Consider the following 230,686-nt stretch of genomic DNA (forward strand, 5'->3'; position numbering starts at 1 on the left):
CGCCGATGGTACTGCATGGGAGACTGTGTGGGAGAGTAGGTCGCCGCCGATTCTTTATACAAAAGCCCCGATCAGATCATTTCTGGTCGGGGTTTTTTGTTGTGTAAATTGCGATTGAGCAATGGTCTGAAGGTAGAAGCCAGAGGTAAAATGTAAAGCGTTCTTAAACACTTCTCACTTCTCCCCTCCCCCTATCTGTTCACGGCCAAAATGTTTTTCTACAATTATAGCGAAGAGGCTCCGCCCTTTCCCATCACGAACACGGAAGTTTCCTGAAAAGTTCACCCCTTCGGTCGGGTCGAGATGGCGCCGCTCGCTGCGTCGCTTATCTATCGCCGATGGTACTGCATGGGAAACTGTGTGGGAGGCAGGGTCGCCGCCAATTCTTAATACATAAACCAAAAAATCATAATGTACCTTTCTATATCACACACGATGTGACAGCAAACCGTTGATGGCCACTCGCTTTGCGCTCAAACTTTTCCTGCACGTCAACACTCATTGTCGCCACTGGACGAGCAAGCAATCGCCTCAAACCGATTTCTTCACCGCTCACTTCACAATAGCCATATTCCCGATCTGCAATTCGTTCAAGCGCATAATCGATATCCCGTATCAATTTCTGCTGTCGATGTCTCGTCTGCAAGTCACGGCTCATATCTGTGTGATTTGAGCTTTGGTCTACCGGATCCGGCTTACGAATATTGGTCTCTTTTAAATTTTTTGAAAAACCTGCAATTGAAGCCACCAGTTCAGCTCGCCGTGTGACAAGCTGAACTCTGAAAAATTCGAGTTGACGCTCATTCATGTACTCTTCATCTTCAGTTGGCCGGTACTCTTTGATCCTCTGTGCTGCCATTACTCCCTCCTTCGCATTTATATATCCGCTTTTGAAAATAATGTTCGATGATCAGTCAACCTGGAGCACTACTGTTTTATTCCTGTCCTATCCTTGTATCTGGTCTCTTTTAGCTTTCTGTTAATTACAGGTAAGAAAATACCCTTTTTTTGCTCCTTTTTTGAATGTGGCGTCTGGCGAGGCTCCGTTTAAATTTCTTCCTGCGTAAAATTGTTATGTTACCCGATGGCACTATGGAGCTATCCATGCTAATCTGGGGCCCAATATAGCACTAACCATGTTGCAAATTTCTTACCACAGGCCCAAATGAGTCGAATATCTCAATATATAGCACTTGCTGGAACTATAACTCCCAAACGTGGTGTTCTCCTTCTACTCATTAGCCTGATGCTCATTGAAAATGGTCTTGCATTATGCACTCCATGGATTGCCGGACAACTGACCAACACCATCTTAACAGACAGCTCTGATTCGATTTTTTCATATCAACAAATATTAGGTATCTGGTTTTTAATAATTATCGTCCAAACCATTTTTGGCTATTTTCACCGCGTTTTGTCCTCTACCACCAGTGAAAGAATGCTTACCAGAATGCGAAACAGGATTTATACGCATCTGCAAAGTTTGCCGTTATCATTTCACAATGAACGCAAGCACGGTGAGACGCTCGCACTGATTACCAATGAGAGCGCGATCATCAGCTTTTTCGTTACTGGCACCTTAATAAGTATTTTGCCACAATTGCTAACCGCTGCTGGTGCAGTTCTCTGCGTCGCACTGATTAGCCCTCTTATCGCTTCACTCATCACATTTCTGGTTCCAATTTTTTTTATCGCCATAAAACTGCTGGGGCGGCAAATCAGACCTATTTCCAAAAAACTCATGGATCAATATGCAGCTACCTTCTCTCTTGCTGAAGAGAACCTCGGAGCGCTTGCACTCATAAAAGCATCTAACAGAGAGCGTCATGAAAACCAGAGATTTACGGCCAGCAATGAACGACTTTTCAACCTCAACGCTCAATACATTCGAGAACAAGGCCGGTTAGCACCTGTTATTAAATTCCTGGCCACCTCAATAGTCCTTCTCATTCTATTTCTGGCAGGTGAGCATATTGCTTCTGGTGCTATCAGCACTGGAGAGATAGTCACTGTGGTGATGTATGGTATGCTGCTTACCCAGCCCATCAGCAGGCTTGCCGACATTTATGGCCAGATCCAGCGTACCAGAAGTGCAGCCGACAAATTATTGGATGTTCTGCACCTCGCCCCCGAGGATCTCGATGGCGGCCCACCGCTTCAGACAGTTGACGGTACAATTTCTTTTGATCGAGTATGCTTTTCCTACCCTGGGCGAACGACTATCATCGATGATTTTTCTCTTTCCATTTCCAAAGGGGAACTGATTGCTATTGTTGGTGAAAACGGCTCCGGAAAATCCACGATTGCTCACCTTCTCATGCGCCTCTATTCCCCGCACAAAGGGACCATCACCGTAGATGGTACAGACATTTCCAGTGTTTCCCTGAATAGCCTGCGCAGGCAGATTGGTTATGTCCAGCAAAACGTGATGCTTTTCAACACCACGGTTAAAGACAACATCCGTTTCGCCAGGCCTGATGCCAGTGATGAGGAAATTCTCAGGGCAGCACACGCATCTCACTCCAGTAAGTTTATTTCCGAACTTCCTGGCGGTTTTGATACCATCATAGGTGATCACGGTGTTAAACTTTCGGGTGGCCAGAAACAAAGGCTTTCGCTTGCACGCGCATTGCTTATGAATTCACCAATACTCATTCTGGATGAAGCAACAGCAATGTTCGACCCGGAAGGTGAGATAGCTTTTTTGCAGGAAAACCGCCCTGCATTTCAGCAAAAAACCGTAATTATCATTACGCACAGACCAGCCAGTCTGCAGTTAGCCGATAGAATCATCCATATTGACAAGGGACGTCTGGTTCATATCGAAGAACCGGCACTTGCAAAAAACTCATGTCACTCGTATAACTTGCAGGATTCTTATTTACCGTCTCAATCCGCTCAACCGAATTTCTCGTAAGTTTTTTGCAGAAACTATGAAAAGGATGCGATTTTCAGCCAAATCTGCAATTCGCTTCTACTTCAGTATTTTGGTAGTAACCAGATACTCCCGCTGACGGGTATCCTCCCTGCCCCTGCATGAGCTGATAAGAAATCCGGGAAAAACGCTGAATATCTATCAGAGGAAATCAATGGGTAACACAACACCACTATCAATAATCATACTCGCTGCCGGCAAAGGCACCCGGATGAAGTCCTTAAAAGCCAAGGTATTGCACCCTGTCTTCGGGGCACCGATGGTCCACCATGTATTGGATGCAGCCAACGGCTTACAGGCTGCATGCACCATTGTCATTGTCGGTCATCAAAAGGAAGAAGTTATTGCAGCTTTGCCACAGTATGATATCACCCCGGTAACCCAAGAAGAGCAACTGGGAACAGGTCATGCCGTTCTGATTGCCGAGGATTCAGTACCCGTTGATGTGGAAACCGTCATGGTTCTTTGCGGCGACACTCCGCTGATACAACCGGATACCCTCATTGAGATGTATAATAAGCATACTGAATCGGGTGCTGTCCTTACGGTGATGACGACCATGCTGGACAATCCCAAAAACTATGGCAGGATTTTGAGTGATGCCAATCAGAGAGTTCTTGGCATAGTCGAAGAAAAAGACGCCTCCAGTGAACAGAAAAAAATCTCTGAGATCAACGCCGGGATCTATTGCGTAGAACGTAAATTTCTCTTTCAGGCCTTAAAACAAGTTGGCACCGATAACAGCCAGGGTGAAGTGTATTTGACCGATATCGTAGCCATTGCTGTGCATCAGGATCTTCTGGTAGAGAAATACATTGCTCCAAGAAGTGGTGACGTTCTTGGCGTCAATTCCCGGGTGGAACTTGCCCAGGCCGACCGTGAGCTACAAAAACGAAGAAACGAGGCTGTCATGATGGAGGGTGTTACCCTTCAATTGCCCGAAACTATAACAATATCAAACGACTCAACAGTTGGTGGTGATAGCCTGATCGAAAAAGGTGTCACAATCACCAATTCATGCACCGTCGGCGAGCAGTGCCTTATCCGTCAGGGTGTTATCTTAAGAAATTGCCAGGTTGGGAACAATGTTATGGTAGGAGCCTATTCAGTTCTTGAAGACGTCACGATTGCAGACGATACAGCAGTGGCGCCCTACTCTACCTCCATTACTGCAGATTAGGGCTGACTCATAGGCCCCGGTACAGATATCTGAAAAGTGGCAAGGCGATCCTGTAAACATCATTGGTTTGACGCTGCTTCATACCGGCAGACCCATGGCTCTGCTTGACATGAAAATACCGCTGTGCCAAGCTGTTATCTAAAGCGGACCATACCAATCCTACGCCAGAGACATGCCGAATGTTCACCGGTGGAGAATCGATACCTTGCATACCTTACTGAACAGCCGGAACGCTAAAGTTCAGGTCTGAATAGGTTGTATTTCAATTTCACCAAATGCAGATATTGGTGGTATAGTAGAGTAATTTACTTCAATAACTGATCGTAATATTGTAGACAATACACTTCTTAAATTCTCAGCCTTATTTCCATTCAATAGATTACGGAGCCTACCATGAGCGACCTGAAAAAAATGTACTCCACCATACTTGGTGATCAGTTCCCGATGGAGATGACCATCAGCTTTGGTGACCAAAAGCTTGCCTACAAAAAACGGACCTGGAAAATCACAGGTGAAGACGGCACCATAGAAGAGCGCGGTATCCGCTACGGTGAAAACCCTGATCAGGAGGCCGCCCTCTATGAGCTGGTGAACGGTAACCTCGCCCTCGGCGACTGCAAATACATTGAGGCCGGCAATGGCCTGGTCTCATCCATCGCTGTTGAAGATATGCTTCAGGTCGGCAAGCACCCTGGCAAAATCAACCTTACTGATATTGATAACGGTTTAAATATTCTCAAATACCTGGTGGATAAACCTGCTGCGGTAATACTCAAGCATAATAATCCATGCGGAGCTGCCTATGGTGCAACAATGGCAGATGCTTTCAACCGCGCAAACCGTGCAGACAGAATTGCCGCCTTCGGCGGAGCTGTGGTTATGAGCCGTGCTTGTGATCTTGCTACAGCCGAACTCCTTGCCGGTAACTACCTTGAGGTTGTCTGTGCCCCTGAGTTTGAAGAGGGAACTCTTGAAATTCTCTCACGCCGCAAGAATCTGCGAATTATCAAGATGGACCGAATTGATCGTCTCAGCGATTTCGAGAAGCACCGTTTTGTAGACTTCAAGAGTCTCATTGATGGTGGCATCATCGCCCAGCAGTCAGCCGTTAATTCAATCCGCTCCTTAAGCGATCTACAGCCTGCCGTTTCCACCTGGAAAGGCCAGGAGTATAAATGTGAACGGCAACCTACCCCGCAGGAAATCGATGATATGATTTTCGGCTGGGCCATTGAGCACGGTGTTACCTCCAACTCTGTTCTTTATGTTAAAGATGGTTGCACCGTCGGCATCGGCACCGGTGAGCAAGATCGGGTTGGTGTGGCTGAAATTGCGGTTCATAAAGCATATATCAAGTATGCGGATATCATCTGTTTCGACACCCACAACATTTCCTATGCTGACCTTGTGCTGGCTATCAGTAAAGGTGAGAAGAAAATCGAAGAAAAAGAAGAGATCGACGCCAAAGTCCAGGCCGATCGAGCCGGTTTGCCTGGTTGCACAATGATCTCGGATGCATTTTTCCCATTCAGGGATGGTGCTGACGTGGGAATCAAGCAAGGCATTACCGCAATTCTCCAGGCAGGTGGTTCCATGCGTGATTTTGAAACCATTGAGGCCTGCAACGAAGCCGATCCCAAAGTGGCGATGATGTATACCGGCCAGCGCTCTTTTAAGCACTGATCCGCTCAAAATAATTTACCTGTATCGGCAACGAAAAAAGCAGCCCCTTTTAAAAGGAGCTGCTTTTTTGGTGTGCTTCAGACTGTTGCCACTGAGCTATCGTATTTAATCGATACGAACGGTTACCAGTCCACGATCGTGAAGGTCAGCCAGAAAGTCCAGAACATCTTGCCGGCACTCCTCCTGCTCCACCTCATACTCCGATAGAATTTTATCGATAATGTTTTTTACAAGCACCGGTTGCTCCAGAACATTCCAGATAATCGTACCTATGGAATCGAGAGAGCTGTAGCCTCCTGTCTGAGTGTCCAGAATAACGGTTTCACCATCAAGCTCTGTAGAAAGTTTTCCTTCCGAACGCTGAATGCGGACAACATGCAGATTTTCATTGTCACTTGAAAACACTTTAGTCATAATAACGTACCAGTTTTTCAAATATTTCTTAAAAAATCTTAGCTATTAATGCTGCAGGTAATCAGACCACAGCAACAACCTGGTCGCCTATCCAGCAAATTACAGTCTACTATGAAATCCAACAAACGAGGTTTATCTCGCGTCTTTGCAGCATTTTTTTACTCCATGGCAGGAATTCGCTCCGGTCTGAATCATGAAGAGGCTTTCCGTCAGGAAGTTCTTCTGTTTCTGCTGCTGCTGCCTGCTCTTTATCTGATTCCGGTGTCAATCGAATTCAAGGCACTTCTCTTCTCAGCAAATTGTCTGGTATTAGTAGTCGAGCTTCTGAATTCCGCCATTGAATCCGTCGTAGATCTGGTCTCCCCGGATTACAACATCTATGCCAAGAGGGCCAAGGATATGGGAAGCGCCGCAGTACTTCTCTCCATCGCCCTTTCGGGAATTCTCTGGTTGGTTGCACTCTATACTGTCTATTTCTAAACCGGCAAATCCCTGACCACAGGCTGCTACAGTGAAACCCACCCTCCTGTTCTGGCTGAACGCAAACAGGCATCACAAACTTTTACTGTATAGAGACCATCCTCACCAGAGACTGGATTCGGGATTTTGCCCAATAAAAAATCCCTCCAGTCTGTGAGCAGATGTAAAATAGTGGGCGAAGGTTTGAACTGTTCCTCCTCTGTCTTTTGGGCTCCAACGATCCTGCTGATTCGGTGAAAAATCTGTTCACCATGGAGCTGGCCTTCCTGACAGATAAATTCCCAACGTCCGCTCCTGGCATTTCCAACTTTCGAGACATCCACGGTACCGATCGTTCCATCTTCGAATTCAGCCAGCATCGTTACCAGGTCTTCCAACCGTTTGCCGTGGAAAGACCTTGCTGCTGCAATCACCCGTGTAATCTTCTGACCGGTAATAACTCTCAGGGAATCAAAAATATGGACTGCGGTGTGTATAACTACGCCCGCACCAGCCTCATCCGGATCATCATGCCAGGCGAGGGAAGATGGTTCTATGCGCTGGTTTACCGCAAAAGAATGCAGTTTACCCATAGTTGGTAACTGGTACTGAAGCGCTTGTATGACGGGGTTATAGCGAAGTGTCTGACCAACTGTAAGCTGGGATTTTTGTGCCTCCAGCACCGCCACAATCTCCCCGGCCTCGCCACCGTTTCTCCCCAGCGGTTTCTCCATCAGCAGCGGTTTACCAAGCTCAGCACAATATCTGGCAATATCCAGGTTAATTTTGGGAGGAACTACAGCAATAATAGCCTGAACTTCCTCGTTGGACACAAGTTCACGCCAGTCGTCATGGAACGTTGCGCCCCACTCTTTCGCCTGTTCTTTTCCGTTTATGGAACGGCGGCTGGTTGCCGCAAGAACGAGCCCCTCCACATCGTTCACCACGTGGTTCGCATAACGAGAACCGTGCGTACCTGTGCCGATAATGCCTACTCGAATCGTGTTGTCTGCCATGAATCACTCCTTTTTTGCGCTATGAAGAAGCATTGTTTTTGTGATCCAGCAAGAAAACAAACTGACCGTAATTCCGTATCCCACACTCTTTACCAGAGTTTTAATTCTATGAGATAGAGCTAGCGTATGAGGTATCGGACCACCCTGGTATATCAAGCTGTTCGCTGATCGTTACCGGTTAGCCCGAATTTTTCATGTTCTTTTGATTGCGCTAAAGAATAGGCAATTGTTTTAGGACAGTGCCATAATTCAATTGCTCTCGTTATTCAACAAGATGTTATCGCAGGTTCGTCTATGTGACGACAGTTTCTAGACAACTCAGTTAGTTAGCCAACAACCATGTTTTACTGCCAAACACCCCACAATCTGACGCAGTCTGTTCTAATGATTAATCAGGCTAACACCGTTCGAAAGAAAATAACATAACCAACAGCACCCACTGTAATCAGCAGCAAGGTAAGCAGCGAGATAACTATGAGGAGCGACTTGATCGGAAAAGATCGGCTCTTCTTTTTTTGAGATACTCTTTTTCTGCCGGCAGTAGATTGAGACCGGGCAGCTCTGGTTTTGCTTTTTGTCGCTTTCCTGACTGTTGTCTTTTGATTAGTTGCCATTACAGGATACTATCGAAGTCTATCGGAAGAATAGGAAAATATTTTCTTATTAGGTATCAATCGTCTGATTAGAAGTCTACTTGTTACGACTCAAAACATAGTAGGCAAGACCGATGAGAACATCTTTTTCGGCTGAAGCTGTTTCGTCCCCAAAGATTTCCAACGCCTTTACCGCCTTGGCCACAGCCTCTTCGGCCCGGTGCCTGGTTTCAGTAAAACCATCATACTTCACAATCAGCCTGTGAACCTTGTCGAACCCGGCTTCGCGATATTCTGGAGAGGCAATAATTTTCTCCAACTCCTCCTTATCTGCCTGGTCGGCTCTTGATAAGGCAATGATAAGCGGCAAGGTCATTTTTCCTTCTGCCAGGTCGTTGCCCACTGCTTTACCTGTATTGACCTGATCGCCATTATAATCGAGTAAATCGTCAACCATCTGAAAAGCGCATCCAAGACCGACTCCATAATCACGCAAAGCCATACGCTGCTCCGGACTTGCTCCGCCATAGATTGCTCCAACCTCACAGGACGCAGCAATCAGCACACCAGTTTTGCCCATGATTGCATCATAATAGTCAAACTCACTGAGGTTCAACTGGGAGGCATTACGCAGCTGCATGAATTCGCCATCAACCATTCCGGCAGTGGCTCCGCAAAATACACGAAGCCCTTCGTCACCGACCAGTTTACCTACGATTTCCATGGAACGGGCATGGAGAAAATCACCAGCCAGGATGGCAGAAATAATACCGAATTTTTTATAAACAGAGGGATGCCCCCTTCTGGTATCGGCGTTATCAATGACATCATCGTGAAAAAGGGTTGCTGCGTGCAGATACTCGAAAGCGGTAGCTAACGAATAGACGTCACGGCTGTTGCAACCACAAATCCTTGCAGCAAGCACAACAAGCAGTGGTCGCACTCGTTTGCCGCCCTGGAGCAGGCCATAGCGGAGTACCTCTGTAAGTAACGGATCCACGGTGCCCTGCAGTCGATCTATGTCATCCCCAATGACCGTATCTATGGTCTGTGATTCAGCCACAATAGCAGCCATCAGTTGTTGTTTTTCCATCGCTATTTCTACCCGTTTCTACAAAATCTGTTTATTTATCTTCAGAGGATGACGATGCAAAAAAGTCGGCAATTGGCGAGAGCTTCCGAACAATGGGTGATGACGGCAAACTCTGTCTGAATCGTCGACCGTAGCCCTTGGTAAAGAGCCGCACATCCATAATCGCGATGACTCCCCTATCTGTTGCAGCCCTCATCAATCTGCCCACTCCCTGTCGCAGGGTCAAGACAGCACGTGGCACCTGAAAATCAAAAAATGCGTTACCGCCCTGCTCATTGATAGATTCAATTCGTGCCTGAATCACCGGATCTGACGGCACTTCGAAAGGAAGTTTATCTATGATAACGCAGCTTAAAGAATCGCCCTGGACGTCTACACCTTCCCAGAAACTTGCTACAGCTACCAGTACAGAGTTATTCGTTTCCCTGAAACTTTTCAAGAGCGCATTTCTCGCCCCTCTCCCCTGCACCAGTACAGGATATTCCAATTCCTGCTCCAGATGTGCTGCCAGGTGCTCCATGCCACGAAAACTTGTACAGAGCACCAGCCCCCTGCCTTTACTCAGTTTCAGGATTTCAGTCACCTGTTCCGCAACACGCTGTTGAAAGTTCTGATCGGAAGGTTCTGGGAAACTTAACGGCGGGATGTAGAGCTTTGTCCTGTTCTGGTAATCGAAAGGAGATGGAAATCTCAGAAACTCCACAGAATCATCAAGCCCAAGCCGCTTCCGCATATAACTGAAATTGCCGCCGGAAGAAAGTGTTGCGGAAGTCAATACACACCATTCCACCGTACGATACAGGGTGCGCTGCAAGAGGTTATCCACATTGATTGGTGTGGCTGAGATTGCCACTGACCGCTCACGACGCTCATACCAGTAAACGAAACTACTTCCTTCCATACCTGTTTGTTGTTCAGAAAGTGAATCCGGCAACGCTATCGACAACAGATTCGAACGCAACTCAAGAGCTCTGTTCTCAAGCGTAGCCCAACCATCTCCTGCACTTTGCATCAAGCCCGCTTCTTCAGCCATACGCTGGATACCCCGGGCGAGCAACTCAACTTCAGTACGCCAGGCAGATTGGGAAAACTGGCTGATGAATTCCTTGAGATGAAATTTTCCTACTGATGCCGGGAACAGTGATGCAAACTCATCAGTCCGGGTTTTGAGCCCTCGTGCCATGGCGAGTATGCGCTCTGTACCCTGCGGATCAAGATCTTGCTCAGCCTGCCTTTCCATATCGGCCAACAGATCAATGAGCTGATACTGGCTGAATGATTTACCGAAAAAGGAAGTTGCCACATTCTCGATGTGATGGGCTTCGTCAAAAATGACTCCCTCATATCTTGGTAGTACTTCACCGTAGCCTGCCTGCCGTATGGCCAGATCAGAAAAGAACAGATGATGGTTAACAATCAGTACCGAGGCTGAGCCAGCCTGTTTTCTGAGCTGATTGACGAAACAGAGTGCTCCTTCAGGGCAGTCACCTCCGAGGCACTGATTGGAATGGGCGGAGATTTTGGGCCACAAAGGAGATCGCTCGGAGAGCCACTCCAACTCTGCACGGTCACCGGTTTCAGTTGTGATGAGCCAATCATCAATGCTATCGATTTCTTTTTCTTCAAACAGTGATTGCTGGCCAGTTGAGCGATGCTGGTACCAACGATACAGACATAAATAGTTTTGCCTGCCTTTGATACAGAGAGCGGGTACTTTTTTGCCGAGAACCTTTTCAATTAAAGGGATCTCTTTGTTCATGATCTGATCCTGCAGGTTCAACGTTGCAGTCGAGATCACGACCCTTTGCCCACTCTCAATGGCAGGTACCAGATATGCAAGGGTTTTCCCTATACCGGTCTCAGCCTCAACTACCAGAATCCGACCGTGCTCCTGCTCGTACTCTTTCGAATCGTGGATAAGCGCAGCAACGGCTTCGGACATTGCCCGTTGCCCATCCCTGGGTTCAAAATCATCAAGGTATTGAGCCAGAAGCCCTGTTGGGGAAAAGAAATCAGACATACCTGGGCTGCCTATTGTAGCTGTTTAGCCTGTTGGCCATTTTTCAATATTGAGGAAGTGATCAATACATTTCAAAAAACAATCGGTCGAGTATACAATAGAAAAACAAACAGGAGTAGGCGAAATTCTCATTTCCCCAAAGCTGTGAAGAGAGATGCGGGTTCATCTCTGACGAAAATTCGCCTCGCGATCGTATTGAGTGTTCTTCAACAAACCGTGCAGCAGAGACCTTGATAGCAGACGGATAAGGGTAGCCTCCACCATGGTCAAACTCCTCAGCAGGCAAGTTTCACAGCTCAACCACTCAGCAGTAGACCTGCTGGACGAGGATGAATTTGTCGTCATTGTCGAAGATTCCCCTGAGATCGTCGTTCTGCTGAGTCGCTACATGAATACCCTCGGATTAAGGGTTCTTACTGCCGGTAATGCCACGGAACTCTACACCCTCCTTGAAACCAGCAAAGTCGCGCTCATCCTGCTTGATATCGGCCTCCCTGACAAGGATGGCATAGAGATACTTAAAGATCTGGTACCACGATACCCTGATCTCGGCATTATCATGGTCACAGGATCAACCGACCTTGCCACTGCGCTCGATTGCCTCCGCGACGGTGCTGATGACTACCTCACTAAACCCGTGCGCCTTGATCTTTTTAACCATGTTGTAACGTCCACCCTGCAAAAAAGACGACTGGCCATTGAAAACAGAACCTTTCAGCGTAAACTTGAAGCCACCAATTATCGCACCCAGTTTCTTCACCGCCTGAACCTGAAAATGAACACGGTCTATCTCAACAATGTTGAATTAACCGGTATACTCCAGGCCATATTGGTTGGCATCACTTCTGAAGAAGGTCTGCGGTTCAACCGCGCCTTTCTGGCACTATTGGATGAAGATGACAAACGCCTTATAGGCCGTCTGGCTCTCGGACCAGCCTGCCGTGAGGAAGCGGTCAAGGTCTGGGATGCTATCAGGGAAAACGATTTAAATCTTCAGGATATTATCAACCGTATACAATCGACAGACACCGAGGGCGATGAGGCTGTCAGCAAAATAGCCCGACAATTGCAGATTCCCATAACAGAAGAAAACAATGTACTCATTGCATCATGCCTGCAGAAAAAATCCATAGTTGTCAACAATGGCAGGGCGGAGCACTACGATGTTCCGGAGGAAATGCTGAAAATCCTCAATCACGATACCTTTGCGGTGGTTCCGCTATTGTCCCCATCCCGTTCTTTAGGGGTTATCCTGGTTGACAACTTCGTCACCAGAAAGCCCATCACCGATGAGGATCTACACTCCCTTGAGGTTTTCGCAAGCCAGGCCAGTCTTGCAATTGAACACAGTCATCTGTACGAAGATATGATAAGCAAAATAGACGAACTGGAAGAGGTAACCCAGGAACTTGAACTGAATAAGGATTTGCTCGTCGCCTCAGAGAGATATTCGGCTGTCGGTCATATGTCGGCACAACTTGTTCATATCATAAGAAATCCAGTAACTTCCATCGGGGGTACGGCACGAATGCTGGCCAGGAAGATAGACGACGGCTATATCCTCAACTTTCTGAACCTGATACGAAAAGAAGCTGCGAAAATAGAAGCAACCCTGGAAGAACTCTTTAGTTTCGTCGAAGAGACAGAACTCAATATTGCCCCCCACTCACTGTATCCCCTGCTACGCCGTTCGGTGATGATTTTCTATACCACCATGAAAAAGAGCAGCATCCGTTATAACCTCGATCTACCCGGCCAAAGTCCCTTGGTTATGGTGGATGGTGGCCGGCTTCGACAGGTCTTTCTCCAATTAGTCAAAAACGGTATAGAAGCGATGCCGGACGGTGGTGAACTGACAGTCGAATGCAGAGCAACAGAGGCAGAGATAGTGGTACGAATAATAGATACCGGAAGAGGTACAGGTGGAGCAACATTAAGTCAACTTACAGATCCTTTTTTTACCACCAAAACCTATGGGACAGGAATGGGCCTTACCCTGGTACAAAAGATTATCGACCTGCATCATGGGAAGTTTTCTCTGGAACACAAGGAAGGAAACGGAGTAATCGCCACGGTCACCCTGCCCAAAGAAGTCAAATCAGATACGTCAACTTCTGAGCAGTGAACAAATGACACCGGCAATTAATAGCATGAGGGCAATGGTCATTGTCTGTTGCTGAGCATGAATGAAAGCATTGATATGCAACTGCGAGTTGGCCATAAATGTATTGAGGCTGGCTCCATGGGAATGCTTCTCAAAGAAATAGGAGAAAGCACCGGTAGCAACTCCCGCTCCGGTTAACATGCCGAAATTTCTCGCTGTAGCGAGAATTCCCGATGTTATTCCGGCAAAACGATCTTCTACCCTGGTCAAAACTGAAGCGGAATTTGGTGACAAAAAGACGGACTGCCCCGCGCCAAGAACCACCAGTATCAGAAACAAGGTACTGGATGAAGTGTCGGCACTCACCCTGCTCAACAAAAAAACCGAACTGCAACTCAGCAATAAACCCGTTGTGGAGATTACTCTGGCACTGCCGAGACGATCATAAAGCCATCCGGAAAATGGTGATACAATTACCAGACTCACCGGCACAGCCATCATTATCAGACCAATTTCGGAGGGTTCGAAAACTCTCACCAGCTTGAGGAAAAAAGGTATCAAGATAATAACCATAAAAAGTGCTGCAAAGGATAATGAGGCTGCAGCGGCACCGGTCCAGTAATATCTTTTTCTCAGTAGCGACAGTGGGAGAATCGGGCTTGAGGCGTGTGTCTCAATTACCAGGAAGGTTACCAGAAAAATTAGCAGAAAAATGAGCAGAAACCAGCTGTTTATAAAATCATTGTCCGTCAGGAGCAGTACATAACAGCCTACCAGCAACACCCAGGTCAGAGCGCCTTTCCAGTCTGCTGTTTCATGGTTTTTAGTTCCCAGTAATGAGTTTTTCCCCTTCATATCAAGCAGTTTTTTACAACCGAGCAGGAAAATCATCGCAGCCAAGGGGACGGAAATTACAAAAATCGCCCTCCAGGAAACATATTGCAGCAACATGCCGCTGATTATCGGTCCGCTCATGAGGCCGCAGGATGTGGCGATACCGACCAGACCAAGGGTGCCACCCAGACTTGCCGCAGGGCTGGTAAGCTTTAAAATAGCCGGCCCGGCAGCCATTATCATGGCAGCACCAAGAGCCTGGAGCAAGCGGCAACCAATGAGAACATGGAATTCAGGTGAAATACTGCAGCCAAGTGCACCGAGAACGAATATGGTTATCCCGGCCAGGTAAATTCGAATAGGCCCGAATCTATCAGCGACCCGTCCCCAGACAACCAGGGAAGAGGTGATCACCATCAAATAGACCAACACCACCAACTGCACCTGACTCATGGCAACATTAAAATGCAGCATGATCTCAGGGAGGGCAACATTGATCATGGAACTGTCCATGGTGGAGAGCAGCACTCCACCCGCCACCATTACGAGTGCATGCCAGCGGCTGTTAGTTAGTGTTCGTTCCATATCTAACTGTTGCCTATTACATTGAATTTCACAACCCTTTTCGCGAAACGCAAAAAGGCGGGCTTCCCGAAGGAAACCCGCCTTAAAAGACTCACTTCTAATTTAGATAAGGATCAAATTAGAAAGAAATCTCGAGGGACAGACCGAAACCGAACAGATCGTCATCGGTGGTGTCATCGGTGTCGCCGTAAGCGATGATACCGTTCAGCTTAGCACCGTCGGTAACTGCGTAAGAAGCGGTCGCACCAACTTCCCAAAGAGTTGCATCTTCGGCATCAACGTCATATACGTCTACATCGATTACGGAAGCAATTGCACCCAGGGTCAGCTTCTCAGAAGCTTTGAAGGTTGGGTTAACAACGAGGAACAGGTTCTCACCTTCAGCACTGAGGTTGTCGCCCTGAGCAATCTGGCTGTAGTCGTTGAAGATAGCGAAAGGACCGAAGTCAGCTGCATCATACTGGAAACCGTCGAAGGTAGCACCAGCCATTACGTATACGGAAGCAGGTCCTGCAGGAATGGTAGCACCAACGTAGAAACCGAAACCATCATCGATTCCGGTGTACTCCTCGGTCTGGTATCCAACCTCACCCTCTACAGCGATATCGCCGAAAGCGCCGGTAACTTTAACGGTAGCAAGAGCAGCTCCGTCTCTGTCGTCATTAATATCATCCCAAATGTAGAGGCCACCTACGTTCATACCCCAACCACCAGAGAAATCCTGGTTGAGGAGGAAACCTACCTGAGAAGCATCATCACCACTATCTACAAGTGCAGTGCCCTGGAGCTCGACAGCATTACCATCTTCGTCAGTGGCGGGTACTGTGAAGTCAACAGTCTCGTACTCAGCTACAACATCGTAGAATACTACCAGACCGGTGGTGTCGTTCTTGTACTTAACCTGAACACCCTCAGCGCGCTCGTCGAACAGGGTGAACGGAGTGATCTCACGAACCATACGACCACCTTCTACGGTTACCGGACCGAAAGGAACACCGATGTAAGCGTAGTCTGCCAGGAACTGGCCGGACTTGACGCTATCGTCGCTATTGAAAGTACCATCGGAGTACTTGATACGGGACTTCATGTAGGCGCCGCCCTTGGTGGTGGCCTCTACCTTGAGACGTACACGAGAGTTCATGAGGGTCTCGTCAACTTTGTTTGGGTAGTTGTCCTGATAGTAGTAACGAACACGAGCGTCTCCGCTAAACTTGAACTCGGCCATGGCGGTGGTGGCCATGGTACCTACCAGCATCAGGCCGGCAGCAGCTACAATTACTTTTTTCATCTCTTTTCTCCTTAAGGATTATACGCTCCGCGTGGGAGCACGTTGTATAATTTGCCGGAGCTCCAATCCCCGACAAAGTGTTTTTCAATGCTTTTAAAACTTAAGGTGATATTTAGCCGTGAGAGCCGTTAGTGTCAAGGTTTTTTTACCATGGGTAAAATTTTTTATACTAATGGCAACATTATAATGAAATGTTTACCATTTTATTCGCATCAACGATGCACTGCCAAAATATTCCGTTCAAATTTTTACTCCTGCTCTACCAGATCCAGTACATAACGCAACAGCTTGCTTTTACTGCGCATGGAGAGGCCAAGCAGATGTTTATCCGGAATCTGGCTGATATACAAAGCACTCACACTATCACCCGACAGAGACCTGGATGAGCTATGTACAGAATCTAAAAAATTATAATCGGCTATATACCCTTCAATCTTATTGGTCTGCCAGACTTCAACCATCTCGGTTTCATTCCAGCTTAAGCCAACTACCTTGCCGCCATCGTATTCTCTGAAATTGACCATGGCCATTGGCGTGGTTCTTTCGTTATTTGCAACAATGATCTCCTGCTTGCCATCACCGTTTAAATCGGCAGTCAGCAGTCTGGTTGGAATATAGTGCATTTGCCGCTCGGCTTTGGCGCTATCCTCTTTGCCAGCCATATCCCGCATTGAGGTGGTTGCACTTTGCGCTGGTCCAAAGAAATTGCGGCTGCCGCCATAATTTCTTTCGCTCACATACATCAGGCTATTGCTGCTGTCATAGACCAGCAGCTTTTCCCTGCTGTCGATGGCCACAATCTCTGATGAGCCGTTACCATCAAGATCTGCCCAAATGAAATCAAACAGTCGAATGTTACGAGGTAAGGCCAAATCCCCCCGCTCTTCCACAGCAGTAAGACCTTCGTTTAACTCCAATGACACGATTTTTTCACCGACATAGCCTCTACGCGGGTCAGAATTCCCTCTCTGACCAGCAAGAATTGCCCCCACACCAGGCTGAACCATAGGTCGAATATACCAGTCAATATCCGTGAGCAGCGGATTAAGCCCTGTGGCAGCGTCCCAGCTGAAAATGGCTGAGGCCACAGATTTTCCTTTGTTGCCACTCACATAGATCTCGACATTGCCGTTGCCATCGAGGTCGGCCACATTTACAGCATGTATCTTATAGTTCTTAGGAAATGCATATTCCCCGAGTTTCACAAAACGGGTATCGTCGAACCGAAAAATTTCCACAGCAGTTCTTGAAGCAGCTACAACCTCCAGATTACCGTCGCCATTCAGGTCCGCACTGGCCATGGAGACCAGCATAGAGGGCAGATCAGAGCTTTTCCGCACACCAAGGGATCGAACAGCTATCCCATCTTCAGCAGTGATAGAGCCGCCATAAACACCCTTTTTAAATACTTTTTCAGGATGCTCGGTACTAAACGCCTCAATGCCGGTAGAACCTGAAGAAACATTCGCAGCAACAACCGGAGATCTGTCGGATACCCCAAGTGCACGTACCGCGATATCCTCTACCAAATGCTCCACTGATTCCAGTATATGATCTTCGCTCACTGCAAGTGAAGTAAAAGTTCCTCCGCCAGAGGCCGCGATATCTTTACCGGCTACGTTGATTTGGATTTTCAGGCCAGTCTGCAGTGAATAGAGTGCACCGGAAACAAGATAGTCGGTATTGAGGTTATGCAAAACCTGCAGATACTCACCATCTTCCATATCATCCTTGTTCAACAGGATAATCTCATCAGCAGTCAACACTTTATCAACAACCTCAATGCCCTCTTTTACTGCAAGCCGGGTAGAAAGCATGGTTCTGATACTGTCGGTCAAGTAGCTAAAGTCGCCACTTGAGTCTCCGTTAAGGGACAGTACAATAATTCGCACATCTTTTGCCTGGGCGGCTTGAATGTTACAAGTAATTCCGATGGTTATCAGGAATACAGTGAAAAGTGCCGCTAAAAATTTGTTCTTATCGATCATATGAACACCTGTACAGATCACTAATATTATTTAATGGTGGGCTAAAAAAATCTTTTTAAGGCTGTACCTATATCTCACTTTCCGACCTTCAGCAAGAGAACTCTTCCCCCCCAAAGATCCCCGCTTTACGCCAAATTTCCAGGAGGTTCAGCCAAATTTCTGAATTATCTCTTTAATACCTTTATCTTCAGCCAATTTTAGTCTTGACATTTTGTCTTTTCAGATCCATTATGTAACTTCAGTATAATTTTTTGTACCTGAGCTTGACATTCGGAATGCATGTTACGTATACTTAAGTCAAACTCCAAGCAAACAGACGTAAGTAGTAAACAGGACCATGATAAATCATAGAAAATTCACATACAGCCTGGTACTTGGCACACTGCTCAGCTTGAGTGCGGCAACGCAACTCATTTTCTGCGATAGCGCCAATGCCGCTGATCTGGAAACGCACAGCGTATACAAGGTTACCACATATGACCTTGGTGCATTGCTCGGTGAGGCAGAGCAATCCGGACTGAGAATTCGCAACTATGAACCATTGCTTATTACCGGCACCAAATCGGATATTTTATCCGGGGATCCGCTAAAAACCACATCTCTTGCCGCACAGCCCGACCAGGAACCCATTAAAGGATTTGCAATCGCGGCAGAGTACAGTGCAACTGCAAATTTCACCGTACAGGGTGCACTCGGTTTTGCCCAGAACCGATGGCAGACAGATCAAGTAAGCAATGAAGGGAGCTGGGAAGCGAATCTTGGCCTTGTATACAAATTTCTGGATAACCTGAGTTACGAGATACATTTCGGCTACATGGAGACGGGCGATCTTTTTAAAGAGCGCAGCACCTATAGTGATATAGAAAATATTATCATGGTCAGCAACAAACTCACCATGAGCTTTTAACAGCTAACAACCTGACTTACCTATCAAATATAAAGCCCATTATCCGCATTCGGATAATAGGCTTTTTTCGTCTATTGCCTCTTCATCACCTCACGCTGTTTTTAGGGGAATAATTCTGCGGCCAACCCTGTCTCATTTCGACAAACAGGCGCTTGACAATTATCTTACCGTGAGATAAACGTTTAAAATCATCTCCCCCCGAACGTCAGGCAACATATTAAATTCCTTTACTATTGGTGATGCAGTTGGGTGATTCTTCGACCTTTAATATATTGATGTATTCCCACGACACATATGGGCTGGGCCATATCCGTCGTACCATGGCCATAGCAAGCCATCTGCGTAGTGAGAATACCAATGTCCTGATCCTTACCGGCTCTCCTATCGCTGGGCGCTTTCCATTTCCCGAGCAAGTTGACTTCGTTCGTATCCCCGGAATGATCAAAAAGACCAACGATGACTATCAATCCCTTTCCATTCGCATTGAGCAGGAACAGGCACTGAGCATTCGTACCAATATAATTCTGGCCACTGCAAAAACTTTTCGCCCGGATCTGTTCATTGTCGATAAGGAGCCCCATGGGCTGAAAAAAGAAGTGTTGCCGACCCTGGAATGGCTGAAAACGGACAGTCCTAAAACCACATCTATTCTGGGCCTGAGAGATATTCTCGATGATGACACCACCATCCGCCAGGACTGGCAGGCAAAAGGTGTCTATCAATCGCTGGAAAATCTCTATGACCAGATATGGGTGTATGGAGACCAGGATATTTATGACCCTATCAGTCATTATCAGATACCTGAAAGTGTTAAGCACAAGGTAACCTTTACCGGTTATATCCCGCGCAAAACCCTGCCGACCAATACCTGGAGCAAAGTGAGAAAACGTTACCGGATTCTCGACACTGATCTTTTTGTACTGGTAACCACAGGTGGCGGTGGTGATGGCAAAGAGGTGGTTGAACATTTTCTGGCCATGCACGATTACTATCCGACTTCACTGCCTTTCAAATCGATTATCATCACCGGCCCATTCATGCCTAAAGAGCAGCGCTACAAAATCCAGGCCCGTGCCAAGCAGCACGGCATAAAAACACTTCCCTTTCATCCTCGAATTGAAGAACTGATAAATGCATCTGACCTCGTTATCTCGATGGGTGGCTATAATACCATTTGTGAAATTCTTACTCAGAAAACCCCAGCCCTGATCGTCCCCAGAGAAACTCCCAGGAAAGAACAGCTGATTCGGGCAACCTGCCTTGAGACCAAAGGACTTCTCGACTACATCCCATGGAGCGAAGTCACGCCCCAATTGCTGAGGGAGAAAATCTTCTCTATGATCCAAAACCGCACCAGTTATGTCTCGGCAATGAACAGTTTCCAACTTTCAGGTCTTGCCACCATGCAGTCTCAACTTGAGTCGCTTCAACAGACGACTCTTAGGCAGACCACATTTTCGCCGGACCTGACACACGACCATTCAAACGATTCCTGATTCCTACTTAAATGAATTACACAACTTCCAAGATTGCATATATATTGAAAGGGTACCCCAGAATTTCTGAGACTTTTATTTCCAATGAGATTCTGCAGCTGGAACAGCACGGTTTTTCCCTGAGAATTTTCTCCATGCGGCATCCACGGGAAAACTTTAGTCACGATTCTGTAAAGAAAATCAAAGCTCGAGTCGACTATCTGCCGACAGAACTTTTGCTTGATTTCCCCAGACTCATCACTCCAAATATTTTTCTTGCGGCTCAATGCCCTTCCGCATATCGCGCTGCTCTCAAACTCGCCAGACGCAGGTTCAACAGGACCAGAAAACTCGCTACGTTAAAGCATATGCTGCAAGCAGGGTATATGACATGGCACTTTCTACGCACTGACTCCACCATACATCATCTGCACGGCCACTTTGCCCATTCTCCCACCTCGGTTACGATGTTTGCGGCAATTCTTGCCAATAAACCATTTAGTTTCACCGCCCATGCCAAGGATATCTACACCTCAAACCCCAACCAACTGGCCGAGAAAATTGAAGCGGCTGATTTCGTAGTAACCTGCACCCAGGCTAACGAAAAATATCTTCAGTCAATCTCGGGTGGATGCAACACGCCAATACACTGCATTTACCATGGTATTGATCTGGCTCTCTTTAACAATATCAAGCAACCGCATCCGGTCCGGGAACCATACAAGTTTTTTACCATCGCAAGGCTTACCGAGAAAAAAGGGCTGCCAACCCTCTACCAGGCACTGGCAATGCTCAAGCAACAGGGAGTGGCTTTCAATCATGTTCTCATTGGTGACGGTGACGACAGAGAAAAAATTCTCGATCTTATCTGTACGCTTAATTTGACCGATTCGTGTTCCTGGCTTGGCACCCGCACTCACGATGACGTCCTCACCCAGTTCAGCCAGACAGACCTTTTTATACTGCCCTGTGAGATCGCAGAAAACGGAGATCGCGATGGTATTCCCAATGTACTGGTTGAGAGTCTTGCCATGGGGGTACCTGCCATTTCGACCAATGTTTCTGCAATCCCGGAAATCATCATAGACGGGCAGACCGGTCGAACAGTCGAGCCTCGTAATCCCGATCAGCTCGCCAGGGCAATACTTGAGATCATGGAAGACGAATCTCTCAGAAATACCTTTATCAGCAACGGTAAAGAATGGGTGAACGAACGCTTCGACAATACGCGTTGGCTGCTGAAACTCGCAGAGATCTTCGAAAATCAACCGCACCTGAGAATGATCAACTGAAGGCAGTCATGGATTTATCATCTCGTAGCACTTTCAAATACGGCCTGTTCAGACATGGGGAAACAACCTGGAATAAAGAAAAGCGAGTCCAGGGCCACGGCGACTCACCTCTTACCGACAAGGGAATCGCTACCCTCAGGCAGTGGGCTGTGCAGCTTCAGGGCCAGAACTGGCAGCATATCCTCTGCAGCGACCTTGGCAGAGTGCAGCAGTCGGTCGGGATACTGAATGAAATACTCAAGCTGCCAGTCACCACTGACCAGAATCTCCGGGAACAGAACTGGGGAAAATGGGAAGGGATGAGGGTTAAGGATGTGTACCAGCAGTTCCCTGAGGAACTTGGGCTTCAAGTCAAAAGGGGCTGGGATTTCCAGGCACCTGGAGGCGAGAGCCGTCGGGCGGTCCGTGATCGACTTTTTCAAGCCCTGCTCAATCACCGGCTCAGCAACCCGGCAGACAACACCCTGGTAGTCTGTCATCTGGGTGTCATAAAGTGTGCTATCTATGCTATTGCAAATCGAAAATTTATGGAGGATGAGCCACCTCTCCTGCAAAAGGGCACTATGCATACTATCGTCTACGACCAAAATTATACCCTCGGCCAACTCAACATTCCCCTGGAGCAAGACGAGTCATGAGCTCATTGAGAGTTGCCTATTACTGTCAGCATGTACTTGGAATCGGTCATGTACACCGCAGTATTGCAATTTGCCAGGCTCTGGCGCTTCGTCATGAGGTCACCCTGATTCTTGGCGGACCTGCGGTCTCGGAAATTCCTGATACGCTCTCAGTTTTTCAGCTTCCCGGCCTGAAAATGGATGCCGAGTTTAAGAATCTGCAACCAGTCGACAACGACCTCGAACTCAGCGATGTCAAAAAACTGCGACTCGCAAATTTAAGACAATTTTTCACCGACTGGGCCCCAGAGATCTTCATCGTCGAGCTGTATCCGTTTGGCAGAAAAGCCTTTCGCTTTGAACTCGATCCATTGCTCAGGGACATCAGAAATGACCTCTACAATCCTGATTGCAAATGTTATATCAGCTTACGGGATATCCTTGTCGAACGCCCTGATGACAAGGAAAAATTTGAAGCACGGGCGCTTGATGCCACAAACAGTTTGTTTGATGGGCTGCTCATTCACTCCGATCCTGAAGTCATTACGCTTGATGAAACGTTTTCAAGGTATAATGATATTACGATCCCTATCGCCTATACCGGGTTTGTGACCAAAAGTTATCAGCCGGGTTTTCGTCCCAAACTTCGCCATGAATTGGGCTTGGGAGGTAGAGATAAACTGATTGTCGTCAGCATTGGCGGGGGCAATGTAGGGTCACAGCTCCTGAAGCTCAGTCTTGCCGCGTTTAAACAACTGCCAGATGATGAGTATTTTTATCATCTGGTCGCGTTCGCCGGCCCGTATCTGGATGAACATATTTTCCAGACTCTCAGTGCAGAGCTTCCTGAGCGGGCGACACTGCTCCGCTTCAGCAACAGGTTTCAGGACTGGCTACAGGCGGCCGATCTTTCCATCTCCATGGCCGGGTACAACACCTGCATGGATATTGTACAGTGCGGCGTTCCAGCCATCGTTTTACCTTTTGCGCAAAACCAGGAACAAAGATTTCGTGCAGAGCGGCTCAGCACAAAGGGTGCTATAAAGGTTTTAACCAACGATGAACTGGTAGCTGAGAATTTGCAGGACCTCATGCGGCTGATGACACTACTGCCCAGAACACGTTCAACAATAGACCTGGATGGTGCCAACAATACTCTGGCCATTATTGAAACCTTCCATCAAAAAGTTGGGCGAATCTGATGAATTACACTATCCCGATTCTTTACCAGAAAGAAATCCCCAACCTCCCAAACAGATTAGGAACGATCTTTGACCAGGCAATTGACAACTGGCAAAGATCTGCTGCCCATGATGCCAAAATACGGGTCTTCTTCCGGGCAGATGATATCGGCGTTCCCTCGAAGAAGTTCACAAAACTCATTCAGCTTTTCCAAAAACATCACATGCCACTCTGCCTTGCTGTAGTGCCGGCCTGGCTCACTGCCCGGCGAACCCGGGAACTTCTCAGCCTAACCGGCTCAGACGATTCACAATGGTGCTGGCATCAACATGGCAGATTACATAAAAATTTTGAACCATCGGGTAAAAAACAGGAATTCGGTCCTGCCCGCTCGCGGGAAGAGGTAGGCCATCATCTCGAACTGGGCCAGAGCCGTTTACAGGAGCTGCTGCAGGATAAGTTTTCTCCCTATTTTACCCCGCCCTGGAATCGTTGCAGCCTGGACACCGCCCAGATTCTGAAATCCCTCAATTTTAATGCGATATCGCGGTTTACAGGAGCACAACCTGATTTCACAGACACTATTGCCGGTATTGATGTCAATGTCGACCTCCATACCGGAAAAGAGAACTCATCCGAGCGTGCTGCCGACAAGTTGTTCGACCAGCTCCACACTGCTCTTGGCAGCGGCTACTGTGGTATAATGATCCATCATCAGCTGATGAACGATCATGCCTTTCATCTGCTTGATCTGCTGCTCACTGAAGTTGCGCAAAAAAACACGTGCGAGCCATGCCTCTTTCAAGACTTTTCATAAGAGACATCACACATAGGAATACTCACACAAACCGCTCTGGTTCAGCGACACCAACTGCCGCTGAGTGAATACCTGTATTCACCTGCTATAGGTATTCACTGTTTCAAAAAAACCAGCCAGATCGAAATACAGATAATTTAAACTAAACCGTACAGATAAAGGTTTATTGACAACCGGGCCTGCCACCTTAGTTTATCTCTAATGTGCAGGGATGTTGAATAACCACACTGCGATGAGCGAACAAACCATCGTTACCTGATACCGGCATGAGGCTCTCACCATGGCAGAGAACATTCACCGCATTGTCAGTTTACCACTGGGGAAGTCTATACAGATTGCCTTTCAGTCAATAAAGGTTCGCTTTTTTCGTTCTCTCATCACCACAACCAGCCTGGTTCTGGCCGTTGCCTTTCTCTGCTTCATTTTTACCGGTAATGATCTCGCTGAAAGTCTGCTGCAATCGGGCGAGCCAAACAACATTCAACAGCTGCAAAATGCCGGGTACGACATTAAACCAGGTCAATCTGACCTTGGCACTTCAGCAAAACAGCGCTGGATAGTTTTCCTCTCCCTGCTGGTCTGTGTTGTCGGAATTGTCAACGCCCAGCTGATGTCGGTTACCGAACGATTCAGAGAAATCGGCACATTGAAATGCCTGGGTGCTCTCGACAGCATTATAGTTCGACTTTTTGTCCTTGAAGCAATCATGCAGGGAGTTACCGGTTCACTGGCAGGAGTTGTCCTTGGCGTTATTGCATCTGTAACCAATGGGTTGTTTCGTTTTGGCTTAACTATTTTTGCCAACTTTCCCGTTTCGGATCTGCTCGTCAGTATGGGGATCACCCTGGCAACCGGTACCGGGCTCAGCCTGCTTGGCGTGCTTTACCCCGCCCTGCTCGCAGCAAAAATGCAACCTGTCGACGCCATGAGGGTGGAACAATGATCTTGCCAATGATAGCCGATACGAAACCGGCCGACTGTGGCCAGGGTGAACATTATGAAAACTTAATAATCGCAAAAGATTGATTGAAAACCTACTCGAGCGAGGAAGGTTGATAGATTTACAGGTGTTCATGAGAAATTCGGGCTAACCCATAAATAGAAAAGGCTCAGCAGCATGACTAAAAAGCATATCGTCCGCGTTACCGGAGTTACCAAGGACTTCGATTTGGGCAAACATGTCATACAAGTTCTCAAGGGCATAGATCTGGAAATCGAGACGGGAAAGTATATCTCTATAATGGGCCCTTCCGGCTCAGGCAAATCAACTCTTTTCAACATGATAGGTGGGCTGGATAAGCCCAGTGGCGGCAAGGTTTTCATAGACGAGGTAGATATCGCTCAGCTGGACGCGTATGAACTTGCCTGGCTCAGGTGTCGTAAAATCGGCTATATCTTTCAAACCTTCAACCTGATCCCGGTTATGACTGCACTCGAAAATGTTACTATCCCCATGACCTTTGCCGGAGCATCACATGATGATTCCCTGGAGCGAGGGATGGAGTTATTGGAACTGGTAGGTCTGGAGAACAGACACAGCCACCGGCCTTCTGAGCTTTCCGGAGGCCAGCAGCAACGTGTCGCGGTTGCCCGGGCACTTGCAAATAACCCCTCAATAATTCTTGCCGACGAACCCACAGGCAATCTTGATCTGAAAACAGGCGAAGACATTATCAAGTTGCTCAAGGAACTCAGCACCGCCTATGGGGTTACCGTTATTTCTGCTACCCATGATTATAAGATGCTCAATGTTTCCGATCAGGTGGTCTGGATTCGTGACGGCAGGATAGACAAAATTCAGGAACGATCTGAACTGGAAATTAAAACTGGAGGGTTGGAAAGTTCCAACTCTTAAAAGAAACTACCCGAACTGATCTTGTTGAGGATTCGTATGCAGCGATTCTCCCATTTTTATATAGCCACGCTGCTGCAGTTGATATGTGGCGCTCTGCTGCTCTTTGCACCGGAAGTTCAGAGCTCTGCCCAATCAGCTGGGCCTGAATTTATACGAGAAACACTCAACAAAGTCAGCACATTTTCCAGTAGAGCCATAGGCAGCGAAGGTGTCGAATCTGCTGCCCGCCTGATAGAAGATCATTTCATCTCTCTGGGTCTCAAACCCGAAAGTCATAATTTTGAGATTACCTCACGTCAATCCCGGGGGGCCACCATCAATTTCAAGGGAGTGACGCACCCTCTCCACCCCTTTCCTAATAACGCCATCACCCCGGGCGCCACCGGTGAAAAAGACGGTACCCTTGAGGGACCACTCTTCTACGTAGGAAAAGGATCACTCGAAGAGTTGAACGGCAAGGATATTGCCGGCGCTATCGTCCTGATGGAGTTCAATTCATCACGTAACTGGCAGACTCTCGCCAGCCTTGGCGCCCGCGCTCTCATTTTTATCGATAGGGAGGCCACCCGCGCCAGCTTCTACTTTTGGGAAAAACAGGAACTCTCTCCTTTGCAATTTCCCTGTTTCTGGCTTGATGAAGGGATGACTGAGACCATTTTCGGTGATAGCCTGCTCGGCCAGGCCGATGGCGGTAAAATTGCCGATTCCGTTACCCTCACTGCTGACATAGCCTGGAAAAATGGAATCACCAGAAACATCTATGCAGTTATCAACGGCAGCGATGAGGACTTGCAGGATGAGCTTCTCATAATCGAAGCCTTTTATGATACGCCCGAGTTTGTTACAGGCCGCGCGCCCGGGGCCGATGCCGCACTCTCGCTTGCCACCCTGCTCTATCTTGCCGAGGAGCTGGTTGAAAATCCGCCGGCCAGATCCGTGCTGCTGGTTGCTACCAGCGGCCATGCCCAATCCCTTGCCGGTATGCGGGAGATGATCTGGTCCCTTGATACGCGCTCCAGAGAACTGCGCAACACCCGGCGGGAACTGGAAAAAGATATCAAGACGCTTGAGGAACAAAGCGCTCTCCTCCGAAGCCTTGAATTCCCGCTTGGCGAGGATAAAGAACGAGATAAGGTGCTGGCCCAGATCATCAATAAACACCTCAAGTATCAGATTGACACTATCTCTCGCGATCTTATGCAATTGCGTTTAGCCGGAGATCGTGAGAAATACCGATCAGAGATAGCCACGCAGGCCACCACACGTTTTGCACTCAGGCAATTGAGCTGGGCCGAAACATTTCATGATCTTGATACAGGTGGTGAAGAAACTCTTCAATCCATTATTCCGGATGCACTCTCCGATAACCAGGAACTCCTCTCTCAGCTGAACATTCAATACCAGAACCTCATCAGCGCCACTCGATTCAGGCAAACGGTCAGGGGATTTGATATTGCCGCAGTTGTCAGCCTGCATCTCTCGAGTCATGGTAGCGGAGTTGGCGGGTTTCATCGCGGCTGGCTCTATAAGCTTAAACCAACCATCAATCGCACGGGAATCTATTCAACCATCGCCGATGTACTCAAGGAAGCCGGCGAAGCGTCCCCCGCCAGCTACAACTATTATGACACCTTGCGCCCGGGACGGCTGAGACCCTGGGACTCCTGGTTTCTTGACAACCCGCAGCTTGGAGGTGAAGTAAGTTCCCTCGCCGGATTTATAGGCATCAGTCTGGTGACCGTCGGTGACGGCCGATTATCATGGGGCACGCCATGGGATACAGTGGACAAAGTCGACCTGATCAACAGTTCCAACCAGGCAGCACTGGTGGCCGATCTCGTTTACGGCCTGGCCAGGGCTCCAACCCTAAACTCCGGCAGGTTGCCAAGAGATGGGCTGGCGGATGCCACCGCCAGGACAAACCTGCTGCTGCAGGGCGAGTTATTTGCAGATTTTCCCGCGGCCGGAACGACCATCCTCGCCTATCAGGGGCTCAATCGTTTCTACGCCACCGTTGATGGTCGCGGGCAATTTCAGATTCGTGGTCTCGCCGACAAAAAGAACGTCTTCGACAAGCTGATCATCGAAGGTTACAAATTCGATCCCAAGAGTGGCAACGTTATCTGGGCTATCGATAAAAACATGACAGGCAAGAACAATTATCGTCTGAAAATGCTCAGAAAATCGATGCGTACCGACCTGGTCATGTTCAATAGTCGGGAAACAACATTCTTCGACTTGCTTGAGCCTCGCAATTTTCAGTACATGACGAAATTGCAACTCTACGACGGTCGTCGTGACGCGCCCCCACAGCATTTCTGGTATAGTCGAATCGATACCAGAAAATCAAACATCGCCTCAATTTATCTCGAGCCTGGCGCCCTGCTCAAGATGACGCTTTCAGATACCATCCTTACCACCAAAATGATTCTCACCAATGGCACTGAGGATCGGCCTCTGGGGTTAGGATACCCTGTCAATGACTACAGCAAACTTCCCAACACCACGCTCCATGCCGCCCACGATGCCTGGTCACTCTTGCAGCCAAGAATAAGAAACCTTGAATCCCACGGCATATTTGATGAAAAAATCAATGGACTGGAGCAAAGGGGCATCGAGGCCCTCAAAACCAGCCAAAATGGTTTTGCCGCACTCAACTACTCCATCGGCAGAGAAAAAGCCTCTGAATCTCTGGCCATTGCTTCCCGTGTATATTCCCAGATTGAAAAAAGCCAGAAAGACGTATTATTCGGAGTACTGTTCTACATCGCTCTCTTTATTCCCTTCGCTTTTTGCATGGAGCGTTTTCTTTTTAACTTCAATAATATCTATAAACGAATACTCGGGTTCAGTGGTATTCTCATCGTCCTGATTGCCATTATTTATCAGGTACACCCCGCCTTTCAGCTCACCTACAGCCCGCTTGTGGTAATACTCGCCTTTTTTATAATAGGCCTGTCACTTATGGTCACCCTTATCATCTTCTTTCGGTTCGAAAAAGAGATGGCACTGCTGCAGCAGCGGTCCACCCATAAACGACCGGATGAGATCAGTCGCTGGAAAGCATTTGTGGCGGCATTCTTCCTCGGCGTCTCCAATCTCAGGAGGAGAAGACTCAGGACTATTCTTACCTGCACCACCCTGATTATTCTCACCTTCACCATAATGAGCTTTACCACCATCAAATCCAATCGTGAAGAAAACAGGCTCCAGCTCCAGCCACAGGCACCGTACCAGGGATTGCTGCTCAAAAAGCTGAACTGGGCAAGTCTGCCGCCACAGGCCACTGACATCCTGGTCAACTCGATGAAATCGATCGAGCAACCTGCCACCCGCGTATGGCTTGAGGCGGGTAACCCATCACAAACCATCCATGCCCCCCTGGTCCGTGATGGACGAGGCGCATCCATACAGGGATTAATAGGCCTTACCGCCCAGGAACCTTCGGTGACCGGCCTGGATTACATCCTTACCAGTGGCAGATGGTTCACCGATGATGACAACTCTGTAATTTTACTTGAAGATGATACCGCCAGGCGGCTCGGGATCGATCCGTCTGTCATGAGAGACAACCTGACATACAAGGTTAAACTCTGGGGGGCAGACTTTACCGTTGTCGGCACCTTTTCGGCAGAAAAACTTGAAAAGGCCATAGACCTCAATGGTGAGCCCCTGACTCCGGTCACGTTCCCCCAGGAAGCCGGGGCAACAACCACAGAAACAGAGCAGGAAGCACTTGAATCCGGTGAAGACATCAGGCTCTTTCAAAGCCGATATACCCATATTCCAGCGAGCCAGGTCGCCATTATCCCTGCGAATTCCCTCCTGGCTGCAGGCGGCAGCTTAAAGAGTATCGCAGTTAAGCCAGAGTCCGGCGAGGCGATAGACAAACTGGCAAAAGAGCTGTCTGACCGTTTCAGCCTGGCGATTTTCACCGGTGAGAACGACGGAGTCTTTCTCTACAACGTCAGTGATACCATCAATTACAGTGGTGTTCCCAATATCATTGTACCGCTTCTCATCTCCGTGCTGATCGTACTGAACACCATGATCAGCTCTGTTTACGAACGAAAAAACGAAATAGCAATCTATACTTCCGTCGGCCTTGCACCCTCGCACGTAGCGTTTCTGTTTGTGGCTGAGGCTATTGCCCTGGCAGTAATCTCCGTCGTACTCGGCTATGTGATAGCTCAAGTCTCTGCATTCCTCTTATCACACACCACACTCTGGCAGGGCATAACGGTCAATTATTCATCGCTGGCCGGTGTTGCTGCCATGGCCCTGGTAATTCTGGTGGTTCTGGTCTCAGTTATCTACCCTGCCAAAGTTGCCTCGCGCATAGCGATACCCGACGTAGAACGCACCTTTACCTTGCCCCAACCTGTCAATAACACCATCTCCGTAACATTACCATTTCTCATGAAATATCATGAGCATGAGAGTATTGGCGGCTTCATTCACGAATATTTCACAGGGCATCAGGATATCTCACACGGCATTTTCTCAACCGGCCCTGTAGATGTCATTTTCAGCTGTTCAACCCTGGACGAACTGCGCCAGATGGTAGACAATTCATCAGAACCGAGTGAACTTCTATGCCTGCACCTGCGCGCCAACGTCTGGCTTGCACCTTTTGATTTTGGCATAATGCAACTTGTTGATGTTCAATTCTGTCCAGCCCAGGAGGGACGTGAGTATCTGTCCATCAAAGTAACTCTCAAACGTAAATCCGGAGAAGCCCAAATCTGGCGCAGGATTAACACTGTATTCCTTAATGATCTGCGCAAACAGTTGTTGGTCTGGCGATCCCTTACCCCTGAAGAGCATGCTGATCTTGCCGCAGCATTCCAACTCGTTTCAGCGGGGAAAGAGTCAGGAACCGAGGGAGCACACATCACCATGGAGACCGCCTGAATGAGCGAAAATTCCACAGCCAGAGATGCTCTCCCTATCAGGTTTCGGGCGCCATTGCTCGGGCTTGTCATGGCTATCGGCATTTGCGCCATTACCCCGTTCAATAACATTTACCTCCAGGCTACTCCATTAGGCGGCGGGCACTTCCCCCTCGCACCCTTTTTTGTTTTCCTGTTGCTGTCTCTTCTCGTCTACCTGCTCGGCAAGATCCACTCATCACTGCAAATTCTCACCGGTGTGGAGTTGCTCATCGTCTGGATGCAGATGGTTATCGGCTCCGGCATAGCCTACACAGGCCTGGCACGGACATTTTTAATCAACCTGACCGCACCGTATCATTACGCCACCCTGGGCAACCGCTGGCAACAGACACTTCATCCGCTGCTTCCACCAGCGCTCAGCCCCACAGATCCTGACTCCATAGAGCTCCTATACACGGGTATTCCGGGTGGCCGTGGTATGGGATGGTTTGAACTTGCCGGGCAGATTCCCTGGGTAGACTGGTTGAAACCCTTGTTACTCTGGAGTGTGTTTATCTTTCTCAGTTACGGAGTCATGATTTGCCTGGTGAATCTCATTTCACGACAATGGATCCACAATGAGCGTATGAATTTTCCATTGCTCAAGGTACCGCAAACCATCAGCGGCGCCCTGGACAACAATGAATTTGGTGCGCTCTTTGTCAATAAGTTCCTGATCGCCGGCATCAGCCTGCCTGTGTTCCTGCATCTCATCAATGGCCTCAGTGTTTACTATCCGACAATCCCTCCGATACCAACCTTGCTGCTGGCTGCACCCTATATAGCAGAAAGCGGTCTGCTGGTTGGATTCAGTAAACTCAAACTCTATTTTTATCCTGCCTTCATAGGCTTCGCCTTTCTCACCTCCCGCCAGATCTCTTTCTCTTTCTGGTTCTTCTTTCTGATCGGCGGGCTGTTCTTTGGAGTGCTGAACCTGCTCGGCTACTCCATCCCTCAATCCGAACTCGGCATTACCTTTGGCCCAACCCTGACACGCCCGGAAGAAATGCAGATGATCGGTGCCTATGGAGTGTTTTTTCTGTTTCTGGTCTGGCTTGCCCGTCATCACCTGTTGACGGTAACCAAACAATCATTCCTGCTGATGCCACCATCAGCCGTTCGCTCCGAGTGGTTTGATGTCCGCTTATCGTTTTGGGGACTTTTTCTGGGAGGAGCCGGCATAATAGCCTGGTACGTCTGGTTGGGGATGAACGTCGTCACCGCGGGTCTGCTGGTTGGCGCATTCTTCATGATCAGCCTGGTCGCAGCCCGCATTATCTGCCAGGGTGGTCTGGCCTATTTTACCCTGACCGCCGCTCCCATGGATGGCCTCATTGCCCTGTTCGGTACCAAGCTCTTTGCCGGCACCGGAGGTCTACTGGCTGGCATGAGCCAGAAAGCTCTTTTTGTCGACTTACGCGAATCCCTCATGCCCTCCCTGGTTCATGGCAGGAGTATTCATCAGAATCGTCAACCGGCATTCATACTCTTCGGTTCACTTGTATTGACCATACTACTCAGCACCGTTGCCTCAGTAGTTGCCATGATGCTGCTCTGCTATCGATTCGGCATCAGGGAGCTCCAGCTCGAATGGGCAAATCGGACGACACTGGCGGTTTTTGAAAACATTAACAGACTCATCTCCGCACCCGTGGAGTCCGGAACCTGGGTCTTTATCTTCGCCTTGATCGGTGCGCTCATCATGCTGGTGCTGGTTGTCTGCTACCACCGGCTCTACTGGTGGCCAATTCACCCCATCGGCTACCTTACCGCATATAGCTCAGCGATGCGTATCCTCTGGGTCAGCTTCTTTATTGGCTGGGCGTGCAATGCCCTCTGCATGCGCTATGGCGGGATACACCTGTTTCGAAAGCTGCAGTTCTTCTTCATTGGCCTGATTATCGGAGACTTCCTGATGGGCGGGGGCTGGGCTATTGTCGGCCTGTATACCGGTACCAGCTACAAGGTGCTGCCCGATTAGCTTTAAATAATACAATTACGCGACCATGTATGATGACAAGGAATTAAAAGAATATCGGGATCTGCTTCCACCGCCAACCCACTTTGAGGAGGGTTTTGACTGGAAGACCATCATCGGCGCCATCTTCATCGGCTTCCTGATGATGCCCGGTTCCATGTACCTGCAGCTTGTCATCGGCCAGGGTATTGGTCCTGCCGCCCGCTGGGTTACCATCATACTCTTTGCCGAAATCGCTAAGCGTGCCCACTCCGACCTTAAACAACAGGAAATTTTCCTGCTTTATTATATGGCAGGTGCCGCACTTGCCTCCCCTTTTTCCGGTTTGCTATGGAACCAGTACCTGGTTCAATCTGATGCAGCACGCATGCTCGGAGTCACCGAGTTCATTCCCACCTGGGTGGCACCGGGCGCTGACTCTGCCTCCATGGTTGAGCGGACCTTTTTCCATCGTGACTGGCTGATCCCTATATTGCTGTTGGTCGGCTCCCAGATCATTCAGCGCATCGATCACTTTGGTCTCGGTTACGCGTTGTACAGGATAACTTCCGATGTGGAACGGCTGCCTTTTCCAATGGCACCTGTTGCCGCTCTCGGCACAATGGCGCTGGCCGAGTCGACAGAAGAGCGTGAAAAAAGCTGGAAATGGCGGGTATTTTCCATCGGCGGAATGATTGGACTTATTTTCGGGAGCATCTATGTGGTGCTGCCCATCATCACCGGACTCATTTTCACAGAACAGATCCGACTGATTCCCATCCCCTGGATAGAACTGACCAGTTACACCGAAGGCTTCCTTCCCGCAGTGGCAACGGGGCTGCAGCTCGACCTCGGCCTCATGTTCGTAGGCATGGTTCTCCCCTTCTGGGCAGTAATTGGCGGGCTTATCGGTTTGATAATTACCATCATTCTCAACCCGCTCCTATATTCATGGGGCATTCTTGAACGATGGCATCCGGGCATGGCCACGGTAGACACCGTATTTGCCAATAATTTTGATTTTTATATGAGCTTCGGCATCGGTCTGGGCCTTGCGATTGGCTGCATCGGTGTCTGGTCGGTTGTCCGCTCGTTCAGAGCCGGCAAAGACCAGCGCGGTTCACTGCACGATCTTTTCAACCCGCCTCCGGGCAGGGGGGATTTCAACTTCTGGATATCCATCGCTATCTATCTATTTTCCACCCTGGCCTACGTTGGGCTCTGTGTCTGGCTGGTACCGTCCTTCCCTTGGATTTTCTTCCTTGCCTATGGCTTTATCTACACCCCGATAATCAGTTACATAACCGCACGCATGGAAGGAATAGCCGGCCAGTTTGTCAGCCTGCCACTGGTACGAGAGGCGAGTTTCATTGCCGGGGCACGTTTTTTCGGCTATCAGGGCATCGAGATCTGGTACGCCCCTATCCCTATCCACAATTACGGTGAAGCAACCGTACAGTTCAGGCAGATAGAACTGACCGGTACCTCGATCCGTGGAATCATCAAAGCGGAGCTGCTGGTTTTCCCTGTGGTGATGATCGCCAGCCTGATGTTTTCCCAGTTTATCTGGCGACTGGCTCCCATCCCATCTGCCAGCTATCCTTTCGCCCAGGAACTCTGGCATCTCCAGGCCCTGAATACTTTACTGATGCAGACCTCCACCCTGGAAGGCAACTCCATGTTCTACCAGGCGCTGGACGGCTCAACCATCTTTACCGGACTTGGCTTTGGTCTGCTGATGTATATGATACTCAGTTTTCTGGGACTTCCTATACTGCTCATTTACGGTGTCGTACGTGGCCTTGGACAATCAACTCCTCACGGTATGGTCCTTGAAGTTGCCGGTGCTCTGCTGGGAAGATATTTTTTCCTGAAAAAATTCGGGCCGATGTGGCGTCAGTATGCACCGGTACTCCTTGCAGGGTTTTCATGTGGCATGGGGCTATCCGGCATGTTCGCCATGGGTTTCGCCCTTATCATGAAATCCCTCAACTATATGGCGTACTAGCTGTTCTCCACCGTTGTCCAGGGCCTGCAGCAACCAGGTGAACCGACTGAACAGGTTGTGCCCCCTCATTCATTGTTCGATTTACAGCCACAATACATTGTCTTGACATGATGGTCCTATATGAGCATATTTGATATAGAGCTTTGGAAATACAGCAGATTCAAGCCCATTTGATTATATCTCATCCTAATCTCGCACCAACTTCATCAATGGGCAGCACATTTCTTACCGCTCTTATCCACATATAGCCTTAACAAGCCTGCAGGAGTGATTATGTCAAAACTCTATATACTGACCCTTTTATCAACGCTGACGATCTTCACCCTTTCTTACTCTGGTGCATCGCTTGCAACATCTGAGGTACCACTCGGGGTTGGCGGCTTTGCCCTCGGCAATAATATTGACAACTACCCGGACCTGATGGAGACCAATTACCTCCAGGAGACAGTCGTTACCGACTGGAGAGGGTTTCGTAAGGGTGTCCTCAGCTACGGGACCTGCAAATACAACAGGCAGATTCTCAAAATACAAATGAAGTATGCCGATTCGAGCCAGGACTTTTATGAAACTCTTCTGCAAAAGTTCAAGGCCAAATTTGGGCCCCCTGACGAATGGAAAGGTGATTCGTTCGGCATTCTCAGGAACTGGAAATGGTATTTTACAGACAGTCAGGACAGATCTGTCAGCCTGGTTCTGCAACACAACCTTCGTAACCCCAACGAGACCACTGGTAACATGGTTAAGATTTCCTTTCCCCAACTACTCGAGGAAGAGCGACTTTGCTTCAACAGGAAATGCGAGGAAATGAGAAACGACCACGACCGGGCGCGTATTGAAGAGATAAAAAAGCCAGACTGGAAATTTATGATCCCAGACTAAAAAAATTAACCATCGTTTTTTTATAACATCATGCTGACATTCGATACCACCGAGCCAATCCGGCGAATTGGCTGGAACAATATCCAGCTTGAACTTCCCAGTGGCTGGGAAACCATCGTATCAGGTGACAGGAACCTGCTCATTGAACAAAACTTCAAGCCGCTTATTGACTTACGCTGGGAAAAAGATAATAGCGGACGCGACCTTTCCGATGTGTTTCTCTCTATCCAGAACGTTCTTGGTAAACGCTCTGGATGCCCAGTGGATAAAGTAGATGTGCCGGATGAGCTTGCCCGGCTTGCCTCCCAGACAGGCTGTATAGCATTCAGTTGGGCAGCAACAGCTGGACCTCAGTGCCAGGATAGTGAACAAAAAATCAATGGTGTACTCTGGCGTTGCCCGGATTGTGATACTATCGTGATTGGCCAGTTATACAATCACCCGACTATCGGCCTGAACGCACTCGTCTCTGCTCTCGCCTCAATCCGTTGCCACCAGGATGATGCCGGCGCGAGCGACTCAAGTTATTGGTCAATTCAGGACATCAAATTAACCCTGCCTGCCTCCTGCAGGATGTCAGCTCACTCCTTTCAGGCTGGCCTGACCCGGCTAACTTTTCAGGAAAACAACATGCAGCTTCATTTCTGCCGCCTTGCCCCAGCCAGGCAGAGATTGCAACAAGGTCCCATTTCTCAATTACTCACCAATCTTCTGGGTGAAGATTCTGAGTACCAGACACTCAACGAATCATCTCATCTTTATGAATGTATAAGCTCTCCACCGCTCACCCAGCAAATGTTGAAAAGATTGAAGCGGCAACACCCATTTCGCTGGGGCCGAATCTGGCATGACGAAGGCTCTAACCGCCTCCTCTCTGTAATTGCAGAAAGCAGCCACCCAATAGACCTCGAAAAAGTTCACAAACTTTGCGATAAATATGCGATTATTGACTCCAAAAAAGAGCACAAAGCCACAGAGTCCCCCTAAACTGAGCAGATCCGAGGCGCTGGCCTGTGTTCCGGTAATTATGCCCCAGGCCCAGTGGGTTAAACAGGAAAACGGTGATATTCTGGTCGAATACCCCTTTGTTGCCAAGCCACTGTTACAAGCAATTTTCAACCGTTTCAACGGAGCAAATCAACAGAAATTAACCAGAAAACTACAATTGGATGGTCTTGGCAGCCAGGTATGGGCAGCCATCGATGGTGAGAAATCGGTTGCGGAACTTATCAGGGACTTCGCAGAATCCTCTACAATGTCTATGCAGGAAGCGGAATTATCGGTAACGACCTTTCTACGGGAACTGGGAAAACGAGGCCTCATTCTACTGCGTTAACAACCGCGCTTTTGGACAACAATACTCAACCCCGGTCAGCAGAAGTCCAATCATGAAAGGTTAATGCCTAATTGACGCGCCAACATTTGCAAATCAACCCAGGTGGCACGTTTCATCTCGGGATTCTGCAGTAAATATGTAGGATGATAGGTTGCTATCAGGGGAATGCGTTTACCCTCGCCCAGCTGGTAGCTGTGCAATCTGCCACGTAACCGGGAAAGAGACTCAGAACGGTTGAGCAGTGCTTTGGTCGCTATAACCCCCATGGAGAAAATCACTTCCGGTTCTACCGCCATAAGCTGGCGCTGCAGATAACCAAAGCAGGCACGGGCATGCTCCGCCTTCGGTTGCTCAGACCTGGCAATGCCGCATTTAATCACATTGGTTATAAATACGTCCTCGGGCTTGATTGTGATGGCGCCCATCATTTTAGCAAGCATCCTGTCCTGCTCTATGCCAAACAGCGTATTACTGACCAGATTATCCGGATTCTCCACAGCCAGCCAGTCACCTACTATTGCAATACGCACCTTTGGCTTGCCGCTGCCGGGAACCGCCACAATCCTCTTTTGGGCCAAGCCGCACCGCTTACAGTTTTTGACCTCAACTGCAATTTCTTCAAGCAATGCTCCCTTCTGCTCTGCTGTCCTGCTGTCAACTCGAAGTGACGGCGCAGGCGACGAAGTTCCTGTCTCTGTTGCGCCTGGACGAGCCTGCTTGCTAACCACAGGCTGAAGTCGCGCCTTTTCTACCAAAGCTGGAGCTACAACCCTGGTATTCAGGAATTTCTGGATATCATCGCCGCCGGGATAATTATCAATACCAAGCAGGCTATGGTATTTAAGCGTCGCCTGAATATCCCGAACAATGGAAAAGTGATCTGACATAAATTTTTTTTATTTTACGAAGATTGATAGGTGCATTGACTACCACAAATTGACTGTTACTTTACCACACTGTGTTTACCGGCGCCACTCACTACAAGGTACTACAGATGACTGCTACTACATAGTAGCAATTCCATGCTTTTTTTACAAAAGTACTACAAAAAGAGAAGCATTTTTTATGAGCATATGCTAACGTGATGTGACACGCTGTGGTTGTAATTGTTATGACCTGCTCCTCAAGTTTGCAGTTTTGGTTCCTCCGGGCAGAAACCCCATCACAAGCAATACAAGGACAATGACATGGACAAACAGGAATTCAGGAAGTCTCGCAAAAAACTCGCCAAGACCCAAAAGCAACTCTCCGAATTGTTGGGAATGTCACTAAAAACGATACACAGCTATGAACAGGGCTGGCGGACCATTCCGACCCATATCGAACGCCAGCTTTACTTCCTGCTTATCCATCAACGAGGCCGCAACAACCACCTTACACCGTGCTGGGATAAAAAACAGTGTGATGTGAAGGAGCAGTGTCCGGCATATGAATATCAGTCAGGTCATCTTTGCTGGTTCCTCTGCGGCACCCTCTGCGAATGCACCCAGGACGCTACCAATAAAAGTAAGCTGAGTGTTTGTAGAGAGTGTGAGATCTTCACCTCACTGCTTGATTAATTTCCCATCGTTGTCTGTTTCAGGGCATTGTTCAGTGCCCTGAAACAGAAACCCAATCTTCATCTCCATTGCTTCCGCCAACAATTCCTTCCGGTGTCCTTGCTCTCTTTTCAAGCAATACCTATACTTAAGCCAAAGATTTCGTGATTACTTGCACAATTTTCGCACCCTATTGAAACCTATCACACTTACGTTTCAATTTGTGGTGCTTTTCAGGGCGACAATATGCACTCTGTAACTGTAAATCTTATTTTAGCCATTCGAGGATACGACAACTGCCCCCATACGCTCAGTGATCAGGTATGTGCGGCAGATTATATCGCTATTCCCTTGATATCTCGATTATTGAATCAGAAAGCACATGAACGTCGGGTTAACTGACTTTAACAGGAAATATGGTTACTATTTCCGGAATTTCGTACAGACAGGAGAAGCAAATGCCGATGTATGAGTTTGAATGTCTCGACTGCAACAACGTATTTGAGGTAATCGTGCGCAACGCCGATGCAGCCAAAGACGTGACATGCAAAAGCTGTAACAGCGCCAATATCAGAAAGAACCTTTCCGCTGGAAGTTTTCACTCAAAGAGCAAGGGTACCGCTCTGCCCGGCGCCGGATGCACCGCAAGGGGAGGATTTACCTGAGGTTAATGTTCTGTACTGTGCTCCCGTGGGGAGTCTCACCTCTTTTTTGCCTGGGCGGGTTTTGAGAAATCATATACCCGCTCATTTGGTTTCAGCATGTCGTAATCGCGTCGTGCCACCTCTTCCAGGTATACCCTGTCATTTTCAAGCCGCCCGATCTCCGCTTCCATTCTCTTGTTCTCCCTGGCAATGGCCTCGGTTTCAGACTCCAGATTCTTTACTTCGGCTCTTTTCTTAAGCAGCGCCATAACGCCTGATTGAGGGGCAAACACTATCCACAACAAGGCAAAAAGAGTCATTACCACAGCCATTTTCTTCAATTGACTGTTCTGTAAATAGGGCGGAGACTTCCTGTTAACTGGGTTTCGTTTCATATATTCGTTTACTATGGAATCTCGGTGGATTATCTGTGTATCAAAGATTCTGTGTATATCACCAGAGTCAATGTTTGAACAGTGACGAACCGAGCTCCCTAAAGACTCATCCTGACTGAGGTATTGGATTTAGGTAGTGAAGACTGTTATATTCAGCGTTTATTAATGAAACTTCATCACAATCACAAACAGAATGCCCTGATACGTTCTATAATGCAAGACTCTCATATTAAAAAGAAAACCACCTATCTTGTCAGCAGTTGCCTTATTGGCCTCTGCACCCGCTACGACGGCGTGATCAGCCCTGACCAGAAATGTATTGAATTTCTCGAGGGGACAAACTGGATACCAGTCTGCCCTGAACAACTTGGCGGACTTGCGACTCCTCGCCCCAAAGCGATGTTATGCGAAGGAAATGGACATGATGTTCTTCAGGGAAATGCCCGGGTGACTACTGAAGAGGGTGAAAACGTCTCAGAAAATTTTATCCGGGGCGCAGAACAGGTACTCGATCTGGCCAGACGTCTTGCAGTTGACGGAATCGTATTGAAATCACGCTCTCCGTCGTGCGCGGTGCATGACAACACAGGAGTTACAGCGGCGTTACTGCAACTCCACAATTTTCAGTTAATTGAATTCGGCTAACCGCAGTCGGCTACTGAATCCGCATAACCCTCAAAATTATAATGCCGGCCTCATACAGGAAATAGAGCGGTCCCCCCATCAGACCCATATTAATAACATCTGGGGTCGGGGTAATAAGTGCGGCAATAATTGCAATTCCCAACACGGCAAACCGCCTGTTTCTCTCAAAAAATTTCCTGGTACAGATACCAACCCTGCCCATGAAAACCATGAAAATGGGCAATTCAAACGCCAGCCCGAAGGCAAGAACGAAAACTGTAACGAATGTAACGAAACGACTTATTGAAATGACCGGTTGCAATTCTGCCGAACCGAACCCGAGCAGGAATTTTATGCCAAGAGGTAATGTTACGAAATAACAGAAAATTGTGCCTATATAAAATAGTATGCAGGTAAAAAAGACAAAGAAAAAGATCTGCCCTTTGCCCATTTTAAACGGCTTCCCCATGGCACTCCAGAGAACTGTCAGAAACCAGGGCATGAGCAGAAAAACAGCCCCAAAAAGTGACAATTTCACATGGGAGAGAAAAGGACCTGCCACTGAAAAGAAATATAATTTCTCGGAAAGATGCTCCTGAACCGCTTTCAACAGTTCGGGGGAGAGGAAAAAGATCACAAGTGTCAAAAGAAACAGTGATATTCCGAGGCGATGAACTGATTTTTGTAATGCTAAAATGAATATAGCGAGCTTATTTTGATCGACCATCTGCTGAAATACTACTCTGTGGATATTACAATTTAATGAGAACGTAACTGAATGAAAGCCTCAGTTCCTCCCGGAATTACAACCTCTCAAAATATCAGAAGCAGGAGTGAAATGCAATTTGATTGAGGTTGCTTTCAGATACCAGCCATGATAAACATGGATGTACTTACCATAGGTTATGTATATCCTGTACACATATTGTAAAATTTCAACTTCAGCTCCACGAAAACATCATGCTTGAACTACGATTTATTCGAGAAAACATAGAGCTTGTAAAGGAAAAAACCGCCCTTCGCGGTGCGGACACGACTCCGCTTGATACCTTTATGGAAATTGACCAGCGCAGACTGCAGATTCTGGGCGAGGTTGAAAGCTTAAAAAATAAGAGAAACGTCGCTTCCAAAGAGATAGCACGCCTGAAGCAGGGCTCGGACGAAGAAAAGTCCCAGGCTGAGCCAATGATCATCGAGATGCGGGACATCGGTCAGAAGATCAAGGAACTCGATACTGAGTTGACGGAAATTCAGGAAAAACTGCAAACCATCGTCATGGCGATTCCCAACCTCTGTCATGACTCTGTTCCCGTCGGCAACGATGAAAGCGATAACATTGAAGTTCGCACCTGGGGAGCCAAAAGGGAGTATTCCTTTGAGCCCAAACCACACTGGGAAGTCGGGGAGAATCTCAACGTTCTCGACTTTGAGCGCGCGGCCAAACTCTCAGGATCCCGCTTTGCGCTGCTGAGCGGTTTTGCCTCCAGACTCTCCAGAGCTCTGGTGAATTTCATGCTCGATCTGCATACCCAGAAGCATGGTTACACTGAGTTTATGCCCCCGTTTCTGGTCAACACTCCGACCATGACCGCCACTGGTCAATTGCCGAAGTTTGAGGAAGATCTCTTCAAGATCGCTGACTGGGATCTCTACCTGATACCAACCGCGGAAGTACCCATAACCAACATCCACCGCGATGAGACCATCGACGAAAAGGACCTTCCGCTCAACTATACCGCCTACACACCGTGTTTTCGTTCTGAGGCTGGCTCCCACGGTCGCGATACCCGCGGCCTGATACGTCAGCATCAGTTTGAGAAGGTTGAGCTTGTTAAAATAACCACCCCTGAGACTTCAATGGATGCTCTGGAAGATCTGACCAGGGAAGCTGAAACAGTGCTACAGATGCTCGGTCTTCATTACCGTGTGGTCACCCTGTGTTCCGGCGATCTCGGCTTCTCGGCCACCAAGACCTATGACATTGAAGTATGGTTGCCTGGGCAGCAGGCATATCGCGAGATATCCTCCTGCTCCAACACCCTCGACTTCCAGGCCCGACGCGGTTCTATCCGGTATCGTCCCGAGGGGCAGAAGAAGTCCAAACTCGTTCACACCTTAAACGGTTCCGGCCTGGCAGTGGGTAGAACACTACTGGCGATTCTAGAGACATACCAGCAGGAAGACGGCTCTGTCGCCATCCCTGAAGTGCTGAAACCATACTTCGAAAAACGATTTTAGAGCTGACCGGGCACGGTCGACCTCTTTGAATTTCGCATTCCCTGGCTGGCAGTCCATGCCTGCCAGGGAAACTCTCCCCCACTGTGATAATCTGTCTCTCTAATTAGGATTTATTGTTTTCTTGCCATATAATTTATACCAGCAGTAACGGAATTCAGACATTAACACCTGTCTCCTGGAGGGATCATGCAATTATCGTTTTCGAGGTGTGCTCTGCCTGCACATCAGCTCATCGTTGCAACTTTCGTTATCTTCGCCATTATCCTCTTCCAGCCGCTCTTGTCAGATGCCTGGTATAGTATCGCCCAGGAAACTCCGCAAAATGCACCTTCATCGGAAGCAGATATTCATACCTTACTATCCGGACTCAGCGATGAACAGGTTCGCCGTCTGCTCATTGATGAACTAAAAAAAGACAGTACTGCCCTGGAAAGCTCTGCCGACACAACCGGACCTGACATATTCCTGGGCAAAATTCTGTATAGCTTAAGTTCCCAATCCGACACATCTGAGCAACACGTACGTCAACTTTTCAGCCATATTCCCCAGGTAATCCCTGACCTGAAAAAAGCCTTTATCAAACTTTGTCCATACGGCACCCACACTGGTGCCCTCAAAAACTTTCTGTGGGTACTTTTTTTCATAGGTATCGGCCTGCTTACAGAACTCGTCTTCAATCGCATAGTTTTATGGAAACTCTTCAACAAAAGGGCTGAATTTCAAGAGAACCAGAGTGCCTCTGAAAAAATTGTTTCCGCGATTATCAACGAAGTTCCGACGCTGCTCTCACTATTTATCTTCTCCGTTGCCGCGTATTTTTCCTATCTTGCCTTTATCTGGACTGATTCTCCTCTTGTCCAGCTCTTATTTCTGGCAGTTCTACTGTCAATCATCATGATCCGTTTGGTTGCCATTGTTTCGAGACTCATATTCTCCCCTTCATCTGAACATCTGCGTATTGTACCTTTAGATTGTAAAATAGCAGGTTCGATGCACCGGCTTTTCAGCGGGGCTGCAGCCTATCTTACCCTGGGGGTGATGCTTGCTGTCACGCTCAAGCGACTGGGAGCGCATAGCACCACCATTGCATTGATCATGCTGGTCCTTGCCTCAATATTGTTGATCGCCGCTGCGGTTGCGGTCCTGATCTTTAAGAACAGGGTTAGAGAGCAGATCATTGCAGGCTCAACGGCGAGTGGTGATTCAATCAGCTGGGGACGCCAGCAGTTTGCCTCAATGTGGCACCTGCTGGCTCTGGCATATTTATTTGTCCTCTGGTTGCTGCTTTTCAACGATTTGATAGATCCCACTCACCGCAGTAAGGGCGCGTTCATTCTCAGTTTTTTTGTTGTCCCAATCTGGATGTTGAGTGACAAGCTCCTGCAGTGGATCGTCCTCTACGCGGTCGATACACTAAAAATCCACCAGGAACATTACGACCAGGAAGAGGATGTGGATGACGAGGAACTGGAAAAACGTGAAAAGGGCAAAAAATCCTACCTGAGAGCACTGGCGATTTCCAGGGTCGGTCTTGTTGGTACGCTGGCAATCTGGGTCGCCACCCTCTGGAATATTAAAATACCCATTTTTTCCAACCTCTCCTCAGTGGTATTCGATGCACTGATCGTGATGACTCTGGCCCTGATGTTCTGGAAATTTATCAGCAACTGGATTGAACGAAAAATCCAGGAGTCGATCCCGGAGGAGGACGAAAAAAACGAGGAAGAGCAGGATGAGTGGGGCTCAGCTTCTGCCCGCGGCCGCTCATATACCCTGTTGCCGATGATTCGCAGGTTTCTCGGTACAGTACTTATGGTGATGGTGACCATGACAATCCTTTCATCCACAGGTGTGGACATTGGCCCGTTACTGGCTGGTGCCGGTGTTGTCGGTCTGGCCGTCGGCTTTGGTGCACAAAAACTCGTTGCCGATATGTTCTCAGGCTTTTTCTATCTATTGGACGACGCCTTTCGGGTTGGAGAATATGTGGAAGCTGGTGGTATTTCAGGTACTGTTGAAAATATCAGCCTGCGCAACGTGATGTTGAGACACCATCGCGGCATGTTGCAGATTGTCCCCCACAGTGAACTCGGGGCAATAACCAACTACATGCGCGGCGGGATTGTCGTTAAATTTAACCTTGATTTCCCCTATGATGCCGATATCGACCAGATCCGAAAAGTTATAAAGAAAGTGGGTCAGGCTATGCTCCAGGAAGAGGAGTTTGCCGAAGATTTCATTCGTCCTGTGAAATCCCAGGGCGTGCGTGAAATCAGCAACTCCGTAATGACTATCAGAGTGAAATTCACCGCTAAACCCGGTGCTCACTTTATCATCCGCCGGGAAGCGTATAAACGGATTACCGAAGCGTTACGCGCAAAAGGTATCCATTACGCCCATAAAAAAGTCATTGTGGATATTCCGCAATCAAGCGGTGAAGAGGATGATAGCGAACAACTCGCCAAAGCTGCCGGTGCCGCCACCAGACAAATCATGGATGAGGAAAGCAAGGTGGCAGGCGCCCCCAAGACAGAATCACCTGCTTTCGATCGATAATTCAGCTCAAGCACCTTCAGGCCAGATTGCAATGGCTTGTCACTGCAACCACTTTATCATCTGCTTCCCCCCATCTTCTACCTGAACAGGTGAGGAGGCGGAGGCGTGGCAGATGGGCAATTGATCACTTCCAGGAAAAAAACATATGCCTTTGTCAGGGGAAACTTCTTGATCTTTAAGCTGTTACTCCTAACTCATCCCCCTTCACGCCTCACTTCAAGAAGCTGTGTTTTAGTGGTAATCGGACAGTACTAAACAGATTATTTGTCAAACTTGATACGGATCTCTATCTCGTTAATTTTATCCACGAGTTTCAGTGAAGTGACAAAGCCGTGAACTGTGGCGGCCAGCGCCTCCTGGACAAACCCCTTTATCGGCACTTTGTTGCCATTTACCAGAAGCGCGGTTTTATCCAGTACCCTTCCCTGCCCCGACAGCAACCGTTTCTCTATAAACTGCGCAATCTCGAGGCTTTCATTCAATCGAAAAATATAGTCGCCGCCAATATCCGCAATATCAGTAGCCACGGCAATTACCCCATGAACTTCATTACGCAACATCTGCTCCGGATTCCTGGCCACCTCTATCTTAGGAATTTTTCTGGCCGCCTTGAAGCCCTCGCCAATAACAATATCAGCATCCGGAAAATAACGATGTGCCAGGGTGCGTAATGACAGGTCCCGATTGACAGTCTGCAGCACCATCTGGTCGGGTCCGACAAACATTACACTGTCTGCTCCGGCTTCTTTATAGATCGAGGTATCCGTGCCTTCACAATCAAACTGAACCCCAGGCTCACAACTCGACTTTATTACCGCGACCCTGTAACCCATTTCCCGGAGATGACGTACGACCTTACTAACCAGCACACTTTTATCGCTATCGTGCCACCCTATGAATGTTACTATCGCCGACATATCCTGATCCCTGAAACTAACGTTTTTATCTTAAATTTTAGTAAATTGTGGTACTCGAGCAGTACAAGAAGCACGACGCATATTACACAACTTTTTCGCTTTCTGATACGTATACTCAATAAATGACTCCTGCCAACAGCAACGGAGTATCCTTTTAAACTATAACCGATGCGGATATCATAATAAGACAATAACAGAACGTTCAGAAAAGTTTTGCGGTGAGCCTGCCCATGCATTAAGCTGCAATACATCGTGAAAGCACGCCTCAATTTTATTAACCATCTATGTTTTCGCTCTTAATCACGATAGCCAGATATTGCACTTTGAGGACATAGACCCTTTTCACCTATCCCGCTGTCGTTCTGGAGGGGGCTCAATGATACGATACGTTGCTTTTGTTCTACTATTTACCCTTACCATCCTGCCTGTTTGTTCGGGAGTTGCCGCTGAATCCGTTAGTGGCGAGCAACTGCCGCCGGTTACGCTTGCCATACCTGAAGATGCGGATTACAGAAGCTACCTTGGCCTAAACGGTCAACCCGGTGAATCTTTTGATCTGAAAAATATTGAGGCGGATGTACTGCTTATACAGTTTTTCAGCATGTACTGTCCGTTCTGTCAAGAAGAAGCTCCCCTGATAAATGAGCTGTTTCAAACAATCCTGGATTTCTCATCTGATGATTTCAGTGTTAAGATGATAGGTATCGGAACCAACAATACCAATTTCGAGGTAGGTCATTATCGCAGCACATACGATATTCAGTTCCCGGTATTCCCAGACCTGGATATGCAGAGCTATAATGCGCTTGGGGGGAAAGGAACACCAAGTTTCATCGCCTGCAGAAAGACAGATGACTCAGAGTGTACAATCATCCTGAGGCAGTCAGGCGGATTCAACACTGTCGAAGAGTTTTTCAACCAGCTACTGCGTAAAAGTGGCTACAGATGATCCGGAGGAGCCATGGTTCTACCGAGCCCCGCGAAACTCCTGCAGGTAATTATAAATATTATCTCGCTGGTGCTGTTTTCCAGCTTGATCCAGGCAAAGCCTTTCACTGATTATGGTTATGATCCCGGGGTACTGAAACCTGTCGACAGTACCTTGAAAGTCTCACCTGGGGAACCCGCTCCGGATTTCACCCTCACCGCCATTGATGGCAAACAAGTCCGCCTCAGCCAATTCAAGAACCAGAGAAACGTTGTCCTCTCATTTGTGCCGTCGGCGTGGACCCCGATCTGCTCGGGACAATGGCCCGGCTACAACATTTCACGGATTTTCTTCGAGCAGTATGACGCTATCCTGCTCGGTATCACCGTCGACAATATCCCCACGCTCTACAGCTGGACCCGACAGATGGGTGAACTCTGGTTCGATGTACTGTCTGATTTCTGGCCCCATGGTGAAGTTGCCGGTAAATATGGCCTGCTGCGTTCAGACGGCACAGCAGAACGGGCCCTGGTATTTATTGACAAAAGCGGCATCATCAGCGCCATCCATGTCTCTGACATCAATGTTCGCCCACCTCTGGAAATGATCGTCACTGAGCTTTCAAAATTCAATACCAGATAAGCGGCGCTCTCTATTCTGCTTTTTTCAAGACAAAAAAAAGAGCGTGCCTTCTCGATGAAGAAGGATCACACTCTTTTCTCATATTCCCTGCCTGTCTTGGGACTTGCTCAGCCCAACAAGACTACGCAGCCCAAAATATTAATACTTGTACAGACTGTGCAGAATATCGACCTCGTCCTTTGGCTTGTAACCGGTCTTCATGGACTCGAGAGAGCCAGCGATTGCGAAGACAGACATATAGCAATGGGTAAGGTAAAAAGCCACGATGCCTACACCGAGTACGTTATGTACCATAGCGAAAATACGCACCATATCTACACTGGCACCCATACCCCAGATAATATAACCGGTGTATGCCATAATACCGCCGCCTAAAGTGGCGAACCAGAAATACATTTTCTGGCCTGCATTGAACTTCGCAGCAGGAACCGGCTTTTTCGCTTTGCTCAGGTAGCCGCCGAGAATAAACATCCATTTGATGTCATGCAGTTGCGGCAGCATTTCCTTGAACCACATGATAAACATCAACAGACCCGGAAGCGCAAAAACGATCGCGGAAATGAGGTGAATATAACGAGCAGTCCGGATAACGACTCCACCACCAAAGAATGATCCGAAAATGATCATCAAGCCGGTAATGACCAGCAGTGAAAAGGAAATCGCTGCAACAAAGTGAACGATACGGGCAAACAGACTGAAAAAATAGATCTGCTCACCATGGTGATCAAAGTGCTTTGCACCAATGATCAGGTAATGCAACAAAAATACCGCAGGTACAGCTGTGATGACTACAAGAAAAATCTTGCTGAACCACTCACCCTGCAGCATCGTGAAAAGTTGACCATATTCCTGCCAGTTACCGCCGGTTATATTGGCGATCAACTGTGCGAAATAATCGGCTGAAGAACCGCCTGCTAGCCCTGCGGCCTGCAGATCCTGAGCTACAGCTGTTCCCAAGCTGCCTGCCACAAGTATTATTCCAAGCAGAAACACAGATGCGCACAACTTCTGCATAGTATGCTCCTGTTTAAGCAAAATTATAAACTGACCATCCCCGAGAAAATGGAGATGGTCAGTCGTTAACGACCAGCGATCCGCAAACAGGATTACTTGCCCTTGTATGCTTTATTCCAGCCCCAGGCGTTCACGCCTGAACCACGCTGAAATACACGCTCTCTGTAAACGTCGGCTACAACATCCGCGTCACCTGCGAGCAATGCCTTGGTAGCACACATGCCTGCACACAGAGGTACTTTGCCCTCAGCGATACGGTTCTGGCCATAGAGATGTTTCTCCTCAGCAGAGAAGGTCTCTTCAGGGCCACCGGCACAGAAAGTACACTTGTCCATGGCACCACGCGCGCCGAACACCTGTCCCTTAGGGAACTGCGGGGCGCCGAACGGGCAGGCCATGAAGCAGTAACCACAACCGATACAGGTCTTCTTGTCCACCAGAACAATTCCATCCTCACGCTGGTAAATTGCATTTACCGGGCAAACTGCCTTGCATGGTGAATCTGCACAGTGCATGCAGGAAACTGAAATGGACTTCTCGCCAGGCTTACCCTGATCAAGGGTAATCACCCGACGACGGTTTACACCGACAGGAATATGATTTCCTTCCTTACAGGCGACAACGCAGCCACTACAATCGATACAACGCTCTGTATCACATAAGAATTTTACTCTAGCCATGTCATTTCCTCCTCATCAGGCCTTAGTGACTTTACACAGTCCATCTTTAGTGGCCTGAATCTGTGTGACAATGTCGTATCCGTAGTTAGTTACCACGTTACCAGGCTCACCAACAACAAACGGTGCGTGCCCTTCTGGATACTTATCAACCAGAGATTCGCCCATCAGCACACCGGCAAAATGGTACGGCAGGAAGATGGTTTTATCATCAACCCTCTCGGTGAGGAACGCTTTGACCTTGATCTTGCCGCCTTCCGGAGACTCGATCCAGACCATTTCACCATCCCGGAAACCGAGGTTATTGGCCAGACGCGGATTGATCTCTGCGTACATATCAGGCTGAAGCTCAGCAAGATACTGGTTGCTTCTGGTCTCAGCGCCTGCACCCATATGCTCGACCATACGACCGGTTGTAATAACGTACGGGAATTCCTTAACAAGCTCAGGATTCTGTTCGCTCTTGAAACGGGTATCGATACGGTAATGAGCTTTCTTGTCCTCGTATGTCGGGAATTTCTCAATCAGATCCGGACGTGGAGTATGCAGCGGCTCACGATGAATCGGCACCTGATCAGGGAAGTTCCATACCACACAACGGGCACGGGCGTTACCGAACGGTGCCATACCTTTAGCGATAGCAACTTTCAGGGTTTTCTGGGAAAGATCTGTCTTCCAGTTGGTTCCGGGAACAACGTCCTTGAACTCTGGGTAACCACCCTTAACCTCTGAACCTGGATTGTATACGCCTTCTGCAGCCAGCTGGTTCTCGGTACGACCCGATGCATCGTAGGTCTTCTCGACACCAAAGCGGTTTCTGAATGGCAGACCACCTTTGGCGACAGGTTTGGAGACATCATAGAGAATCGGGGTACCTGGATGCTCGTCGGTCCAACATGGCCAAGGCATACCGTAGTACTCACCATCACACGGTCCACCATTTGCCTGCAGGGTATCAATGTCGAAGGTATGCCAGTTGGCCATATGCTTCTTGATACGCTCAGGGGTCTGGCCGTTGTAACCAATGGTCAGACAACCACCACCAAGCTCACGGGTGATATCTTCAGGAGACTGCTTGATATTCGCGTAAAACTCATTGGCAAAACCGAGCTTGTTAACGAAGAGCTCCATGATCTGGTAATCATCTTTTGAGTCATATACCGGATCAACAACCTTGTAGCGCCACTGGATCTGACGGGAAGTTGAGGTGACACTACCGGAGGTCTCGTACTGCGAGGCAGACGGCAACAGATAGATATTGTCAGAATCACAGGCAGCGGCTGCCATGGTTGGGAATGGATCAACAATCACCAGCAGATCGAGTTTATTGTATGCATCAACGACCTTGTGATACTGGGAGTTGGAATTTGCACCACAACCCCACTGGATCATTGCCTTGATAGGTGTGTACTGATGGATCTGATCCACATCTTCCACGCCTTCAACACCAGAGTACCAGCGAGACAGGGTAAAGCCCGGCTTGTGCATCCACTCTTTATCCTTAAAGCGGGATACCATCCAGTCAAACTCAACACCCCATACACGGCACCAGTGTTTCCAGGCACCCTCGGAGAGGCCGTAGTAGCCAGGCAGAGAGTGGGAAAGGATACACATATCTGTGGAACCCTGAACATTGTCATGGCCACGGAAGATGTTGGTACCACCACCGGATTTACCCATGTTGCCGAGTACGAGCTGCAGCAGACAGAAGGTACGGGTGATGGAAGAACCGATGGAGTGCTGAGTACCACCCATACACCAGGTAAGTGATGTCGGACGATTCTCGGCGAGGGTTCGTGCTACGTGATGAATCTGATCAACAGGGATACCTGTTACATCCGAAACAATCTCTGGAGTATAGTTCTTGACGACTTCGAGCATTTCCTCGTAACCGGCAACGCGGGTACGGATAAACTCTTTGTCTTCCCAGCCATTGGCCACGATCACGTTAATGAGACCGAGCATGAAGGCTGCATCGGTACCAGGACGGATCTGGCAAAAGTCTGATGCCTTTGCGGCAAGTTTCGATCTGCGCGGGTCAACCACGATGATCGGCGCATTGTTCTTCTCTTTCGCATGCAGAATGTGCTGCATGGATACCGGATGCGCCTCCGGTGGATTTGAGCCGATGAATATGAAACTCTTCGCGTGTCTCATATCGTTCAGGCTGTTGGTCATTGCTCCGTAACCCCATGTATTGGCGACACCTGCCACCGTTGCGGAGTGTCAGATTCGGGCCTGGTGGTCGACGTTATTCGTCCCCCAGAAGGCTGCGAATTTACGGTGCTGGTATGCCATCTCGGTAGAGACCTTGGCACTACCGTTGAAGTGCAGTGCATCGGGACCATCATTCTCACGAATTTTGAGCAGCTTATCGCCGATCTCATTCATCGCCTGATCCCAACTGATGGTGGTCCACTTGCCGCCCACTTTTTTCATTGGGCTCTTGAGACGTTTCGGGCTGGTAACCATATCAATGGCACCGGCACCCTTACAACAGTGTGCACCACGGGAGACAGGATGATCAGCAGCGATATCCTGGCGTACCCAAACACCGTTTTGTACCTCAGCTTCAATACCACAACCAACAGAACAGTAGGTACAAATAGTCTGTACCTTCTTGGAACCTTCGTACTGGGCGGTCTTGCCTGCAGCATGCGCCTTACGGGTCATCTTGCTGGTCATTGACACGCCGGTCAGAGCCGCAGTTGCAGCAGAGATCTTCAGAAAAGATCGCCTCGCAACTTTCGGGTTCAAAGTCACCCTGCGACCAGTGCTGACCACACTGTCGCCTGAGGACTTCCTCAGTTTCATTCTGGCCATTTTTTGTTCTCCTTAAATGTCCTAACTTCGTTTCAAGCAGTTCACTTTCGTCTGCCGAACTGCTAAAACTCCCTGGCTATTATGAGCGCAACGTTTTGTAATACTTGTCGAAGTCTGCACTTTTGGTGTACAGCACTTCTTTGGAATCAACCCGGGCTTCAACCTGTTTGGCTTTGGCTGGCTTGATCGCGGCCGCTGCTCCCACAACCACAGCGCCGCCCGCCAGGATGTGTTTGAGGAATGAACGCCGCTTGTCCTGTTCCTGTTTCATAATTTTCCCTCCTTTGAGTTCGGGATGTTAAAGGTACCTTGCCTCCGCCAATTACCGGCAGAAGCGTGTTTTATGCCTGCGAAACATCTACCAGGCTTTTCTCAAGATCGAGGTAGCCGCATAACAGGCGGCAACACGATCTATAGAACTGAGCTGCTTCAACACCGTTGACCGCTTCACTAAACTCTTTGCTGAAAGGCACAAGGTAATTGGTCAGCAGCCGTCCCTGCAGCTGGCGGATAGAATCGCTGTCACTGTTTTTTTCTTCCTCGATGAGTCGGGCGAAGATGTCGAGCAACATCGGCAGAGAATCTTCACTGTCTACCACACCTTCTTCACGTTGGAGCTTGGCCTCGGCCAAAAGCTCTCTGAGCTCCACCAGGCTTTCACCGAAACTCCGGCCATCGAGATAATAGGATGCGAGAGTGTTTACCTGGGACTTTGAAAAAGGGTTGGTAAATAACTCATAATATTCATTCTGAATGTCTGTGAGACTCATCCCGTTGACGCGCTCGTTGAGTTCGCGTACAGCGTTGTCAAACAGTGGGCTCACCTGCTCCCTGGCAAGAGCTGAGAACGTTCCACGCCAACGGCTCATGCATTCAGAGTCAGGTTCAGACTGATAAAAAGATTTCAGGAGATCCACAAAGAGCAGCCTCACCCGAAAGATTTCCCTGTTATTGGTTTCCATACTTATTCACCTTCGAAGAGATTGATAACTCTACAATCTTCACAGTATTCAAAATGGCTGGTATCGACCGACTCTTTGCTGGCAAGTATGCCCATCACCTTTTCAAATGTTTTCTTGCTGCCAAACACCTTGCCACAACGCTTACACTTCATAGGCTCGGCCTCGGCGATGGTCTGGGGTTCAAACCAGGTATCGTCCAGGGTAGCGCCCGGAGTGAGGCTCAGCACCTTTTCCGGACAGACCCGCACACAACCACCACAGCCTACACAGAGCGCTCCTTTAGAACGCAGAACCAACTGATCTTCATTGGTGGAAAGTGCCTGGATACGGCACATATTCAGACAGGCAAAACACTGGGTGCATCCTTCAGCGTTGCATGACACTGTCGCAAAAGGAAGCTGCGGATGCCCCTTGATACGAGCCTGACGACCGCTCTTTTCGGTAAGGTATTGAAGGATAACCGCCAGGTTTTCACGACGGTTGCCGGTAAGAGGTGCAGTAAAGTTCTCTGCAAGGGGATACTGAGCTGCCGCAAACTGTTTGCCGGTAAAATCGGAAACATTAGAGATCACGACAGGTTCAGATACCTCGCAGTAGGTATTGATAAGCGAGGTTGCGAGAGTAGCCTGCCGCTTGAGGTCTTCAAAATGGGCCTGGTCTTCGTCTACCAACAGCACGATCCTGCCCGCCCCGAGAACATAGAGGGCAAGGAGGTGGAACAGCGAAAGCGCCCTCACCTCATCATGACAAATATAGAGACTGTTCCCCTCAATCGCGGAACCACGCTGCCACCAGAGTTTATGTAAAGCTTTCTCACTGCCAAGCACAACTGTGCAACCAGCCTCAAGCCCTACTGTCTGCAGGTAATTAATAAACGACTCATCGGTGAACCGCTGATACTGCATGGCTCCGGTCGGGCACGTTGCTATACAACCACCACACTCTTCGCACTTCAGGCTATCAACCTTAATGCCGTTACCGGTAGCTTGTATCGCACCGTGGGGACAACTCCCGATACACATGCCACAGCCATAACCGAGCTTACCACTGTATTGACAGATAGACGTGTCGCAGGTGACAACCTCATCTACCTGGCAGGAGTACTGGGTAGCCCAGAACTTCTCCAATTCCTGCTCTGTATAAATCCCGGCATAATTTTCAGGCAGGTCCACCTCAGTGCCATCTATAATCAGGATTGCCGGGATTCGCATCACACGACGCTCAGCGCCGTAAACGTCGAGGGCATCATGCGGGCAAGCCTTTTCGCACTCTTTGCAAAAAGTGCACAGGGAGTAATCTATGAAAAGTTGCTCATCAAGACAGGACTCGGGGCATGCCTGACCACAGGCACCGCAGTAGGTACAGCGACCGCTGTTCACCGGCACCCGCACCGAGTATTCAATGCTAAAACCATCTGCATCACGTGAAAGCGCTATTTCTGTAGCGGTGGGAATCTCAGGATCAAAGCCTTTCAGTAGAATCGGCTCTACTTCCAGGACTCCACCATAGGTATCCGCAAACTTTTTGATGGCTGCCACATCTGAACCAATCACACATAAACGTGGATCATGGTCGACGCTAAAGCTCCTGTAATTGACTGCTCTCAGCTTATCAAGCTCTGCCTGACCTATGCGGGAAAGCAGTTCTTCATCATGTCTCGCAAGATCAGCATTTATCTGTAATGTCGGCGACAGGGGGAAGCCCATGTTGGGAGTCACTGCAGGAAAGCCGCTGGCCAGAAGAATTGATTCCAGGCTATCAACTTCAAATGGTTGTCCAGGGCGGAGGTTGACTTCGGAACGCAGAAGTTCTGGTTGTGATCCACTCCGTTGGGTGAACAAATACATGGAAAAATTATCACTCATACGCTTTTCAAGACCCTTTTATGGTCGCTGACGCAGGCTTCCCCCTGCTGCCAACTTCTCTCGTAAAACCAAACAGTCAGGCAAAAACCACACCCAACCTGCTGGATTTTAATGAACAAACCGGTGTGGAAAGCACCGTTTGCACACCTGAATACTCAGTTTTGCGAGTGAGTATAAGGGAGTTAGCTCATTCTTGGTATCAGCCACTCCCCTTTTCTTGCGTAGGGATAATATTGAAAGGGCTGTAGGTTATTTGCCTACAAGTTTGGTATCCGACTGGATAGTGTGAGATTTTTCGGTCCAGAGAACGGCCCGACGGGTGAGTTCTGCAGCATTCTTTATGAAGAGTTTCTGTTTAATTCTATCGCGGTAAGTACCTATGGTTTTCACACCGAGGTTCATGCGTTCAGCAATCTCCCTGGTCGACAGACCGGTGCCGATCAAGCGAAAAACCTCCAGTTCCCTGTCGGTAAGAACTTCTTCGGTAGGCGCCCCTTGCGTTGCCGGGTTGACATGAAGCTTATCCAGCAGGATGGCCATCATGTTGGCACTGACATGGATGCGGCCGCTGGAAATATTCCGTAGTGCGGAGATGACTGACTCGGAGGCCTCTTTTTTCATGATATAGCCTTTAGCCCCGGCACGAATTGCCCTCTCTGCCCAGACAGACTCATCATGCATGGAGAGCACGAGTACAGGAATAGGCCGGTCACTGGCAGTAATTTCCTTCACCAGGTCCAGACCGTTTTCTTTCGCCAGGGTTATGTCAATAATTGCCATATCCGGTTCATGCTCGCACAAAGCTTTCCGAGCCTCACCAATATCTTCCGCCACTGCACAGACAGAAAAATCTTTTTCCTGGTTCAGCAGCTCTGCCATTCCCATTCTGAATATCGGGTGATCGTCGACTATCAGTATTTTGGACATTAACTGTGTACCTCTCCGGAAATTGATATAATTGTTCCACCCTGCAAATCAGACTTGATGTTCAATTCAGCACCAATAGCCTTGGCCCGGTACTGCATGGTATGACAGCCAAGCCCTTTTCTTGTGCTCGAAACATCGAAACCGCTACCGTCATCTACGATACGCACTGTGAAGTTATCCGACCATGTTCGCATGAAAATTCCTATATTATCAGGTCGTCCATGACGAGCTGCGTTAAAAACCGCTTCCCGGATAATATAATAAACATGGGTCGCCACCGCATTATCAACCCACTCACGACCACCTTCAAACGAATAGGTACACTGCACCCGGAAGAGATTTTCCACTTCATTTACCAACTCTTCAACCGCTGCCTCCAGTCCATGCTCAATAACATGGGCAGGATAGAGCCCCTGAGCCAGCCTTCGTGTCTTTTCAATCGCATCCCTGATCAAGCCGCGAATTGAACCCATCTGCTCTGCCTTTTCAGGGTCATCCTGCTCCAGCTTCTGCTGCAGTACCTTGCTGAGCAGTTCGATGCCGGTGAGATGGGAACCGAGATCGTCATGCAGATCACGGCCGATGTTCGATCGTTCTTCCTCGCTGACCGCAATAATCTGCCGCTCAAGCCTCGCCATTTCTTCCTCTGAGCAGGTCTTCAAAACATGGAGCCACATTCCTTCAAGCAGCATTTTCACCTGGCGAACGTCGCTGTTGTCATACTTTGTACTGTTATTGCAGACACCGGCAATCATGACAATCTTGCCATCACTATGGACTGGGATGTCCATGTGCCGATTGATCTCCCGCAGGTATGGAAAAATATCATCTTCTTTATTACACGTTGCATAATCGTTGCAGATAACTTCTCCACCATACATCACTGCCGCTCCGGCAAGACCGGCCTTGAAGGTCGATCTTGATATGCTCATGTCCTGCTCACGAAGTTTGATATCCCGCTCTTCAGCCACAGCCAGGGAGCAGAGGGTAATATGGGTATGGGTTGAGTTTACCATCGCCAGGTAGCCCTCTTCACTACGGGTTATCTGCACTATTCTTCTCAAGACAAAGTCATATTTCTCCTGCAGGGAATGATTCTCCATCATCCCCAGCCGGAGGAGTGTATCAAGTCGCAACTCATCCCGGCGAAGCAGCAATTCTTTCTGAATCCGATCGTCGACCATACGGTTGGCGAGTATTCGCAAATCCTCAAACTCTGCAAATGCAAGGTCGGTATTTCTGATTTTTTTCTTGGAAACAGCAGCCTGGCGAAGGAAGTTCGTAAAAAGGTCTATGCCATATTTAATCTTCAGCGAATACACATAGGAGGTGAGCAGCAGCATGGAGACCGCCACAATAAAGAGTATAATAAAAGCGGAGACATTCTTGAAGGCAATATCACGGTACGACTTGGTCTCAAACGCAATGGCATCCTCCATCTCTTCCATGGACATGGTTGCCCCGAACACCCAGCCCCAGTCCTGGTATGGATTGACATAAATCAGATTCAGATGGGCATCACCTTCCTGTGACTCCTCGCTGAAACGAACATACTCACCAGCTGCATTTTTTGCTGCGTGTAACAGCATCGCGCCGTAATGAACCCCTTTGGCATCGATAAAATCTTCAACAGAGCGACCTATCAGTCGTTCATCCTGACTGCATATAATGGTGCCATCCTGACGGAAACCAAATACCTCGCCATTTTCGGCAAAATCCATACTGCGTACGCGGGAGAGAATGTCCTGCTGCAGGCTTTTCTCAGCCGCCATGGTATAAACACCGGCTCCAATAAACCAGTCAAACGGCTCGAAATACTTGATAAAAGCCACTTTTGAGAAATACGTCTCTGAAAACTCGGGCTTTACCAGTTTATAACTGTATACACCGGCACCTTTGTCCCTGACCATGGCAGAAATATCACCAACCACATCCCTGCCTACAGTTTGCTGGATCTCTCTACCGCTTTTGCCCTCAAACCATGGGTCGTCGGCAAAAAGGTCAATCCTGGATTCATTGACACTGCCGGCAAAATAATAGCCATTGCCATTATTCCAGCGAATTGGACGCAACACCTCGGCAACCATGGAGCGAAGCTCTTCAACGCTCTTTTCATCTTTGTATAAACTGTAAACATGTGAGGCAATGGTATAGGCAGCCTGAACTTTGTCACGCATCTCGTCTTCCATGCGCAGATCGGTCTGCTTTCGTTTGTACTCGATAAAATCTATGACCTTGGCATGCTCTTCCTTAACCCTGCGCTCATAACGATCTTTATAGTTTTTACGGATACTTTCAATGGACTCCTGATATGCCTGGTACTCGTTCACCATCCAGAAAATCCCGATAAACAGCGTCATACCAAAAACAACCAGAACTGAAGCGTAAAGGGGTGCAGCAGAAATGGATATGCGTTTGGCTCCGGGACCAGGCGTCAGCAAACCACTCAACATTTCCTTGAACTGTTCGAGATGATCGCGCTTATTACTTATCCGGGTCATGTATTACCTCTATTTCCGGGTAAATACTGGTGAGGTAAATCTCATCCGAGCCCTGGTGGTCGTCGGGACCGAACTGCAGGACAACACCTCCCAGATCAAAGCGCCCTACACTGTGCATGGTTTCAATAAATTTTTCGCGGGTCAACGGCTGTGGGACTTCCCTGGCAATCATGGCAAAGAGTTTACCTGCGATATACCCTTCCAGGGAGGTAAAGCTTAACGGTACATCATGCTGGTATTTGCCCATTGCCCGCTCATACTCACGGACCAGGGGCAGTTTGTTATCGGTTGGAAGTGGCACTACCTGAGAAACGATCACGTTTTTGCCGTATCCGCCCAGGGTCTCTTTGAGACTTTCCGTGCCAACAAAACTAATTGAGCCATAAATAAGCTCACCACTATATTTATTTTTGCTGAGCTTGATGAATTCAGCACAGGCTGAGTATGTACCGACCAGCACCACCGCTTCCGGCCTGGCTGCGTGAATCTCCTCAAGGCCGCCGATCACAGCTACGGTGTTACGTTCGTAACTGGCGGTAGAAACCAGTTCCACCCCCCGTCTCTCAAGGGCAAGCTCAAGACCTTTCAAACCGGCATAGCCATAACTGTCATTCTGGTAAAAGCATGCTATCCTCTTGATACCTTTCACATTTACCAGGTAAGATGCGACCCGCTCTATCTCCTGATAATAACTGCCACGAACATTGATCACATATCTGCGGAAGGGAGATCTCAGCAAATCCGCACCACTGAATGGTGCGAAAAATGGTATCTCATACTTTTCAACTAGAGGAATAACAGCTTTGGAGGTCGGAGTGCCCACTTCACCGATCAACATCAGCACGTGATCGGTATTGATAAGCGCCAGGGTATTTCGTATTGCCCGGTCCGGCTCATAGCCATCATCCCTGCTCAATAACCGAATCTCCCGGCCATGGACACCACCTTCCTCATTCACCTTGGAAAAGGCGGCAAGCAACCCACCCCGAAGTTCAAGACCCAGATCCTTGGATGGGCCGGTCAAGGCACAAGACTGCCCAAGCACTATCGGGTATGGTTTCATCTTCCCCTCTGCCCTGACCTCGGTCAGCACACCACTGACCATCACAAAGGACAGCACAACCAGCAAACATGCAAAATATTGATTTTTTTTCATACTACAATCCACACCATACCCGGTCTTCAGCTTCCTGCCGTTCGTCCCCAAAGACGATGAATAAACGTAAAAGAAACACTATCGGCCATACCTGGAAATCTTCAGTGATCCTCTCAACACTCCAGCAAAAAAAGTAGTTAAGATTTCAATGAAAAGCAAGACCATTGATGCTCACCACTCGCAACATAGTCCAATCTGTAATAGCCGGTGCACCAGATAACCGGTTTAACCCTAATATCACATCGGCAGATACCATTGTGGCAATTGACGAATCATAACTACCCGACGATGAGTGCTTTATGACAGATGCAGTTGTGTAATTACACATTGTTCATAAGAAATATGGGTTAACGGTTGAAATAATGCCACACTATCTATATTTTGTAGCTTCTTTGCGTACCATTGCTATAACGAATACACCAGGGACACACTATGTCAGACATGCGACCAACCCCTTCCGCTCATACCATGAGTCATTCCACCACCATTGTTACCCCTGACAGCAGGGTAGAACAATACGAGCAGGTGGCTATCGAAACTCCATATTCCATTGCCCTCAATGACGAAACCATCGGTTCATCAATGGTCCTGCCCATAGGTCTTGAGGAATTCGGCGTGGGCTTTCTTTTTGGCCAGGGCTATATCTCATCGCCTGAAGAGGTGAAAGAGGTAATAGTTTGCCCCGAAGGAAGGATAGCAGTCTATGCTGACGTTGAACGCACTGAACCCAAAGAGGTCATCATCACCTCCGGTTGCGGCGGTACCGGAAAGATTTCGAGAGAGATGCTGGAAGGCGCCTTCGATCCTCTACAGGAAACCACAATTACCTTTCCTGAAGTCCGGCAGTTCATCAGACAGTCACTGCACTACTCTACGCTGGGTAATGATACCCACTGCGTGCATGGTTGCGGCCTCTGGCAGGACAATTGCCTGAAAGTCTACTATGAAGATGTAGGACGACACAACGCTGTGGATAAAGTGATGGGAGCCATTCTACTCGGCAAGGCCACACCCCGCGCCGCAATCTACACCACCGGCCGCCTCACTTCAGACATGGTGTTGAAATGTGCCCGCATGGGTATTCCCATTATCATGTCACGCACCTCGCCATCTTCGCTGGGACTTGCTATTGCCCGTAGATCAGGGGCGACCCTTGCCGCCTACGCCCGGCCGGACAGGCTCAATGTATTCAATGCTCCCGAGAGAATTATCAGCGAGGCAGAGTAAGAGACTCCGCCCCGCTTTTTCCCTGTGCAGACAAAAACTGCTGCCGGCTATTTTTTCTCCATACCAAGCTCAATCAACTTTTCTAGGAGAGCCGGGAAGTCCAGTCCATGAGCAGCAGCGGCCTGGGGAAACAGGCTGGTTTCTGTCATCCCCGGAATTGTATTGGTTTCAAGCAGGTAGAGATTTTCTTCAGAATCCATCAGCATGTCGGTACGGGAATAGCCTTTAAGCCTTAGCACCTTATGGGCTCTGATCGCATAATCCTGTGCCTTACGGGAAATCTCCGCGCTCACCGGTGCCGGACAGATCTCCTCTGAAGCGCCCGGAACATATTTGGCGTTATAATCAAAAAACTCAAAATCCTTACCGGGCACTATCTCTATCAACGGCAGCCCTTCGGGATCATCATTACCGAGAACTCCCACCGTCAATTCACGCCCTTCGATATATTGCTCAACCATGACCGATCGACCATGTGTCAGCGCGGTCTCAATTCCGGCTATCAACTCATTTTCTGTTCTGGCAATGGTCAAACCAAGACTTGAGCCCTCGCGCACCGGTTTAACAACCAGGGGCAGCCCAAGATTTGCCACAAGTTCTCTGCCGTTTGGCACTTTCCGGGGAGTAACTACCTTCCACCGGGCAACAGGAAGTCCCTCCTTGAGATACAGATCTTTAGCCAGGTCCTTGTCCATGGCAATGGCACTGCCAAGTACCCCCGCACCCTGGTACGGTATATTCAGGAGCTCGAGATAACCCTGCACGGTGCCGTCTTCGCCATTTTTGCCATGCAGAAGAATAAAAGCACAATCTATGTTATCTTTTTCCTCATACAATCGGCCGAGATCAGTCGCCGGATCGAAACGTAACACTTCGAAATTTCTTGCCAGTAAAGCCTTCTCAACCCCTGCCGCTCCTTTCAGCGACACTTCACGTTCACCAGAGGTCCCGCCAGCCAGCAAGGCAATTCGTAATTTTTGTTCTTGCATTGGAATCTCTCCTTATGGTATTCGATCACGTTTCACAAATTACAATTGAGTTGTACCGTTGCACTTGAGACTGTACTGCACTATCTCTTTGTGACAGAGTAATTACAGAATCAGTTGAAGATGCGTATCGACACCTGGCCAGCCTCTTCAACACAGCGCATAGATGCGGTAATGCTGTACAAAGAAGTCAGCCAACAGCCGAAATAGGACAAAGACGAGTCACTTCAAGCCACTGAGCAATCACCGTGGCTTCTCGTACTCATCGTCATTCATGGAAACGGAAATAATTCAAAAACTGCAAGCCATAGTCGGTTCAGAGCATTGTACAACCCGACTGGAAGATCTGCACTGTTATTCTTATGATGGCCGGGCCAACCCTTCTCTTCCTGAAGCGGTTGTATTCCCGGACTCCACAGAGCAGGTGAGCCAGATTATGAAGCTTGCAGGCAAATACCAGTTTCCCGTGGTCCCGCGCGGCGCCGGCACAGGCATGACCGGCGGGGCTATCCCGGTTGCAGGCGGGCTGGTCATGGCCATGACCCGCATGAACAGAATTATTGAGATCGATAGTGATAACCAGGTGGCAGTCGTTGAACCAGGTGTTATTACCATCGACCTGCAAAAAGCTGCAAAAAAGGTCGGGCTTTTTTACCCTCCCGATCCTGCCAGCCTGAAATATTGCACCATTGGCGGTAACGCCGGAGAATGTGCAGGTGGACCTGCTGCGGTAAAGTATGGTGTGACCAAAGATTACATAATGGGCCTTGAGGTGGTTTTACCTTCCGGAGAGGTCATCCACACCGGTACCCGTACCGAAAAAGGAGTCACCGGTTACGATCTCACCAGACTGTTTGTCGGCTGCGAAGGCACCCTGGGGATTATGACCCGGCTCTATTGCCGACTGATACCTGCCCCGGAGGCAAAGGAAACATTTCTGATCAGTTCAGATTCACTTTCGGCTATAACCGGGCTTGTTGCAAAGATTCTCAATAACAACATCCTGCCCTGCAAACTTGAATACATGGATCGCACTGCCATCAAGGTGGTCTCAGGTATCATGGCAGAACCTCCAGGTGAAGATGTTGAGGCGTTGCTGATTGTCGAACTCGACGGAACCGGAGAATCTGTGACCGAGCAAAAGCAAAGGCTCCTGGCAATGCTGCAGGTTTTAGACGAGTTCACGGTTCACCACGCCGCAACCAGTGAGGAGGTCAGTCAGCTCTGGCAGGCACGGCGCTCAATTTCACCTGCGACATTGAATCTGAAGCCCCACAAAATCAGCGAGGATGTTGCCGTACCACGCAGTCGAATCCCTGAACTGGTAGCCCATTGCGAGGCCCTCTCAGCCGAACTCGGGTTGACCATCCTCAGCTATGGCCACGCAGGTGACGGTAATATTCACGTAAATATCATGCTCGATAAAACCAACCCACAGGAACTTAAAGCTGGGGAAGAGGCGAAAAAGCGACTCTTTGAATTCACCATCTCCATTGATGGAACACTCTCGGGTGAGCATGGTATTGGTATAACTAAGGCGCCCTATCTTGACCTCGAACTCAACGAGGCCACGATAGCAGTAATGAAACAGCTCAAAACGCTGTTTGATCCACTGAACATATTAAACCCTGGAAAAATTTTTCCACAGTCTCCGTCGAGGGGGTGAATTTCAATCACTTAGATCAACCAGAAAAAAAGAATAGCGGTAAAGTCAGTACATTCCTTGGCAATTGCAGCAGTTAAGGCTGTAAATTGCAGGCTACATCTTGCAGGATTTGTGCGCTTTTCCTACAAAGAGATTGACAGAAAGGCAACTTCCTTTTATATAAAAAAGGTTATGTTGTGTATTTGCCCCTTTTAGGCATTTATTGCGTTTAATTAATGCAACAGCCTGAAAACATATGAATATTTTCCATAAACGGAGCCAAAAATGATAGAAGTTGAAGTTCGAGGAGATCTCGAATATGCAATTCGCCAGCTGAAGAAAAAACTGCAGATTGACGGTATCAAAAGAGAACTCAAGCGTCGCGAATACTACGAGAAGCCAAGCGTAAAGAAACGCCGCAAGCAGGCTGAGGCCCGCAGAAAGCTCCGCAAGTTCAACCGTCTCAGAAGAGCGCATTAGTCTTTTGTTTGAAAAGCCTTGCAATACGGCTTTTTGAATAGGGGCAGCACGTGTGACACGGCCTCCCGGAAATAACAAGCCGCCTCTTCTGCCGGAACAGTTCCTTGGCGCATATGAACTGTTCCTCCAATATCTCATATCAGAAAGGCGGCTTGCCGAAAACAGCGTTGAGGCATACTCTGCCGACATCAACGGTTTTCTCACCTATCTCGCCCGCAAACGCAAAAAAACGTTTGAAGAGGTAAATCTCAAGGTCATCCACAATTTTCTCCAGAACTGCCTTGAGAACAATATTTCCCATCGCAGCAACGCCAGACGTGTATCGGCATTACGCACCTTTTTCAATTTCCTTGTCCAGCGAAATCTGACAGCTGATAATCCGTTTGTTGCTGTCGATCTGCCGAAGAGCGGTAAAAAACTCCCCATCGCACTTTCAGTTACTGAGGTCAGCAAACTGCTCAAGCCACCTGGACTGGTTACCCCCATAAGCCGTCGAGACACGGCAATGATCTTTCTCCTCTATTCTACCGGGCTACGGGTTTCCGAACTGGTCAACCTGCCACAATCCGCCGTCAACCTGACCTCCTGTTTCATCCGGGTACTTGGTAAAGGCAACAAAGAGCGCCTCATTCCTTTTGGGCGGCAGGCTAAAGAGAAAATTGAAGAATATATCGACCTCGGTCGGCCAAGGATTCTCAACGGCAAACGATCCAACTACCTTTTTGTCACCAACCGGGGCAGTTGCATGACCCGACTCAGGTTCTGGCAAATCATCCGCAAAGTCGCCCTGGCAGCAGGAATTGACAAAGATATTTCACCGCACATGCTCAGGCATTCCTTCGCCACGCACCTGTTATCGCACGGTGCCGACCTGCGTGCGGTTCAGATGATGCTCGGTCATGCCGACATCTCGACCACTCAGGTTTATACCCATGTCGACCAGGACAGATTGAAAACTATTCATAAAAAGTTTCACCCGAGGGGATGAAATTGTGTACATATTGGCAATAGTAGGTAAAGCTACCCTGAGTAAATACCACAAATTGCCCAAAGCATAACTCCCCGACCGGAACATAGCATCTCGGGATTAAACACAACTGAGCGACCTGATTAATGCGAGTAATCACTACGCACCTTAACGCAGATTTCGACGGCATGGCCTCCATGGTGGCGGCCCACAAACTCTACCCTGATGCCGTTCTAGCCTTTTCCGGTTCCCAGGAGAAAAACCTGCGCGATTTCATTTCGCAGACCCTGCTTTATACTTATGATTTTAGGAAAACAAGCGATATCGATCTGGATCAGGTTGAGATGCTGATTATCGTCGACACCCGCTCATCCTCCCGCATTGGTAATTTCTCCAAATGTCTGGAAGACAGTAAAATTCCGGTGCATATTTACGACCACCATCCGGAAAGCCCCAGTGATATCGAGGCTGAGGTTGAGATTATCAAAAATGTTGGTGCCACCTCGACCATCTTCACCCAGCTGATAAAAGAACGGGACTTAGATATCACTCCGGATGAGGCGACCATCCTCTGTCTCGGAATTTATGAAGACACCGGTTCGCTTACCCACCTGACGACCTCACCCGAAGATCTCGAGGCGGCCGCCTGGCTGGTACGAAAAGGGGCAAAGCTCGATATCGTTTCACAATTTATCACGTACGAGTTAACCACCCAGCAGGTAGAGTTGCTGCATGACCTGATGAAGTCAGCAACGCAGTACACTATCCAGTCCATCCCCATCGTGGTGGTGACCCATTCGCTACAGAACTATGTTGACGATTTTGCCCTGATAGTCCGACGCTTCATGACCATGGAGAATCTGGATACACTTTTTGCTCTGGTCTCCATGGCAGGCAGGATTTATCTCATTGCCAGGAGCCGAATCCAGGATATCAACGTCGGCGCCATCGCCCGCGATATGGGGGGGGGCGGTCACTCCACCGCGGCATCTGCCACGGTCAAGGATATGACCCTGATTGAGGCCCATGAAAAGCTGATCCAGACCCTGCACCGTCACGTGCGGCCACAGCCCATAGCGAAAGAACTGATGTCAATGCCGGCTATCACGATACCGGCCGACATCTCCCTGACCAACGCAGCTTTTTTGCTCAACCGCTATTCAATCAACTCAGTTCCGGTTGAAGCCCCTGCAACGACTCGCATACAGGAATGCCCATTTCTGAATATCGTCGGCATTATCTCCCGCCAGGTTATTGAAAAGGCGCTGCACCATAATCTCGGTGAACTGCTGGTCAGCGACTATATGTCCACCGATATAGATTTTCTTTCGCTCAATGCAACCCTGGCCGATATTCAGGAATTGATCATAGAAAACCGCCAGCGCATCATCCCAATCATCCAGGATGGCAAACTGGAAGGAGTCATTACCCGTACCGATCTGCTCAACCATCTGGTTAATGACCCGGCCCATCTGCCTAAGAATCTACTGCATGAGACAGAGTACCCATCACTTGAGCGCAAACGGAACCTGAACAAGCTAATGATCGACTGTCTCAACCGGGACATGATCCAACTGCTTCATGTTATTGGCGAAGTAGCCGATCAGATTCGCTTCAATGCTTTTGCCGTGGGTGGTTTTGTCCGTGACCTGCTTTTAAAAAAGCGAAATCTCGATCTTGATATCGTAGTCGAAGGTGACGGTCTCATCTTCGCGCGACATCTCTCCGAACGGCTGGATGGCAGGTACAGAACCCATGAACGTTTTGGCACCGCCGTGGTAATGATGCCCAACGGCTTTAAGATCGACATCGCCACAGCCAGGCTTGAGTATTACGAATATCCAGCTGCCCTGCCCACCATTGAACTCTCTTCGATCAAGCTTGATCTCTATCGTCGGGACTTCACCATCAACGCCATGGCTGTCCAACTCAACCCAGGTCAGTTCGGTACCTTAATCGACTTCTTTAACTGCCAGAATGATCTCAAGCACCAGGAGATCAAGGTGCTGCATAATTTGAGTTTTGTCGAAGACCCAAGTCGAATTTTCAGGGCGATCCGCTTTGAAAAGAGGATGAATTTCCGCATCGCCCCCCACACCGCCCGGCTTATTAGAAATGCGGTGAAAATGAAACTTTTCGGCAAGGCAACCGATACCCGCCTGTTTTCAGAAATCCGCCAGATCCTCGCTGAAGAAAACCCCATTCCTGCCATTCAGCGTTTAGCCGAATTTAACCTTTTTCAATTCCTCTGGCCCGACCTGAGACCGCACCTGAAAATCGATAGGCGGTTTATGCATATCCTGATTCAGGCACAGAAGGCTATCAACTGGTACAAGCTGCTCTACCTCAAAGAAGAATGTCCATGCTGGATGGTCTACCTGCTCGCTATTATGGGCAGATCCCGGCTTGACGTGCTCGAGGCGTTCTGCCAGAGGTTTCTGGTTCCGCCGAAGGCCAAAGAGACACTGCTGCGCCAGAAAGATCACGCTGACAAAACCGCCAACCTGCTGGCTCGCAGGAGGACACTGACCAACAGTGAGATTTACTGGCTGCTTGAGGATTTTAACATTGAAGGCTTACTCTACCTGATGGCTATCGCCCGCAAGAGTTCCGTCAAAAAGGCAATATCCAAATACGTTACGGACCTGCGGCATGCCACGACCCTGATAAGCGGTCGCGACCTGAAAGCCATGGGCTATCAACCCGGCCCCGCCTTCAGGCAAATGCTCAATGGACTGCTGGAAAGCCGCCTAGACGGCGAAGTTGTCAGCAAGGAAGATGAGATCGCCTACATTCAAAAGAATTTCCCGCTACCGACTACCTTATCCAGCAACGAGGTCCACGGTTCGGGTGAAGGAATCTAAGCATCCCATCACCTATTGAATAAATGACTTCCCCACTTTAACCTTTTCCCAATATTAGACGATGTTTTCATTTGATCAGATTATCTTTAAGTTTGTTATATTAGCGCCACCCATCCTTTTGGCACTCACCCTGCACGAGGTAGCTCATGGCCTTACCGCCTACCGCCTCGGTGACCCCACCGCCCGCAATGCAGGCAGATTAACCCTGAACCCGCTCAAACACCTTGACCCGCTTGGTACACTCATATTTTTTATAGCCAATTTCGGCTGGGCCAAACCCGTCCCTGTCAATCCCCTCTATTTTCGCAACGTCAAGCAGGGGATGCTCCTGGTCGCCCTCGCAGGGCCTGCCACCAACCTGGTATTGGCCGTGGCCAGCGCCATCATACTCAAAGTGCTGTTAGCCGCAGGAGTTGCCGGCAACCCGTCGATCATAGGTGCTATCTATCCTCTCATGCAGATGCTCGCAGCCAGTGTCTGGATTAATCTGGTACTTTGCGTATTGAACCTGCTGCCAATCCCCCCTCTTGACGGCAGCAAAATTCTTGCAGGCATATTGCCGAACGAATTAGCCAGTTCGTATATGAAGGTTGAACGTTACGGCTTTATCATCCTGCTGGTTCTATTAGTCAGCGGTTTACTCAGCAAAGTAATTTTACCCATTGTCAGCTTTGCCAACGGCTTTTTACTCTCATAACCGACTTCTAACGGTTTACATGCAAAACGGGAGATTCACCTCTATGGTGAATCTCCCGTTTCCTTTTTCAACACAACAAACAGTCCTTTCTACAACAGGGATGTTCCTTCTGAATAGAGATAACGCTTGATCTTGTGAGTAGCTGTTTTTATAAACGGCTCACGACGCTCGAAAACCCTGGCAATTCGAGAAGCCGATGAGAGTTGGGTGTTTAACTGGTTTCGCATCTCTTCAAGCCGGGTCTCTATAAATTCACGGCGCTCCCCCCGCCCTTTGCCCTTGGTCTCCTCGTCTATCAACTCATAATCCGGGTAGACCCAGGCCTCAAGCTGACCGCCGCTCTCAAGAACCAGGCTCTCGACAACCAAGGGAAAACAGTTGATCTTGTGCTCGATGGCTTCAGGATAGACGTTTTCGCCATTTGCCATGACGATCACATTTTTAGAACGGCCCCGAACATGGAGATTGCCCTCCTCATCGACAAAACCGAGATCACCGGTGGCCAACCAGCCATCGCTTGAAAGAACCTCGTCAGTGGCCTCCTGATCGCCATAATAGCCTTTCATCACATTTGGGCCTGTGGCGAGAATTTCACCAACACCGGTTGCAGGATCAGGATCGACGATTTTCACCTCAACGCCAAACAGAGGTTTACCTGTAGATCCGGGAGCAATGGTGGCATCCCCAAAAGGACCACCAGCCAACAGTGGCGCCGCCTCGGTGAGGCCATATCCGATCAGGAACGGAAATTCCGCGTCGTGCAGAAAATCCTCAACCTCCGGATTCAATGCCGCGCCACCAATTCCCATAAACTGGAGATTGCCGCCAAAAAACTCCAACAGTTTCTGGCCTATTTTTTTATAAACCAGTTTACGGCCAAAATTGGTTTTGCAGGCGATATTGAGCAGTTTGGAATTTTCAATCTGCGGCAATACCCGTTTCTTGTAAATCTTCTCCAGGACAAGCGGCACCGCAAAAATAAAGTTCGGTTTTTCCACCTTGCAAAGCTTTTGCAAAATTGCGGGAGTCGGTGTTTTACCCGCATAGGCCACACGGGCTCCACTCAGGAGAGGCAGTATAAACCCGAGGGTAAACTCATAAGTGTGAGACATGGGCAGAATGGAAAGGAAAACACTTCCCACAGGAATTTCCTTCAGCCTTGAACTCGAATAAGCGTTGGAAGTGAGGTTCTTATGAGAGAGCATCACCGCCTTTGAATAACCGGAAGTACCTGAAGTATAGAGGATAGAGGCGATATCGTTCTCTTCGACTACCGGAAAATCCGGTGCCTCATCCAACGCCTTCAGATCATCTGTCGCCTGCTCAAGTAAATCACCAAAACCGATGACATTGATTACTGTCTGTTTGGCAGTCTGCTCATCAAGGGTAATAACCGGCCCGACAAGTTCTTTTCGTAATTCGTATATTTTGTCAATCTGACGAGTAGTGGTAAAAAGGATTTTGACCTCCATTTCATTGAGGATGTGATGAACATCACTCTCAGGAAGGTCAGGGAGTATGGGAACAGCTATCGCACCAAGACGAACTATAGCAAAATAGGCTGTACCCCAGTTATGAGAATTTTCGGCCAGGATGGCCAGTCGATCACCTTTCTTGACACCCTCTTTCTGCAGACGACAGGCAAGAGCCATTACATTCTGATGAAACTCGTTATACGTAAGAGCCCTCTCAAGCGCCATCCCTATGGCTGGATTGTCTCCGAACTTGGCGCGGCTTGAATCGAGGATGTAATTGAGTGTCATCCGAACATCAGCTTCAACCACCATATATTCACCTCTGCGTAGTAGGTTTTGCAGCTTCAGACAACAGCGTAGAAACATCTACATACTATTGCATTCTGTGGTAATTATCGGCAAGGATATTACACAAAGTATGAGTGGTGGTCAATGGTGAAGAGAGAGCCTGTTTGCCGCAACCCCTGTATCTACTAGGAGAAGTCGCTTGACAAGGCTCTTGCGCTTTACTACAACAGTAGCACAATATTGACATGACTTCGCGCCCGAGATATCCCCTGCAGCACTTACTTATATGACCCATATTTTCGTTTCCACCATCCTGAATCACACTCTTCGCTCATCACTCTCCGTGGTGATGTGTCTCACAATTTTTGCATTCTTTTCCCTGAACACTCCTCTGGTCGCCAGCGCTGCAGATGTGCCCGTTCTGGGAAGTCAGGGTAATATAGCCAAAGTTAAACGTTACCCGGATGAGCTGAGTGAACTTCCGGTCTCCGCAAACACCCTGAACCGTATCTCAGCCCGCAGTGCAATTGTCATTGATGCACAAAATGACAGGGTCCTCTTCGCCAAAGACCCCGATAACCCACGGCAACCTGCAAGCACCATCAAGGTACTCACCGGCACGATCGCCCTCAAATCCATGACCGGCGATGAGTCGATCCCGGTAAGCCGGGAGGCAGCCTCCCGGCCCAGCTCCAAGATGTATCTTGACCCCAATAAGGAGTATCGCGCAGATGAATTGATTACCGCGGTACTGCTCGCCTCATCCAACGACGCCAGCGTTGCCCTGGCCGAGATGCTGGCCGGAAGCGAAGAGGAATTTGCCAGGATCATGACCCTGCAGGCTGAACATTGGGGCGCCACCAACACCGATATAAAAACAGCCACCGGCCTGACCGCCAAGGGCCAAACCAGCACAGCCAGGGATCTGGCCCTGATTTTCCGGGAAGCCATGCAATATCCAGAGTTCGTTGCCAGAATTAAAATGCGGTCGATGAAAACCGACGAAGGTAATACCCTCTACAATCACAATAAGGCTTTATGGCAGATTGATGGTACCGAAGGCGGCAAAACCGGCTACACCAACGCCGCGCGCCAGACCTACGTCGGACAGTTTACCAGGGACGGCAATACTATAATCGTTGCTGTTATGGGTAGTGAGACCATGTGGAACGATGTTAAATTCCTGGTGCAATACGGCTTTGGCCAGTATCGCTATATTTCACCCCATGAAGCTGAGCTTCATTCAGGCGACGAGACACTCCCCCAGGCTGACCACTGATATTGCTCGCGTAACTAACGTTTCTTCGCCTGGACCAACGGTTGAATGTTTTCAACTGTAAGCGTCACCGCACCATAATCCTCTTCCACCAGCCCGGTCAGGATATAGGCCCGTCCGCTCTGCAGCAGATGGGCTGCGCGCTTATAAACTTTTGGGAAAAAAGTAGTCTCCTGAATCCCCGTCTCATCTTCGAAGGTTAAGAATTCCATAGCTTCGCCGGTTTTGGTCGAGACAATCTTCCCGGTGAGCAACCAGCCCACACAGCGGATGCGCCGCCCCACATGAGCCGCGACCTCCTCCATTTTCACTACGCCCTGCGGTGCCCTGCCCATAAAGGTAATGGGGTGATGTCGACAGAGAAATCCAAGTAGTTCATATTCACGTCGCATCTGACTCCCCAGGTCCGGCGGTTGCAAAGCCGGTGGCGGCGGCAATTGCACCGGAAAAAGAGAGCTGGTCCTGCTGAGAACCCTGCTTCTCTGGAAAGCCGCCCACTGCCAGAGCAATGCCGTCCTGTTGAGTTGCGGATCGAGGCTATCCATCGCCCCGGCATGAATCAACGCTCTCCCCTCATCTTCTGCAGGTACCACCCGGTTCCAGAAATCAAGAGGACTGCTAAAATCCCCTTTGTTTCTCTCAACAAGGAGTCTGGTCACCAATTTTTCAGATAGTCCATGGATCGCCTGCAGCCCCACCCGTATCTTCGTGCTGTTTCCCTGCCAGCGATACCTGCTGTGATTCACATCGGGATGCAAAATCTCCAAACCAAGTCGCTTAGCTTCGGAGACATAGGCCATAGTTGAGTAATAACCACCCTGGTTTGAGATCACTGCAGCCATGAACTCCGCCGGATGGTGATGTTTCAGGTACGCTGCCTGATATGAGACACGGGCATAAGAAGCTGAATGCGGCTTGCAAAACGAGTAGCCGGAAAAGCTCATGATCATCTCCCAGACCTGGTCGATATCCTTTTCCGCAATATCCCGCTCACGGCAGCCGCTGTAAAACCGCTCCCGATAATCGTGCAACCGAAGCTCCTTATCCTTTTTGGACATGACCTTTCGCAACCCGTCCGCCCGCGCATGACTGAAGCCCGCCAAGGCCACAGCGACCCTCGAAACATCCTCCTGATAGACCATCAGCCCGAACGTCTCATCCAGCACATCTCCCACCAGCGGATGCAAGGGTTGCCAGGCGCCACCATGCAGTCTGCGTACATATTCCCGAACAAAATCATTGGCCGCCGGCCTGATAATCGATGACTGGATAACCAACTGCTCAAAGTCACCAGTCGCGGCTTTCTGCTGCAACAGGCGCATGGCCGGGCTTTCGATATAAAAGCAGCCCATGGTGGTGCCACGAGCCACACCGCTTCTGGTACGCACATCATCTTCAGGATTCCAGGTCATCTCATCAAGTTCGATACCACCTTCAGAGACCGACTGAACCGCATCACGAATCACACCGAGACTACGATTGCCCAGGATGTCGATCTTCACCAGACCAGCCTCTTCGGTGGAGTCCTTTTCCCACTGGATGATCGGCACACCTTTGGCTGCATACTGTACCGGTACATATTCGTTTATCGGCTTCGGAGTAATCACCACCCCGCCGGGATGCACCGAGAGATAGCGCGGCAAACCGACCAACTGCCCGGCAAGACAAAAAATCTCGGGCCAGGGATCGCTGAAATCCTGATCTTTTAGAGAGGGTAACGTACGGATACGCTCAATGATTGTATCTTCATTGCCCCCGTGCAGCCAGTGCAGTCGTTTGGTGAGTCGGGAGATCTCATAGCCCGGCATGCCGAAAGCCTTAGCCGTTTCTCGAATGGCCATGCGAGGCTGAAAAAAGATATGGTTGCAGACCATAGCGGAGTAACCGCTAAAATCACTCAACACCTCGTTAAGCACCTCATCCCGCTCATCCCAGGAAAAATCCACATCGATATCGGGTGGATCACTTCTGCCCGGGTTGAGAAAACGCTCAAAATAGAGATTGTACTTCAACGGACAAACATTGGTGATCTCAAGGCAGTAGGCCACCAGCGAAGCAGCACCAGAGCCACGACCACAGATCCGGCGTTTTTTTCTGGTACCGTCCGGTCCTTTCCGATGGACAATATCGCGCACAACCAGGAAATAGGAAGAAAACCCCATCTCCTCTATCACCTTCAGCTCATGTTCCAGTCTTTCCACCACTGGTTCACCAAGGTCATCACCGTAACGAAGCCGGGCTCCCAGATAGGTTCGTGCCCGTAGCACAGTGGCAGCATCGCCAAGCTCCGGCTCACGCCAGGGCGGCATGACAATACCGAATTCCGGACCGGTAAAGCGACAGCGGTCTGCCAGGGCCTCTGTCGCCGTCAATACCTCCGGCCAGATACCAAAGCGCTGCCGATACTTTTCAACAGGTTCAAGGGCAAAGACATTTTCCAGGGACTCAAGTTGCTCCAATCGGCTCATACTGGTATTGGCGGCGATGGCCCGCAACAGCTGATAGAGCTGCCGCTCACCTTCATGCGCCAGACTGCTTTCCGCAGTTATTACCGCCGGGACACCTGCATCATTTGCCCACTGCCGCAGCATGCGAGCCTGCTCTGTCGGCCTGGGGCCCAGATCAGCTGCCACTTCGACATTACGGTTCCGCAACTCATCCAGCAGACCGATATCACGCCCCAATATCAGCAAACCTGCACCAGCCCCGGGCAGTGCATCTTCAAAACAAAAATTTTTATTGCAATGACGACTGGTTATCAGCTTGCAGAGATTACTGTAGCCGGTATTGTTCTCCACCAGACAAACCACCAGCCTCTCACTGTCGGGTTCTGAAAGCTCTACCCCCACAATCGGCCTGAGCCCCTGCTGCTTTGCGCTTTTCAAAAAATTCCATAATCCGTAGAGATTATCGCGATCGGTAATGGCAAGGCCGCTATAGCCAAACCGCACTGCGAGTTCACAGAGAGTCTCAGGCATAGCGGTCGCTAGGGAAAGTGAATATGACGAGCGAACCCGCAGGCAAAACATAGCTACCTCTTGAATATGGCGTTAGGAGGGTGGAGATTAATTAATTAGAAGTTAGAAGTCAGAAGCTAGAAGCTGGTGGCTGGGAGATTGAAGATAGAAAGAGAAAGACACATTCCGCGCCCTTCCCCTCTCACCTCTCACCTCTAATCAACAGATTCAGACAGCGAGACGCTCCACAGCCGGATTGGTCTGCCGGGCACCACCGATGTTGATGAGACTGTGGCCAAACCGCGCCCGAATGGTATCCATAGCGCTGAGTACTTTTTCCTGACTCCGTTCTTTAACCGTGGTCTCCGGAAAAAGTGACAGTTGCGGAGACTGACGATGCAGCCGGTCACAGACAAGGCGCACACTGCGCAAGCGAGTACGACGTATCCATGCCCTCTTGAGCGCCAGCATAGCCAGTTGCCTTAACCCGAAATCACTGGAACTCCCCTGCTTCAGCGTTGCCTGTCGCACCACATGGCTTCCGTCTGAATAATGAATCCAGACCCCTATCCTCCTGGCGACCTGCCGACGATGGCGCAAGGTTACAGCGGCCCGACTCACCAGACTGCCGACAATGCTCTCCACTTCCTGCTGATCGTTGGTATCAGTGGCGAAAAGATGTTCATGATCAATGGGGGCAGACTGCTGAGGGCCTCCCATAACCAGGCTGTTGTCCTGGCCATGGCTGGCCTGGTGAAGAAACTCACAGCGGCTGCCGAAAGGTACCATCAGCTGCGAGCGACTCAACTCCGCCAACTGGCCGATAGTGGAAATATGAAATTCCTGAAGACGACTCAACTCCTTTCCCTGTAAACCGGGCAGCAGGGACAGGGAAAGCGGCGCCAGAAACTCCTGCTCTTCACCGGTCGCCACGATGTATTCCCCCACCGGCTTCACCAATCGTGAAGATACCTTGGCCACCAACTTGTTCGAAGCGAGTGTCCAGATGGGATTAATCCCCAGACCATCACGTACCTCACGGCGAACCCGCCAGCCAACATCGGGTGGCGGCCCGAACAACCGGTGCGTGCCGGTAAGATCAACAAAGAGATGGCCATCCTCCAGACCGTGCTCAATCAACGGCGAGTAACTCTGCACCCGTTTCAAAAAGGTGCCCATGGCCTTGCGATAGAGATCGGTGCGAGGCTGCACAACCTTCGAACCACGACAGAGACGGCTTGCCAGATTGAGTGCCATGCCTTTTCTGACCCCGCACTGGTACGCCTCTTCACTCATGTCATACACCACAGCCCGGGCTGCCCCTAAAGGCGCCACAATCAGCGGTTTACTCCTGAGCGTGATGTCTGCCACCCGCTCAACCGCTACAGCAAAATCCGCCACATTGAAATGCAGAATCGATCGTTCCATAATGTCATTAGTCTGGACCTCTCATCAGTCCAGACGGTACCCGGTTCGAAGTTCCCGGCAGTACAGAGGCAGGCTCAGACTCCGGTAGTGGATTATCCTTTGACCGCTGAATAATTGAAGACAACGGGACGCAGCGGCTGGTTCCTGCGCTACGCCAAACTGCTGTGCCCCACTATCTTCTTCAACCGCTGGGCATTCCTGGGAGCCTGGCCGCGAACATGATTATTAAAATAAATCACCCCGCTTTTAGCCTGACGCACCAGTTTACCCAACCACTCTTCACTCCAGCCCCTTAACTCATCCTCGCTATAGTCGTAATCGAATTTTTTCTGCATATTACCTGAACGCCAGCCTGAAATATTGCGACCGTGAAAACGTACATAAAAAAGCTCGGGGTTAGTCACCACATCAAGCGTTGGGAAAAGACCTGCAATCTCAGGCTCATCTACGGTTACCAGACTCACTTTACGCCGCTCAAGCTCCTGGAACACACTATCCACGGCCCAGCTGGCGTGACGAAACTCCACCGCCAACGGCAAACCGTGTAACCCGTCCAGAAGTTCCGCCAGATACCGCCTGTTGCTTAAAGTACGGTCGAAATCAGGTGGTAACTGAACCAGCACGGCCTGCAGCTGCTGCCCCAGAGGCGCTATACCTTCCCGGTAGAGCTTCAGTTGCTCCCGCCAGTCATCTGCCAGCTCGTGGGTCATGGTCCTGGTCAGTTTGGCGGAAAAACGAAAATGCGACGGGGCCTTGCTTACCATACGGGCCACAGCCTCTGCCCGGGCCATCTGGTACCAGGTGTAATTCAACTCGACTGTTGAAAAGGTATAACCATAAAAACTTAACATTTCCGAAGTCCTGGTCCCTGCCGGATAAAAGGTGCTGTCGACCCATTCGGTGTATGAATAGCCGCAGGTGCCGAACAGCACCCTGCAGTCACCAGCCAGGGTAAGCGCCCCCGGAATAGCGTGTATATCTTGTCTGTCTGCCATCGGGTGCACTATCTTCCGTCAAAAACTCCGTTGTCGCCTCGCACCACACCAACCACTTTCCCCTGCACCAGCAACTCACTGAACGGGTAACGCATCACCTGATAGTTTTCGTTTTCCGGTCGTAACTCGATATGATCACTGTGCAGGTAAAAGCGCTTGACCGTCGCCTCTTCGCCCTGTACCAGAACAGCTACGATCTCACCGTTTTCCGCATATTGCCGCGGCTCGCAAATTACCAGATCAGCGTTGAATATCCCGGCGTCACGCATGGAATCTCCCTTAATCCGTAAACAAAACAGATTGTCACCAGGAAAAAGCTGACTATCAACCACCACAGTGCCTTCCCATTCCTGTTGGGCATACATGGGCAGACCGGCGGTAACCTGACCGATGATGGGCAACTCCCGCCCCCGGATAAACGCATCCCCTTGCTCCTGTTGCGACTCGCCCTCCGGCAGCAACCTGATCGTACGGCTGTAATGCCCCTCACGCTCCAGTACACCTTTTTTCTCCAACTGACCAATCAACTGGGCCACTGCGTTATGGCTCACCCCAAAATCCGCTGCTGCTTCCCGCAGGCTCGGAGCCCGCCCTTCCTCGTTGATGCGATCGGCAAGATAGTCGTAAAACCGTTTCTGTCTGCTGGTAAGTTCCACACGGCCTCCTCAGAATGCATGATATTTGTACATGTACATTTACCCTTATTGTACAATCACATCCAACATTGTCAATATACATTATATTGTAACACCTGCTGCAGCCAACGTAAAAAAACCTGATCAGGCATCATCTGTTTTCACGGTGTACCAGCCGCACAGTCACAGTGAGGCTGCACCTGGCAGCCGTTTTCCAACAAATAATTGCTGTGTTTCAACCTGATATTGTGTACTCTGATAAGAACAGCTGCCCCAACTTTTCCACGATCAAACTTCCTGTTGGCACCATTCCCCAGCAAAGCACACGCAGGTATCCTATGTTCAGAATTACCGATATTCATACCATTGCCATCCAGATTGAAAAAAACGGAGAAATCTCTTATCAACAGGCTGCAGCACACGCCACCAACCCGAAGATAAAAGCCGCTTTTGAAGGAATGGCCGAGGAAGAGCGTCGGCATCGCCATTGGTTCGAAGGATTTCAGGCCACTCACTCCTCGCCTCCCGAACATCAGGAGCTGGAAGCGATGGGCAGGTCACTGCTGCAGAGCATGATCACTAACCAACCCTTTGGGCTGGATCAGAACAAACTCAACCAAGCCAAGACGATTGCTGAAATCATAACGCAGTCTAAAGCGTTTGAAGAAGATACCATCCTCTTCTATCAGTTTCTCAGGAGCATTATTGAAGAAGAGGACGTCGCCAGTCAGCTCGATACCATCATCGAGGAAGAGAAACTCCACGCTGAACGCTTGAAGGAACTGGTTGAAGCCTGCGCCTAGGAGGCTGTCCGAAAATGCCCTTTTGCCCAAACTCTTCGGAATTTCAAAATAACAATGCCCGCAATATCATTCATATGGCTGTGCTTATTGTTTTTAAATTTCTCGATTTTGAACAAAATGCCTATTATCAGACAAGCTCCTAGGAGTGTCCCACAGCCTCCTGAAAAAACTGATTCGTAAAGATCCCATAGTAGAGTAGTCTGTAGCCATTTCGCAAAATGTGGACGGTTCGGTCAGAGAAAGTAGCTGTGAACCACCTCCGCATCGACCATCAGAGGGGATACTGTTATGACTGTTCTTGCAGGCAGGGATCTTGAGAGCTGGTGCAGGGACTTCCCGGTATTGCGCGAGCTGATTGCCTACCGGGAATGCTGCTGGTTCAACCCGCAACGTACAAATGCCCAAACCGGCCTGACTGCTACCGGGCTCACTGCGGCTGAGCAACAGCTTGCAGCCGAACGCCTTGATCGTTTCAAACCATTCATTGCCAGGGTATTTCCTGAAACAGCCGCCGACCAGGGCCTCATCGAATCACCGCTCGTGGCAATTCCTTCCATGCGTCAGGCGCTGGGACAGCGTTCAGCTATTACGCTGCCTGCCAAGCTGCTGCTCAAATGCGATAACCTGCTGCCCATCTCCGGTTCTGTAAAGGCCAGAGGCGGGATTTACGAAGTCTTGAAGCACGCTGAAACACTGGCTATCAAAAATGGCCTCCTGACTACCACCGACAACTACGCAATACTCGCTGAAGAGCATTTTCGTACCTTTTTCAACGAGTACAAAATAGCTGTGGGTTCAACCGGCAACCTGGGACTCTCAATCGGCATAATGGGCGCGAAGTTCGGTTTTCAGGTCACGGTGCATATGTCCGCCGATGCCCGGAGATGGAAAAAGGATCTGCTCAAAAGCCATGGTGTCGAGGTTGTCGAGTACAGTTCAGATTACGGTGCAGCGGTCACAGCAGGCCGTAGCCAGGCTGAAAGCGACCCGAACTGCCACTTCATCGATGACGAGAATTCCACCGACCTGTTCTTTGGCTACAGTGTTGCCGGGCAGCGGCTCGCCGCACAACTTTCCGCGATGAATATCGAAATCAACGGGCAGCAGCCACTTGTTGTCTACCTTCCCTGCGGTGTCGGGGGAGGGCCCGGCGGCATTACCTTCGGGCTGAAACAGGTCTTTGGCGATAACGTGCACTGTTTTTTCGCCGAACCCACTCACTCGCCCTGCATGCTGGCCGGGCTCTGCACCGGTCTTCACGATACAATTTCCGTACGCGATCTGGGACTTGACAATATCACCGCCGCCGATGGGCTCGCAGTTGCGAGACCATCCGGATTTATCGGTCGCATACTCGCTCCCTTAATTTCTGGTGTCTTCACTGTTGATGACCACGAACTCTACCGCTTGCTGGCACTACTGGCTGACCTGGAACATATCTTTATGGAGCCTTCGGCCCTGGCCGGCCTTCCCGGCATTGTCAAAATTACGCAAAATCGTGACAAACTTGCACCATCCCTTCAAGAACATTTTGATTCCGCTGTACATGTCGCCTGGGGAACAGGAGGGAGCATGGTTCCGGCGGAGGAAATGGCCGGATACTATCGCAAGGGAAAAGAGTTGTTGGAAATGCGTGAGGAGTGAAACGGTGGACGGTGGACGGTGGACGGTGGACGGAATTTAGAATAAATGCCTGTGTTGTCAAAAGCTAAAGCCCGGTTTCAAACCGGGCTTTAGCATGAGAAATCGAGGCATCGAAGGAAAAACAACCGGAACTACATAGCTGATATTGCGCTTATTTCCTTTATCTCGACATCGATGAGTTGGTTGCAAAGGGCTTAGTCCGACAAGCTCCTAACGTAAAGACGAGATATAGTCACCAACGGCTTCCACGCCCTTGTCTTCCAGTACCCGGATAGCGCTGGAGCCGAGCACGGCGATATCAACCTTGCCACGCAGAAAATCAATATCGTCCTTGTCCTTGACGCCAAAACCGAGTGCCAGAGGCAGGTTTGTTGCCTGGCGACAGCGATCGAGATATCCATCCAGCTCGCTGGAGAAAGCGGTATTCTGACCGGTGACTCCCTTTCTGGCAACGCAGTAGATGAAACCGGATGCGTTCCCGGCCAGATAGCTCATCCGCTCATCCGTCGTTTTAGGGGTAAAAAGCTGGATCGGTGAGAGATTACGTTCTCTTAACGCGGTTACATATTCCGGCGCCTCTTCGGGTGGTGCATCCGGTACTATCATTCCTTTAATGCCGTGCGCTGCCGCATCTTCGGCAAATCGGTCTACCCCATACTTGAACAGGATGTTGTAATAGCTCATGTAAAGGAACGGAATATCCAGACTGGCGGTGATTTCCTGCGCCACCTGCTGGCACTGAGCGAGCCTGGCACCCGCTTTCAATGCCTCCTGATTGGCTTTCAAAATAACCGGACCGTCGGCGATGGGCTCGGAGAAGGGAATCTGCAGCTCCATCAGGTCAACCCCTGCCGCCACCATGGTTCGCGCCAGCTCAAGCGAAGTCTCAAAATCGGGATAGCCCAGAACGATATGGGTCATCAGCAGGATTTTCTTATTTTCCCGCTGCTTGCGAATATAGGACTCAAGCATTTTTGTACTCCTCCGCTTTGTTGCAGATGAACTTCTCCCACTGGGGATCGCCGATGGCATCCGCCACAGTGAAGATATCCTTATCACCACGACCAGACTGATTGATGATGATGCACTCGTCCCGGGAAAGCTCAGAGGCCTCCTTGAATGCCTGCACAAAGGCATGGGCGGACTCGAGCGCCGGGATAAGCCCTTCCTTTCTCATACAGAGCTTGAGCGCTTCAACCACCTCTGTATCGGTGGCTGCGGCAAAACGCACCCTGCCGGTCTCACTCAAGTGAGCCAGAATCGGTGACACACCGACATAATCAAGCCCCGCAGAGACGGAATGGGTCTCGCGCATCTGGCCGTCATCATCCTGCAGAAAGTAGGTCTTATAGCCCTGGGCCACACCCACCGTGGCCTGATCGGAAGCAAGGCGCGCGGCATGCAGGCCGGACTCAAGCCCTTTACCACCCGCTTCAACACCAACCAGCTCCACCGGGTCGTCCATGAACCCACCGAACAGCCCCATGGCGTTGGAACCGCCACCAACACAGGCGAAAACTCTGGCCGGCAGCTTTCCGGCATATTTCAGGATCTGCTCGCGGGCTTCCTGGCCGATGATGGACTGGAAGTAGGAGACCATCTCAGGGAACGGGTGAGGACCGGAAGCGGTGCCCAACACATAGTGAGTGGAATCCATATTGGCCGCCCAATCACGAAAAGCTGCATTCATTGCATCTTTCAAAGTTCGGGAACCGTCTTTTACCGCCACCACCTTGGCACCGAGCTGCTCCATCCAGAACACGTTGGGACGCTGGCGCAGTACATCGACCTCACCCATATAAATGGTGCACTCAAAACCGTATTTTGCCGCCATGGTAGCTGTGGCCACACCGTGCTGGCCGGCACCGGTCTCGGCGATAACCCGCCGCTTGCCCATCTTTTTCACCAAAAGCCCTTGCGCGATCACGTTGTTCGCCTTGTGAGCACCGGTATGATTCAGGTCTTCCCGCTTGATATAGATTTGCGCTCCTGCAAAATGCCTGGTCAGATTCTCAGCATAGGTCAGGGGTGTAGGCCGGCAGGAGTATGTGGACATGGTGTGCACATATTCTTCCCAGAAGCCTGGGTCGCTCTTGATACGGGCAAACTCTTGTTCCAGTTCTTTAAATGTGGGTATGAGTATCTCAGGAAGAAACGCTCCTCCATACTCCCCGTAATATCCGGTCTTAGCCATGCGACAAGCCTCCCAGGGATTGGCTGAAAATAAATTCATCCGTTCGACAGAAAAGATCCGAATAGATCGCGTTTTGTTGAAGGGATGAGTCGAGAAATCTGTTAACCGCCAACAGGGGTGTGGACTTGCGAACGTCCAATAGCTCTGTGAGGCGGGTATCGGGATAGGTTATGTTGAACTGCTGGGTTCCCCCGGTCAGAACGAAGTGGAAAGAATCTTCCACCAACTGTGAAAGTGAAATTCCTTCGAGGTTCATGTTTTCCAAACCTGCGAAGATTCTGGCATCGAGATAGATATCCTCAACCAGCACCGGAGTCTCTTCAACCAGGGTGCGCCTGCTGAGATAGATGGCCTCAGTACCACTAAGTGGATTGCTGATACCGCTGATAACCTTGGCACGACGCGGCGGCTCAACAAGAATCACCTTCGGTGCACGCTTACTGGCTTTGAACGATGCCATGGTACCCGCCAGGGAAAACAGGTCGACCCGCTCAGGAGTTTCAGCCACAAAGGTGCCGGAGCCACGCCTTCTGACAAGCAGTCTTTTACGCACCAGGCTGTCGATAGCCTGTCGAACTGTGGGTCTGCCTATCCTATAGAGATCGGCCAGAACATTTTCGGAAGGAATTTTTTCTCCGGGCTGAAACCTGCCGCCACGAATCTCTTGCTGAAGTAATTCTGCAAGTTGATGGTACAGGGGCACTGGCGATGCTTTGTCGATTTTCGTTTCCATACGCCACTGTTTACCAGCCACCTGTCAAGTTGTCAAGACAACTTGACAGGTGGCTGGTTTCAGATCCCCATACTGCTCTCTGCCGAAAAAAGCTACAGGCTCTGACTCTTTCCCGAAGAGGTCGCTACAACTACCTTTTCCGTTTTTTGAAATCCTCTTTTCTGAGATCATATCTGCGCATCTTACTGTAGAGACTTCGGGTTGTTATCCCCGCATGGTCCGCAGTTTTCCGGATACTCCCACCATGCTCAGCCAGGACCCTGCACAGATATTCTTTCTCTGTATGCTCAACCATCAAAGAAACAACGTGCTGCAAAGTTTTAGCCTGCCAGTTACCGGCTAAATTTCCATTCACCGGCTCGTCCACATTCTTGTCTGTGGCATAAAGAAAAGCACTTGGCAGGTTTTCCATTGTTATCTCACCACTCCGACTTAGGAGCATTGAACGTTCGATAACGTTCATCAACTCCCTGATATTGCCAGGCCACTCATAACTACAGAGCGCAGCCATTGCAGGTTCGGCAATCTGGCGAATATCCCTCCCTATCTTACACTTGAAATCCATGACAAAGCGTCTGGCCAGATGGGGAATATCTTCCCGACGCATCCTCAAGGGGGGAATGTTGAGCTTGATCACGCTCAAACGATAATAGAGATCTTTTCGAAAATTACCGCTGTTCACCTCCTGCTCCAGATCCTTGTTGGTTGCGGCAATCACCCGCACATCAACCCATGATGATTTTTCTGCGCCTATGGGCTGTATTTCATATTCCTGCAGAACACGGAGCAGCTTTGCCTGAAGGTGCAGCGGCATCTCTCCAATTTCATCTAGAAATATAGTCCCGCCATGCGCCTGTTCGAATGCCCCGCGCCGCGAACGGGTTGCCCCGGTAAAGGCCCCCTGCTTATGACCAAAAAGCTCACTCTCTAAAAGTTGCTCAGGCAAAGCTGCTGTATTCACGGCAACAAATGGCCCTGAAGCGCGGGGACTTTCACCATGAATTACTTTAGCCAGATGCTCCTTACCAACTCCGGTTTCTCCCATGATCATCAAAACCGAATCACTGGGAGCCACCAGTTGTACCTCGTTCATGAAGAGCTGCATCACTTCACTATTCGTGGTAAAGTCGGAAATCTTCGGCACACTCCTGCCCCGCCGATCCAACCGGTCGCGCATCATAGCCAGCCGACGGCTCTCAATGGTGCCTTCCAGTGCCTTGATCATACGTTCCCTGGAAATACCTGAATAGAGAGAGGAATGAGCTCCTGCGGCTATATAGCCAGCCTGCAATTCGGCAGAATGCTCAGTCTGCAGAACCATGATCGTCGGATTCTCAGGCAAACCGGCAAGCAAGCCTATACCGCCAGCCACAGGGGCAGGAATCATGCTGTCACTGATGACGATAACATCCGCACAACTCCGAACGACCTGTCGCCAGCTGTCGGCCTCCCCGGTCAACCCCTCGACCTCAATTTCAGCCAGCCCGATCTGCTCTTCAAGCCCTCTCTGCAACTCCCGGTCTCCCAGTGCCAATACCACCCTGATCAGCATATTTCACCAGTAATTAAGAAATTGTTTTCCGATAATCCCCCCGTTACGATTTCAGCAACCGCACAATCGGAAAATACTTTCTTTTTTATTCCGGCGCAAGCTTGTTGCTCAACATCGCCCCACCGCCTCGCGGCGACTTTGCCCAGGTCATTAACGATAACAATCAGACCAGTTAGGCAGATTACCATTCAGCATTCTGGGCTGTATTGTTAGAACAAACTGAAGTGAATTCATGAAACACCCCAGCAAAAAGGAAATTCATTTCTTTTTTTTCAAGAAGGACTTTACCAGCCCCTCTCTCGATAACAATTTTTTTTGTTTGTTTTCAAGCACTTATGGATACACTTCAGATACGGCATAAATTTTGCCTATGGTCTTGGACATCATTACAACAACAGGGAGGAGTATCTGTGACCAAATCATGCCTTACCGCTTCAAAACAATCAGAAGCCGGACTCGCCGACATTGTTGCCTGCGACTCTGAAATTTGTCTTATCGACGGAATAGATGGACGACTGCTTTACCGCGGTTATGATGCCCTTGAGCTTGCAGGAAACAGCACCTTCGAAGAAACCGCCTATCTACTCTGGTATGGTTGTCTTCCCCGGCCCACTGAATTCAAGGCATTTCTCTCAGGCTTCATCGGCTCCATGGCTCTGCCTGTAGAGACCGTGATGATTCTCAGGATGTTTCCGAAAGTCGCCACTCCTATGGAGGTAATTCGCACCGCCGTATCCTCTTTAGGTCACTGGGACCCCGATAGCGGAAACACCGGGCTCGATGCCTGCCTACGCAAAGCACAACGCCTCACTTTCCGCATCCCTCTGCTCATTGCCGCTCACCAGCGTCTTCGCCAGGGGCTGGAACCCATAAAGCCCGAACCTGGTCGCGGCATCGCTTACAACTTTCTCTATACTTTGCAGGGAAAAGCGCCAGACCCGATTATTGAGCGTGCATTCGATGTGGCTCTTATCCTTCACGCAGACCATGAGCTGAATGCATCAACTTTCGCGGCACGTGTGACTGCCGCTACCATGTCAGATATCTATTCTTCGGTCACCTCAGCCATTGGAGCCCTGAAAGGGCCTCTACACGGCGGAGCGAATATGGAAGTGATGCAGCTTATCGAAGAAATCGGCACACCGGATAAAGCTGAGCGAATCATTCTCGGAAAGCTGGCAAACAAAATGAAAATTCCGGGATTCGGTCATCGTGTCTACCGCTGCGAAGACCCACGGGTACACATGCTCAGGGATTATGCCGACCAGGTTACCAGTTACACCGGCAACACAGTCCAATTCGAAATCACCAGGGAAATAGAACGAGTCGTGCGACGTGAAACAATGGTTTTCCCCAACGTCGACCTGTATACAGCCTCACTCTACAACGCCATGGGACTACCGCAGGAACTATTTACCCCCATTTTTGCCATCAGCCGGACTGTGGGCTGGACCTCCCATATCCTCGAACAGTGGGCCAACAACAGGCTCATCAGACCACGTGCCGAATATACCGGTCACAACAACCTCAATTACATCCTGATGGAGGAGCGCTCATAACCCTCCTGACGACACTGCGGCTCCCAGATAACGGATGCCGCAGTACTCCGTTGCGAGTAACATATCGAGCATTTTATGAACTCAGTACTCGTCATTATCGACAGCATCGAACAGTGGGAGCCATACTACAAAACTCAAAGCATCACCACCGCACTGGATTATCTGCAGAGCGAGAATCCCGATCAACATTCTCACCTGATTATTAATCTCTGCAATAACCTCTCGTACCATTCCGAAGGCTATTATTGCTCACTACTGGCGCAAGCTCGTAAACACAAGGTCATTCCCAGCATCGACACTTTAAACATGCTGGAAGCCGATATTCCGGCAAAGCTGGAAAGTTCCCTCGTCCGTCATTGCAAATGCAACGGTGAGCTGCCAACCAACCCGATAAACGGCCTGCTGCAGCTCGACATTTATTTCGGCACCTGCGAAGACCCGCGATTTGAAAAGCTTGCACGCACTATCTTCGACCGCTATCCCGCACCGCTTTTAAGAGCGGAGTTCAGTGCAAACCAGCACTCACATCTCTGTAGCCTCCGCACTCTGAACCTCGAAGAACTGACAGATCATCAGCAGGACCTTTTCGCCAACGCTCTGGATGCATTCAACAAAAAAGTCTGGAGGGAACCTCGCAGCAAAAAACCAGCTCGCTATGACCTTGCTATATTCCATGACCCGGAAGAACAATTCCCGCCCAGCAACCGTGCCGCACTCAATTTGTTTATCAATGAAGCAAAAAAGATGAACATCAACGCGGAACTCATCACCGAAAGGGAATCTTCACGCCTCATGGAGTTTGATGCACTCTTCATCCGTCAGACGACTGCGGTAAACCACGTCACATACCGCCTCGCCCAGTCTGCCCAGCATGCTGACATGGTGGTTATAGACGATCCGTCGTCCATCATTCGCTGCACCAACAAGGTATTCCTCAAAGAATTGCTTGATCGTTTTGGAGTCCCGGCACCTCGCTCATGCCTGCTTTTTCGTACCAACTCTTTAAATTATCAGGGCGTTGCGAACCAGCTTGGCCAGACAATGGTACTGAAAATCCCCGATGGTTCTTTTTCCGTTGGGGTGAGCAAGGTCGAATGTGAACACGAGTTTAACACCATGCTTGATACGCTCTTCACCCGCTCCTCAATCATCCTGGCCCAGGAGTTCCTGCCCACAGAGTTTGACTGGCGTATCGGTGTGCTGAATGGTGAACCGATTTTCGCCTGCAAATATTACATGGCACGTGGCCACTGGCAGATTTACCACCACAAGGCCGGTTGTTCCACCCGCTCCGGCCGGGTCATGACTGTTCCTGTCCATGAGGCACCAAGAAATGTCATCCGGCTGGCTGCAAAAGTAGCAGGGGCAATCGGCAAGGGCTTATACGGTGTCGACATTAAAACTGTAAAATCCACAGCTGTCGTTATAGAGGTAAATGACAACCCCTCCATTGACCACACCATAGAAGATAAAATTCTTGGTAATGAACTCTACCGGATCATCCTTCGCGAGTTTGTTCGACGTCTTAACGCCAAGCGCAGAGGGTAATAATGCTTCGTGTCCTACCAGCCACCATTGTTGACCTCGATGCTTTGGAGTCTCTTGAAATGCAGGTGTTTGACCATGATCGTTTTTCGCGCAGACAATTCAGGCATCTGCTGACCAAAGCTCATGGAATTACCCTGAAAGCCCAGAAACAAAACAATATCATCGGCTACATGACCCTGCTCACCAGAACCTGTAGCCACACCATGAAAATCCACTCCCTTGCCGTGGATAAAAACTCACAGAAATGCGGCGTTGGCACCCTTCTCCTGAGACAGGCTGAACGGGTTGCTGCAAACTATGACCGGACAAGTCTGAAACTGGAAGTCTCTGAAGATAACCCGATAGCTTGCCGGCTGTACCTTTCCCATGGCTATACTCTTCAGGGCAGACGTCCTCACTATTATCAAAATGGCAGCGCCGCGCTTATTATGAAGAAAAACCTCGCCAACCTGGAGCACCAGCCATGATCCACCCGAACACTGAAGTGAGATATATTAGCGACAATATAGGATTCGGCCTTTTTGCAACTCACAGAATCCCCATGGGCACCATCACCTGGACCCTTGATCATCTCGATCGCATATTCACCCAAAAGGAGATGGACGCTCATGATGGACGCTATCAAGAGATTCTGATGAAATACTCTTTCCGCAATAAAAAAGGGGAATACGTGTTCTGCTGGGACAATGGCAAATTCATAAACCACAGCTTCAACTCAAACTGTTGTTTGACACCATATAACTTCGAAATTGCCATTCGTGACATCGAAAAAGACGAAGAGCTAACGGACGACTATGGTTACCTCAACATCATCGAGCCATTTGAGGCGTTGCCCGAAGGCGGGGAGCGTAAAATGGTCTACCCCGACGACCTGCTCCGATATGCAGATAGATGGGATAAAAAACTGCGGGCGGCCTTCCCGCTCATAGACAACGTGAGTCAACCGCTCTATCGCTATATTGAAAGTGATATCCGTAATCAGCTTACAGATATCAGAAATGAACAAAGGGAACTGCTCTCAATCATGGAGTGTTACTATCCGGGAGGCTGATATCTCCCCCAAAGAATGCATGAGCCGCTTCAGCAACTGAAACAGCTCATGCATTTTATGTATTTATCGAAATAACACCACTGCCGTCAACCAAGGGAACGGACCAGACGCCCAAATCCACCAGGTATTGTGCCGGAAGACCAGAATGCACGCCCCTGTTTGAAATCAACAAACCAATACCCGCCAGGTTTCCTTCTTGCCATTACAAAGATGAACGGCTGCTTTTTAGAAAAACAGGGGTGCAGGTGCACACCCTTGTCATTTACCTCAGTCTCCATCAATGACATTGCTTCTTCGAGAGTCGGCAGTCGCCAGTCGTGATAACCGGCAAAGCCATCCATGTTCAGTTGCTCGATTTCTTTTCTCTGATGGCGGATAGAATTGATGTCCAAGCCTTCACGCTGCCACATCAACCGGGTCTTCAGATCGATGACCGTATGCTCGTTACCGCATTCCACCAGGCAGTTATCGAATCGACCGGAAGGATTATGCTCGCTATCATAGAAATTCCATTTCCTGATCAACCCGGCGACATCCTCTTCCTGGAGATACTCCAGCTCAACAGGCAGATTCACTTTCTCACCACCATAACCGGTAACGCTTACATCCGGCAACGCAGGTCCCATATCCTCAATCTCATTCTGGTCAATAACCGGAATGACCAGCGATGAGTTCTTATCATCAAGCACATTCGCTATAAGCCAATCACGGAGCTGCTGGTTGATAGCGAAACTCTGCTCGAAAAGGGCAACGCTGCCCTGCTCTGAAACACATTTTTTCATCATCTCCATGGGAGCCTTGATTTCAGCTACCACCTTAGCGTGTTTCACGGCCCGCTCCATCAGACACAATTTAGGTTCATCACCCCAGTCGTCGATAAAGAAGTAATACACGCACTCACTGTTGTTTCGAACACGTTCACGTCCGCCCCAGGACTCAAAGGTACCAAAGGTTAACTCTGGCCTCATTTCCCAATCTATTGGACTGATCACCCTGTCTCCGACTGTAACCTTATGAAACATTCCCATAATCCCTCCTATATACAGGTAAAAATTTAACCTGTTTTTTCACGCTCCCTATGCCTTCAAATTCAATACATGGATGCGCTATACTAACTGTATTCAGTTGTCCATTCTGGTGATAACCATTTCGACCTGGAAATGATTCTAATAATTATTCTCAACTATGTCCAAAAAAAATTTACCCTGGGAAATAAAAAGAGGCTATCCACTGCCGCTGGGGGTGACGACCCTGAGTGAAGGAGTCAATTTCGCCCTGTTTTCGCGAAATGCAAGTACGGTTACTCTGGTTCTGGAGAGCGCATGCCAAGAAGGATCAGAAACACGCTATGAGCTGCAGCTTACTCCCTCAGAACACAAGACCGGCGATGTCTGGCATATCCTGCTTGAAACCCACGAGTGCGATTTTACCTATGGCTACCGGATCGATAGCGATAAGCCTGCTTCTGGCTCTTGTTTTAACCATGCAGATATTCTGATAGACCCCTACTGCCACGCCCTGTCTCCACGCGCCTGGGGGACCAGAGCACAGTACGGCAAAGCGCCGTGCTGCAAAATCATTAGTCACGACTTTGACTGGCAGGATGATCGCCCACTCAAAACCCCTCTTTCCGAAACCATCATTTATGAACTGCATATTCGTGGCTTCACCAAACAACTGGCAGAAAACCAGGCGGCGGCTGGTAGTTATGAAGGGTTGATGAAGCAGATCCCATATCTCAAGCAGCTCGGCGTGACAGCTGTTGAGCTTATGCCCATTACCGAATTCGATGAAAACGACAATGACTTTGTAAACCCTGAGACGGGAGAGAGGCTCAAGAATTTCTGGGGCTATAACCCGGTATCCTTTTTCGCCCTGAAATCAGGCTATGCCATTGATCCTGAGAATCATATCAACGAATTCAAGACGCTGGTCAGAGAATTGCACCATGCCAACATAGAAGTCATCCTCGATATTGTTTACAACCACAGCGGCGAGGGCGGTTATGACGGCACCACCAGCAGTTTCAGGGGCATAGATAACTCAGTCTATTATCTGCTTGATCCAGAAGATCAGAGTTATCTCAACTTCTCAGGCTGCGGCAACACCCTGAACTGTAACCACCCGGTCGTTCGCTCCCTTATCATTAACTCCCTGCGCTACTGGGTTATTGAAATGCACGTGGACGGCTTTCGCTTTGACCTCGCCTCAATCCTTGGTCGCGACCAGGACGGGAACGTACTTGCAAACCCACCGATGATCGAGCAGATAGCGGAAGACCCTGTACTACGGGACACTAAAATCATCGCGGAAGCATGGGACGCGGCCGGCCTGTACCAGGTTGGCAGCTTTTCCAATGATACCCGCTGGGGAGAATGGAATGGGCGTTTCAGAGACGACGTACGGGCCTTTATGGCAGGCCACGGCGGAATGGTCTCACGACTCGCCAGTCGCTTTGCCGGCAGTTCCGATCTCTATCAGGCCAGTAGGCGTGGTCCATTGAGTTCCATTAATTTTTTAACCAGTCACGACGGTTTTTCGCTCTACGATCTGGTCAGCTATAACCGCAAGCACAACCTGATGAACGGAGAAAACAACCGGGACGGTGACAACCATAACCTCAGCTGGAATAGCGGCCGTGAAGGCACACCAGTCTCTCCGAAAGTTGAAGAACTGCGGCTGAGACGCATTCGCAGTATGCTGACCATCCTCATGTTTTCCCAGGGAGTGCCAATGATCTGCGCCGGAGACGAGTTTGCCAAGACCCAGTCCGGCAACAACAACGCCTGGTGTCAGGATAACCCCATCAGCTGGCTCGACTGGCAACTTATGGAACACAACAGGGACCTGTTGAGATTTTTTCAGCTCTGCATTGCCCTGCGCCGGAATCACCCGGTTTTTCGGCGGGAAAACTTCTTTGCTACCACAGACTCCAGTACACCCAATGTGCCGGAGGAGATTGAATGGCAATACCTCACCCCCGGCGAACAAAACTGGTCAGCTGACTGTCACGGCCTGGGTGTGCTGATCCATGGCAAACGTCAACACCTGAGTCGTGACGATGATTTTTTCATCATGATGAACGGTAACATCGAAAAAAAACTTCATTTCATTCCCCCCGATGTACCACCGAATAATAACAACAGAAGCTGGTCAAAAATAATTGATACCGCGGCTGTTCCCCCCAAAGATATCATCCCCCGCGGTACTCCGCTTGATAGTGGAATCCGTTCCATTAGAGTGGCCAACCTGGCAGTGGTCGTCCTGCAGTCTTTGCCGGAGGTCTTGTAATCACAACACCTTTTTTAAGGGTTCGTTCGCCATTGCTTCCCCCTGACAGTCTGAAAACTCTTTGGCATCAGTTGCCTGCTGTGTTAAGATCCGGCTTCTATTAGATATTTTCTTTTTTTTCTCGCTGTCTGGAAAACATTTGATTTTCGGCTGGCTCCAATCCACATCCACTGAAATTACCATCATGTCCGCAACTCCCCCGAGAAACAACAACGTAAAGCCCCCTTTCCTGATGATCGGAGATTCCCTGGTAGCCGGATTCGACTGGCAGAACCGATTGCCTGCCTTTGAGGTATTGAATTTCGGTATTCCAGGATTCACCACCGGTGAACTGCTCACCTCGCTGCCTCAGATTCAGAAAAAATGCTCCTCGCCCAAACTTATCCTGGTGATGATCGGTACCAACGACTTCCTGATGGGAAATCATGATTTCACGGAAGATCTGAAAAAAATTGTGGTCTGGCTGAGCAATAGCTACCCGGCAGCGGAGACAATGGTCAATAGCCTGCTGCCGATCCGATGTCCCCATGACCATGAAGCAATAATTGAGATAAATCGAATAATTGCAGGCATCTGCAGAGACACTGCCAGCTGCTATATAGATGTCTACAGTCGATTTACCAAATCAGATATCGAGCTCTTTGAGACGGACGGTGTTCACCTCACGGACGCCGGATATGAACTGTGGACAAGAACCCTTTTTGAGTACGTTGCCTTTCTCATGGAAAATGATTAATCTGTCGCGCGATGTATAATCAAATATTCGTCCAACAGGAGATCATATGCAAAGAAAATCCGTACTCTACATAGCAGCCGCATGCATACTTGGCCTGTCTGCCCTGACACCACCCAAAACCCAGGCCCAGGAAGTTGCAGGCATAGTCCTGGAAACCATGAACGCTGCGGGCTATACCTATCTTCAAGTTGATAATGGCTCCACCAAAGATTGGGTAGCCGTACCAGAGACCCAGGTACAAATTGGAGATCACGTAACATACAACAGCGGTATGGAGATGAGTGACTTCCACTCCAAGACCCTGGATCGCACCTTCCCATCCATTATTTTTGCCGGTGCACTGATTAATGGTACCGACCTCGGTGATGTTCCCGCACAACCTGTCGTAGCCGCAGTAGAGCCGGCACCTTCTAAAAGCTCTTTCGCAGATGCCGTCGCCCGCGAACAAAACAAGGCTACTGATGCACAGGATGTTCAGGGGGAAGCCAGCCCTGGCAGTACCGGTGCTATCGTCCCTTTCACTGACATCAAGGTCGAGAAAGCAACCAGCGAAAAAGGATACAGCGTAGAAGAGATATTTGCCAAGGCCAAGGAACTCAATGGCCAGACCGTACATGTTCGTGGCAAGGTAGTGAAATTCAACCCTAATATCATGGGCCGGAACTGGGTACATCTGCAGGATGGCACAGGAAACCCCATGCAGAATACCCATGACCTGGTCGTTACCACCAGTGATACACCTGATCAGGACTCTATCATTCTCATCGAGGGCAAGCTCTCCGCCAATAAAGACTTCGGCGCCGGTTATAAATACGAAGTGATTATCGAAGAAGCACGAATCGTTCAATAATCATTTATCAGGCGGGAGCATTATCATGCATTTCGTTCTTGTCGGGCCTGGCGCCCTGGGCTGCCTGCTGGCGTCCAGGCTCGCAACTGCCTCAAAAAAGAGGCAGCACCGGTTCACCCTTATTGACCACAACTCCACACGAGCTCAACAGCTCAATCAGCGCGGTATACTCTACAGCCACAAGGATCGGCGGGAGACTACACACATCCCGGTTTCGTCCTCTCCCACTGAGACAGGTCGAGCCGATGTGGTAATACTCTGCGTAAAATCATACGATATCGAAAACTGTCTGCGCTTTTGCAGCCCGCTGATCGGTGAAGGTACCATTCTCTTATTTATGCAGAACGGTATTTCCCATATCGGGGTCCGGTTGCCAGTCAGAAATTGTCTCGCCCTCTATGGTACTACCACCGAAGGGGCTACGCTTACTGGTGCGGGTGAAGTGTTTCATGCCGGTAAAGGCCTCACCCAGGTTGGCTTCCTTGAAAAGCCCGCATCTCCGGATGCCATGGAGAACCTTGATCAACTACAGCAACTTTTTAACAGTTCCGGCCTTAAAACCCGAGTTGTGGATGATATCCTCTCCCGGTTGTGGACCAAGCTGTTGGTAAATACAGGAATCAACGGGCTTACGGCAACACTGAACTGCACCAACGGAGAGTTGCTTACGCTCCCTGGCCTCCCTGAACGCATGGAGCGACTGGTGGCCGAAGCCTATCAGATAGCCCATGGTTCCGGCATACACGTGCCAGAGGATTCGTTTGAGATAACCAAGGGGGTCTGTGTTAAGACTTCCGGCAATATATCGTCCATGCTGCAAGATGTCCGAAAGAAGCGACGCACCGAGATCGAAGCCATCAATGGTGCGGTGGTCACCGCTGCCAAAAAGCTGGGGATTGACGCCCCGGAAAACCAACGCATCGTCAGAGAAGTGAAGCAGCTGGAACGTCAATACCTGCAACACGCTGGAATATCAATATGAAAACCGATTTTAAAATACTCCCCCACGAGCTTGGGTTCGATCTTGACGGTGTTATTGCCGATACCGCCGCAGCCTTTTTGAAAATTGCCTGTGAAGAGCATAACTACTGCTCATTCACCCTCGAGGACATAACCAATTTCGAACTCGAACACTGTATCGGCATGCCGAAGGACACAGTGGAAAAGATATTTCTCGACATCCTTAAAGATTCCCTGGCAACAGGCTTGCAACCCATGCCGGGCGCGATACCGGTATTAAACGAGCTCGCCGCCAAAGGACCAGTCACCGTTATCACCGCCCGCCCCATAAAGCAGCCGGTTATAGACTGGTTCGATACGTTCCTGCCACTCCCCACGCAAAAGGCCATCAAACTGGTAGCAACCGGCGACCACGACGATAAACTGCGCTACATCAAGGAACATAAGCTGAAATACTTCATCGATGATCGGGCGGAGACCTGCAAAGAGTTGGCCAGGGAGATTATTCCCCTTGTGTACAGCCACCCATGGAACAGGAACCGCCACGACCTGGCAACCGTGGAAAACTGGCAGGAAATCCGTGAGCTGATTGTTCTGGATTGAAGTACCTGCTTCATGCCCTTTCGCCCCAAGCTGGAGACCTCAATGAAATGTCCACACTGCAGCAAAGAGATCGCTGTATACCGCAATCCTGTGCCCACCGTAGATATCATCATTGAGGTTGACGACAGAATCGTCTTGATAGAACGAAAGAATCCCCCTTATGGCTGGGCGCTCCCCGGTGGTTTCGTAGACTATGGCGAATCTTTTGAGCTAGCGGCAGTACGAGAAGCAGAAGAGGAAACCGGACTTGCGGTACGTGGCCTAGCGCAATTTCGCACCTACTCGGACCCGGAACGCGATCCACGCCAACATACCGTCTCAACGGTTTTCATCGCCCAGGCCGACGGACAACCTGTAGCTGGCGATGATGCAGGCAAGGCAGAACTTTTCGACCGTGACAACCTGCCTGAACTGGCCTTTGATCACGCCAGGATTCTGGCTGATTATTATCGGTTTAAGAACGGAGAGAAATAGGACGTTGGACGTTGGACGTTGGACGTTGAAAAAAAAAGGTGCACCTGGAAATTTCCAGATGCACCTTTTTTTATTTAAGCAGAGTTTGCAGAATCATGAAAGCAACCAGACCCGCCCCGACGGATCCATAGAGCAGGGCTCAGGGGATGCAGTCGCTTCCGAACTTTCTGGAGATAAGAAAGAAGCTTGAAATTCCAACTACTCCGGATATCAGCAGGATAAGCAGGTCCATGTCTTCACCTTAAATCTTGATTCTGGTACCCGTCCTTTTGCGAAGTCTGATCGACTTGGGAGTTACCTCAACCAGTTCATCATCATTGATGTAGGCAATGCAATCCTCGAGGGACATAATGGTCGCCGGGGTGAGAACAACCGCATCGTCGGTACCTGAAGCACGCACGTTGGTGAGTTTCTTGCCCTTACCGGGGTTGACCACCATATCGGCGGGACGAGCATTCTCACCGATAATCTGCCCCGCATAAAGCGGTAAGCCCGCTCCTACAAAGAGTTTACCGCGATCCTGCAGGTTAAAAAGCGCATAGGCTACGGAAGTGCACGGCTCTTTTACCAGCATCACACCGTTGACGCGGTTGATGATATCACCTGCATATGGGCCATACTCATGGAAGACATAGGCCATCATACCCATTCCTTTGGTATCGGTCATGAACTGGGAACGATAACCGAGCAAACCGCGGGTCGGAATGTGAAACACCATACGAACCATGCCGTTGTTGGTGCTCATCTCTTCTATGGTACCTCTCAGCTTGCCGAGCTTTTCGATAACCGGACCCTGGAATTCCTCGTCCACATCGATGGTCAGTTCCTCGTAGGGCTCCATCAGCTTGCCGTCCTCTTCACGCATGATGACCTGAGGGCGGGTGACCTGAAATTCATAATCTTCGCGACGCATCTTCTCAATCAGAATAGAGAGATGCAGCTCACCTCGACCGCTCACTTTAAAACCAACTGCATCGGTCAGCGGCTCGTACTGCAATGCCACGTCAGCGAGAATCTCGCGCTTGAGACGGTCCTCGATATGACGGGAAGTAACGAACTTACCCTCTTTACCGGCAAACGGAGAATCGTTAGGGATAAAGTTCATGGAGATAGTCGGCGGATCAATGGTGATCAATGGCAACGGCTTAGGATTATCAGCGTCGGTAAAAGTAACACCAACGGTTACATCCTCCATACCGGCAATGGCCACAATCTCACCTACACCAGCCTCTTCGACCGCAACCTTTTCATCACGCTCGAAGCGAAAAATCTTGGATATACGGATCGGCTTAATAGAACCGTCACGGCGAGCAACAGCAATGGGCTGGTTAATCTTCATCCTGCCGTTTACAACCTTACCAATACCGAGACGTCCAAGGTACGGAGAATAGTCGATGGTACCCACCTGCATCTGCAACTCGGCACCTTCATCGCCCACCGGAGCAGGGATATGGTCTATGACCATCCTGGAGATCGGGTCCATATTGCCGCCGTCCACGCGCTCATCGCCGAGCTCGAACAGGCTGTATCCTTCTTTGGCAGAAGCATAGACCACAGGGAAATCAAGAATATCGTCAGGCGCATTGAGTTTTACGAAAAGATCGAACACCTGATCCACAACCCAGTCACAGCGAGCTGCGGGTTTGTCTATCTTGTTAATCACCACGATGACAGGCAGATTGTTCTCCAGTGCCTTTTTCAGAACGAAATAGGTCTGAGGCATCGGGCCTTCCTGGGCATCAACCAGCAGCAGCGCGCCGTCTGCCATACGCAATACACGCTCCACCTGCCCGCCAAAATCGGCGTGACCGGGGGTGTCGATGATATTAATCCAGTGATCAGCAAAGGCATAGGAACCGTTTTTGGACGTAATGGTGATGCCACGCTCACGTTCAAGATCCATGGAGTCCATCAATCGTTCCGAGACCTGCTGATTATCTCGGTACATTCCGGACTGTTTGAAAAGTTGGTCAACCAGGGTGGTTTTACCGTGGTCAACGTGGGCGATAATTGCCACATTACGTATTTTGCTCTGTTCCATCGTGTTTCCTCAGTGATCCTGCCGGCTGTCGACGCTACCGGGACCCGGTAACAATATGCACTGCACATGCAGTTGAAAATAAAAAAGCAACGGGAGTGATTGTGTTGGCAGCTTTGTGCGCAAAAAATACTTTATGCACATTGCAAAAAGATGCAGAACATACCCGATTTGAGACCGGGACGCAAACTATTCCGCACAGACGGACCTTTATGCGGTCATTTTTTTCACATATTCTGAAAAACAGCTCTGCGGATATTTGCCGAACGGTTCAGGGTTGAAACCGCCTCGTCCACATAATCGAATACCCTCGCCTGCTTGTTGGCTGCGGGACGCATAATCCGCCCGATCACCTGCAGCAATCTGCCTTCGAAGGTTATAGGAGTGGTCAGGAAAAGAGTCGACAAGCCCGGGCAGTCAAAACCTTCGGAGATGAGTTGCAGGGTCGCCACAAGCACCTGCACCTCTCCTCTTTGCACCGCTGCTACTATCTCAGCCCTGCGCTCAGGCCCGATCTGACCTGTCAGCAGCTCTACCCCCACTCCCCGCTCACCAAGCAGCCTGGCAAAGAGTTCGCAATGGCTGACCCGGTCTGAAACGACCAGCACCGTGCCTGGCTCCTGTTCCTGTACAACCTTATGGATATCCTCGGTAATCTGCATATTGCGGCCCTGATGCAGCACAAGTGCTTTGATCAGCGCCTGGTAGTCACCACGATAACCATAATTGAAGTCTGTCACTCTGCGAATAATTTGCGGCCTGACAATGGCACCTGTTGCCTGCAACTCTCCCTGATCAACCTTGTGAATACGATCGCCCATAAAATAGTAAATGAGCCTGGTCAAGCCATCATCATTGCGGAACGCGGTGGCCGACAAGCCGAGCAGATAGTGACAGTCAAACTTTGAAACCACATCGGTAAAAAGAGCAGCCGGAACCCGGTGGCATTCATCCACCACCAGATGGCCGAAATGTTCAATCAACTCCTCCGCCCTTTTCCTGGCCGTGTTGACAATGGCTATGGTGAGCGGTGACAGGGTAAACTTTCCATCCCCGATCAGACCCGCTTTAACCCCAAGAAACTCTTCTGCCCGATCCCGCCACTGATAGAGCAACTCTTTTGTGTGGACAATTACCAGAGTGGGTTGTTTTCTGGCAGCGATTGCCGCCAAAGCCATGACTGTCTTGCCACTGCCGGTACCGGCTTCCAACACTCCGAACGAGCGACCGGATACCTGCTCCAAAGCTTCATGCTGATAGCCCCTCAGCTTCCCGGAAAATTCAAAATCGACCTCAGGCAACAATCTTCTGTTATCTAGAATTTCTGGAGACTGGCCGGTAATCTCACGGCAAAGAATCACGGCCTGATTGGAAAATCCCCTTGGAAACCGCAAGCCATTCTCCCCGGGCACCTCGGTATAATAGGTGAGCTTGGGCTTGAGCGATTTGCCAATCCAGCGTCCGTACTTCTTCGCCGCCTGATATTTGGGGTTGTCTATGGTCAACCGATTTTTCAGTTCTGCTTCGAGCGCACCATCAATCCCGGTGAGCAGGCAATCCGATGTAACGTTGAGTGTTGGTAAGGTTGCAGACATGCGTGAGATATAAACAGGTTAAATTACGATAAGATCGATCAAATCCGAATAGTAACAAAGGAAAAAAAACGATTGTAGATCAGCCTGAACACCTTATCTTTCTTTTCAGGTTCAAGTTCAAACCAATATATTGCTAAAATCTACAGTTCCAGGTACCAACGTTGTATAAGGCTCTTTTCATTGCACTTCTGATAGCCATCCCGCTCAGCAATAACTGCTTAGGAGTCAGATATCAGGCGGCAGGCATATAGACAGGGTCCGTTGGATCAATATGCTGATCAGATGATCTATTATACCTGCCTTTTGTTATATCCGCTATCTTGTCGCAATAACCTGAATAGTTATCGACCCAGGTTCACGCAGCTGGTATCACCCTGTTTTTGTGAGGTTACAGCTTGCATTTATCCTGTAATCGATAATACTTGACTGCAGCGTTCGGTCTCCCAATCAATCTTCACCAGACTCAATTACCCATGTACACAAAAATAATGCCCAAAGCGATTCTGTTTCTCACCGCCGTGCTCATCTCTATGGCAATAACCTGCACAACCGCATCTGCCGCCGATGATGAGATCACCCTGAACCTGCCGGAAAAGGTGCTGGCCGAGACTCTCACCAAATTGCTGCCAATGGAATTCCCAGCTGATTCAAGCTCTCTGAAGGGAAAGATCATTATCAAAAAGGTGAGTGATGTCCAGCTGCTGGATCAGCATCTTCGCTGTCGCCTCCATCTTATCGGAGATCAGCTCAAGGTGCTCACAGAACTTGCCGGGAACAGTATAAGTCTCAATGTAGGGACCATAGAGCTGGATTTCACAGCCAAGGCCAGATTACGTTTCGATCCGGAAAGCCAAACTCTTTACGTGACTCCGGTGGTGGATGAAATCAATAACAAACAGGACGCGGCCGGAGGGGATATCGGCCAGACCCTGCTTGCCCTCTTTAACGGCCAGGAATTTCCCATCTCCATGAGAGATCTCGACCCGATCGTGACCAGAGCCGGTACCAAAACTGTAACAATCGACACCTGGATAGCCGACATTCAAGCCTATCCCCAACGACTGCAACTCTCCCTGAAACCCAGGATAACAGCCAGCAGCAGCGGCAGCTGAATGCGACCACTCCAGCAAAAACAAAAAGGCTGGACTTCTCATGAAGTCCAGCCTTTTTGTTTAACTGTTTCGATGATTACCACATCAAATCATCCGGCACTTCATAACCGGCATACGGATCATCTTCTTCCGTTTCACCTTTTGGCGCCGGCTTATTCATCATTACCACAACACTCGTGTCCAACTCGGCTATCTTTTGCACCGCCTTGGCTGGACACACCTCGTACTGGTCGCCAAGCCGGACAATGCCGACACCGCCCCGACTGAGGCTGTCGACAAGCTCCTGGCTGATGAAAATCCGAAACACTTTCTTTCGGTCAACGAAGCGATAGGCAACGCCGTCCTCTTGTTTCGGCAGACGGCTGCTCTCAATCAACTGCCTGATGCGCGCCGCCTCTTCGCGCTTTTTGAGCTTCTCCTCACGCTCCTGATTCAGCTGTCTCGCCCGCTCTTTCTTCTTGGCCAGTGCCTGTTCGGCGAGGAGTTTATTCTCATCCACCTTCGGCTGCACGTTTTTCGCAATCTTTGTTTTGCGACTCTTGTGCTGCTTCTTCTTGGTCTTTTCGACCTGTTTCTTGTCGACCAATCCCAGCTTCAAAAGCTGATCCTGAAACGAACTGCCCATCGTTACGTAATCTCCTGTTAACTTCACGGCATACTGCAACACGCATTATCCAGCGCGTTCATCAAGTTTGCCAACCACGATTTTAAGAAGAACTAACCCTTCATATATACAAGATCAACTGCCAAGCTCTCTATATTACGCTGTCATTCAGTTTTTTGCAAAAGATCCGGCCATCATCGTAGTGGATCAAATCAATTTCCTGAACCTACCTTGCGGTATTCGCTCTGTGCCTGGCTGGCAGTATCACCCCGTTCCGCCACATGCCCGGCAGGAAAGGCCCGTACAACCTTTGTTCGGCCGCGCTCGAAAGCCAGCACATCTTTACCGGTTGCGACCACCTCCGCCAGAAAGGAATCGATTTCGGCGATGCCTATGTTGGTGTTGGTGACAAGCAACCTCATGGCCAGATGTTCTTTAATATATGCAAGGCCCACCAGAGCGGCACCTTTTTTATAGATTCTGGTGCGAATTTCCTCGGTCAGCCTGTTTACCTGCTCCCTGCTGCAGTTTTCAGGAGCTTTAAACCGAAAGCAGATGTTGAACGAAGTTCTCTCCGACACCAGTTCCAATTCAGGTATCGCCTGAACCCGTTGTTCCGCATATTCACAAAGCTCAAGATACTTTTCTATGCGCTCTGCAAATCCCGACTTCCCGTAATATTTCCAGTCCAGGAACCATTTCAGGCTATCGACCCTACGTCCACACTGCAGCGAAACATTACCAAGGTCATCAACTTCAGTATCATCAGTATCACGGAACAGATAACTGCCGTCACCTGCGGCAAGCACTTTGCCAAAAATATGCTCACTTCGATTTATAAGCAGGATATTACACATCAGCGATGAACCGAGCATTTTATGAAAATCACAAGTAAAAGAGTTCGCTTCTGCAAGTCGCGGCAGGTATTTCCCGCGCAACCTGTCACTCATCACCGCTGCCCCGCCCCAGGCTCCATCCACATGCAACCAGAATTTATATCTGTCACGCAGTGCGAGTATCGGCTCAATTGGGTCGTAAGCACCACGAACGGTTGTACCAGCGGTGGCTGCAACAAAAAACGGCACTCCACCTCCGCGAACGACTTTTTCTATCTCAGCTTCCAGCTTTTCTGCTATCATCTCGCCACGCTCGTTCACCTCAACTTTGATAAGATGATCAGAGCCAATGCCAAGAATATTGGAAGCCTTATCCATTGAATAATGTGCTTCGCCGTTGACAAAACCAAAAAGCTCCCGCTGGCCAAACAGGCCCTGCTGCTTCACCTGCTGCGCGGCTATATTCCTCGCACACATCATGGCGATCATGTTGGCATTGCTCGAACCGGTGGTCATTTGCCCTTCACCATCAACAAAGCCGACCAGATCGAGCATCTCCTGAATCATATGTCGCTCGAAAAGAGTTGAAACCGGTGCCGACTCATACGTGCAGGCGGAGGTGTTCGACAGTGCGGTAACCATTTCCGCCATCATGGAAGGCATATTGGCACCCGCCCACATCCGATTCATAAAAGAGGGGTGTGAAGTTTTGACGCCGTACTCGAGATATTGCTCAATCCATTTGAAAGTCCTGTCCCAATCGCCTTCGCTGCCCGGTTCATCGAGGGCGAGAAGTTTTTGCAGATCGGCAGGAGAAGTGTATTTGACAAATACACCTTCATTTCTGGTGGCAAAATATTGCTCTAAAACGGCAAAAATCCGTTGGAGCACTTCGTTTTCGTTCATTAAATCTACCTGTGGAGAGCTGTGAAAATTACCAGATGTTTCCCATGGGAACAATGGGAGGAATAATGGAATGTCACTACTTTGACAAGGATTATTTCATTTTCGTTATTATTTTCAACTGTTACGGAAGAACAGTTCAGACAACCATCCAAGCGTTGTGCCAGTAATGCAATTCGACCCCAAAGCCTGAATATTGTTGTTTTGCGGGGACAGCCCTGCTCACCCCATCGAAGCCTTTAGTTTATAAGTTACCATCCCTATACTATACATTTTTTACGCGTTCACCAACCGATGTTGTTCTCCTCTGGCAGTTCCGTTTTTCTTCTTCCACCAAAAGTCTTATTTAAAGTGAAGTTTCTGTACATTAGCAAGAAAATCTTGATGATCTATTTCACTGGGTTTTCTTACCTGTTCGATCGCGAAGCGAGTTCGGTCTCTTTTTTCAGAAATTCATTAATGGTCATCACTAAGGTCGCATGACTCCAGGTCAGCGGGCTGACCGAAATCGGCACATTCGTGTAGGGGTCGACCTGTTCAGCCATCACCCCACTCTCAAGTGCCCGATCCGCACACCACTCAATCAATGTCAGCGACTGGTCAAGATCGGCTGAAACTTTTGCCGTGGCGATCTGCCACTGGGCAAGCCACAGAGTACATATAAACCAGGGATTACCCGGTACATTGGCCAAGTCACTGCTCACCTGGTGGTAATAGTCGCTTTCATAGCGGGCCATGCCGCCAACACTGGTTTTGACCCAGAGCTTGTCTTTAAGGGCTTCCATAGTTGCAACAATTTTTGCGTCATCCGGGTCAAACATACCAAAATACCATAAGCCTATGATAGACGAGTCCATCACCCGATCTTTTCTATATTTGCGTCCAATCCCCTTGTCACAGCTTCGACAGAAACGCTTTTCATCATCCAGCCAGAGATGCTTAACCACAGCTTTTTTCATCCTTGCCGCCACCTCGCGATACCTCGCGGCCAATACCGTTTCGCCGAAGGCTTCAGCAAAGTTGGCCGCACCCTGCAGCCCACCCCAGACTGCCCCCACAGTCCAGCCATGTACACCATGACGCTCCTCCCATAAATCCCACGAGGCGAGGGGCAGCAAGGTATCAGGACAGCGGTATTCCATCAGCCAGTTAGCTGCCCTGATCACCAGGCCACGATAGTGTTTTTTCACAAATTCAATATCTCTAAACTTCTTGAAATGTTTCCATAATGCCCAGATCACCAGCGCTGTCTCATCTTCCTGCACAGGCAGCTCCTGCTCGCCGTCAACCAACCAGCCATGCCAGCTTGAGGCGAGGGAGCCATCCGGGTTGTACTTGTGCAGCATGAACCCCTCATTGGTAATCACCCGGTGGCAAAAATCGAAAAAGCGTCTGCTGACCTCCGAATAGCCACTGTCAATGAGACCTGCTGCAACCAGCGCTCCATCTCTTGGCCACATATACGAATAGGTGTCCCGGTTGAAAGCAGCGATATCAAAGTCATTTGCCGCCAGGATCGCTCCCCGGTTATCTATCTGGGTGCGTAATATCAATAAACTGCGCCGATACAGTCTACAAAGCTTCTCCGAAATACAGGCAAAATGATGGGCCTCCTTATTCGCCCACAACTTCCAGTAATACTTCGTTCTCTCCATTAACAATTCCGGCCTTTTTGAACAGACCATATCGCTCAGTTCACACACTTCCTGAAAATTCACCCCCACCGTAAACCAGTGCATCCCTGTTTCACGCTGGCCCGGTGCAATCTTTAAATGCAGCCCGATGGTGGAGTCCACCGACCCCTGCGCTACGCCATGCCCGGAAAGTTCGCCGTCCTCAGCATCCCGCCAGGTCCCTTCCTTACCCCTGGTATTCTTGACACCAACCGCCCACTGGTCAGCTCCGCACGCCAGTTCATCATCTACCATCCTCGCCACATGCACGCTGAACCAGCTCTTTTCCTTATAATGGAAAAGGCAGCGTCGCTCAGGCTCAAAATAGGCTGAATCACCGACGCTATGCCCATTAATGGAAAGATCCATACACCAGAACAGGCGCACCTCCTGTTCGGTATCACTCCGGTTTTCAACTTCAACTATTCGAAGGTACACATCACGATGGAAATCAACACAGTCCCGGCAGCGCAGAACCACGGGTAATTCTGAATGCTCAAGCGTCACCTCTGTTACCAGTGTGTCTTCCTGGTAGGTAAGTTTGCGCCTCCAGCCATCATCTCCAAGCCACTTGAATCGGTCATTCACCCACACACCAAAACGACAGATCCCCCCAGTTGTGTGATTCTGCTGCCCCACATGGGGCCAGTAGATATCCCTCAACTGGTAACTTTCGTCAAAATTCACTAACAAAGAGCCATTTCCAACAGGAATATTTCTTGGCATATCGACACCTCTCTGCAAGGCTTAGCAATCAGGCCCGGACAATGTGGAATGACACGTCTATCCAACGGATTCTGCAATCTTCGGGAGTCCCGCAATGCTCGCTAACCCATGCTATTCAAGGTATTGAAAAGAGATGGCTTCGTTCAAAGAACTCAGAGACCATTATCTGCAGAACTTTTATCCCACTTATTCTGTTACACCAACTGGACAGGGAAAATTCAAGGGGAATAACAAAATATACTGTTCCTATGATCCCCTGGGACTGGATGGGAATATAATTGGCAAGCAGGAAGGGGGTACGAATGCAGAAAAAAAACCCCGTATCAAGTCTATTTGACCGATACGGGGTTACGAACAGGCCTGACCTGACCTGTGTGCTTGGTTCTCTTCTGTACTACTAATGGGGATACTGTGAGTGAGTTGTACTGCGACCTACAGCGATGAACTGTGGTTTACTCTTTTTTATCGGTACAGGCGGTTTATCTCCCTTTATGTAACGATAATTCTCCAGAGCCTTGTGCAGACCCTCAATGGCAAGCAGAGCACTCTGCTCTACCCCGGAGCCATTTCTAGCTATTCGTTTAATAACATCAGAGACCCTGAGATTCATCATCTCGCGAACAGTTTTGCCAATCGCCATCTCAGTAACACATGATCCGCACATCGAAGCTGTACTATCTCCATCGGTGAGATACGAAGCAGATTGCACCCTGTTCCTATCAAACTTCAGATATATCTCCATCGCCTCACCACTACTCTTGGTTACACAAGCGGCAGCATCGGCGCCTCGCATCCGTCCTTTGCGCAGAGAAAAACGCAAATGCTGAAAAGTTTCATCAGCAAACTTCTGTTCCGCTTCGGCCACAACATTTTTTTGTATGCGTTCCAGCAGCAATTGTACGTCGTCCATTAGGCCCCCTTCAATCTGGTTTCACGGCAGTATATCGCAAAAACATTCCGTAATCCAAGATAGAAGTGAAATTATTTTTCCGGGATAACCATCACAATTTCATAGACATCCTGCAACCACTACACCTTTTTGCCAATATTGATCATGAAAAATATTCATGTATTCCATATATTTTCTTCATGAACAATCATAGCGAAAGCAGAATAACGGACGATACTCACTTTTCCCTTACTTCATGCACAACGCCTGTACATTTCACCTCATTTCATCTCAATCCGTTACAAATTGCCGCCTGCCCGTTCCTCTCTATTACAACCAACTCGCAGCACAATCTGAAAATGACTACCAATGTCCATCCGTGTTCGGCTGTTCACTGTACTGCACATCACCACGTGCAAATGTTGCCAAAGCTTCCGCCACTGTTCCTGTTACATCATTGACGACCTGAACACCTGCCGCCTTTAGGGTTGTGAAAGCATTGGGCCCGCAATAGCCTGTGAGCAGCACCTTCGCGCCCTTATCACTCACCATGGTCGCCGCCTGTATGCCGGCACCCTTAAATGCTTGTATATTTTTTATATTATCGACAGCTTCAACCACTTCCCGGGTCTGCTGGTCGATGATAAGGATATACGCTGCCCTGCCAAACCTTGGATCAACGAGATCTTCCAATCCCGGTCCCTGCGCCGTAACAGCAATCTTCATTGTCTTGTCCTCAATATTTTCTATTCCAGCTCTCCAATCAGGTTGCATGGGGCGTTTGCCGCCCCATGAAGTACTTACTGGCCGCCACCGCCGCCACATACCTGATTTTCCTGAATCATTGGGATATTTCCCGCGATCATATTGTTTACCACAGGACGGATCTCGCGAGTTTCCCCTTCGTGATAGACATCGATACCAACCTGGCGAAACCCCATCAGTGGACGCATCCCAATGCCACCGACGATAAGGACATCAACGTTATGACTTGCCAGCAAATTCACAGGTACCATACATCCGCCCTGAACATGGGACACATTCTCAACGGTTGAGACCGAATCAATCTCACCATTCACCAGATCGACAAAGGTAAAAACATCACAATGCCCAAAATGTCCGGCCCTCACTCCATCCAGACCACCTTCACCCTCTGACGGTATTGCAATTCTTACTCGTGACATGTGTTACATTCTCCTGTCATAATGATTTCGGTCGTTATTTGACCACCGCAGCAAAATCCCTGATACCAGCCACATTCATGGCGGGGGACCCAATAATCTTTTCCCATGCCTCCCGGACAAGTTCGGCTGTCTCGCCTTCCGGGGCGTATTCGACGACATTCTGGCCTGCGACCATGGCATGAACAAAGTCCGGATCGAATGGTATCCGACCAAGCACTGCCATATTGCGTTCAGTTGCACGTTCCTCTATGATTGATGCAACTTCGCTATTCAGATCATGTTTATTGATCAGCACCATCCCCGGCACCCTGAAATGCGCGGCTAGATCTATCACCCTGTTCATATCGTGCAAACCAGACATGGTCGGCTCAACCACCACCACCAGCAGGGTCGCCCCACTCAGGGAGGCTATGACCGGACAACCGATCCCTGGCGGGCCGTCAGTAATAATCAGCTCAATCCTTTTGCGGCTGGCGAGTTCCCTCGCCTCTTTCCGGACCAGGCTTACCAGCTTTCCTGAATTCTCTTCTCCTATGCCTAGTTGGGCGTGTACCATTGCACCAGCGCGGGTTGAAGAAACAAACCACTCCCCACATTTCTGGATAGGGAAGTCAATGGCCTGCTCAGGACAAAGATCCACACAAACTCCGCATCCTTCGCAACCAATCGGATCAACAACAAAATCTTCTGAGATCGCGTCAAATTTACAGAGTTCAAGACATCTGCCACATTCACTGCAGCGTGCCTTCTCTATCTCGGCGCAGCCTCCTCCCATGAAATCCGTTTTTTGTTTGATTTGAGGTGTTAAAAGCAGATGCAGGTCGGCCGCATCCACATCTGCGTCACAAACAACGTTTTTCTCAGCCAGCATGGCAAATGCTGCGGTCAAACTCGTCTTGCCCGTACCGCCCTTGCCGCTGATCACCACGATTTCTCTCATTGTGTTCCCCTTGCACTCAGCATGCGGCAAGTATTTCTATCCTGTCGCGGACACCGATGAATACATCCTTCCACCCACCGTCCATATCCACCAGCATCTGTCCTCGCGAATACGCTTCGGCAATCTTCCGGTCAAAAGGAATCTCGAGCAGTATCGGTAATCCTTCACGCCGGGCATATTCCTGCACCTTGTCGTCGCCCAAATCGGCACGGTTGATAACAAGCCCACACTGAATCCCAAGCACTTTCACCGCCTCCACAGCAAGCTTCAGATCATGCAGGCCAAATGGTGTCGGCTCTGTCACCAGAACCACGAAATCGGCTCCGCGCATTGAGGCAAGAACCGGGCAGGAGGTCCCCGGGGGAGCATCTATTATGTTATCTATGCTCTCATCTGCTTTCAGCCTTACTGCCCTGATCAACGGCGGTGCCATAGCCTCGCCGATTCGCAAACGACCATGAATAAAGCCGGCCTCTTTACTTTGCCCAGCCTCAAGAACGCCTATCTCCCTTTTCCCCTCCATGACCGCGCCGTCTTCACAAACTTCCAGACACCCCCCACAGCCATGACAGAGTGCAGGAAATACCAGGACCTTGCCGCCAACTACTGTGATCGCTGAATACCTGCAGATATCTGCACATTTCCGGCAACCTGAACAACGTTCACCGTCAATTTCAGGCACAAAAGTGTAGATCGTCTCCGATTCGTCAATCTTCGGATTTAAAAACAGATGAGCATTGGGCTCTTCGACGTCGCAATCAAGTAACTGGGCCGAAGAGCCTAGTGCAGTTGCGAGATTCGTCGCGAAGGTGGTCTTGCCTGTCCCACCTTTTCCGCTGGCTACGCTGATTATCATTTCTCTCCCTCGATGGTAGACCAATTCCGACTTCAACAAACTTTGGCCGCAAAAGCCTTTTCCATATGCTGCAGCACCTTCAGTGCAACACTCTCATCGGGTGCCTCAGGCAGACGCATCAAGACTCCCAACCCCTCCGTCTGCTCATGGAAGTCTGCTTCAGAGGCATCACTTACCAGCACGCTTGAGACAAAGGGGTGGAACTGAGCAACTGTTTTAGCAACTTCCAGGCCACCCATATCTGTCACAGCCTGATCAATAGCAATCAGGTCAATGCGCTGATCGGCCAGAAACTGCAATGCTTCCTCTCCGGAATCGGCCTGAAAAATCTCCACCTCCGCATGTGCGGCAAGTCCTTTTTTAAAATCAGCCATCCGGTCACTCAGCCTGCTCGCCAGCACGACCCTGAGTGGATCATTGTCGTGAATGGAGGTATATCTCTTGCCCATCCCTTACTCCTTACCCTTCTGATAATTTTGCTCTGGCTGCTCCCCGGCAATATCTCTCTCTGCTTGCTCAGGAGGTTGATTCACCATAAATCGCCTGCCAAAGCCTCTCCCGGTGCCACGTCCCATAAAGGCATTCGCCATTTCTCCCATCGCGCACCACATTCCCCGGCCTCTACCTTGCCTGCCTGCTCCACCGCTTCTGCCACCCCGGCCCGACATCCTACCGGTCTCCACTGCTTGCCCATCAACGTCTCTTCGACACTTTCCACGGCCACCGCCAGTCGCTGGCCCCATTCCCTGTGGTCCTGATTTATCAAATCCCGGCATTTCGCTACCTCCTGTTCCAGTTCACTGATCTCAATGATCTCAAACCTGACCTGACCTGCGATTTACTTTAGGACTCAAATCACCGGCCCCGGCATTTCCTGTTGCGACCATTGCGCCCGCCACACCACCCCGGCATCCTGCAACCGGTTAATGATTTACCTTCCAGAAAATCTGCAAGAACATAATCCACTCTGCCGGCAACAAAAGGGATCAGCCTGACCCCTGCAGCCTCCAGGCTATCAGCCGCTTCACGGCAAATTGCTCCGGTTATGAGCACCTCTATATCTGCAGCCCGCAAAGTTCTGATGACTCCCGCAGTGTTTTCACAAATACACTTCAAAAAAGTCCCACCCCGCTGAACGCCATTATCCACCTCCACGATCAGCAAAGTGCTCGCTGCATCAAATACAGGTGATATGCGTTTTCCCCAAACGGTTACGGCAACTTTCATCTCAATCCCTCCTCTTGGTCTTCACTCTGTATGTAGCAAAGACCATTCCATAATCTGACATATGCACACAAAAACAACGTAAGACATTGTTTCCAGTGAATTAATCCAGAGATGAGAGTAGCAATTTTTTCTGGTAGAATCAGTCTACAGACGCATAAATGCGACAGAACACCGTCGCATATTCAAGCAGATAGTCGCACTATTGCGACGATACGAGAGAGTGACCTGTTCGGCCATCTTGTTCAGGAAGGGCAAGATTCAACTTACGTATCTTGCGATAGAGGGTGGATTTGTGCATGCCAAGTTCAGCGGCAGCCTTGGTTCTATTCATAGAATTGCGCTCAAGCGCAGCCAGAATGGCCTCCTCCTCGGTGCTGTTCACAGTTTCACTCAAAGAGGCTTTCCGGAGTCCGGGCTGTTGACAACTCTGTTTTTGGACATGCTCAGCTGGCTTTCGCAAGTACGGCGGCAGATGATCCGGGCTGATTTCACCACTACGACAGAGCACAAAACAGTGTTCAATAATATTTTCCAGTTCCCTGATATTACCTGGATAATCATGGTTCAAGAGCAGGGTCATCGCCTCCGGCGTCACACCTCGTATCTCAAGACCACTACGCAACTTCATTCGTTCAATAAAACGTTCTATGAGCAGTGGGACGTCTTCAAGCCTTTCCCGCAAGGGCGGCAACCGAAGGCGAAGAATGTTGATACGATAGTAAAGATCCCGTCTGAAGTCGCCGGTGTCGATCATATCCTCCAGATCCCGGTTTGTGGCAGCAATAACCCGCACAGATGTCGGCACTGTTTCCACCCCGCCAAGGGGCTGGAATTCACGTTCTTCAAGTACCCGTAACAGGCGCACCTGAAACGCGGCGCTGGTATCTCCTATTTCATCAAGAAGAATAGTACCTGACTCTGCTGCGGCAAAAAGCCCGGGTTTGTCTTTCTCCGCCCCGGTAAAAGCACCGGCCTTGTAGCCGAACAACTCGGATTCAAGCAGATTATCCGGCAACGCCCCGCAATTTATAGCAATAAAGGAGTTCTCTTTTCTCTTTGAAAGCGAATGAATAGCCCGGGCCAGCAGCTCCTTACCTGTACCGGTCTCCCCCTGGATGAGAACAGTGCTGTCACTTTCAGCCAATTGAGGCAAAATAGTAAAAATCTTGTTCATCGCCTGGGAGCGACTGACCATATCACCCATCTGATATTGACCACTCAGCTCACGGCGCAATTCCTCAACCAGGCTATGATCCCGAAAGGTCTCCACGCCACCCAGGATTTCTCCCATCGCATTAACCAGCTGGGCTGTCGAAACCGTTATGGGTACCCGTTCTTCCCGGCCATTAATGATGTAGGTTGATGAGCTGATAAACGACTTCCCTTCCTGCATGGTGCGCTTCAGGGCACAGTTGCTCTCGCACATATTGGCCCTGAACACTTCCCAGCAATAGCGGCCTATGGCCTCCTGCCGGGAGATACCGGTGATCTCTTCAGCCGCCCGGTTAAAGGACATAATCCGCCAGTTGTGATCCACAGTGAACACTCCGTCAGAGATGCTCTCCAGAATCACCTTCTGCGCTGAATCACTGAAATTATTATCAACCGTCATAGTTCATTGTGCCTATAGCTGCCATTACTCGGGGGAGACGACCTCGGCCTGCTCCGGTTCCCCCGGTTGTGTCTCCTGCCGCCTTTTTTCCAACACCTGTATTGCTTCAATAACATACGGATAAAGATTTTCCACTACCACCGCGTATCCTTTTGCATTTGGATGGATTCCATCTTCCTCATTCAGTTCCGCTACCGCCGCAACTCCCTGCAAGAAAAACGGCATGAAAACCACGTCATAATCTTTCGCCAGAGCAGGATAGATGGCGTTGAATTCAGAGGTATACTGCGGCCCGAGATTCCAGACCATGTTCATTCCCGTAAGTACGGTAACAACACCTTGGTCCTCCAGTTTCTGGAGTATTTTTGAAATATTTTCACGTGGTACCGATAATTCAAGGCCGCGAAGCCCGTCGTTTGCACCTGTTTCAAGGATTACGATATCCGGCTGCTGGGTAAGAATCCAATTCAGGCGGGAAAGAGTTCCACTGGTGGTCTCCCCGCTCACTCCGGCATTAATCACCTCATATTTTCTACCATCCTCCAGCAGCTTTTGCTGGAGTTGAGCAGGATACGCGTCACCCTCATCAAGACCGTATCCTGCGGTGAGACTGTCACCCACCGCAACGATCGTGCCGATATACGTTTCTTCTTCGACCTGTTCAACTTCTTCCGCTTCCCGCTCACAACCCGCGAGCAGGAATGCAACCAGCAAACTGCTGGCCAGTACCGGTACATATTTTCTTAAAAAAATGATTGTATCACTCAACGGATTGCTCCCGTAAAAAAATTCCAGGCTTCTGACGGATGATGGAGATCGAGCTGAACATTCCCACTCCGACCACCATCATCAGGGTAACACCAACCAAAGCCAGGGACACCGGCCAGTTTGGCTCATACCCGATATCAAAAAGATAATGACATAGAGCCCAACCCCCCGCCTGGGCCAAAGCAACGCCAAGGCAGGCACTCAAAAAACCCAACAGTAAATTTTCATAGAAAAAAACTGCGATAACAAATTTTGATCCCCCACCCAGGATCTTGTAATACACAGCTTCCCGGGTCCGCGCCAGGCGCGTAGCAAGCACTGAACTGATAATAATCAAGGCTCCAGCAAAGATAGAAAAGAAAGCAAAGAAATTCACTATCCCCGACAACTTCCCCATCACCTCCCCCAGCTCTTCTGCAGTTCTGGCCATGTTGATAATAGAGACATTAGGGAATCGCGACACCACCTCCCCCTCAAAACTGGTGATCTCACTCTCCTCCACGTGCATTGCGGCAAAGAGTGTCTGGGGCGCCTCCTTGAGGTACTGCTCTGGAAAGACGAAATAGAAAAACGGAAACAGCATTGACTTGGTTCTGGTGCGTATGCTCGTCACCTCTGCTTTTATCGGTACACCCTGGATATTAAAGTCAAGCATATCGCCCAACCTCATACTGCCCATCTCAGCAACCGTATCAAGAATGGAGACCTGCAAGTAAGGATTACCTTTCCCATCCAGCTTGTATAAAGCTTCACCCTTTTCCACTACCTCATCTTCCAGTAACGCATCACGATAGGTGAGATTGAACTCACGGCTTAAGCTGTCGCTGAACCGGCTGCGTCGTTCCCCACGCTTGACCGGCTCTCCATTTATGGCCCGCAATCTTGCCCGGATAATCGGATAGAGTTGCACGTCATCGCCAACCAACTCAACAAAGTCGACTCTTTGCGAGGGCTGAATATCCACCAGAAAAAGATTTGGCGCCTCCTCGGGATAGGACTCCACATAATTTCGGTGAAGGTTGTACTCCAGCAGAAAGATAGCCAATAATACTGAAATGGCAGAGGCCAGGGTCACCACCACTGAACGGGTAGAGTTACCCGGGCGAAGCAGAGAACGCACTGCCTGCCTTCCTTTCAGACCTTTTATCGGCAGTTTTGCCACAATCAGAAGCAGCAGCCTTGCCAACAGGGCAACCAGCACAATAAGGCCTATCATCCCGGCCATGAAATAGACGCCAATCCTGATATCCTGCAACTGCACGACAACCAGTGCACCCAGCAGAGCAAGTCCGATCACGACAAAGAAATAAAACACCGCCCCCCGTCTTGACTCTGCCGACTCACTACGAAAAATCACATTTGGTTTCACGTCGCGCAAACGATAGAGCGGCAGGAAGGTAAAAAAACAGACCACAGCCAACCCGAGAAGCATGCCGTTGACCACTTCCCGCACTCCCAGGCCGCCGATATTTTCCGCCGGGATAAGACCGGCAAAAAGCGCAGGGAAAGAGTGTTTTATGGCCACACCGGCAAGAATGCCAAGCACGCTGCCAACAGAACCATAAAGCAACACCAACAGCAGGTAATGACTTAATAAAAATTTCTGGGTAGCCCCCAGGGCGCGAGTGATGGCCAGACTCTTTTCCTTTTCCCGAAGAAGAGCAGCAAGAGAACTCTGCATGCCTACGCCGGCCAGCAACAGAGTGAAAATTGAAATTAAAGAGAGGAAAAACAGGAGATTGTCAAAGAAACGCTTCAAGCCGGAACGTGCATTCTGATAGGTGGCAACCCGTTCCTGTCCAGATACAGCTCCGGCACTAAGAGCAGTCTCGACCGCAGACATCTGAGCCGGGTCAGCTACCTTCAACAGCCACTCATATTCCACCCGACTACCCGGTTTAACCAGATCAAGCTGCTCCAGGTCGGCCGCGGCCACAAACACCCTGGGACCGAAATTAAACACGTCAATCGGCCTGCTCGACTCGCGAACCACCACATCGGTTATCCTGAGCAACTCGTCCCCCACCTGCAGGGAGGCCCCCACAGTCAGACCAAGTATCTCCAGGAGCTCCGGTGCCACCACAGTGGTTCCCGGCTGCAATTGTGCAGAAAGCTCTTTACCTGACTGCAGTGTGACCTCACCGTAAAGCGGATATCCAGGCTCAACAACCAGAATATTGCTGAAACGGGTCGCTTCCGTTACCGGATTGCGCACCACCGAATAAAATTCCCAACTACGGGTCTGGGCCGCAATACTGCTCTCCTGCCGGGCCACGGCCTCTACCAGGCCCGGTGAAAACTCATAGTGAGAATGGAGGATAATATCTCCACCATGTAACGCCCTGGCATCTCCGGTGATGGTTTGGTTCACATCATGCTTGAAACTATTGAGGCCCACCATGGTGGCGATTGAAAGTGCTACGCAAAGGGTAAAAATTCCCGCCTGGTTACGTGACTGCACCAATTCGCGTAGTAAAAAATTGAAATGAATCATGACGCAACCACCAGTCGCCCATCGTGCAGCCTGATATTTCTATCAGCACGCAGGGCCACTTCAGGACTGTGCGTTGCCATCAAGAGGGTAGTGCTATGTTCCCGGTGCAACTCCATCAACAGTTCTATAATTGCCTGGGAATTTTCCGAGTCAAGGTTACCGGTAGGTTCATCGGCAAAGACAATTTTCGGATTATTGATCAGCGCCCGGCAGATGGCAACCCTCTGTTTTTCACCACCCGACAGTTGCTGGGGAAAATTCTGCCTGCGTCCCCAGAGGCCGACTCTCTCAAGCAGCTGCGCCGCCTTTTCGGCGGCACCACTATCACCTTTCAGCTCGGCGGGGAACATCACATTTTCCAAGGCATTCAAGGAAGGTATCAGATGAAAAGCCTGAAAGACAAAACCTGTCAATTCGTTGCGCACCGGCGCCAGCTGATCCTCTCCTAAATCTGTTATGTCGCGTCCCGCCAGCACAATCTGCCCGCTGCTGGGCCGGTCAAGGCCTGAAAGGAGGCTGAGCAGGGTTGTCTTACCGCTCCCACTGCTGCCGGTAATGACTACGCATTCACCAGCTCCAACCTGCAGCGAAATATCTTCGACAACCGATTCCTGCCTGTCACCGATGATATATAGCTTGGACAAATGCTTCGCTTCCAGAATCACTTCTCTCATGGACGTTTCCATCAAGGCGCCGGCGGGTTATAGTTTTGCCTGTAGCGCCGCCGGGAGCCGGCCGGGGCAGCGCCAAAAGCATTTCCGCAAAACCATAATCATCTGCAGGGATTTGTAAAAGATTTCCGGAGTTCACTGTTATTTTCCGCCTTTCATTCCGCTTGGGTTTCGCAGCTTTGTCTGTTATACCTGAAGTTGATAATTCAAGAACGACATTGACACAGCAAAGAGCAAAAAACGTGACCAGAGCGACTCCAAAAGATTCCAACAACAGTCAAAACACGCGTTGGCGACAATTACTTGAACTGGTCACTCCTTCCTTTAAAGAGCATAGGTTACGTCTGGCCTGGGGCTTTTTCGCGCTCGTCGTCGTCGATTTTCTGCAACTTGTAATTCCAAGAATCACCAAGTACGCGGTCGATGGTCTGGCTGCCGGGCAGACTACCAACACCGATCTACTCCATCTGGCAGGGTTTATCCTCCTGATTGCCGCCATCGTTGCCTGCCTCAGATTCTGTTGGCGCTATCTGATTATCGGTTTTTCCCGTCTGCTTGAGCGATCAATTCGCAACAGGCTCTTCAGCCACATTCTGAAAATGGATGCCCCCTTCTTCGAGCAGCACACCACCGGCGATTTGATGGCCAGGTCAAGTAACGACCTGAATGCCATCCAGATGGCCTGCGGTATGGGCTTGGTTGCCGCCATTGATGCTTCGGTGATGTCAGTGGCCGCCATCTGTTTTATGCTGCATATCCATGTCAAGCTCACCCTGCTGGCATTGCTGCCCATGCCCTTTCTCGCCTTTTTCACCAAGATGCTCTCTGCCAAGCTGCACTTGCGCTTCAACACAGTGCAGGAACAGTTTTCATTGCTTACAGAGTTTGCACGCTCCACCCTGGTATCGATCAGACTAATCAAAGCCTACACCAGTGAAGAGTTTCAGAGCGGCCGCTTCGACACTCTTGGAAAAAAATATGTAAAGAGCAATCTACGGGTCGCATTTATCCAGGGGTTGATATTTCCCATTGCCACCCTGATGGGCAACCTCGGTATGCTGCTGGTCCTCTGGTTTGGCGGCACCCTCGTCATCCGGAGTGAAATCACCATTGGTGATTTTGTTGCTTTTGTCAGCTATCTCTACATGTTGATCTGGCCAATGATGGCCATAGGCTGGGTTACTAATCTGGTGCAGCGAGGTCTTACCTCTCTGGGCAGAATTCGTTCTGTGGTCACCCACCCTCCAACACTGCCCGTGGTCGAGGATACCGGCCTGGCAATGGTGGATCGACCTTCCTACCGTTTGAACCAACTCAACTTTTCATACAGTGGCAGCGCCAACCCTGCGCTGGACAGCATCGATCTTGATCTCGGCCCGGGCATCCATGGTATTACCGGCAGAACCGGCAGTGGCAAATCGACTCTATGCAAACTTCTGGCCCGGCTCTATCCGGTCAATGACGGAGAACTTTTGTTCGATGGGCAGGACGTCAATCATCTGCCCCTGGACTATCTGCGATCCCATATAGCCTACGTCGGCCAGGAGCCGATACTGTTTTCAGACAGTATCAGCGCCAATATTGCCCTGGGATCCCCGGACGCCAGTCAGGAAGATATCGAACGTGCCGCACGCCATGCAGCCATACACAACGACATCATGGAACTTCCTGATGGGTATCAGACAATGATCGGTGAGCGTGGTGTAAAACTTTCCGGCGGGCAACGCCAGCGCCTCGCCCTGGCCAGGGCACTGATCTGCGACCGGCCCCTGTTACTTATTGACGACGGCCTCTCCGCCGTTGATGTAGCCACCGAGCACGAAGTGTTCCAGGGATTGCAGCAGAGGCTGGCCGGCAAGACCGTGGTCATTGTCTCCAACCGTATCAAACTGCTCTCCATGACCGACAGGATCCTGATTTTCGAGGAAGGCAGGATCGCCTATGCCGGGGAACACGAGCAACTCCTGCAGCAGAGCGCTTTATACCGCTCGATGTACGATAAGCAGACGAGACAAAACCTGAACGGGGAGCCGGCATCATGAGAAATTACGGCTACGACGAGGGCGGCCCCACCGTCTCGATGAGTGATTTTAAACTCTGGCGACGAATCGCAGGCTACAGTTCCAGTCACTGGCTGCTGTTTAGCTGCGCCGTCATTCTCTCCATCGGTGTCACCGCAGCAACGCTCGCCCAGCCCTGGCTGATGCAACAAGCCATAGATCAGTTCATAACGGATACCAGTCTTGAACCGATAATCCGCGCTTCGGGCCTGTCGCAAATTGCACTTTATTACGGCGGCCTGGTGATCTCGGTCTTTTTTCTCTCGTTTTTACAGGTGGTACTGCTGGAATATATCGGCCAGTCGATCATGCATTATATAAGGCAGGATCTGTTTAAGCATATGCTGCGACTCGATCTGCCTTTTTTCAACGCCAACCCCACCGGCAGACTTGTCACGCGGTTGACCAATGATATCCAGAACATGCATGAGATGTTCACCTCCGTCATGGTCACCATGTTCAACGACCTGCTGCGGATCATCGGCATTTTAATCATCCTGTTCATGATGAACACCAGGTTAGCCCTATTGCTCTCCCTGCTGGTGCCTGTCTCGTTGGCGATGACCATCCTTTTTGCCCGGCTCGCCCGTGAACGGTTCCGGGCTATCAGGACCCAGCTTGCCCGACTCAACTCCTTTCTCTCTGAAGCCATTGCAGGCATCTCCATCCTCCAGCTCTTTGGCAGGCAACGGGTTACCAGGGAAAACTTTGAAGAGTTGAGTAAGGGATATTTACACCGAACACTTGCCCAGATCAGACTGTTTGGTGCCTTCATGCCACTCACCGAGCTCCTGAGTTCCGCTGCCCTGGCGCTCATTATCTGGTATGGCGGCGGTGAAATCATTCGTCAGCGACTGACCATCGGTGAACTGGTTGCCTTTATCTCGTATATGCGACTCTTCTTCCAGCCGTTGCGAGAACTCAGTCAGAAATATTCCATTGTTCAATCCGCCATGGCATCGGCAGAACGGATATTCCAGCTTCTTGATACCAAACCGACCCTTGCGGACAGTGGTACGATTGACCTCATGGAAAACCTGCAAGGTGACCTTGCCTTTAATAACATCACCTTTGGCTACAGCGCCGACCAGCCTGTACTGCACGATGTCTCCCTGCATGTTCAACCCGGGCAGACGGTTGCCCTGGTCGGCACCACCGGCTCGGGCAAAACCACCCTGGTCAACCTGCTACTTCGTTTTTATGACCCTCAACAAGGTGAAATCACAATTGATCAGCGCCCGATTTCCGACTTCAGCCTTCACCGGCTTCGCAACATTATCGGTGTCGTGCTGCAGGATGTACTTATCCTGCAGGATACTCTTTTTACAAATATTGTAATGGATACAGGGCTTGAAAGACCCAGGGTCGAAGAGATCATGGTCCAGACAGGCATGCAGCGCTTTATTGATCGTCTCCCTGAGGGACTTGACACCATGATAGGCGAAGGCGGTCAGGAACTCTCGACCGGAGAAAAGCAGTTACTATCTTTCGCCAGGGTTCTCTGCAGAAATCCGCATATCCTGATCCTCGATGAAGCCACCGCAGCGATAGACACCCAATCGGAAAACATCCTGGAAGAAGCACTTGATGATGTTTTCGCCAAACGTACCTCGATCATCATTGCCCATCGGCTATCCACCATCCGCCGGGCGGACCAGATTGTAGTCATGGAGAATGGCCGTGCCATTGAACGTGGCAACCATGACCAGCTCATGGCTCTCGATGGCCATTACGCAAAACTGGTTGCCCTGGACCATGAAAACAGTGTTGACGAATTTTCCTCCCAATAGGTGATACGAAGAAGCCGCACCTTCTAACCGAATTTTCTTTATCAACCACTGCCGCAGCAGCCGAATCCACACTGTACCTATCCCCCCGAGTATCCGGAAATACCTGTTTTCCCATGGCTCAAATCGCAACAACAACCGCCTTCAGTTTCGCTCGCTTTAGCCAATTAGTAGCTTGAATTATCACCTGCGGCTGGCATATACTCTAACAAACGAAAGGCTTCATAAAATTCTCTCCAACTCCCTATGAACAAATCGACAAAGGCGATACAGCGCTGGTGGATGCAGGGACTGATACTCCTTGTTTTCACCTCACCTCCTCTCTACCCGGCAACGGAGATAGCCTTCGCCGATAGTGAATATTCGATATGGGACGAACAGGCAGAGCGCTTAGAAGATGTAGAAGGCGACCTGGGGGATATTGATCTGGAAATCGATGAACTGGTGGATGACACCCAGGAGCAAGCCAGTCATGTACTTCTCTCGGCCGCCACCTGGTTTGACGATTTTTTTGACGATACCCGCTTTATTGCAGAAGAAAACAAGACACGCGCTAAAATCCGTCTTGAAACAAGTTATCACGAAGAGGACGGTTTCGATATCAGCCCTTCTGTTCGCTGGCGTATTCACCTGCCTAAACTCGAGGAAAAACTCAATCTCGTCATTTTCGCTGCTGACGATGGCGATGACCCGTCAGATAGCAATATCTCCTCCGACCTGAGTTCTGCCAATACCACTCGTAGTGACCTTACAGCCGCCCTGCAGTATTTTGTTAAAACCACCGATAAATATAATATATCCACCACAGCCGGTGGCTCGTTCGATTATCTCTATGTTGGCGCACGCTTCAGGTATTTCAAAAGTTTCAAGAGATGGCAGGGGCGATTTATCGAACGCCTTCGTTATTACACAGACGACGGTTGGGAGAACTACAACTCCCTCGATTTTGAGCGTGAATTCCTCGAAAAGTTTCTTTTCAGAAACACCACTTCTCTCTACGTCCGCGAAGATGAAGACAGCCTCGATCATTCCATCAGCTTCAGTCTCTTTCAGTTCCTCACCGACACCAGGGCACTCGCCTATGAGTGGACGAACAATTTTGAGACAGACCCATCCCATCGACTGGCAGATCTTATCCTGCGCCTCCGCTACAGGCAACAGGGACACCGGGAATGGCTGATGTATGAAGTCTCACCGTGGGTCAATTTCCCCGAAGAGGACGGTTATGAGGCTCAATTTGGTCTCCGTTTTACCCTTGAGGCAAAATTCGGCTACTCTGACAGCACCAAGCTCAAAAACATCTTTCATTTCTAGGAGACTGTCGGACTAAGCCCTTTTCAACCAATTCATCGTTATCGAAGGAAAAACAATGCTCGCAATATCAGACATATGGCTCCGCTTATTTTTCCTTCGATGCCTCGATTTGAGTGAAAATCACAATAGGCCGACAGGCTCCTAGAAGCGCAACCTGAAATGCTCACAGTCATTTACCACTCTTCCGGTTAAGCCCTTGTAATTCATCATCCCAGTAATAAATTCCTTGCCAATATCGTTGTCAGCAAGCAGATTATGTGCTGGCAAAGCCTACTGGTTGCAAACCTGTCAGAGTTATTACTTTAAACTACGGAACTATTATGAACGAAGTGGATGATGCAGAATTAAAAAAGGTGATGGCTGATTTCCTGGAGTTAGGCCACGTTGAAAACATCATCGCCATGTATCGCCACGACCCCAGGTATTATGACTGGACCGGCGAGATACTCGACGATGAGCGCTTTGCAGTTCGCGTCGGGGTGTCTGTGCTTTTTGAAGAATTGACCAGGCTGGAGCCGGAACAAACCCAACGCGCTGTTCCCTCCCTGGCTGTCTTGCTGCAGTCTGAATCTGCAAACATTCGCGGTGAGGCGATCGGTGTTCTTGGCATTATTGGCGGTGAAAAAGCAATTTCTCAGATCCGCGCAATGGAAAACGACCCAAGCCCCCAGGTTCGGGAGATGGTCGATCTGGTATTGGAGGAATCAGCATGACCCGATTTCCCTGGTGGGGCTCTGTTATATTGGCAATTATCGGATATCTCGGTTTGAAGTACGGCACCCCGCAACTGCTTGATCCGGAAAACCACCTCAGCAATCTGTTACCCCAATTTGCACCGGTTTTCGCCATGGGCTTTTTGCTGCTCGCAGCCAAACAGCTTTACGATGACGATCCAAATGAAAATGTGGATCATGATGAACAAGAGTCAGGTAAAAGTCAAGACGACCAGAAGCGGGACTGAGGCTCACCAGTGTCACTGGCGATAACGCTCCAAGCAGTTTTCAGCATACCAGGATTCTTTAGCCTGAAACATTCGGGAATCTGCCAGGTCCAGCATCTCTTCCGCGCCCCGCTCAGTAGAGCAGGAAACGCCGAAACTGATCCGCACCTGTTCACGGCTCTTTTCGCCAGTCAGTTCATCAACACAATCAATAACAGCATTCACAAGCATACCATTGATGCGATCCACCAGTTTATCTGCCTCTTCACGAAAGGCGTTAGGACAGAGAATTATAATCTCATCCCCACCAAACCTAAAAACCAGGTCAGAACTCCTGACGTTTTTCACCAGCAAGGCCGCTGCCGTTCTTATCAGCAGGTCACCGGCCTTGTGGCCATACGTATCGTTGACCCGTTTCAAGCCGTTGATATCACCAAAGACCAGTGAGAACGCAGTCTCAGGACGCGCCTTGGCACACCATTCAGCAAATATCCGCTCGAAATACTTCCGGTTGAACAGCCCCGTGAGGTGGTCGGTGTTGGACAACCGTTCAAGCTCCCGAGCCTGGATGCGGGAGCGTGAAATACCGCGAATCGTCTCCAGAAAAACCTCCATAGTCCGTCGCTCGGCTTCATCCAGCTTTGTGCCTTTAATAAAGAGTTTGAAGCAATAGACCGCCAAGCCCTGGGTGGAAGCCGAATAAATACCACCGCCAAATACCTGCCAGCCTGCGCTGGCAACTGAAGAAATAGTCTCATCGCCCTTGCGCCTGCTCACAATCTCATAGCCAAGAAATTGCGAATGCTCCTGCAGTAAATGCGACGTATCCTTTGCGGAAATGCCGCGGAACGCCATGTGAGCAATGACTTTCTGCCTTGGCCCTTCCACCATCAAACCAAAACCGCGACGTGGAAAAATCGTTTCAAACCGCTTCAGGAGGAGGTGAAAAAGCTCATCCAGATCATCAACACGAGTCACTTCAACGGAAATATCAAACAGAGCAGAAAAAATCTCATTCTGCTGATCGGCTTTTCCCTTGAGGTGAAGCATGGTGTTATGTGAGGAGATCAACACATTTTTAACAACCTGCACCACCGTAAAAGCGAAAAAAGCGACTAACTGTATATAGAGAAGTTCATGATAAGCGATTTCTTGTCCCGGATGAAGCGAATGGACAAGAGCAAAAGCTGCCGAGACTGCCAGCGGATAAAGCAGCACAGCAATCTGCCAGCAGGAAAAAAACGCATAGGCCACAGTACCGGCAAGGAAAGTTACAGCCCAATAGGGTGAGGTGTCGCTAATAAGCAGATAGCTGAAATACAACGGAATATTTACGGCAAGTATCAGTTCAAAGTAGACTATATGGCCTGCACGCCAATCTCTTGGAGGGAAAAACAGTAATGGAATATAAGAGGCCACTACAATGAGAGGAGCAACAAATCGCCCTTCAATTACGCCCTGGCTCTGTAACAGAAAATAGAGCAATAACTGACAGGCAATGGTAGTCGTTACTATAAATCGTACATACGGAGCGTACAGATTATAGTTCCAATCAAAAAGAGTGTTCTTGAATTGCCTGGCAATCATAACACATACATCCAGAAATCCTAATTGCAAGTTCCTGCACCACTATACTGCCGGGATACCAAACCAGATCAAGGTCGAATCCCTATCAGAACCGACAACCACAACAAAAACAAGAGAATAATCTTATCCAATACAGCTCTTTACAACACATACTCAAATTTTGTGACACAGTCGCTGCTCATTCCCCCCGGTTTGTCTGCTACGCTCTACAACCAACAAAAGTGGCCCATGCCGATGGAAGCAGGCACCTCCATCATGGCTGTTTCAATTTCCTGCAGATTGGGTATACTCTGACTTTCACTAAAAGTGATACGAGACCCACCTTTTCTTTTCCACACAGTTGTTTATTTTAAATCAGTTATGCTCGCATGCTGGTAAACGGAATCGCCACAGTAAATCATGTTATCTCCAACTGAAAAAGTCCTTCTCCAGGAACTGCTTGAAATTTCCACTCTTCCAGAAAGTACTCTCACCTACAATGAACTCATGGGCTTCATGTTTGGGTTGGCGATTACCCCTATCTATATAGACCGGGATGAATGGCTAGATGCGGTTTTCGGCGAAGAACCATGCAAAAGATGTGGAGAACAGAGTTACAGGCCGATCTCCGATTCCCTGACCCAGATCTATTCAGTCTTTCTTGCCAGGCAGGAACAGGGCCAACTTCATTTCCCCTATCCAATCGAGATATTGAAAGAGGTTCATATCGATGAAATACGAGATTGGGTAAGCGGGCTTGAAGAGGCTTTCTCGCTGCGTCCTGATATCTGGGATCCTGAAGCCGAAGGTAATTTTGCCAATTTCAGCGATGCCGAGCTTGAGGAACTGTTCTTCTGCATGATGGTAATCCAGGGCTTGGCAGACCCGGTTGAAGTCAAGTTCTTTCTTGAACGGATACCAGATGAAGTATTCAATGAACTTTTTTCGGTCTATGACCTTGAAAGTGGGGAAAAAGACCGCAATTTTCAAGCACTGATGTTGGGGGCACTGCCACTTGCTATCCAGGCACTGCAGAATTTCTCCCAGAAAATGCGCGCAGTTATTCCCGAGCATGTTCAGCCAACCAGCACTTCAGTTCTCCAACACCACAGCCTGGCAAACGCAGCCAATCAATCTGGCACCCTTCCAGAGCCACGGAAGGACCATAAAAAGTCGAATATCATCCAGGTTGATTTCAACAACAAAAGAATTTCCGCAAAACAACCTGCTGCCTTAAGGCCAAAATCTGAACCGGCACCCTTCTACCAGTTAAAAATCTCCATCAAGGATGCCAAGCCACCGATATGGCGAAGAGTTGTGGTGCCAGGTGCCATCACACTGGCCCAACTCCATCAGGTGATCCAGGTCAGTATGGGCTGGTTCAACGCCCATCTTCACCAGTTCACGATTGACAATATTGATTACGGACCAGTCGATTATCCCATAGGTGATGAAGACCAGTATGATGAGAATGCCTTTACTCTGCACAGGGCAGCCAGAAATGTTCAGAAAAGCTTCCAGTATATTTATGATTTCGGTGATTACTGGCAGCACCAGATCCTTATTGAAAAGAGATTTACCGATTCCGGAACAGCTGACAACGACGCCAGCATCAAGGTGATCAAGGGCAGAAGGGCCTGTCCACCGGAAAATATCGGCGGCATCTGGGGGTATCAGGAGTTTCTTGAGGCCTACACCGACGCAAGCCATGATGACCATGCCACCATGGTCGAGTGGGCCGGTCCCGACTTTCGCCCTGAATCGTTTGACAAAAATGAGATAGATGAGGTGAACAGGATACTCTCCTCGATTCGCATCAGCTAAAAAATCTACCTGAGAAGACGAAACCGATAAGAAGTTCTTATTGCTCAAGGCATCCAATCTCTTATCTTTTCTCCCATTATTCATGCATAATCCAGAACTGCAATACGCTGAAGAGTTTGTTCAGCATACCCGCTGCAATATCTTCCTGACGGGTAAGGCCGGTACCGGCAAGACCACCTTTTTACACAAAATAAAAGAGCAGACAGAAAAGCGACTGATCATCACCGCGCCCACCGGTGTCGCCGCAATCAACGCAGGCGGGGTCACTCTGCACTCCTTTTTCCAGTTGCCTTTTGGTCCCTACAGGCCCGGTACCGATCCGTTTGCCCAGCAGAACAAACACCGAATGAGCAAGGAAAAACGCAATATCATCAACAGCCTTGACCTGCTGGTCATTGATGAGATCTCCATGGTCCGTGCCGACCTGCTCGACCTCGTGGATTGCGTATTGCGAAAATATCGTCGCACAGACGCGCCGTTTGGTGGCGTGCAACTTTTAATGATTGGTGACCTGCACCAGCTGTCACCTGTGGTCAAAGAGAGCGACTGGCAGATTCTTGGCGAACATTACGATTCACCCTACTTCTTCAGCAGCCAGGCCTTAAAACAAACCGAGTTGATTCCCATTGAGCTGAAGCATATCTACCGCCAGTCAGACACCAATTTCATCGAATTGCTGAATCTGGTGCGCGATAACAAGCTCGACTCCACCAGTTTGAAGGAGTTGAACAGTCGGCATATACCTGATTTCAAACCTGATGACAGCGAGGGCTATATCACCCTCTCCACCCATAACGCCAGCGCCGATACCATCAACCGTGCCAAGCTTGATGAACTGTCCGGACTTACTGGTAGCTACGATGCAGAGCTGGACGGTGACTTCCCTGAGCACACCTACCCCACCGCCGCCGCACTGCAGCTCAAGGTGGGAGCCCAAGTGATGTTCGTGCGTAACGACAGTTCACACGAGAAACGCTTTTTCAACGGCAAGATTGGTAAAATTACCAGGATGTCCAGCGATGAGATTGAAGTGAGCTGCCCGGATGAACTTGAAACCATTGAGGTTGAGCGCGCGACCTGGGAAAATATTGAATACAGCATCGACCCGGCAACTTCCGAGATCAATCAGAAGACCATCGGCACCTTCGCCCAGTTTCCATTAAAGCTGGCCTGGGCTATTACTATTCACAAGAGCCAGGGTCTTACCTTCGACAAGGCCATCATCGATGCCCAGTCATCTTTTGCCCATGGTCAGGTGTATGTGGCCTTAAGTCGCTGCCGGACCTTTGAAGGCATGGTTCTCAGCGCTCCCCTTACCAACTCTTCCATTCGTACCGACCATACCGTTCAACGTTTTGTCCGTGACGCAGCCGATAATTCGCCTTCCGGCGATAAGCTGGAAGTCTCTAAAATCCGTTATCAGCAGCAGCTCCTGATGGAATGTTTCGATTTCCGGAAACTGCAGAGTAACCTGGCAAGACTCGCTGCCAACCTTCGCCGCAATGAATCCGTTATCCAGGTTTATAACGGTGCTGATATGACGGAAATCGAACGACGCTGCAATGAGGAAATCACCAGCGTCGGTGAAAACTTCCGCCGACAACTCCTTGGGCTTTTTTCTGACACCAGTCAACCGGTTGAGGACAATGCTATTCGCGAACGACTGGCAAAGTCCTCTGGCTATTTTCAAGGCAAATTTTCAGAAATCCTGACCAGCCTTGCCGAAAATCTCTCTATTGAAACAGACAACAAGGAAGTGCGAAAACGGGTGAACAACTCCCTGCAATGGTTTCAGGAAGAGTACGCGGTAAAATTAGCCGCGATTCGGGCCATGACTGCTTTTTCACCGGCGACATATCTACGCGCTCTCTCTGTCGCTGAAATTGAAGCGACCAAGCCGAAGAAAAAAGTGACAGCCCCCACCTACAGCGAAGCTGATGTGGGTCATCCCGAATTTTTTGAGCAGTTGAAAGAATGGCGACGCAAAAAAGCGGGTGAAAAACATCTGCAACTTTTCCAGGTCATGCACCAGAAGACCCTGGTACAGATTGCCGTCCATCTGCCGGACAGCATGCCGGCCCTGAAGAACATCAAAGGAATCGGCAAAAAACTGGCCGACAATTACGGTGCCGAATTAATTGCTCTGGCCGCCTCATATCGCAGAACCAATGGCATTGCATCGGTTGACTTGCCCGATATGCCACTCTTGCAGACGATAGAGAAGAAAGCACCAGCCCAAAACTCAGCCAAAGATGCTGTTGCAACTGACAAGGCTGACGAGCCGAAACCAAAGAGCAACACCAAAGAAGAGAGCTACAATCTTTTTAAGCTTGGTAAATCCATTAACAATATTGCAGCTGAACGGGAACTCACCACCGGCACCGTGGAAAACCACCTCGCCTATTATGTGGAAAAAGGCAAAATCCCGGTTGTGGAATTTGTTGCCGAAGAACGGGTTGAGGCGGTGTCCGCAGCAGTACGCACACTCGTTGACGCTCCAATGCGTGAGATAAAAACAGCCCTGGAAGAACAAGGTATTGATGCGAGTTACAGTGACATCAAGTTTACTAGGGCACATTTAAGAAGCACAGAAAGTTAGAAGCGACATGTCAGGGGTGAAGGGACATACTTTTCCCCTCACACCTGACTTCCAACCTACTACCCTACGACCCTGATCTCTCTAGTCATAGTCGACAACGACTCCGCACCTTTTTCAGTTACAACCACATCATCTTCAATGCGAACACCGTTACGTCCTCTGAGGTAGATACCAGGCTCCACTGTAAAGGCATGGCCTACCTCGAGCAACTGTTCGTTTTCACCATGCATATATGGATCTTCGTGACATTCCATACCGATGCCATGGCCGGTACGGTGGGTAAAGAACTCACCATACCCTGCATCGACAATCACCTTTCTGGTAGCCCTGTCAACCTCAAGGCAGGCCACACCGGCTGCCGCAGCATCCCGCCCAGCCTGGTTCGCAGCCTGAACGATTTTGTGGATCTTTTCTGCCTCGTCATCAAGTTTACCAACAGCAAAGGTGCGGGTAATATCGGAAGCATAGCCATTATAGCTCGCTCCCCAGTCTATGATCAGCAGATCCCCTTCGGCGAGTGGCCTGTCCGAAGGCTGACTATGGGGGTTGGCGCCATTGGGCCCTGCGGCGATAATCGGGTTGAACGGCAAGTCAGCCTCTGAACCGTTTCGCATCAGCTGGATAAAAAGCTCACTGGCAATTTCCTGCTCGGTGACGCCAATCTTCACCATGGGCAGAGTCGCCTCAAGCGCCCGCTCTGCAATCTGTACCGCTTTACGCATATCAGCAATTTCGGCTACATCCTTTACTGCCCGAAGAGCAGTAAAAACCAGAGAGCCGTCAACATAGTCAGCAGCCAGTGCCCCACGCAGATATTCATACTCCATAACGCGCATCTGGCGAGGCTCAACGCCTATACGACCACCCTCAAGACCAAGTCCCTGCAAAGCTTCACTAAAAGTATCTGACCACAGGGCAGGATTATCACCATAACTGAATATCCGTGCCGGCCATTGCAGATGATCAAGTTTGGCAAGTTCCAGTTTCGGCAGAATAATGGTTGGCTCCTGCTCCGGTACAAACACAATCACAACCGGGCGTTCCATCAAATGAAAGTGCAGACCGGTAAGGTAGGTCAGGGTTGGCCCTGCATTCACCGCAACTGCAGTGAGGTTTTCCTTTTCTATATATTCATACAATCTGGTTAAACGTGACTGGGACATGATAGACTCCATGGATTGCTACAACCGTAACAAGTTACAGTTAAAAAGAAGTTAAGCGTTGCTCTCGTTTTTCTCAAATCATAGCGAACGTGTCGTAATTCAGCATATCATCAATTTGAAACAACGCGCACCAATACAGAGCCTGAAAGGAATTGTCCAGAATTTTTGGCAAAAAAAAGAGATGCATGGCAATAGGAATCGCCAATGCACCTCTCTTTTCCACCTCCGTTGCCTGACCAGCATATCGGTGTCTGGCAAATAAGTAGAAAATCGCCAGCCGCGTGGAATTGAAGGAGCCGGAAGAGATGGTTTTCCCCTTACTGCATGCAGGACTGAATGTAGCTGGAAAACCTGGCAGGAGGGATACCCGGCCAGCGATTTTTTAGTTTATTTTCAATCCGCATATCGGATTTTAATCAGTCTGGTTCAGTTTAAATCTCAATTTTTGCGCCAAGTTTAGCCACAAACTTGGCAAGCCAGGCCGGATGTGCCGGCCAGGCTGGTGCAGTAATAAGGTTACCTTCCTGGTGAGCTGCATCCATATCCACAGCTATATAGGTACCTCCTGCTGCTGCAACCTCGGGAGCACAGGCAGGATATGCAGAACACTCACGGCCGGAGAGTACTCCGGCAGCTGTAAGAAGCTGAGCACCGTGACAAATGGCAGCGATCGGCTTTTCTGCCGCTGCAAAAGCTTTGACAATATCAAGTACCTTATCATTTAAACGCAGGTACTCAGGCGCACGACCGCCTGGGATAACCAACCCCACATACGCATCCATCTCGACAGCTTCGAAATCCGCATTCAGTGTGAAATTATGCCCACGCTTCTCGCTGTAGGTCTGATCACCTTCGAAATCATGCACGGAGGTCCGTACAAAGTCACCAGCTTTTTTGTCAGGACATACTGCATCAACCTGATAGCCTAGCATGGAGAGGGCCTGGAATGGCACCATTACCTCGTAATCCTCAACGTAATCTCCCACCAGTACCAATATTTTCTTAGCAGCCATCTCAGATCTCCTTGGTTGGATGTTTTCTTTACTTTCAGCCCCTTTGAACACGCAGGATGCATAAATGAGCACTTTCAGATATCAATCTGCAACTTCCGAAACACCGCTGCAGACTCACTTTACAACTCGTGCTGACCTCATGGGTGTATTAAGCAAATCTTATTCCAATTACCGAAAAACATTCAATCCCCTGGTCTTTTGCCACTTCCAATGTACTATCTTACCAGAAAACTCCGCCAGACACCTCCATACATGTCTGGATAAAATACATACATGCCTCATTATCGGACATGTTCAACTCATCCTCCGGCAACAGATCCACGATCCAGGCAAATATGCTTTTTCCTTCTGGTGTGCTGGTGTGCTAGGATAAAATGAAGCAACAGATCTTGCCTACCAACCGAGCAATCATCATATACGATCGAAAACCATGGGGAAAAACTATGCAAAAATATGTCTGTGATGTGTGCGGCTATGTCTATGATCCTGCTGAAGGTTCTCCCGATCAGGGAATTTCACCGGGCACCGCTTTTGAGGATCTGCCGGATGATTTTACCTGCCCGTTATGCGGTGTAGATAAATCCCAGTTCAGCCCGGAAGAATAATACTTCTCACTGAGCTTTCGTTTATATTTTTTTTGAACTCCCAACCAGCAGGTGACGGTCAGAGGGGAACTTCGCTCTATCGATGAGCACTGATATCTATCCGGTACTTCCGCAGCTTTTCATAGAGGGTCGACCTGGCAACTCCAAGCATCTGAGCTGTGCGGCGGATATTACCCCGGTTATCATTCAGCGCTCCCACAATTGCCTGGTACTCTGAGTTTTGCAGTGTACGGGCTGCGGGCACCACATCAGACCTACTTTTCGTCTGATTTTCGCCGCTCTTTGCCAAGGCGAGTTCCACCGGTACTGTTACGGGAGGGGGTTCTGTAATCTCCCTGCTGAGATCAGCTACTGTAATCACACCGCCCTGGCAGACATGCACAGCCCGCTCGATTATATTCTCCAATTGCCTGATATTGCCCGGCCAGTTATAACGACGCAGCCCCTCCATCACACCATCAGCCATCAGCGGCTTGTCCCTGTCCAGTCCACGACACACTTTTGCCAGGAAATGCTCTATCAACACTCCCAGATCACCAATTCGCAGCCTGAGCGGCGGCAGATTGACAGTGAGCACGTTCAATCGGTAATAAAGATCTTCACGAAAGGTGTTTTCACTGATTGCCTGCATCAACCTGCTATTGGTTGCCGCAATGATCCGCACATCAACAGGTCGTGCGTATTTGCCGCCCACCCTCACGACTTCTTTCCGCTCCACTACCCGCAACAGATTCACCTGGGCTGCGAGCGGCATCTCGCCTATCTCATCGAGAAAGATTGTTCCACCATCCGCCAGCTCAAATTTCCCGGGGTTCCCTTGCCTGCCGGCACCGGTAAAGGCTCCCTGGGCGTAGCCAAAGAGCTCACTCTGCAATAACTCACGTGGTAAAGCTCCGCAATTCACAGCAACAAAAGGCCCGCCACATCGCTCGCCACCGTTGTGAATTGCCTGGGCGAACATCTCTTTACCTGTGCCGCTCTCACCGAGTATCAGGGTATTGGTACTGGACTCACCGGCAATTTTTGCCAGTCGCACACTCTCCATCAACTGGGGTGAGGTGCCGACAATATCATCGAATGTGAAAACGGCCTTGGAACCGACGTAGCGATTTACCATACGCCTCACTGATTTGACTTCACGCAGAGTAATGACGAGTCCTTCCGAGGTGGTGATTGGCGTGGCGGAAATAAGGCAATGCACAAGAGCGCCACCGCTGAGCCGCAGAGTTGCCTCCCTCTCCTGCACCCGCTTTCCGCTGGCAACAATCTCCTTGAAATCGATGCCCGCGATAATATGTTCATTGATGGCTACCATCCCACCGGAAACTTTCCCACCATTGTCGGTAAGCTCCAGAATTCCCCGTGCCTTTTCATTGATATCGGTAATTCGCAAGTTACGGTCGATGGTAAGCAGGCCGTCCTGAATGAGCTCAAAAATCCCCTGCTTTTCCTGCAACAGCGCCACCTTGTTTTTAAGCACCAACTCTATTTTCAACTGCTGCTCAATAGCGCTTACCGCTGCTTTCACCATCCCCAGGGTATGGGTATGCACCTTATCCCAGAGACATGAGAGATTAAGGCAACCTATGATCTTGCCCTCGGGGTCATGAACAGGCGCAGCTGAACAGCTGAGACCATGGTTACGCTGGGCAAAATGCTCCTCTGCCCATATCTGCACCGGTTCATTCAGGTAAAGAGCGGTGCCGACGCCGTTGGTACCGACTGTTTTCTCCGAATACTCCACCCCCTGCCCATACGCCAGATTTCCTTCCAGCGACTCGGCGTCCCCCACAGAGAAGAGGATTATTCCCTCCTCATCAGAAAGGATTATGATTGACCGTGAGCCTTCAATAGTGGAATAGAGGTTTTCAATTACCGGCAGGCTGATCCGAATCAACTCACTGCGACTCTTTAAAATCCTGCTCAATCTGCCTGCAGCAATCCCTGCTGGCTCAACTTTGAATGGGTCCACACCATGTTCCAGGCTGCGACGCCAGGAAGCGAGCACAAAATCACGCGGCTTTATACCATCATGATCTGCAATAAATTCTTCACCGGCACAGAACTGCTGCCATTGTTGGGCAATGAGCTGTTTTGAAATATTGTTAAACATAGTTTGATAGATCGAATACTTTTGAAGTAACTGTGGTACAGTATCATTGCATGCTGCTGCAACTCCTGAGATTTGTACCATATCAGGTTCCTGAATGCAGTCTTCATATTCCCCGTCCTTACCGTGTTACCGCTATGATCACAGTTACTGCCGCTATTATCCATAACAACGATACCATCCTCATCGCCAGAAAACGGGCAGGATTGCACCTTGCCGGCTACTGGGAGTTTCCTGGAGGCAAGCTGGAAGAAAACGAGACACCCGGGGAATGCCTGAAACGGGAGCTGATGGAAGAGTTTAGCATCCACTGCAGGGTGGGGGAGTATATCGGAGAATCAATATACGATTATGGCACCAAAAAAATCCGGTTGCTCGGATATACGGTCCATCATCTCAAAGGTGATTTTATTTTAAGAGATCACGACATGATTCGCTGGCTGCCCGTTGGCGACATTGATGACATTCATCGACTTGTGGAAAGTATCACAACACTGAGCTGGGCTCCTGCAGATATCCCACTGGTCCAGGAATTTGCCGCTCGCCGATTCCATGAAGAGACCATCGCTTATTACAATACAAGCGCTGTCAATTATATCGAGGGCACCTTAGCAAACGATATGCAGCAACTCCGTCAAGCTTTCACCGACCTGTTGCCTGAAGGTGGCCATATCCTTGATCTCGGTTGTGGGTCCGGCCGAGATTCCAAAGCTTTTCTTTCTGAAGGGTTTGAGGTTACAGCCATGGACGCCTCCCCAGCCATTGCTTATCACGCCTCCCACCATATCAACCAGAAGGTTCTGGTGAAAAAAGCGCAGGATATTGAAGTGGCCGATACCTATAATGGCATTTGGGCCTGTGCCAGTCTGCTGCATCTACCCGATTGGGAACTGGCCCCTGTGCTGAAACGACTCGAAAGAGCACTACTGCCGGATGGGGTGCTCTATTTATCCTTTAAAAAACAGAAATATCCTGATAATTCTCAGATATTTTTCTGCTATCCTAATCCAGCCGACCTTAGAGATTTGATTAAAAACTGCCAAAGGCTGCAATTGGTCGATAGCTTTACCAGCTGCAGCAGCAAAACGAAGAGTTTGCATGAACAGTGGCATAACATCATCGCCCGCAAAACGGATTAGTCCCTTATGAAAGACAAAACAGTATCACTCGTTCTGGGAAGCGGAGGGGCCCGTGGCCTCGCCCATATCGGCGTTATCAGATGGCTGGAAGAGCATGGATATCAGATCCAGTCCATCTCTGCCTGTTCAATGGGGGCACTGATTGGCGGTATCTACGCCATGGACAAACTCGATGAATATGAACAATGGGTGCGAGCCATATCGAAGTTCGATATCATTTCCCTGCTCGATGTATCCTGGAATACCTCCGGGCTCTTTAAGGGTGACAAAGTGATCAACACCCTGGTTGAACTGGTAGGTGACCAGCTGATTGAAGAACTGCCCATACGGTACACAGCGGTTGCTGTTGATATTCAGAATGAAAAAGAGGTCTGGATTAACTCAGGCAGGCTCTTCGATGCCATTCGGGCCTCGATCTCCCTACCCATGCTTTTTACACCTCACATACGAAAAGGTGTGAGCCTCATAGATGGTGGGGTGCTGAATCCGGTTCCAATCGCGCCTACCTTCAGTGACACCACAGATATGACAATAGCTGTTAACCTCGGCGGACCGGTTGAAGCTCAGCATGAGACAGCACCTCAATTGCAAAGACATGAGGACAGCTCACAGAAATTCCACCAGAAAATCACAACGTATATTAAATCACGCCAGAAAACCAAAGCCTTCAAGATTCCCGATTGGAGCGTCTACGATGTTGCCAACCAGGCATTCGACGCCATGCAATCCACCATCGCCAGACAAAAGCTTGCAGCCTATCCCCCCGATCACACCATTGAGATCCCCAGAAACGCCTGCGGAACCCTGGAATTTGATAGAGCCACTGAAATAATTGAGCTGGGTTACCAAAAAGCGGACGAAACCATGGCAAGAGTGACAGATTAACAGTCAATGAGACTTTTTACCTTAGATCGTTAGTCGCTTGTGATCTATCATGAAAATTTCACAATTATCATCCAGACCTGGGCAAAAGATTCAGAGGCTCAAATGTCTGCCAGTGCACCCCTCTCCTAGCTGCTCTGGCTTTTGGAGATAATGCAGTTTTTGATCCCGGCCACAGACAGGCAAGAGAACCGTTATCACGCTACCTCTTCCGATAAACCATTCCATTGAATCTGGCCACGACCTCACCCTCATCATCCGTCACCAGCACATCGTAAGCGCCAAGCCGCGTGGGCTGACAGACTTCAGTGGCCTCGGCATAAAGAGTTCCGGATGAACGTCCCTTTAAAAAGGAGATATTGACGTTTATGGCCAGGGCCAGCTGGCCACGGCTGTTAGAGGCAGCGGCAAATGCCAGATCAGCCAAGGTAAAGATGGCGCCGCCCTGCACAACACCGGCACCATTGAGATGATTTTCGGTTATCACCAGCTGAGCCCGGCAATACCCTGGGCGAACTTCAATAATCTCTATACCGGTCATGGCCGCAAAACGGTCATTACCAAAATAGTCTTTCGCTGTCCGGGTATCCATCTTGCTCTCTGTTTTTGAAAAATGGGGAAAATACTTTTGGTGAGACGTGAAGTGTCAGGTGTAAGAATAACACCTCACTACAGCTTTAATCACAGAACCCTAGGTACTTCAGTGGCTCGAAACCATAACACCATGATGAGTGAATATATGGGTGAAGAAAACTGGAAGTACACCCCGCGCTCCCGGCAGCTATGCCTGACGCATTTCTTACTCGAAAGGAATTGGTGTAAAACCAGCCTTGTCATCTTTAAGATTCAAAGCATTAATAAGGCTCCCCAGGCTGGACTCAAGTTTCGTAAGTTGCTCTTCGCCCAGTTGATCCAGAGCTTCACTCAACTTGCCCTGAGGTGGCGACGGGGCCATGGTCAGAAGCTCTTTGCCGGCTTCAGTGACCGAAAGATGCACCGAGCGCTGATCGGTTTTGCTGCGATCACGCGCAATCAGGTTTTTACGCTCCAGCTTGTCCAGCATATTTGAACAGGTAGAGGCATGGATAGAGAGCAGAGTGGCGAGTTGGGAGACCTTTAAACCTGGTGTCTGAGCGACTTCATAAAGCATCCATAACTGCGCACTACTGAGGCCGCATGCCTTCTCTACAGTTTTTGAATGCGCCTGCATCGCCTTGAACAGAATGCGAAGTTGCTGCGTAACAGCATGCGATCGCGAATTTTTTTCAAACATACTTCCTCCAGATTAAGTGCCCCACAAAACCAGCCTCATACTCCCGCCACTCCAGATATAATGAATTTACAGACCGAATTTGCAACATGTAAGATTCTACTCGGCTACTGCGCACAGCAATTTTCCCGGCGAGCCAGGCGGACTCGCCGGGAGATAACATTAGTTGGCTACCTTGCGAGCCTCAGTCAACCAAGCATTCCATTTATCGGTATTTTTGGCTATCCACTCATCAACATGGCGTTCAATATCTTTCTTACTTTTTTCACCATCGTTCATGCGGGTGTTCTGCTCGTTAATATCTGAAAGCGGTAGTGTAAATACTTCAAAAAATCGCTTTGCGACAGGATTTTTTTCGAGAAATTTCTTATTGGCAACAATTTGAATGTCTGCAACCACAAATCCCAGCTTGGTCGGGTCAGAAACAGCACCCTCGACACCACTCACAGTCATCCGATCCAGTGCCGGAACCTGCCCTGGGGTAGGATTGATTTCCGGGACATTTATCCATACCACATCCTTGCCTGGCTTCATCTTGAAAATAGTCCAGTTTGGAGCCCAGGTATAAAAGAAAATAGGTTCGCCACTCATGTGTGCAGCAATCGCGGAGGCCATGGATGCCTCGTAGGAAGCTTTGATCGGATTGATATCATCTTCAAGGCCATATACTTCCATATGGTGTGTAATTACCTTCTCACAGCCCCAGCCTGGAGGACAGGCGGTGAGATCCGCTTTGCCGTCTCTGTTCTTGTCAAACGCCTTTTTAACCTCATCACGCTTAAAATCATCCAGCGACTTGATATCGTATTGATCTGCATATTTCTTGGACACAAGGTAGCCCTGCAAACCACCTGCTTTCACGACATATCCAACTTTTTCCGCCTTATCGTAAAAGTCTTTCGGCAACTGATCATTATGGATAGGAAACCAGCCATTGGTCCAGTAATCGACATCGCCAAGGGCAACCGATTTGTAAAAAATAGGATTTTGCAGGTCTTTCGGTGACTTCACCTTAAAGCCCAGCTCTTCAAGTCCCCGGCGCACTAATGCCTCCTGAAAGAAACCGGTATTCCAGGTAGCACGAGCCGGATTTACGGTCACACCCTTGCCCGGCTTCATATTCTCTGCCTGGACACAAGCCATTGAACCGAATGTCAATGTTGCTACCGTTGCAGCTATACATATTTTTTTCAACATGATTACTCCTCCATTCCTTATTTTTTCGGATTTCCCAAAGATTGGGTAATTCTATCCAACACGATCGCCACCAGAACAATGGACAGGCCGCCAATAGTCGCCAAACCAATATCGAGGGTGTTCAACCCCTGTACAACAGGTGCCCCAAGGCCTCCTGCTCCAATAAGCGCTGCAATCACAACCATGGAAAGAGCCATCATGATTGTCTGATTCAGGCCGGCCATAATAGTTGGCATTGCCAAGGGGATCTGAACTCTGGTCAAGACCTGCCAGCCGGTTGCGCCAAACGCGAGCGCCGCCTCCACCAACTCGGGGTGAACCTGGCGAATACCCAGGCTGGTCAAACGGATAATAGGTGGCAAAGCGAAAACAATAGTGGCTAATACACCAGCCACATTACCGATGGAAAACAGCATGACGATGGGCACCAGATAAACAAAAGCCGGTGTAGTCTGCATGGCATCGAGCATCGGCCTGAGCAATGACTCGAACCGGTCACTTCGTCCGGCCCATATTCCCAGGGGTATTCCAACCAAGGTGCAAAACACCACAGACGAAAAGACCATGGCCAGGGTCACCACTGTCTCTTCCCATAGGCCAAGGAGACCGATAAAAACAAAAGTTGCTACAGTGCCAATTGCCAGTCGGATAGAGGTCGTTCTCCAGGCGATTATTGCCATAATCGCTATAATTACCAGAGGCGGCACTGCCAGCAGGCCATTCTCCATACCTGACAGGGTAATTTCGACCGGCCATTTGATTATCTGAAAGAACCATCGATACCCTTCTACCAGCCAGTCTATGAAACTCGTAATCCAATCATCCAGAGGGATCACTTGATCTTCAAAAGTAAACATCTTCATCTCCTGCGGAATTAACTCTATGCCTGCACGTTGCCCTGCTGCTCGAAATGGTCTCCGTTTTCAGCCCTGTACAGGGTACGGAGAAAGCGGTTTTTGGAAACCACTCCACGGTACACATTTTCTTCAGTAATCACTGGGATTGGCCATGAATGCGAAGCAACTTTCACCAGTATGTCCTGGAGGTAATCGCTCTCGACGACCGCTTCGGCATCTGCGATAAACGCATCCTCAACCTTCTTCGAGTTCCCCTTCTCAAGAAGTCCTCTTAATGAATCAGTTGAAACCACACCATAGAAGCGACGTTCGGAATTCAACACATAGGCAAACTCACGGTCCTGGTTGTTGAGCATCTCCAGAATTGCCCTGGGACTGCCTTGCGGTGTATGCCAGATTACAGTGGGCATATTATCCCGAACAATATCCCCGGCCGATATAACCCCAGTCGGGTCAACTCCCCGGAAGAACGCCCGGACATAATCATCTGCAGGGTTCTGCAAAATCTCTTCAGGTGTTCCAACCTGAACAACCCGGCCACCTTCCATGATAGCAATGCGATCACCAATGCGTAACGCCTCATCGAGATCATGGGAGATAAAAATGATAGTTCTTTCGTGCCGGTCCTGAAGTTTCAGCAATTCATCCTGCATCTCGGTACGAATCAAGGGGTCAAGAGCAGAAAATGCCTCATCCATGAGCAAAATATCAGGATCAACTGCCAAACCACGGGCTAATCCAACCCTTTGCTGCATGCCACCGCTCAACTCATTTGGATAGGCATTGGCCCAATCTTCCAGACCAACCTGCTTTAAGGCATCGAGGGAACGTTCCTCGCGCTTATCCTTATCAATGCCGTCAAGTTCAAGACCAAAAGCCACGTTGTCCATTACAGTCAGATGGGGCATAAGAGCAAAAGACTGGAAGACCATGCTGGTCTTGGCACGTCGAAACTTGACCAGCTCCTGCTTGTTCATCTTCAAAACATCTTCACCATCCACCAACACCTCACCGGCAGTGGGTTCAATGAGCCTGTTCAGCATGCGAACCAATGTGGATTTCCCGGAACCGGAGAGTCCCATAACCACAAATATTTCACCTTGCTCTACGGCGAAGCTGGCATCCTGAACTCCTACAGTAAGCCCAGTCTGCTCATAAATTTCTTCTTTGGTTCGACCCTGGCCCAACAACTTCATCCCTTTCTGCGGGTCAGGACCAAATACTTTATACAGACCCCGTACCTCTACCTTGATCATACTTCACACTCCTAGTCCCTGTAAGAATCTCAGCGGCAACCACAAACCAACTGCGAACCGCTCTACCTGCTCCATCCAGGTACACTCAGCTCTTCCCTGAATCTAAACAATCTCAATAACATAGCCATCAGAACGTTAGGGAAAGGCTTTCTGTACAACATTTAATTGCTCGCAATATATTTTTATACAAAATTATTTGTGACAAACTATATTGCACAATATATTTTGTCAACAACTATTTTGTCGGCAAACCATATCAGAAAATACGAATACTTATATAAATCCAAATACATACAGAAGTCTTTCTGTCGCTGCCACCTGGCTTCGCTGCTGTGCCTTCTGCGCCAATACAAAACGATTACCAACATTCCAGCAGAGGCATACCTGCTGCCCGCCTGTTACGTATCCGCCATAATGTCGATAGCAACTGTTTGATATTTCATCCCTCACATTGAGTTTCAGGCATAAGGTGATAAAATGAAATTGAATTCCCGATGAGTTGATTCAATTCACACCACAAATAACAATTCAAAATCCGGTTACCCATACGAATCCCTGGTGCTGAAAACGATACTTATACTAATTGCAGCAACACTCCTTCTATCGGTTATGGCGACATCACTTACCGCACAGGAACAGGTAACTTTGCAACCCCATTACCGAACCATCACCCTGACAGGTTTCACCTACCCCAGAAAGGAGTTGACTATCAGCAGTGAGGTTAACGGAAAATGTGAGGCTGTATATGCCGATGTCGGTGAGAAAATTCCGGATAATGGGGTATTTGCCAGGATAGATACGACCTTCATCAGACTGGATATCGAAGCCAACAAAGTGAATCAGGAACGTGCCGAACGACAACTGGCCCAGGAAGAAAAGACCCTGGCCCGCTTCACAAGCTTACGCAGAAAAGAGTCTGCCCCGCAGGCGCAACTCGACGAAGCAGAACTTGCTGCAGACCTGAACAAACTTGAAATCAGGAAGTTACAAAATGAAGCACGGCGGCTGGAGGAAAAGCTCGTCCGTCATACCATCACCGCCCCACCAGGTTGGTTGCTGATAGAACGGTTCATAGAGCCGGGTGAATTAATACAGGAAAGCAAACCGGTAGCCAGGCTCGGTGACTTCCGCCAGCTTCTGGTTCCGCTGGCTGTAAGTTATGGTGAATTACAGGCTATTGAGGCAGCAAGCCGCCTTCAGGTTGAGCTGCCCGACATTGCCCTGACTCTGCCGGCCACAATCTACCGTACCTCACCTGTTTTCGATGCCGCCACCAGGAAAATCCACGTCGACTTACTGATCGATGCCATTCGCCATACACCTGACCAAAACATTCAGGAATCTTTACGGGGCGGCATGCGCGCCCATTTCAGCTTTAAAAGTTTCGAAGCAAACAACCGTTTCAGCATCCCTGCCACCGCACTCATCAACCGCTACGAGGCGCAATGGCTTATGAAACCCGATGGCAGCACCACACAGGTCATCCTGCTCGGCACGGAAAACAACGGCCTGACTGCGATCATTTCCGGAGAAAACCTGGAAGCCGGCCAGAACTATCTGGCAATCCCTGAAAATGCGGCTGGCTCTCAGTAGAGACCAGGTGATTTTCGTTTTTCGCCGTGAATTAGGCATTTTCCTGCGGTAAAGCCTGTTCGTAAATTATGCAAAACCTTGTCCGATTCACCCTCAGGCAGAAAGTTGTTCTCAATCTGCTCTTTGTGCTGCTTATTGTTATCGGGGCATTCGTGTTGCTGCGCATGCCTGCCGAGCGTTACCCGAATATCGAATTTGGCAAGATGTACATCAACACGTTCCTCCCTGGCGCCTCTCCTGAAGATGTAGAAAAACTCATCACCAATGAAATCGAAGAGGCCCTGGAGAATGTCGAGGATCTCGATTACATCCAGTCCGTTTCCTACCGGGAACGTTCAAACGTGGTGATTAAGTTCGTCGATGACAGCGATTACCGAAGGCGCTTTGACAGCGTGCGACTGGAGGTACTGTCAATACTGGAAGATCTGCCTGCTTTACCGGAACCTCCTGTTTTCAATTTTCTCGATGTGAACGACTGGTTTCCCACTATAAGCGTCAATATCTCAGGCAAGCACTCAAACACCACCCTCTCCCTGGTGGCCGAGGAACTGAAAATCCCGCTGGCACAGATCAAAGGAGTAAAGGAAGTCAAGTTGACCGGCGATTTTACCCGTGAATTCCATATACTGCTGTCGCCAACCAAGATGCGGCGTTTTGGCCTTACTTTCAACGAAGTTGCCAGATCGTTGGAACTGGCCAATATCAATCTTCCTGCCGGTCACGCAAAAACCGAATATGGTGAATTTATCGTGCGGGTCGATGAACAATTCAGGACACGTGACGATATCTTCACCGCCATTATCCGAACCGACAGTGACGGCTCCTTTATTCGCATTGGTGATGTCGCCGACCAAGGCTACTTCAGCTACCGCGATCCCTTCATCATCGCCTCGGTTAACGGTGTCGAGTGTGTTACCCTGCAGATCATCAAGGAAGACCGCGGCAATGCCCTGTTTATAGCGCGCGATGTTCGTGATATTGTCAAAAAGCTTAATACGACCTATAGGGCAGAAAAGATAATCCTCACGGTCACGCAGGATTCCAGTAGTAAAATCAAGGATTCAATCAGGGTACTTGGAGTAAACCTGCTGCTTGGTGTGGCACTGGTGTTTCTTATCATCTGGCAGTTTATGGGGATGCGCAACGGAATACTCACCACCATTGGCATCCCCTTTGCTTTCGTCGTTACCATGGTGTTCATGTACCTCACAGGCAACTCAATCAACGAGGTATCGCTCTTCGCCTTTGTGCTGGTCTCCGGCATCATTGTCGACGACGCCATTGTCGTGGTGGAAAATATCTACCGACATGTGCAGCTCGGTAAAGACGTGGTTGAGGCCATCACCATCGGCACTTCCGAGGTTTTTCTCCCGGTAGTGTCCGCCACCCTCACCACTGGTGTCGCCTTTTTGCCAATGTTGATCATGACCGGCATGGTTGGCGATTTTTTCGCCATCATCCCGAAAACTATCGTCTTTGCCTTGATTGCCTCACTGCTGGAATGCCTGTTCATTCTCCCCTGTCATTATCTCGATTTTGGACCGCGAAAAGCGCAAAGCTCAAAAAAACCTACGAAATCAGTGACAGAACTGGCCGGTTATCTCGAGAGTGTGCGTGAGGGCCGGACCATGACCGTCATCCGCAGATTCTTCAACTGGCTGATTGAACTGGTTTTACGTCTTCCCTATATCTCGATTACCCTGCTGGCACTTATTTTTGCTGCCGCGCTTGCCATTTTCCACAGTTCCATGACAGGTGCAACCAACATGATACGAATTCAGTTCTTCCCTGATAATTACGCCCTCTACTATGTCGAGGTAACCGCGCCCTCCGGGACACCAATTGGCGAAACGGATGAGTTATTGAAAGAGCTGGCCAAAGCGGTAATGGCTGAAGGAGAGGAAATGCACGAGTCGGCTCTGGGTTTTGCAGGCTTTATCATCAATGAAGACTATTCACCGAGGTATGGAAACAACCTTGGACACCTCGCAGTAACCCTGCCCGACTCCAATAAGCGGCGCTTTACTGATTATCCCGAAAATGACGTGGTGCTCCATCTTGATTATATGCGGGAAAAGTTGGCCGGAATAGTGCCTCTTAATACAACTCTTTCCATCAGGCCTGAAAAAGATGGGCCGCCAGCCGGCAAAGACGTCAATATCAGGGTGCTGGGGACAGACGGAGAAAATGTAGCAACACTCGCAGCCCACCTGCTCGATTTTCTTAAAAACCATAATGATTTTGAGCCATGGCTCCTGGATCTGCAAAACGACCAGGGCGCCAGTGGCCGCGTATTTACCATACGCGTGAACAGAGAACGGGTAGCCGAGTGGGGGCTGCAGATTGCCGAAGTTGCAAGATTAGCCGCCTCGGTACTGAATGGCCGCATCGTTGGCGAGATGAAACTGGCCGAGGAAATCATCGACATCAAGTTAAAAATGGCATTAGGCACCGAGACCAGCCAGATGACGCAGGCTCTGGAGGCATCAATCATAGACCTGCCGGGAGGCACAATTCGATTAAGCGATCTGGCCACACCCGTCTATTCCCTGGAACCTGGTTATCTGAACAGGTTCCAGGCACAACGAGCAATAACTCTGACTGCCAACATCAAACCCGGCGCACCGATCTCCGCCGCCATGATCGTAAACAAGGTGCAGGACTATTATCTGCAGATCAGGGAGAACTATCCCGGAGCCAGCCTCAACTTCTCCGGTGAACATGAATCAACCCGGGAATCATTTATCTCACTGACCTACGCTTTCGGTATAGCCATCCTGCTAATTTACCTGATACTTTCGGCCCAGTTCCATTCCTACCTGCAGCCGCTGATCATTGTCTCGGCTGTGGTATTTGCTCTGATCGGAGTTATCTACGGCACCCTTTTTTCCCGTACCCTCTTTACAGTAAACAGCTTTGTGGCAGTGGTCGGGGTCACCGGGGTGGTGGTCAACGATTCACTGGTGCTGGTCGAATTTTTAAACAGTTGCTACCGGAGAGGACAGAACAGACACGAGGCATTGATGCTGGCCACCAATATCCGGCTGCGCCCAATCCTGCTGACAACCCTCACAACCACGCTGGGCTTGTTGCCAATGGCCCTTGGCATCCCGGAATATTCAATCATCTGGGGCAGCATGGCCATGACCTTTGTCACCGGCCTTTGTACCGCCACTTTCCTGACCATCATTATCGTGCCGATACTCTGGGACATCCTGGTACAGCTCGAAAAAACTCCAGGTCATATGCCACCCTTGAGTTCAACAAGCAGCCCGGATACCAGCAGGTAAACCTGCTGGTAAATGACAGGATCACTACTGGCTCGCGGCCCGGCCACATTGAGTGTTTTTATCGAATTTTCAATAAGCCAGGCGACAAGAAGCGACAACGCTTCCGACCCGTTTACCTGTTCAAGGTCAAGATGCAGGCAGGGACTGCCCATTTTTTTTGCTTCCACCAGAGTCAGCAGTGAACCTCCGGTCAGCCCGCCATGGGAGACAATCAGCGTGCCATCGGAATCGATCACGTTCTGCCTGGTGCGTTTTCGATAATCCGGGCTGGTCATCTCCTGAAGTGCGTACTTTTCAGGCAAGGGTCCGTCTTCAGTTTTTCTGCCTTTCGGTAGCCAACCTCCATGGGCAAAGCCATGCTCAATAGCAGCATCCAGGGCGGCGCGGTCTGCTCCAGTCTGTCCACCTGACACAATTTTCTTCAGGATAGGTTTCATTGATGGCTATTGCTCCCGGAAGACGAATTTGAATTTTACTCTGCCATGCGGTATAAAAAATAGTGATTTCCCAGCGCCATACACTACAATTTCACAGGGCGGGACATTGGTGCTCACAACAGGAAAGCCCCCGAATTATCTGTTTCTTCAGCTTTTTTTATACTACAGCGGTGAACCGATGAAAACGATTATTACCGGCCAAAACGAGGAGCATATAGCCGAGGCTGTACAGCTCTTCACCTCTTCACGTAACGCCATAGCACTCACCGGCGCCGGCATCTCTGTCGGCAGCGGCATTCCCGACTTTCGCAGTGAAGGCGGCCTTTGGTCCATCTACTCACCGGATGAATATGCAACGCTCGATGTCTTCCTGAACAATGCCGAAAAGGCGTGGGAACTGTATCGGGATCTGGGCCGTGTCATCATCGGCAAGAAGCCCAATGCTGCCCACGAAGCCCTGGCTGAATTTGAGCAAAAAAGGATCCTCAACGGAATAATAACTCAGAATATCGACAACCTGCACCAAGTTGCCGGCAACCAATACGTCTTTGAAATTCACGGTGACCACCAGCATCTCCACTGCATCAACTGCGGCTATATCGAGCCGGTTGAAGATCATCATTTCACGATGAAGGAAGTGCCACACTGCCAGGAATGCCAATCACCCCTCAAGCCAAATATCGTTTTGTTTGGAGAACCTGTCAGAAAGTTGGACGAAATCCACATGGTTGTTCAGCACTGTGATCTGCTGTTGGTCATCGGTACCTCCGCCCAGGTCTATCCGGCTGCAGGACTGCCCTCTATGGTTAAGGCAAATGGTGGAGCGATTTTCGAGTTCAATATGGAGCCTGCCCTGGGCCGAGGCATTACTGACTATTTTTTTGAAGGTGACCTCGGCAGCTCATTGCCCGAGTTCAGCAATGCGGTACGGAAAACTCTATAGCCAGGCGTTGATGATGATGCATAGGCAGCTAACCTCAGCAGCTCACCTGCACTAAAACCACCGTCCTCAAAATCGCCGTCCGTCAGGTATTATCCATCTATCACACAGGCTGTTGCTGTTTGTATTCCGGACAGGAGCTGTCTGACCAGCCGGTCATCATTTGCCTCATCACCCCGGAATCGGGTACGCTTCGGCCTGCCCATGTTTTTCCGTCTCTTTCTCAGTCTTTCTTTGCGTTATGCCTGCTGTCCAGATAGACACCAGCAACCATTGCGCACCCCAGCCCAACACTTACAGCTGCAACCATTGCAGTGGTAGGAAGCAGGGTTAATGGCCATATTGTGCACGCTGCATAGGTGACACTACCTAGAAAAACTGCTGAAAGAAGTATATAAAAAAGTCGTAAGATCATGTCTCGTAATAAAGGGCAAAAATCCGAATAGTGCGGCTGCTTGACCAGCCCATAAAAACAGCGGACAACATACAGCACTTCGACCTGTTAACGCAATCCATATCAGGTCCCGCCCCGCGCAATCCCCTGCAAGTATTTGAGACCGAAGAGTATGTGCTCAACAGACACCCAGGGATAAAAATAGAGTCAGTAGTTGCCGCGCTGTCTGGGACAAAAAGGCATCACCAAAATAACAATAATTTTTAACGGAGACTACCATCTCCTTCTCATATCAATTTAAAATCATATTATTTTTGGTCATAAGCCGGGGCTGCCGCTGCCAATTTCTGTCATCTTCCTTTTAGCACTTTCTACAGAGGCTAAAATTCCTTATTATGAAAGAACAGCCCCGATCGCAGCTTCGAGGCCACGGGCATAATTGATTTTTCAAGCAGAGAATTTTAATCAGGTGCAACAACGGCGCCGGAAGCAACGCTCTAACGCAGGAGGTGTCCATGTCTAATGAAATTGAAAACAGGGTTCGTATTCTTGAAGAAAAACATGAATATCAGGATCGCACCGTTGAAGAGTTAAACCAGGTTGTAATCGACCAACAGGCACAACTGACTGAATTTAAGCTGGAGTTGGCCAAACTACGTGAGGATGTGATGTCGGCCAATATCGATACCGAAGACATCAGTGATGTGCCACCACACTATTAATTGAGGAGGTGGGTTTATTTTTCGGCAAGTGGTTGATAACAGGAAGCGACACAGGGCGACTGGAGTAATCCTGCCGCCCTGTGCTTTTTTCAGGCATCTTTCAAGCCGAATTTCTCAAAATGAACCCGGTCATAGAGCAGAGAATCTTTCGGATGCCCCGGCTTCTCCTCCCGGCCATAGCCAATAGCAACTATCGCCTCGACTTTCATGCCGTCCGGCAGACTCAGCAGCTCTGCAACCTGATCGGTGGCCATCCTGCCATCTTCAAAACCGCGCAGCCTGATCTGCACCCAGCAGCTGCCCAGGCCCATATCTGTAGCGGCCAGATGGAGCAAAAGAGATGCGATGGAGGAATCTTCTACCCAGACATCACATTTTTCGGGATCTGCACAAACCACGATAGCGAGTGGTGCATTCTTCATAAAGCTGGCGCCGTGTGGTTTAACCTTCGACAGTGCTTCTATCATCTCTTTATCCTGAACCACTACAAACTCCCATGGGTTCAGACTGCGGGAAGAAGGTGAACGCAACATCGATTCGATCAGATAATCGATTTTCTCCTGTTCCACCGGCCTATTCTCAAATTGGCGGATTGATCTTCTTTTCTGCAATAACTCTAAAAGCATAACTTTCTCCTGTTACTGAATCTGAATTCTTCGGTCACCAATCCGGATTACGCGCATAATCTGTCGGATACATCTTTTTTAACAAAAAAATCCGTTTCCGACAGAAATCAATTGACCTCTGGTCCGAAAAGATTTAAAGAAGCGGTCTTTTGTTTTGCAACTGCCTTAAAAGCACGAAAAAACCAGTATGTAAATACAACCATCACGTTTAGGTAATACCATGGGCTTTAATTTAAAAGATTACAGATATTCTGTAATTTGGAACCTTTTTCTGCTGACTGCAGGTTCACTTCTCTTTACTCTCGGCATGAACGGCATAGTCATGCACCAGGATTTTATTCCCGGTGGACTTTTCGGATTTTGTCTTTTTATCTTTTATAATACAGACCTGCTTACCCCGGCCATATGGTTCATTCTGCTGAATATCCCGACCCTTATCCTCGGCTGGCTGTATGTGAGTCGTAGATTTGTACTGTATACGATATACGGTGTATCTGTAATTTTTCTCAGTTCACAGTTTATCGAGGTTGACTTCGGTATACACGATCAATTCTTCGCAGCCATCGCCGGCGGATTCGTCGTAGGTGCCGGAACCGGTATTATCTTGAGATCCATCGGTTCATCTGGCGGCCTTGATGTCATAGCTATTCTGCTGTACCGGAAATTCAACTTCGGTGTCGGTAAAACCTATATGGTATTCAACGTGCTGCTCTTTTCTCTGGTTTTGACCCAATATGGTGCCGATATTTTCATTGCTTCGATCATCATGACCTTTGTTGCCTCCAATTCACTCGACTACTTCCTCACGCTCTCCAACCAGAGAAAAATCGTCTATGTGATCAGTGAAAAGTCAGAGCAAATCGGCAAGGATGTAACAGAACGACTCAATCTGCGAGCTACCTTCATCCACGGCAAAGGCGCCTATACAGGAAACGACAAGGACATCCTGATGACCATAACCAATAATCTGATGCTCAAGCGCCTTGAAGAAGCCGTATTCACCGTTGATGAAGATGCACTCTTTATCGTGGAAAACAGCTATGACGTGATAGGTAATAACTTCAATAAGCGAAAGGTTTATTAGCCTGAATATTTCATGAAAATTGCAGCCCGCCTCAACTTGTGAGATCTCCGGGGTCGCCCGCACCACATTCACCTGCATATCCTTACCTTTACACCCGGGTGAGGATATGCTCTACTGTTTCTGAACACACTAGACTTCCAGTTATTTCGATCAACTCAACTCACATCTGTTGCCAAACGCCGCCATGGATCTGCACACCTTTGCTACTTGTCTCGTTGCCGTTACCCTGCTCACTTTAACGCCGGGTCTCGATACCATGTTGATCATTCGCAACAGCGCCAGAGGCGGTTGGCGAGATGGAGCGGTCAGCAGTCTGGGCATCTGCTCGGGTCTTTTCGTTCATGCCACAATTTCCGCACTGGGTATATCGGTCCTTCTGCTGAAAACCGTCTGGGCATTCAATATCCTGAAACTTGCCGGAGCGATTTATCTCCTCTGGCTCGGGTTGACCAGCCTGAAAAGGGCCTCTCGAAGGCACAGGGGATCGATATTTACCAACCAGAGTGTCCAGCAGACTGAGTTCAGCATGTACCGCTCACTGCGGGAAGGTTTTCTCTCCAATGTGCTCAACCCGAAAACCATCATTTTCTACATGGCTTTTCTGCCCCAGTTTATCGACCCGGTCCATAAGCCGCTCGGACAGGCGCTGATAGTTGCTGCCACCCATTTCACCGTGGCCATGATCTACCAGTGCATACTTGCTTCCATGGTTGACCGCGCCCGTGCCTGGCTGCAGCACCCCGCGGTGGGCCGGGTTTTCGACAGCCTCACCGGGTTGGTGATGATTTTTCTGGGCGCACGGCTGGCTCTGGAAAAGGTTTGATCTCTCTCTTTAATTCGGCAAGCTGAGAGGGGCGCGGCTCACTATCAGGGTTACACCCCTGTGTTCAGTGAAATCGACCACTATTCTTCCCTGACTCCAATCGAGGATTTTCTGGATTTTACCGGCTCCGAACATCTTGTGAACCACTGTCAGCCCCACCTTTAGATCTGAAATCCGTAGCGTATGCCCCGGCTTCATGTGCGCGTGGAGATTCAGCAATTCCGTTTCTCTGTCCCTGATTCTCTTCGGCACGAACTTCTGTTTCAGCGCTATGCTATCCACTCCGACAGTTTGCAAATAGTTTTCAGCGACAGTAATATCTGCTGCCTCAAGTGGTTTATCCGGTTCTATGCTGTCTGGATTGTAGAGCCTATCACCCAGTTTTTCACTAAGCCCCATATTCGATTCAAACAGAAAACGGCTGGCGACAAAACGATCTTTGGGAGCTGAACTGCCACCGGATTCTATATTTGCTGAAAGCGAAAGATCCGGCGGGTGAAAAAGCGCCACCTGCTCAATACCCCTGGTTATGGCCACATAGAACAAGCGTCGTTCATCCTCCAGGCTATCCCCGCTGCCTTCGCCCGCCCTGGAGATAAATGGAAACACCCCATCTTCAAGCCCCGGCACCACAACCAGGGGCCACTCCAGACCTTTGGCCCGGTGGATAGAAGTGATCAGCAGCACATCTTCGCCACTGATATTCTGTCGTTGCAGTTCTTGCAAGTGAGCCAGAAAGTCTTCAGCGGAGAGCTTCAGGCCCTGGGCAAAGTCGATAAAAGCCCGGCAGGTTTCGATGCGACTTTCAGCAACCACCTGGCGGGATGAAAACTTGTGGTAAAATTCGTATAGATCAAAGTATTCAACGATCTCCCTGAGCAACAGATCTGCGCGTTTCTCTACCTTTCTCCGCAATAGCCATTGCCAGTCATCCGCAGCCTGCAGGATCTTCTTTTTGACGAAACCTGGCATATCCGCGCTGAGCATCAACAGGATCTGCTCGCCACCTTCCTCGGGGTCGACAGCTATTTTCGCAGCCAATCGCTCAAGCTCTTCCTGGCGGATTCCAAGATGGGGCTGTGAGAGCATGGCCACCAGCAATTCTATCCGGGTTGCCTGTTCTTCAGCTATCAAGGTCCTGGTACAGAGCATCAGATATCCGGTGAGTGCCTGCACTTCCCTGCACTCAAAGACCGGTTCGTGCCCTTCCAACCGATATGGAATGCCAGCCTCCAGCAGTGAGAGCTCAACCGGCACACTCATGCCATACAGCCTTACCAGCACAACCGCTTCACGCAGGCTTCTCCCCTTCCCCTGCCACTGCCCCAAAAGATCCGCCAGCCCCTGACGCTCCTGCTGATTATACAAACCCAGGCGAGTATCATGGTTGCCGGTATGAGACACACAGAATTTACGGTCACGCTTGAGGTTATGGCCGATCAGATGATTGGCAGCCAATGAGAGGTTGTGGCCAAATCTGAACGTATAGGAGAGGGTATAACGGCGTGGAGCCGGGAAATCGTACTGAAACCTGCTGGTAATATATTCCGGTCTGGCGCCACGCCATTCATAGATACATTGATCCACGTCACCAACCGCCATCACCCTTGCCCGGCTACCGCCAATAAACTTCAATAACTGCTGCTGTACCTCGTTGATATCCTGATACTCATCGACAATGATGTGGTCGACACGGTTGGCAACCCACTCTGCAAGTTGTGGATTTTCTTTCAGCGCCATTACCGGTTCGTGGAGCAAATCGTCAAAAAAGCGAATGTTCTGCTTTAAGCGGCCCTCTTCAAAAAAGTCGTATGCCTGCAGGAAATATTGGTATTTTTTGCTTAAGCCCTGTTGTTCATAGCACTCACCAGGCGAAACTATATCCGCCTTGACCAGCTCGATAAACCTCAAAAATTCTTCAAGATCATCCTTAGAGGCCCAGGCATGATTGCCTTTTTCCTCTTTGTAGGCGTGATTGAGAGCCTGTTTGGCCAGTTTTTCTTTTAAGCCGTCATCACTCACCAGCCTTCGCCTGGGCAATGTTCCTTTTCTGGTAAAACTCTCCACCAACCGCAAGCCAAGTGAATGAAAGGTGCGGATCTCAGGCATACCATAGCCTGTGCTCGCCAGAACCCCGGCAAGTTTTCTCACAAAACCGTCCCGGGCCGAACGGTTGAACATGAGTACCATCAGCTCTTTTGGCATGCAACCGCGCTCAAGCAGAACCCGGATATGCTCCACCATGGTGGTGGTTTTTCCCGACCCGGCAACGGCACTGACCAGCGCATGCCCCTGGCTATGCTGGATGATCTGTTGCTGCTCTTCAGTGAGTTGCATGTAATTTCTCAGGAAGTTACGGGATGTCAGGGCAAAAAAAAGGGCCACCCGATAGAGTGACCCTTTCAATGCCATGGTTGGCAGGGTTGTTTGTTACTTTTTGGAAGGTAACGCGTCGGTAATGGAGCCGTCAACAATTTCCGCCGCGAAGGCGAAAGTTTCTGAGAGCGTCGGGTGGGCATGGACGGTCTTGCTGATATCCTCGGCATCAGCCCCCATCTCAAGGGCAAGCACCGCTTCGTGAATCAATTCACCCGCATTCTGCCCGCAGATTGCCGCGCCGATGATACGACCTGTTTCCTTGGAAAAGAGTGCCTTGGTAACACCGGTAGCCGCCCCGGATGCCAGAGCCCTGCCGGATGCACCCCAGGGAAATTTGCCTTTCTGATAGTCGATTTTTTGGGCCTTGGCCTCTTTCTCGGTGAGTCCCATCCAGGCAACCTCCGGGTGGGTGTAGGCCACGCTGGGGATGGTCATCGGATCAAATTCCGCCTTATGCCCGGCAATAACCTCCGCCGCCACCTTGCCTTCGTGGGTCGCCTTGTGGGCAAGCATTGGCTCACCAACCACGTCGCCAATGGCAAAGATGTTTTCAACTGCAGTGCGCTGCTGGTTATCAACACCGACAAAACCACGCTCATTCAGTGCAAGAGCGATATTTTCACGTTCAAAGGTTTCTGTATTCGGTCTTCTGCCAACCGCGACCAGCACGGCGTCATACTCGCCGCTTTCCGGGGCCTTGGCACCCTCGAACCTGGCCTGGATGCCGCTCTCGGCTGCGGTAACTTCAACCACCTTGGTCTTGGTGAAAATCTGGTATTTCTTTTTCAGTTTCTGAAACAGCGGCTGCACCATATCCTTGTCTGCGGGTGGGATGATATGATCAAGCATTTCAACGATGGTAACCTCGGAGCCCAGTGCACTGTAAATCTGCGCCATCTCCATACCGATGATACCGCCACCGATGATCAGAAAACGTTTGGGGACAAATTTAAGAGCTAAAGCATCGCTTGAATCCCAGATGCGCTCATCTTCCGGCAAGCCCGGTATCATGAACGGATGAGATCCGGTGGCGATGATGCAATTGCTAAATGAGATCTCCTTGGCACCTTCCTCACCTGTGACCTGCAAGGTCGTCGTATCTTTAAAACCGCCTTTACCCACAATACGCGTAATCTTTCTGGCCTGACAGAGCTTGTCCAGCCCGCCAGTCAGCTGGTTGATCACCTGCTGTTTATGGTCGCGGAAAGCATCCAGATCAATCTTCGGCGCACCAAAAGAGATTCCATATTCTGCAGCCTGTTCCGCCTCTTCCAGAACCGCCGCTCCATGGAGCAGCGTTTTGGAGGGGATACAGCCGACATTCAAGCATACCCCACCCAATCTGTTCGCCTGCTCTACAAGGCAGACAGCCAACCCCAGGTCAGCAGCACGAAAGGCTGCGGTATACCCTCCGGGCCCGCCCCCCAGAACAACAAGGTCAAACTGCATATCAGCAGACATAATTTCTCCCTAAAAGATATTATCGATTCAACAATGTTAATGAAATAGACATTTAACGGGCAGCATTATAACGTAATTCGTATTTTTCGAACATATTTTTGTCGGCTTACACTGCCAAACCCTTCCTGACTGATCATTTCATCTTTCACAACAGAGCTCTTCGCAAATCTTGCATTATGCCGGAAAGATGACGACAGAACCGAGCCGCCTCAGCCCCGTCAATTACCCGATGATCATATGAGAGAGAAAATGGCAATAGAGTCCGCGGAATGAACTCCTCCAGATCTCTGTTCCAGACCGGCTGCACCGAACTGCGGGACAGACCTAGAATCGCCACCTGTGGACTATTGACTATTGGGGTGAAACCGGTCCCGCCGATACCGCCCAGGCTGGAGATGGTAAATGAGGCGCCCTGCAAATCATCGATCGCCGGCTTACCCTCCCGGGCAGCACCGCTGAGCCTACCCAGCTCCGTTGCAATTTCGGCCAACCCCTTCTCATCCGCATTTTTCACCACAGGTACCACCAGCCCATTCGGAGTGTCTACGGCGATACCAATATTATAAAATTTCTTGATTATCAGTGTATCGCCTGCCGGCACCAGAGAACTGTTGAAGGAGGGATAGCATTTCAGCGCCGCAGTTACCGCCCGGATGATAAAAATCAGCGGACTATAGCGTATGCCATCCTCACCCGCTTCATCGTTGAGCTGCTCGCGGAACTTTTCAAGCTCTGTCACATCCGCTTCATCGAAGTGAGTCACATGGGGGATAGCCTGCCAGCTCCGCTGCAGATGCGGCCCCGATATCTTCTTGATACGACTCAGCTTGAGTTCCTCGGTTACCCCATAGACCGAAAAATCTTCCGGCGGTTGCTGAGCCGGTGAAATCGCCGCCGGGCCAGACTGCATGACCCTTTTCACCAGTTGCTGGACATCCTCTCGGGTAATCCTCCCTTTGGGGCCAGTGCCGGCCGCCAGCGCCAGATCGACACCCAGCTCACGGGCATAGGTTCTCACCGAGGGGGTGGCGTGATACACAGTGGTCCCGGCGGATGCAATCGGGGCCCCGGCGGACTCTTCGGCAGCGGGCTCTGCTGGCTGCTCTTTCGCCGGCGGTTCTGGTTCTGCCTCTGGTTCTGCTCCGGGTTCTTCGAGTTTACCTTCAGGCTCTTCAACTGCAGGTTGTTCCTCTTGTTCTGAATCTGCGGTTTTCACATCTTCTGCCGCCAGTTCGATTTCAGCGATCAGGTCACCGCTTTGTACCGTATCATCCTCGCTGACATGTACCGCAGTGATAACGCCACCCATGGGAGATGGAATATCCATCACCGCTTTTTCACTTTCCAGGGCAATGAGCGGACTCTCCTTCTCAACCTCGTCTCCGGCTTTTATATACACCTCGACCACAGTAATTTCCTGCACATCACCGAAATCAGGAACCACAATTTTCTCAACAGCCATCATCGTCTCCTGTGACGTCTCTACAACTGTTTGAAATTCTATAATTCTAACTCTATTTATCTTTTCATGGGGTGTTCTGCATCCGGGTTGACGGGATACTTGTCGATAGCCTCTCTCACTGTTGCCAGGCTGATGCTGTCCTGGTCGGCAAGCCCCTTTAATGCTGCGACTACGATATGGTATCTGTCTACTTTAAAAAAATCCCGAAGCACGGCCCTCTTGTCACTGCGGCCAAAGCCATCAGCCCCCAATACAGTGAGCGGGTTGGGGATGAGCCTGCGAAGCTGTTCTCCATACGCCTGCACATAATCGGTACTGATAACCACAGGGCCGCCATACCCCTGGAGCTGCTCTTCCACGTAGGACATTTTTTTCGGTTGCTCCGGGTGATTCCTGTTCCAGTCCTCCACCTCCATCCCCTCCCGGTGGAGTTGATTTACCCCAAGAATAGACCAGACATCAGCCTCAACCTGAAAATCATCTTTCAACAAACGTGCGGCGGCAATGACCTCCCGTAATATTGAGCCACTGCCCATCAACTGCACCCGCAACTCACTGTCATCCCCTTGCTGGAAGAGGTACATTCCCCTGTTAATCCCCTCCACCATCCCTTCTCTCATTTCCGGGTGTTCATAATTCTCGTTCAGCAGAGTGATATAGTAGAAAACTTCCTCGCCATCGCGGTACATCCGTTCAATACCCTTCTGCACCAGTACAGCAACTTCATAGCTGAAGGTCGGATCATAGGCCAGGCAGGTGGGAAATGTTGAGGCGAAAAGTAACGCCTGACCATCCTGATGCTGCAGGCCTTCACCGTTCAGGGTAGTACGGCCGGAAGTCGCGCCCATCAGAAAACCTTTGGCGCGACTGTCCCCCGCACCCCAAAGCTGGTCACCAATCCGCTGAAAACCAAACATGGAGTAAAAGGAATAAAAGGGTATCATCGGCACCCCATAGTTGGAATGGGCTGTTCCTGCCGCAAGCCATGATGAGATAGCGCCCGCCTCGGTTATTCCCTCTTCCAGGATCTGTCCTTCAGGGTCTTCACGGTACCAGGAAATGGTCTCAGAATCCTGTGGTTCATAGAGCTGGCCGGTCGGGGCATAAATACCGAGTTGCCTGAATAACCCTTCCATACCAAAGGTCCTGGCCTCATCCGGAATGATCGGAACTATATACTTGCCAATTTCTTTATCCTTCACCAGTGAGCCAAGCATACGCACAAAGGCCATGGTCGTTGATATCTCTCTGCCTTTCGAAGAACCCAGCACAGCCGTGAAAGCCTCCAGCTCCGGTGTCTGCAAAGGGATGTGAGATGTCTCCCGATATGGTACCGGCCCGCCCATTATCTTACGCCGCTCTTTTAAAAACAGGTCTTCAGCACTGCCTTCAGGTGGTCGGATGAAGGGCAAGGCTTCCAGGTCCTCGTCTTCCAGCGGCACATGAAAGCGGTCACGAAAGGCTTTAAGTGACTCTACGTCCATTTTCTTGACGTTATGCGCCACCATAACCGACTCACCGGCCTGGCCCATACCAAAGCCCTTGATCGTTTTGACCAGAATTACCGTCGGCTGCCCCTTATAATTAGTGGCGGCATCGAAAGCCGCATACACTTTTCTTGGATCATGGCCGCCGCGAGTCATCTGCCAGAGCTCACGATCACTGATATCCTCCACCAGAGCCGCCAGTTCAGGTTCTTTCGAGAAAACTAATTCTCGCAGGTACTCCGGCCCTCTGGCACGGATGGTCTGGAAATCACCATCAACCATGTTGCCGAACTTTTTCAACAACAACCCCTTGGTATCCCTGGCCAGAATTTTATCCCACTCACTGCCCCAGATGAGTTTTATCACGTGCCAGCCAGCGCCCCGGAACCGCCCTTCCAGTTCCTGGATGATTTTACCATTTCCCCGTACCGGACCATCGAGCCGCTGCAGGTTACAGTTGACCACGAATATCAGATTATCGAGATTCTCCCGGGCAGCGAGCGACAGTGCACCCAGCGACTCCGGCTCGTCGGATTCCCCATCTCCCATAAAAACCCAAACTTTACGATCACCTGCTTCACGTAAACCGCGACTGTCCATATATTTCATAAAACGTGCCTGATAGATGGCAGCCATCGGTCCGAGCCCCATTGAAACGGTGGGAAACTGCCAGAAATCCGGCATCAGCCAGGGGTGCGGGTAGGATGAAAGACCGTTTCCATTCACTTCCTGCCTGAAGTTCTCGAGATGTTCTTCATCCAATCGCCCCTCGACAAATGCACGGGCATAGACACCGGGGGAACTGTGCCCCTGAAAGTAGATCATGTCCGCGCCGAACTCGGCCTGAGGCCCTCTGAAGAACCAGTTAAAACCAACTTCGTACATGGAAGAGACAGAGGTATAGGTGGCGATATGACCACCAAGCCCTTTACCATCCTTGTTGGCCCTGGCAACCATCGCCATAGCATTCCACCGTACATAGGCGGCAACGTTCCTGCCGATAAATGATTCATCCGGAATAGAAGCGCCACCATCCGGCAACAGGGTATTGCCATATGGTGTGAGGATGCCAGGCGAAGTCTGAACCCCCAGCTGTCGCGCCCGGTCGGTCAGTCTGGTCAGCAAATAGTCTGTCTTCTCCTTTCCTTCGTGCTTTATGACGCCATCCAGAGATTCCAACCAGTCAGCGGTCTCCTGGGGGTCCGGATCATGATAGTATGAGCTCATGCCACACCTATGGTTGTATTTGGAAAAAGGAATTGCAACGCGCCCTGAATTTCCCATGAAAATTCAATTCAATTCATGGGAAATTCAGAAACAACTGCAATTTAACGTTAGCATTAATGTTTTCGCCTTCGCAAGAAAATCATCAATAGCAAAAAGTCGCAGATAAGGGCAGCAGCATACGAATTGCCGGCTTGCTGAGTCCAGGGCTGCCACCCCTGGGGAAGGCTTGGGGTGGTGCCTGTTCAGGCCATGGCTTTGGCAGTGGTTCGCCACAGCCAGACAAGACAGATAACGCCCAAGCCCAGAGTGGCGAAAAAGAAGATCATTGGAGAATATTGGGGCACCAGTTCGAGCTGATCCAGGGTGAAATGCTGCCGCAAATAGTCTGAACGCAACCAGGCCCGCATAAAGACCATGACATAGACCAGCAGCACCACATGCATAATGGTCAGCCACAGCTTCCTGCGGATGCCGGTAACGACCGCTCCCAAAGTGAGGAGCAGCCCTATACCAAAAGCAACAGTTGCCCCCATATCACGGCCCATGAAGAGCATCATCTGCTCTTTGGGGAGGCTCATCAGAAAAAGGGCCCCGACGGGGATATTCACCAGGGTGAGAATCCAGAATGTTCGCAGACCCAGTGCAGTTGCATGATCCGCCAGGTTCAGGTCCCGTTCAGCCTGAAAGCGACCAAGCAGCGCCACAGCCAGCCCTCCGATAGCAAGAGCACTGACGACCATGTGCAGATAGCGCGGCCAGAACTGGATAGAATCTGTAAGCAACATCGTGCCGTTCATGGATGCGAAATATTCACTGAATTTCCCCGGCGACACCATCAGCAGCATATTGTTGGAGAACATGGCCGCAATTGCAAGAAAAGCAAGGCAGCATAAGCCTCCCACGACGATGCCGAACCTGCCGAGCCCTGCAAATTTGAAATCGTAGAGATAGCCACCCGAATAGGCCAGAATCAGCACAGGGATAACCAGAATCCAGAAAAGGCCCATCAGGATCGAGCTGGTATAAATGAACTGCCCGTAGAGCACCTGCAAAAACAAAAAGGGGGCCACCCCCAGGTTGACCACCAGGGCAATGAGTAGCGGGGTGGCAATGGCAACCCGGTGAGCCAGACGCTTCTGCAGCTCCCCACCGTTGATATGTTGCATCACTCCAATTACCAGCCCTCCAAGCATAGCGTTCATGGCCAGCAGGTGCAGGGGGAAGGTGAGAAGCAACAGAAACTGGAACCAGCCCCAGCTTGCGGGGATCGTATCGGCTTGCGGAATCAGAAAAGTTTCCATTACTCACCTCCTTTCAGGCTATCGAGAAATGCTGCTAACTGCCGGCGTTCTTCATCACTTCCCGCAAAAGGCTCCATCTCATCCGAGAGCTGATCGAGTTTTCCAAGATTATTAAAAATTTCCTCGAAGGTCCAATCTACGACCATCTCCGCCGCCTCCTCCGCTTCATGACACATGGAACAGTTCATCTCAAATACTGGCTCACCACTTTTCGCCTGAAGAGGTGCAGTCTCAGCAGGTTCCAATTCACCATTTATAGACATCAAGTAGTCAGCAAGAGCAGAACGTTCCTGCCGAGAACCGGAAAAGGGTTCCATCTCATCCGATATTTCATTCAGGTTCAGCAGAGATTCGGCGATAACTTCCCTGGCTTCACCGGAAAAATATGGTGCAACGTCGTCGGGGCTGTGGCAGGCAGAGCAGTGCTGGTCAAACATGGCCTCCCCCAGAGCCAACGGATCAGCCGAAGGCTGGCGTACTTCGATGATCTCCTTGCCGTGGATCTCACCTGCGATATAGCCTGCCAGCGCTTTGGCCTCATCTTCGGTACCGGCGAAGGGTGGCATAAAATAGCGTACTTCATGGATGCGGTTGATATAGCTGACCAGTGCGTTATAACTCATCTTTTCGGTAAGAACAGCCAGATCGTTATTGCCGCCGCCCATGGTGTGACAGGCATAACACTGGTGAATAAACAGCTCCCGACCGGCTGCCATGGAGTTGTCTGCTGTTACCTCCTTGTTCTCCAGCCATAGAGCCGAGCGCAGATACCCCTGCTCGTTCAGCATTTCGAGGTGATCTTTTCTGATCGAATTCGAATAGATCACCTCGTTCAACACATAGGGTCGTCTGGCCGCCTCACGCACCCACTCAAAGGAACCCATGGAGATAAAGGCACAAACCATGGCCACGGCAGCAACAGCCTTGTTATTGAATGACGGCTTAAGAATACCGGCCAGCAACGTTATCACCAGGAGCAGCACCACGGCAGCCATGCCATTTTGCAACATGACGCCAATGGTGGGTGATTTACCCAGAACCAGTGCCCTCGCCTCCTCAGGCAATACTCCGAGATACCAGAGCCCCGCGGGCACACAGCCAACCAGGGCGACCAGTGACCAGAGCCCCGAGAAGCGGGTCATTGGTTCGCGCACTTCCGTCTCTTTTGAAAAAGAGGCGGTAAGATAGCCGTAGCAGCCTGCCAGAAGAATCGAAATAAACGTTCTGAAGAAAAGAGACGGCCAGAAGGAAGGGTTGAAGAACCCCTGCCAGAAATTACCATTTTCTGCCCAGGCTCCGGGTGTCAGCATAGCGCCAACGATGCCGTTGATCAAAAAAAGCGACATCCAGGCTGCAAAGAAATAGAGATAGCCCACCCGCAGATGATCGCGGGAGTCCATCTTGCCGAACATGTAAAAATAGACAAAAGCGGCGGCGATCTCGACCATGAAGAACACCCACTCCGCCGCCCAGCCGAAAACAAAGCTGTGAATCAGGTAGGAGGTGGCGGTGGGGCTGACAAGGGCAATGATAAACCAGATCCCCACTCCGCTGATGGAGCCGAGCACCATGGTGACCAGCAGAAAAAAACGGGCATGACGACGGGTAAACTCCATGATGGCGTCACTACCTTCCCGCAGCGCCTTCTTTTCGGCCATTACCAGATAAAGCCCACCCCCCACGGCAAAATGGGATATGAATACATGAAAAACTGCGATCAGGGCGATCAGCGTTCCGCCGCCGATCTCGGGTAAATACCAGATTGGGTAATTCATGACTCCCTCCGGGGTTTTGAATCAGACTACAGTGTCAGGCAACGATTCAAGGATACCCAATAAGGGAATAAGAGGCAATTGAGAAAGGGTACTAATATCAGGAAATGTAAAGATAAAGCATTCAGTTACGACATTGTGGCAAACACCAGTTCGCCTCCAAAAGGAGAAGCGGGTTGAAAAAGTACTCCATCAGGGATTGAGAAAGGCGAGTTCCTCCACCGCCCAATCCCCAATTAACCGCACTTCCGGCTCCAGGCGAATATGCCTATTCTTCCAGGCGGTTTCAACGGCAAGGCGGATAAGGCTCAACACATCATCTGCAGTGGCATTCTCCTGGTTGATAAAGATATTACCATGAAATGGCGCAATGGCAGCACCACCGGCAACCCGCCCCCGCAAACCAAGTTCATCGATGATTTGGCCGGTCGGTGCTCCGAAATCACGATTGTTTTTAAAAAGAGAGCCTGCGGAGGGAGCGGTGAAATGCCCTTTTTCCATCCTGTCCGCCAGATTCTCCTCCATGGCTTTACGCAACGAGGATCGATCAGCCTCCTGCAACTGCAGGCTCACTTCCCAGATGCAACTTTTCATCTTTTGAAAAGGAGATTGTTTATAGCCGAACAGTTCCGGATCATTATCGATTGTCTCGCACTGAAAACTGCTTGTAATTACAGCAGCCTGCCTGAGTACATCTGAGATTGAGCTGCCGTAGCAACGGGCATTCATCCATGCCGCACCACCAATGGTGCCGGGCATGCCGTAAATAAACTCAATACCACCCAGGCTGTGCTTTTCAGCAGCCTCACAGACGCTCTCGACTGTGGCTCCAGCCTGGACAGTGAGGACATCACCAGTAAAAAAAATCTTATCTAAACATCTCGTAGAGATAACCACACCGCGAATGCCCCGGTCGGAAACCAGAATATTGGTTCCCCCGCCCAGCAGAAAGTACGGCAGGTCGTTTTTATGAACCATCTGCAAACAGGCCAGCAGCTCCTCGTATGTGCGAGGCTCCAGAAACAGGTCCGCAGGCCCGCCAATCTTGAAAGAGGTGTGTTTGGCCATCGGCTCGTCATAACACACAACCTCACTCGGTAGTTCGCTACAATCGGCCAGCCCGATACATTTATGCTGCTGCATTCTGGTCATAACTGCTCTATTCTGCCGGTGCCTGCCTCTGTTGCAGGCATATTTTCTACGCGCAATACCGACCCGGTATCATTTACGGTGTCAGGTTTGTGCGCCAAGTCCTTTGATATATTCCTGAACCGTCTTTTGCAGCACGGTTTCAGCCAGCTGGGCACAATGGAGATGGGTCTCAGGTAACTGACCTGTTATCTCCATTATATCCATCATGTTGATTTTCTTAAGCTCAGCAACGTGTTTTCCACTTGAGAGCATGGCCGCCGCCTCGACACACTGGTTGGAAACCGAACAACCGTCGGTCCAATGCCGGGTCTGAATGACTTTATCGCCACCAAACCGTAAGGCCAGTTCCATGGTATCACCACAGTTTCCAGTAATTCTGGATACTGCGTCGGCATCCTTCATAGGCGGATTGGCCCAGTAATGAAAACCAAACCAGCAAAGCCCAAGTAATAACAACACCCCGAAAGCCAGCGCTATTCCTGTAAGTTCCATACCTTAATTACCCTTATCTCCATGCAATAGCTTAGACACGCATCCCAGGCACAACATTACAAGCGGGGTCATCCTACCCAGAGTCAGGCAAAAACCAAAGGGGATTTTTTAACGAAGACCGCTTTTTTAATGACTTAGTTGTCGTTTATAAGCAAACTGTTTTCCTCTATACCGCAATACACCACACTCTACCAGAAAGATATTACGGCTATTTTCATGACACTTTCCATCATAGGCAAAAATTACGATTTGCATCGTTTTTCAAAGACAGCTTCACTTTTTTTCAAGCACGGCATTGCCATGCTTACGGATCAGATTCCTCAGCTGGTCATAACTCAGGGACAACTTTGCGGCCGCCTTCCGCTGATTGAAACGGCAAACATCAAGCGCTTCACGAATCATGGCAATTTCGAGTTCCCGCACAGCCTCTTTAAGTGGTTTATCCAAACTCGTTTTCACCCCTTCTGAGACCGCCTCCCGGCGATGCTCCCGGCGTTTCTCAACCTGGTAATCGGGTGTCTGCTGCACATCTTCCGGCGACGACTCAACCGGGGAGGTAAATGGTGAAGAAAAAGGATTAAACACCACATCTTCGATTTTTTCGTCATCAGCAGAATAGACCGCGCGCTCCACTACATTTTTTAATTCCCTGATATTCCCAGGCCAGCTATAGCTCTCCATGGCTTCGATCGTCTCAAGGCTGAACTCCGGTACCTCTTCCCTGGACAGTTCATAAGCCATTCGCGCGGCAAAATGGTTTGCCAGCAACATGATATCCTCATCCCTTACCCGCAGCGGAGGCACAAAAAGCACTTCAAAGGAAAGACGATCCAACAGGTCCGATTTGAACTTGCCCTGCCTGGCCAGAGCCGGGAGATCTGCGTTGGTCGCCCCCACTATACGCACATCCACTTCAATCGGTCTGGTTGAACCTACCCGCTCAAAGGAACCGTACTCCACTACCCTCAGAATTTTTTCCTGTACTTCAACCGGCAGCAGACCTATCTCATCAAGGAAGAGCGTACCGCCGTCAGCCGCCTCAAAACGCCCTGTCCGCCTACTCTCTGCACCTGTGAATGCGCCCTTTTCGTAACCAAAAAGTTCAGATTCGATCAGGGTCGGGGTAAGCGCTGCACAATTTAAGGTAACAAACGGTCCGGACCAGCGGCTGGAAAGAAAGTGTAATCTGCGGGAAGCGAGTTCCTTGCCCGTTCCCCTCTCGCCAATAAGCAATACAGGTCTATCGACAGCCGCAACGCGGGAGACGCGTTCCTGGAAATGGAGAAACTGTTCAGACTGACCCAGTGCATCGGCTGGAGCCTGAGCTGCGGAATCAACACTTCTCAGATATTGCTCCTCTCTCTTCTTTTCGGAATATTCAGACATGGCGCATCATACCAACTATCAGTTAATTAATCCACACATTGGCACATAGTACCGCATGCCATTTCCCGATCAAATGGGCAATTCCCTGCAATTACGGTCCATTTCTATAATACACCATTTTGGCACGTTTTCTGCTTTAACAGATGTACATCAAGTGTGGATGAGTAACAGACGTAACGGACACCGCCAACAGAGTTCAACACACATAGAACAAACAACAGGAGGCCATAATGGGCATTTTCACTCGATTTAGCGATATAGTAAGCTCCAACATCAACTCAATGCTGGATAAGGCTGAAGACCCTGAAAAAATGATCAAAATGATGATCAGGGAAATGGAAGACACGCTGGTTGAATTAAAATCATCCTGCGCCGGAGTGATTGCCGAGCGCAAAAAACTGAATCGAAAACTCGAAGAAATGCAGTCCAGAGAGAGACTCTGGGGCGAAAGGGCAGAACTTGCCGTTGACAAAGGCAGAGACGATCTTGCCCGTGAAGCACTCATCGAAAAGCGTCGTTTTGCCGAACTGGTCGAAGCTCTAAGGGCTGAGATTTCAGACCATGGTGGACTGATCGACCAATACCGTGAAGACATCGGTGAGCTTGAAGAGCGACTCAACTCAGCCAAAGAGAAGAAGCGGATGCTCATCCAGCGACACAAGCGGGCAAATGGCAAGAAGCGCGCCCAGGAGGATATTCGCAGAATGGACAGCGTCGAGACCATGGCACGTTTTGAAGGCCTTGAGCGCCGCATTGACCAGATGGAAGCAGAGGCAGATATGGTGAACTTTGGCAAAAAACCCACTCTTGACGAGCAGTTCGACGACCTCAAATCTGACGATGACATCGAGAACGAACTTGCCAAGATGAAGGCTGCCAAATACACTGCTGAGAAAAAGTCTGACGAGTAATCAGATCCTATGCCGGATGGACAATTCGTGATCAGCGAAGGCCCATTCATAAAGCTAGCTCAGGGAATTACCCACCATGACCTCAGTAATAATTGTAGCCATTATCTTCGGTTCGCTCCTTACCTTTGCAGCCCTTGTCTGCGGAACTATTCTGACTATTGTCAAAACCCGTAGATCAGGACTCTCCGGCAGCTCAAGGGCAGCACAAAATGAAGAGGCAAAAATGATTCAGGAAATCTACCACGGCCTCTCCAAGATGGAACAAAGAATCGACACCCTGGAAACTATCCTGATGGAACGTCAGAAAAAATAGAGGAACAACGAATGAAGAGAAATAAAAGAGGAATTTACCGCTCGCGAAACGGCGTATTGGTCGGTGTATGCCGGGGCCTGGCAGAGTCTTTCGACCTGTCAGTCTTCTGGGTACGAATCGCCATGGTGATCGTCTTTTTGCTGAGCGGTTTCTGGCCTGTAATCGGCATCTATATCGTGGCGGCGCTCTTAATGAAACCGGAGCCTGTCCGCCCCATAGAAAACGAGGAAGAACAGGAGTTTTACGATAGCTACACCTATTCTCCCCAAAATGCCGCCCAGCGCATCAGGCGCAAGTACGAAAATCTTGAGCGACGGATTCGGCGCATGGAAGATAAAGTTACCGGTCGTGATTACGAGTGGGAACAAAAGTTCAACTCCTAAACCATATTTACATCTACGAATTAAACGGTTGCAGCATAACACATGCGGCAACCGTTTTTTTATTGCGCCGAGCGGGCTGGTGTTGTTTTTCGAAAGATCTTCGCTATGGTAAAGACAGCATATAGAATTTTCTCATTACCCTGAAGCTCAGCTTCACGAAGCAGGGCATGAGGCTATAAAGGTTTAAGGGGAATCAACTAAAATTTAACCGCCCCCTATCAATCTGGCAGAATATCCATGACAATGACCACTGGCAGCGCCATATTTACCGACCTCGACGGCACGCTCCTCAACTCGAACCAGCAGGTGAGCGATGCCAGTCTCGACTGCCTGCACATGCTGGGTAAAGCTGGAATTGTAAGGGTAATCGCCACTGGCCGTTCCTACTTGTCGTTCAGGCGTGTTATTCCCAGCGACTTTCCTGCCGATTATCTCATTTTCTCCACCGGAGCCGGAATCCTTGACCTTGCCAATGGCGAATTGCTACACAGCCATTATCTTAATCGCTCTGATATAGAACAAATTACTTCCACCCTGGAACACTACGACACCGACTATATGGTACATGAACCGGTGCCTGAAAATCACTGTTTCACCTTCAGGAAGACAAATTCTGCAAACATCGATTTTACCAACCGTATCTCGCTCTATCGTAATTATGCCTCCGATTTTTCAAGCTCAGGACACTACCCCGAACAGAGCGCCCAGATAATCGCCATACTGGACGATGACCCCTCAAGTTTCCAACGTATCAGCAAAAAATTGAATGGTTATCAGGTCACCCGTACCACCTCCCCCCTGGACCACCGTTCAATCTGGATGGAAATCTACCCTGAAAATGTCCATAAAGGCAGCGGGGCCGCCTGGCTCTGCCAACACCTCGATATCGACCACCGCAAAACAACAGGTATCGGCAATGATTATAATGACATAGACCTGCTCGACTTCACTCAGGTGAGTTACCTGCTCGCAAATGCACCACCAGAACTCCACGGCAGATACAATCTTGTCCCGGCAAACGATGAAGGTGGCTTCTGTCATGCTGTCCGGGATATCCTCAAGCGCACCTCCAGCTCATAAGAACCAGCTGTCCCAGTCTATTCCTCCGGCACGATTGCACCACCATGACATGGTTGAATTTCATTAATTCCGGCCTCATACCTTGATTTTATTGCCCGTTTTCGACATGCTAACATAAAAGGTGTACACTTCAACCCAAGGGGAACCATGAACAGGCGAATACAATCGGTTGCTGTACTTGGTCTTGGCAAGATCGGTTTTCTGGTCGCAGAACTTCTCAATATCTCGGGCTTCTCTGTCACCGGGGCAGACATTACTCCCCAAAAAGGCAAGCCTTTCAAGACGGTTGAAATCGACGTCACCAACCCCGGGGAGCTAGCCGGCTTAGTCTGTTCCCACGATGCTGTTGTCTCCTGCCTTCCATACACCTTCAACCTCACCATAGCCTCCATCGCACACGAGAACGGTATTCATTATTTCGATCTCACAGAAGATGTGCCCACCACCAGGGCCATTATCGAGATGAGTAAGAATAGCACATCAATAATGGCGCCGCAGTGCGGGTTGGCTCCTGGGTTTATTGGCATCGTTGGCGCTTCCCTTGCGGCAGACTTTGACAAAATCCGCTCGATCAAGCTCCGGGTAGGTGCTCTGCCACAACATCCCACCGGCCTGCTTGGTTATGCCTTCAACTGGTCTCCGGAAGGTGTTGTCAATGAGTACCTCAATGACTGTGAGGTCATTGAAGATGGCACACACAAGTGGGTCTCCCCAATGGAATGGTTGGAACAGCTGGTGATCAACGGGGTTCCCCTCGAAGCCTTCACCACATCAGGTGGACTTGGCACAATGTGTCAAAGCTTTCTCGGCAGAGTTGAAAATCTCGATTACAAATCGGTTCGCTACCCCGGCCACTGCCAGCTGATGAACTTCTTTTTCCATGAGCTCCTGATGCGGGAACAACGCGAGCTGGCCGGCAGAATTCTCACCAATGCCAAGCCCAGTGTCAATGACGATGTGGTCTATATTCACGCCACGGCTGAGGGCTGGAAAAAGGAACGCCTCTTTCGTGATGAATTCGTCAGAAGCTTCTATCCAATAGCGGTAAACGGCACGACCTGCAGAGCCATCGCCTGGACCACTGCAGCGTCTGTCTGCTCGGTAGTGGAACTGGTCGCCAACGGCAGCCTGCCGGCTACCGGTTTTCTCAAACAGGAAGAAATACCACTTCAAAAATTCCTGCAGACACAGAATGGCAAGCTCTACGGGAACCTTGAATGAAGCAAAACAGGTAACAGCTGCCAAGGCAACCCTGACGAAAGCAGCGTTGGTGGATGAAGCATACTGATTTGTTCAATATTTTATACCCGGCAAAGAAATTGGCATTTTCCTAACACCATAAACACACCGTGCCTGTGGATTGCTTTTTCTCATCTGTTTCAGTAGCATAAGCTCAATCCCTTATCATGCAAGGGTTGATGACTACAGCCCATGGTAACATGTGACTCGTTAACGTTGCCTCAATTTGCGTATACAATTTTTTTTACCGGAAGAAATCAAAGAAATTCAGTTTAATAGCCTTAATTGGATGGGCCAATAGAAAAAACACGAAAAATTAGGCTTGTATTTTTGTTCTGAGTTTCGTATCACAGTGTGTTATATCGCACCACCTGACAGGGCAATTTTCTGTACGTTGCAGTTCCTACAAGTTGAAAAGGTTTAACCAGCTGCAGTACCCCAGCTGCACTTCCCGGCAGTCCCTGAACATCTGTTCTCCCCGGGTTTACTTCTTTTAGGATTCTTCGTGAAATGTAATTTCCTTGTTATAACGAATGGAGTTTATCCCTCGTTATTACTACTATTTCTTGCAAAAAAAGGAGTTCAGTATGAGTCAGGCAAAAGATGGAGATAATGTAAGTGTTCACTACACCGGTAAACGCCATGACGGAAGCGTCTTTGATTCTTCCGTCGACACTGAACCAGTCGTTTTCACCCTGGGTGAAGGCCAGCTGATCGATGGTTTCGAAGAAGCCATCATGGGCATGGCAATCGGTGAGAGAAAAACCGTTACCATTCCACCTGTTAAAGCTTATGGTGAACGCCAGGAGGAATGGGTTGTCAGCGTCCCAAAAGCTGAGTTCCCAGAGAGTATAGAGCCATCTGTTGGTATGGAACTTCATCTCACCGATGAAGATGATCAGGATATCGAAGTTCTTGTCAAAGAGGTAACAGAGGATGCCATAATCCTTGATGGTAATCCGCCACTTGCTGGCGAGACCCTTACCTTTGATCTTGAGTTGGTGGCCATAGCATAAGCCACTCGCTCAACTGGAAGGTATTGCAATTCGCTGCTGGCATCCACTCGGTCTGCCGGCAGCGGAGGGCTGCTTTTATATAGGCAATACCTCAGACCAACCACCCACGCCTTACCCTCTCCCAGACTCCTTTCCACCCACCTCTCATCCCCGGATAAAATGCTCACGCAAAATTCGGGCTATGCAGTTTTCGTAAAAATAGACTACACTGTGCCCTGAACTCAGCTGATTTACGTGAGTTTCAGCATCCCCCATGATGCATTTATTCAGATAATCATCTGATATAGATAAAAATTACACACGAAAGCTCGTTCCAATAACAAGGAATTTTTATTGAGTACCACTAGAGATCAAGCAATGCACCACCACGCATATAGCCTTAATTCTGAATTTGTTGAGGAGTTGTTGCAGAGAATGCACCAGCTGACTGGCTCCTCTGCGCCCTCCCGGTTCCCTGGAAATGTCTCCCAGCAACCCGGAACTATCCCTACTACAGAACAATTGGCCAGCCTGCTTGATGGTGCATTCTGGACCAGTTTTTCCCTGGATGAAGGGAATGTTGTTACGATCTCCATATTATTCATGCCCGCTGAAAAATCGCACGATACCTTTCTTTTCGATAGACCGATTCTATTTGATGTGAAAAACCTGGTCAAACTCGGTGCAGCGCTCGAAAACCCTCGTGCCGATATCGGGGTGTGGCCGGACGAAAACGGATTACTCAAGATCTGGGGCTTCAAAACCAGAAACAATGATTTACTCATCGCGCAGCTATGGATACAAGTTCTTGGTCCCGGGCGGGTATTGACAACCTTTAACGGCAAAAGTATTGGTTCTCTCATATCCAATACTTCGGTCTTTATCGATCATTCCAACATGATGAAGACCGTCTTGCCCAAACTTGACAGCAGCGACACGGGTGACCAGGGTCAAACCTTGAAAATGCTGCGATACACCTCTTTGCTCAACACTGCTCGCGCCATGCGTAATCATAGCCGGGGAGGTACCCTGCTGGTCGTGCCAAACTCAGACGATTGGCGCCTGTCGATCAGTGCACCGATACCATACACCGGTGGCGCCAGCTTTCTGGAAAGCGATTACGATGTAGCAGTTAAGCCAACCCTCCTTGCTCCTATCACCGATTTTTTCTCCGGATTAATCAAAACCAAGGAAGACAACAAGCGCGACAAGCTGGTCAAAATGAGAACCCAGGTTGACCAGCAATGTAGACATATTGCCCGACTGACCGCTGTCGATGGTGCCCTGGTAATGACCTTTGATCGCTTCGTGTTCTGCTTTGGAGCTAAAATTATTCCCAGGGAAGGGCAGGAGGTGTCCTCGACTATTCGTGTTATCAAACCGGTGGAGGGAGATTCAGCGACAACAGTCGGTCTCGCCGATATCGGTGGAACACGGCACCAGTCTGCCGCACTCTTTGCCCAGGCCCAGCCCGGGGCGGTAGCAGTTGTTGTCTCGCAGGACGGCGACATCACCATCTTCACTACAGATGATGAGAGTGGCGAGGTAATAGCCATCCAGCAGGCGGAACTTCTCGTTCTCCATGAAGGACTGGGTGCAACATTCTGGAATTTCACTGAAAACCGTCGTGACCCAGAAGAATAGCTCTTTAAGGTTTCCCAGACATTCCAAGCGGTACTGCCCTCCCTGTCTCCCCGGAGCGCAGTTACCACTGCCCACATCCCTGCCAGCCCTGCAGCAACACCAGCGCCGCCATCACGCCAAAGGCACTGCCACCAACCGACTCCTGATTTGACAGTTCCCCAGCCTATACCTAAATTCATCTTGAGTTAACTGAACACTCCTAACCGTCAATAGTTCTTATCACCCACCGTACTTTTATTATCTCAGGGGGTTAATAATGCGTTGGAGAAGCAGCCGCAGGAGCAGTAATATTGAAGACAAAAGAGGTTTCCGGGCCTCTAAAAGAGTTAAAGGCGGTGGCATCGGTATTCTCTTGCTTGCCCTGGTGGCTCTCTATTTCGGTGTCGACCCGGCACTCATTCTGCAACAGGGGGCTCAACTCACCGGCGAGACTACAATGGAAAAGACTGATTATCAGCCAACACCGCAAGAACAGGAGTTAGCCGATTTCGTTTCTGTGGTACTGGCGGATACTGAGGACACCTGGCAGAAGATCTTTTCTGCAGGTGATGCAAGCTATGCGGAACCAAAGCTGGTGCTGTTTTCAGGCCAGGTTCAATCTGCCTGCGGCTTCGCCCAGGCTGCCATGGGTCCCTTTTACTGTCCCGGAGATCAAAAAGTCTATATCGACCTCAGCTTTTATCAGGATTTGAAAAATAGTCTGGGAGCCCCCGGGGATTTTGCCCAGGCTTATGTAATTGCCCATGAAGTCGGTCACCATGTTCAAAACCTGCTGGGCATCAGCGATCAAGTTCACCAGATGCGGCAACAACTCTCCGAGACTGAATACAATCAGCTTTCGGTACGAATCGAATTACAGGCAGACTGCTTCTCTGGCATCTGGACTAATCACGCCAACGAGGCTCGGCAGATTCTTGAGCAGGGAGATATTGAGGAAGCCCTGAACGCGGCCTCGGCCATTGGAGACGACCGCCTCCAGAAACAGGCCCGCGGCTACGTAACTCCTGATTCATTTACCCACGGCTCCTCTGAACAACGGGTGCGCTGGTTCAAGACCGGCCTTAAAAGTGGTGACCTGCAGAGTTGCGACACGTTTTCAGCCCAGAGCCTGTAGGCCCCTTAAGCCGGTGTCAACAACAGCCCGGCGTTGATGCCACCGAATCCTGAATTACAGGTTAACACCGACGGGTAGAGTAACGGCAGAGGTTTGAGCCCAGACAGTCGCAGACAGGTCTCCTCCGGTTCCTTAAGGCCTACCGTGGGTGGTAGAAGCTGGTGCTTGAGGCTCTTTACACTGAGCATGGCCTCGATAATACCGGCGGCAGCAAGGCTGTGGCCCAGGCTACCCTTCACAGAGCAGAGAGGTATTGTATTCTCCGTCAGCCGCCCAAACGCCAGTAACTCCATGGCATCATTATACACAGTCGCTGTGCCGTGACCGTTGATACCACCAATCTTTGCCACACACTGGTTGGTAATCTGCTCCAGAAGTCTGCCGAGTCCGCTTCCGTTTCGGCATGGAGCCGTGATATGGGTGGCATCGCAACTCATACCCCAATTTCCCATACATGCCAGGCGTTCTTCATCATCCCCCAAAACCTCTTCAGCCGCCAGCAGAGCCCACCCGGCGCCATCGGCAAGAGCAAGCCCTGAACGCTCTTTGTCATAGGGTTTCGGCAACTCCTGTGAGAGTCCCTTCAAACTTGCGAAGCCTGATACCACAAACTCCGACAGCAGATCAAAACCAATAACGAGTGCCCGGTCGCATTTCCCGGACTGAATTGCCATTGCCCCCTGAATCATTGCCACCAGGCTGGACACACATGCTGCACTCACTGTTTTGACTTCACCACGAATCCCCAACCGTTGTGCAAGGGTTTCGGCAATCTGCCAGGGTTGCCCTTCGGCAGCCTCAGTCTCTAGCGATAATTCATCTACTGCGGCTTTGGTTGTGGCACAAAACAGGGCGGTTGACGAAGGTATCTTCGGCATTTGCTCTACCAGATGAGAAAATAAACTCTCCTGCCTTCCAAGACTGCCAACGTCCCCTTCCAACCCTTCAATAAAGCCGAGAGGAAAGTTCATTCCTCCTGCGCCTAAGCCCTGAACACGAAGTCCGCTCCTGCCAGCGAGCAATCCCTGCCATGTACTGTCAAGATCCCCCAGGGGAGTCAGAATATTTCCTGCCGTGATAACTGTCTTGCGCATTATCTATGCCACTCCCCTGCCTGCCAGCGATCGCGAAATTCTTTGATCCACTCCGGAACTATTAGTAACATTTCACCACGAGTATCGGTGAGCAGTTGCACGGTATAGCCCTTGGCCGTTGTTTGCCCCTCATCATTGATCAACCTGTACGAAAAGTTCAGACGAGCTGAATCTGTCCAGTGTAAAGCCGCCTCGATGGTGAACAGTTCGTCAAACCGCAGGGGCAGTAAATAATCCAGATGCATCTGTACTACCGGGGCGGCTGTCTGATGTTGAATAAACGCCTGGTATGACAAACCGTACTTGTCACCAAAAGCAATTCGTCCATCTTCGAGATAACTTGGATACCTCCCATGCCAGACCATCCTCAGGGTATCCACCTCTTCAAAACGCACCCGGCGCTCAATACTCGCTACCAGATTCGATGGAGCTGTCGTATCCACCGGAAAATAACTTTTTTTTGATCGCATATTCTTTTTTAAAACGTTGCCTCGTTTAGCGCAGGATAAACACAGATATCCTGCAAAACAGCTCCTAAATCGCGCTGGAGGTTACTGAAACCTCTTTCTCCGCCAGCTCACCCTGACCGGTAGCCAGAACCTCACCCAGCTCATTTTTAAGTGAAAATTCGAACGACCACACGTTGGGATCCTGCTCATTCCTGAGCATCCGCAAATGAATGGAGATACGCTCTTCAGGCCTGACCACGCCACGAAATTTGGTCTTCTTGTAACGTATCGGATGAACCTCACACAGCAACAGCAATTCCGCCAGGCATCGCACCGCCGCTATCTGCACCATCGCCGGCAAAATGGGCATTCCCGGAAAATGTCCCTTAAATCCGGAAAAATCCCTCTCAAAGCAAAAGAGGCCCTCCGCCTGCACTTCGTGCTCATCCTGCTTTATTATGGAGCAGTTCTGACAGGAATTACGGATCGACTCATACAGGTTTTCAAAACTACCACTCATCACTCTGCCTATTCTATTCTGCTGAAACTGATTAGTACGCCAAGCCAGGGCTGTGCATACTCAGCACTCTGCCACCGACCTTCGGAATCAAAATTATCCAGCGCATGCCATCTCGTGACAAGGCCGGTTGTCAATTTTCGTTGCCACTGCAATTGCCCTGTCTGTTCTTTGCACAACCTGCTGAACCCTGTTGCTGAACATGGAAGCGTTTCCGGTTCCTGTAAAAAGGTTCTACCAACAGATACCGCCAAAAATTTCGGCAGGTGAGAGTCTGAAAAATTGCCACGGGCATACTGAATTGTATAGCTCAATTGCTCATCGACGTCTCCCTCAAGCAACTTCACCCCCGTTGCATCCAAAAGTACAAAATGCATACCATGGCCATTCTGCTTTATTGCGAGCAATCCGGAATACTTTGAATCGCCCCACCGCTCTATGCGCATATTTGTCAGCAAGGCGCCACTGCCGCCAGTAAGCGAGAGATCCTGACGCGGCACAACCTTCCCCATAGAGCAGCCACCGAGTACAACAGCTAATAAGATAATAGAGAGTAATCGCATGTGTTGTTAATCAGTTGCGGCGACTCCCGGTCCGCCATTTTTTTCAGGGGCAGCCAGCTGGTAACTGACCAGGAGCGCAACTGGACACGCTACACCTATTCCGACCAACACGGTGATTCCCAGCGAAGAAAGCGCCGGATGACTCGCAAATGCCAGGACGCCAAACCCGATCAATGAACTCGCCGCACAAATCGTAACCGCGAGGTATGCTGATTCAGCAGTTTGGCTGAGGCGGGCACAGACAATAAAAATACCATAATCAACGGCTAAACCGATGACCAGTATCCCCATGATGAGATGCATCATGTTCAGTTCCTGCCCCGTAAGTCGGCAAAATAACGACATAGCAGCCAACGCCGAGACCACAGGCGCCAGCACAGCAACAATTGCCCGTAGATTTCTGAACTGCACTGCCACCAGCAACACCACCAGACATCCGGCAATGGCTGAAAGTACCACGATATCGGTCTTCAACATCCGCTCAGCTTCGGACCGCCAGATGGGATTGGCCAATACCGCCACATCGGGGTCTTCCGTCGCCAGAAGTTGCAGCCACTGCTGACTTTCCTCCGTGAAGGACACTATGGTGAGAACACGTGTATCATCGCCCTTATCCCCACCACGAATCATGCTGCCTGCCATTGAACCAAGCACAGTGCCTTCGAGCTTTTCAGCTGTAAAGATACCGGGATTGCCACCAAGACTTTGCAAAAATGGTAGAAAAGCCCTGTCTGAAAACCCATAACCGGATGAGGCATGGCTGAAATCCTTGGGAAATGATTCGCCTCTTTCCTGCCAGAATGCCTGCCAGGCAGTAAGGTTTTGCCTCTGCTGCTGTGGGCCGGGCAGGATAGCTGCCAAGGTCTGATGAATTTCTATTCCATGCTCATCAAGAAAGTGAAAAACACGATCATTAGTATCGACAGCCTGGTCCAGGTTCGCACCGGAACTTACAAGAAATGCCTGCTCACCTCCTCCACCCCAGACATTGGAAAAGTGGCGCTCTGAAACAATGATTTCATCATTTGGCACATCAAGGGAACGGAGATCCGCATTGTAGTTCAGCATTGGCCAACTGAATATTCCGCAAACGATCAACCCCGCCCAGAGAACAAGAATTATTCTACCGCCATTGGTCCCCGGGAGCCGTTGAAGGTATTCGGGTAAAAGAGTGCCTTGCATCGAGGATGCAGTCTTTTCTTCACCTGGGCCAAAATTGACAACGGTTGGAATAAGCAACCAGGCAAAACCCACCGCAAAGACAACGCCTGAAATTGCCAAAGTCGCCATCTGCCGATGGGATGGCACATCTGAGAACAGCAACACACAGAGCACTGCCAACGTTGTCATGGTCGCGAAAATCATGGGCCTGCGTATGGCACGCATCGCCTCAGCCCTGTTTTTGCCTTCACGGAGCGCGAGAAAGAGATGGACTGAGAAATCCACGGCTATACCCAATATCACAATGCCAAATCCAAGAGCCATTCCGCTTATGCTGCCATATATGCCCGAAGTAATGGCAATAGCCGGGGGCGCACCGAGAAATGGTACCGCAAAGACCACCAGTATCCTGATGTCACGCAGCACCCCGCCAAGCAACACAACGAGCAGAATGGACGCGGCAGGCAGGAGTACCCGCAAATCATGTTTTATCGATCTGCTGTTTGCCAGAGTGTGCGGCAAAGTACCGATGATTTCGGCCTTGATACCAGGAAGCAGTACCTCCGCTAAAATGGTATCGAGTTTTTTCTGAATCGCTTCGGCGTTATCGGAGTCAGTGAGTTTCTTCTGACTCTCGGCCAGCACCAGAAAGTTCTTCTGGTCGGGACTTACCAGGAAACCATCATCGAGCTGCATCGAGTAACCTGAACGAAAGTTTTGCAGTTTACTGAGCAAAACCGGCATTAATCCCAAAGGATCGGCTGCAATCAGGTCTTTCATTCCCATTCCTGCGGGCGTGTTCAGCAGCAGGTAATTGTTCTTTAAAGCCTCTTGAATGGCCTCAGGTGTAATTTTATCAGCTACGATCTGATAATCATCGTCGGTCAGCAGAACCGGCAAATAGGGCTGCAGCGTCTGGTAGAGTTGCTGCTGATACCCATCCGGAAAGCGATAGAGCACATTGCCGAAGTCATCATCTGCGGTCAACCGTTCCCCTAAAGACGAGACGCTGCTCTTCAATGCAGCACCGGCAAGCTGAGGTGAGGCAAAGCGGCCAGCCTCTGCCGAAAAGGTGATAAAGATCCTGTCGACAAGACCTATCGTCTGGAGAAGTTCCACGTCATGACGAACCTGGCCGTCAGGCAGCAGATCCAGTGCATCATCCCGCACGGAAAGCTGCAGTGCATACCAGCAGGCAGCAAACACCACCGACAGAACCAGCAGCCACCGGGTACAGCGCGAACCTTTAGTCATTGCTGCCGCCACTGCCTGCCCTGGTGAGGGCGTTTAAACCTGCACTGCATTCGTTGAAGTACTCATCCGGCAGATCGCTGTTTAACAGGGGTTCAAGAAAAACCATTCTGGTTGTATCATTGCCCCCCTCGTAAATCTCAACCTGCTGAGGTTGCAGAGTGTCCGGTTCGAAACTGATCTTCACCCCTTTCAGGTACTCCGCTTCTTTTTTATCTTTCGGGGCCACCCCAAGAGTGGCTGGCGGCTCATAGGTAAGATTATAGCGATCGGACATCTGCTGGTAATTCCCGCCCATCCAGTACCACAGCTGTTCTGCCACCAGGCGCATGACGGGATCGGTCTTCAGGGAAAAGTATTCAGGTTCGGCCTGGTCGCTGCACCGAAGCCCCTTGTCACCATTGAATATCAGCACAGATGGTACAGGCTGAACAAACTCCCAACGGAGCTTATCAGGCCGGATAATCGCCAGCCGACCGGAAAATTGTACCGGTGTGTCGAACATGGCCAGATGTTTTTCCTGGGTAAATTCGCTGTAAAATGAGGTGACCCCATCGGATGCGTTCTGCACGCGATTCAGAAAATCCTGCATTTCAGCAGACTGTGCCGCCTTGCCGTAACCAGCCGACGCTAATACCAAAATAGCCGCAAGAAATAGTTGCAACGTGCCGGTCCTTATCCCTGTTACCATATCTCCCCCGCTGTCATGGTTCAGGATTTTCCCAAACCTTGATCTTACCCTCCGCCACAAGCTCTTCTCCATGGAAAATACGGCCTTGAATAATAGTTAAGGCGTCAAATTCGAAAACTTTCTCCACCCGGGCAACCAGACGATCAAAGATATTGCCGACAGCTGTCACCGTAAAACTGTCAATCCCCACCAGCATGCCGTCTTTCATTTTCTTTCCCTCACATCTGGCATCATAGCCGTTGGCGAGAGCAGCTGTCTGGGCAATGATTTCAACATACACTTCAGGGAGAATCTCAACACCTGCAGGAGTGCGATGAAAACAGATCGCCTCCTCGTCAAGCTTCACTGAAGCAACGGCTATATCATCGTAACGCTCGGTCAACTCGTCCACAAACACCATGGGAGGCCTGTGTGGCAGAATCTCCAGAGCCGGAACCGGCAAGCTTAAAGCACCCATCACATGTACATCCCGCCGTTAACGCTCAAGACCTGGCCCGTCATGTAACTGGCCTCATCACTCAGCAGGAAGCGTACAACCCCTGACACCTCTTCAACCGTTCCGACCCGGCCCATGGGAATCATCGGCAGGATCTTATCAAGCGGCAGATCGTCAATCATTTCAGTCTCAATCAAACCCGGTGAAACCACATTCACCAGAATGTTTCTTCGTGCGAGTTCCCTGGCCAGGGCCTTGGAGGCACCTATCAATCCTGCCTTTGCCGCAGAGTAGTTCACCTGGCCAGCCTGCCCTGTTTCTCCGGAGATGGAAGCGAGCGAGATAATGCGTCCCTGACGTTTGGGGAGCATGGCTTTGGAAAACAGCCGGCCGAGAATAAAAAATGAGTTCAGATGAACATCAATCACATCCCTCCACTCGTCGGTGCGCATGAGCGGCAACAGGGTATCACGGGTAATGCCTGCATTGTGCACCATACCGAATGGCACATGCTCATCAAGCAGCGGTTCCAGTACCTTCCGGGCTGCGGTATCATCAGCGACATCAAAGGGCAGGAGACGGCAGACCCGCCCAAGTCCTTCAATCTCCGCCTGGACTTCCCTGGCTTTTTCTTCTGAACTCCTGTAATTCAACCAGATGTCAAAACCTTCAGCGGCCAGTCTGCGCGCAATCCCTGCGCCGATACCACGGCTTGCACCGCTGATAAATACAGTTTTCGTTTCCTTGGCCATACTCACTACTCCCTTTCCTCAGGTCTAATACTGGTTGTTACTACGTCTGGATTATGAACAAAATTCGAGTTCAACCGTGGTGTGCTCCGATTCAAGTGATATCACTTTCCCGTTAGCAGCACTTCCGTCGCCTCGCATCAATGAACTCAAGGTGATCGCTGCTCCGAGCGGGTCTCTGATCTCGAGGACTTCTTCGACCAGGTTTAGCCTTTCGACAACGCGCAGTCGATTCGCCGCATCAATCTCGTCGTCATCTTTTAGTTGCTGCTGACTGCTTACCCTCTTCAGCACGATCCCGTCATCCGCTGAGGCAGCTGCTTTCAACAACCAGCAGACCACCCCCGGTTGCCACTCAGCATCTTCCGGGCAATGTGTTTTTCGGGCATCATGCAGTAAACGGCTGTAGGTTTCGATCTGCAATACCAGACAACAATCAAGACTACCGCCTTCAATTGCCTGGATGCCCTGCTCAAGTGACCTTATAAAGGGCACATTGAAATCAGTCATTGTCAGAGCACAGCCTTTAATGCCAAAAACACTGGCAAGATAGCCGGCTGCTCCATTAAAGACCGAGTGAGAAAAGAGGATCGGCGAAACCGGCTGGTCGCTCACGACCTGATCCAGCACATCAAAATTTGTCTGCATGGGCCCGAAAGCCGAGCCGAGAAAAAGGCCAATCCGCTCTTTATTCCCTTCTGTTGCCGCCGCCTGCTGCAACACGTTGTGCCCGGCGACCACTGCCAGACGAATGAAATCATCCGCCCTGCGCAATTGCCTTGAAAGCTCGACCGGAACAGTCAGCTCATCCAGGTTCGACACAAACACTTCTGCTACCCGCACCGTCATAGCCCTGCCCCTTCTATCACCAAAACACTGTTTGAACCACCAAACGCCAGAGACTGGCTGATACCAATCCGGCCATGCAGATCTGCCGTTTCAGCTTGGGCCAGAACCCGGACAGCCAGGTCAGCTTCCTGCTCACTGCAACCTACCGTGCCGTTGGTCTTCCCGGCGTTCAGGGCCATCAGGGTAAAGACAGCCTCAATGCCACCAGCAGCACCAAGGGTATGACCGGTGGCACCTTTGGTCGAAACGACAGGAGTTCGTTCTGCATCAAAACCCATTTCGCTTATGGCATTTGTCTCTGCTCTGTCATTGGCCAGTGTACCGGTGCCATGGGCATTTATAAGGGCAATGCCGGCAGGGTCGCACCCGGCATCTTTGAGAGCCAGTGCCAGTGCCCGCTGCAGTCCTTCGCCTTGCGGATGAGGAGCGGTTGGGTGATGTGCATCACCCGCAGTACCATACCCCCTGACCCAGCCAAGCGGATCATTCCCCGCGGCCTCGGCTTCACGTTGCAGCACAAATACACCTGCCCCCTCTCCCAGATTCAGCCCCTGACGGTCCTTATCAAATGGGGTACAGCTGGTATCGGCCACCAGCATCAGGCTGCGGAAACCATTACAGGCAATGCGGGAAAGTTCATCCACACCGCCGGCAATGGCGATATCGCAAAGATCATTCTCGAGCCAGCTTTTGGCAACACCGATCGCATCGGTCCCCGAGGCACAGGCATTGGTGATAACCATTCGCGGCCCGCATACCCCCAGAACACGCTGAATCCTCTCTGCTAAATTAGCATTGAGATAGGTTACAAGCGCCGTGGAGTCCGGTTCCCGTTGTTCTTTCCAGTCAATGTAATAGCGCTCGTTGTGAAAGGTACAGCCCACCGTAGTTCCCAGGGCAATGCCAACTCTTTTACCTGCCAACCTGTCGAGACTCACGCCAGCTTCAAGCAATGCCTCTTCGATGGCCGTCAAGGCAAGTCGAATAGTGCGGTTGCTGCTGTTATCCGCCTTCAAGGCAAGTCCCTGCCACATAGAGCCGGAACCATCCCGGCCCGTGGAAACCAGAAAACAGGGCGCAGTAAAAGGAGCAGTGAAATATTCCTCAGCCACCTGGACATTCCGTACTTTGGATTGTTGCAGGTGGGCAAATGCCTCCCTGCAACCATTTCCGACTGCGGCGATACAGCCTGTGCCACTTATTACAACTGACGAAGTACTCATGATGTATTTATTACCGTTTTACAGTTACTACTTTGCCCTTCAAGGCAACATTGACCATCATCGAACCAACCAGACAGCTATACTCCGTCGCACTTGATTCAGCCTGGTTCTTGATATTGGACTGAAGATCAATTACGGCATTTCCGCCCTCTTGTATCGCCCTTTTTTCAAACACCTTCAAGGCCGAGGCAAGAGCATGGGCACAAGCACCATCTTTTGCCTTACCTAATCCGTTAGTTCGTTTACTCGTTTTAAACTCACCATACGAATGCTGCACTTGGGGATGTTTCTGACCAGCCCAGTAAAACAGCACATCACCGTTTAAAACTTCCTGAACGGAGGAACTGCTCCTGGCACTCTCAATGGAGAATTTTTTCTTTACATCACCCGCCAGAGCGCATGTGGCAGTCAGGGTGAGCAGAGCGGCAACTCCGGCTACAGCAATCTTCTGTCTCAACATTGTTTCTCCTTAACTGTTTGATTGAATACAAGGTTTTAACACGCAAATTACAGCACAGCCTTTTCCAGAAACATCCTGGTACTATTCAATTAGTTCTTGTGTTCGGTTATATACGCAGCCAGGGTTTCAACGGACTCGAACGCCTTTCGCCCTTCATCCATATCCGCTATCTGCACACCGAAATGCTTCTGAATCACCACCACCAGCTCTACGGCATCAAGGGAATCCAAACCAAGACCATCACCAAACAGGGGATCTTTGTCACCGATATCGGCAGGAGTCACACCCTGGATTTTGAGTTCGTCGATGATGATTGTTTTGAGCTGCTGTTTCATGTCTTCCATTCTTTTCACCTGATAATTAACTATTATTGCTTCCAAAAATTATAAAAATTGTACCACTGGAAAGGGTATCGCTTAAGATACTTCTCCAAAGACTTCGCGTACCTGGATGCACACTCCTTGAGCATTGGCTGTCTCTCATCCCTGGTTGCATACTCGGGATAAAAATGATCCCACACTTTGATCTGGTAAGATCTGACGCCCGTTTTCGCTGAAAGCACCACCACCACCGGGGCGGCTGACGCTGCCGCCAGCACATAGGCAGCATCGGGCAGACGTACTTTTGCTCCGAGAAAATCGACCTCTGTGCTGGAACCTTTTACATACCTGTCGGCCATAATGGTGACAATCTCTCCCCGCGAAAGAGCGGCCGCCGCATCTATCATGCCACCAAAGTCATCATCCACTGAGATTATTTCAAAAGGAGGAGTAGTCCCCTGCAAATCAAAATAATGTTTGGCCACCAGCTGCTGGTCGTATTGCATCATTGCATGGACCTTGGCGCCCAGATCACCAAGGTTGGCAAACGCTGTCTGCCAGTTACCCACATGGGCGGTGATCATCACCACCCCCTTACCTTCAGCAATCAGCTTAGAAAGGGTCTCAAGCCCCTCAAATGTTCCATCAAAATTCACCCTGGGGTTCACACCAAGCCAACCGCGATCCACCAGTATGGAGCCGAACGCGTAAACATTTCTGAAGACATAGCTGAAATATTTCCACCCTGGCTCACCCGGAAAACGATGTTTGAGGTACACCGCAATTGTCTTGTTGATTTTACGGCTGAACACCACATAACATAAAATCACCGGTACCAGCAGTATCCGTGCTGCCATGAGTCCATACGGGCCAAAAATCCGCATGGTCATATAGAAAAACCAATGCCCCAGTGCCTCAAGTTTTTGCAGAAGATGCTTCAGTGCCAAAACCCTACCCCACTGTCTCGATTGGTCTGTCGACCATCTTGCGCGAAAACCAGTAGACAATCGTCCCGCCGGCAACCCCAAGGATCGGCCCGACGAGCATTGAGCCAATCAACCACTCAAAAAGTCGCTGGTGAATCTCCAGAGTCCAGCGTTCCCAGGAAAGATCGAGCAGGAAAGTACCCGTTCGCATAAAATATCCAACCTCGATGCACAGAGCAGGAACCACCGGCGGCATACAGAACTGGCTGGCTGCCACCGCGGCTATCTTGTTGAGACGAAACCGATAGGTCACATAAATGATCGCGATGGTGTGACAGGCGATCAATGGCAGCGCTCCCAAAAACAGACCGAACCAGACCGCAACCGCCAGCCAGAAAGGCGAAGCGCTCTCCTGGCAGAGATTTTTCAATGTCTGCCACGGATTTTTCACATCGATCACTTTGGGGCCTGGCTCTTCTTCTTTCACCAGTCGTTTATGCTGAAAGGGCAATAGCCTTCGTACGACAAGTCTGGTGTGTAACATTGACAGTCGCCAGTTATCCCGCAATTTGTCAAAATGACTTACTCTCTCATCCCGTGAAGGATAATGGACTGAAACCGGAACCGATCTGACGGCCACTCCGCCCCAGACAAGTTTCACCAACGCCTCAATCTCAAAATCGTACCGGCTACAGGAAAGTTCGAGGTCCAGTAACTCCTGAACCGGGTAGACCCGCATACCGCTCTGGGTGTCATTGAGTTCTTCCCCACACTCCAGTCGCACCCAGAAGTTGGAAAATTTCTTACCGAAATGACTGGAACCCGGTACCGTTTCCTGGATCATGGCGCGATCACCGATTACCACCGCAGGCCAGCGCCCTTCATGAGCAGAATCTATAAGCTGTATCGCATCGGCCGGGTCGTGCTGCCCATCTGCATCCATGGTGCAGATCGCGTCGTAGCCATGCTCTGCCGCATAGGCTATCGCCGCCATGATTGCCGCACCTTTGCCTCTGTTTTCATCAAACCTGAGGCTGTGACATTGCAGGTGAGCGACATTTTTCAGGCCGCCATCTTCACTGCCGTCATCGACGACAAGAACCGGGTAGCCTGTGATCAGGGCCTTTTCAACCACGGGACCAATAGTCGCGCCATGATTGTACAGGGGAATAACCAGAAGCATTTGCAGATCATTTTCATGTTTCATAGATCAATCGCCTCCAGTTTCACTATATCAACAGCTCCCATAACGGCCCGACTTTACCTATTTTATGTAACATCGCGATGCGATCATAGAACTGATGGCATGGATAAATCCGATCCATTCTACTTGCGAATGAAGCCATGATTTTCGTTTCGATTTCCTGCCGCGTCACTTCCGGCGAGTAATAGAATACGGGCTTCAGCAGGGACTGATCCGCCGCCACCACCCCTTCGGCAATGGCCCGGTCACAAATCGCGGTACCCGGCAATATGCGAATACCGATGAAGGCAAAAACCACTGACTTATCCAGCTTTTCTATGTGCTTCAACCCCTCGTCTACAGTGGCACGTGTCTCGCCCGGGCCTCCGAACATGATGAAGTGCGCGCAAGGGATCTCTTCGGCAATCACATTCTCATGGACTTTCAGCACATCACCATAACTGAACCCCTTGCCGAAGCCGGCAAGGGTTGTATCGGTTGCGCCATCGGTTCCCAGCTCAACTGCCGCAAGCCCCGCTCTTTTCAAAAGTCGCAAATCTTCACGGGAGATATTCTCAGGCCGGAAAAAAGCACACCAGGGAATTGAAATCTCACGGCGTATCAGAGTTTCGGCTATCTCAAGATACTTTCCGGCGGGGTCATTAAAGACACTGTCCGCAAAAAAGAGATACTTGGCACCATGATCTCTATTGAGCCTGGCCATCTCATCAACGACTTCTTCCGGGTCACGATACCGGATCTTCCGCCCCTCGATGGTAGGGTATGAACAATAGCTGCAGTTGTAGGGACAACCACGCTTCGACTGCAAGTTGAGCATGCCGCCGTGATTGGTGTAATACTGAGCGGTGGCGATTCCAGGCTCGGCCCTCGTGGCAAAGCTCTCCAGGCGTGGGGCCTTCAGAATCTTCTCCTGGGGAAAGCGCCCGGCAGCAATCTCCGTAGCCAGCCAGACCATCACCTCTTCACCCTCGCCAACCACCCCGTAATCTGCTTCTAAAAGCTCCATCAGTCGCTCCGGCATGATGGAAAAGGCTGGTCCACCAAGAACGATCCTGGTGTTCAGGGTCTGCCGTATCAGGCCAACCAATTCAACCACGCCATCCAGATACTCATCGGGAGAAGCACTATCCACTGTATCCAGATTGCGAATCGAGACTCCGACCAGATCGAACTGCTGCTCCTGCAACAGTTCAACAAAGCCGGCCATCCCACCGTCGCCAAGCAGGTCAAAATGGCGGGCCGAATGGCCATGTCTGTTTAAAGCCGCCACCACATAGGCCGCGCCAAGTGGAAAAACAGGGTACGGTGTCACCACCTGATTGGAAGAGACAATGAGACACCGGGCCTGGGCTTTCGAACTTAGTTCTTCAGCCATTTCCTATCTCCGGACAGCTTGGGTGACTGATAGGTTCCATCAGCCATTTCCTTTCTCACAAGATCAGTGAAAAGTCGTGCCATCCTGAGGGATTGAGGAACATCGCGATAGAATTCCCGCCAAGCGTATGCATACATCTCCTGCAAGGTTTCCGGGCTCATATTCTTCGGCTGATAGACAACCTCGGCGGTGGTATAACGGCTCCAGTCCCGATGGAGAATACGCCCCTCTTTCTCATAGGTGGCGGTCACCGGTGTATGGGGAAACGGTGTGAGAATAGAAAATTCCGACATGTCCACATCGATCTCAAGCAGAAAATCAACAAGACGCTTGATGTAATCGGCATCCTGGTTATCGGTGCCAAGTAAAACAGCAGCTTCCACTCCGATACCGTGATCCTTGAGTCGTTTAACCCGTTCACGAATAACATCCGAAGTATCGAAAACTGCCTGGTACACATACCAGCATCCTGCCTCAGCCGCTTTCGCTATGACATCTTCCTCATCCAGAATTGGGTGGGAAATCCACTTCTTTTTCAGTGGCTTCAGAGCCTCAAAAAGCTCCATGACCCACTTTTTATCCTGTGCCAGGGAGTTATCCACCAGAAACAGTCGATTGTTATCAATACCCTCAATCTCCGCTACCACCTGCTCGATCGGCCGTGGCCTGAACTGCCTGCCGCCAAGATAGGCAGTAGCGCAGGGAAAACAATTGAAACGGCAACCGCGTGAGGCGTGTACCAGATCAACCATACGCACGCCCCGATAAACATAGCGCTCTTGATTGAGAATGGACCGACGGGCGGGCCCGACACTTTCTATTGGCGGAAAATCATGGAAATAATCATACTTTGGCGCCAGCCGCTCATTTTCCAGATCTTCTAGCACGCCGGCAAGTCTGCCATCTTCGGCCTCGCCAAGAAAGATAGAATCGACGAAGGTCGCAACCTCCTCGGCATGCAGCATGGTGGAAATTCCACCGGCAATCACCGGAACCCCCAACGACCTGAATTTATCTGCTATCTCACGACCTCGCGGCAATTGGCAGGTAAGCATCATCGAAAGCAGGACCACATCGACAGAAGCGGAAAAGTCCAGCTCATCAACATTTTCATCAATAAAAGTAACACTATACTTTTCAGGAATTGCTGCAGCGACACAAACCGGACCGTGTGGAGGCAGATGGAATTCAGTCTGCTCAGGTATTTTGTTCCACTTCGGATAAACAAGGATTATGGAGGGCATTCTATTGTACCAGAGTTAGGGTTGCAAAAATCTCCTCTCGCTGATCGCCGTCATCGCATACGATCCGGTGATCAAATTCACAGGCAAGCATGAAATCGAGATCATTCTGCATGGCAAGGAGCATCCGTGCCTCATCTGTGGCGCATACAAGGGGAGTTTCAATATCAAAAAGGGCATATACAGGGCCAGTTAGCCCAAACATAACAGCAACTTCAGCTAAAGGAGTGTTCGGGAGGGTATAACCGAACAGGGCCGGACTGGCCAAACCCGGCCCGGCGCTCATAGTTTCGATAAATGCCTGGTCCGTATGCAGTGAACCCCATCGGGTTCCTCCGATCAGACCGACATTTCTGCCAAGATCACAAAGACGCTGACCCGGCTCAAGCACATTGCTCCCAAACAGTTGACGGCCGCATTCAACAATCAACAGCCGGCTAAGCGGTGTCATGCGGCCCCAACGGCTGGGCAACCCACCTAAAAAAGTGTTTGCGGCAGCAAAGGCCTCATCGGCAATAAGCTCTATTGGTGATATTTCGTCAGACATAATTTTGGGTCACTTCAAGCCGGAACAAAGCCGTCTATTATCATTTTTTCAGCCAGCAAAGCGGGTCCTCGGCGAAATAATCCCCAGTCACCTGATACGCGTGGCCACGACAGCCATAGCAGTCATCACTCATCTCGCAACTGGCACAGGCACCCTTGATATGGCTGCGGATATTTCTCATATCCTGCATTACCCTGCTCTGCCTGATTATTTCCGCAAGACTCTGCTGACGTGTCGATCCTGCCGAGACACTTACTCCCGGACAAGGTTGTATTTCACCGGTGGTGGTAACCGTGCAGGAATATTCGTGGCGGGCACAATGTGATGCGACCAGAGGCGGATGCGGCGTCCAGCCACACTCGAACTCTTCCCTGTCTATGCGGGCCAGTTCCTCAAACATTGCCTTGACCTTTTCCGGCTCGACTTCCAGCTGTTCGCCTTCAGTCGCCCGGCCCTGATTGGTCAGAGTCTCCACATAGGGTGTGATTCCACGGCGTCTGGCCCAGCGCCACAGTTCTGGAAGTTCATCATAGTTCTGTTTGCAGATAATGGTCTCGACTCCCAGGGAACTGTGCTCATCAGGGTAGCCGGCATATCTCAGCGCACTCATTGCCTTGACGATGGTGGTATAGGCCCCTTTCCTGCCGGCGAGGCTATCCTGAACAGCCTCTTCCCGGCTGTTCATTTTGAGCACAACCCCAACCTGCCGCTGATAGAGCCAGGTTGCAAACTCCTCGGTGAGGTTGATCCCGTTCGTGAAGAGCTCCACCACCATATCCCCCGCCAGGATATAATCGATAACCTCCCGCAGGTGTGGATAGAGCATCGGCTCACCACCGCCAAGAACGATAATTTTCTTTGCCCCCAGCCCCTTCGCCTGATCGATAATATCGTAGATCTCAGCCAGGGAAAGTTCGTTGGTCAGGGGCTCACCAGACGAGGCATAGCAGTACACACAACGGAGATTGCACACCCTGGACAACTCCAGTTCCACCGATAGCAGCCCGTTATTTTCCCGGCATTCAGCAATTTCTTCCGGGGTAAACTCCATCCCCAGTTGCTCACCTAAACATGTCATTGATACCTCACCTCTGGATCTGTATATCTATTTTCGAAACAGATTTTGCCCTTGAGCGGACCTGCAATCATTCTTCGTTTCGAAAATCAAAAAATTTCTTTGCCTTACGGCTGCCATCTGCAAACATTGCCGCCTTCACCCCGGCAACACTGTCCACCCGGATAACAGGCTTCACCCGCAGTCTGGCCTGCAGTTGCTCGACCATGAACTGCACATCCAGGGAGCTGTCGTCACTGCCAACCACCACCGTGATATCATCGGAACCATCCGCAGACTGCCGGACTTCAACATATGCGCCGGAAATACGGAGATCATCCTGCAGCACATTGAAAATGGTCTCAGGATAAAGAGTGGTACCTTTATACTTCAGTCGCTGGGCCAGGCGACCTTCCACCGGCCCGAGTCGTTTGGTGTTCCAACCGCACGTGCAAGGGGTTGAATCAAGCCTCGCCACATCGCCTGTCCTCAGTCGCAGCAAAGGAAAGCCCTCAACTCCCAGAGGTGTCACAACTACTTCCCCCTGCTCGCCATCCGGCAATACCCGCCCTTGGTCATCAACAATTTCCACCAGCATCAGTTCCGGGTGGACATGGCCTCCTGCCTGGGCTGAACATTCACCAAAAGCGGTCTCAAACTCAGTCGCTCCATAGGATGAATATAGGTTTGCCCCCCAGAGTTTATGGAGGTTTTGTCCCAACGGTGTCAATATATTACCCGGGCGTCGGGCCGGCTCACCAATGGTGACAATGGTCTCAATTGAACTTTGCGACACATCAATGCCGTGTTCATTGCCCCAGCAGGCAAGCTCATATAGAAAGGTCGGAACGCCAACCACTACCCGTGGCCTGAGGGTTTCAATGATCTGCCATTGCCGGGCAGGCTGGCCGGGACCGTTACGTATAGCTGCAGCTCCCAGCATGGTCACACCGCTGTAATAGGCAAGACCGGCGATGAAACAACGGTCCAGAGTAACTGTGAGCAGCACACGATCCCGGGCTCGAACCCCCACGCTGTGAAAAGCTACAGCCTCATTGAAAGCCAGCCGCTGCAGATCATTTGCTGTATAAGGGACCATCACCGCGTTACCGGTTGTGCCTGAAGTGAGCGCCACGTCGACGATACTCTTCTGATCACTCACACCGAACTTTTCCGGAAAACGGTCCAGGTCTTCCCGGGTGGTAAATGGGAGCTGAGTGAGATCGCTGATTGAGGACAACTCAGCTTCATCAAGACCAATAGCGTCAAATGCTTCCCGATAAAAGGCAGTCGTTCCCGCCCGACGGATATGCTTTTTCAGGGATATGAGCTGTACCGCTTCAATCTCTTTCAAAGGCTTTTCCCTCAGGGCAAACGCTTCCTGCAGGCTGTACCTATTCTGCTCAACCATCTGATTCATTTGACGTTACATAGTATTGGAAGTTTCAACAGGACCAGAAAGGGGACAACCAGGGAGATCTACATCTGCAAATTGACCGTTTTCTCTCAAAGTCTGCTCTATTATCTTGTGTACTTCACTGCGCAGCTGTCTGACCGCCAGGGCATCATCGCCAATATCGTCTCCCGGATAAACCGGATCCAGCACAATCAGCGTAACCTCTCCACAGGCCATGAGCCGCTCGCCTGGTGAAAGAATTTTGCCAGCTCCCAGAATACAAACCGGCACCAGCGGTCGTCCTGTCTCAATCGCCAGGGAAAATGCCCCGTTTTTAAAACGTCCCAGCTGATTGTTTCTTGAGCGGTGTCCTTCCGGCCAGATCGTCACGTAACTTCCTTCATCGAGCAAGGCCTTGCACCTGCTGCGCACAGCATCCCACCCCTCTTCGGCATTTGCATAACCCGCAAGCCGCATAAAAAAGCCATACACCGGGATACGAAAAGGCCAGGAGGTGACAAAGCTGTTCTCAACGGGAATTGCACCAAACAGGTACGGGTCTATGGCAGAATTGTGGTTTGCTACAAAAATAGCGGATTCCGGCAATTCACGTGTGCTATAACGCACCCGGACCGGAGACATAAAAGGAACCAGGCACACCAGCACCCATCCATACCAGCGAATCGCCCGCCTGAGCGCTGAAGGCAATGATCTGGAAAAAAGGAGTATCTGCGTTACCAGAATAGATGGCAACAGCAGGATTCCAACTGAGGTGAGCACCAGAAACACCAACCAGAAATAGACATTCCATAACAGTTTCTTCATGATCACGCCCAATTCATTTCCGCTACAAATGGCGTAACCACTATGCAGCTTCAGCCTGTTCCACTTTTAACTGCAGGAGGAACTGGTAGAGGTCGTCAATGGTGCGTATCGACCTGAGCGCTTCTTCATCTGTAAGCTTCATGCCAAACTCTTTCTCCAGCACCACCACCATATCAACGGCGTCCAGGCTATCCAGACCAAGATCTTCATAAAGCGTCGCCTCAGGTATCATCTCGGCAGCATCCAACTCAAACTCTTCCGCCAAGACCTCAATCATACGCCGGCGAATATTTTCATCCTTCATTACACGTCCATTTTTCTGATCGCCAGGGAAGTGTTAACCCCTCCCAGAGCGAAATTATTCTTCAATATTGCAGTAATCTTTGCCTTCCGTTTCTCCATTTGCAGGTTGGCACCCAGGCAACGGGGATCAACCTCCTGGAGATTTCTGGTGGGAATGACATCCTGCCGTTCAAGCATTGCCAAAACCCCAATCAATTCGAGCGCGCCAGCGGCGCCCAGGGTATGTCCAAGATGTCCCTTGAAGGAGCTGACCGGTGTTTCTCCATCAACCACCGCCGCAATGGCAGTAGCCTCCGCGATATCACCAAGCTCTGTGCCCGTGGCATGCGCATTGACATAATCAATGTCTTTTGCAGTGAGCCCACCCTCCTCCATAGCCCTGGACATGGCCCGCATCATCGAGTTCTTGTCCGGGTTCGCGATATGCCGGCTGTCATTGACATTACCGAAGCCCACGATCTCGCCATAGATTTTTGCTCCGCGGGCCTTCGCCGAGGTATAACTCTCCAACACGAGAATGCCTGCGCCACCACCACACACGACGCCGTCACGGGCCTGGTCAAAAGGCCGGCAGGCACCCTCCGGATTGTCGTTGTTCAGGGATGCAGCACGCAATAAATCAAAGACACCCGTTACCGATGAGTGTGCCTCCTCTGCACCACCACAAAGCATCACCTCCTGACGACCAGCCTGAATGAGCATATAGCCAAGGCCGATAGCCTGGGATGAAGAGGTGCAGGCGCTGACGGGAGCCCACTGCTCACCCGTGATTCCCAATGCCAGGCAGACATTGGCTGCACAACTGTGCCCCATCATGGTGAAAAACTCTCCGGACTTAATCTCGCTGAACACTCGATCCGGCAAATATTTACTGTAAAATGCCTCATACATGGACGGGCTGCCGGTGGTGGAGCCAATGGCAACACCGGTTTCCCCGCCCTGAACGACATCTTCTGTCAGCCCCGCATCTCCAATCGCCTCTTTGGTGGCAAGCGCTGCATAAATTGCCATCTGTCCCATGGATCTGCGCACTGCCCGGGGCAGCAGCTTTTTACAGTCAAATTCCGGGACAGGAGCCGCAATCCGACTGTTCATGCCGGTAATCGAATCCCATTCCGGCATAGCCCGCACTGCGGAGTTACCAGCCCATATATTTTCAATCAGTTTATCTACCCCAAGCCCAAAGGGCGAAACAGCCCCTCTGCCTGTGATAACTACTCTGTTCAGACTCACCTTGTCACCTTCCCCCATAGATCTTCCAGCCCCAGTATCTCCCCGGCACCCACAAGCCCGGAAATCGATGCTCCCACCACTCCAGTCATCAATGTTGATTGACCACTCAGATAAAGACCAGGCACACGGGTACGCACATCCGGTGTAAACTGATTCAGGCAATGCATCGCGCCATAGGCGCAACCCTCAGGGGCTGCCAATTCATCCCTGAATGTCAGCGGCGACCCGGTGGCAAGCTGTTCCACCTTCCCGCAGACATGCCCCCAGCGTTTCTCGGCGGCACGAACCATTTCATCCGCAACCCTTGTCTTCATTTCCTGGTAAGCCCGTGGTCTCTCTCCTTGCGAACTTGCAGCAAATTGCTCGACATCCTGCCAATAACCCAGACGGAGCAAAATGGCGCCATGGGGATCTGCCTCTGACATATCTGCGCTACCGGACCGGGAGCCCGCGCCGGCCATCATCATCGCTCTTTCACCGGTAGGTGTTGCGGAAAACTGTGGCAGCGGATCACCATTTTCGGGCAACAGGTAATAGTTGAGGGCACCGGTTGTGTAATCGATCGCTTTTTCCGTTTTGCAAAATACCGCAAACATCGACAGGCTGTTGGTTAAGGCTTTTAAGCGCTTCCTGTATGCCGGTCTGAAAACATTTTCCGGCACCATATCGATAACCGCTGAAGGATGCCCTGTAAATATCAACTGGTTACACTGTATTCTTTCTCCATCGGCAAGGTTGACACCGGCAACTTTTCCCTGTTCCAGGTGAATAGAGACGACCTCCCTGCCGGAGAACATTTCCACCCCCTGCCTCTTCAAAGCCGCCGCAAAGCCATCGACAATTGTCTGGCCTCCGCCGCCGATGGTATACGCACCGGAATAATAGCCATGCGCCACTAAGGAGTGAACTTCCAACGAAGCCTGGCCAACCGGTACGCCATAAAGAAAGGCAGGAGCAGTCAAAACGGTTTTCAACCGCTGGTCGTTGGTAATTGAATTGAGAAATTCGGCGAGAGATTCCGGGCGTGATTTGTATCCCCGCAAAAAAGGCGTGAGGGGAAGCTCCGGATTATAAAAAGGAATCCCCGAACACTTTTCTTGTACAGAGCTGAGATAGGTTGTTATTGCATCTTTTTCTGCAGGGAAGTGAGACTGTAGTTCTTCAGCCAGTCGCTGGTAGGAGAAGTAGCCACGTACAGGTTGTTTACTGTCGAAAAACTCATAACTGTCATGACCATCTTTTGAAGCAGGCACGACTTGCAGGGCGGGAAGCACCTCACAATAGCGCCAGAGCAAATCAAGGATTTCTCCCTCACCCAGGCAACCTGTGTAGTGAAAACCGACATCAAAACCTATTTTTTTTCGCCGGAACTGGCGAATTGCACCACCGAACTGCCTCTGTCGCTCAAGAACCAGAACATCTTTGCCATTCTTGGCCAACAAGGTGGCGGCTGTCAATCCCGCTATGCCGCTTCCGACAACAACAACATCACATTTCACCTTCTCACCCTACAACAAAACACAAAACCGCCCCCTCAACCCACAGAAAACATTAATATCTTCCAGTGCTTGCTATCACATGCTACAATATCTTCCTGTTATTGTTAACAACAATCACAGGTAAATGACCAATTCATTCTCAACGCGTTATATAGACCATTTCAACGGGATATGCATTATCGAAGAACAAGTATTTGATATGGCGCTCTTACGAGTTCCCGACCAAGGCAGGTAATTCGCCACATCCACAAAAGATTTCAGGCCCTTAATTATGCGCAAAATTATAATTATTTTTTTGGCAACTCTCGCGTCAATACTATCCGGCCCTGGTGTTAAACAGGTAAAAGCATTTGACCTTGCCTCCCCTGAACGAGTAGGAATAGCAATGACAGCCGGTGCAAGTTACCACCCTGCCCCGACATTTGAGTTCGTGCAGCTCAGCGGCCTTGCTCTCTATGATTACAAACAGATTTTTCCCCATCAGGCACCGGACCAACTCAAATTCAAGCTCGAAACGAACATCGGGGCAGCAGATTTTTCCGGCCTTCGCCTCATGGCTTCTCTGAACTTTTACGCAGTCTATTATTTAGAAAAATTTCAGACCAATAAGCTGCGACCATATATTGAAGGCGGTGCCGGAATCATCTATAGTGATTTTCAGGTTGAAGACCAGGGGCTCAGGATAAATTTCAATCCCCAGGCCGGTATTGGCGTCGAGATCTCAGGCGATGACGGGCGAACATTCTTTGGAGCGCTGCACGCCACTCACATTTCAAATGGCGGACTGCACAGTGACAATGCAGGGATAAATGGCTTACTTTTCCAATTCGGTTATCTATTTTAACTATCCACATAATCTGGGTGGCAGTTTTCTACTTCAAAACTCCAACGAACGACGTACTTCATTCATCGGTAATCTTAAATGTATCAGGACAAAATGAAAACGATCACATCCATATTTTCTGCTCTTTGCATAACCTTTCTCTTTCTTGCTCCTCTTCATGCCCAAACTGACAGGAGTTCTGAAATAGCTCAGCAGATGGCATCACTTGATTGCCCTGCTACCAATCAACGCATCAAGGCTGCAAAAATCATAGCCCGCTCGGGATTTGACAATGAAGCACTTTATCAGAAGATCGCCCGGATTCTTGAAGCCGGTTATACCCAGAATGGTGGCAGTAAACACATCGATGAAATGGCATGGATGTGCAAAGCACTCGCGGCTTCAGGCGATATCCGCTACACAGATCTGCTCACCGAAGTCGCCCGGAACAGCCCGAACAGAAAACTTCAGGGCTATGCCAAAAAGAGCGTTGCTCAGATTGGGAATTATGCCAAGCGCAAAGAAGTAATGGGATCGGATTATTCCTGGAACAAAAAGCTTACCGACGAAGAAAACCGCCTGGTCTCAATGCTTCGTTCAGGCGATCACAAGATCATGCGCGATGCTGCAAAAATCATCTATCGCGTGCAGCTGCTCAGCTCCCCGGTCTACCAGGAAGTTGCACAGGCCATCAGTTCCATGCAATCCACTATCGGCAGTAGCCGGATACACTCCGACACTTTGGCCTGGCTCTGTAAAGCGCTGTCCACTTCCGGTGATGCCAAATACGCCAAGGTGCTTCAGGGTGTTATCGACAACTCTCACAACTCCTCACTGACCAATCACGCGCAGAAGTCTCTTGCCAACCTGAGGCCCTAAACATCAGCCAGCCATGCAGGAAAAAGGAAAATCGTAATTGCGTGCATGGCTGGTGATCTGTCTATTTACCGGGGTTCCTGTAATCAGCCATCACGGCAGAGTTGCCTGAAATGCTATTTAGTTTCCGCAATACGTTTGTTCGTTCTGGCAAAACGCAGAAAAGACATCAGATTGCCAAGAAATCGCAGCCAGCTGTCCGGTGACTTCCATAACATGGTTACATACCCCCAAATGACCCGGGCACGCTGAAAATGTGACCGGTAAAAATCAATAAACAGCTCATCCAGCCTCTCGGCAGTCATCCCTTTCGGCACGAACCGGAACTGCATACAGTCCATCTCCCGCCAATCTTCATCGAAGGTACCCAACATTTCCCCGCCTTCCCCTTTTATCCCATCGTAGATGGGCGAGCCTGGAAATGGTGTGAATTTTGCCAGGTTGAAATCATCGAGATTGAGGGAATGCACATATTCTTTACTTTTTTCGATGCTCTTTTCTGTCTCACCGGGTAACCCCATCATTAACAACCCCTTCACCCTGATACCGGCCGACTGGATCATGTGCACTTTCTCTTTCAACATCTCCAGGTCAGGATTCTGCCGATGCATGGCAAGTAAATCCGGGTCACCGGTTTCAATACCGAGGCTGATCATCCAGCATCCCGCCTTTTTCATGAGTTGCAGCAACTCCGGATCAAGATGCTCTGCTCTCGCCGCACAGTTGAAAGTGATACCGAGCGGCTGGGCGATAATCAACTCACAGAACTCGGCAACCCTTTTCCGGTTAAAGGTAAATTGGTCATCGTAGAAATTCAGATGTTTCAAACTGTAGGTCTCTTTCAAGTACTTCATATGTCGATAGAGGTAATCGGCAGAATTATACCTGAATGTCCGTTTAAAAACCGAACGGTCACAATAACTGCAGGCATATGGGCAACCTCGACTGGACAGGCAGCTGCCATTCGGCACTTTGGGGTAATTGAATATAGGCAGACTGTAGGCGTCGGGATAACCGGCAAGTTTATGGTATGCCGGAAACGGCAGCTTATCCAGATCCAGCAACTGCTTACGGCGCCCTGACCAGCACACCTCCCCTTGTACATCTTTATAAACGAGACCTTCTATGAGCTTTGGAGTTGCCGGTGACTGTAACAATTCACTCAGAGTTTCTTCACCCTCACCAACAACCAGATAATCTATCACTGGATAGTCAAGCAGCACCCGCTCTTTGAGTGCTGAAACGTGAACGCCTCCAAAAACGACTTTTACTTCCGGCAACACCTCTTTCGCCATTCTTGCCAGACGTTCTCCATCCAGAAAATTTGCAGTGGTGCATGAAAAACCGATAAAAGCTGGTTTATGGACTCGAAGATAATCCTGTATCAACTGCTCGGATTGGGGATGGGCATAACAGTCGATAATATCATTATCAAAGCCTTGTTCTGTCAGGTAGGCTGAAATCGAGGCCAGGCCCAGAGGCGGCATTATATTGGCAAGCCGTGACACATCTCCTGCGGCCTTGCTGCTGCTGTAACCAAGGGGATGAACAAGAAGAATGACTTTATTTTTTGTTGTCTGCATGCTTACACCTGTGAAAGCTACTCTATATTGAAAACGACCTAACTGGTACCAGACCGACAATGCGGTGTACATTTCAAAAGATTGAGAGTGTACCCCCGTAAATCCGATTTGTCGATGAGGAGCATAGGATAAATATCAGAATCCTCCGAAGAATATCGCTTGAAAATATCTACTTACCTCTAATCATCAGCTTGAAAATGTGAGTAAATAGACGAGATGTGTGAGGTGTGACCGACTCTCAAGTGATCACTCACTGAAATCATTATGTAATCTGCTTAGAGATAAGGGCTTTTCAGCTTTAAGTTGTTACTCTTATCACCTTGCCCCTCACGCCTCACTGCTTGAAGCTGAGCTTTAGTGGTAAGCAGATAAAAAATAAGGGCCGCAGTTTACACTGCAGCCCCTATTCAACTGTTCAACTTCGTTATCGATACCAGAATATTACTGACTACATTCCGGATGTGCGAAAGGATTGGTATCCACAAAATCGGTGGCGTTCGAATCACAGGGGCTGATACCGCCACGTTCTTCCTGTCTGCTGAAACTGTGGCAGAACAGACAATCCATCCCTACTCCTTTGTCGACATGGTTGTGCATTCCTGGATGATCCGACTTGAGATTTTTCTCGCGGTGACACTGTGAACAGATCTGAGCCTTTGGTCCTTTCAGCGCATAACCGAGATTATCAAGTTCACTGAAAGTGGCCAGATCGAGATCACCATGGCACTTGGCACAATCTACATTGGCCGCAGGAGCGATACCGTGATTGAGCAGCTGGTAGGTATCGGTGGTTACCCACTCGACCGGCTCAGTCGACGGGTATCCCATGTTCACCAGACCGGACTGCACCGCCTGATCAACATCACCACTGCCTGCCAGATATTCATAAGTATCCAAAGCGACCAGTTTGCTGTCGCTGCTGACCATTGGCTGAACTCCGGTTTTATACTTAAAAGGGTAGAGTTTGCCGTCATTGATATCGCCAATTGGGCGAGAGGTCGGGTATGCCCCGGTCTCCGGGTCAATTACCGCTACATCCCCAAGCAGATAGTTGTCACTCAACCGATTCCAGAATTTATATACCGGCGACAAGTCTTCCCCGATAGTCAGCTCCGGATGTCCGGGACCATTGGTGCCATCCGCCGGGGTACCGTCATGGCTGTAACGCCAGTCTCTGTTGAGTTCAGTGGCCACTTTCGCATAATGATCAATATGACAGGACTGGCAGGCAACTTTGCTCACGTGCCGATCTGCATCGGTACGGTTGGCACCTGCCGCGGCATGTCCGCCATCTACATCAAAGCCGGCATGGCAGGTAACGCACTTCACCTCGCTGCCACGGGCCAGGTCATCTGTCGGACGCAGGTCCGAACCGCGACCAATAGTTTTATGGTTCTGGAATACATGACACGACTGACATTTCAGGTCTGAAGCCATGACATTCATATGAACATCAAAGTTTGGATCGCTGTTATTGTCGGTACCTTCCAACAGGGTAGCTCCATGCAGATCGGTGCCGGACATGGAAAGATCGCCGCGCTTGACCGCATTGCCACCGCCTGCAAAGGCATGACACTTCAGGCAGTTCTTCCTGGTGGGCGCATTAATATTTTGGGTGTAACCATCAAGAACCTGAAGCTCTTCAGCAGTCGGATTCTCCACTCCAGCCAGACTCGGGGCCATGGAGCCGTCGGCAAGACGAGTTCTTGCCATGGCATAATCCTCATTGTGGCACGCCAGACAGTCGATGTTGGTCTTATCCGCCTGGGGGTCATCCGGTCTCTTTCCGCGCCCTACGTGGCATTTACCGCAGACCGGCCAGTCTCCGAGGATATTGATACAGTAGCTATTCACAGAATTGGTCAGCTTGCCCTGCAAGGTGCCATTCTGATTAGCCATCTCCGTGGTATCTCCAACCCACCAGTAATGGGTTGAATCTGCCATTTCGTTGAACTGCTGATCATGACAACTCAGACAGTCCAGCGGGTAATTCTGCCAGGTGTTAGAAGCATGCGGGTTTGTGCCACACGCAGGATCAGCCGTGTCGGTCAGGCCATCACAGTTGTCATCCACCCCATTATCACAAACTTCGCTCGCGCCCGGATTGATGCTTGCAAGGGTATCGTTACAATCTTCCTGGGTATAGCTACAGCTCGGATCAGCAGGAAAACCATAGCCGTCTCCATCAGCATCAGAACAGACCCCGGCTGTACAAGTGGGATCAGCGCTGTCGATGAGACCATCGCAATTATTGTCTAACCCATCGGTGCAAATTTCCGCAGCACCAGGATAAATCAGAGCATTATTGTCATTGCAATCACTCCTTTCAGTAACCCCGTCACCATCGTTATCCACCGGTTTTGCCGCCATTACTGCTGCTCCTGACAAGGCTGTGATCACGAGCACTAGCGCAGAACACAAAATGAACTTTCGCATGCTTCCACTCCTCCTTCGTATCGGTTGTAATGTAGAAAGGCACTCAGAAATCCCTCCAATTTCCGAATTACCTAATTTTACTAAATTACATAATTCTTATCCGCACACTAGCCGTCTTCCTTCCCAGATGCAATATAAAATAACAGGTACAATTGTAGGGACTTCGGCTGATATCTTAGCTATTGCGCGCAAATCCTTTACAGACGGGTGTGGTACTGAAATTGCCGCTATGTGAAAGAAGAAAAAAAGTTCAAGTAATGATTATCAACAAAAGAAAGAAGCCAGGCAGAAACAGAAGGGATAAGCAGCAAACCAGAGTCTGGTAAAAAGAGAATGCCCCCGGCACTGCTACCGGGGGCATTGGGGGAACATGAATTGAAAATGGTATTAAACCGCTGAGGCTACCTCCTCGGCCCACTCTTCTATCTCTGAGTGAACATCTTCCGGATCTCCGTCAATGCGAAGAGGCTCATTCACCACCTTTGCCTCAAGTTTTTCCATGAGTGACTCGAGTGCATCCACCGCACCGCAGAAATACTCATAGCTGGAGTCGCCACAGCCAAAGAGTGCCACCTTCTTAGTCGACAGCTCTGCCGACTTCATCTCTTCAAAAAACGGCTCAAAATCCTCCTGAAACTCGATCTCTTCCATTCCCCAGGTCGAAGCCCCGAGTACAGTAAGATCGTAGCCATTGCCAAGTTCAGCCACCTTGGTGTCGACAACATTTTTAACAGTTACCTCGACACCTTTCTCGCCGAGAACTTCACTTATTTTACCCGCCACCATCTCTGTATTTCCGGTCGTTGAACCATAAACCACTAAAGCGCGTGCCATTTTTCTACTCCTAAAGGGTAATATTATGGAAATCTAATTGCTGATACCGACACGTTTGCCCGCAGGCAATGCCGGCTTCAGCACAAAGTCATTGCAACCTGTTTTTGCAGCTGCAATTGGCACAATTCCCACCGCAGCGATGCCCTGTTTTTCTCGCTTTAGGTACTATTACTCGTCCTTCATCATGGCAGATATCCTTTCCCGTCTCTCCCATCAGGTAAATACTTTTTCTCGGCAATCCCAATGTGCCAACCATTTCATTGAACATCTCCCTGGAGTCAGGCGAGACCTGTGTTATCAACTTGGTATGAATGAAAATATTGCCTTTTCCACGATATGAGTTGCTCATCATAGCGGCCATTATCTCAGCAGTTTTTACACAAAATTGACCGTGCGGCCTGACATGGAGATTTCCATTACGTTCTTCTAACCTGACATTTCTATTAGTGATCATGCTATTAGTCCTGTTCGTATTTATAAATCTTAAAAGTCATACTTGAATCATCCCCAACCCTCTTGCGAGTGAAGAGAGCCCCGAACTCCTCATAATGACGAATTTTTTTTGGTATTTTTTACACTCTTTCTTTACCCGGCTACAGGCATCGTGACTTATACAATCGACCGGGCATAAAACAGCGTCCGCGCCATTGAGCATCTTCGGCAGAAGCTGACGTGAATTTTCCCGACCACCGTCATGATGGAGGAAATTACCACCCCTGTTTTCCACCATTTCCCGATAGTGGCAGATCATATTGTGGCGACCACCAACATAGAGTATCGTTTTCCCGCACAGATCCGGCCCTATACATTGGCCTGCAGAAAAGTCACCACAATCGTCACATGGAGATACTGCCGTACCATCACTTCTCAGCATTGCTTCAATGGTAGCGAGTTCCGCTTTCAGGCTGTGATTCTCAAGCGTGAGTTCCTTGAGATTCTTCAGCTGGTCACCTGCCTCTTTCTCGCTTTTGTCAGCCTGCTGTTCAAGGCCCTTACATTCACCTAAGATCTGAGCGTTTTCAGCTTTCAGATCATCATTTTGTGATTTCAGGCGCTCCAACTCATTGCGCAGTTTTGTTAATGCTTGCGGAACATTTTGACTGATCTCTTTCTGCAGGAGACTGTTCACAGCAGCCAGATCGCTCATTTCCCGCTTCAACGCTTCCATTTCACTCCGCTCAAGCTGCAATTGAACGGCGGTCTCTTCTCTGAGCTTGCTCTCATCTGCAAAAACTCGCTGCTTCAAAGCTGCCTGTTCTTTCATTTTGAGCAATTTTGAACGCAGGTCCTGCACCTTTCTGTTACGTTGGAGCTGGGAGGAAAATGTCTCGAAACTGATCATATGAGAGTCACCATAGACCCGATCAAGTAAGCGGGAACTACAGACGCCACTGGTCATAATCGCCCAATATGCTCCGGCAACCCTGCCTGCCCGCTGATCTTCTTCCCATTGGGCCCTTATTGCCTCATCATCACTGCAACTGCTGTAGCGCCGGACCGCCTGGCTGTATTTATGGTCCAGCATTTTATGAAGCACCCTGGATTGAGTTGAACGCAGAGACGCTATCCCGGTAAGATGTTGGTGAATCTCAAAATCATTTGCTTTGCTGCTTATCCCATACGATTTTCTCTGGGAAAAGGCTCGCAGATCGTTGCGGCTTAAACAGATTCCAATCAGCGAACAGTGATACCGCTGCTCCAGCTGCCACAACTTTTTCCGGACACTCCGTCCATTGCAACTTTTAGACTCTTCCACCAACTCAATGTCACCCTTCATCACCGCACCTTGTTAGCTAACCCTAACTCTTGCTCCAAAAAAAATGACAGCTCAACCTGCTGCCACCATAAACAATTTCCAATCATGCAGATGATGAACGAAAGATGTTTCGATCAGATCCGACTGATCAGGCAATCTACTCAATTCAGAATCCAAGGTCAAAGATTTTATTAGGCTCCCTTAACTTTCCCTGACCTACAAAAGAAATATTCCTGGTCTAATATTTTTTTAAAAACGGTAATTCGACAATATAGAGAGAATTCCAGAAAGTTTATCCGAAAAACTAAAATTCCATTAACCCGCTGTTAACCCCCCATGCTGTATGGTCCCCAGACTTAATCAACAAAATGGGAAATTCTCTCATTATTTCAAGCTAGAAAAGGACAGGAGCAGAACGAGCTGGGATTCTCAATCTTAAGCATCTCCGAATCACGTTAAGGATTCACCCAGGATACAATTTACTATCATGGAGCTTTTAATGAAACGTCAGTACCTCAAGCCTACTTCCATCGGAGTGGTCATGCTGCTCTTACTTCCCCTGCTGCTCAGTGGATGCAAAGAAAGCGAGCAAACCAAAGCCAGTGCGCCGGCAATGCCGCCACCTGCGATCGACATCGCCACTGTAACAACTCAGCCCTATACCTCGACCGTTGAACTTCCCGGTAGAATCTCTCCAGTACGTGTGGCAGATGTTCGTGCCCGCGTTGCCGGCATCGTCTTGAGCCGTAACTTTGAAGAAGGTGCAGACGTTGAAAAAGGACAGATCCTTTTCGAGATAGACCCGGCACCTTTTGAAGCGGCCCTGGCCCAGGCAAGAGCTAGTCTTGCACAGGCCGAAGCAAGCTTTTTCCAGGCACAGGCTGAGTATAATCGCTCTGAACCGTTGAACAAAATCGGCGCCATCAGCCCACAGGAATTTGATGCAGCGACCGCAAACCTGAAAGCTGCCCAAGCTGCAAAAAAATCTGCCCTGGCCCAGATTAAGACCGCCGAGCTCAACCTTGGTTACGCCACCGTAGTGGCACCTATCTCCGGCCGCATCGGACGTGCACTGGTTACAGAGGGTGCCCTTGTCGGACAGGGTGAAGCTACAGCTATGGCAAAGATTCAGCAACTTGACCCCATCTATGCCGACTTCACCCAGCCGCTTTCCGACTATCTGCGCATGAAGTCTACCCGTACCGATAATGACGCACCTGTTTCCATTAATCTGGATGAAATTGACTATACCCAGGAAGGTCGTTTCCTTTTCTCCGATGTAAATGTAGACCGCACCACCAGTCAGGTGAGCCTGAGAGGCGAATTTGCGAACCCTCAAGGTCTGCTACTCCCAAACATGTTCGTTCAGGTCACTGTGGAGATTGAGTCCTTTCCCGAGGCAGTTTTCATCCCTCAAAGAGCTGTAACCCTTACCAGTGCAGGAAATGCCACAGTATTTGTTGTTGATGCACAGGGCGTTACGACTGTGAGAGAGATAGTTACCGGCAAAATGAAAGGCAGTGAGTGGCAGATTGTCGAAGGCCTCAACGCCGGCGACCAGGTCATTGTTAACGGTGTAGACAAAATCCGCCCCGGTATGCAGCTGGACATCTCCGCTATGACCAATCAGAGCACCAGTCAAATCGCCAAAAAGTAAGCAGGAGAAACGATGTCTAGGTTTTTTATCGAAAGACCCAAATTTGCATGGGTCGTCGCTATCTTTATCGCACTGGCTGGCCTTTTGGCTATTCCCAACCTGCCCGTTGAGCGATATCCACAGGTAGCTCCCCCCCAGATCAATGTTGGTGTTTTCTATCCCGGAGCTTCGGCTGAAACCCTGAATGATTCTGTTATCGGCCTTATCGAAGAGGAAATAAACGGTGCCGACGGCCTGCTTTATTTTGAATCTACCAGTAACTCCAATGGCTCTGGTGAAATCACCATTACCTTCGAGCCCGGTACTGACGCGGACATGGCTCAGGTTGATATCCAGAACCGCATCCGCCGGGCTGAACCCCGGCTGCCGGAAGTGGTCCGAAATCAGGGCATTGATGTAGACAAGGCCAGTGCCGGCTTTCTCATGGTTTATGCCCTGAATTACCATGAAGGTGCTCAAGACACCAATGTTCAGCGACTCGCCGATTACGCTTCCCGAAATATCAACAACGATATCAGACGAATTCCCGGTGTCGGCCGCGTGCAGTTTTTTACCAGCGAAAGTGCCATGCGTGTCTGGCTTGATCCTCAGAAACTGATAAGCTACAACCTTTCAGTGAGTGATATCAGCCAGGCCATTGCCTCACAGAATATTCAGGTTCCCGCCGGTAGTTTCGGTGACAGACCAAGCCCCACCAGCCAGGAACTGACTGCCACCCTCATGGTCGACGGAACCATGATCACCCCGGAAGAATTTGGTAATATTGTACTGATCTCCAAAGATGACGGTTCTGCCGTTCATCTTCGTGATGTCTCCCGAATCGAGATCGGACCGGAATCGTATAATATATCTTCCCGGGTGAACAGTATCGGCGGTGCAGTTGCTGCCGTCCAGCTTGCTCCGGGGGCCAACGCCATCGCCACAGCTGACGCTGTTAAAGATCGGCTTGAAGAGCTTTCACGAAATTTTCCGGATGATATCCAATATTCTATTCCTTACGACACCTCCAAATTCGTCAAAGTTGCCATCGAAAAAGTAATATACACCCTGCTGGAAGCCGTGTTGCTGGTATTCCTGGTGATGTTTCTTTTTCTGCAAAACTTTCGCTACACGATTATTCCCACCATCGTTGTACCGATCTGCCTGCTTGGTACCTTCGCCCTGATGGAAGTGCTCGGCTTCTCAATCAACATGATGACCATGTTCGGCATGGTTCTGGCCATCGGTATTCTGGTTGATGATGCCATCGTTGTTGTCGAGAACGTTGAACGCATTATGGCTGAAGAGGGACTCTCACCCAGAGAGGCCACCATTAAAGCCATGAAACAGATTTCCGGCGCCATTGTAGGTATCACCCTGGTACTTTCCGCCGTGTTCTTCCCGCTGGCATTTATGGACGGATCGGTTGGTGTTATTTACCGTCAGTTCTCCGTATCGCTCGCGATCTCAATCATTTTCTCCGGTTTTCTTGCTCTGTCCCTCACTCCCGCGCTTTGTGCCACCATGCTCAAACCGATTTCCGGAAATCATGGTGAGGAGAAGAGAGGCTTTTTCGGGATGTTCAACCGCTCCTTCAACAGGTTGACCAATGGTTATGTGGGACTGACCAACGGCCTCGTCCGTAGAACCGGCCGGGTCATGATTATCTATGCAGTAATCCTCGGTGCCCTCGGCTATACCTATCTCCGAATGCCGGAATCATTCGTTCCGGATGAGGATCAGGGTCTTGCGTTGGTCAATGTCCAGCTCCCCGCCGGTGCGACCTACAACCGTACCCTCGACGTGATGGAAAATGTCGAGAATTTCTTCCTCTCGCAACCAGAAGTACTGAATATCGTTTCAATTAATGGCTTCAGTTTCTCCGGACAGGGCCAGAATGCAGGTCTCGCCTTCGTTGAATTGAAGGATTGGTCTGAAAGAAGCAAGGAGGAATCGGTCGCAAACCTTATTGCCAAGGCCAATGGTTATTTCTTTACCACCAATAAGGACGGTATGGTCTTCTCTGTGAATCCACCGGCCGTAGATGGTCTTGGTGCCATGGGCGGTTTTTCACTTCGCGTACTTGATTACAACGGCACCGACCGGGCCGAATTCAGATCTACGCTGAATACCCTGCTGCAGGAAGCAAACAGTTCATCCGTTGTCCGTCAGAGCCGAATCGAAGGATTACCGGACGCTCCTCAGCTCCGCCTCGACATTGACCGTCAAAAAGCAGAAGTGCTTGGAGTTGATTTCAGTACAATTCGTACTGTGTTATCAACCTCCTACGGTTCTGCAACGATTAACGAATTTGTTCGTAACGGCCGTGTTCAGCGTGTTGTGGTTCAGGCTGGCGGCGAGCACAGACTTACCCCGGAAAGCCTCGACCAGCTCTATGTGCAGAACAGGATGGGCGAGGACGTGCCTCTGAAATCATTTGTCAGCACTTCCTGGGAAACCGGCCCGGTCCAGTTTAACCGTTATAACGGCTTTGACGCCTTCAAGATTGCTGGCGATGCCCAGGTCGGCAGCAGTTCCGGTCAGGCAATGATCGAGATGGAACGTATCGTCGATCTGCTGCCGACCTGGGTTGGTTCGGAGTGGACAGGACTCTCCTATCAGGAGAAGCTGGCCGGGGACCAGGCAATGTACCTCTTTGCCCTGGCATTGCTGATCGTTTTCCTGCTGCTCGTTGCTCTTTACGAGAGCTGGTCTATCCCGTTCTCGGTTATGCTCATTGTTCCTATCGGCGCGATCGGTGCGGTTCTGGCAACCATGGTGCTGAATATGGAGAATGATGTCTACTTTAAGGTAGGTCTTATCACCATTATCGGCCTATCTGCTAAAAACGCCATTTTGATCGTTGAATTCGCAAAAGACCTCTACGCCCAGGGCCAAGGTTTGCTTGATGCGACAGTTACAGCCGCAAAGCTCCGCTTTCGCCCCATCATCATGACCTCCATGGCATTCACCCTGGGCGTTGTACCTCTGGCAACCTCTTCCGGAGCCGGTTCAGCAAGCCAGAGGGCGATCGGAACAGGTGTAATCGGTGGAATGACCAGTGCAACAATATTTGGCGTTTTCTTTATTCCGGTCCTGTTTGTCTTTGTACTCAAGGTATTCGGTATAGATCGCAAAAAGCAGCAGGCAATTGCCAACACAGAATCATCTCAGGCAACTCTGCCGGAGACGGAAACTGCAAAAGGAGCGGAATAACATGAAACGAACTCTCTTTAACAAGTCTGCTCTCGCAATCTCCGGACTCATGATGGCCGTGCTGGTTTCAGGCTGTTCCATGAAACCAGCCTATGAGCGCCCCGATTCCACTGCTCCCGCTGCCTGGCCGCAACAGACAGCGGCCTCGCAGAACCCTGGTGAAGGGGTTTCTATTTCCGTACTGGACTGGCAGGATTTCGTACTTGACACAGAATTGCGCCAACTGGTCGATAATGCACTGGAACATAACCATGATCTGCGTGAAGCTGTGTTGAACATCGAAGCAGCCAGGGCGCAATATCGAATCCAGCGCTCCGACCGGCTACCCGGTGTAGATGGGCAGGCGGGTTCCACCAGCCAGAGGATACCGGCAAGCCTCACAGATACAGGCGACTCCAGCACCATTACCACGTACCAGGTCGGCCTGGGCGTGACTGCCTATGAGCTTGATCTTTTCGGCCGGGTACGTGACCTCTCGGAAGCTGCTCTCGAAAGCTACTTTGCCACCGAGGAGGCGGCCCGCGCTACCAGGATAAGTCTTATTGCCGAGGTGATCCAGGCCTACATCAGCCGCGCTGGTGCCCAGGAGCGTCACGACCTGACCAAGCAGACTTTTGAGACCCGCTTGATATCCCTGGATATTATTTCCAAACAGCGTAAAGTCGGTTCAACTTCAGACCTCGATTACTTAGAGGCCAAGGGACTGGCCGAGCAGGCCCAGGCCGATCTTGAAGTGGCAGCCCGCGAACTTGCGCAGGCGGACAATGGTCTGGCACTCCTGACGGGGGTGCCGGTTGAACATCTCCCGAAACCCAAGGGAACCGATAACCGGATAATTCAGGAGCAACTTGCACCGGGTCTACCCTCCGAGCTGTTGACCAGACGTCCTGATATCCTTGCGGCTGAACACCGGCTTATTGCCAGTAACGCCAACATCGGTGCGGCACGGGCAGCATTTTACCCACGAATTACCCTCACCGGCGCATTCGGCACCGCCAGTAGCGACCTGTCTGATCTCTTTACTTCAGGTTCCACAGCCTGGCAGTTCATTCCGCAGTTGAACCTACCGATTTTCAACTACGGCAGCAACAAGGCCAACCTTGACCTGAGCAAGGTGCGTAACGAAATTTCAGTCGTGCAGTACGAAAAAACTATTGAAACTGCCTTCCGTGAAGTTGCAGATGCCCTGGTTGACCGGGAGACTTTTTCCCGGGAAGAAGACGCCCGTAAAGCTCTGGCCGAATCCTCAAGCCACTCGCTGCGATTGTCTGAGGCCAGGTATCGTCATGGTGTCGACAGCCATCTCAGGTATCTGGACGCTCAACGCAGAGATTTCAACAACCAGCTTGGCTTGATCCAGACCAGGACTCAAAGGCAGGTCGCTCTGGTCAACCTGTTCAGGGCACTGGGTGGAGGCTGGGATCCCAGCCACACCGAACCAGTGACCTCCATCGACTGAGCACTGGTCAGCCCTGATTTTACATCATTTCGGGGCCAGACATAGCACTCCAGGGCAGCGCCAGGGTTGAAACAGTCATCACCTGGTGCTGCCTTTTTCGCATAAACAAAGATCACCGCTGCGGAAGATAACATCATGACTTCAATCAAACATTCACACCTGCAGCGGTTTTACGATACACTATAACAAAATGGCAGGGTGACAGATGAGGTGATTGTCTGTTCCGACCTGTTCATTATTGGGTAATCAATGCTCCAGCCACCAGTGCAACAGGAGTCCCGGTTCATTCAGGAGAAATCCATGTCAATTTCCATCCTACTCGTGGAAGACGATATAGACCTTGCCGAGACAGTAGTCCAGTATCTTGAATACGAAGAGATCTTCGCCGACCACGCTTTCAACGGTGAGGCCGGCCTGAACCTTGCCCGTCAAAGCGACTATGATGTAATAGTACTTGATGTCATGCTTCCGAGGCTTGATGGTCTTTCCGTCTGCTCACGCCTCAGGGAGGACGGAATCGACGTACCGGTACTCATGCTCACTGCAAGGGGCACTTTAGAAGACAAACTCGCAGGATTCGAAGCCGGCACAGACGACTATCTTGCCAAACCATTCGAACTGGCCGAGCTTTCGGCCAGGATAAAGGTCCTTGCTAAACGCAGAAGCGGAGAAACCAAAAAACTCGTAGTTGGTGAGCTCACCATGGATCTCAATCGCCGGGAAGCATATCGGGGTGAAAAACTTCTAAAACTGACCCCTACCTGCTGGGAACTCCTTGAAGTTCTCATGCGCCGCTCCCCTGCTGTTGTCAGCCGCTCCAACCTGGAGGAAGCTCTCTGGGGAGATGATATACCAGAAAGCAACAGCCTCAAGGTGCACATGCACAAGCTCAGGCAACAGGTGGATGGAGGTTCCGATCTCCCAATGATTCAAACCGTACCAGGCCACGGCTTTGTCTTGAGGAACAATGAAAATTCATAGTATGCGCCGCCATATCACCCTGTACCTTTTGGGAATTACGGCGCTTATGACAGTGATTTACGGCATGCTGATGAATGCCTATCTCCTCAACGGACTGGAAGCTGCCGCCTCCTTTGAAATGAAATTTGCGGCAGCCCGCTTTGCCCAGGCATATCAGAAAGATCCCAAAACTCCTGCCCCCAGGACTCAGTTGATATATATTTACCTGGGGCGAGAAGAGCTTCCTGAGCACATCACGGAAATTTTCCCCAAAAAAAACTACAAGGATCAAAAGCTCTACATTGGCTACGAATTCCCTGATAGAGCTAAAGACAAAACCACCGATGCCTTTCTGTTCATGCCGTACGAACTTCATGACGGAAAACAGCTCTTCGTGATCAAACACTTCGATCAGGAAGCTATGCAACTTGTCGATCCTCCAGATATCAACACGCTTCGTTTCATGGCCATTCCTCTCGGCATATTTTGCGTACTAATCGTCTTCCTGGCCGTCCGGGCTATGCTCGACAAGCTGTATAAACCGATCAACAAGCTCACCACCTGGGCCGGCGGTTTAGATCCCGAAGGGCTGTCGCGCCCTCTGCCCAATTTCGGTTACCAGGAAGTAAATGAACTTGGCGCACTCCTCCACAGCTCCATGAAAGGGTTGGCAGACTCCCTGGCGAGGGAGCGGCATTTTGTGCGACACGCCAGCCATGAATTGCGCACACCGCTTGCTGTCATTCAATCCAATATAGAGTTACTGACCCGGATGCACCCCGAAATCAAAAAACCGGAAAGTATCCCTTTCGAGCGTATCCGCCGGGCCACTACCAACATGAATAAGACCACGGAAACCCTGCTATGGCTCTGCCTTGACGACAACCGGATACCTGAACCGGAGGCTGTTGCACTCGACGTGATGGCTCGGGACCTCATTTCCGAAAACCGATACCTGCTCGACGGCAAACAGGTCGATGTCGAACTCATCTTTGAACCAACCCAGGTGAGCACCATAGCCTACGGAGCACGTATCGCCATGGGGAACCTGATCCGCAATAGCTTTCAATATACGGCTGAAGGTACTGTAAGAATATCTGTAAAGAATAAATCAATTACTGTTACCAACATCAACCGTACGTCACATCATATTGACAATATCGGCAGTGACTACGGATACGGACTCGGCCTTATTCTGGTAGATCAGATAACTCAGAAAACCGGGTGGCAATACACCAATGAAGAGATCCCCGGAGGTCGTAGAGCAACAATAGTATTCTGCTGCGCCAGCAATGGTGGAAGTCATGACCACAATGATCTGATAATTCCTGGTTTCCGGAATACATTCGGGTAACAACTGGATGACTCGAATCCATCCGGATTAAGGGTCATCCAGTCGCCTGAGAATTTTGTACTTCCCTTTTTATTGCTCTGGCCCACAGCAATTGTGGCAGTCGAATTAGAACTGATTTTTTTTCTGTGGAGATCCATATCGTTCCTGCCAAAGCATTGCAGGATCGCAAAGCAGGTTCAATTTTCAGAATGAACCGGAATTTCTCACAACCATTTTCCAGCCGTACGCAGAATCTATTACCTGGTTACATGAACCTTTCAAACTGTTACCGCTCCTCAACTGAGGAGAAAGTCAGGTTAACTCCGGTTATCCTGCAACTTTAAAAATTTAAAAACATGCTGGTAGAATCAAAGGAGATACTTATCTTGGTGAATGTGAGATCTTTTCCACTTGTTCCTACATCTCGAGCCTGAGGATTTCAAGTATCTCGCTAATGCTACATAGTTGTTCATACGTTCCACATCACCATCACGAGCCTAACTTATTGATATCTTAACAGAGGGAATTTTATGGAGAAGATTACCATCAAGGCTCCGCTATCAGGTGTCATCTACCCTATCGAACAGGTTCCTGACCCTGTTTTCTCGCAGAAAATGGTTGGTGACGGAATCGCCATCGATCCGATCAACTCTGTTCTCACCGCCCCTTTCGACGGCAAGGTGACCCAGTTGCACAGTGCCCTGCATGCCATCACAGTCACCCATGCCTCCGGCCTGGAGGTGATGATGCACATTGGTCTGGACACTGTGTCGCTCAAGGCTGAAGGTTTCAGTCCGTTCGTTACAGAAGGTCAGTCGGTCAGACAGAATGATAAACTGATTGAATTCGATACCGACTTTATCGCCACCAATGCCAAGAGCCTCATGACTCAGGTTATCCTGACCAACGGCGAGGTTGTTGAAAGCATTGAAAAATCGTCAGGTAGCGCGAAAGCGGGCGAGACAGACCTGCTGCTCGTCACCATGAGAGTAGCTGCAGCAGAAGCGGAGGAAATAGGCAAAGAAGTCATCTCGGAAGCAGTTATTATACCAAATATCACCGGCCTTCACGCCAGACCCGCAGCCGTTCTGGCCGGGCTTGCCAAGAAATTCTCTGCAAAGATAGAACTCATCAAAGATGACGTTTCCGGCAATGCCAAGAGTGTCGTTGGTCTCATGAAGCTCAATATCTCATTTCAGGATAAGGTTCAGCTCCGTGCCGTGGGAACAGACGCAGCCGAAGCCGTGGCTGAGATATTGCCACAGCTTGAAAGCGGGCTTGGCGATGAAGGTACTGTGCCGCTTGCCGCGCCAGCATCTATCGAAGTTCCACCAGACCGCGCTGCACCGGCACCACCCCGGAGTGGAGACCCCAATTTACTGCTCGGCGTTTGTGCATCCCCTGGTATTGCCGTCGGTACAGCGGTGCAGGTAAAGAAAGAGAAATTCGATTTTGCAGAAGAGGCGGGTGACCCGTACACCGAAAACGTTCGCCTCGCCAAAGCCACGGAAAATGCCAAAAATTACCTTGAAGCTTTGCAGATGAATCTGCATATGCAATCCAACCCGGCCAAAGCAGCGATATTTGCAGCCCATCGTGAGATTCTTGATGATCCGGATCTTTTAGATATCGCTAAAAGTCTCATAGCCAAAGGAAAAAGCGCTGAATATGGCTGGCAACGCGCATTCTCCTCTTATGCTAAACAACTCGAGAACCTCAAAAACGAGGTACTCAGAGAACGCGCCAACGACTTGCGCGATGTCGGTCACAGGGTACTCAGAATTCTAACCGGTAAGGAATCTGAAGAACTCACTTTACCGGAACAGGCTATTATCGTAGCCGAAGAACTTACGCCTTCTTTTACCGTGACCATGGATACTTCCAAAGTCATGGGATTCTGTACCACCACAGGGGGCGCCACCTCCCACGTGGCAATTCTAGCCAGAGCCCTGGATATCCCCGCACTTGTCGGCATCGAGGCCAGTGCTTTGGATATCAAAAACGGGACCACTCTGATTCTTGACGGCACCAGGGGCTCCCTCAGGATCGACCCGTCAGATGAACTTATTAAGGAAACCATTGAGCAGAAAAACCTGCTCAAGAAACAACGAGAGAAAGACCTGGCTGCCGCCATGGAACCAGCCACAACGCTGGATGGTAAAAACATTGAGGTTGTCGCTAATATCGGCGGGGTTGACGAAGCCAAACAATCTGTTAAATCCGGTGGCGAGGGTGTCGGTCTGCTACGTTCAGAGTTCCTCTTTATAGACAGGATGACCGCCCCGACCGAGGATGAGCAGTATGAAGTGTACAGGGCCGTGCTTGATGCTCTTGAGGGGAGACCGCTCATAGTTCGTACCCTGGATGTTGGTGGCGACAAACCACTCCCATACCTGCCCATGCCCACCGAAGAGAATCCGTTCCTCGGTCAGCGCGGCATTCGAATCGGCCTTGAGCGCCCTGAACTGTTCAGGGTGCAGGCCAGGGCAATCCTGAGGGCCGGTTCTCACGGTAAGATCCGCATCATGTTTCCCATGGTTTCAACCATTCAGGAAATTCGCGACGCCAAGACAATGCTCGAAGAAGAGCGCACCAAACTTGGGGTGGACCCCGTTGAAGTGGGAATCATGGTTGAGGTGCCTTCAACAGCAATCATTGCCCGGCAATTCGCCAGGGAAGTCGATTTCTTCTCGGTCGGCACCAACGATCTCACCCAGTATAGCCTGGCCATGGATCGGGGGCATCCAAAACTCGCTGCCAAGATCAGCGCCTTAAACCCAGCGGTACTCAAACTGATTAAGCTCGCCACGGAAGGTGCGCACCTTGAAGGAAAGTGGATCGGTGTCTGTGGCGGCCTCGCCTCAGACCCGGATGCTGTGCCCATACTGGTAGGCCTGGGCGTTGATGAGTTGTCTGTTTCAGTTCCGGTATTGCCGTCGATAAAGGCCGAAGTTCGCAAGTGGTCGGAAATGGACTGCAAAAACCTGGCTGAGAGTGCTCTGGAATGTATTTCCGGCGCCGATGTCCGTGAACTGATTGCTCAAGCGAGGAAGTAACATGATACAAGACCTCTGGAAAAACTCATTTTCCTTTCTGCAGAAAATCGGAAAGGCTCTTATGCTGCCGGTAGCAATCCTGCCGGCAGCCGGTATCCTGCTCGGTGTCGGTAGCGCCGGGTTCTCCTGGATTCCCGATATCATCAACAACGTTATGGCCTCAGCAGGCGGGGCTGTCTTCGGCAATCTGGCACTGCTGTTTGCGGTGGGTGTAGCGCTTGGGCTCACCCAGAACGACGGTGTTTCCGCCCTCTCCGCTACAGTCGGTTATGCGGTTATGGTGGCAACGCTGGGGGTTATGGCCGCTATTCTTGACTTGGAGACCTCCACCGTCATGGGGATGGAATCCGTCGAAACCGGTGTCTTTGGAGGTATCGTTGCAGGTGGTCTTGCCGCCTATTTCTTCAACAAATATTACCGGATAAAACTACCAACATACCTCGGTTTCTTTGCCGGAAAGCGATTCGTACCGATTGTCACCGCGTTTGGCGCAATCATCCTGGGTATCGCCTTGAGTTTTATCTGGCCTCCCATCCAGGGTGGCATTGACGCATTTTCCCATTGGGCCTCAACCGGTAATACCGCCCTGGCCGTGACAATTTACGGATTTGTTGAAAGAATGCTGGTCCCATTTGGCCTCCATCACATCTGGAACGTGCCGTTCTTCTTTGAACTCGGCACCTACACCACAGACAGCGGTGAAGTGGTTCGAGGCGTACTGAACCGCTTTTTTGCCGGCGACCGTGAAGCTGCTATTCTGGGTGGTGGTTTTGTCTTCAAGATGTTTGGTCTTCCCGCAGCGGCCCTGGCCATTTATCATACGGCCAAACCTGAAAATAAGGTGAAGACCGGCGGTATAATGCTATCAGCCGCGCTCACCACCTTCCTGACCGGTATCACCGAACCACTCGAATTTTCATTTCTCTTTCTTGCCCCACTGCTCTATCTCTTTCATGCACTTCTTTGTGCTGCCGCATTTTTCATTACCTACATGCTCGATGTTCGAATGGGTTACTCTTTCTCCCATGGGTTAATCGATTATCTGCTTTTTTATGCCATTGACATTAAACCATGGATGCTGCTCATAATCGGTCCCGCCTTTGCTTCTGTCTATTACGTAGTTTTCCGGTTCGCCATTTCCATGTTCGACCTGAAAACTCCAGGTCGCGAAGATGAAACCGATGAAGGTGCGGCAAAAGATACCGCAGCCGATGCCATGTCTAAACAACTTGTACTCGCCTTTGGTGGCAGGAGTAACATCGAAAGTCTGGACGCCTGTATCACCCGCCTGCGTGTTGAAGTAAAAAACATGGATCTGGCCAGCCCTGATAAACTCAAAGCGCTCGGCGCTGCCGGGGTAGTTACCGTGGGCAATAACCTGCAAGCGATTTTCGGCCCGCAGTCTGAAAATCTGATGACCGATATGAGAATCTTTATGGATAGTGCTGGAGATGAAGCTGAGCTGACAGAGCAGGATAAGCCCTCTGCCGTCGCCTACAAAGAAGAGGAGATCAAACCAAAACTCCGCGACCACGAAGCACCGCAAAAGGTGGCTAACTGGCTGGTCGCACTTGGTGGTGCGTCTAACATCGCCTCAGTGGAGCACTGCGCCCAGACCCGGCTGAGGGTCACCATGAAGAACCGTGGCCTGGTTGATGAAACCGCCTTACGTCAGAGCGGCATTGACCATTTTATCAATATCGACGACTCAACCATGCACCTGCTGGTAGGATTGAATGCCGATCAATATTCGGCAGAGATGCGTGGACAGGTTGCCGGCGGGTAGCTGGAAAAAAACAACTCTAGAAAACTCCAACCCCTTTACTGCCTCGCAGAAAGGGGTTACCTCGCTCCTGTTCCAAGGCGCTGCTGGGTATTGCTCTCCCTATCAGTCGAAGCAGGCCGGCCAGCATTACCGACTCAACAATGAACTATTGTTAGTGATCCGGAACTACTTACGTCCCACACCTCACACCTACCCGCCCCCACAACCTCAATCAGCCGCGACGTTTTCCCTCCAACCAGTAAATACCGTCGCCCCGACTAGGTATTTACACCTGTTTGCAAGCAGTTAATTGTCTGAAAATATTGAAATCGGCTCAAGGCACTGATATATCAACCACAAGCCCCAAGACCCTAACACGCCGAACAATCCATATTCGCAAATTTCGTACGAAATAGCAATTACTTACACTTCATTAACCGTGTTTTTTTATGTATCCCTGCTACTATCAGTCGATGCAGTCTACAACTGCTTCATTTCAGAATCTTTTGGGGAAAAGAATTACACAGGAAAACAGGAGAAATTGAGATCATGAAGGCAAGGCTAGAACAGGAAAAAAGACGCAAGATACTATCTTCAATCATCTTCAACGTGGTTTTTACCGTCGGTGCAATACATTCAATCGGCACAGTAGGTTTCGCTGCTCCAATTACCTATGAAGGGGATTTGGGGACTAGTGAAGATTTTTTTGGCCAGGTCGTTGCAGGCAACAATTACTCGAATCCAACAGGATGGAGTTATTATGCTTTTGGAGCAAAAGCAGGCACCGTCATTACAATTAATGGACACAGGCAGGAAAATGCCCTGGATCCAGTTGCCGGTGTTTTCAGCGGAATTTTTACAGATACCGCAGAATTGCCAGGCAGCTCGATAGGTTCCGGCATAACTTCGGCGGACGACAACATGGCAGAATTGCCTGGTTTTTCAGGCCCCTGGGCGGATCCGAGCATTTCTTTCGTCGTCCCGGACGACGGATTATATACCTATGCAATTTCCAGCTTTGTGAGCGGCGATCCTGGTATTGATGGTGTATACGATTACATGATTGTGGCTTACCATGTTGATAACTCAGTAGAATCCATGATAATGGCAAGGGCAGCCGCAGTCTCTACCGATGCTTTGTTGCACAATCAGGGCAAAGAAGAAAATGTTCTGATATCACAATATATCCACAATCAATACGATTTTAGTCAGGGTTTTCTTCAGGATTCCGGCCACAGGGGGATTACTCTCTGGGCAGTGCCGGTATACCGGAATCTGGATTTGGGGGAAGGGAAAACATTTCTGGGCGATGCCGACGGCACACGAAACGGCTTGTACGTGGGTATGGATATACTCCGTAGGAAAGATGTGCTTTGTGGAATCGCCTTCAAAGCACATCTTGAGGAGATTCAATTCGACCTGTTCGAGACGGAAGTCCAGACATCAAGTGTAGGAGCTGCTCTCTATGGGGCCTATACCTTACCCTACGGTGTTATATTTCATGGTTCCGCAAGTTACGGATATATCCAGAATGATTTACAATACCAATTATGGGATCAAAAACCCGAGGATGAATACAATTCCCAACGATGGCTTGCCGCTGCCGGACTAAGCAAAATGTTTCAGGTAGAGAGTTATCGATTCCTTATCGGCGGTAACTATATCTTTGGTTATGAATCTTCTGAAAAATTCAGTACAACAGACGGGATACAGGTCAAAACGGATTCCGCTCAAGTGGATATCCTGGATCTGAACCTCGATGTGACCAAACAGGTCTTAGCTAATCTTGATGTCTATGGTTCACTCCACTTCCAAACAGACCTGAACAGGTCTTTAGCTGACAAGGATTCCGGTGTCGATTTTTATCTGGGATTTATCACGGAACTCGATCCAGGTATCAGCTTTGACTTACGGACCGTGATTGGAACCGGCGATATTGATGAGTATGGAATTCAGGGAACCCTGTCAATCCAACTCTAAAGGTATGTATTGCGCATGACTTGCCGCCAGCCATACAATCTGGTGGCAAGTCATGTAAAGATTAGCTTTTCAAATTATGTGCTCATTCTCCCGAACACCAGCGACATCCCCGATCGCCTCCCGCAATCTGGTTGAGAGCTGTGACACTGAGAATGGCTTCTGGATAAAACCTTTACACCCTTTATCCAGGATTTCCTGTGCCTGGCCTTCGATACTGTAACCGCTACAGAGTAGAATTCTTGCCTCGGGGTCTATTCGCTTCAGTCGATCAAACAGTTCTCCGCCACTCATATTGGGCATGATCATGTCCATTATCACTGCCTGTATGTCGTTTTTATTCTGACTGTAGAGAGCAATGGCATCGAGACCGGACTGAGCGGTAAGCACTGTGTAACCAATAGACTCCAGAATCTTTTTTCCCACCTCTATAATTACCGGCTCATCATCCACCAGCAGCACAGTGCCAGAACCGTAGATCACTTCCTCAACAGGTTCCGTTTTATAAATCACCTTCCTGGTAGTTACCGGAAGTAGCACGGTAAAGGTTGTTCCACAATCTTTTTCGCTGACAACCGATATTGTGCCCGAGTGATTGCGGATAATACCATAGACCATGGCCAACCCCAGGCCCGTCCCGCACCCAACCGGCTTGGTTGTGAAAAACGGATCAAAAATCTTCGCCATGGTCGCCTGATCCATTCCATGCCCGGTATCTGAGACTTTCATGCATACATATGGTCCAGGCGACAATTCGTATAATTGTGCCATGCCCGAATCCAACTCCACGTTGCTGGTACTTACCTCAATGAAGCCACCATCAGGCATCGCCTGGGCTGAGTTGACAAGAAGGTTAATCAACACCTGCTCCATCTGATTGGCAGCCGCCTCAACCGAATTCAGGTCAGCACTCAACAGACTGTTTACAGACACTTCTTTCCGAGTTCGACCAAACATGGAGATACACTTTTCTACGAGTGCGTTCAGATCGATTGGTAAGACCTCATATTTTCCACCCTGGGCAAAACCAAGCAACCTGCCGGTTAAATCGGCGGCACTGCTCAAGCATTCCTCAATAGAAGTCAGCTGAGCATGATCAGGATGGTCTTCAGGCAGTTGCGCCAGCATGAGCGAAGTTCTGCCCTGAATCCCCATCAACAGGTTGTTGAAATCATGAGCCACTCCACCGGCAAGGGTTCCCAGCGACTCAAGCCGCTGCGACTGTTGAAGTTGTTCCTCCAACTCGCGGCGAGCAGTCTCTTCCTGCTTGCGATGGGTTACATCTCTGGCGATCCCTCTGAACCCAAGAAGCTGCCCCTTATCGTCTCTAATCGCTGTAAGAACTGTCTCTGCAAATTTGGTTTCACCGTTCTCTTTATTGATCTCAAGCTCTCTGGCTTCGCCGGGCTGCTTCGATTCAAGTACCTCCTGAAAAATCTCCCGTATCTCCCGCCTTGCTTCCTCATCCTGGTAGTCAGCACTTCTCATAGCCAGCAATTCTGTCTCGCTGTAACCAAGCATCTCGCTCATCGCCCGATTCACCAGAGTCAAATGGCCTTCACAATCAATCTCAAAGTAGCCTTCTTCTATACTTTCTATGATGTTTCGATATCGTCTTTCACTTGCGATAAGGGCCTGCTCATTCCTCTTGCGTTCGATGGCCAGAGCAACCTGGTCTGATACAGAAGTCAAAATCTCTAAATCGATCGGCCCAAACTGATGCGGATTCTCATAACACTGCGTTGCCATCACACCGATCACTTCTCCCTCTATCTTCAATGGCACACCAAGCCATACCTTCGGTGCGGTACCAATAATCCTATTCGCAGTCGCCCGTTTCCTCAGCGTTTCTTCGCCATGAAAAACAGGTTTGCCGGATGTTATTACCTCGCCAGTGAGAGATTTGTCTGTACGGAAAGGATCATAGGACTTCAGTACAGGATCATTTGTATCTACAAAATAGGGGAAAAGGATTTTACTGACATCTTTGTGGTATATGGCGATAAAGAAATTGCTCAGGTTCATTACTTCGCCAAGTATGCGGTGGATGGAAATGTAAAGGTCGGAGAGATTTTTCGTGGTGTTGACTGCGCTTGAAATACGAAACAAGGTGTGGTTAATAAGCTCTGCACGCTCACGTTCTGCCACCTGCTGCTTCAATCGCTTGTTGGCCTCGACCAATTCAGCACTGTCATCACGCATCTGCTCTTGCAATTTTTTTAGAGCATTTTTCGATATTTCCTTGAGCGTCAGCCCCTGATCACTAGCTTCAACCATTTCCTGTAATTATTAATTTGTGAGGAAGGATACACTCCCTCTGCTTGCTCCTTCAGAGCGTCGTTACTTGCCAACCCTCCCCCGAACAGTCAACCCGCATTAGGTTCTCGATATGTTATCTTACATTTACAAATATAACTCTCATTTTCAAGAAGATAGACAACAAATTAATTCCCTGCCACATACTAGGTGCACCTCAGTAGCCAGGCCTTACCCTTTGGGTTTCCCGGCCAGATTCGCCAATTCAGCCGGGACTATTTCAGAATCTGTTTTGGTCTGCGTATGTAATAGCGATAGTAGCCAACGATATTTGAACTGATAAATATTATTTCCATCACTACAGCCCCCGGAGAGCCCGCCAGGATATTATGGGCAAGCCAGAAGCAGGTTCCCACAAACATAATCTCTCTCAATCGTTTATCGTTTTTACTAAATGAGGCTACAGTTCCAAACAATGCGCCAATAGTGCCCAAAACCGAAAGATGGCCCTCATATGTAAAGAAAAATACCAGCATGGTTATTGACAGGTATATCCACATTAAAACTCTGGCTGTCGAAAATATTGTTGTGAAAAAGCGGGTTGAGTTCAGCAGGGACAGGCAGGCTGCTGTCCAGTGCCCCAGGCACATGAAGTGAATTGAGATAAGCAGGCAGGATACCGCCAGGCAGGCGACGATATGAGTTCTATTCTTGAATTGAAACGAAAGCAGGTCTGTACAGATGGCAATACTGATAAGAATCTGGGAAGCTATAAAAAGGGACATGAAGGGGGACTCTCTGAATATGCTGAAAACAAAAATGAAATCTAGAAAGAATCATCAGATATGATAGGAAAAATACTATACAGGTGCAATCCGCTTTCGTCTAGAATCATTTCAACGTGCATCAGTTGACATCCCGCATCCATTTTTCATTTCACCGGAGGAGACAATTATGCGGTTTCCTGGATTTTTTATCACCATTCTCTCAGCCCTGCTTCTCATCGCACCATTTGCCATAGCCGAAGACAGCAGAACTGCCGAAGTGCTCTTTGACGAGGGTGCCAACAGCACCACCATTACCGACCAGATTGCAGGTTATCAGAACGTACATTACACAGTTCGGGCCCGCTCAGGTCAGCAGATAACTGTTGATTTGCAGGCAGAAAATGAGCATATCGCCTATTTCAACATTTATCCCCCCGGCAAGGCCCCCGGTAGTGCCGAGGCAATGTATATTGGCTCTATCTACGGTTCACAGTTTAAAGGGGAATTGCCAGAAGACGGGGTTTATCTCATCCAGGTCTATCAGATGAGAAGTGCTGCACGAAGAAACGCTATGGCCAAATATAAGCTCACGATAACAATCAAAAATCACCATACAAAAGAGATATCTTCTGATAATTGAACCATGGATTTATCAGCCGCTATAATGAGCAAACATCACAGGTAATCATCATATGCTCTCATCGTAGATGGCCATAATTAAATCCAATGCGGTATAGCCCGTAGCCGGGCCTGCAGTTTTGTCCTGAATCGGCCGAATCATGATACCCACTGATATTCCCGGCTCAGGAGCCTGTTAGTTAAACATACTCGACCAGTAGCCACCCTTTTCAGCAATTGTTTCAATTGCTCCGGCTGGCTCATTCACCGTCGCAGCCAGGATCGCTCCAACCTCCGCACTCTTCAACAGGGTGCAGTACTCCGAATATCAATTCCCTCATTAGGTCGCCTTTAAAACTCGACTTGGACTGATTTTTTTGCCCCCTAAATAAAACAATCACAATTCCATTTAGACTGATCTCATGTTACAACGCAATTATGAGTTCAGCTCAAAACTGAAGACACGACGAACGACCATCTCTATAATTCATTCTTCATTTTTATCAGAGGGATAACAGATGCTTACTAATTATTTCAATCGATTGCTGCTCCTTAGTTTAACATTGTGCATGCTCGTGCTATCAGGATGCCTCGATCGCTCTCTTACCTTCCAGATCCGCTTCACAGAGTTGAACGGCCTACAACAGGGAAACCGTGTCCTGTTTCAGAACAACCACATCGGCGAGGTGGTCAAGGTCAACTACACTGATACAGGAGATTACCTGGTCACCGTTACAATTTTACCCGACTTTACCAATGCCACCACCAAGGACTCCACATTTCATATCGGTATCGACTCAGACGCACCGCCCGCCAAAGCAGTATTTGTTGAACAGGCCAAACCAGGAGGAGATCTCCTTAAAAAAGGTGCAATAGTCTCAGGTACCCAAAAAGCCGGTTACTTTGATGACCTGATTAAAGATCTGACTGAAAAGGCAGAAACTGCTGAAACAGAATTCAGAAAATCACTCAAGGATTGGGAAGAATCATTGAGCACTCAATCCCAGGAGCTCAACCAAAGCTTAAATAAAACACTTGAAGAACTCTCCAGACAGTTTGGTTCAATCAAGGACGAAGTACAAAATGTGCCCAACCGCGAAGAAGTGAAAGAGCTTGAAAAGAACATCCAGGAGTTCGTAGAGGATTTCAATAACGCTCAAAAAGATGTTCAGGATAAACTGAAAAACGAGGTCATCCCCCAGCTGAAAATGGAACTCGAAAAATTACGTGAGCAATTGAAAAGAGAAGGAAGGGAGGAAGAGCTTGAAAAAATAGACGAGGAGATGAACGAGGGTATAGCTATTTAGCCTGAAGACTACCGTGAGACTTTGATCTGACAAGAGCCCGCTCTTGTCAGATCAAGCCGAACCTACTCCAGCTCAGAGCTTATTCGATATATTCTTTCCAGTCTCCAAGCCCACTTTCATAACCACTTACCGGCAGATTATCCTGCTGGATTTCTTTAATCTCTCCGGTACTGGTCTGGACGAAAGCACGCGGTCCGTCACCGTCGCCTTTACCTATACCGACATGCAGGTTGGGAGTAGTTACCACACCACGGCCAAGGCTGATCTTGTTGACCACATTGCCATTGCTATCTACACCTTCATCCCCGAAGACATTCTGATACCAGGAAGTTCCTGTTCGGTAGTAGATCTCGAACAAATCTGAACTCCCCTCAGCCTGACAGATGCCACTGCTTGGTTTGTGGGTTGAAAAGCTTACCAAACCTCCCATCAATGTTGCCTGGCCGATATTCCTTTCTCCGTTGTTATATGGCCAGATGTTTCTATACCATCCGTCTGTACAGTTATTTTTATAATTTCTATCTGTATAGTCAGTTCCCGAACACGTTGGCAGTGGGGTACAGATATTCGATACGCAATAACCGGTTCCACCTATATACCTGTCCAACTTATCCAGATACGCATTATCATCAATCAAACTGTAAAATGGTGTTCCAGTATCGTTTTCCAGACAATCAAGATTATTTATCGGCCCACCGGCCGGGACATCGCTGTTATCACGACAAGTCAACACAGACGTATCCATCTGGTCGCTTAGGTGTACCAGAATTTCATCCACCTGGAAAAGTCCTTTATTGCCATTACCATAGGTTGGATCCCCATCCAACCGAACTTCATCCCAGGTAAGTTTTCGCCTGTTTACACCACTGTTCGGGTCAGCCTCTATTACCATCGGCTCTTTAATGCCATAATAACTCTGCTGTTCTTTATCTGTTTTATCCAATGCATCAATGTAGCGCCCGGTACCAAAATAAACCCAGTAGTTATAACCATCAGTACCAACACTTGCTTCAGCTGTAATCGGTTGCAAGAGATGACCGGGTACTTGTGACCGAATATTTCCGCCACCAATATTATAATTTGAATCACTTCCCATATTCAGGAGGATATTCACATCCCAATCGTCAGGGGTCGAATAAGTTTCTCCACCGGTTTTACCAACCATATGACCACTACCGTTCATGACAAGGCGATACATATGCCCACCACCACTCCAGTACGTTGAGCCATCAGAGTAGGCGCTGAATCCCCAGCGCCCTGCTGAATCTCTCTCCCCTTCCACGCTGCTGAAATAAACGACATCCGACATTATGTCTCCACTCACGTTGCCGAAATCGTAATCAACTACAGTTATGCCGGTGACAAACGATCGCACCTGTGCCCCGCTTGGCTGATAGGTTCCCGCCGGTTCAATGGACGTAGGCTGGCCACTTGGTATACGTAAAGGCCGTTTACCAGGCGCAGCGCTGGTATCCACCAGCCAGTCAAGAGGGAGAATACTGATTTTTGTGCCGGTCATACTTTCGCCCTGCTGGGCGTAATCCTCATCAAGGGGATCAGAGGGGCCATTGGGGCCACTACCAAGTATGAGATACCATTCATTCACATTAGCGCTCTGATCTTTCATTACAGCCATTCCGGGAACGACTGTTGAGTAGCCGAGATCAACTACACTTGGGTCAGTAGTCGTAGTCAATTCACCAAGCAAGACAGGCGGTGCCTCAGGATTGGTAATGTCTAAAATAAAGTAGGATGAGGCAAATCGCTTGCCGTCTATATAAACAGGGGATCCGCCAAATCGCATGCCGCCAACAAGGATTGTGCCCCAACCTTCTGGATGAATACACCCTTCATCAGCATAGCCATTGGTACCGCAAGCAGGCTCCTCTTCAAAAATCTGCACATCAAAAGCCCGTGGCCTCTGATCGACGAAATATTTATGCTTGTACTCAGGGTTTGTGAGGCACGAAAGATGCGGCAACAAATTGTACGGCACATACGACCACAATTCTGTTCCCAGCCGTGGCCCGTTGTCGTGATATCTTGAGCCGTTTACATTCGTACTGGTATCGTAACCAAGATAGAATTTTCGCTCGTCCGATTTATAGAATCCCGCATTTACCGCATGCAGCATGCCATCGTTAGCGCCAAAATATACCACATGACGGCGATTCGCCCATCGGGTCACGAACTTGGCGTATGAAACATCGTCGTAAATGAGGTGGAATCCTTCAAGGGGAGAAGTCACCGTAACCGGAGTTGAGTGAATGATATCCCCCAATCGCCAGGTAATACCATAGCTATTCTCAGGATTATCAGGGTCAATCAGCAGAGAATCCCTGTTACGTGTGATGTAATCAATAATGCCGTCATTATCAAAATCCTTACCTGCAAAATCTTCACCTCGCAACCAACGGATCATCCAATCCAGCTCATTACTACTTGCAACTCCGAATTCATCGGTCCAATTAGTCCAGTCAGGCGCATCCGTCACACCGCTATCTTCAAAATCGACAACCTCACCTGACTCAACCAGACCATCACCATCATCCTGCCAGGTAAAAATATAACGATGTCTGTCTGCGGCTGAGATAAAGGTACTCGTATCCCTGTTTTCCCTGGTATTCAATACATCGATTGAGCCTATTGCCGGGTAATCAGATAACCACTGATTGGCAGACCATAAAAAGTGCACCTCTTCCAGGTCACCTGCATCGGTACAGTAGCCGATATTTTTATCATTGATCGAGCTGTTCCAACAAACCCTCGATTTCTGTTCCCCTACCGATTCGTCATAGAAAATAATGACCCGCTTGTCCCCTAAATCGAGAACACCATTCTTGTTGAGATCCTCACCATCATCGAGTACTCGGTTATTGTTCAGATCCTCTGACGGCCTGAGTGTACGGTCATCATTTGTATCCTCATACATATAGCCGTTATCATCTAGGAACAAACCATGCACATCACCCGCCCATTCTACGGAAGTCTCTCCGCGAACCAACTCGGGCCAGAACATCGCCTGATAGATAGCACCCTCACCACCTCGAGCGGTCGAGATTACCGACGCCGCAGAACCTGCAGATGCCCTCTGACGAAGCTCATTGAAAACTGCTAACAGACTTTCTTCCAGCATGGCAGGGTTCTCACCTTGCAGCACATCATCTGTGCCACCATTTTCAGCTGCATCTGAAATAAGAACTGTCGGATTACATTCATCTGTACTGCCTGTATCCCTTGGAGTTCCGGCCGTAACGATATAGGTGGTAATGGAGTTTTTCTCCATATCGGTAAACGGGTAATCTGCTTCCGGCAAGGTTTCATTACCAGCCGGGTAGAGTGAAAATTCCGCCCCCTGGTTCAGACCATAGTAGGTCAGATCATCAAGATAAGTTGAAGATTTCAGGCCATTATTAGTACATTGGGCTGAGACGGCAGCGTCTTCTGCACCTTCACTTCCATCAACTATATCAATGGCATTCTGACCATGCTCTCCGCGCACAAATCTTGCAACATCATCATTGACATCTGCGGTGGATGCGCCTTCGGTGATGATAAGTACAAAATTCTCCTGGCACGGGCTGATAACGGGATCGATGAGAAACTCCCAGTCTACTCCCGAATCGTAGAGAGGGCCGCTCTTTCCTAAACTTGAAGCTTCTCCTTTCAAATGGCTCGTTCCGCCACCCATTGTGATATAGAATTTACCATTGTCTACAACAATATCATTTGAGTCATACACAGTACCATTGGTCCAGGATCCCTTATAGCCGGCAACCTGTGTCCAGACTATCCCATTGTCAGTATTGGGATTACTGTCTTCGGCAATACCGCCGGTTATGGTGGTATAGAGGTCTGAACTATATAAAATATATGCGCCGGCCGGATAATAGTCACCAACCCTCAAGCCGGCACTGACATCACTATCCGTGAAGAAGTCGCCATTATTCAGACGAATCTGAGCGTTCTGGGTATAGTATCCGATGCCGTTATACATGGCCTCTGCCAGAGGTGTCCATGAGGTAGCCTGAACACTGTTGATAGCGGACGCCAGATCATCCACATGGCGCGCATCAACGGAACTCTGATACAGGCCATCGTTATTATCATCATAGGTCAGTCTGCTTCCCAGTTTTATCGGCGAAATTACTGCGGACCCATCCTTATTCCCCTGGGGACAGTATTCTTCAATGGAGTTATCAGGATCAGGGTTCAAACACTCTGTGGCGGCTCCATTGTGATGAAATGCCATTGCACCAACACGAAGATCCTGAGCTGTACGCTGAATAATACCTTCAGGCTGTGCGGAAACCTTTATGAACCCCTTCATGATGAGTAGTGGATTTTCCACTCCCATCTGGCCATAAATGCCCGCGTCAACCAATGCACCTACAATTCCCCAGGTTTCAGAACTACCACTGGAATATGAAAGTAAATCCGTTGGATCGATAACCTGGGGCATCTGCATATCACCGCAATAGTCCCTTTCAGCCTGCTCGATACAATCCTTGGCATCCTGAGATCCCCAGCCAGCACTAACCTCTCCCCAACAGCTTCCGTTGGTATCATCATAACACTCGTTTTGCGTCCAGCCGCTGGCATTCGAATCGCACAAAGTTGTGTTATCAGAGAGTACACTTACAGCTTCAAATTTTCCCCCGCCTCCACAACCTGGATTGTTTTTTGAGGTATCTACCGATGTATCGTTATCACACTCATATTGCAGACCATTACTACACAGGTTGCCAACACTATTGAAGTTCTGATAACATTCACCTTCATCCCAATTACTTTTCGATGCCCATGATCCATCGTCGCAATCACATGTTTTTTGTTCACATACACCGCCACCGGAACTGATCGGCCAGTCCTCCCAGCAACGACCGACATAGCCCGTGCCTGTCCAATTAGGTGCAGCAGGATCAGGTGGGTTTACACTATCCCACTGGCCATAACAGATATATTCAGGGTCCCAGGGGGTAATTTTCCATGGATCTTTATCCGGGTAACCAGTATTGCCCTGTTGATAGACCGCCTCGCAATGTGTTGCCAAGTTACCCGCGTGGGGAGGTTCTTCACCTTTATTGATCTTCCAACAGTCATGTATGGACGAGTGGTAGATGTTGGCAGACTCAGACACATCCTGAGTACCATACATACAGCCTTCCATTGAGTTTTTAAGAACCGGCAGCTGAGGGCTTGAATTCTGCAACTCTTCGAGATACCTTGCACAATCGGCATAGTTAATACCACCGGCACTCATGCCTACGATTTCGATGCGGGTGGTAAAATCATTCTCTCCTAATTTATCAACATCATCGGCGCCACCACGAATCTTAAAGACCAATTGCTGGGAAACTCCTCCAGTAGTCGGTGTCACCGTTATCTCCTTGGTAAAACCCCGCCCTGAACAACCACGATGCTCGGAGACCAGTCGGTCATCATCGGTTGTTGCCTCGGCACCTGTTGAGAGTTTTCCGCCTGTGAGAATTTTCTTCTGGATATCGATCTTAGAAGCAGATGCCCAGTTAAGAAGTTTTCCGCTCGCTCCAAAACAGGTTACTGCTGTCGGTGCGTTAGTATCATCATAGGTAATCTGCAGGTCTTTCCGTGTCTTACTCGTTCCGTCATCATTCCAGGCGCTTTCGGCTTTATAGGATGCACTGGGACATGCATCGACACCGCTATCTGAGGCATCACCAACTTCCTCAAAATAGCCTTCGATTTTATCCCAAAGGAGATTGCCTGAAGCGTCGGTATCTTCATAGAGCGAATTTGAACCATTGGTTGAGGAAGCAGTAGCACCATTGCTCAGGAAAAGCATCCCATCGAAGCTGACCAGGGAATTTTGCGCCCAGTTTTGGCTGTTCGACCACTCTTCAACAGAAGTAAGGTCTACTTCCGTCCAGATAAGCCCCGTATCATTTTCCAGGGAAGTGCCGGCTGAAGTACATGTAGTAGCCGGAGCAACGGGGCTACAGGTTGCCTGGTAGAGAACACCCTTGCTGGTCACATATGTATCTGAGGCATAGATTGTACCGGTCTGCCAGGGAATTACCTCGCTCCATTTATACAAAGTATCTTCTTCAAAATACCCGGCATACGATTTTGCAGTGTCAAGACTGCCATCATCTTCAAGCAGATATGACTTATCAAGACAACTCGTTTCATAGGAGATGGTATCTCCTTTATAATCAGTCCCCGTGTAGGTCTGATTATCAACATAGGCCATATCCAGCATGGAACCGGAATTATCTATAAGGATCAGTAAATTCGCATCAGACCCCGATGCAAGAAACGGTGGTTCCCCCGTGCCCTCACCACAAACCGCCGCATAAACAGGCGACGTAAAACTGCACAGTATCAACCCGAAGAGACCAATAATCAGAACTTTCATTTCTTGCCGTTTCATTTCCTCAACTCTCTTATGACTCCACAATTTGCCGTAAAATGGTCACACAGTCTTGACAATCAAAAGAACTTTTATAGCTAGTACTGACATGCGCTTGGATCTTCAGTACCCACCAGATGACGCCAGCCCATAGCTATAGTTGTCTGGCTCTCGGTCTGGCCAGCAAACTGGGAGTAGACATCGATCACTTTCGCCACTCCACCCTGGCCCGCCGACTTACCTTTGCCTTCATATCCGGCTGTCATTTGCAAGGCACCACCAATCTGCACCATTGTTTTTGCCTCAAAGTAGAGATAACCGGTTTCTTCATCATCAGTTCCACTCGTCTTGAGGTTGCTTTTGGGATAGGCTGCATCGGCCTTATCCGGATCACCGATTTTACTAGCCAGGACTGCTGCACTAGTGGACCGAGCGTTGTTATAGAGCACATAGTCTCCATCCCGGCTATAGACCCGAATATCTGTGCCACCAAGATCAGCCCATTTATTGGTCGCATCAGTTTCTTTGAATCCCGCCACACAGCTGAACGACTGTTCTATAATTTCCGTTCCCAGTGCTGCTCCTGCTTCGGCCTCAAAGTATGTCTTTTTATTCACCTTATCGTTGCTGGCAATCTGTAATTCAATAGAGGTGTTGGTTGTAGTGGCGATTCCCAGGATTGTAAGAACCAACATGATCAACAGCGCTGCAACAAGCACAAACCCTTCGCTATTACCAATCGATATCGTCTTATTTTTCATAGCCATCGGAGATTATAGATATTTAGCTTTGAGATAATTCATCGTTACCGTCCTGGTCCCACCATTCACCGCACGCACAACCAACACTCGAATGGTTTTTGTATTCGGCAGCGCCACGTTCTCTGCTACATTCCAGTAAATTGTGTAATACCCGTCGGGGGAAACTCTCTTACCATCGGCTGTAGTGTCGGTAAAACTATTAAGACCTGCCGTAGAATCTGCGTTTATGGCGGTATTGGTAATGCTGTTGTCATCCACCAGATCGGGATCGTCATACTCCAGAGAGAAGAGTTGCTCAATCTGGTCAGATCCCCAATCCGAGGCCACGGTTATTCTTTCCGCCCTTGCATTACCCTTGATGCCGGCAACCTGCATTGACACCAAAGATAAAATTCCCACACCAAAAACAACAATGGCAATAAGGACTTCAATAAGGGTAAAACCACTTGTATCTCTTATGCTCATAGTGCTATAACCTCAGGTTTCTGCAATCGACGGTCATAATCTTGAATCGCCTTCGGTAATTATCATTAAATTGCCACTTATCTCCGGACAATGTTCCTTTGTTATAGGCGGCAATATTGGATGCAGGGTTATAGATGAATGAATTTTTAAAGGAAGAATCCGGTTCTTCCGCCCTGGCAATGATTGAGACAACAACAGTTTTTACCAGATCCTCGTCTGATGTTTCCTTTTCATCCTCATCAAGGTACATGAACTCTATCTTCTCGATGCGCTCTGCTACGATTACCGGCCCACTGCCACTTTTAACTTCCCAGTGACCGCTTCCCTTATCTTCGGTATCAATCGTGCCATTAGCAGCAGTACGACGTAGAGCTAAAACACCATTGTCTTCTTTGAGGTCGTACGCGATATGTTCGTCTGTGTCTGAAACGTCACCATCCTCATTTCGATCGATGGTGAAATAGATAAGGTCAGGTTTAATCTGGACGATCTTACCAGTGCCTTCTCCTATGGTGCTCAGCTCAGCACCGTTATAGCCTGCCATTCGTATATCACGGGCCAGCAGTTTCATTGCCGCACGGATATTTTGCTGCATCTCAGTGACATCGAGCTGGGCTTCGTATACATCCTGCTGTTTGGCGTAAATTTGAAAAACGGCCATCATAACCATTAAGCCGACAGCCATCGCGATAAGGAGTTCTACAAGGGTGAAACCTCTTTCTCTTGATCTTCTGTTCATCTTTTGCACCCGCAATACCCCACCCTAATTAATTTGGATTGAGCCTGCAGAACTCTGACTCAACTCTCGTGTTCTGCTTATTTTCGTATGGCCAAGCTCGATTTTGCCAATTGCTCCTCCAGACAGGCCCATTGGGTCAAATCCACTCTCATTTGTCTCATCCTTATTAGCAAAAGAAGAATTCAGAATACAAATACCATCAGCCATACTTCCGCCAGCAACAATGTTGCCCGCAGAATCCTCAAATGAGTAACTTGAACTACCTGTACAGGAAGGATCTACATTAAAAGTGAAGTAAACCGTTCTATTTGTCTTTACGGCATACACCCTGGCTTTTTGAAAAGATGCATACATCTCCTGGGTGGTTGCCTTTAAACGATAATTGGGAACCCATTTACCTAAAGCAGAAAAAGAAATTCCGCAGAGAATTGTGATAACAGATACCACAACTAAAATTTCTATAAGAGTAAAGCCGCAACAGCTCTTTATTTGGGCCTCACCATAATATTTCTTCACAGAATACACGTTTCCCCCACTGATTATCCATGCGGTTTCGAGATTATCAGAAGAGCAATCTCCTGAACATCCAACACAACACAAATCGAGCCCAACACATCACTATCATTATACATTTCTACAGACAACTAACAGACTAAACCAGTTCAATCAAGAACTAAAGTGAATATTATATACAATTATTTAATTACTTAGAGCTATCGACACGAAACAAAAAAATAAAGATCTGAGGTTTGAAGGAGAAAAGAAAACACATGGTACACTAGAAGCGAAACACACAATTCCACATCACATTATAAGAAGGGCCAACTTTCTATTTATTTCTTATCGATCATTGAACTCAATTCACCTAGCGCAAACATTCAGCACCGGAAAAAATAGAGGAATTTATGAAAGCCCTATAAATGAAGACATTTATTTTTTTATGATGGTAATTATTTCAATAGAATTTCCTATGTCACAAACCTCTACCAGATTAAGAACAATAACAACTTCGTGGAGCATTCAATTTTGTTTAAAAAAATGTTTTTTGCTCGGAATTATGTTCTTAAAAGTTGCCATTAATATTATTAAAATATCTGATTATCCCTAATCTTC

189 protein-coding genes are annotated in these 230,686 nt (G+C 49.6%); 83 read left to right on the forward strand and 106 right to left on the reverse strand.

Annotation, left to right across the window (positions count from 1 at the left end):
* Nucleotides 1-174 precede the first annotated feature (174 nt).
* Both ACN5NT_RS12685 and ACN5NT_RS12690 read right to left on the reverse strand, forming a co-directional pair.
* Complete coding sequence (locus ACN5NT_RS12685; RefSeq protein ID WP_419175642.1) at nt 175-402, reverse strand: hypothetical protein; 228 nt, start codon at nt 400-402, stop codon at nt 175-177.
* 19 nt (nt 403-421) lie between these two features.
* A complete protein-coding gene (locus ACN5NT_RS12690; RefSeq protein ID WP_419175643.1) occupies nt 422-859 on the reverse strand; it encodes a TraR/DksA family transcriptional regulator in 438 nt (145 codons plus the stop codon).
* A gap of 306 nt (nt 860-1,165) precedes the next feature.
* Here ACN5NT_RS12690 and ACN5NT_RS12695 point away from each other — a divergent pair, with 306 nt between their 5' ends.
* The 3 genes from ACN5NT_RS12695 (at nt 1,166) to ACN5NT_RS12705 (ending at nt 5,798) form a co-directional block, all read left to right on the forward strand.
* On the forward strand, nt 1,166-2,917 hold the full coding sequence (locus tag ACN5NT_RS12695) for an ABC transporter ATP-binding protein (protein ID WP_419175644.1): 1,752 nt from the start codon (nt 1,166-1,168) through the stop codon (nt 2,915-2,917).
* 172 nt (nt 2,918-3,089) lie between these two features.
* A complete protein-coding gene (locus ACN5NT_RS12700) occupies nt 3,090-4,115 on the forward strand; it encodes a bifunctional N-acetylglucosamine-1-phosphate uridyltransferase/glucosamine-1-phosphate acetyltransferase (RefSeq protein ID WP_419175645.1) in 1,026 nt (341 codons plus the stop codon).
* Nucleotides 4,116-4,508: 393 nt separating this feature from the next.
* Nucleotides 4,509-5,798, forward strand: coding sequence for an IMP cyclohydrolase (locus tag ACN5NT_RS12705; RefSeq protein WP_419175646.1), 1,290 nt, complete (start codon nt 4,509-4,511; stop codon nt 5,796-5,798).
* Between the two features lie 105 nt (nt 5,799-5,903).
* Here ACN5NT_RS12705 and ACN5NT_RS12710 read toward each other — a convergent pair whose 3' ends face one another.
* Nucleotides 5,904-6,212, reverse strand: coding sequence for a lasso peptide biosynthesis PqqD family chaperone (locus ACN5NT_RS12710; protein ID WP_136795553.1), 309 nt, complete (start codon nt 6,210-6,212; stop codon nt 5,904-5,906).
* 111 nt (nt 6,213-6,323) lie between these two features.
* Here ACN5NT_RS12710 and ACN5NT_RS12715 point away from each other — a divergent pair, with 111 nt between their 5' ends.
* Complete coding sequence (locus ACN5NT_RS12715; protein WP_136795554.1) at nt 6,324-6,692, forward strand: diacylglycerol kinase; 369 nt, start codon at nt 6,324-6,326, stop codon at nt 6,690-6,692.
* A gap of 26 nt (nt 6,693-6,718) precedes the next feature.
* Here ACN5NT_RS12715 and ACN5NT_RS12720 read toward each other — a convergent pair whose 3' ends face one another.
* From ACN5NT_RS12720 to ACN5NT_RS12730, 3 genes are all read right to left on the reverse strand, one after another.
* Nucleotides 6,719-7,687, reverse strand: coding sequence for a Gfo/Idh/MocA family protein (locus ACN5NT_RS12720; RefSeq protein WP_136795555.1), 969 nt, complete (start codon nt 7,685-7,687; stop codon nt 6,719-6,721).
* Nucleotides 7,688-8,377: 690 nt separating this feature from the next.
* The gene (locus tag ACN5NT_RS12725; protein ID WP_419175647.1) at nt 8,378-9,373 is read right to left on the reverse strand and encodes a polyprenyl synthetase family protein; all 996 of its coding nucleotides are present in this window, start codon (nt 9,371-9,373) and stop codon (nt 8,378-8,380) included.
* A gap of 31 nt (nt 9,374-9,404) precedes the next feature.
* Complete coding sequence (locus tag ACN5NT_RS12730; RefSeq protein WP_419175648.1) at nt 9,405-11,393, reverse strand: ATP-dependent DNA helicase; 1,989 nt, start codon at nt 11,391-11,393, stop codon at nt 9,405-9,407.
* Nucleotides 11,394-11,655: 262 nt separating this feature from the next.
* Between ACN5NT_RS12730 and ACN5NT_RS12735 the strand changes: the two genes are divergently transcribed.
* Entirely contained in the window at nt 11,656-13,518 is a 1,863-nt protein-coding gene (locus ACN5NT_RS12735; RefSeq protein WP_419175649.1) for a response regulator, read from the forward strand.
* Here the strand turns inward: ACN5NT_RS12735 and ACN5NT_RS12740 are convergent.
* The 3 genes from ACN5NT_RS12740 to ACN5NT_RS12750 form a co-directional block, all read right to left on the reverse strand.
* Nucleotides 13,501-14,916, reverse strand: a complete 1,416-nt coding sequence (locus ACN5NT_RS12740) for an MFS transporter (RefSeq protein WP_419175650.1) — start codon at nt 14,914-14,916, stop codon at nt 13,501-13,503. The genes ACN5NT_RS12735 and ACN5NT_RS12740 overlap by 18 nt on opposite strands.
* Before the next feature lie 118 nt (nt 14,917-15,034).
* Nucleotides 15,035-16,204: a hypothetical protein gene (locus tag ACN5NT_RS12745; protein ID WP_419175651.1), complete on the reverse strand. Its 1,170-nt coding sequence runs from the start codon at nt 16,202-16,204 to the stop codon at nt 15,035-15,037.
* A 248-nt stretch (nt 16,205-16,452) separates the two neighbouring features.
* Complete coding sequence (locus ACN5NT_RS12750; protein ID WP_419175652.1) at nt 16,453-18,192, reverse strand: FG-GAP repeat domain-containing protein; 1,740 nt, start codon at nt 18,190-18,192, stop codon at nt 16,453-16,455.
* Nucleotides 18,193-18,529: 337 nt separating this feature from the next.
* Here ACN5NT_RS12750 and ACN5NT_RS12755 point away from each other — a divergent pair, with 337 nt between their 5' ends.
* From ACN5NT_RS12755 to ACN5NT_RS12820, 14 genes are all read left to right on the forward strand, one after another.
* On the forward strand, nt 18,530-19,099 hold the full coding sequence (locus ACN5NT_RS12755; protein ID WP_419175653.1) for a hypothetical protein: 570 nt from the start codon (nt 18,530-18,532) through the stop codon (nt 19,097-19,099).
* Nucleotides 19,100-19,344: 245 nt separating this feature from the next.
* Nucleotides 19,345-20,595 carry a glycosyltransferase family protein gene (locus ACN5NT_RS12760; RefSeq protein ID WP_419175654.1) on the forward strand — a complete coding sequence of 417 codons (1,251 nt, stop codon included), beginning with the start codon at nt 19,345-19,347 and terminating at the stop codon, nt 20,593-20,595.
* Nucleotides 20,596-20,606: 11 nt separating this feature from the next.
* Nucleotides 20,607-21,866 (forward strand): glycosyltransferase family 4 protein, encoded by a 1,260-nt coding sequence (locus tag ACN5NT_RS12765; RefSeq protein WP_419175655.1) that lies wholly within the window; start codon nt 20,607-20,609, stop codon nt 21,864-21,866.
* 8 nt (nt 21,867-21,874) lie between these two features.
* Nucleotides 21,875-22,504, forward strand: coding sequence for a histidine phosphatase family protein (locus tag ACN5NT_RS12770; RefSeq protein WP_419175656.1), 630 nt, complete (start codon nt 21,875-21,877; stop codon nt 22,502-22,504).
* Nucleotides 22,501-23,685 (forward strand): glycosyltransferase family protein, encoded by a 1,185-nt coding sequence (locus ACN5NT_RS12775; protein WP_419175657.1) that lies wholly within the window; start codon nt 22,501-22,503, stop codon nt 23,683-23,685. The genes ACN5NT_RS12770 and ACN5NT_RS12775 overlap by 4 nt, the downstream gene beginning before the upstream one ends.
* Nucleotides 23,685-24,482, forward strand: coding sequence for a polysaccharide deacetylase family protein (locus ACN5NT_RS12780; protein ID WP_419175658.1), 798 nt, complete (start codon nt 23,685-23,687; stop codon nt 24,480-24,482). The genes ACN5NT_RS12775 and ACN5NT_RS12780 overlap by 1 nt, the downstream gene beginning before the upstream one ends.
* A 280-nt stretch (nt 24,483-24,762) precedes the next feature.
* Nucleotides 24,763-25,425 carry an ABC transporter permease gene (locus tag ACN5NT_RS12785; protein WP_419175659.1) on the forward strand — a complete coding sequence of 221 codons (663 nt, stop codon included), beginning with the start codon at nt 24,763-24,765 and terminating at the stop codon, nt 25,423-25,425.
* A 174-nt stretch (nt 25,426-25,599) separates the two neighbouring features.
* Nucleotides 25,600-26,337 carry an ABC transporter ATP-binding protein gene (locus ACN5NT_RS12790; protein WP_136795569.1) on the forward strand — a complete coding sequence of 246 codons (738 nt, stop codon included), beginning with the start codon at nt 25,600-25,602 and terminating at the stop codon, nt 26,335-26,337.
* A 36-nt stretch (nt 26,338-26,373) separates the two neighbouring features.
* Nucleotides 26,374-31,251 carry an FtsX-like permease family protein gene (locus ACN5NT_RS12795; protein WP_419175660.1) on the forward strand — a complete coding sequence of 1,626 codons (4,878 nt, stop codon included), beginning with the start codon at nt 26,374-26,376 and terminating at the stop codon, nt 31,249-31,251.
* Nucleotides 31,252-33,252 (forward strand): DUF6785 family protein, encoded by a 2,001-nt coding sequence (locus tag ACN5NT_RS12800; protein WP_419175661.1) that lies wholly within the window; start codon nt 31,252-31,254, stop codon nt 33,250-33,252.
* Between the two features lie 25 nt (nt 33,253-33,277).
* Nucleotides 33,278-35,236, forward strand: a complete 1,959-nt coding sequence (locus ACN5NT_RS12805) for a peptide transporter (RefSeq protein WP_419175662.1) — start codon at nt 33,278-33,280, stop codon at nt 35,234-35,236.
* Nucleotides 35,237-35,509: 273 nt separating this feature from the next.
* A complete protein-coding gene (locus ACN5NT_RS12810) occupies nt 35,510-36,115 on the forward strand; it encodes a hypothetical protein (RefSeq protein ID WP_419175663.1) in 606 nt (201 codons plus the stop codon).
* 30 nt (nt 36,116-36,145) lie between these two features.
* Complete coding sequence (locus ACN5NT_RS12815; RefSeq protein WP_419175664.1) at nt 36,146-37,102, forward strand: hypothetical protein; 957 nt, start codon at nt 36,146-36,148, stop codon at nt 37,100-37,102.
* Between the two features lie 40 nt (nt 37,103-37,142).
* On the forward strand, nt 37,143-37,451 hold the full coding sequence (locus ACN5NT_RS12820; protein WP_167495635.1) for a PqqD family protein: 309 nt from the start codon (nt 37,143-37,145) through the stop codon (nt 37,449-37,451).
* 50 nt (nt 37,452-37,501) lie between these two features.
* Here ACN5NT_RS12820 and ACN5NT_RS12825 read toward each other — a convergent pair whose 3' ends face one another.
* A complete protein-coding gene (locus tag ACN5NT_RS12825) occupies nt 37,502-38,338 on the reverse strand; it encodes a uracil-DNA glycosylase (protein ID WP_419175665.1) in 837 nt (278 codons plus the stop codon).
* A 300-nt stretch (nt 38,339-38,638) separates the two neighbouring features.
* On the opposite strand from ACN5NT_RS12825, the gene ACN5NT_RS12830 reads away from it, so the two are divergent.
* Nucleotides 38,639-39,010 (forward strand): helix-turn-helix domain-containing protein, encoded by a 372-nt coding sequence (locus ACN5NT_RS12830; RefSeq protein ID WP_136795577.1) that lies wholly within the window; start codon nt 38,639-38,641, stop codon nt 39,008-39,010.
* Between the two features lie 437 nt (nt 39,011-39,447).
* Nucleotides 39,448-39,654, forward strand: a complete 207-nt coding sequence (locus ACN5NT_RS12835; RefSeq protein WP_167495636.1) for an FmdB family zinc ribbon protein — start codon at nt 39,448-39,450, stop codon at nt 39,652-39,654.
* A 35-nt stretch (nt 39,655-39,689) separates the two neighbouring features.
* On the opposite strand, the gene ACN5NT_RS12840 is transcribed toward ACN5NT_RS12835, so the two are convergent.
* On the reverse strand, nt 39,690-40,028 hold the full coding sequence (locus tag ACN5NT_RS12840; RefSeq protein ID WP_136795579.1) for an FtsB family cell division protein: 339 nt from the start codon (nt 40,026-40,028) through the stop codon (nt 39,690-39,692).
* Between the two features lie 213 nt (nt 40,029-40,241).
* Between ACN5NT_RS12840 and ACN5NT_RS12845 the strand changes: the two genes are divergently transcribed.
* On the forward strand, nt 40,242-40,673 hold the full coding sequence (locus ACN5NT_RS12845; protein WP_419175666.1) for a DUF523 domain-containing protein: 432 nt from the start codon (nt 40,242-40,244) through the stop codon (nt 40,671-40,673).
* Between the two features lie 10 nt (nt 40,674-40,683).
* Here ACN5NT_RS12845 and tatC read toward each other — a convergent pair whose 3' ends face one another.
* Nucleotides 40,684-41,379, reverse strand: coding sequence for a twin-arginine translocase subunit TatC (gene tatC / locus ACN5NT_RS12850; protein WP_419175667.1), 696 nt, complete (start codon nt 41,377-41,379; stop codon nt 40,684-40,686).
* 233 nt (nt 41,380-41,612) lie between these two features.
* Between tatC and serS the strand changes: the two genes are divergently transcribed.
* Complete coding sequence (gene serS, locus ACN5NT_RS12855) at nt 41,613-42,890, forward strand: serine--tRNA ligase (RefSeq protein ID WP_419175668.1); 1,278 nt, start codon at nt 41,613-41,615, stop codon at nt 42,888-42,890.
* A 186-nt stretch (nt 42,891-43,076) separates the two neighbouring features.
* The gene (locus ACN5NT_RS12860; RefSeq protein WP_419175669.1) at nt 43,077-45,446 is read left to right on the forward strand and encodes a mechanosensitive ion channel domain-containing protein; all 2,370 of its coding nucleotides are present in this window, start codon (nt 43,077-43,079) and stop codon (nt 45,444-45,446) included.
* A 260-nt stretch (nt 45,447-45,706) separates the two neighbouring features.
* On the opposite strand, the gene mobB is transcribed toward ACN5NT_RS12860, so the two are convergent.
* Complete coding sequence (mobB, locus tag ACN5NT_RS12865; RefSeq protein ID WP_136795584.1) at nt 45,707-46,363, reverse strand: molybdopterin-guanine dinucleotide biosynthesis protein B; 657 nt, start codon at nt 46,361-46,363, stop codon at nt 45,707-45,709.
* 376 nt (nt 46,364-46,739) lie between these two features.
* Here mobB and ACN5NT_RS12870 point away from each other — a divergent pair, with 376 nt between their 5' ends.
* Nucleotides 46,740-47,312: a TlpA family protein disulfide reductase gene (locus ACN5NT_RS12870; RefSeq protein WP_419175670.1), complete on the forward strand. Its 573-nt coding sequence runs from the start codon at nt 46,740-46,742 to the stop codon at nt 47,310-47,312.
* Nucleotides 47,313-47,324: 12 nt separating this feature from the next.
* A complete protein-coding gene (locus tag ACN5NT_RS12875) occupies nt 47,325-47,933 on the forward strand; it encodes a redoxin domain-containing protein (RefSeq protein WP_419175671.1) in 609 nt (202 codons plus the stop codon).
* A 138-nt stretch (nt 47,934-48,071) separates the two neighbouring features.
* Here the strand turns inward: ACN5NT_RS12875 and ACN5NT_RS12880 are convergent, their stop codons facing one another.
* The 9 genes from ACN5NT_RS12880 to ACN5NT_RS12920 all read right to left on the reverse strand — a co-directional run bounded on the left by ACN5NT_RS12880 (nt 48,072) and on the right by ACN5NT_RS12920 (nt 59,858).
* Nucleotides 48,072-48,947 carry a formate dehydrogenase subunit gamma gene (locus tag ACN5NT_RS12880; RefSeq protein WP_136795587.1) on the reverse strand — a complete coding sequence of 292 codons (876 nt, stop codon included), beginning with the start codon at nt 48,945-48,947 and terminating at the stop codon, nt 48,072-48,074.
* A gap of 92 nt (nt 48,948-49,039) precedes the next feature.
* A complete protein-coding gene (fdh3B, locus tag ACN5NT_RS12885; protein ID WP_419175672.1) occupies nt 49,040-49,627 on the reverse strand; it encodes a formate dehydrogenase FDH3 subunit beta in 588 nt (195 codons plus the stop codon).
* A 15-nt stretch (nt 49,628-49,642) separates the two neighbouring features.
* The gene (locus ACN5NT_RS12890) at nt 49,643-52,438 is read right to left on the reverse strand and encodes a formate dehydrogenase subunit alpha (RefSeq protein ID WP_419175804.1); all 2,796 of its coding nucleotides are present in this window, start codon (nt 52,436-52,438) and stop codon (nt 49,643-49,645) included.
* An 88-nt stretch (nt 52,439-52,526) separates the two neighbouring features.
* A complete protein-coding gene (locus ACN5NT_RS12895; RefSeq protein ID WP_136795590.1) occupies nt 52,527-52,718 on the reverse strand; it encodes a twin-arginine translocation signal domain-containing protein in 192 nt (63 codons plus the stop codon).
* A gap of 70 nt (nt 52,719-52,788) precedes the next feature.
* Entirely contained in the window at nt 52,789-53,409 is a 621-nt protein-coding gene (locus ACN5NT_RS12900; protein ID WP_136795591.1) for a TorD/DmsD family molecular chaperone, read from the reverse strand.
* Between the two features lie 2 nt (nt 53,410-53,411).
* Nucleotides 53,412-55,274: a 4Fe-4S dicluster domain-containing protein gene (locus ACN5NT_RS12905; RefSeq protein ID WP_419175673.1), complete on the reverse strand. Its 1,863-nt coding sequence runs from the start codon at nt 55,272-55,274 to the stop codon at nt 53,412-53,414.
* A gap of 249 nt (nt 55,275-55,523) precedes the next feature.
* The gene (locus ACN5NT_RS12910) at nt 55,524-56,201 is read right to left on the reverse strand and encodes a response regulator transcription factor (RefSeq protein ID WP_419175674.1); all 678 of its coding nucleotides are present in this window, start codon (nt 56,199-56,201) and stop codon (nt 55,524-55,526) included.
* On the reverse strand, nt 56,201-58,702 hold the full coding sequence (locus ACN5NT_RS12915) for a cache domain-containing protein (protein WP_419175675.1): 2,502 nt from the start codon (nt 58,700-58,702) through the stop codon (nt 56,201-56,203). The genes ACN5NT_RS12910 and ACN5NT_RS12915 overlap by 1 nt, the downstream gene beginning before the upstream one ends.
* Nucleotides 58,686-59,858: an ABC transporter substrate-binding protein gene (locus ACN5NT_RS12920; RefSeq protein ID WP_419175676.1), complete on the reverse strand. Its 1,173-nt coding sequence runs from the start codon at nt 59,856-59,858 to the stop codon at nt 58,686-58,688. The genes ACN5NT_RS12915 and ACN5NT_RS12920 overlap by 17 nt, the downstream gene beginning before the upstream one ends.
* A 432-nt stretch (nt 59,859-60,290) precedes the next feature.
* Between ACN5NT_RS12920 and fdhD the strand changes: the two genes are divergently transcribed.
* Nucleotides 60,291-61,085 (forward strand): formate dehydrogenase accessory sulfurtransferase FdhD, encoded by a 795-nt coding sequence (fdhD, locus tag ACN5NT_RS12925; RefSeq protein ID WP_419175677.1) that lies wholly within the window; start codon nt 60,291-60,293, stop codon nt 61,083-61,085.
* A gap of 47 nt (nt 61,086-61,132) precedes the next feature.
* Here fdhD and ACN5NT_RS12930 read toward each other — a convergent pair whose 3' ends face one another.
* The gene (locus tag ACN5NT_RS12930) at nt 61,133-62,074 is read right to left on the reverse strand and encodes a D-alanine--D-alanine ligase family protein (RefSeq protein ID WP_419175678.1); all 942 of its coding nucleotides are present in this window, start codon (nt 62,072-62,074) and stop codon (nt 61,133-61,135) included.
* A gap of 271 nt (nt 62,075-62,345) precedes the next feature.
* Here ACN5NT_RS12930 and ACN5NT_RS12935 point away from each other — a divergent pair, with 271 nt between their 5' ends.
* From ACN5NT_RS12935 to ACN5NT_RS12955, 5 genes are all read left to right on the forward strand, one after another.
* Nucleotides 62,346-63,737: an FAD-binding oxidoreductase gene (locus ACN5NT_RS12935; protein ID WP_419175679.1), complete on the forward strand. Its 1,392-nt coding sequence runs from the start codon at nt 62,346-62,348 to the stop codon at nt 63,735-63,737.
* Between the two features lie 267 nt (nt 63,738-64,004).
* Nucleotides 64,005-64,196, forward strand: coding sequence for a 30S ribosomal protein S21 (rpsU, locus tag ACN5NT_RS12940; RefSeq protein ID WP_419175805.1), 192 nt, complete (start codon nt 64,005-64,007; stop codon nt 64,194-64,196).
* A gap of 52 nt (nt 64,197-64,248) precedes the next feature.
* Nucleotides 64,249-65,184: a site-specific tyrosine recombinase XerD gene (xerD, locus tag ACN5NT_RS12945; protein WP_419175680.1), complete on the forward strand. Its 936-nt coding sequence runs from the start codon at nt 64,249-64,251 to the stop codon at nt 65,182-65,184.
* A gap of 125 nt (nt 65,185-65,309) precedes the next feature.
* The gene (locus tag ACN5NT_RS12950; RefSeq protein ID WP_419175681.1) at nt 65,310-68,027 is read left to right on the forward strand and encodes a CBS domain-containing protein; all 2,718 of its coding nucleotides are present in this window, start codon (nt 65,310-65,312) and stop codon (nt 68,025-68,027) included.
* Nucleotides 68,028-68,088: 61 nt separating this feature from the next.
* Nucleotides 68,089-68,724, forward strand: coding sequence for a site-2 protease family protein (locus ACN5NT_RS12955; protein WP_419175682.1), 636 nt, complete (start codon nt 68,089-68,091; stop codon nt 68,722-68,724).
* A gap of 89 nt (nt 68,725-68,813) precedes the next feature.
* Here ACN5NT_RS12955 and ACN5NT_RS12960 read toward each other — a convergent pair whose 3' ends face one another.
* Complete coding sequence (locus tag ACN5NT_RS12960) at nt 68,814-70,511, reverse strand: AMP-binding protein (RefSeq protein ID WP_419175683.1); 1,698 nt, start codon at nt 70,509-70,511, stop codon at nt 68,814-68,816.
* 262 nt (nt 70,512-70,773) lie between these two features.
* Here ACN5NT_RS12960 and ACN5NT_RS12965 point away from each other — a divergent pair, with 262 nt between their 5' ends.
* On the forward strand, nt 70,774-71,766 hold the full coding sequence (locus ACN5NT_RS12965) for a D-alanyl-D-alanine carboxypeptidase family protein (protein ID WP_419175684.1): 993 nt from the start codon (nt 70,774-70,776) through the stop codon (nt 71,764-71,766).
* A gap of 14 nt (nt 71,767-71,780) precedes the next feature.
* Here the strand turns inward: ACN5NT_RS12965 and ACN5NT_RS12970 are convergent, their stop codons facing one another.
* The 4 genes from ACN5NT_RS12970 to lexA all read right to left on the reverse strand — a co-directional run bounded on the left by ACN5NT_RS12970 (nt 71,781) and on the right by lexA (nt 77,799).
* The gene (locus tag ACN5NT_RS12970; protein WP_419175685.1) at nt 71,781-74,792 is read right to left on the reverse strand and encodes a DNA polymerase III subunit alpha; all 3,012 of its coding nucleotides are present in this window, start codon (nt 74,790-74,792) and stop codon (nt 71,781-71,783) included.
* Nucleotides 74,793-74,948: 156 nt separating this feature from the next.
* The gene (locus ACN5NT_RS12975; RefSeq protein ID WP_419175686.1) at nt 74,949-76,148 is read right to left on the reverse strand and encodes a DNA polymerase Y family protein; all 1,200 of its coding nucleotides are present in this window, start codon (nt 76,146-76,148) and stop codon (nt 74,949-74,951) included.
* A 149-nt stretch (nt 76,149-76,297) separates the two neighbouring features.
* Nucleotides 76,298-77,143, reverse strand: a complete 846-nt coding sequence (locus ACN5NT_RS12980) for a DUF72 domain-containing protein (protein WP_419175687.1) — start codon at nt 77,141-77,143, stop codon at nt 76,298-76,300.
* Between the two features lie 8 nt (nt 77,144-77,151).
* Nucleotides 77,152-77,799 carry a transcriptional repressor LexA gene (gene lexA, locus ACN5NT_RS12985; protein ID WP_419175688.1) on the reverse strand — a complete coding sequence of 216 codons (648 nt, stop codon included), beginning with the start codon at nt 77,797-77,799 and terminating at the stop codon, nt 77,152-77,154.
* 317 nt (nt 77,800-78,116) lie between these two features.
* On the opposite strand from lexA, the gene ACN5NT_RS12990 reads away from it, so the two are divergent.
* Together ACN5NT_RS12990 and ACN5NT_RS12995 are read left to right on the forward strand one after the other, a co-directional pair.
* A complete protein-coding gene (locus ACN5NT_RS12990) occupies nt 78,117-78,581 on the forward strand; it encodes a DUF892 family protein (RefSeq protein WP_136795607.1) in 465 nt (154 codons plus the stop codon).
* A gap of 288 nt (nt 78,582-78,869) precedes the next feature.
* Nucleotides 78,870-80,225 (forward strand): D-serine ammonia-lyase, encoded by a 1,356-nt coding sequence (locus ACN5NT_RS12995; protein ID WP_419175689.1) that lies wholly within the window; start codon nt 78,870-78,872, stop codon nt 80,223-80,225.
* A 210-nt stretch (nt 80,226-80,435) separates the two neighbouring features.
* Here ACN5NT_RS12995 and trpA read toward each other — a convergent pair whose 3' ends face one another.
* The 4 genes from trpA to ACN5NT_RS13015 all read right to left on the reverse strand — a co-directional run bounded on the left by trpA (nt 80,436) and on the right by ACN5NT_RS13015 (nt 84,704).
* Nucleotides 80,436-81,197, reverse strand: coding sequence for a tryptophan synthase subunit alpha (trpA, locus tag ACN5NT_RS13000; RefSeq protein WP_419175690.1), 762 nt, complete (start codon nt 81,195-81,197; stop codon nt 80,436-80,438).
* On the reverse strand, nt 81,190-82,419 hold the full coding sequence (gene trpB / locus ACN5NT_RS13005; RefSeq protein WP_419175691.1) for a tryptophan synthase subunit beta: 1,230 nt from the start codon (nt 82,417-82,419) through the stop codon (nt 81,190-81,192). Before trpB ends, trpA begins: the two co-directional genes overlap by 8 nt.
* A complete protein-coding gene (locus ACN5NT_RS13010) occupies nt 82,412-83,152 on the reverse strand; it encodes a GntR family transcriptional regulator (RefSeq protein WP_419175692.1) in 741 nt (246 codons plus the stop codon). The genes trpB and ACN5NT_RS13010 overlap by 8 nt, the downstream gene beginning before the upstream one ends.
* 130 nt (nt 83,153-83,282) lie before the next feature.
* Entirely contained in the window at nt 83,283-84,704 is a 1,422-nt protein-coding gene (locus ACN5NT_RS13015) for a sigma 54-interacting transcriptional regulator (RefSeq protein ID WP_419175693.1), read from the reverse strand.
* 410 nt (nt 84,705-85,114) lie between these two features.
* Here ACN5NT_RS13015 and ACN5NT_RS13020 point away from each other — a divergent pair, with 410 nt between their 5' ends.
* The 4 genes from ACN5NT_RS13020 to ACN5NT_RS13035 all read left to right on the forward strand — a co-directional run bounded on the left by ACN5NT_RS13020 (nt 85,115) and on the right by ACN5NT_RS13035 (nt 88,862).
* Nucleotides 85,115-86,263 (forward strand): citrate/2-methylcitrate synthase, encoded by a 1,149-nt coding sequence (locus ACN5NT_RS13020; protein ID WP_419175694.1) that lies wholly within the window; start codon nt 85,115-85,117, stop codon nt 86,261-86,263.
* A gap of 75 nt (nt 86,264-86,338) precedes the next feature.
* Nucleotides 86,339-87,811: a RimK family protein gene (locus tag ACN5NT_RS13025; protein WP_419175695.1), complete on the forward strand. Its 1,473-nt coding sequence runs from the start codon at nt 86,339-86,341 to the stop codon at nt 87,809-87,811.
* A 2-nt stretch (nt 87,812-87,813) separates the two neighbouring features.
* Entirely contained in the window at nt 87,814-88,278 is a 465-nt protein-coding gene (locus ACN5NT_RS13030; RefSeq protein WP_419175696.1) for a GNAT family N-acetyltransferase, read from the forward strand.
* Nucleotides 88,275-88,862, forward strand: coding sequence for an SET domain-containing protein (locus ACN5NT_RS13035; protein ID WP_136795616.1), 588 nt, complete (start codon nt 88,275-88,277; stop codon nt 88,860-88,862). Before ACN5NT_RS13030 ends, ACN5NT_RS13035 begins: the two co-directional genes overlap by 4 nt.
* Nucleotides 88,863-88,948: 86 nt before the next feature.
* Here the strand turns inward: ACN5NT_RS13035 and ACN5NT_RS13040 are convergent, their stop codons facing one another.
* Nucleotides 88,949-89,890, reverse strand: a complete 942-nt coding sequence (locus tag ACN5NT_RS13040; RefSeq protein WP_419175697.1) for a DUF1566 domain-containing protein — start codon at nt 89,888-89,890, stop codon at nt 88,949-88,951.
* 157 nt (nt 89,891-90,047) lie between these two features.
* On the opposite strand from ACN5NT_RS13040, the gene glgX reads away from it, so the two are divergent.
* Nucleotides 90,048-92,153 carry a glycogen debranching protein GlgX gene (gene glgX, locus ACN5NT_RS13045; protein WP_419175698.1) on the forward strand — a complete coding sequence of 702 codons (2,106 nt, stop codon included), beginning with the start codon at nt 90,048-90,050 and terminating at the stop codon, nt 92,151-92,153.
* On the opposite strand, the gene ACN5NT_RS13050 is transcribed toward glgX, so the two are convergent.
* Complete coding sequence (locus ACN5NT_RS13050; protein WP_419175699.1) at nt 92,154-92,339, reverse strand: hypothetical protein; 186 nt, start codon at nt 92,337-92,339, stop codon at nt 92,154-92,156.
* Between ACN5NT_RS13050 and ACN5NT_RS13055 the strand changes: the two genes are divergently transcribed.
* From ACN5NT_RS13055 to ACN5NT_RS13080, 6 genes are read left to right on the forward strand one after another with little or no spacing between them, the layout of a single operon-like run.
* On the forward strand, nt 92,338-92,889 hold the full coding sequence (locus ACN5NT_RS13055; RefSeq protein ID WP_136795619.1) for a GDSL-type esterase/lipase family protein: 552 nt from the start codon (nt 92,338-92,340) through the stop codon (nt 92,887-92,889). The genes ACN5NT_RS13050 and ACN5NT_RS13055 overlap by 2 nt on opposite strands.
* 46 nt (nt 92,890-92,935) lie before the next feature.
* On the forward strand, nt 92,936-93,739 hold the full coding sequence (locus ACN5NT_RS13060) for a DNA-binding protein (protein ID WP_136795620.1): 804 nt from the start codon (nt 92,936-92,938) through the stop codon (nt 93,737-93,739).
* A gap of 25 nt (nt 93,740-93,764) precedes the next feature.
* Nucleotides 93,765-94,721 (forward strand): ketopantoate reductase family protein, encoded by a 957-nt coding sequence (locus ACN5NT_RS13065; protein WP_136795621.1) that lies wholly within the window; start codon nt 93,765-93,767, stop codon nt 94,719-94,721.
* Nucleotides 94,718-95,302, forward strand: coding sequence for a 5' nucleotidase, NT5C type (locus ACN5NT_RS13070; RefSeq protein WP_136795622.1), 585 nt, complete (start codon nt 94,718-94,720; stop codon nt 95,300-95,302). The genes ACN5NT_RS13065 and ACN5NT_RS13070 overlap by 4 nt, the downstream gene beginning before the upstream one ends.
* 42 nt (nt 95,303-95,344) lie before the next feature.
* A complete protein-coding gene (locus ACN5NT_RS13075; protein ID WP_419175700.1) occupies nt 95,345-95,776 on the forward strand; it encodes an NUDIX domain-containing protein in 432 nt (143 codons plus the stop codon).
* Between the two features lie 25 nt (nt 95,777-95,801).
* Complete coding sequence (locus ACN5NT_RS13080; protein ID WP_419175701.1) at nt 95,802-95,966, forward strand: hypothetical protein; 165 nt, start codon at nt 95,802-95,804, stop codon at nt 95,964-95,966.
* A 51-nt stretch (nt 95,967-96,017) separates the two neighbouring features.
* On the opposite strand, the gene typA is transcribed toward ACN5NT_RS13080, so the two are convergent.
* Nucleotides 96,018-97,817 (reverse strand): translational GTPase TypA, encoded by a 1,800-nt coding sequence (gene typA, locus ACN5NT_RS13085; RefSeq protein WP_136795624.1) that lies wholly within the window; start codon nt 97,815-97,817, stop codon nt 96,018-96,020.
* A 224-nt stretch (nt 97,818-98,041) separates the two neighbouring features.
* A complete protein-coding gene (locus ACN5NT_RS13090; RefSeq protein WP_419175702.1) occupies nt 98,042-99,409 on the reverse strand; it encodes a DEAD/DEAH box helicase in 1,368 nt (455 codons plus the stop codon).
* A gap of 473 nt (nt 99,410-99,882) precedes the next feature.
* Between ACN5NT_RS13090 and ACN5NT_RS13095 the strand changes: the two genes are divergently transcribed.
* Nucleotides 99,883-100,521 (forward strand): hypothetical protein, encoded by a 639-nt coding sequence (locus ACN5NT_RS13095; RefSeq protein WP_419175703.1) that lies wholly within the window; start codon nt 99,883-99,885, stop codon nt 100,519-100,521.
* Between the two features lie 76 nt (nt 100,522-100,597).
* Here the strand turns inward: ACN5NT_RS13095 and ACN5NT_RS13100 are convergent, their stop codons facing one another.
* The 15 genes from ACN5NT_RS13100 to ACN5NT_RS13170 all read right to left on the reverse strand — a co-directional run bounded on the left by ACN5NT_RS13100 (nt 100,598) and on the right by ACN5NT_RS13170 (nt 115,907).
* Nucleotides 100,598-101,146: a DUF2058 domain-containing protein gene (locus ACN5NT_RS13100; RefSeq protein ID WP_419175704.1), complete on the reverse strand. Its 549-nt coding sequence runs from the start codon at nt 101,144-101,146 to the stop codon at nt 100,598-100,600.
* A 191-nt stretch (nt 101,147-101,337) separates the two neighbouring features.
* Complete coding sequence (locus tag ACN5NT_RS13105) at nt 101,338-102,867, reverse strand: pyridoxal phosphate-dependent decarboxylase family protein (protein ID WP_419175705.1); 1,530 nt, start codon at nt 102,865-102,867, stop codon at nt 101,338-101,340.
* Nucleotides 102,868-103,271: 404 nt separating this feature from the next.
* Nucleotides 103,272-105,263, reverse strand: coding sequence for a glycoside hydrolase family 15 protein (locus tag ACN5NT_RS13110; RefSeq protein WP_419175706.1), 1,992 nt, complete (start codon nt 105,261-105,263; stop codon nt 103,272-103,274).
* A 397-nt stretch (nt 105,264-105,660) separates the two neighbouring features.
* Nucleotides 105,661-106,173 (reverse strand): iron-sulfur cluster assembly scaffold protein, encoded by a 513-nt coding sequence (locus ACN5NT_RS13115; protein ID WP_136795630.1) that lies wholly within the window; start codon nt 106,171-106,173, stop codon nt 105,661-105,663.
* A 342-nt stretch (nt 106,174-106,515) separates the two neighbouring features.
* Nucleotides 106,516-106,878 (reverse strand): NifB/NifX family molybdenum-iron cluster-binding protein, encoded by a 363-nt coding sequence (locus ACN5NT_RS13120; RefSeq protein ID WP_419175707.1) that lies wholly within the window; start codon nt 106,876-106,878, stop codon nt 106,516-106,518.
* 74 nt (nt 106,879-106,952) lie between these two features.
* Nucleotides 106,953-107,336: a NifB/NifX family molybdenum-iron cluster-binding protein gene (locus ACN5NT_RS13125; protein ID WP_419175708.1), complete on the reverse strand. Its 384-nt coding sequence runs from the start codon at nt 107,334-107,336 to the stop codon at nt 106,953-106,955.
* Between the two features lie 34 nt (nt 107,337-107,370).
* Nucleotides 107,371-108,276: a 4Fe-4S binding protein gene (locus tag ACN5NT_RS13130; protein WP_419175709.1), complete on the reverse strand. Its 906-nt coding sequence runs from the start codon at nt 108,274-108,276 to the stop codon at nt 107,371-107,373.
* Nucleotides 108,277-108,292: 16 nt separating this feature from the next.
* The gene (locus ACN5NT_RS13135) at nt 108,293-109,132 is read right to left on the reverse strand and encodes an ATP-binding protein (protein ID WP_419175710.1); all 840 of its coding nucleotides are present in this window, start codon (nt 109,130-109,132) and stop codon (nt 108,293-108,295) included.
* A 32-nt stretch (nt 109,133-109,164) separates the two neighbouring features.
* On the reverse strand, nt 109,165-109,581 hold the full coding sequence (locus ACN5NT_RS13140; protein ID WP_419175711.1) for a response regulator transcription factor: 417 nt from the start codon (nt 109,579-109,581) through the stop codon (nt 109,165-109,167).
* 3 nt (nt 109,582-109,584) lie between these two features.
* Nucleotides 109,585-109,908, reverse strand: a complete 324-nt coding sequence (locus tag ACN5NT_RS13145; protein ID WP_419175712.1) for a DUF5320 domain-containing protein — start codon at nt 109,906-109,908, stop codon at nt 109,585-109,587.
* A gap of 79 nt (nt 109,909-109,987) precedes the next feature.
* On the reverse strand, nt 109,988-110,359 hold the full coding sequence (locus ACN5NT_RS13150) for a NifB/NifX family molybdenum-iron cluster-binding protein (protein ID WP_419175713.1): 372 nt from the start codon (nt 110,357-110,359) through the stop codon (nt 109,988-109,990).
* A 199-nt stretch (nt 110,360-110,558) separates the two neighbouring features.
* Nucleotides 110,559-111,971: a sigma-54 interaction domain-containing protein gene (locus tag ACN5NT_RS13155; RefSeq protein ID WP_419175714.1), complete on the reverse strand. Its 1,413-nt coding sequence runs from the start codon at nt 111,969-111,971 to the stop codon at nt 110,559-110,561.
* A 24-nt stretch (nt 111,972-111,995) separates the two neighbouring features.
* Nucleotides 111,996-112,739 (reverse strand): arylesterase, encoded by a 744-nt coding sequence (locus tag ACN5NT_RS13160; RefSeq protein ID WP_419175715.1) that lies wholly within the window; start codon nt 112,737-112,739, stop codon nt 111,996-111,998.
* On the reverse strand, nt 112,732-115,233 hold the full coding sequence (locus ACN5NT_RS13165) for an ABC transporter permease (protein ID WP_419175716.1): 2,502 nt from the start codon (nt 115,231-115,233) through the stop codon (nt 112,732-112,734). The genes ACN5NT_RS13160 and ACN5NT_RS13165 overlap by 8 nt, the downstream gene beginning before the upstream one ends.
* On the reverse strand, nt 115,230-115,907 hold the full coding sequence (locus ACN5NT_RS13170; protein ID WP_419175717.1) for an ABC transporter ATP-binding protein: 678 nt from the start codon (nt 115,905-115,907) through the stop codon (nt 115,230-115,232). The genes ACN5NT_RS13165 and ACN5NT_RS13170 overlap by 4 nt, the downstream gene beginning before the upstream one ends.
* A 239-nt stretch (nt 115,908-116,146) precedes the next feature.
* Between ACN5NT_RS13170 and ACN5NT_RS13175 the strand changes: the two genes are divergently transcribed.
* From ACN5NT_RS13175 to ACN5NT_RS13195, 5 genes are all read left to right on the forward strand, one after another.
* Nucleotides 116,147-117,946 carry an ABC transporter ATP-binding protein gene (locus ACN5NT_RS13175; protein WP_419175718.1) on the forward strand — a complete coding sequence of 600 codons (1,800 nt, stop codon included), beginning with the start codon at nt 116,147-116,149 and terminating at the stop codon, nt 117,944-117,946.
* A complete protein-coding gene (locus ACN5NT_RS13180; RefSeq protein ID WP_419175719.1) occupies nt 117,943-119,754 on the forward strand; it encodes an ABC transporter ATP-binding protein in 1,812 nt (603 codons plus the stop codon). The genes ACN5NT_RS13175 and ACN5NT_RS13180 overlap by 4 nt, the downstream gene beginning before the upstream one ends.
* A 243-nt stretch (nt 119,755-119,997) precedes the next feature.
* Entirely contained in the window at nt 119,998-121,065 is a 1,068-nt protein-coding gene (locus ACN5NT_RS13185; RefSeq protein ID WP_136795642.1) for a hypothetical protein, read from the forward strand.
* A 320-nt stretch (nt 121,066-121,385) separates the two neighbouring features.
* Nucleotides 121,386-121,778 carry a HEAT repeat domain-containing protein gene (locus ACN5NT_RS13190; protein WP_419175720.1) on the forward strand — a complete coding sequence of 131 codons (393 nt, stop codon included), beginning with the start codon at nt 121,386-121,388 and terminating at the stop codon, nt 121,776-121,778.
* The gene (locus ACN5NT_RS13195) at nt 121,775-122,026 is read left to right on the forward strand and encodes a hypothetical protein (protein WP_419175721.1); all 252 of its coding nucleotides are present in this window, start codon (nt 121,775-121,777) and stop codon (nt 122,024-122,026) included. Before ACN5NT_RS13190 ends, ACN5NT_RS13195 begins: the two co-directional genes overlap by 4 nt.
* A 12-nt stretch (nt 122,027-122,038) precedes the next feature.
* On the opposite strand, the gene ACN5NT_RS13200 is transcribed toward ACN5NT_RS13195, so the two are convergent.
* The gene (locus tag ACN5NT_RS13200; protein ID WP_419175722.1) at nt 122,039-123,592 is read right to left on the reverse strand and encodes a GGDEF domain-containing protein; all 1,554 of its coding nucleotides are present in this window, start codon (nt 123,590-123,592) and stop codon (nt 122,039-122,041) included.
* Nucleotides 123,593-123,991: 399 nt separating this feature from the next.
* Here ACN5NT_RS13200 and ACN5NT_RS13205 point away from each other — a divergent pair, with 399 nt between their 5' ends.
* Together ACN5NT_RS13205 and ACN5NT_RS13210 are read left to right on the forward strand one after the other, a co-directional pair.
* Entirely contained in the window at nt 123,992-125,395 is a 1,404-nt protein-coding gene (locus ACN5NT_RS13205; protein WP_419175723.1) for a UPF0149 family protein, read from the forward strand.
* A gap of 82 nt (nt 125,396-125,477) precedes the next feature.
* The gene (locus tag ACN5NT_RS13210) at nt 125,478-127,994 is read left to right on the forward strand and encodes a helix-turn-helix domain-containing protein (RefSeq protein WP_419175724.1); all 2,517 of its coding nucleotides are present in this window, start codon (nt 125,478-125,480) and stop codon (nt 127,992-127,994) included.
* A 59-nt stretch (nt 127,995-128,053) separates the two neighbouring features.
* Here the strand turns inward: ACN5NT_RS13210 and ACN5NT_RS13215 are convergent, their stop codons facing one another.
* A complete protein-coding gene (locus tag ACN5NT_RS13215; protein WP_136795648.1) occupies nt 128,054-129,157 on the reverse strand; it encodes a M24 family metallopeptidase in 1,104 nt (367 codons plus the stop codon).
* A gap of 431 nt (nt 129,158-129,588) precedes the next feature.
* A complete protein-coding gene (locus ACN5NT_RS13220) occupies nt 129,589-130,170 on the reverse strand; it encodes a DJ-1/PfpI family protein (RefSeq protein ID WP_136795649.1) in 582 nt (193 codons plus the stop codon).
* 443 nt (nt 130,171-130,613) lie between these two features.
* On the opposite strand from ACN5NT_RS13220, the gene rd reads away from it, so the two are divergent.
* A complete protein-coding gene (gene rd / locus ACN5NT_RS13225) occupies nt 130,614-130,775 on the forward strand; it encodes a rubredoxin (protein WP_136795650.1) in 162 nt (53 codons plus the stop codon).
* A gap of 76 nt (nt 130,776-130,851) precedes the next feature.
* On the opposite strand, the gene ACN5NT_RS13230 is transcribed toward rd, so the two are convergent.
* Entirely contained in the window at nt 130,852-132,969 is a 2,118-nt protein-coding gene (locus tag ACN5NT_RS13230) for a sigma-54-dependent Fis family transcriptional regulator (RefSeq protein WP_419175725.1), read from the reverse strand.
* 53 nt (nt 132,970-133,022) lie between these two features.
* On the opposite strand from ACN5NT_RS13230, the gene ACN5NT_RS13235 reads away from it, so the two are divergent.
* Nucleotides 133,023-134,024 carry an NUDIX domain-containing protein gene (locus ACN5NT_RS13235; RefSeq protein ID WP_419175726.1) on the forward strand — a complete coding sequence of 334 codons (1,002 nt, stop codon included), beginning with the start codon at nt 133,023-133,025 and terminating at the stop codon, nt 134,022-134,024.
* A gap of 6 nt (nt 134,025-134,030) precedes the next feature.
* Nucleotides 134,031-134,909 (forward strand): patatin-like phospholipase family protein, encoded by an 879-nt coding sequence (locus ACN5NT_RS13240; RefSeq protein ID WP_419175727.1) that lies wholly within the window; start codon nt 134,031-134,033, stop codon nt 134,907-134,909.
* A 199-nt stretch (nt 134,910-135,108) separates the two neighbouring features.
* On the opposite strand, the gene ACN5NT_RS13245 is transcribed toward ACN5NT_RS13240, so the two are convergent.
* The 5 genes from ACN5NT_RS13245 to proV all read right to left on the reverse strand — a co-directional run bounded on the left by ACN5NT_RS13245 (nt 135,109) and on the right by proV (nt 139,486).
* Complete coding sequence (locus ACN5NT_RS13245; protein WP_419175728.1) at nt 135,109-135,498, reverse strand: PaaI family thioesterase; 390 nt, start codon at nt 135,496-135,498, stop codon at nt 135,109-135,111.
* Between the two features lie 207 nt (nt 135,499-135,705).
* Nucleotides 135,706-136,179, reverse strand: coding sequence for a MarR family winged helix-turn-helix transcriptional regulator (locus ACN5NT_RS13250; protein WP_419175729.1), 474 nt, complete (start codon nt 136,177-136,179; stop codon nt 135,706-135,708).
* A gap of 159 nt (nt 136,180-136,338) precedes the next feature.
* Complete coding sequence (proX, locus tag ACN5NT_RS13255) at nt 136,339-137,376, reverse strand: glycine betaine/L-proline ABC transporter substrate-binding protein ProX (RefSeq protein ID WP_419175806.1); 1,038 nt, start codon at nt 137,374-137,376, stop codon at nt 136,339-136,341.
* 14 nt (nt 137,377-137,390) lie between these two features.
* Nucleotides 137,391-138,230, reverse strand: a complete 840-nt coding sequence (locus ACN5NT_RS13260) for an ABC transporter permease (protein ID WP_419175730.1) — start codon at nt 138,228-138,230, stop codon at nt 137,391-137,393.
* A gap of 23 nt (nt 138,231-138,253) precedes the next feature.
* Nucleotides 138,254-139,486, reverse strand: coding sequence for a glycine betaine/L-proline ABC transporter ATP-binding protein ProV (gene proV / locus ACN5NT_RS13265; protein WP_419175731.1), 1,233 nt, complete (start codon nt 139,484-139,486; stop codon nt 138,254-138,256).
* A 558-nt stretch (nt 139,487-140,044) separates the two neighbouring features.
* Between proV and ACN5NT_RS13270 the strand changes: the two genes are divergently transcribed.
* Together ACN5NT_RS13270 and ACN5NT_RS13275 are read left to right on the forward strand one after the other, a co-directional pair.
* Nucleotides 140,045-141,079, forward strand: coding sequence for an efflux RND transporter periplasmic adaptor subunit (locus ACN5NT_RS13270; protein ID WP_419175732.1), 1,035 nt, complete (start codon nt 140,045-140,047; stop codon nt 141,077-141,079).
* A gap of 68 nt (nt 141,080-141,147) precedes the next feature.
* Nucleotides 141,148-144,369 (forward strand): efflux RND transporter permease subunit, encoded by a 3,222-nt coding sequence (locus ACN5NT_RS13275; protein WP_419175733.1) that lies wholly within the window; start codon nt 141,148-141,150, stop codon nt 144,367-144,369.
* Here ACN5NT_RS13275 and ACN5NT_RS13280 read toward each other — a convergent pair.
* On the reverse strand, nt 144,321-144,806 hold the full coding sequence (locus tag ACN5NT_RS13280) for a putative molybdenum carrier protein (protein WP_419175734.1): 486 nt from the start codon (nt 144,804-144,806) through the stop codon (nt 144,321-144,323). The genes ACN5NT_RS13275 and ACN5NT_RS13280 overlap by 49 nt on opposite strands.
* Before the next feature lie 178 nt (nt 144,807-144,984).
* On the opposite strand from ACN5NT_RS13280, the gene ACN5NT_RS13285 reads away from it, so the two are divergent.
* Together ACN5NT_RS13285 and ACN5NT_RS13290 are read left to right on the forward strand one after the other, a co-directional pair.
* On the forward strand, nt 144,985-145,749 hold the full coding sequence (locus ACN5NT_RS13285; protein WP_136795661.1) for an SIR2 family NAD-dependent protein deacylase: 765 nt from the start codon (nt 144,985-144,987) through the stop codon (nt 145,747-145,749).
* Nucleotides 145,750-146,655: 906 nt separating this feature from the next.
* Nucleotides 146,656-146,862 carry a SlyX family protein gene (locus ACN5NT_RS13290; RefSeq protein WP_136795662.1) on the forward strand — a complete coding sequence of 69 codons (207 nt, stop codon included), beginning with the start codon at nt 146,656-146,658 and terminating at the stop codon, nt 146,860-146,862.
* 89 nt (nt 146,863-146,951) lie between these two features.
* Here ACN5NT_RS13290 and ACN5NT_RS13295 read toward each other — a convergent pair whose 3' ends face one another.
* Entirely contained in the window at nt 146,952-147,488 is a 537-nt protein-coding gene (locus ACN5NT_RS13295; RefSeq protein ID WP_136795663.1) for a nitroreductase family protein, read from the reverse strand.
* Between the two features lie 220 nt (nt 147,489-147,708).
* Between ACN5NT_RS13295 and ACN5NT_RS13300 the strand changes: the two genes are divergently transcribed.
* Nucleotides 147,709-148,572: a YitT family protein gene (locus tag ACN5NT_RS13300; RefSeq protein WP_136795664.1), complete on the forward strand. Its 864-nt coding sequence runs from the start codon at nt 147,709-147,711 to the stop codon at nt 148,570-148,572.
* Between the two features lie 184 nt (nt 148,573-148,756).
* Nucleotides 148,757-149,395: a LysE family translocator gene (locus ACN5NT_RS13305; protein WP_136795665.1), complete on the forward strand. Its 639-nt coding sequence runs from the start codon at nt 148,757-148,759 to the stop codon at nt 149,393-149,395.
* 9 nt (nt 149,396-149,404) lie between these two features.
* Here ACN5NT_RS13305 and ACN5NT_RS13310 read toward each other — a convergent pair whose 3' ends face one another.
* The 9 genes from ACN5NT_RS13310 to pspF all read right to left on the reverse strand — a co-directional run bounded on the left by ACN5NT_RS13310 (nt 149,405) and on the right by pspF (nt 163,514).
* Nucleotides 149,405-151,732, reverse strand: a complete 2,328-nt coding sequence (locus ACN5NT_RS13310) for an ATP-dependent helicase (RefSeq protein WP_419175735.1) — start codon at nt 151,730-151,732, stop codon at nt 149,405-149,407.
* Between the two features lie 93 nt (nt 151,733-151,825).
* Nucleotides 151,826-153,235, reverse strand: a complete 1,410-nt coding sequence (lpdA, locus tag ACN5NT_RS13315) for a dihydrolipoyl dehydrogenase (RefSeq protein WP_419175736.1) — start codon at nt 153,233-153,235, stop codon at nt 151,826-151,828.
* Nucleotides 153,236-153,380: 145 nt separating this feature from the next.
* Complete coding sequence (locus tag ACN5NT_RS13320; protein ID WP_419175737.1) at nt 153,381-154,697, reverse strand: 2-oxo acid dehydrogenase subunit E2; 1,317 nt, start codon at nt 154,695-154,697, stop codon at nt 153,381-153,383.
* Between the two features lie 56 nt (nt 154,698-154,753).
* Nucleotides 154,754-157,411, reverse strand: a complete 2,658-nt coding sequence (gene aceE / locus ACN5NT_RS13325) for a pyruvate dehydrogenase (acetyl-transferring), homodimeric type (RefSeq protein WP_419175738.1) — start codon at nt 157,409-157,411, stop codon at nt 154,754-154,756.
* 242 nt (nt 157,412-157,653) lie between these two features.
* Nucleotides 157,654-158,712 carry a hypothetical protein gene (locus tag ACN5NT_RS13330; protein WP_419175739.1) on the reverse strand — a complete coding sequence of 353 codons (1,059 nt, stop codon included), beginning with the start codon at nt 158,710-158,712 and terminating at the stop codon, nt 157,654-157,656.
* Nucleotides 158,712-160,487, reverse strand: coding sequence for a c-type cytochrome (locus tag ACN5NT_RS13335; protein WP_419175740.1), 1,776 nt, complete (start codon nt 160,485-160,487; stop codon nt 158,712-158,714). Before ACN5NT_RS13335 ends, ACN5NT_RS13330 begins: the two co-directional genes overlap by 1 nt.
* A gap of 189 nt (nt 160,488-160,676) precedes the next feature.
* Nucleotides 160,677-161,636 (reverse strand): UDP-N-acetylmuramate dehydrogenase, encoded by a 960-nt coding sequence (gene murB / locus ACN5NT_RS13340; RefSeq protein ID WP_419175741.1) that lies wholly within the window; start codon nt 161,634-161,636, stop codon nt 160,677-160,679.
* Between the two features lie 81 nt (nt 161,637-161,717).
* On the reverse strand, nt 161,718-162,128 hold the full coding sequence (locus ACN5NT_RS13345) for an iron-sulfur cluster assembly scaffold protein (RefSeq protein WP_136795672.1): 411 nt from the start codon (nt 162,126-162,128) through the stop codon (nt 161,718-161,720).
* A gap of 273 nt (nt 162,129-162,401) precedes the next feature.
* Nucleotides 162,402-163,514 carry a phage shock protein operon transcriptional activator gene (pspF, locus tag ACN5NT_RS13350; RefSeq protein ID WP_419175742.1) on the reverse strand — a complete coding sequence of 371 codons (1,113 nt, stop codon included), beginning with the start codon at nt 163,512-163,514 and terminating at the stop codon, nt 162,402-162,404.
* 230 nt (nt 163,515-163,744) lie between these two features.
* Between pspF and pspA the strand changes: the two genes are divergently transcribed.
* The 8 genes from pspA to ACN5NT_RS13390 all read left to right on the forward strand — a co-directional run bounded on the left by pspA (nt 163,745) and on the right by ACN5NT_RS13390 (nt 171,193).
* On the forward strand, nt 163,745-164,425 hold the full coding sequence (gene pspA, locus ACN5NT_RS13355; protein ID WP_419175743.1) for a phage shock protein PspA: 681 nt from the start codon (nt 163,745-163,747) through the stop codon (nt 164,423-164,425).
* Nucleotides 164,426-164,501: 76 nt separating this feature from the next.
* On the forward strand, nt 164,502-164,738 hold the full coding sequence (locus ACN5NT_RS13360; protein WP_176360086.1) for a phage-shock protein: 237 nt from the start codon (nt 164,502-164,504) through the stop codon (nt 164,736-164,738).
* 11 nt (nt 164,739-164,749) lie between these two features.
* Nucleotides 164,750-165,121 carry an envelope stress response membrane protein PspC gene (gene pspC / locus ACN5NT_RS13365; protein WP_136795675.1) on the forward strand — a complete coding sequence of 124 codons (372 nt, stop codon included), beginning with the start codon at nt 164,750-164,752 and terminating at the stop codon, nt 165,119-165,121.
* A 237-nt stretch (nt 165,122-165,358) separates the two neighbouring features.
* On the forward strand, nt 165,359-166,201 hold the full coding sequence (locus ACN5NT_RS13370) for an HAD family hydrolase (RefSeq protein ID WP_419175744.1): 843 nt from the start codon (nt 165,359-165,361) through the stop codon (nt 166,199-166,201).
* A gap of 147 nt (nt 166,202-166,348) precedes the next feature.
* The gene (locus ACN5NT_RS13375) at nt 166,349-167,422 is read left to right on the forward strand and encodes a saccharopine dehydrogenase family protein (RefSeq protein WP_136795677.1); all 1,074 of its coding nucleotides are present in this window, start codon (nt 166,349-166,351) and stop codon (nt 167,420-167,422) included.
* Between the two features lie 605 nt (nt 167,423-168,027).
* Nucleotides 168,028-168,456: an FKBP-type peptidyl-prolyl cis-trans isomerase gene (locus tag ACN5NT_RS13380; RefSeq protein ID WP_136795678.1), complete on the forward strand. Its 429-nt coding sequence runs from the start codon at nt 168,028-168,030 to the stop codon at nt 168,454-168,456.
* Nucleotides 168,457-168,789: 333 nt separating this feature from the next.
* Complete coding sequence (locus tag ACN5NT_RS13385) at nt 168,790-170,079, forward strand: putative sensor domain DACNV-containing protein (protein ID WP_419175745.1); 1,290 nt, start codon at nt 168,790-168,792, stop codon at nt 170,077-170,079.
* Between the two features lie 256 nt (nt 170,080-170,335).
* Nucleotides 170,336-171,193, forward strand: a complete 858-nt coding sequence (locus tag ACN5NT_RS13390; protein ID WP_136795680.1) for a neutral zinc metallopeptidase — start codon at nt 170,336-170,338, stop codon at nt 171,191-171,193.
* A 5-nt stretch (nt 171,194-171,198) separates the two neighbouring features.
* Here the strand turns inward: ACN5NT_RS13390 and ACN5NT_RS13395 are convergent, their stop codons facing one another.
* From ACN5NT_RS13395 to ACN5NT_RS13505, 23 genes are all read right to left on the reverse strand, one after another.
* Complete coding sequence (locus tag ACN5NT_RS13395; protein WP_419175746.1) at nt 171,199-172,287, reverse strand: beta-ketoacyl synthase N-terminal-like domain-containing protein; 1,089 nt, start codon at nt 172,285-172,287, stop codon at nt 171,199-171,201.
* Nucleotides 172,287-172,757 carry an acyl-CoA thioesterase gene (locus tag ACN5NT_RS13400; RefSeq protein ID WP_419175747.1) on the reverse strand — a complete coding sequence of 157 codons (471 nt, stop codon included), beginning with the start codon at nt 172,755-172,757 and terminating at the stop codon, nt 172,287-172,289. Before ACN5NT_RS13400 ends, ACN5NT_RS13395 begins: the two co-directional genes overlap by 1 nt.
* Nucleotides 172,758-172,821: 64 nt before the next feature.
* Nucleotides 172,822-173,256: a beta-hydroxyacyl-ACP dehydratase gene (locus ACN5NT_RS13405; RefSeq protein WP_419175748.1), complete on the reverse strand. Its 435-nt coding sequence runs from the start codon at nt 173,254-173,256 to the stop codon at nt 172,822-172,824.
* Between the two features lie 8 nt (nt 173,257-173,264).
* The gene (locus ACN5NT_RS13410; protein WP_419175749.1) at nt 173,265-173,765 is read right to left on the reverse strand and encodes a hypothetical protein; all 501 of its coding nucleotides are present in this window, start codon (nt 173,763-173,765) and stop codon (nt 173,265-173,267) included.
* Between the two features lie 57 nt (nt 173,766-173,822).
* Nucleotides 173,823-176,231 carry an MMPL family transporter gene (locus ACN5NT_RS13415; RefSeq protein ID WP_419175750.1) on the reverse strand — a complete coding sequence of 803 codons (2,409 nt, stop codon included), beginning with the start codon at nt 176,229-176,231 and terminating at the stop codon, nt 173,823-173,825.
* Nucleotides 176,224-176,919 carry a LolA family protein gene (locus tag ACN5NT_RS13420; RefSeq protein WP_419175751.1) on the reverse strand — a complete coding sequence of 232 codons (696 nt, stop codon included), beginning with the start codon at nt 176,917-176,919 and terminating at the stop codon, nt 176,224-176,226. The genes ACN5NT_RS13415 and ACN5NT_RS13420 overlap by 8 nt, the downstream gene beginning before the upstream one ends.
* 13 nt (nt 176,920-176,932) lie before the next feature.
* Complete coding sequence (locus ACN5NT_RS13425; RefSeq protein ID WP_419175752.1) at nt 176,933-177,376, reverse strand: hypothetical protein; 444 nt, start codon at nt 177,374-177,376, stop codon at nt 176,933-176,935.
* Nucleotides 177,376-178,107: a 3-oxoacyl-ACP reductase FabG gene (gene fabG, locus ACN5NT_RS13430; RefSeq protein WP_419175753.1), complete on the reverse strand. Its 732-nt coding sequence runs from the start codon at nt 178,105-178,107 to the stop codon at nt 177,376-177,378. The genes ACN5NT_RS13425 and fabG overlap by 1 nt, the downstream gene beginning before the upstream one ends.
* Nucleotides 178,108-178,158: 51 nt before the next feature.
* Nucleotides 178,159-178,953 (reverse strand): beta-ketoacyl synthase N-terminal-like domain-containing protein, encoded by a 795-nt coding sequence (locus tag ACN5NT_RS13435; protein WP_419175754.1) that lies wholly within the window; start codon nt 178,951-178,953, stop codon nt 178,159-178,161.
* Entirely contained in the window at nt 178,950-180,176 is a 1,227-nt protein-coding gene (locus ACN5NT_RS13440; protein WP_419175755.1) for a beta-ketoacyl-[acyl-carrier-protein] synthase family protein, read from the reverse strand. Before ACN5NT_RS13440 ends, ACN5NT_RS13435 begins: the two co-directional genes overlap by 4 nt.
* A gap of 10 nt (nt 180,177-180,186) precedes the next feature.
* Entirely contained in the window at nt 180,187-180,636 is a 450-nt protein-coding gene (locus tag ACN5NT_RS13445) for an excinuclease ABC subunit A (RefSeq protein ID WP_419175756.1), read from the reverse strand.
* An 89-nt stretch (nt 180,637-180,725) separates the two neighbouring features.
* The gene (locus ACN5NT_RS13450; RefSeq protein ID WP_136795692.1) at nt 180,726-180,980 is read right to left on the reverse strand and encodes a phosphopantetheine-binding protein; all 255 of its coding nucleotides are present in this window, start codon (nt 180,978-180,980) and stop codon (nt 180,726-180,728) included.
* Between the two features lie 23 nt (nt 180,981-181,003).
* A complete protein-coding gene (locus ACN5NT_RS13455; RefSeq protein ID WP_419175757.1) occupies nt 181,004-181,903 on the reverse strand; it encodes a lipid A biosynthesis acyltransferase in 900 nt (299 codons plus the stop codon).
* A gap of 4 nt (nt 181,904-181,907) precedes the next feature.
* Nucleotides 181,908-183,089, reverse strand: coding sequence for a DUF2062 domain-containing protein (locus ACN5NT_RS13460; protein ID WP_419175758.1), 1,182 nt, complete (start codon nt 183,087-183,089; stop codon nt 181,908-181,910).
* A 22-nt stretch (nt 183,090-183,111) separates the two neighbouring features.
* Nucleotides 183,112-184,461 (reverse strand): lipid biosynthesis B12-binding/radical SAM protein, encoded by a 1,350-nt coding sequence (locus ACN5NT_RS13465; protein WP_419175759.1) that lies wholly within the window; start codon nt 184,459-184,461, stop codon nt 183,112-183,114.
* Nucleotides 184,446-185,705, reverse strand: coding sequence for a B12-binding domain-containing radical SAM protein (locus ACN5NT_RS13470; protein ID WP_419175760.1), 1,260 nt, complete (start codon nt 185,703-185,705; stop codon nt 184,446-184,448). The genes ACN5NT_RS13465 and ACN5NT_RS13470 overlap by 16 nt, the downstream gene beginning before the upstream one ends.
* Before the next feature lies 1 nt (nt 185,706).
* Complete coding sequence (locus ACN5NT_RS13475; protein WP_419175761.1) at nt 185,707-186,249, reverse strand: beta-ketoacyl synthase N-terminal-like domain-containing protein; 543 nt, start codon at nt 186,247-186,249, stop codon at nt 185,707-185,709.
* A 40-nt stretch (nt 186,250-186,289) separates the two neighbouring features.
* Nucleotides 186,290-187,327, reverse strand: coding sequence for a radical SAM/SPASM domain-containing protein (locus ACN5NT_RS13480; protein ID WP_136795697.1), 1,038 nt, complete (start codon nt 187,325-187,327; stop codon nt 186,290-186,292).
* Between the two features lie 67 nt (nt 187,328-187,394).
* Nucleotides 187,395-188,723, reverse strand: coding sequence for a phenylacetate--CoA ligase family protein (locus ACN5NT_RS13485; protein WP_419175762.1), 1,329 nt, complete (start codon nt 188,721-188,723; stop codon nt 187,395-187,397).
* A gap of 6 nt (nt 188,724-188,729) precedes the next feature.
* Complete coding sequence (locus ACN5NT_RS13490; RefSeq protein WP_419175763.1) at nt 188,730-189,524, reverse strand: lysophospholipid acyltransferase family protein; 795 nt, start codon at nt 189,522-189,524, stop codon at nt 188,730-188,732.
* Between the two features lie 40 nt (nt 189,525-189,564).
* On the reverse strand, nt 189,565-189,828 hold the full coding sequence (locus ACN5NT_RS13495) for an acyl carrier protein (RefSeq protein ID WP_136795699.1): 264 nt from the start codon (nt 189,826-189,828) through the stop codon (nt 189,565-189,567).
* On the reverse strand, nt 189,828-191,078 hold the full coding sequence (locus tag ACN5NT_RS13500) for a beta-ketoacyl-[acyl-carrier-protein] synthase family protein (protein WP_136795700.1): 1,251 nt from the start codon (nt 191,076-191,078) through the stop codon (nt 189,828-189,830). Before ACN5NT_RS13500 ends, ACN5NT_RS13495 begins: the two co-directional genes overlap by 1 nt.
* Nucleotides 191,057-192,559 carry a phytoene desaturase family protein gene (locus tag ACN5NT_RS13505; RefSeq protein WP_419175764.1) on the reverse strand — a complete coding sequence of 501 codons (1,503 nt, stop codon included), beginning with the start codon at nt 192,557-192,559 and terminating at the stop codon, nt 191,057-191,059. The genes ACN5NT_RS13500 and ACN5NT_RS13505 overlap by 22 nt, the downstream gene beginning before the upstream one ends.
* A 271-nt stretch (nt 192,560-192,830) precedes the next feature.
* On the opposite strand from ACN5NT_RS13505, the gene ACN5NT_RS13510 reads away from it, so the two are divergent.
* A complete protein-coding gene (locus ACN5NT_RS13510) occupies nt 192,831-193,403 on the forward strand; it encodes an acyloxyacyl hydrolase (RefSeq protein ID WP_419175765.1) in 573 nt (190 codons plus the stop codon).
* Nucleotides 193,404-193,496: 93 nt separating this feature from the next.
* Entirely contained in the window at nt 193,497-194,261 is a 765-nt protein-coding gene (locus ACN5NT_RS13515; RefSeq protein ID WP_419175766.1) for a hypothetical protein, read from the forward strand.
* A gap of 113 nt (nt 194,262-194,374) precedes the next feature.
* On the opposite strand, the gene ACN5NT_RS13520 is transcribed toward ACN5NT_RS13515, so the two are convergent.
* From ACN5NT_RS13520 to ACN5NT_RS13540, 5 genes are all read right to left on the reverse strand, one after another.
* Nucleotides 194,375-195,841 (reverse strand): B12-binding domain-containing radical SAM protein, encoded by a 1,467-nt coding sequence (locus ACN5NT_RS13520; protein WP_419175767.1) that lies wholly within the window; start codon nt 195,839-195,841, stop codon nt 194,375-194,377.
* Nucleotides 195,842-196,282: 441 nt separating this feature from the next.
* Nucleotides 196,283-198,277: a MopE-related protein gene (locus ACN5NT_RS13525; RefSeq protein ID WP_419175768.1), complete on the reverse strand. Its 1,995-nt coding sequence runs from the start codon at nt 198,275-198,277 to the stop codon at nt 196,283-196,285.
* A gap of 387 nt (nt 198,278-198,664) precedes the next feature.
* Nucleotides 198,665-199,111, reverse strand: a complete 447-nt coding sequence (locus ACN5NT_RS13530) for a flavodoxin (protein ID WP_419175769.1) — start codon at nt 199,109-199,111, stop codon at nt 198,665-198,667.
* Between the two features lie 88 nt (nt 199,112-199,199).
* A complete protein-coding gene (locus tag ACN5NT_RS13535) occupies nt 199,200-199,565 on the reverse strand; it encodes a hypothetical protein (RefSeq protein WP_419175770.1) in 366 nt (121 codons plus the stop codon).
* A gap of 36 nt (nt 199,566-199,601) precedes the next feature.
* Complete coding sequence (locus ACN5NT_RS13540) at nt 199,602-200,888, reverse strand: DUF2325 domain-containing protein (RefSeq protein WP_419175771.1); 1,287 nt, start codon at nt 200,886-200,888, stop codon at nt 199,602-199,604.
* Between the two features lie 478 nt (nt 200,889-201,366).
* Here ACN5NT_RS13540 and ACN5NT_RS13545 point away from each other — a divergent pair, with 478 nt between their 5' ends.
* The 8 genes from ACN5NT_RS13545 to ACN5NT_RS13580 all read left to right on the forward strand — a co-directional run bounded on the left by ACN5NT_RS13545 (nt 201,367) and on the right by ACN5NT_RS13580 (nt 216,272).
* Nucleotides 201,367-202,524: an efflux RND transporter periplasmic adaptor subunit gene (locus ACN5NT_RS13545; protein ID WP_419175772.1), complete on the forward strand. Its 1,158-nt coding sequence runs from the start codon at nt 201,367-201,369 to the stop codon at nt 202,522-202,524.
* 12 nt (nt 202,525-202,536) lie between these two features.
* Nucleotides 202,537-205,719, forward strand: a complete 3,183-nt coding sequence (locus tag ACN5NT_RS13550) for a multidrug efflux RND transporter permease subunit (RefSeq protein ID WP_419175773.1) — start codon at nt 202,537-202,539, stop codon at nt 205,717-205,719.
* A gap of 1 nt (nt 205,720) precedes the next feature.
* Nucleotides 205,721-207,178 (forward strand): efflux transporter outer membrane subunit, encoded by a 1,458-nt coding sequence (locus tag ACN5NT_RS13555; RefSeq protein ID WP_419175774.1) that lies wholly within the window; start codon nt 205,721-205,723, stop codon nt 207,176-207,178.
* 300 nt (nt 207,179-207,478) lie between these two features.
* On the forward strand, nt 207,479-208,159 hold the full coding sequence (locus ACN5NT_RS13560) for a response regulator transcription factor (RefSeq protein ID WP_419175775.1): 681 nt from the start codon (nt 207,479-207,481) through the stop codon (nt 208,157-208,159).
* A complete protein-coding gene (locus ACN5NT_RS13565; protein ID WP_419175776.1) occupies nt 208,146-209,492 on the forward strand; it encodes a sensor histidine kinase in 1,347 nt (448 codons plus the stop codon). Before ACN5NT_RS13560 ends, ACN5NT_RS13565 begins: the two co-directional genes overlap by 14 nt.
* A 509-nt stretch (nt 209,493-210,001) precedes the next feature.
* The gene (ptsP, locus tag ACN5NT_RS13570) at nt 210,002-212,527 is read left to right on the forward strand and encodes a phosphoenolpyruvate--protein phosphotransferase (protein ID WP_136795713.1); all 2,526 of its coding nucleotides are present in this window, start codon (nt 210,002-210,004) and stop codon (nt 212,525-212,527) included.
* Nucleotide 212,528: 1 nt separating this feature from the next.
* Complete coding sequence (ptsG, locus tag ACN5NT_RS13575; RefSeq protein ID WP_136795714.1) at nt 212,529-214,313, forward strand: PTS glucose transporter subunit IIBC; 1,785 nt, start codon at nt 212,529-212,531, stop codon at nt 214,311-214,313.
* Nucleotides 214,314-214,841: 528 nt separating this feature from the next.
* Nucleotides 214,842-216,272, forward strand: coding sequence for an autotransporter domain-containing protein (locus ACN5NT_RS13580; RefSeq protein ID WP_136795715.1), 1,431 nt, complete (start codon nt 214,842-214,844; stop codon nt 216,270-216,272).
* Nucleotides 216,273-216,341: 69 nt separating this feature from the next.
* On the opposite strand, the gene ACN5NT_RS13585 is transcribed toward ACN5NT_RS13580, so the two are convergent.
* Together ACN5NT_RS13585 and ACN5NT_RS13590 are read right to left on the reverse strand one after the other, a co-directional pair.
* Nucleotides 216,342-218,546 carry a PAS domain S-box protein gene (locus tag ACN5NT_RS13585; protein WP_419175777.1) on the reverse strand — a complete coding sequence of 735 codons (2,205 nt, stop codon included), beginning with the start codon at nt 218,544-218,546 and terminating at the stop codon, nt 216,342-216,344.
* 254 nt (nt 218,547-218,800) lie between these two features.
* Nucleotides 218,801-219,310: a YgjV family protein gene (locus ACN5NT_RS13590; protein ID WP_136795717.1), complete on the reverse strand. Its 510-nt coding sequence runs from the start codon at nt 219,308-219,310 to the stop codon at nt 218,801-218,803.
* A gap of 169 nt (nt 219,311-219,479) precedes the next feature.
* On the opposite strand from ACN5NT_RS13590, the gene ACN5NT_RS13595 reads away from it, so the two are divergent.
* Entirely contained in the window at nt 219,480-219,932 is a 453-nt protein-coding gene (locus ACN5NT_RS13595) for a DNA breaking-rejoining protein (RefSeq protein WP_419175778.1), read from the forward strand.
* A 547-nt stretch (nt 219,933-220,479) separates the two neighbouring features.
* Nucleotides 220,480-221,217: an MlaD family protein gene (locus ACN5NT_RS13600; protein ID WP_419175779.1), complete on the forward strand. Its 738-nt coding sequence runs from the start codon at nt 220,480-220,482 to the stop codon at nt 221,215-221,217.
* Nucleotides 221,218-221,296: 79 nt separating this feature from the next.
* On the opposite strand, the gene ACN5NT_RS13605 is transcribed toward ACN5NT_RS13600, so the two are convergent.
* The 5 genes from ACN5NT_RS13605 to ACN5NT_RS13625 all read right to left on the reverse strand — a co-directional run bounded on the left by ACN5NT_RS13605 (nt 221,297) and on the right by ACN5NT_RS13625 (nt 230,089).
* On the reverse strand, nt 221,297-227,629 hold the full coding sequence (locus tag ACN5NT_RS13605; RefSeq protein WP_419175780.1) for a pilus assembly protein: 6,333 nt from the start codon (nt 227,627-227,629) through the stop codon (nt 221,297-221,299).
* A 77-nt stretch (nt 227,630-227,706) separates the two neighbouring features.
* Nucleotides 227,707-228,369 carry a pilus assembly PilX family protein gene (locus tag ACN5NT_RS13610; protein WP_419175781.1) on the reverse strand — a complete coding sequence of 221 codons (663 nt, stop codon included), beginning with the start codon at nt 228,367-228,369 and terminating at the stop codon, nt 227,707-227,709.
* A 12-nt stretch (nt 228,370-228,381) separates the two neighbouring features.
* Nucleotides 228,382-228,834 (reverse strand): type IV pilus modification PilV family protein, encoded by a 453-nt coding sequence (locus ACN5NT_RS13615; RefSeq protein WP_419175782.1) that lies wholly within the window; start codon nt 228,832-228,834, stop codon nt 228,382-228,384.
* A gap of 4 nt (nt 228,835-228,838) precedes the next feature.
* Complete coding sequence (locus tag ACN5NT_RS13620) at nt 228,839-229,573, reverse strand: PilW family protein (protein WP_419175783.1); 735 nt, start codon at nt 229,571-229,573, stop codon at nt 228,839-228,841.
* A gap of 24 nt (nt 229,574-229,597) precedes the next feature.
* Nucleotides 229,598-230,089 carry a GspH/FimT family pseudopilin gene (locus ACN5NT_RS13625; RefSeq protein ID WP_419175784.1) on the reverse strand — a complete coding sequence of 164 codons (492 nt, stop codon included), beginning with the start codon at nt 230,087-230,089 and terminating at the stop codon, nt 229,598-229,600.
* Between the last annotated feature and the right edge of the window lie 597 nt (nt 230,090-230,686).

This window comes from Desulfosediminicola sp. (genome assembly GCF_048381775.1).
GTDB classification, from domain to species: Bacteria; Desulfobacterota; Desulfobulbia; order Desulfobulbales; family Desulfocapsaceae; genus Desulfopila; species Desulfopila ganghwensis.

Coding starts and splice junctions, on each gene's coding strand:
- ACN5NT_RS12690 (WP_419175643.1), bottom strand. CDS start 859: ATGGCAGCACAGAGGATCAAAGAGTACCGGCCAACTGAAGATGAAGAG.
- ACN5NT_RS12695 (WP_419175644.1), top strand. CDS start 1,166: ATGAGTCGAATATCTCAATATATAGCACTTGCTGGAACTATAACTCCC.
- ACN5NT_RS12700 (WP_419175645.1), top strand. CDS start 3,090: ATGGGTAACACAACACCACTATCAATAATCATACTCGCTGCCGGCAAA.
- ACN5NT_RS12705 (WP_419175646.1), top strand. CDS start 4,509: ATGAGCGACCTGAAAAAAATGTACTCCACCATACTTGGTGATCAGTTC.
- ACN5NT_RS12710 (WP_136795553.1), bottom strand. CDS start 6,212: ATGACTAAAGTGTTTTCAAGTGACAATGAAAATCTGCATGTTGTCCGC.
- ACN5NT_RS12715 (WP_136795554.1), top strand. CDS start 6,324: ATGAAATCCAACAAACGAGGTTTATCTCGCGTCTTTGCAGCATTTTTT.
- ACN5NT_RS12720 (WP_136795555.1), bottom strand. CDS start 7,687: ATGGCAGACAACACGATTCGAGTAGGCATTATCGGCACAGGTACGCAC.
- ACN5NT_RS12725 (WP_419175647.1), bottom strand. CDS start 9,373: ATGGAAAAACAACAACTGATGGCTGCTATTGTGGCTGAATCACAGACC.
- ACN5NT_RS12730 (WP_419175648.1), bottom strand. CDS start 11,393: ATGTCTGATTTCTTTTCCCCAACAGGGCTTCTGGCTCAATACCTTGAT.
- ACN5NT_RS12735 (WP_419175649.1), top strand. CDS start 11,656: ATGGTCAAACTCCTCAGCAGGCAAGTTTCACAGCTCAACCACTCAGCA.
- ACN5NT_RS12740 (WP_419175650.1), bottom strand. CDS start 14,916: ATGGAACGAACACTAACTAACAGCCGCTGGCATGCACTCGTAATGGTG.
- ACN5NT_RS12745 (WP_419175651.1), bottom strand. CDS start 16,204: ATGAAAAAAGTAATTGTAGCTGCTGCCGGCCTGATGCTGGTAGGTACC.
- ACN5NT_RS12750 (WP_419175652.1), bottom strand. CDS start 18,192: ATGATCGATAAGAACAAATTTTTAGCGGCACTTTTCACTGTATTCCTG.
- ACN5NT_RS12755 (WP_419175653.1), top strand. CDS start 18,530: ATGATAAATCATAGAAAATTCACATACAGCCTGGTACTTGGCACACTG.
- ACN5NT_RS12765 (WP_419175655.1), top strand. CDS start 20,607: ATGAATTACACAACTTCCAAGATTGCATATATATTGAAAGGGTACCCC.
- ACN5NT_RS12770 (WP_419175656.1), top strand. CDS start 21,875: ATGGATTTATCATCTCGTAGCACTTTCAAATACGGCCTGTTCAGACAT.
- ACN5NT_RS12775 (WP_419175657.1), top strand. CDS start 22,501: ATGAGCTCATTGAGAGTTGCCTATTACTGTCAGCATGTACTTGGAATC.
- ACN5NT_RS12780 (WP_419175658.1), top strand. CDS start 23,685: ATGAATTACACTATCCCGATTCTTTACCAGAAAGAAATCCCCAACCTC.
- ACN5NT_RS12785 (WP_419175659.1), top strand. CDS start 24,763: ATGGCAGAGAACATTCACCGCATTGTCAGTTTACCACTGGGGAAGTCT.
- ACN5NT_RS12790 (WP_136795569.1), top strand. CDS start 25,600: ATGACTAAAAAGCATATCGTCCGCGTTACCGGAGTTACCAAGGACTTC.
- ACN5NT_RS12795 (WP_419175660.1), top strand. CDS start 26,374: ATGCAGCGATTCTCCCATTTTTATATAGCCACGCTGCTGCAGTTGATA.
- ACN5NT_RS12800 (WP_419175661.1), top strand. CDS start 31,252: ATGAGCGAAAATTCCACAGCCAGAGATGCTCTCCCTATCAGGTTTCGG.
- ACN5NT_RS12805 (WP_419175662.1), top strand. CDS start 33,278: ATGTATGATGACAAGGAATTAAAAGAATATCGGGATCTGCTTCCACCG.
- ACN5NT_RS12810 (WP_419175663.1), top strand. CDS start 35,510: ATGTCAAAACTCTATATACTGACCCTTTTATCAACGCTGACGATCTTC.
- ACN5NT_RS12815 (WP_419175664.1), top strand. CDS start 36,146: ATGCTGACATTCGATACCACCGAGCCAATCCGGCGAATTGGCTGGAAC.
- ACN5NT_RS12820 (WP_167495635.1), top strand. CDS start 37,143: ATGCCCCAGGCCCAGTGGGTTAAACAGGAAAACGGTGATATTCTGGTC.
- ACN5NT_RS12825 (WP_419175665.1), bottom strand. CDS start 38,338: ATGTCAGATCACTTTTCCATTGTTCGGGATATTCAGGCGACGCTTAAA.
- ACN5NT_RS12830 (WP_136795577.1), top strand. CDS start 38,639: ATGGACAAACAGGAATTCAGGAAGTCTCGCAAAAAACTCGCCAAGACC.
- ACN5NT_RS12835 (WP_167495636.1), top strand. CDS start 39,448: ATGCCGATGTATGAGTTTGAATGTCTCGACTGCAACAACGTATTTGAG.
- ACN5NT_RS12840 (WP_136795579.1), bottom strand. CDS start 40,028: ATGAAACGAAACCCAGTTAACAGGAAGTCTCCGCCCTATTTACAGAAC.
- ACN5NT_RS12845 (WP_419175666.1), top strand. CDS start 40,242: ATGCAAGACTCTCATATTAAAAAGAAAACCACCTATCTTGTCAGCAGT.
- tatC (WP_419175667.1), bottom strand. CDS start 41,379: ATGGTCGATCAAAATAAGCTCGCTATATTCATTTTAGCATTACAAAAA.
- serS (WP_419175668.1), top strand. CDS start 41,613: ATGCTTGAACTACGATTTATTCGAGAAAACATAGAGCTTGTAAAGGAA.
- ACN5NT_RS12860 (WP_419175669.1), top strand. CDS start 43,077: ATGCAATTATCGTTTTCGAGGTGTGCTCTGCCTGCACATCAGCTCATC.
- mobB (WP_136795584.1), bottom strand. CDS start 46,363: ATGTCGGCGATAGTAACATTCATAGGGTGGCACGATAGCGATAAAAGT.
- ACN5NT_RS12870 (WP_419175670.1), top strand. CDS start 46,740: ATGATACGATACGTTGCTTTTGTTCTACTATTTACCCTTACCATCCTG.
- ACN5NT_RS12875 (WP_419175671.1), top strand. CDS start 47,325: ATGGTTCTACCGAGCCCCGCGAAACTCCTGCAGGTAATTATAAATATT.
- ACN5NT_RS12880 (WP_136795587.1), bottom strand. CDS start 48,947: ATGCAGAAGTTGTGCGCATCTGTGTTTCTGCTTGGAATAATACTTGTG.
- fdh3B (WP_419175672.1), bottom strand. CDS start 49,627: ATGGCTAGAGTAAAATTCTTATGTGATACAGAGCGTTGTATCGATTGT.
- ACN5NT_RS12895 (WP_136795590.1), bottom strand. CDS start 52,718: ATGAAACAGGAACAGGACAAGCGGCGTTCATTCCTCAAACACATCCTG.
- ACN5NT_RS12900 (WP_136795591.1), bottom strand. CDS start 53,409: ATGGAAACCAATAACAGGGAAATCTTTCGGGTGAGGCTGCTCTTTGTG.
- ACN5NT_RS12905 (WP_419175673.1), bottom strand. CDS start 55,274: ATGAGTGATAATTTTTCCATGTATTTGTTCACCCAACGGAGTGGATCA.
- ACN5NT_RS12910 (WP_419175674.1), bottom strand. CDS start 56,201: ATGTCCAAAATACTGATAGTCGACGATCACCCGATATTCAGAATGGGA.
- ACN5NT_RS12915 (WP_419175675.1), bottom strand. CDS start 58,702: ATGACCCGGATAAGTAATAAGCGCGATCATCTCGAACAGTTCAAGGAA.
- ACN5NT_RS12920 (WP_419175676.1), bottom strand. CDS start 59,858: ATGAAAAAAAATCAATATTTTGCATGTTTGCTGGTTGTGCTGTCCTTT.
- fdhD (WP_419175677.1), top strand. CDS start 60,291: ATGTCAGACATGCGACCAACCCCTTCCGCTCATACCATGAGTCATTCC.
- ACN5NT_RS12930 (WP_419175678.1), bottom strand. CDS start 62,074: ATGCAAGAACAAAAATTACGAATTGCCTTGCTGGCTGGCGGGACCTCT.
- ACN5NT_RS12935 (WP_419175679.1), top strand. CDS start 62,346: ATGGAAACGGAAATAATTCAAAAACTGCAAGCCATAGTCGGTTCAGAG.
- ACN5NT_RS12950 (WP_419175681.1), top strand. CDS start 65,310: ATGCGAGTAATCACTACGCACCTTAACGCAGATTTCGACGGCATGGCC.
- ACN5NT_RS12955 (WP_419175682.1), top strand. CDS start 68,089: ATGTTTTCATTTGATCAGATTATCTTTAAGTTTGTTATATTAGCGCCA.
- ACN5NT_RS12960 (WP_419175683.1), bottom strand. CDS start 70,511: ATGGTGGTTGAAGCTGATGTTCGGATGACACTCAATTACATCCTCGAT.
- ACN5NT_RS12965 (WP_419175684.1), top strand. CDS start 70,774: ATGACCCATATTTTCGTTTCCACCATCCTGAATCACACTCTTCGCTCA.
- ACN5NT_RS12970 (WP_419175685.1), bottom strand. CDS start 74,792: ATGTTTTGCCTGCGGGTTCGCTCGTCATATTCACTTTCCCTAGCGACC.
- ACN5NT_RS12975 (WP_419175686.1), bottom strand. CDS start 76,148: ATGGAACGATCGATTCTGCATTTCAATGTGGCGGATTTTGCTGTAGCG.
- ACN5NT_RS12980 (WP_419175687.1), bottom strand. CDS start 77,143: ATGGCAGACAGACAAGATATACACGCTATTCCGGGGGCGCTTACCCTG.
- ACN5NT_RS12990 (WP_136795607.1), top strand. CDS start 78,117: ATGTTCAGAATTACCGATATTCATACCATTGCCATCCAGATTGAAAAA.
- ACN5NT_RS12995 (WP_419175689.1), top strand. CDS start 78,870: ATGACTGTTCTTGCAGGCAGGGATCTTGAGAGCTGGTGCAGGGACTTC.
- trpA (WP_419175690.1), bottom strand. CDS start 81,197: ATGCTTGAGTCCTATATTCGCAAGCAGCGGGAAAATAAGAAAATCCTG.
- trpB (WP_419175691.1), bottom strand. CDS start 82,419: ATGGCTAAGACCGGATATTACGGGGAGTATGGAGGAGCGTTTCTTCCT.
- ACN5NT_RS13010 (WP_419175692.1), bottom strand. CDS start 83,152: ATGGAAACGAAAATCGACAAAGCATCGCCAGTGCCCCTGTACCATCAA.
- ACN5NT_RS13015 (WP_419175693.1), bottom strand. CDS start 84,704: ATGCTGATCAGGGTGGTATTGGCACTGGGAGACCGGGAGTTGCAGAGA.
- ACN5NT_RS13025 (WP_419175695.1), top strand. CDS start 86,339: ATGAACTCAGTACTCGTCATTATCGACAGCATCGAACAGTGGGAGCCA.
- ACN5NT_RS13030 (WP_419175696.1), top strand. CDS start 87,814: ATGCTTCGTGTCCTACCAGCCACCATTGTTGACCTCGATGCTTTGGAG.
- ACN5NT_RS13035 (WP_136795616.1), top strand. CDS start 88,275: ATGATCCACCCGAACACTGAAGTGAGATATATTAGCGACAATATAGGA.
- ACN5NT_RS13040 (WP_419175697.1), bottom strand. CDS start 89,890: ATGGGAATGTTTCATAAGGTTACAGTCGGAGACAGGGTGATCAGTCCA.
- glgX (WP_419175698.1), top strand. CDS start 90,048: ATGTCCAAAAAAAATTTACCCTGGGAAATAAAAAGAGGCTATCCACTG.
- ACN5NT_RS13055 (WP_136795619.1), top strand. CDS start 92,338: ATGTCCGCAACTCCCCCGAGAAACAACAACGTAAAGCCCCCTTTCCTG.
- ACN5NT_RS13050 (WP_419175699.1), bottom strand. CDS start 92,339: ATGATGGTAATTTCAGTGGATGTGGATTGGAGCCAGCCGAAAATCAAA.
- ACN5NT_RS13060 (WP_136795620.1), top strand. CDS start 92,936: ATGCAAAGAAAATCCGTACTCTACATAGCAGCCGCATGCATACTTGGC.
- ACN5NT_RS13065 (WP_136795621.1), top strand. CDS start 93,765: ATGCATTTCGTTCTTGTCGGGCCTGGCGCCCTGGGCTGCCTGCTGGCG.
- ACN5NT_RS13070 (WP_136795622.1), top strand. CDS start 94,718: ATGAAAACCGATTTTAAAATACTCCCCCACGAGCTTGGGTTCGATCTT.
- ACN5NT_RS13075 (WP_419175700.1), top strand. CDS start 95,345: ATGAAATGTCCACACTGCAGCAAAGAGATCGCTGTATACCGCAATCCT.
- typA (WP_136795624.1), bottom strand. CDS start 97,817: ATGGAACAGAGCAAAATACGTAATGTGGCAATTATCGCCCACGTTGAC.
- ACN5NT_RS13090 (WP_419175702.1), bottom strand. CDS start 99,409: ATGTCTGCAACCTTACCAACACTCAACGTTACATCGGATTGCCTGCTC.
- ACN5NT_RS13095 (WP_419175703.1), top strand. CDS start 99,883: ATGTACACAAAAATAATGCCCAAAGCGATTCTGTTTCTCACCGCCGTG.
- ACN5NT_RS13100 (WP_419175704.1), bottom strand. CDS start 101,146: ATGGGCAGTTCGTTTCAGGATCAGCTTTTGAAGCTGGGATTGGTCGAC.
- ACN5NT_RS13105 (WP_419175705.1), bottom strand. CDS start 102,867: ATGAACGAAAACGAAGTGCTCCAACGGATTTTTGCCGTTTTAGAGCAA.
- ACN5NT_RS13110 (WP_419175706.1), bottom strand. CDS start 105,263: ATGCCAAGAAATATTCCTGTTGGAAATGGCTCTTTGTTAGTGAATTTT.
- ACN5NT_RS13115 (WP_136795630.1), bottom strand. CDS start 106,173: ATGGACGACGTACAATTGCTGCTGGAACGCATACAAAAAAATGTTGTG.
- ACN5NT_RS13120 (WP_419175707.1), bottom strand. CDS start 106,878: ATGAAGATTGCTGTTACGGCGCAGGGACCGGGATTGGAAGATCTCGTT.
- ACN5NT_RS13125 (WP_419175708.1), bottom strand. CDS start 107,336: ATGTCACGAGTAAGAATTGCAATACCGTCAGAGGGTGAAGGTGGTCTG.
- ACN5NT_RS13130 (WP_419175709.1), bottom strand. CDS start 108,276: ATGAGAGAAATCGTGGTGATCAGCGGCAAGGGCGGTACGGGCAAGACG.
- ACN5NT_RS13135 (WP_419175710.1), bottom strand. CDS start 109,132: ATGATAATCAGCGTAGCCAGCGGAAAAGGTGGGACAGGCAAGACCACC.
- ACN5NT_RS13140 (WP_419175711.1), bottom strand. CDS start 109,581: ATGGGCAAGAGATATACCTCCATTCACGACAATGATCCACTCAGGGTC.
- ACN5NT_RS13145 (WP_419175712.1), bottom strand. CDS start 109,908: ATGCCGGGATTTGATAAATCAGGACCACAGGGAATGGGGCCAGCGACT.
- ACN5NT_RS13150 (WP_419175713.1), bottom strand. CDS start 110,359: ATGAAAGTTGCCGTAACCGTTTGGGGAAAACGCATATCACCTGTATTT.
- ACN5NT_RS13155 (WP_419175714.1), bottom strand. CDS start 111,971: ATGACGGTTGATAATAATTTCAGTGATTCAGCGCAGAAGGTGATTCTG.
- ACN5NT_RS13165 (WP_419175716.1), bottom strand. CDS start 115,233: ATGATTCATTTCAATTTTTTACTACGCGAATTGGTGCAGTCACGTAAC.
- ACN5NT_RS13170 (WP_419175717.1), bottom strand. CDS start 115,907: ATGAGAGAAGTGATTCTGGAAGCGAAGCATTTGTCCAAGCTATATATC.
- ACN5NT_RS13180 (WP_419175719.1), top strand. CDS start 117,943: ATGAGAAATTACGGCTACGACGAGGGCGGCCCCACCGTCTCGATGAGT.
- ACN5NT_RS13185 (WP_136795642.1), top strand. CDS start 119,998: ATGAACAAATCGACAAAGGCGATACAGCGCTGGTGGATGCAGGGACTG.
- ACN5NT_RS13190 (WP_419175720.1), top strand. CDS start 121,386: ATGAACGAAGTGGATGATGCAGAATTAAAAAAGGTGATGGCTGATTTC.
- ACN5NT_RS13195 (WP_419175721.1), top strand. CDS start 121,775: ATGACCCGATTTCCCTGGTGGGGCTCTGTTATATTGGCAATTATCGGA.
- ACN5NT_RS13200 (WP_419175722.1), bottom strand. CDS start 123,592: ATGATTGCCAGGCAATTCAAGAACACTCTTTTTGATTGGAACTATAAT.
- ACN5NT_RS13205 (WP_419175723.1), top strand. CDS start 123,992: ATGTTATCTCCAACTGAAAAAGTCCTTCTCCAGGAACTGCTTGAAATT.
- ACN5NT_RS13210 (WP_419175724.1), top strand. CDS start 125,478: ATGCATAATCCAGAACTGCAATACGCTGAAGAGTTTGTTCAGCATACC.
- ACN5NT_RS13215 (WP_136795648.1), bottom strand. CDS start 129,157: ATGTCCCAGTCACGTTTAACCAGATTGTATGAATATATAGAAAAGGAA.
- ACN5NT_RS13220 (WP_136795649.1), bottom strand. CDS start 130,170: ATGGCTGCTAAGAAAATATTGGTACTGGTGGGAGATTACGTTGAGGAT.
- rd (WP_136795650.1), top strand. CDS start 130,614: ATGCAAAAATATGTCTGTGATGTGTGCGGCTATGTCTATGATCCTGCT.
- ACN5NT_RS13230 (WP_419175725.1), bottom strand. CDS start 132,969: ATGGTACAAATCTCAGGAGTTGCAGCAGCATGCAATGATACTGTACCA.
- ACN5NT_RS13235 (WP_419175726.1), top strand. CDS start 133,023: ATGATCACAGTTACTGCCGCTATTATCCATAACAACGATACCATCCTC.
- ACN5NT_RS13240 (WP_419175727.1), top strand. CDS start 134,031: ATGAAAGACAAAACAGTATCACTCGTTCTGGGAAGCGGAGGGGCCCGT.
- ACN5NT_RS13245 (WP_419175728.1), bottom strand. CDS start 135,498: ATGGATACCCGGACAGCGAAAGACTATTTTGGTAATGACCGTTTTGCG.
- ACN5NT_RS13250 (WP_419175729.1), bottom strand. CDS start 136,179: ATGTTTGAAAAAAATTCGCGATCGCATGCTGTTACGCAGCAACTTCGC.
- ACN5NT_RS13260 (WP_419175730.1), bottom strand. CDS start 138,230: ATGTTTACTTTTGAAGATCAAGTGATCCCTCTGGATGATTGGATTACG.
- proV (WP_419175731.1), bottom strand. CDS start 139,486: ATGATCAAGGTAGAGGTACGGGGTCTGTATAAAGTATTTGGTCCTGAC.
- ACN5NT_RS13275 (WP_419175733.1), top strand. CDS start 141,148: ATGCAAAACCTTGTCCGATTCACCCTCAGGCAGAAAGTTGTTCTCAAT.
- ACN5NT_RS13280 (WP_419175734.1), bottom strand. CDS start 144,806: ATGAAACCTATCCTGAAGAAAATTGTGTCAGGTGGACAGACTGGAGCA.
- ACN5NT_RS13285 (WP_136795661.1), top strand. CDS start 144,985: ATGAAAACGATTATTACCGGCCAAAACGAGGAGCATATAGCCGAGGCT.
- ACN5NT_RS13290 (WP_136795662.1), top strand. CDS start 146,656: ATGTCTAATGAAATTGAAAACAGGGTTCGTATTCTTGAAGAAAAACAT.
- ACN5NT_RS13295 (WP_136795663.1), bottom strand. CDS start 147,488: ATGCTTTTAGAGTTATTGCAGAAAAGAAGATCAATCCGCCAATTTGAG.
- ACN5NT_RS13300 (WP_136795664.1), top strand. CDS start 147,709: ATGGGCTTTAATTTAAAAGATTACAGATATTCTGTAATTTGGAACCTT.
- ACN5NT_RS13305 (WP_136795665.1), top strand. CDS start 148,757: ATGGATCTGCACACCTTTGCTACTTGTCTCGTTGCCGTTACCCTGCTC.
- ACN5NT_RS13310 (WP_419175735.1), bottom strand. CDS start 151,732: ATGCAACTCACTGAAGAGCAGCAACAGATCATCCAGCATAGCCAGGGG.
- lpdA (WP_419175736.1), bottom strand. CDS start 153,235: ATGTCTGCTGATATGCAGTTTGACCTTGTTGTTCTGGGGGGCGGGCCC.
- ACN5NT_RS13320 (WP_419175737.1), bottom strand. CDS start 154,697: ATGGCTGTTGAGAAAATTGTGGTTCCTGATTTCGGTGATGTGCAGGAA.
- aceE (WP_419175738.1), bottom strand. CDS start 157,411: ATGAGCTCATACTATCATGATCCGGACCCCCAGGAGACCGCTGACTGG.
- ACN5NT_RS13330 (WP_419175739.1), bottom strand. CDS start 158,712: ATGGAAACTTTTCTGATTCCGCAAGCCGATACGATCCCCGCAAGCTGG.
- ACN5NT_RS13335 (WP_419175740.1), bottom strand. CDS start 160,487: ATGAATTACCCAATCTGGTATTTACCCGAGATCGGCGGCGGAACGCTG.
- murB (WP_419175741.1), bottom strand. CDS start 161,636: ATGACCAGAATGCAGCAGCATAAATGTATCGGGCTGGCCGATTGTAGC.
- ACN5NT_RS13345 (WP_136795672.1), bottom strand. CDS start 162,128: ATGGAACTTACAGGAATAGCGCTGGCTTTCGGGGTGTTGTTATTACTT.
- pspF (WP_419175742.1), bottom strand. CDS start 163,514: ATGTCTGAATATTCCGAAAAGAAGAGAGAGGAGCAATATCTGAGAAGT.
- pspA (WP_419175743.1), top strand. CDS start 163,745: ATGGGCATTTTCACTCGATTTAGCGATATAGTAAGCTCCAACATCAAC.
- ACN5NT_RS13360 (WP_176360086.1), top strand. CDS start 164,502: ATGACCTCAGTAATAATTGTAGCCATTATCTTCGGTTCGCTCCTTACC.
- pspC (WP_136795675.1), top strand. CDS start 164,750: ATGAAGAGAAATAAAAGAGGAATTTACCGCTCGCGAAACGGCGTATTG.
- ACN5NT_RS13370 (WP_419175744.1), top strand. CDS start 165,359: ATGACAATGACCACTGGCAGCGCCATATTTACCGACCTCGACGGCACG.
- ACN5NT_RS13375 (WP_136795677.1), top strand. CDS start 166,349: ATGAACAGGCGAATACAATCGGTTGCTGTACTTGGTCTTGGCAAGATC.
- ACN5NT_RS13380 (WP_136795678.1), top strand. CDS start 168,028: ATGAGTCAGGCAAAAGATGGAGATAATGTAAGTGTTCACTACACCGGT.
- ACN5NT_RS13390 (WP_136795680.1), top strand. CDS start 170,336: ATGCGTTGGAGAAGCAGCCGCAGGAGCAGTAATATTGAAGACAAAAGA.
- ACN5NT_RS13395 (WP_419175746.1), bottom strand. CDS start 172,287: ATGCGCAAGACAGTTATCACGGCAGGAAATATTCTGACTCCCCTGGGG.
- ACN5NT_RS13400 (WP_419175747.1), bottom strand. CDS start 172,757: ATGCGATCAAAAAAAAGTTATTTTCCGGTGGATACGACAGCTCCATCG.
- ACN5NT_RS13405 (WP_419175748.1), bottom strand. CDS start 173,256: ATGAGTGGTAGTTTTGAAAACCTGTATGAGTCGATCCGTAATTCCTGT.
- ACN5NT_RS13410 (WP_419175749.1), bottom strand. CDS start 173,765: ATGGGGAAGGTTGTGCCGCGTCAGGATCTCTCGCTTACTGGCGGCAGT.
- ACN5NT_RS13415 (WP_419175750.1), bottom strand. CDS start 176,231: ATGACTAAAGGTTCGCGCTGTACCCGGTGGCTGCTGGTTCTGTCGGTG.
- ACN5NT_RS13420 (WP_419175751.1), bottom strand. CDS start 176,919: ATGGTAACAGGGATAAGGACCGGCACGTTGCAACTATTTCTTGCGGCT.
- ACN5NT_RS13425 (WP_419175752.1), bottom strand. CDS start 177,376: ATGGGTGCTTTAAGCTTGCCGGTTCCGGCTCTGGAGATTCTGCCACAC.
- fabG (WP_419175753.1), bottom strand. CDS start 178,107: ATGGCCAAGGAAACGAAAACTGTATTTATCAGCGGTGCAAGCCGTGGT.
- ACN5NT_RS13435 (WP_419175754.1), bottom strand. CDS start 178,953: ATGACGGTGCGGGTAGCAGAAGTGTTTGTGTCGAACCTGGATGAGCTG.
- ACN5NT_RS13440 (WP_419175755.1), bottom strand. CDS start 180,176: ATGAGTACTTCGTCAGTTGTAATAAGTGGCACAGGCTGTATCGCCGCA.
- ACN5NT_RS13445 (WP_419175756.1), bottom strand. CDS start 180,636: ATGTTGAGACAGAAGATTGCTGTAGCCGGAGTTGCCGCTCTGCTCACC.
- ACN5NT_RS13450 (WP_136795692.1), bottom strand. CDS start 180,980: ATGGAAGACATGAAACAGCAGCTCAAAACAATCATCATCGACGAACTC.
- ACN5NT_RS13460 (WP_419175758.1), bottom strand. CDS start 183,089: ATGAAACATGAAAATGATCTGCAAATGCTTCTGGTTATTCCCCTGTAC.
- ACN5NT_RS13465 (WP_419175759.1), bottom strand. CDS start 184,461: ATGGCTGAAGAACTAAGTTCGAAAGCCCAGGCCCGGTGTCTCATTGTC.
- ACN5NT_RS13470 (WP_419175760.1), bottom strand. CDS start 185,705: ATGCCCTCCATAATCCTTGTTTATCCGAAGTGGAACAAAATACCTGAG.
- ACN5NT_RS13475 (WP_419175761.1), bottom strand. CDS start 186,249: ATGTCTGACGAAATATCACCAATAGAGCTTATTGCCGATGAGGCCTTT.
- ACN5NT_RS13480 (WP_136795697.1), bottom strand. CDS start 187,327: ATGACATGTTTAGGTGAGCAACTGGGGATGGAGTTTACCCCGGAAGAA.
- ACN5NT_RS13485 (WP_419175762.1), bottom strand. CDS start 188,723: ATGAATCAGATGGTTGAGCAGAATAGGTACAGCCTGCAGGAAGCGTTT.
- ACN5NT_RS13490 (WP_419175763.1), bottom strand. CDS start 189,524: ATGAAGAAACTGTTATGGAATGTCTATTTCTGGTTGGTGTTTCTGGTG.
- ACN5NT_RS13495 (WP_136795699.1), bottom strand. CDS start 189,828: ATGAAGGATGAAAATATTCGCCGGCGTATGATTGAGGTCTTGGCGGAA.
- ACN5NT_RS13500 (WP_136795700.1), bottom strand. CDS start 191,078: ATGGGGGAAGGTGACAAGGTGAGTCTGAACAGAGTAGTTATCACAGGC.
- ACN5NT_RS13510 (WP_419175765.1), top strand. CDS start 192,831: ATGCGCAAAATTATAATTATTTTTTTGGCAACTCTCGCGTCAATACTA.
- ACN5NT_RS13515 (WP_419175766.1), top strand. CDS start 193,497: ATGAAAACGATCACATCCATATTTTCTGCTCTTTGCATAACCTTTCTC.
- ACN5NT_RS13520 (WP_419175767.1), bottom strand. CDS start 195,841: ATGCAGACAACAAAAAATAAAGTCATTCTTCTTGTTCATCCCCTTGGT.
- ACN5NT_RS13525 (WP_419175768.1), bottom strand. CDS start 198,277: ATGCGAAAGTTCATTTTGTGTTCTGCGCTAGTGCTCGTGATCACAGCC.
- ACN5NT_RS13530 (WP_419175769.1), bottom strand. CDS start 199,111: ATGGCACGCGCTTTAGTGGTTTATGGTTCAACGACCGGAAATACAGAG.
- ACN5NT_RS13535 (WP_419175770.1), bottom strand. CDS start 199,565: ATGATCACTAATAGAAATGTCAGGTTAGAAGAACGTAATGGAAATCTC.
- ACN5NT_RS13540 (WP_419175771.1), bottom strand. CDS start 200,888: ATGAAGGGTGACATTGAGTTGGTGGAAGAGTCTAAAAGTTGCAATGGA.
- ACN5NT_RS13545 (WP_419175772.1), top strand. CDS start 201,367: ATGAAACGTCAGTACCTCAAGCCTACTTCCATCGGAGTGGTCATGCTG.
- ACN5NT_RS13550 (WP_419175773.1), top strand. CDS start 202,537: ATGTCTAGGTTTTTTATCGAAAGACCCAAATTTGCATGGGTCGTCGCT.
- ACN5NT_RS13555 (WP_419175774.1), top strand. CDS start 205,721: ATGAAACGAACTCTCTTTAACAAGTCTGCTCTCGCAATCTCCGGACTC.
- ACN5NT_RS13560 (WP_419175775.1), top strand. CDS start 207,479: ATGTCAATTTCCATCCTACTCGTGGAAGACGATATAGACCTTGCCGAG.
- ACN5NT_RS13565 (WP_419175776.1), top strand. CDS start 208,146: ATGAAAATTCATAGTATGCGCCGCCATATCACCCTGTACCTTTTGGGA.
- ptsP (WP_136795713.1), top strand. CDS start 210,002: ATGGAGAAGATTACCATCAAGGCTCCGCTATCAGGTGTCATCTACCCT.
- ptsG (WP_136795714.1), top strand. CDS start 212,529: ATGATACAAGACCTCTGGAAAAACTCATTTTCCTTTCTGCAGAAAATC.
- ACN5NT_RS13580 (WP_136795715.1), top strand. CDS start 214,842: ATGAAGGCAAGGCTAGAACAGGAAAAAAGACGCAAGATACTATCTTCA.
- ACN5NT_RS13585 (WP_419175777.1), bottom strand. CDS start 218,546: ATGGTTGAAGCTAGTGATCAGGGGCTGACGCTCAAGGAAATATCGAAA.
- ACN5NT_RS13590 (WP_136795717.1), bottom strand. CDS start 219,310: ATGTCCCTTTTTATAGCTTCCCAGATTCTTATCAGTATTGCCATCTGT.
- ACN5NT_RS13595 (WP_419175778.1), top strand. CDS start 219,480: ATGCGGTTTCCTGGATTTTTTATCACCATTCTCTCAGCCCTGCTTCTC.
- ACN5NT_RS13600 (WP_419175779.1), top strand. CDS start 220,480: ATGCTCGTGCTATCAGGATGCCTCGATCGCTCTCTTACCTTCCAGATC.
- ACN5NT_RS13605 (WP_419175780.1), bottom strand. CDS start 227,629: ATGAAACGGCAAGAAATGAAAGTTCTGATTATTGGTCTCTTCGGGTTG.
- ACN5NT_RS13610 (WP_419175781.1), bottom strand. CDS start 228,369: ATGAAAAATAAGACGATATCGATTGGTAATAGCGAAGGGTTTGTGCTT.
- ACN5NT_RS13615 (WP_419175782.1), bottom strand. CDS start 228,834: ATGAGCATAAGAGATACAAGTGGTTTTACCCTTATTGAAGTCCTTATT.
- ACN5NT_RS13620 (WP_419175783.1), bottom strand. CDS start 229,573: ATGAACAGAAGATCAAGAGAAAGAGGTTTCACCCTTGTAGAACTCCTT.